General features: G+C 72.9%; 186 protein-coding genes, 2 tRNA genes and 5 pseudogenes (2 of these 193 cut by a window edge). 80 read left to right on the top strand and 113 right to left on the bottom strand.

The features are described from left to right. Positions 1-56: the final stretch of a class I SAM-dependent methyltransferase gene (locus AC0680_RS02135; RefSeq protein ID WP_478624162.1), read on the top strand. Its footprint begins 556 nt before the window's first position; only the last 56 of its 612 coding nucleotides appear in the window; the start codon falls outside the window, past its left edge; it ends in the stop codon at positions 54-56. Between the two features lie 21 nt (positions 57-77). On the opposite strand, the gene AC0680_RS02130 is transcribed toward AC0680_RS02135, so the two are convergent. Next, the gene (locus AC0680_RS02130) at positions 78-974 is read right to left on the bottom strand and encodes an oxygenase MpaB family protein (protein ID WP_478624161.1); all 897 of its coding nucleotides are present in this window, start codon (positions 972-974) and stop codon (positions 78-80) included. A gap of 192 nt (positions 975-1,166) precedes the next feature. Beyond that, entirely contained in the window at positions 1,167-1,514 is a 348-nt protein-coding gene (locus tag AC0680_RS02125; protein ID WP_478624159.1) for a hypothetical protein, read from the bottom strand. 89 nt (positions 1,515-1,603) lie between these two features. On the opposite strand from AC0680_RS02125, the gene AC0680_RS02120 reads away from it, so the two are divergent. Next, complete coding sequence (locus AC0680_RS02120) at positions 1,604-2,386, top strand: hypothetical protein (protein ID WP_478624158.1); 783 nt, start codon at positions 1,604-1,606, stop codon at positions 2,384-2,386. A 46-nt stretch (positions 2,387-2,432) separates the two neighbouring features. On the opposite strand, the gene AC0680_RS02115 is transcribed toward AC0680_RS02120, so the two are convergent. After that, positions 2,433-2,615 carry a hypothetical protein gene (locus AC0680_RS02115; RefSeq protein WP_478624156.1) on the bottom strand — a complete coding sequence of 61 codons (183 nt, stop codon included), beginning with the start codon at positions 2,613-2,615 and terminating at the stop codon, positions 2,433-2,435. Positions 2,616-2,763: 148 nt separating this feature from the next. On the opposite strand from AC0680_RS02115, the gene AC0680_RS02110 reads away from it, so the two are divergent. The 7 genes from AC0680_RS02110 (at position 2,764) to AC0680_RS02080 (ending at position 13,878) form a co-directional block, all read left to right on the top strand. Beyond that, positions 2,764-5,700, top strand: a complete 2,937-nt coding sequence (locus AC0680_RS02110) for a DEAD/DEAH box helicase (protein ID WP_478624154.1) — start codon at positions 2,764-2,766, stop codon at positions 5,698-5,700. After that, complete coding sequence (locus AC0680_RS02105) at positions 5,697-7,013, top strand: SWIM zinc finger family protein (RefSeq protein ID WP_478624152.1); 1,317 nt, start codon at positions 5,697-5,699, stop codon at positions 7,011-7,013. The genes AC0680_RS02110 and AC0680_RS02105 overlap by 4 nt, the downstream gene beginning before the upstream one ends. Positions 7,014-7,172: 159 nt before the next feature. Beyond that, positions 7,173-10,187: a glycoside hydrolase family 2 TIM barrel-domain containing protein gene (locus AC0680_RS02100; protein WP_478624150.1), complete on the top strand. Its 3,015-nt coding sequence runs from the start codon at positions 7,173-7,175 to the stop codon at positions 10,185-10,187. A 168-nt stretch (positions 10,188-10,355) separates the two neighbouring features. Continuing rightward, the gene (gene mmuM, locus AC0680_RS02095; RefSeq protein WP_478624149.1) at positions 10,356-11,276 is read left to right on the top strand and encodes a homocysteine S-methyltransferase; all 921 of its coding nucleotides are present in this window, start codon (positions 10,356-10,358) and stop codon (positions 11,274-11,276) included. A 171-nt stretch (positions 11,277-11,447) separates the two neighbouring features. Beyond that, positions 11,448-12,245 carry an ABC transporter substrate-binding protein gene (locus tag AC0680_RS02090; protein WP_478624147.1) on the top strand — a complete coding sequence of 266 codons (798 nt, stop codon included), beginning with the start codon at positions 11,448-11,450 and terminating at the stop codon, positions 12,243-12,245. 11 nt (positions 12,246-12,256) lie between these two features. Then, on the top strand, positions 12,257-13,042 hold the full coding sequence (locus tag AC0680_RS02085) for an amino acid ABC transporter permease (protein ID WP_478624145.1): 786 nt from the start codon (positions 12,257-12,259) through the stop codon (positions 13,040-13,042). Between the two features lie 5 nt (positions 13,043-13,047). After that, complete coding sequence (locus AC0680_RS02080; protein ID WP_478624143.1) at positions 13,048-13,878, top strand: amino acid ABC transporter ATP-binding protein; 831 nt, start codon at positions 13,048-13,050, stop codon at positions 13,876-13,878. Positions 13,879-14,052: 174 nt separating this feature from the next. Here the strand turns inward: AC0680_RS02080 and AC0680_RS02075 are convergent, their stop codons facing one another. Next, positions 14,053-14,916, bottom strand: a complete 864-nt coding sequence (locus AC0680_RS02075) for a hypothetical protein (RefSeq protein WP_478624141.1) — start codon at positions 14,914-14,916, stop codon at positions 14,053-14,055. 135 nt (positions 14,917-15,051) lie between these two features. On the opposite strand from AC0680_RS02075, the gene AC0680_RS02070 reads away from it, so the two are divergent. Beyond that, positions 15,052-16,017 (top strand): acetylxylan esterase, encoded by a 966-nt coding sequence (locus AC0680_RS02070; RefSeq protein WP_478624139.1) that lies wholly within the window; start codon positions 15,052-15,054, stop codon positions 16,015-16,017. 57 nt (positions 16,018-16,074) lie between these two features. Here AC0680_RS02070 and xylA read toward each other — a convergent pair whose 3' ends face one another. Next, positions 16,075-17,238: a xylose isomerase gene (gene xylA, locus AC0680_RS02065; protein ID WP_478624137.1), complete on the bottom strand. Its 1,164-nt coding sequence runs from the start codon at positions 17,236-17,238 to the stop codon at positions 16,075-16,077. 126 nt (positions 17,239-17,364) lie between these two features. On the opposite strand from xylA, the gene xylB reads away from it, so the two are divergent. The 6 genes from xylB (at position 17,365) to AC0680_RS02035 (ending at position 25,634) form a co-directional block, all read left to right on the top strand. Beyond that, positions 17,365-18,816, top strand: a complete 1,452-nt coding sequence (gene xylB / locus AC0680_RS02060) for a xylulokinase (protein WP_478624136.1) — start codon at positions 17,365-17,367, stop codon at positions 18,814-18,816. A gap of 141 nt (positions 18,817-18,957) precedes the next feature. Further along, positions 18,958-20,244: an ROK family protein gene (locus AC0680_RS02055; protein ID WP_478624134.1), complete on the top strand. Its 1,287-nt coding sequence runs from the start codon at positions 18,958-18,960 to the stop codon at positions 20,242-20,244. Between the two features lie 163 nt (positions 20,245-20,407). Further along, the gene (locus AC0680_RS02050; protein ID WP_478624471.1) at positions 20,408-21,820 is read left to right on the top strand and encodes a family 2B encapsulin nanocompartment shell protein; all 1,413 of its coding nucleotides are present in this window, start codon (positions 20,408-20,410) and stop codon (positions 21,818-21,820) included. A gap of 111 nt (positions 21,821-21,931) precedes the next feature. Beyond that, entirely contained in the window at positions 21,932-23,347 is a 1,416-nt protein-coding gene (locus tag AC0680_RS02045; RefSeq protein ID WP_478624133.1) for a family 2B encapsulin nanocompartment shell protein, read from the top strand. Positions 23,348-23,587: 240 nt separating this feature from the next. Further along, the gene (locus AC0680_RS02040; protein WP_478624131.1) at positions 23,588-24,220 is read left to right on the top strand and encodes an N-acetylmuramoyl-L-alanine amidase; all 633 of its coding nucleotides are present in this window, start codon (positions 23,588-23,590) and stop codon (positions 24,218-24,220) included. 172 nt (positions 24,221-24,392) lie between these two features. Beyond that, entirely contained in the window at positions 24,393-25,634 is a 1,242-nt protein-coding gene (locus tag AC0680_RS02035) for a phosphodiester glycosidase family protein (RefSeq protein WP_478624129.1), read from the top strand. Between the two features lie 81 nt (positions 25,635-25,715). Here AC0680_RS02035 and AC0680_RS02030 read toward each other — a convergent pair whose 3' ends face one another. Then, positions 25,716-25,910 (bottom strand): hypothetical protein, encoded by a 195-nt coding sequence (locus AC0680_RS02030; RefSeq protein ID WP_362924940.1) that lies wholly within the window; start codon positions 25,908-25,910, stop codon positions 25,716-25,718. A gap of 241 nt (positions 25,911-26,151) precedes the next feature. On the opposite strand from AC0680_RS02030, the gene AC0680_RS02025 reads away from it, so the two are divergent. Continuing rightward, complete coding sequence (locus AC0680_RS02025; protein ID WP_478624127.1) at positions 26,152-27,045, top strand: Ig-like domain-containing protein; 894 nt, start codon at positions 26,152-26,154, stop codon at positions 27,043-27,045. 35 nt (positions 27,046-27,080) lie between these two features. Continuing rightward, complete coding sequence (gene lysX / locus AC0680_RS02020) at positions 27,081-30,398, top strand: bifunctional lysylphosphatidylglycerol synthetase/lysine--tRNA ligase LysX (RefSeq protein ID WP_478624126.1); 3,318 nt, start codon at positions 27,081-27,083, stop codon at positions 30,396-30,398. 22 nt (positions 30,399-30,420) lie between these two features. Here lysX and AC0680_RS02015 read toward each other — a convergent pair whose 3' ends face one another. Genes AC0680_RS02015 through AC0680_RS01970 form a run of 10 tightly spaced genes read right to left on the bottom strand, consistent with a single transcriptional unit; the run spans position 30,421 to position 50,858 of the window. Then, entirely contained in the window at positions 30,421-31,458 is a 1,038-nt protein-coding gene (locus tag AC0680_RS02015; protein ID WP_478624124.1) for a TolB family protein, read from the bottom strand. Next, complete coding sequence (locus AC0680_RS02010; protein WP_478624123.1) at positions 31,455-32,720, bottom strand: MFS transporter; 1,266 nt, start codon at positions 32,718-32,720, stop codon at positions 31,455-31,457. The genes AC0680_RS02015 and AC0680_RS02010 overlap by 4 nt, the downstream gene beginning before the upstream one ends. 22 nt (positions 32,721-32,742) lie before the next feature. Continuing rightward, a complete protein-coding gene (locus AC0680_RS02005; protein ID WP_478624122.1) occupies positions 32,743-33,897 on the bottom strand; it encodes an alkaline phosphatase family protein in 1,155 nt (384 codons plus the stop codon). 47 nt (positions 33,898-33,944) lie between these two features. Further along, the gene (locus AC0680_RS02000; RefSeq protein WP_478624120.1) at positions 33,945-34,886 is read right to left on the bottom strand and encodes a galactokinase; all 942 of its coding nucleotides are present in this window, start codon (positions 34,884-34,886) and stop codon (positions 33,945-33,947) included. Continuing rightward, positions 34,883-36,754, bottom strand: a complete 1,872-nt coding sequence (locus AC0680_RS01995; protein ID WP_478624118.1) for a methyltransferase domain-containing protein — start codon at positions 36,752-36,754, stop codon at positions 34,883-34,885. The genes AC0680_RS02000 and AC0680_RS01995 overlap by 4 nt, the downstream gene beginning before the upstream one ends. A 5-nt stretch (positions 36,755-36,759) precedes the next feature. Next, complete coding sequence (locus AC0680_RS01990) at positions 36,760-38,217, bottom strand: glycosyltransferase (RefSeq protein ID WP_478624116.1); 1,458 nt, start codon at positions 38,215-38,217, stop codon at positions 36,760-36,762. Next, positions 38,214-39,020: an alpha/beta fold hydrolase gene (locus tag AC0680_RS01985; protein WP_478624115.1), complete on the bottom strand. Its 807-nt coding sequence runs from the start codon at positions 39,018-39,020 to the stop codon at positions 38,214-38,216. The genes AC0680_RS01990 and AC0680_RS01985 overlap by 4 nt, the downstream gene beginning before the upstream one ends. A 7-nt stretch (positions 39,021-39,027) precedes the next feature. Next, positions 39,028-39,345, bottom strand: coding sequence for a phosphopantetheine-binding protein (locus AC0680_RS01980; RefSeq protein WP_478624113.1), 318 nt, complete (start codon positions 39,343-39,345; stop codon positions 39,028-39,030). Then, positions 39,335-43,876: a beta-ketoacyl synthase N-terminal-like domain-containing protein gene (locus tag AC0680_RS01975; protein WP_478624111.1), complete on the bottom strand. Its 4,542-nt coding sequence runs from the start codon at positions 43,874-43,876 to the stop codon at positions 39,335-39,337. The genes AC0680_RS01980 and AC0680_RS01975 overlap by 11 nt, the downstream gene beginning before the upstream one ends. Next, positions 43,869-50,858, bottom strand: coding sequence for an SDR family NAD(P)-dependent oxidoreductase (locus tag AC0680_RS01970; RefSeq protein ID WP_478624109.1), 6,990 nt, complete (start codon positions 50,856-50,858; stop codon positions 43,869-43,871). The genes AC0680_RS01975 and AC0680_RS01970 overlap by 8 nt, the downstream gene beginning before the upstream one ends. 395 nt (positions 50,859-51,253) lie before the next feature. Between AC0680_RS01970 and AC0680_RS01965 the strand changes: the two genes are divergently transcribed. Continuing rightward, entirely contained in the window at positions 51,254-52,147 is an 894-nt protein-coding gene (locus AC0680_RS01965; RefSeq protein ID WP_478624107.1) for a LysR family transcriptional regulator, read from the top strand. Positions 52,148-52,559: 412 nt separating this feature from the next. Beyond that, positions 52,560-53,144, top strand: coding sequence for a hypothetical protein (locus AC0680_RS01960; RefSeq protein ID WP_478624106.1), 585 nt, complete (start codon positions 52,560-52,562; stop codon positions 53,142-53,144). A 4-nt stretch (positions 53,145-53,148) separates the two neighbouring features. Here the strand turns inward: AC0680_RS01960 and AC0680_RS01955 are convergent, their stop codons facing one another. From AC0680_RS01955 to AC0680_RS01935, 5 genes are read right to left on the bottom strand one after another with little or no spacing between them, the layout of a single operon-like run. Next, the gene (locus AC0680_RS01955) at positions 53,149-54,192 is read right to left on the bottom strand and encodes a 2-hydroxyacid dehydrogenase (protein WP_478624105.1); all 1,044 of its coding nucleotides are present in this window, start codon (positions 54,190-54,192) and stop codon (positions 53,149-53,151) included. 53 nt (positions 54,193-54,245) lie between these two features. After that, complete coding sequence (locus tag AC0680_RS01950; protein ID WP_478624103.1) at positions 54,246-54,872, bottom strand: histidine phosphatase family protein; 627 nt, start codon at positions 54,870-54,872, stop codon at positions 54,246-54,248. Beyond that, positions 54,869-56,380: an FGGY-family carbohydrate kinase gene (locus tag AC0680_RS01945; protein WP_478624101.1), complete on the bottom strand. Its 1,512-nt coding sequence runs from the start codon at positions 56,378-56,380 to the stop codon at positions 54,869-54,871. Before AC0680_RS01945 ends, AC0680_RS01950 begins: the two co-directional genes overlap by 4 nt. After that, positions 56,373-57,944: an FGGY family carbohydrate kinase gene (locus AC0680_RS01940; protein WP_478624100.1), complete on the bottom strand. Its 1,572-nt coding sequence runs from the start codon at positions 57,942-57,944 to the stop codon at positions 56,373-56,375. Before AC0680_RS01940 ends, AC0680_RS01945 begins: the two co-directional genes overlap by 8 nt. A gap of 13 nt (positions 57,945-57,957) precedes the next feature. Beyond that, a complete protein-coding gene (locus AC0680_RS01935) occupies positions 57,958-59,256 on the bottom strand; it encodes an MFS transporter (RefSeq protein ID WP_478624098.1) in 1,299 nt (432 codons plus the stop codon). Positions 59,257-59,493: 237 nt separating this feature from the next. On the opposite strand from AC0680_RS01935, the gene AC0680_RS01930 reads away from it, so the two are divergent. Then, positions 59,494-60,276 carry a DeoR/GlpR family DNA-binding transcription regulator gene (locus tag AC0680_RS01930; protein WP_478624096.1) on the top strand — a complete coding sequence of 261 codons (783 nt, stop codon included), beginning with the start codon at positions 59,494-59,496 and terminating at the stop codon, positions 60,274-60,276. Between the two features lie 27 nt (positions 60,277-60,303). On the opposite strand, the gene AC0680_RS01925 is transcribed toward AC0680_RS01930, so the two are convergent. The 14 genes from AC0680_RS01925 to AC0680_RS01860 form a co-directional block, all read right to left on the bottom strand. Next, positions 60,304-61,485 carry an acyl-CoA dehydrogenase family protein gene (locus tag AC0680_RS01925; RefSeq protein ID WP_478624095.1) on the bottom strand — a complete coding sequence of 394 codons (1,182 nt, stop codon included), beginning with the start codon at positions 61,483-61,485 and terminating at the stop codon, positions 60,304-60,306. Continuing rightward, complete coding sequence (locus AC0680_RS01920; RefSeq protein ID WP_478624094.1) at positions 61,482-62,447, bottom strand: 3-hydroxyacyl-CoA dehydrogenase NAD-binding domain-containing protein; 966 nt, start codon at positions 62,445-62,447, stop codon at positions 61,482-61,484. Before AC0680_RS01920 ends, AC0680_RS01925 begins: the two co-directional genes overlap by 4 nt. 121 nt (positions 62,448-62,568) lie before the next feature. Then, complete coding sequence (locus AC0680_RS01915) at positions 62,569-63,306, bottom strand: acetoacetate decarboxylase (RefSeq protein ID WP_478624092.1); 738 nt, start codon at positions 63,304-63,306, stop codon at positions 62,569-62,571. Between the two features lie 41 nt (positions 63,307-63,347). Next, positions 63,348-64,145: a crotonase/enoyl-CoA hydratase family protein gene (locus tag AC0680_RS01910; protein WP_478624090.1), complete on the bottom strand. Its 798-nt coding sequence runs from the start codon at positions 64,143-64,145 to the stop codon at positions 63,348-63,350. Positions 64,146-64,234: 89 nt separating this feature from the next. Further along, the gene (locus AC0680_RS01905) at positions 64,235-65,407 is read right to left on the bottom strand and encodes a CaiB/BaiF CoA transferase family protein (protein ID WP_478624089.1); all 1,173 of its coding nucleotides are present in this window, start codon (positions 65,405-65,407) and stop codon (positions 64,235-64,237) included. 206 nt (positions 65,408-65,613) lie between these two features. Then, positions 65,614-66,519, bottom strand: a complete 906-nt coding sequence (locus AC0680_RS01900; RefSeq protein ID WP_478624470.1) for a LysR family transcriptional regulator — start codon at positions 66,517-66,519, stop codon at positions 65,614-65,616. 22 nt (positions 66,520-66,541) lie between these two features. Then, positions 66,542-67,030: an acyl-CoA thioesterase gene (locus AC0680_RS01895; protein ID WP_478624469.1), complete on the bottom strand. Its 489-nt coding sequence runs from the start codon at positions 67,028-67,030 to the stop codon at positions 66,542-66,544. Between the two features lie 74 nt (positions 67,031-67,104). Next, positions 67,105-67,782, bottom strand: a complete 678-nt coding sequence (locus AC0680_RS01890; protein ID WP_478624088.1) for an ABC transporter ATP-binding protein — start codon at positions 67,780-67,782, stop codon at positions 67,105-67,107. After that, positions 67,766-68,686, bottom strand: coding sequence for an ABC transporter ATP-binding protein (locus tag AC0680_RS01885; RefSeq protein WP_478624468.1), 921 nt, complete (start codon positions 68,684-68,686; stop codon positions 67,766-67,768). The genes AC0680_RS01890 and AC0680_RS01885 overlap by 17 nt, the downstream gene beginning before the upstream one ends. Before the next feature lie 62 nt (positions 68,687-68,748). Next, complete coding sequence (locus tag AC0680_RS01880) at positions 68,749-69,651, bottom strand: ABC transporter permease (RefSeq protein WP_478624087.1); 903 nt, start codon at positions 69,649-69,651, stop codon at positions 68,749-68,751. Further along, positions 69,644-70,600, bottom strand: a complete 957-nt coding sequence (locus AC0680_RS01875) for an ABC transporter permease (protein WP_478624467.1) — start codon at positions 70,598-70,600, stop codon at positions 69,644-69,646. Before AC0680_RS01875 ends, AC0680_RS01880 begins: the two co-directional genes overlap by 8 nt. Positions 70,601-70,647: 47 nt before the next feature. After that, positions 70,648-72,258 carry an ABC transporter substrate-binding protein gene (locus AC0680_RS01870; RefSeq protein WP_478624086.1) on the bottom strand — a complete coding sequence of 537 codons (1,611 nt, stop codon included), beginning with the start codon at positions 72,256-72,258 and terminating at the stop codon, positions 70,648-70,650. A 127-nt stretch (positions 72,259-72,385) separates the two neighbouring features. Beyond that, positions 72,386-73,603, bottom strand: a complete 1,218-nt coding sequence (locus AC0680_RS01865; RefSeq protein ID WP_478624084.1) for a S1 family peptidase — start codon at positions 73,601-73,603, stop codon at positions 72,386-72,388. A gap of 350 nt (positions 73,604-73,953) precedes the next feature. Then, positions 73,954-75,303, bottom strand: coding sequence for a hypothetical protein (locus AC0680_RS01860; RefSeq protein ID WP_478624083.1), 1,350 nt, complete (start codon positions 75,301-75,303; stop codon positions 73,954-73,956). 203 nt (positions 75,304-75,506) lie between these two features. On the opposite strand from AC0680_RS01860, the gene AC0680_RS01855 reads away from it, so the two are divergent. Then, positions 75,507-76,043 carry a hypothetical protein gene (locus tag AC0680_RS01855; RefSeq protein WP_478624081.1) on the top strand — a complete coding sequence of 179 codons (537 nt, stop codon included), beginning with the start codon at positions 75,507-75,509 and terminating at the stop codon, positions 76,041-76,043. An 11-nt stretch (positions 76,044-76,054) separates the two neighbouring features. On the opposite strand, the gene AC0680_RS01850 is transcribed toward AC0680_RS01855, so the two are convergent. Genes AC0680_RS01850 through AC0680_RS01840 form a run of 3 tightly spaced genes read right to left on the bottom strand, consistent with a single transcriptional unit; the run spans position 76,055 to position 79,388 of the window. After that, complete coding sequence (locus AC0680_RS01850) at positions 76,055-77,212, bottom strand: acyl-CoA dehydrogenase family protein (RefSeq protein ID WP_478624079.1); 1,158 nt, start codon at positions 77,210-77,212, stop codon at positions 76,055-76,057. Next, positions 77,209-78,393, bottom strand: a complete 1,185-nt coding sequence (locus AC0680_RS01845; RefSeq protein ID WP_478624077.1) for an acyl-CoA dehydrogenase family protein — start codon at positions 78,391-78,393, stop codon at positions 77,209-77,211. The genes AC0680_RS01850 and AC0680_RS01845 overlap by 4 nt, the downstream gene beginning before the upstream one ends. Continuing rightward, the gene (locus AC0680_RS01840; protein WP_478624076.1) at positions 78,390-79,388 is read right to left on the bottom strand and encodes an NADPH:quinone oxidoreductase family protein; all 999 of its coding nucleotides are present in this window, start codon (positions 79,386-79,388) and stop codon (positions 78,390-78,392) included. The genes AC0680_RS01845 and AC0680_RS01840 overlap by 4 nt, the downstream gene beginning before the upstream one ends. 217 nt (positions 79,389-79,605) lie before the next feature. On the opposite strand from AC0680_RS01840, the gene AC0680_RS01835 reads away from it, so the two are divergent. Further along, positions 79,606-80,502 carry a helix-turn-helix transcriptional regulator gene (locus tag AC0680_RS01835; protein ID WP_478624075.1) on the top strand — a complete coding sequence of 299 codons (897 nt, stop codon included), beginning with the start codon at positions 79,606-79,608 and terminating at the stop codon, positions 80,500-80,502. On the opposite strand, the gene AC0680_RS01830 is transcribed toward AC0680_RS01835, so the two are convergent. Beyond that, positions 80,446-81,525: a glycosyl hydrolase family 18 protein gene (locus AC0680_RS01830; RefSeq protein ID WP_478624073.1), complete on the bottom strand. Its 1,080-nt coding sequence runs from the start codon at positions 81,523-81,525 to the stop codon at positions 80,446-80,448. The two genes, AC0680_RS01835 and AC0680_RS01830, sit on opposite strands and share 57 nt — an antisense overlap. 108 nt (positions 81,526-81,633) lie before the next feature. After that, entirely contained in the window at positions 81,634-82,257 is a 624-nt protein-coding gene (locus AC0680_RS01825) for a winged helix-turn-helix transcriptional regulator (RefSeq protein ID WP_478624071.1), read from the bottom strand. Positions 82,258-82,370: 113 nt separating this feature from the next. Here AC0680_RS01825 and AC0680_RS01820 point away from each other — a divergent pair, with 113 nt between their 5' ends. From AC0680_RS01820 to AC0680_RS01790, 7 genes are all read left to right on the top strand, one after another. Next, positions 82,371-83,582 carry a pyridoxal phosphate-dependent aminotransferase gene (locus AC0680_RS01820; RefSeq protein ID WP_478624070.1) on the top strand — a complete coding sequence of 404 codons (1,212 nt, stop codon included), beginning with the start codon at positions 82,371-82,373 and terminating at the stop codon, positions 83,580-83,582. A 349-nt stretch (positions 83,583-83,931) separates the two neighbouring features. Beyond that, positions 83,932-85,209, top strand: a complete 1,278-nt coding sequence (gene egtA / locus AC0680_RS01815) for an ergothioneine biosynthesis glutamate--cysteine ligase EgtA (RefSeq protein WP_478624068.1) — start codon at positions 83,932-83,934, stop codon at positions 85,207-85,209. Then, positions 85,206-86,528 (top strand): ergothioneine biosynthesis protein EgtB, encoded by a 1,323-nt coding sequence (egtB, locus tag AC0680_RS01810; protein ID WP_478624066.1) that lies wholly within the window; start codon positions 85,206-85,208, stop codon positions 86,526-86,528. The genes egtA and egtB overlap by 4 nt, the downstream gene beginning before the upstream one ends. Positions 86,529-86,556: 28 nt before the next feature. After that, positions 86,557-87,312 carry an ergothioneine biosynthesis protein EgtC gene (egtC, locus tag AC0680_RS01805; protein ID WP_478624065.1) on the top strand — a complete coding sequence of 252 codons (756 nt, stop codon included), beginning with the start codon at positions 86,557-86,559 and terminating at the stop codon, positions 87,310-87,312. Next, the gene (gene egtD / locus AC0680_RS01800; protein WP_478624063.1) at positions 87,309-88,271 is read left to right on the top strand and encodes an L-histidine N(alpha)-methyltransferase; all 963 of its coding nucleotides are present in this window, start codon (positions 87,309-87,311) and stop codon (positions 88,269-88,271) included. Before egtC ends, egtD begins: the two co-directional genes overlap by 4 nt. Positions 88,272-88,412: 141 nt before the next feature. After that, positions 88,413-89,351 (top strand): phosphatidylinositol-specific phospholipase C domain-containing protein, encoded by a 939-nt coding sequence (locus AC0680_RS01795; protein WP_478624062.1) that lies wholly within the window; start codon positions 88,413-88,415, stop codon positions 89,349-89,351. A gap of 424 nt (positions 89,352-89,775) precedes the next feature. After that, positions 89,776-90,720 carry a trypsin-like serine peptidase gene (locus tag AC0680_RS01790; protein ID WP_478624060.1) on the top strand — a complete coding sequence of 315 codons (945 nt, stop codon included), beginning with the start codon at positions 89,776-89,778 and terminating at the stop codon, positions 90,718-90,720. Here the strand turns inward: AC0680_RS01790 and AC0680_RS01785 are convergent. Then, positions 90,692-91,729, bottom strand: a complete 1,038-nt coding sequence (locus tag AC0680_RS01785; protein WP_478624058.1) for a phosphatidylinositol-specific phospholipase C domain-containing protein — start codon at positions 91,727-91,729, stop codon at positions 90,692-90,694. The two genes, AC0680_RS01790 and AC0680_RS01785, sit on opposite strands and share 29 nt — an antisense overlap. Positions 91,730-91,881: 152 nt before the next feature. On the opposite strand from AC0680_RS01785, the gene AC0680_RS01780 reads away from it, so the two are divergent. Continuing rightward, a complete protein-coding gene (locus AC0680_RS01780) occupies positions 91,882-92,523 on the top strand; it encodes a DUF2165 domain-containing protein (protein WP_478624057.1) in 642 nt (213 codons plus the stop codon). Between the two features lie 21 nt (positions 92,524-92,544). Here the strand turns inward: AC0680_RS01780 and AC0680_RS01775 are convergent, their stop codons facing one another. After that, positions 92,545-93,720, bottom strand: coding sequence for an FAD-dependent monooxygenase (locus AC0680_RS01775; RefSeq protein WP_478624055.1), 1,176 nt, complete (start codon positions 93,718-93,720; stop codon positions 92,545-92,547). A gap of 158 nt (positions 93,721-93,878) precedes the next feature. Next, positions 93,879-97,085: a cytochrome P450 gene (locus AC0680_RS01770; RefSeq protein WP_478624053.1), complete on the bottom strand. Its 3,207-nt coding sequence runs from the start codon at positions 97,083-97,085 to the stop codon at positions 93,879-93,881. 105 nt (positions 97,086-97,190) lie between these two features. Between AC0680_RS01770 and AC0680_RS01765 the strand changes: the two genes are divergently transcribed. The 4 genes from AC0680_RS01765 to AC0680_RS01750 all read left to right on the top strand — a co-directional run bounded on the left by AC0680_RS01765 (position 97,191) and on the right by AC0680_RS01750 (position 100,469). Beyond that, positions 97,191-97,904 carry a PAS domain-containing protein gene (locus AC0680_RS01765; RefSeq protein ID WP_478624052.1) on the top strand — a complete coding sequence of 238 codons (714 nt, stop codon included), beginning with the start codon at positions 97,191-97,193 and terminating at the stop codon, positions 97,902-97,904. 103 nt (positions 97,905-98,007) lie between these two features. Next, a complete protein-coding gene (locus AC0680_RS01760) occupies positions 98,008-98,469 on the top strand; it encodes a universal stress protein (protein WP_478624050.1) in 462 nt (153 codons plus the stop codon). A 92-nt stretch (positions 98,470-98,561) separates the two neighbouring features. Further along, positions 98,562-98,777 (top strand): dodecin, encoded by a 216-nt coding sequence (locus tag AC0680_RS01755; RefSeq protein WP_478624049.1) that lies wholly within the window; start codon positions 98,562-98,564, stop codon positions 98,775-98,777. A 237-nt stretch (positions 98,778-99,014) separates the two neighbouring features. Continuing rightward, positions 99,015-100,469 carry an amino acid permease gene (locus tag AC0680_RS01750; RefSeq protein WP_478624047.1) on the top strand — a complete coding sequence of 485 codons (1,455 nt, stop codon included), beginning with the start codon at positions 99,015-99,017 and terminating at the stop codon, positions 100,467-100,469. A 141-nt stretch (positions 100,470-100,610) separates the two neighbouring features. On the opposite strand, the gene AC0680_RS01745 is transcribed toward AC0680_RS01750, so the two are convergent. Beyond that, positions 100,611-101,087: a hypothetical protein gene (locus AC0680_RS01745; protein ID WP_478624046.1), complete on the bottom strand. Its 477-nt coding sequence runs from the start codon at positions 101,085-101,087 to the stop codon at positions 100,611-100,613. A 357-nt stretch (positions 101,088-101,444) separates the two neighbouring features. On the opposite strand from AC0680_RS01745, the gene AC0680_RS01740 reads away from it, so the two are divergent. Then, positions 101,445-103,823, top strand: coding sequence for a GH92 family glycosyl hydrolase (locus tag AC0680_RS01740; protein ID WP_478624044.1), 2,379 nt, complete (start codon positions 101,445-101,447; stop codon positions 103,821-103,823). A gap of 71 nt (positions 103,824-103,894) precedes the next feature. Here AC0680_RS01740 and AC0680_RS01735 read toward each other — a convergent pair whose 3' ends face one another. Beyond that, positions 103,895-104,107 (bottom strand): EF-hand domain-containing protein, encoded by a 213-nt coding sequence (locus tag AC0680_RS01735; protein WP_468977937.1) that lies wholly within the window; start codon positions 104,105-104,107, stop codon positions 103,895-103,897. Positions 104,108-104,189: 82 nt separating this feature from the next. Continuing rightward, positions 104,190-104,788: pseudogene (locus AC0680_RS01730) on the bottom strand (ABC transporter); the annotation flags it as partial. Positions 104,789-104,908: 120 nt separating this feature from the next. On the opposite strand from AC0680_RS01730, the gene AC0680_RS01725 reads away from it, so the two are divergent. From AC0680_RS01725 to AC0680_RS01715, 3 genes are all read left to right on the top strand, one after another. Beyond that, positions 104,909-105,358 (top strand): SRPBCC family protein, encoded by a 450-nt coding sequence (locus AC0680_RS01725; protein WP_478624043.1) that lies wholly within the window; start codon positions 104,909-104,911, stop codon positions 105,356-105,358. A 164-nt stretch (positions 105,359-105,522) separates the two neighbouring features. Next, positions 105,523-106,050 carry a hypothetical protein gene (locus tag AC0680_RS01720; RefSeq protein ID WP_478624042.1) on the top strand — a complete coding sequence of 176 codons (528 nt, stop codon included), beginning with the start codon at positions 105,523-105,525 and terminating at the stop codon, positions 106,048-106,050. A gap of 629 nt (positions 106,051-106,679) precedes the next feature. After that, complete coding sequence (locus tag AC0680_RS01715) at positions 106,680-107,066, top strand: rodlin (RefSeq protein WP_478624465.1); 387 nt, start codon at positions 106,680-106,682, stop codon at positions 107,064-107,066. Positions 107,067-107,132: 66 nt separating this feature from the next. On the opposite strand, the gene AC0680_RS01710 is transcribed toward AC0680_RS01715, so the two are convergent. Together AC0680_RS01710 and AC0680_RS01705 are read right to left on the bottom strand one after the other, a co-directional pair. Then, positions 107,133-107,750, bottom strand: a complete 618-nt coding sequence (locus tag AC0680_RS01710) for a hypothetical protein (protein WP_478624480.1) — start codon at positions 107,748-107,750, stop codon at positions 107,133-107,135. Between the two features lie 297 nt (positions 107,751-108,047). Beyond that, positions 108,048-108,389 (bottom strand): annotated as a pseudogene (locus AC0680_RS01705) (phage terminase small subunit); the annotation flags it as partial. Positions 108,390-108,467: 78 nt separating this feature from the next. Here AC0680_RS01705 and AC0680_RS01700 point away from each other — a divergent pair. The 4 genes and pseudogenes from AC0680_RS01700 to AC0680_RS01685 all read left to right on the top strand — a co-directional run bounded on the left by AC0680_RS01700 (position 108,468) and on the right by AC0680_RS01685 (position 111,423). Then, complete coding sequence (locus AC0680_RS01700; protein WP_478624040.1) at positions 108,468-108,836, top strand: hypothetical protein; 369 nt, start codon at positions 108,468-108,470, stop codon at positions 108,834-108,836. A 364-nt stretch (positions 108,837-109,200) separates the two neighbouring features. After that, positions 109,201-109,470 carry a hypothetical protein gene (locus AC0680_RS01695; protein WP_478624039.1) on the top strand — a complete coding sequence of 90 codons (270 nt, stop codon included), beginning with the start codon at positions 109,201-109,203 and terminating at the stop codon, positions 109,468-109,470. A 354-nt stretch (positions 109,471-109,824) separates the two neighbouring features. After that, entirely contained in the window at positions 109,825-110,703 is an 879-nt protein-coding gene (locus tag AC0680_RS01690) for an NAD-dependent epimerase/dehydratase family protein (RefSeq protein ID WP_478624038.1), read from the top strand. Between the two features lie 103 nt (positions 110,704-110,806). After that, positions 110,807-111,423 (top strand): annotated as a pseudogene (locus AC0680_RS01685) (transposase family protein). A gap of 61 nt (positions 111,424-111,484) precedes the next feature. Here the strand turns inward: AC0680_RS01685 and AC0680_RS01680 are convergent. After that, positions 111,485-111,754 carry a hypothetical protein gene (locus tag AC0680_RS01680; protein WP_478624036.1) on the bottom strand — a complete coding sequence of 90 codons (270 nt, stop codon included), beginning with the start codon at positions 111,752-111,754 and terminating at the stop codon, positions 111,485-111,487. A gap of 333 nt (positions 111,755-112,087) precedes the next feature. Further along, complete coding sequence (locus AC0680_RS01675) at positions 112,088-112,675, bottom strand: TetR/AcrR family transcriptional regulator (protein ID WP_478624035.1); 588 nt, start codon at positions 112,673-112,675, stop codon at positions 112,088-112,090. A 116-nt stretch (positions 112,676-112,791) separates the two neighbouring features. Here AC0680_RS01675 and AC0680_RS01670 point away from each other — a divergent pair, with 116 nt between their 5' ends. The 3 genes and pseudogenes from AC0680_RS01670 to AC0680_RS01660 form a co-directional block, all read left to right on the top strand. Then, the gene (locus AC0680_RS01670) at positions 112,792-113,721 is read left to right on the top strand and encodes an NmrA/HSCARG family protein (RefSeq protein WP_478624034.1); all 930 of its coding nucleotides are present in this window, start codon (positions 112,792-112,794) and stop codon (positions 113,719-113,721) included. Beyond that, on the top strand, positions 113,718-114,599 hold the full coding sequence (locus AC0680_RS01665) for a TIGR03620 family F420-dependent LLM class oxidoreductase (protein WP_478624033.1): 882 nt from the start codon (positions 113,718-113,720) through the stop codon (positions 114,597-114,599). Before AC0680_RS01670 ends, AC0680_RS01665 begins: the two co-directional genes overlap by 4 nt. Positions 114,600-114,760: 161 nt before the next feature. Then, positions 114,761-115,012 (top strand): annotated as a pseudogene (locus tag AC0680_RS01660) (hypothetical protein); the annotation flags it as partial. 179 nt (positions 115,013-115,191) lie between these two features. Here AC0680_RS01660 and AC0680_RS01655 read toward each other — a convergent pair. From AC0680_RS01655 to AC0680_RS01640, 4 genes are all read right to left on the bottom strand, one after another. After that, the gene (locus tag AC0680_RS01655; protein WP_478624032.1) at positions 115,192-116,469 is read right to left on the bottom strand and encodes an NAD(P)/FAD-dependent oxidoreductase; all 1,278 of its coding nucleotides are present in this window, start codon (positions 116,467-116,469) and stop codon (positions 115,192-115,194) included. Continuing rightward, positions 116,466-116,660: a ferredoxin gene (locus AC0680_RS01650; RefSeq protein ID WP_478624031.1), complete on the bottom strand. Its 195-nt coding sequence runs from the start codon at positions 116,658-116,660 to the stop codon at positions 116,466-116,468. The genes AC0680_RS01655 and AC0680_RS01650 overlap by 4 nt, the downstream gene beginning before the upstream one ends. Positions 116,661-116,749: 89 nt before the next feature. After that, positions 116,750-117,970 (bottom strand): cytochrome P450, encoded by a 1,221-nt coding sequence (locus tag AC0680_RS01645; RefSeq protein ID WP_478624030.1) that lies wholly within the window; start codon positions 117,968-117,970, stop codon positions 116,750-116,752. Positions 117,971-118,133: 163 nt separating this feature from the next. Next, on the bottom strand, positions 118,134-118,754 hold the full coding sequence (locus AC0680_RS01640) for a TetR/AcrR family transcriptional regulator (protein WP_478624029.1): 621 nt from the start codon (positions 118,752-118,754) through the stop codon (positions 118,134-118,136). 195 nt (positions 118,755-118,949) lie between these two features. Here AC0680_RS01640 and AC0680_RS01635 point away from each other — a divergent pair, with 195 nt between their 5' ends. Both AC0680_RS01635 and AC0680_RS01630 read left to right on the top strand, forming a co-directional pair. Continuing rightward, entirely contained in the window at positions 118,950-119,894 is a 945-nt protein-coding gene (locus AC0680_RS01635) for an aminoglycoside phosphotransferase family protein (protein WP_478624028.1), read from the top strand. 88 nt (positions 119,895-119,982) lie between these two features. Beyond that, a complete protein-coding gene (locus AC0680_RS01630; RefSeq protein ID WP_478624026.1) occupies positions 119,983-120,786 on the top strand; it encodes an alpha/beta fold hydrolase in 804 nt (267 codons plus the stop codon). A 78-nt stretch (positions 120,787-120,864) separates the two neighbouring features. Here AC0680_RS01630 and AC0680_RS01625 read toward each other — a convergent pair whose 3' ends face one another. From AC0680_RS01625 to AC0680_RS01615, 3 genes are all read right to left on the bottom strand, one after another. Further along, entirely contained in the window at positions 120,865-122,952 is a 2,088-nt protein-coding gene (locus tag AC0680_RS01625; RefSeq protein WP_478624024.1) for a restriction endonuclease, read from the bottom strand. Positions 122,953-123,200: 248 nt separating this feature from the next. Further along, positions 123,201-124,439: an ROK family transcriptional regulator gene (locus AC0680_RS01620; RefSeq protein WP_478624023.1), complete on the bottom strand. Its 1,239-nt coding sequence runs from the start codon at positions 124,437-124,439 to the stop codon at positions 123,201-123,203. A 192-nt stretch (positions 124,440-124,631) separates the two neighbouring features. Then, positions 124,632-126,194, bottom strand: coding sequence for an AMP-binding protein (locus AC0680_RS01615; protein ID WP_478624021.1), 1,563 nt, complete (start codon positions 126,192-126,194; stop codon positions 124,632-124,634). Between the two features lie 320 nt (positions 126,195-126,514). On the opposite strand from AC0680_RS01615, the gene AC0680_RS01610 reads away from it, so the two are divergent. Continuing rightward, positions 126,515-128,344 carry an alpha-L-fucosidase gene (locus AC0680_RS01610; protein ID WP_478624018.1) on the top strand — a complete coding sequence of 610 codons (1,830 nt, stop codon included), beginning with the start codon at positions 126,515-126,517 and terminating at the stop codon, positions 128,342-128,344. 147 nt (positions 128,345-128,491) lie between these two features. Further along, positions 128,492-129,067, top strand: coding sequence for a TIGR03086 family metal-binding protein (locus AC0680_RS01605; RefSeq protein ID WP_478624016.1), 576 nt, complete (start codon positions 128,492-128,494; stop codon positions 129,065-129,067). Between the two features lie 52 nt (positions 129,068-129,119). Here the strand turns inward: AC0680_RS01605 and AC0680_RS01600 are convergent, their stop codons facing one another. Continuing rightward, entirely contained in the window at positions 129,120-129,290 is a 171-nt protein-coding gene (locus AC0680_RS01600; RefSeq protein ID WP_384429709.1) for a hypothetical protein, read from the bottom strand. A gap of 373 nt (positions 129,291-129,663) precedes the next feature. On the opposite strand from AC0680_RS01600, the gene AC0680_RS01595 reads away from it, so the two are divergent. Further along, positions 129,664-131,088 carry a lipase maturation factor family protein gene (locus tag AC0680_RS01595; RefSeq protein WP_478624014.1) on the top strand — a complete coding sequence of 475 codons (1,425 nt, stop codon included), beginning with the start codon at positions 129,664-129,666 and terminating at the stop codon, positions 131,086-131,088. Here AC0680_RS01595 and AC0680_RS01590 read toward each other — a convergent pair. Next, a complete protein-coding gene (locus tag AC0680_RS01590; protein WP_478624012.1) occupies positions 130,982-132,070 on the bottom strand; it encodes a tetratricopeptide repeat protein in 1,089 nt (362 codons plus the stop codon). The genes AC0680_RS01595 and AC0680_RS01590 overlap by 107 nt on opposite strands. 316 nt (positions 132,071-132,386) lie before the next feature. Here AC0680_RS01590 and AC0680_RS01585 point away from each other — a divergent pair, with 316 nt between their 5' ends. Continuing rightward, a complete protein-coding gene (locus AC0680_RS01585; protein ID WP_478624010.1) occupies positions 132,387-133,598 on the top strand; it encodes a lactonase family protein in 1,212 nt (403 codons plus the stop codon). Positions 133,599-133,686: 88 nt separating this feature from the next. Here AC0680_RS01585 and AC0680_RS01580 read toward each other — a convergent pair whose 3' ends face one another. After that, positions 133,687-134,457, bottom strand: a complete 771-nt coding sequence (locus AC0680_RS01580) for a PaaX family transcriptional regulator C-terminal domain-containing protein (RefSeq protein WP_478624007.1) — start codon at positions 134,455-134,457, stop codon at positions 133,687-133,689. A gap of 82 nt (positions 134,458-134,539) precedes the next feature. Between AC0680_RS01580 and AC0680_RS01575 the strand changes: the two genes are divergently transcribed. The 4 genes from AC0680_RS01575 (at position 134,540) to AC0680_RS01560 (ending at position 138,940) form a co-directional block, all read left to right on the top strand. Then, entirely contained in the window at positions 134,540-136,204 is a 1,665-nt protein-coding gene (locus AC0680_RS01575) for an acyl-CoA dehydrogenase family protein (protein ID WP_478624005.1), read from the top strand. Next, positions 136,204-136,968 carry a crotonase/enoyl-CoA hydratase family protein gene (locus AC0680_RS01570; RefSeq protein WP_478624003.1) on the top strand — a complete coding sequence of 255 codons (765 nt, stop codon included), beginning with the start codon at positions 136,204-136,206 and terminating at the stop codon, positions 136,966-136,968. The genes AC0680_RS01575 and AC0680_RS01570 overlap by 1 nt, the downstream gene beginning before the upstream one ends. Before the next feature lie 66 nt (positions 136,969-137,034). After that, positions 137,035-137,541, top strand: a complete 507-nt coding sequence (locus tag AC0680_RS01565; RefSeq protein WP_478624000.1) for a DUF1990 family protein — start codon at positions 137,035-137,037, stop codon at positions 137,539-137,541. 178 nt (positions 137,542-137,719) lie between these two features. Further along, complete coding sequence (locus tag AC0680_RS01560; RefSeq protein WP_478623998.1) at positions 137,720-138,940, top strand: metallophosphoesterase; 1,221 nt, start codon at positions 137,720-137,722, stop codon at positions 138,938-138,940. A gap of 53 nt (positions 138,941-138,993) precedes the next feature. Here the strand turns inward: AC0680_RS01560 and AC0680_RS01555 are convergent, their stop codons facing one another. Together AC0680_RS01555 and AC0680_RS01550 are read right to left on the bottom strand one after the other, a co-directional pair. Further along, a complete protein-coding gene (locus tag AC0680_RS01555) occupies positions 138,994-140,757 on the bottom strand; it encodes a coagulation factor 5/8 type domain-containing protein (RefSeq protein WP_478623995.1) in 1,764 nt (587 codons plus the stop codon). Between the two features lie 13 nt (positions 140,758-140,770). Further along, positions 140,771-140,914: a hypothetical protein gene (locus tag AC0680_RS01550; protein WP_478623993.1), complete on the bottom strand. Its 144-nt coding sequence runs from the start codon at positions 140,912-140,914 to the stop codon at positions 140,771-140,773. A gap of 407 nt (positions 140,915-141,321) precedes the next feature. Between AC0680_RS01550 and AC0680_RS01545 the strand changes: the two genes are divergently transcribed. Beyond that, positions 141,322-143,493: a SpoIIE family protein phosphatase gene (locus AC0680_RS01545; RefSeq protein ID WP_478623990.1), complete on the top strand. Its 2,172-nt coding sequence runs from the start codon at positions 141,322-141,324 to the stop codon at positions 143,491-143,493. 57 nt (positions 143,494-143,550) lie between these two features. Here the strand turns inward: AC0680_RS01545 and AC0680_RS01540 are convergent, their stop codons facing one another. The 5 genes from AC0680_RS01540 to AC0680_RS01520 all read right to left on the bottom strand — a co-directional run bounded on the left by AC0680_RS01540 (position 143,551) and on the right by AC0680_RS01520 (position 151,382). Then, the gene (locus AC0680_RS01540; RefSeq protein ID WP_478623988.1) at positions 143,551-144,948 is read right to left on the bottom strand and encodes an NADP-dependent succinic semialdehyde dehydrogenase; all 1,398 of its coding nucleotides are present in this window, start codon (positions 144,946-144,948) and stop codon (positions 143,551-143,553) included. 714 nt (positions 144,949-145,662) lie between these two features. Then, the gene (locus tag AC0680_RS01535; RefSeq protein ID WP_478623984.1) at positions 145,663-147,717 is read right to left on the bottom strand and encodes an ABC transporter ATP-binding protein; all 2,055 of its coding nucleotides are present in this window, start codon (positions 147,715-147,717) and stop codon (positions 145,663-145,665) included. Positions 147,718-147,745: 28 nt separating this feature from the next. After that, entirely contained in the window at positions 147,746-148,600 is an 855-nt protein-coding gene (locus AC0680_RS01530; protein WP_478624464.1) for an ABC transporter permease, read from the bottom strand. Positions 148,601-148,635: 35 nt separating this feature from the next. Then, positions 148,636-149,586, bottom strand: a complete 951-nt coding sequence (locus AC0680_RS01525) for an ABC transporter permease (RefSeq protein WP_478623981.1) — start codon at positions 149,584-149,586, stop codon at positions 148,636-148,638. Next, positions 149,583-151,382, bottom strand: coding sequence for a peptide ABC transporter substrate-binding protein (locus AC0680_RS01520; protein WP_478623979.1), 1,800 nt, complete (start codon positions 151,380-151,382; stop codon positions 149,583-149,585). The genes AC0680_RS01525 and AC0680_RS01520 overlap by 4 nt, the downstream gene beginning before the upstream one ends. 203 nt (positions 151,383-151,585) lie before the next feature. Between AC0680_RS01520 and AC0680_RS01515 the strand changes: the two genes are divergently transcribed. From AC0680_RS01515 to AC0680_RS01500, 4 genes are all read left to right on the top strand, one after another. Further along, a complete protein-coding gene (locus tag AC0680_RS01515) occupies positions 151,586-152,755 on the top strand; it encodes an ROK family protein (RefSeq protein ID WP_478623977.1) in 1,170 nt (389 codons plus the stop codon). Between the two features lie 41 nt (positions 152,756-152,796). Next, on the top strand, positions 152,797-154,338 hold the full coding sequence (locus tag AC0680_RS01510) for a M81 family metallopeptidase (protein WP_478623974.1): 1,542 nt from the start codon (positions 152,797-152,799) through the stop codon (positions 154,336-154,338). 507 nt (positions 154,339-154,845) lie between these two features. Next, entirely contained in the window at positions 154,846-155,997 is a 1,152-nt protein-coding gene (locus tag AC0680_RS01505) for a gluconolaconase (RefSeq protein WP_478623972.1), read from the top strand. A gap of 35 nt (positions 155,998-156,032) precedes the next feature. After that, positions 156,033-157,253: a Vgb family protein gene (locus tag AC0680_RS01500; RefSeq protein ID WP_478623969.1), complete on the top strand. Its 1,221-nt coding sequence runs from the start codon at positions 156,033-156,035 to the stop codon at positions 157,251-157,253. Positions 157,254-157,475: 222 nt separating this feature from the next. Here the strand turns inward: AC0680_RS01500 and AC0680_RS01495 are convergent, their stop codons facing one another. The 4 genes from AC0680_RS01495 to AC0680_RS01480 all read right to left on the bottom strand — a co-directional run bounded on the left by AC0680_RS01495 (position 157,476) and on the right by AC0680_RS01480 (position 163,556). Further along, positions 157,476-158,765: an MFS transporter gene (locus AC0680_RS01495; RefSeq protein ID WP_478623967.1), complete on the bottom strand. Its 1,290-nt coding sequence runs from the start codon at positions 158,763-158,765 to the stop codon at positions 157,476-157,478. Positions 158,766-158,838: 73 nt separating this feature from the next. After that, the gene (locus AC0680_RS01490) at positions 158,839-159,987 is read right to left on the bottom strand and encodes an amidohydrolase family protein (protein WP_478623964.1); all 1,149 of its coding nucleotides are present in this window, start codon (positions 159,985-159,987) and stop codon (positions 158,839-158,841) included. Then, positions 159,987-161,387: a glutamine synthetase family protein gene (locus tag AC0680_RS01485; RefSeq protein WP_478623961.1), complete on the bottom strand. Its 1,401-nt coding sequence runs from the start codon at positions 161,385-161,387 to the stop codon at positions 159,987-159,989. The genes AC0680_RS01490 and AC0680_RS01485 overlap by 1 nt, the downstream gene beginning before the upstream one ends. 105 nt (positions 161,388-161,492) lie before the next feature. Continuing rightward, positions 161,493-163,556, bottom strand: coding sequence for a SpoIIE family protein phosphatase (locus tag AC0680_RS01480; protein WP_478623958.1), 2,064 nt, complete (start codon positions 163,554-163,556; stop codon positions 161,493-161,495). 254 nt (positions 163,557-163,810) lie between these two features. On the opposite strand from AC0680_RS01480, the gene AC0680_RS01475 reads away from it, so the two are divergent. The 5 genes from AC0680_RS01475 to AC0680_RS01455 all read left to right on the top strand — a co-directional run bounded on the left by AC0680_RS01475 (position 163,811) and on the right by AC0680_RS01455 (position 168,302). Further along, positions 163,811-164,143, top strand: a complete 333-nt coding sequence (locus AC0680_RS01475) for a DUF427 domain-containing protein (protein ID WP_478623956.1) — start codon at positions 163,811-163,813, stop codon at positions 164,141-164,143. A gap of 149 nt (positions 164,144-164,292) precedes the next feature. Then, a complete protein-coding gene (locus tag AC0680_RS01470) occupies positions 164,293-165,276 on the top strand; it encodes a metallophosphoesterase family protein (protein ID WP_478623953.1) in 984 nt (327 codons plus the stop codon). A 32-nt stretch (positions 165,277-165,308) separates the two neighbouring features. After that, positions 165,309-166,658: an MFS transporter gene (locus AC0680_RS01465; RefSeq protein WP_478623950.1), complete on the top strand. Its 1,350-nt coding sequence runs from the start codon at positions 165,309-165,311 to the stop codon at positions 166,656-166,658. Further along, positions 166,655-167,722, top strand: a complete 1,068-nt coding sequence (locus AC0680_RS01460) for a TolB-like translocation protein (RefSeq protein WP_478623947.1) — start codon at positions 166,655-166,657, stop codon at positions 167,720-167,722. The genes AC0680_RS01465 and AC0680_RS01460 overlap by 4 nt, the downstream gene beginning before the upstream one ends. Positions 167,723-167,795: 73 nt before the next feature. After that, entirely contained in the window at positions 167,796-168,302 is a 507-nt protein-coding gene (locus AC0680_RS01455) for a DUF309 domain-containing protein (protein ID WP_478623944.1), read from the top strand. A gap of 49 nt (positions 168,303-168,351) precedes the next feature. Here the strand turns inward: AC0680_RS01455 and AC0680_RS01450 are convergent, their stop codons facing one another. The 6 genes from AC0680_RS01450 to AC0680_RS01425 all read right to left on the bottom strand — a co-directional run bounded on the left by AC0680_RS01450 (position 168,352) and on the right by AC0680_RS01425 (position 173,814). Next, positions 168,352-169,476, bottom strand: coding sequence for a D-alanyl-D-alanine carboxypeptidase family protein (locus tag AC0680_RS01450; protein WP_478623941.1), 1,125 nt, complete (start codon positions 169,474-169,476; stop codon positions 168,352-168,354). A 209-nt stretch (positions 169,477-169,685) separates the two neighbouring features. After that, positions 169,686-170,912 carry a cytochrome P450 family protein gene (locus tag AC0680_RS01445; protein WP_478623939.1) on the bottom strand — a complete coding sequence of 409 codons (1,227 nt, stop codon included), beginning with the start codon at positions 170,910-170,912 and terminating at the stop codon, positions 169,686-169,688. A 155-nt stretch (positions 170,913-171,067) separates the two neighbouring features. Next, positions 171,068-172,288 carry an MAB_1171c family putative transporter gene (locus AC0680_RS01440; protein WP_478623936.1) on the bottom strand — a complete coding sequence of 407 codons (1,221 nt, stop codon included), beginning with the start codon at positions 172,286-172,288 and terminating at the stop codon, positions 171,068-171,070. Then, positions 172,281-172,892, bottom strand: coding sequence for a hypothetical protein (locus tag AC0680_RS01435; RefSeq protein WP_478624463.1), 612 nt, complete (start codon positions 172,890-172,892; stop codon positions 172,281-172,283). Before AC0680_RS01435 ends, AC0680_RS01440 begins: the two co-directional genes overlap by 8 nt. Before the next feature lie 79 nt (positions 172,893-172,971). After that, positions 172,972-173,460 (bottom strand): helix-turn-helix domain-containing protein, encoded by a 489-nt coding sequence (locus tag AC0680_RS01430; RefSeq protein WP_384429594.1) that lies wholly within the window; start codon positions 173,458-173,460, stop codon positions 172,972-172,974. 277 nt (positions 173,461-173,737) lie between these two features. Then, positions 173,738-173,814 (bottom strand) — tRNA-Pro (locus AC0680_RS01425). 165 nt (positions 173,815-173,979) lie between these two features. Between AC0680_RS01425 and AC0680_RS01420 the strand changes: the two genes are divergently transcribed. The 3 genes from AC0680_RS01420 (at position 173,980) to AC0680_RS01410 (ending at position 176,051) form a co-directional block, all read left to right on the top strand. Next, on the top strand, positions 173,980-174,270 hold the full coding sequence (locus AC0680_RS01420) for a YiaA/YiaB family inner membrane protein (RefSeq protein ID WP_478623931.1): 291 nt from the start codon (positions 173,980-173,982) through the stop codon (positions 174,268-174,270). 84 nt (positions 174,271-174,354) lie between these two features. Next, on the top strand, positions 174,355-175,077 hold the full coding sequence (locus AC0680_RS01415; RefSeq protein ID WP_478623929.1) for a transketolase: 723 nt from the start codon (positions 174,355-174,357) through the stop codon (positions 175,075-175,077). Positions 175,078-175,142: 65 nt separating this feature from the next. Next, positions 175,143-176,051, top strand: coding sequence for a transketolase family protein (locus tag AC0680_RS01410; protein WP_478623928.1), 909 nt, complete (start codon positions 175,143-175,145; stop codon positions 176,049-176,051). Positions 176,052-176,098: 47 nt separating this feature from the next. Here the strand turns inward: AC0680_RS01410 and AC0680_RS01405 are convergent, their stop codons facing one another. Continuing rightward, positions 176,099-177,022, bottom strand: a complete 924-nt coding sequence (locus AC0680_RS01405) for an alpha/beta fold hydrolase (protein WP_478623925.1) — start codon at positions 177,020-177,022, stop codon at positions 176,099-176,101. 182 nt (positions 177,023-177,204) lie between these two features. On the opposite strand from AC0680_RS01405, the gene AC0680_RS01400 reads away from it, so the two are divergent. Both AC0680_RS01400 and AC0680_RS01395 read left to right on the top strand, forming a co-directional pair. Next, positions 177,205-180,438, top strand: coding sequence for an amidohydrolase family protein (locus tag AC0680_RS01400; protein WP_478623923.1), 3,234 nt, complete (start codon positions 177,205-177,207; stop codon positions 180,436-180,438). Between the two features lie 283 nt (positions 180,439-180,721). Continuing rightward, entirely contained in the window at positions 180,722-182,041 is a 1,320-nt protein-coding gene (locus AC0680_RS01395) for an acyl-CoA dehydrogenase family protein (RefSeq protein ID WP_478623921.1), read from the top strand. A gap of 81 nt (positions 182,042-182,122) precedes the next feature. Here AC0680_RS01395 and AC0680_RS01390 read toward each other — a convergent pair whose 3' ends face one another. From AC0680_RS01390 to AC0680_RS01355, 8 genes are all read right to left on the bottom strand, one after another. Then, positions 182,123-182,728: a GAF domain-containing protein gene (locus AC0680_RS01390; RefSeq protein WP_478623919.1), complete on the bottom strand. Its 606-nt coding sequence runs from the start codon at positions 182,726-182,728 to the stop codon at positions 182,123-182,125. Further along, a complete protein-coding gene (locus tag AC0680_RS01385) occupies positions 182,725-183,342 on the bottom strand; it encodes a GTP-binding protein (protein ID WP_478623916.1) in 618 nt (205 codons plus the stop codon). Before AC0680_RS01385 ends, AC0680_RS01390 begins: the two co-directional genes overlap by 4 nt. Then, entirely contained in the window at positions 183,320-183,721 is a 402-nt protein-coding gene (locus AC0680_RS01380; protein ID WP_478623914.1) for a DUF742 domain-containing protein, read from the bottom strand. Before AC0680_RS01380 ends, AC0680_RS01385 begins: the two co-directional genes overlap by 23 nt. Then, on the bottom strand, positions 183,718-184,167 hold the full coding sequence (locus tag AC0680_RS01375; RefSeq protein WP_468975256.1) for a roadblock/LC7 domain-containing protein: 450 nt from the start codon (positions 184,165-184,167) through the stop codon (positions 183,718-183,720). The genes AC0680_RS01380 and AC0680_RS01375 overlap by 4 nt, the downstream gene beginning before the upstream one ends. Beyond that, entirely contained in the window at positions 184,157-186,190 is a 2,034-nt protein-coding gene (locus AC0680_RS01370; protein ID WP_478623911.1) for a sensor histidine kinase, read from the bottom strand. Before AC0680_RS01370 ends, AC0680_RS01375 begins: the two co-directional genes overlap by 11 nt. Positions 186,191-186,346: 156 nt before the next feature. Then, on the bottom strand, positions 186,347-187,585 hold the full coding sequence (locus tag AC0680_RS01365; protein ID WP_478623909.1) for an MBL fold metallo-hydrolase: 1,239 nt from the start codon (positions 187,583-187,585) through the stop codon (positions 186,347-186,349). A 234-nt stretch (positions 187,586-187,819) separates the two neighbouring features. Then, positions 187,820-188,668, bottom strand: coding sequence for a GNAT family N-acetyltransferase (locus AC0680_RS01360; protein ID WP_478623907.1), 849 nt, complete (start codon positions 188,666-188,668; stop codon positions 187,820-187,822). 64 nt (positions 188,669-188,732) lie between these two features. Continuing rightward, a complete protein-coding gene (locus AC0680_RS01355) occupies positions 188,733-190,139 on the bottom strand; it encodes an NAD(P)/FAD-dependent oxidoreductase (protein WP_478623905.1) in 1,407 nt (468 codons plus the stop codon). Between the two features lie 215 nt (positions 190,140-190,354). Between AC0680_RS01355 and AC0680_RS01350 the strand changes: the two genes are divergently transcribed. After that, a complete protein-coding gene (locus AC0680_RS01350; protein WP_478623903.1) occupies positions 190,355-191,371 on the top strand; it encodes a carbohydrate kinase family protein in 1,017 nt (338 codons plus the stop codon). A 52-nt stretch (positions 191,372-191,423) separates the two neighbouring features. Here the strand turns inward: AC0680_RS01350 and AC0680_RS01345 are convergent, their stop codons facing one another. Genes AC0680_RS01345 through AC0680_RS01335 form a run of 3 tightly spaced genes read right to left on the bottom strand, consistent with a single transcriptional unit; the run spans position 191,424 to position 193,478 of the window. Then, positions 191,424-192,329 (bottom strand): SAM-dependent methyltransferase, encoded by a 906-nt coding sequence (locus AC0680_RS01345; protein ID WP_478623901.1) that lies wholly within the window; start codon positions 192,327-192,329, stop codon positions 191,424-191,426. Then, complete coding sequence (locus tag AC0680_RS01340; RefSeq protein WP_478623898.1) at positions 192,326-192,604, bottom strand: DUF397 domain-containing protein; 279 nt, start codon at positions 192,602-192,604, stop codon at positions 192,326-192,328. The genes AC0680_RS01345 and AC0680_RS01340 overlap by 4 nt, the downstream gene beginning before the upstream one ends. Positions 192,605-192,611: 7 nt before the next feature. Further along, on the bottom strand, positions 192,612-193,478 hold the full coding sequence (locus AC0680_RS01335; protein ID WP_384429644.1) for a helix-turn-helix domain-containing protein: 867 nt from the start codon (positions 193,476-193,478) through the stop codon (positions 192,612-192,614). A gap of 137 nt (positions 193,479-193,615) precedes the next feature. On the opposite strand from AC0680_RS01335, the gene AC0680_RS01330 reads away from it, so the two are divergent. Continuing rightward, the gene (locus AC0680_RS01330) at positions 193,616-194,083 is read left to right on the top strand and encodes an ATP-binding protein (protein ID WP_478623895.1); all 468 of its coding nucleotides are present in this window, start codon (positions 193,616-193,618) and stop codon (positions 194,081-194,083) included. 70 nt (positions 194,084-194,153) lie between these two features. Here the strand turns inward: AC0680_RS01330 and AC0680_RS01325 are convergent, their stop codons facing one another. Continuing rightward, entirely contained in the window at positions 194,154-194,996 is an 843-nt protein-coding gene (locus AC0680_RS01325; RefSeq protein WP_478623892.1) for an SGNH/GDSL hydrolase family protein, read from the bottom strand. A 250-nt stretch (positions 194,997-195,246) separates the two neighbouring features. Here AC0680_RS01325 and AC0680_RS01320 point away from each other — a divergent pair, with 250 nt between their 5' ends. After that, positions 195,247-196,053, top strand: coding sequence for a tyrosine-protein phosphatase (locus AC0680_RS01320; protein WP_478623889.1), 807 nt, complete (start codon positions 195,247-195,249; stop codon positions 196,051-196,053). Between the two features lie 25 nt (positions 196,054-196,078). Here AC0680_RS01320 and AC0680_RS01315 read toward each other — a convergent pair whose 3' ends face one another. The 17 genes from AC0680_RS01315 to AC0680_RS01235 all read right to left on the bottom strand — a co-directional run bounded on the left by AC0680_RS01315 (position 196,079) and on the right by AC0680_RS01235 (position 216,350). After that, a complete protein-coding gene (locus AC0680_RS01315; RefSeq protein WP_478623887.1) occupies positions 196,079-197,245 on the bottom strand; it encodes a serpin family protein in 1,167 nt (388 codons plus the stop codon). A gap of 21 nt (positions 197,246-197,266) precedes the next feature. Beyond that, the gene (locus AC0680_RS01310; protein ID WP_478623885.1) at positions 197,267-198,649 is read right to left on the bottom strand and encodes an aspartate aminotransferase family protein; all 1,383 of its coding nucleotides are present in this window, start codon (positions 198,647-198,649) and stop codon (positions 197,267-197,269) included. Further along, a complete protein-coding gene (gene dxs / locus AC0680_RS01305) occupies positions 198,646-200,526 on the bottom strand; it encodes a 1-deoxy-D-xylulose-5-phosphate synthase (protein WP_478623882.1) in 1,881 nt (626 codons plus the stop codon). The genes AC0680_RS01310 and dxs overlap by 4 nt, the downstream gene beginning before the upstream one ends. A 78-nt stretch (positions 200,527-200,604) precedes the next feature. Then, positions 200,605-201,630: an adenosyl-hopene transferase HpnH gene (hpnH, locus tag AC0680_RS01300; RefSeq protein WP_478623880.1), complete on the bottom strand. Its 1,026-nt coding sequence runs from the start codon at positions 201,628-201,630 to the stop codon at positions 200,605-200,607. A 5-nt stretch (positions 201,631-201,635) separates the two neighbouring features. Next, positions 201,636-202,301 carry a phosphorylase family protein gene (locus AC0680_RS01295; protein WP_478623877.1) on the bottom strand — a complete coding sequence of 222 codons (666 nt, stop codon included), beginning with the start codon at positions 202,299-202,301 and terminating at the stop codon, positions 201,636-201,638. Next, the gene (gene shc, locus AC0680_RS01290; RefSeq protein WP_478623875.1) at positions 202,301-204,313 is read right to left on the bottom strand and encodes a squalene--hopene cyclase; all 2,013 of its coding nucleotides are present in this window, start codon (positions 204,311-204,313) and stop codon (positions 202,301-202,303) included. Before shc ends, AC0680_RS01295 begins: the two co-directional genes overlap by 1 nt. Before the next feature lie 107 nt (positions 204,314-204,420). Further along, positions 204,421-205,485 (bottom strand): polyprenyl synthetase family protein, encoded by a 1,065-nt coding sequence (locus AC0680_RS01285; RefSeq protein ID WP_384429674.1) that lies wholly within the window; start codon positions 205,483-205,485, stop codon positions 204,421-204,423. A gap of 53 nt (positions 205,486-205,538) precedes the next feature. Continuing rightward, positions 205,539-206,948, bottom strand: a complete 1,410-nt coding sequence (hpnE, locus tag AC0680_RS01280; protein ID WP_478623870.1) for a hydroxysqualene dehydroxylase HpnE — start codon at positions 206,946-206,948, stop codon at positions 205,539-205,541. 100 nt (positions 206,949-207,048) lie between these two features. Further along, a complete protein-coding gene (hpnD, locus tag AC0680_RS01275) occupies positions 207,049-208,002 on the bottom strand; it encodes a presqualene diphosphate synthase HpnD (RefSeq protein ID WP_478623867.1) in 954 nt (317 codons plus the stop codon). After that, complete coding sequence (gene hpnC / locus AC0680_RS01270) at positions 207,999-208,865, bottom strand: squalene synthase HpnC (RefSeq protein ID WP_478624461.1); 867 nt, start codon at positions 208,863-208,865, stop codon at positions 207,999-208,001. The genes hpnD and hpnC overlap by 4 nt, the downstream gene beginning before the upstream one ends. Positions 208,866-209,314: 449 nt before the next feature. Next, on the bottom strand, positions 209,315-210,118 hold the full coding sequence (locus AC0680_RS01265) for an ABC transporter ATP-binding protein (RefSeq protein ID WP_478623864.1): 804 nt from the start codon (positions 210,116-210,118) through the stop codon (positions 209,315-209,317). Beyond that, entirely contained in the window at positions 210,111-211,040 is a 930-nt protein-coding gene (locus AC0680_RS01260) for an ABC transporter permease (RefSeq protein ID WP_478623861.1), read from the bottom strand. The genes AC0680_RS01265 and AC0680_RS01260 overlap by 8 nt, the downstream gene beginning before the upstream one ends. Before the next feature lie 77 nt (positions 211,041-211,117). Beyond that, a complete protein-coding gene (locus tag AC0680_RS01255) occupies positions 211,118-211,990 on the bottom strand; it encodes a glycosyltransferase family 2 protein (RefSeq protein WP_468975338.1) in 873 nt (290 codons plus the stop codon). Positions 211,991-212,004: 14 nt separating this feature from the next. Continuing rightward, a complete protein-coding gene (locus tag AC0680_RS01250) occupies positions 212,005-212,784 on the bottom strand; it encodes a CDP-alcohol phosphatidyltransferase family protein (RefSeq protein ID WP_478623858.1) in 780 nt (259 codons plus the stop codon). Continuing rightward, positions 212,762-213,823, bottom strand: coding sequence for an iron-containing alcohol dehydrogenase family protein (locus tag AC0680_RS01245; protein WP_430976240.1), 1,062 nt, complete (start codon positions 213,821-213,823; stop codon positions 212,762-212,764). The genes AC0680_RS01250 and AC0680_RS01245 overlap by 23 nt, the downstream gene beginning before the upstream one ends. Beyond that, entirely contained in the window at positions 213,811-214,548 is a 738-nt protein-coding gene (locus AC0680_RS01240; protein ID WP_384492486.1) for a phosphocholine cytidylyltransferase family protein, read from the bottom strand. The genes AC0680_RS01245 and AC0680_RS01240 overlap by 13 nt, the downstream gene beginning before the upstream one ends. Then, positions 214,545-216,350, bottom strand: a complete 1,806-nt coding sequence (locus AC0680_RS01235; RefSeq protein ID WP_478624459.1) for a DUF5941 domain-containing protein — start codon at positions 216,348-216,350, stop codon at positions 214,545-214,547. Before AC0680_RS01235 ends, AC0680_RS01240 begins: the two co-directional genes overlap by 4 nt. A 560-nt stretch (positions 216,351-216,910) precedes the next feature. Here AC0680_RS01235 and idi point away from each other — a divergent pair. Beyond that, positions 216,911-217,522, top strand: a complete 612-nt coding sequence (gene idi, locus AC0680_RS01230; protein WP_478623851.1) for an isopentenyl-diphosphate Delta-isomerase — start codon at positions 216,911-216,913, stop codon at positions 217,520-217,522. On the opposite strand, the gene AC0680_RS01225 is transcribed toward idi, so the two are convergent. The 3 genes from AC0680_RS01225 to AC0680_RS01215 form a co-directional block, all read right to left on the bottom strand. Next, positions 217,497-217,988: an ATP-binding protein gene (locus AC0680_RS01225; RefSeq protein ID WP_478624458.1), complete on the bottom strand. Its 492-nt coding sequence runs from the start codon at positions 217,986-217,988 to the stop codon at positions 217,497-217,499. The two genes, idi and AC0680_RS01225, sit on opposite strands and share 26 nt — an antisense overlap. Before the next feature lie 257 nt (positions 217,989-218,245). Then, positions 218,246-218,319: transfer RNA gene (locus tag AC0680_RS01220), tRNA-Met, on the bottom strand. A gap of 83 nt (positions 218,320-218,402) precedes the next feature. After that, a complete protein-coding gene (locus AC0680_RS01215) occupies positions 218,403-220,061 on the bottom strand; it encodes an ABC-F family ATP-binding cassette domain-containing protein (protein ID WP_478623849.1) in 1,659 nt (552 codons plus the stop codon). 54 nt (positions 220,062-220,115) lie between these two features. Here AC0680_RS01215 and AC0680_RS01210 point away from each other — a divergent pair, with 54 nt between their 5' ends. Continuing rightward, positions 220,116-220,886: an enoyl-CoA hydratase/isomerase family protein gene (locus AC0680_RS01210; protein ID WP_478623846.1), complete on the top strand. Its 771-nt coding sequence runs from the start codon at positions 220,116-220,118 to the stop codon at positions 220,884-220,886. A gap of 46 nt (positions 220,887-220,932) precedes the next feature. Here the strand turns inward: AC0680_RS01210 and AC0680_RS01205 are convergent, their stop codons facing one another. Beyond that, positions 220,933-221,586, bottom strand: a complete 654-nt coding sequence (locus AC0680_RS01205) for a DJ-1/PfpI family protein (RefSeq protein WP_478623843.1) — start codon at positions 221,584-221,586, stop codon at positions 220,933-220,935. A 51-nt stretch (positions 221,587-221,637) separates the two neighbouring features. Then, positions 221,638-222,609, bottom strand: coding sequence for a GlxA family transcriptional regulator (locus tag AC0680_RS01200; protein WP_478623840.1), 972 nt, complete (start codon positions 222,607-222,609; stop codon positions 221,638-221,640). A gap of 142 nt (positions 222,610-222,751) precedes the next feature. On the opposite strand from AC0680_RS01200, the gene AC0680_RS01195 reads away from it, so the two are divergent. The 3 genes from AC0680_RS01195 to AC0680_RS01185 all read left to right on the top strand — a co-directional run bounded on the left by AC0680_RS01195 (position 222,752) and on the right by AC0680_RS01185 (position 227,913). Further along, positions 222,752-223,621, top strand: coding sequence for an SCO6745 family protein (locus AC0680_RS01195; RefSeq protein WP_478623837.1), 870 nt, complete (start codon positions 222,752-222,754; stop codon positions 223,619-223,621). A gap of 139 nt (positions 223,622-223,760) precedes the next feature. Next, complete coding sequence (locus tag AC0680_RS01190) at positions 223,761-226,190, top strand: Tex family protein (RefSeq protein WP_478623835.1); 2,430 nt, start codon at positions 223,761-223,763, stop codon at positions 226,188-226,190. Between the two features lie 520 nt (positions 226,191-226,710). Continuing rightward, the gene (locus tag AC0680_RS01185; RefSeq protein ID WP_478623832.1) at positions 226,711-227,913 is read left to right on the top strand and encodes a Cmx/CmrA family chloramphenicol efflux MFS transporter; all 1,203 of its coding nucleotides are present in this window, start codon (positions 226,711-226,713) and stop codon (positions 227,911-227,913) included. Here AC0680_RS01185 and AC0680_RS01180 read toward each other — a convergent pair. Continuing rightward, the gene (locus AC0680_RS01180; protein WP_478623830.1) at positions 227,858-229,933 is read right to left on the bottom strand and encodes an FUSC family protein; all 2,076 of its coding nucleotides are present in this window, start codon (positions 229,931-229,933) and stop codon (positions 227,858-227,860) included. The two genes, AC0680_RS01185 and AC0680_RS01180, sit on opposite strands and share 56 nt — an antisense overlap. Positions 229,934-230,146: 213 nt before the next feature. Here AC0680_RS01180 and AC0680_RS01175 point away from each other — a divergent pair. After that, positions 230,147-230,686 (top strand): annotated as a pseudogene (locus AC0680_RS01175) (FAD-dependent oxidoreductase) (it continues 445 nt past the right edge of the window).

Here is a 230,686-nt window from a genome sequence, read left to right as displayed (position 1 = left end):
CCCGGTACGAGGACAAGGACGACCGCTATCTGGCGCTGGCGGTCCGCCGGGGCTGAGCCCGGCCACCGGGCCGTGGTTCAGGACGCCGCCGGGTCCTCTCCGTGGGGGACCGGGCAGCCGCCGGTGCGGCGGGGGGCGGGGAAGGTGCCCAGTTCGGCCACCCGGAAGCCGTTCGGATAGCCCTTGATCTCGGGATTCTGGCGGGCGTAGTGCGGGGTGCGGCGGGGCGGCAGCAGCCGTACGGCCCTGGCGCGCAGCTTCAGGGCGCCGCGTACGGCCCTCTGGACCGCCGGTTTGGGCCGGTCGTAGCGGAAGGCGGTCAGCAGCGTGTCGTCCAGGAGGGCCTTGCTCGCGCCGCGCACCACCGGGGCGAGCGGGCCGTACCAGCCCGCCATCAGGTCCAAGGTGGCGTCCGACACCCGTCGGGCGCCCTCGTCCCAGCCGAAGTGCGCCGCCTCGTAGGCGTCGAGGAACCGCTCGAAGTCCTCGTAGGTCTGCGGGAGTTCGGCGATGCCCATATGGCTGCCGAGGGTGCGGTAGTAGGCGGCGACGGCACGCAGTTCATGCTGGGTCAGGCACCGCCAGCCGTACGCGTCGAGCCAGCGCTTGGGGGTCACCACGAAGGTGCACAGGACATAGCGCATGTCGTCGTTGGTGATGTCGTAGCGGCGGTGCATCTGGTTGATACGGCGGATCGCCGTCCGGCCGTCCTCGCCGTCGAAGCCGTGCTCCAGGACGGCGTCCAGTAGGAGGGCGGTGTCGTCATAGCGCTTCTGGGTGCGGTCCGTCAGTTCGGCCGTCCGTGCCAGTAACCGGCCGATGCTGGGCACGGCGTAGGTGCGGTACAGCGCGAGTTCCAGGGCCCTGGTGATGTCCCAGGGAAACTCGTGCGTCGCGATGATGCGGTAGATCCGCAGGAAGTCGCGCTCCGGGTCGAGCCGCCGGATCTCCTTGAGCCAGTCGTAGCGCCGCACCTGGCACCTGTCCCTTCGGTCGCCGAAAGGGCAATTTTAGGGGTGGGCAGGGGGGTTGAAGGATGGCGACGGCCGCCAGATGCGGCGGCGCATGGCCGGATTCCGACGTCTCAGGAGCCCGGTTCCGTCGCCTCAGGAGTCCGGTTCCGACATCTCAGGAGCCCGGTTCCGTGGTTCCGTGGTTCCGGGGCCTCAGGAGACCGCCGTGGGGTCCGCCACGGCCAGCGCCCGCCGCACCGGCATACCGGTGCGCCCGGCCAGCGCCAGCCGCTCACGGACCTCGCGCGGGGTGCGCGGGCGGTAGCCGGGGCCCGTACCGCAGCAGCCGCCGTGGAACGTCAGGCCCGCGCGCAGTACCGCCTCCAGAGCGCGCCAGCCCGTCACGTCCCGGCGCTTGGGGACCGCCAGGTCGGCGCCCGCGTCGATCAGCTCGCCGCGGCACTGCGGGCAGTGTCCGGGGCCGGGCCCGGTCGGCGTCTTCTTCCACGCGGTCCGGCAGCTCAGGCACACGAAGTGCATCCGGCGGCTGTAGAAACACATAGGCGCAGCGTAGGGCTGGTGACAAGCCGCCACCAACCCCATTAGGGTGCGCCGACGTACTGAGCCACGGACCGGGATGGGGAGGCCTCGTGCCCACGACCGAGAGCGCCGACAACGACCAGTTGTTCGTGCTGACGGCGGTGCTGCTGACGCCCGCGCAGTTCCCGAGCGTGCTCGGTGACGACTACCCCGAGGTGTGCGCGGGTCTCGGCCTCGAGCCGTACGCGGAGGGCTATGGGCTGGTCCTCGGCCAGGACGGCTCCGGCGCGCGCTGGACGGTGGCGACGGAGGACGTGTCGCTGGTGGCCTGTGCGATCGCGGCCTGGGACTGCGGCATGGAGTACGACCTCTCGCCCGGGGAGAGCAGCATCGTCGCGGCGCTGCCCGGTTGGCCGCTGGCCCTGGCCGTGTCGGCGCCGGGCGTGCCGCAGCCGCACGATCCCCCGCCGGAGGAGGGTGATCCGGCGCCGCTCGCACCGCCGGACGCCGCGGAGTGGGGGCCCGCCCAGCGGCGGCTCGGTGCGGACGAGATCGCGATGCAGTGGGCGGCGTGGCGCGAGCAGGTGGACGGCGACGTCAGCTTCGCCGCACCGGGGGACGAGGCCCACGAGGGCGTGCGGCGGGTGCTGAAGGAGGCCCGTGGCTATGTGGCCGATCCGCCGCCTCCGGGCCGGGTGCGGTCGTCGTTCGCGGCCGGGGAGGCCCGTACGCTGCGGGTCGACGGTCCCGGCTGGAGCATGGTCGCGCGCACCGACGACATCGCGTTCGTGCTGCTGGACGAGGAGCCGGGCGAGGTGCACCCCGTGGGCCGGGGGCCCGAACTGCCGGGCCTGCTGGCGTCGCTCGACGAATTGGCGGCGCGGCCGGTCTGAGCGCTGCCGCCCGGGCCCCCGCGGTCCGCGGCGGGGGCCCGTCGGCTCAGCGGCCGAGCTGCTTGCGGCCGACCCGGCGCAGGCGGCGGCGCTGGGAGGAGTCGAGGGTCAGATACGCGACGGCCGGGACGCCGACCATGACCAATACGGCCGCCCAGAAGGGCAGCAGCCACAGCAGGATCACTCCCACCGCAATGCCGCCGATCGCGACCTTCGCCTGTGTGGACATCCTTCACGCCCCTTTCGCGGCGCCCGCCGCACTCTGTGTACTCCATTGAACGCCGTTTCCACGCCGCAGGTTCCCTGCACGGCGCCGCCGTGCTGTACCCTCGGGCGCTTCAGACGCCATTAGTCAAACTTGAGGAGTCCCGGACCCAGTGCCCTCCCTCCCCACGGTCACCCCGGCTCGGCCCGCCGAGCTCGCCCGCTGTGCGGCGGTCTTTCTGCCGTCGGATCCGCCACGAGCCGGACGGGTCGCCTTCTGGCGCCCCGACGGCGAGCCCGTCGCCGACACACCGCACGACCGGCTGGGAGTCGCCCTGCCCGGCGAGGACGGTGCGGTCGAGGTGTGCGAGGTCCCGGCCCTGGTGCTGCCCGTCGCCGAGGCGCTGCCCGTGCTCACGCGCGCCCGGGCCGCCCGGGGCACCCATCCGGCGGCGGCCTTCTGGGGCGCCGCGGCCGTGCTGGCGCTCCAGTTGGCAGCGCGCGGACGGCTGCTGCCAGGGGTGAGCCCGGCGGGGTTCGACGCCTGGCGGGCCGGTCCGCTCGATCCGGGGGACGTCGGGCGGCTGCGTGATCTCGCGGCCGCGATGCCGCCGTACGCACACGCCGTCCCCCTTGCGGACAGCGACCCGGTGGCGCTGCCCGACCCCGAGCGGCAACTACGGGCCTTTCTCGACGCGGTGGCGGACGGGCTGCCCCGCTCCCCCGCCGCGGCGCTGGTCACCGGCGCGCCGGCCTTCGCGGCGGCCGCGCCGAGTCACGTCCCCGAGCAGCGCGCCTGGGCCGCGGACGTCGCCGCCGGCCATGACGCGGGCGTACGGATCTCCCTGCGGGTGGAGGTCCAGGGAGTGGACGACCCCGATGGCCAGGGCGCCTCGCACGCCCCCGGCGACACGGGTTCCTCCCCCTCCTTCACCGCCGTACTGCAGCTGCACGGCCTCACCGATCCGGCGCTGGTCGCGGACGCCGCCGAGGTGTGGGTGGGAGCCTCGCCCGCGGGGCAGGCGTTCGGACCCCGGGCGCGGATGGACACGCTGCTGACGCTGCGCCGCGCGGCCGGCGCCTGGGCTCCGCTCACCCCGCTGCTGTCCGCGGCGGTGCCCGACGCGCTCCCGCTCGCCGACGAGGAGGTCGCCGAACTGCTCGGGCCGGCCTCGCGTGCGCTGGCCGCCGCCGGGGTGCAGGTCCACTGGCCGAAGGCGCTGGCGCGCACCCTGACCAGCCGGGCCGTGGTGGGGCCGCCCGAGGCGGCGGACGGCACCGGTCCGGACGGGCCGGAGTCGGCGCTGCCGTCCCTGCTGTCGGCGAACGCGCTGCTGTCGTTCAGCTGGCGGTTCGCGGTGGGCGACCAGGAGATCGACAGGGCGGAGCTGGACCGGCTCGCCGAGGCGGGACGGCCGCTGGTCCGGCTGCGCGACCAGTGGGTGCTGATCGACCCGGAGGCCGTACGGGCCGCCCGGGACCGCCGGGACCGCAAGGTCGCCCCGCTCGACGCGCTCGGCGCCGCGCTCACCGGCAGTGCCGAGGACCCGGCGGGCGGCCGGGTGGAGGTGCGGGCCACGGGCTGGCTCGCCCGGCTGCGCGACCGGCTCGCCGACCCCGAGGGCACCGACGGCACCCCGGTCCGGCAGCCCGCGGCGCTCACCGCGACCCTGCGCGACTACCAGCTGCGCGGTCTCGGCTGGCTGCACCGGATGACGTCGCTGGGGCTGGGCGCCTGTCTCGCCGACGACATGGGGCTCGGCAAGACGATCACGCTGATCGCGCTGCATCTGCACCGGCAGCAGGAGCGTGCGTCCGCCGGTCCGACCCTGGTGGTCTGCCCCACCTCCCTCATGGGCAACTGGCAGCGGGAGATCGAGAAGTTCGCGCCGGGCACACCGGTGCGCCGCTTCCACGCCGGGCGGCGCGGCCTGGCCTCCCTGGCGGACGGCGAGTTCGTCCTGACCACGTACGGGACGATGCGCCTGGATGCCGCGAAGCTCGCGGAGGTGGACTGGGGGCTGGTCGTCGCCGACGAGGCGCAGCACGTCAAGAATCCCTTCTCCGCGACCGCCAAGGCGCTGCGGACCCTGCCCGCCAAGGCCCGGGTGGCGCTGACCGGCACCCCTGTGGAGAACAACCTGTCGGAGCTGTGGGCGATCCTCGACTGGACGACGCCCGGCCTCCTGGGGCCGCTCGGCCGGTTCCGCACGCGCTATGCGCGGGCCGTCGAGGGCGGCGTGGCGGCGTCCGCGGAGGCGGGCGCGGCGGCCGAGCGGCTGGCCCGGCTGGTGCGGCCCTTCCTGCTGCGCCGCCGCAAGTCCGATCCGGGGATCGCGCCGGAGCTGCCGCCCAAGACGGAGACCGACCGTGCGGTGGCGCTGACCCGGGAGCAGGCCGGGCTGTACGAGGCGGTGGTGCGCGAGGGGCTCGAGGAGATCTCGGGGACGGACGGGTTCACCCGCCGCGGGCTGGTCGTCAAGCTGCTCACCTCGCTCAAGCAGATCTGCAACCACCCCGCGCAGTATCTGAAGGAGTACGGCCCCGGGGACGGCGCGGCGGCCGTCACGGTCTCCGGGCGGTCGGGGAAGGTCGAGCTGCTGGACGAACTGCTCGACACCCTCCTGTCCGAGGGCGCGAGTGTGCTGGTGTTCACGCAGTACGTGCAGATGGCACGGCTGCTGGAGGCCCATCTGGCGGCTCGGGGCGTGCCCACGCAACTGCTGCACGGCGGGACACCGGTGGCCCGGCGCGAGGAGATGGTACGGCGGTTCCAGGACGGTGCGGCGCCGGTGTTCCTGCTGTCGCTGAAGGCGGCCGGTACCGGGCTGAACCTCACCCGGGCGTCGCATGTCGTGCACTTCGACCGCTGGTGGAACCCGGCCGTCGAGGCGCAGGCCACCGACCGTGCGTACCGCATCGGGCAGACCCAGCCGGTGCAGGTGCACCGGTTCGTCACGGAGGGCACGATCGAGGACCGGATCGCCGAAATGCTCTGCCGTAAGCAGCGGTTGGCGGACGCGGTCCTGGGATCCGGCGAGGCCGCGCTCACCGAACTCACCGACGCCGAGCTGGCGGACCTGGTCGCACTGCGAGGGAGCGAGCGATGAACACACCCGGGAACGACACGGCGGGGTACCCGGACGCGGCCGCGGCGGCCGCCCCCGAGCGGACGTTCGCCGCGCTGCCGGCGACGCGCGGCCGGGCCTTCGCGCGGAGTTGGTGGGGGCAGGCGTGGCTCAAGGCGCTGGAGGACTCCGCGCTCGACGGCGAGCAGGTCAAACTGGGCCGGCGGCATGCGCGGGCCGGTGCGGTCGGCGCGGTGTCGGTACGCCCGGGGCGGATCACCGCGCTGGTCCAGGACCGCGACCACACGCGCCACCGGTCCGACGTCCTGCTGCAGCAGCTGAGCGCGGCGGACTGGGACCGCTTCTTGGACCTGGTCGCGGACCGGGCCGGGCATATCGCGGCGCTGCTGGACCGGGACATGCCGCCGGTCCTGGTCGAGGACGCGGCCGCCGCCGGGATCGAACTCCTGCCGGGCATCGGCGACCTGGAGTCGGAGTGCGACTGCGGGGCGTGGGACCACTGTGCGCATGCGGCGGCGCTGTGCTACCAGGTGGCGCGGCTGCTGGACGAGGACCCGTTCGTACTGCTGCTGTTGCGCGGCCGGGGCGAGCGGGAGCTGCTCGACGAGCTGCAGGCGCGCAGCGCGTCACGGGCGGCGGTGCCCGCCGGCGAGGGCCCACCGGCCGCGGAGCCGGGTGCGGGGGTGCCGGCCGTCGAGGCGTACGCGGCGCGCGACATCCTGCCGCCGCTGCCCGCGCCACCGCCGCCGGTCGACACTCCCGGTGCCGCACCGGCGCTCGGCGGCGGCACCCCGCCCGCGCCCGGAGTGACGGTGGCCGCACTGGAGTTGCTGATCGAGGACACGGCGGCGCGCGCCCGGCAGCTGCTCGCGGACGCGCTCGGCGCCGGCCACCCGGACAGTGTGCCGCCGCCCCCTCTGACGCCCGCCCAGGACGCGGTGCGCATGGCGGCGGGGAAGCCCGGGGAGGAGATATCGGCGCGGCTGGCGGCCGGTTCGGGGCGCGATCCGGGGGGTCTGGCGCTGGCCGTACGGGCCTGGGAGCTGGGCGGCGCCGCCGGACTCGCGGTCTTGGAGGAGGAGTGGACACCGGAGCCGGCGGCGCTGGCCCGGGCCGCCGGCCGGCTCGCGGCCGGCTGGGGGGACGGCGAGGCCCGGCCGCGGCTGCGGGCCGCCGGCAACCGCTGGACGGTCATCGGCGGCGAGGCCCAGCTGCGCTACGGGCGGGACGGTCGCTGGTGGCCGTATCGCAGGGAGGGCGGGCGGTGGGTGCCCGCGGGCCCGGCCACGGACGATCCGGCGGGCGCGCTCGCGGTGCTGTCGGCGCAGGAGTGAGCGGTCCGGGGGCGGCGCGACCACGGGCCGCCCCCGGGGGTGAGGGGCGGTCACCGCTCCTGGCTGGCCCGATCCGCCCCATCCGGCTGCGCCGTGCCCCCGGCCGTGATTCGCTGAGCCCACCCCCCGCCAGGCAAGTCGCCCGCAGCAGGAGGACCAGTGACCGGTACTTCGCAGCACGCGCCGCAGCAGCCGGCTTACGGACAGCCGCAAGGGACCGCCGACGACACGTACCGCGCACCGCACCCCCCTGGCCGCCCGCACCCCCGCCTCCGGTACTACGAGGACCGCTCGCCCGGCAGCGGCACGCTGCCGCCGCGTGCCTGGTACGCGAGATCGGACGCCGCCCGGCTCTCGCTGCACGGCACCTGGCGGTTCCGGCTGTCGGCGCGCGCCGACGCCGAGGACGACGCGTTCGCCCGCCCGGACTTCGACGACGCCCAGTGGCAGCAGCTGCGGGTGCCCGGCACCTGGGCGCTCAAGGGATTCGGCGCGCCCGCGTACACCAACACCGCCTACCCCTTTCCGGTCGATCCGCCGAGGCTGCCGGACGAGAACCCCACCGGCGACCACCGGCACGTCTTCGATCTGCCCGACGGCTGGGACGAGGGGCCCGCGGTGCTGCACTTCGACGGGGTGGAGTCCTGCGCCCGGGTGTGGCTCAACGGGCGGGAACTGGGGCACTTCAAGGGCAGCCGGCTGCCGCACGAGTTCGAGGTCGGGCATCTGCTGCGGCCGTGCCGCAACGTGCTGGCGGTGCGGGTCCACCAGTGGTCGTCGGGCAGCTATCTGGAGGACCAGGACCAGTGGTGGCTGCCGGGCATCTTCCGGAACGTGTCGCTCCACCGCCGTCCCGAGGGCTCGGTCGTCGACCACTTCGTGCACGCCGGGTTCGACCACGTCACCGGGCAGGGCACGCTGCGCGTGGAGTGCGAGCCCGGCGGGCGGGTGACCGTACCGGAGCTGGGGCTCGATCTGGCGACCGGACAGCGCGCGGCGGTCGCGGTACGCCCCTGGACCGCCGAGGAGCCGCACCTCTACGACGGGGAGCTGGTCACCGCCGGCGAGCGGATCCCGCTGCGGATCGGGTTCCGTACGGTCCGGGTCGAGGACGGACTGCTGAAGGTCAACGGCCGCCGGATCCTGCTGCGCGGCGTCAACCGCCATGAGTTCCACCCGCTTTACGGGCGCACCGTCGGCCCGGAGACGATGCGCCGCGATCTGCTGCTGATGAAGCGGCACAACATCAACGCGGTGCGCACCAGCCACTATCCGCCGCACCCAACGTTCCTCGACCTCTGCGACGAGCTGGGCATGTGGGTCGTCGACGAGTGCGATCTGGAGACGCACGGCTTCGCCCAGCAGGGCTGGCGGGACAACCCGGTCGACGACGAGCGCTGGGAGCCGGCCCTGCTCGACCGGGCCCGCCGGATGGTCGAGCGGGACAAGAACCACCCGAGCATCGTGCTGTGGTCGCTGGGCAACGAGTGCGGGACGGGCCGCGGGCTCTCCGCGATGGCCGCCTGGATGCGCGAGCGCGACCCGTCCCGCCCGCTGCACTACGAGGGCGACCGCAGCTGCGCCGACACCGACGTCTACTCCCGGATGTACGCCGACCACGCCGAGGTGGAGCGCATCGGGCGGCGCGCCGAGGAGCCGCTGGCCGATCCGGACCTCGATGCCCGGCGGCGTGGACTGCCCTTCCTGCTCTGCGAGTACGCGCACGCGATGGGCAACGGGCCGGGCGGACTGAGCGAGTACCAGCGGCTGTTCGAGACCTACCCGCGCTGCCAGGGCGGTTTCGTGTGGGAGTGGATCGATCACGGGCTGCGGCAGCGCACACCGGACGGTGCGGTGTTCCACGCCTACGGCGGCGACTTCGGCGAGGAGCTGCACGACGGGAACTTCGTCTGCGACGGGCTGGTCTTCCCCGACCGGGTGCCCTCACCGGGCCTGATCGAGTTCAAGAAGGTCGTCGAGCCGGTGCGGATCGCGGACGAGGCCACGGGCGGCGGCCGAACCGACGCGGTCCGGATCACCAATCTGTACGACTTCGCCGGCCTGGGGCACCTCGACTTCCTCTGGCGGTACGAGGTGGAGGGCGAGGTGTACGGACACGGGCGGCTGGAGGTGCCGGCGCTGGCGCCGGGCGAGTCGGCCGTGGTGGCGCTGCCGGAGGCGCCGGCCGGGGAGCACGGCGAGGGGGAGGCCGTCTGGACGGTGCGGGCGGTGCTGGACGAGGACGCCGCGTGGGCGCCGGCCGGGCACGAGATCGCCTGGGGCCAGGTGCCGGCCGGCGGGCGCCCCGTCGCCGCTCTCCCGGCGGCCACCGCCAGGCCGCGCCGCGGTGAGGGCAATGTGATCCTCCTCGGTCCGGGGACCTTCGACGCCACCACGGGGGCGCTCGGCTATCTGGACGGCGTACAGCTCCGCGGCCCCCGGCTGGACGTCTGGCGGGCGCCGACCGACAACGACGAGGCCGCGCCCTGGCAGCCGGGACCGCGGCCGGCCACCGAGTGGCGGCGGCTCGGTCTGCACCGGATGCGGCACCGCGTCGATGCCGTCGAGTCCGGCCCGCAGGCCCTGGTGGTGCGTACCCGGGTCGCGCCGGCCGGGTCGCCCCTGGCGCTGCGCGCGGTCTACCGGTGGAGCGCCCACCGCGAGTCGCTGCGGCTGGAGTTGACCGTCGATCCCGAGGGCGAGTGGCCGGTTGCGCTGCCGAGGCTCGGGGTGCGGATGTCGGTGAGCGGCAGCCTGGGGTTCGCGCAGTGGTTCGGCGGCGGGCCCGGCGAGGGCTATCCGGACACCCGGCAGGCGGCGCAGCTCGGCCGCTGGGCGATGCCGGTGGACGCGCTGCAGACGCCGTACGTCCGGCCGCAGGAGAACGGCGCGCGGCCCGGGGTGCGCTGGGTGCGGCTGACCCGTACGGACGGCTCGGGGCTGCGCATCGAGGGCGACCCGGACTTCTCCTTCTCCGCCCGTCGGTGGACCGACGAGGAGCTGACCGCGGCCCGGCACACCACGGACCTGCGGCCCGGTGAGGACCTCTGGCTGCATCTCGACCACGCGCAGCACGGCATCGGCAGCCAGTCGTGCGGGCCGGGGGTGCTGCCGCGGCACCGGCTGGAGGCGGCGCCGGCGCGGTTCTCGTTCGTGTTCTCGTCGCTGCGCTGAGCGTCACCGCGTCGCGGGGCGCCGGGGCGAGGCGCCGGCCGCCGGCGGTGTCAGTGGCCGGCGCTACGATCCGAAGGGAGAGTGGACGACCGGCGCACCGGGCCGGGAATCCGGCGGGCCGGGCGGCAGATCGCCCGGCCGGCACCGCGCATCGAGAGGCTTCGCACCATGGTCAGCACCTCCCCTTCGCTCGCCGACGCGCTCGCCGCGGGGCCGGTCGTCCTCGACGGCGGGCTGTCCAATCAGCTGGAGGCCGCCGGAGCCGACCTCAGCGACGCGCTGTGGTCGGCCCGGCTGCTGGCCGAGGAGCCGCAGGCCGTCGTGCGGGCGCATCTGGCGTACTACCAGGCCGGGGCGCAGGTCGCGATCACCTCCAGCTATCAGGCGACGTTCGAGGGCTTCGCGCGGCGCGGCATCGCCGAGGAGCAGGCCGCGGAGCTGCTGCGCCGGAGCGTGGCACTGGCCCGCGAGGCGGCCGGGCTGGCGCAGGCCGGCGGGATCGCGGGGCCGCTGTATGTGGCCGCGTCGGCGGGTCCGTACGGGGCGATGCTGGCGGACGGCTCCGAATACCGCGGCCGCTACGGCCTGTCGGTGGCGGAGCTGGAGCGGTTCCACCGGCCGCGGCTGGAGGTGCTGGCCGCGGCGCGGCCCGACGTGCTGGCGCTGGAGACCGTGCCGGACGCCGACGAGGCCCGGGCGCTGCTGCGGGCGGTCCGCGGGCTCGGGGTGCCGGCCTATCTGTCGTACAGCGTCGCGGGGGACCGCACCCGGGCCGGGCAGCCGCTGGCCGAGGCGTTCGCGCCGGCGGCCGACGCGGACGAGGTCATCGCGGTGGGGGTGAACTGCTGCGCGCCCGACGACGCGGACCAGGCGGTGCGGACGGCCGCGCGGGTCACCGGCAAGCCGGTGGTGGTCTACCCCAACAGCGGGGAGAGCTGGGACGCCGAGGCGCGGGCGTGGTACGGCAACCCGGCGTTCGGCGCGGACCGGGTCGCCGGCTGGGCGGCGGACGGCGCCCGGCTCATCGGCGGCTGCTGCCGGGTGGGGCCGGACGTGATCGCCGGGCTGGCGGCCGGTCTGGGCCGCTGAGCGGGCGGCCGGAAAAGCGGGACCGCCGGTCGGTTCGTACGTGTACGCGGGTCGAAGGCGTTACACAGACGCAACCGAAGCGGCGGCGACAGTCCTCCTGGTGGGTGGCAGGATGCAGCCACATCGCAGCACGCACCACATGGTTGATCTTCGTCCCGCACTGGAGGACCGGTGTCCGCTCGCTCAGCGTTGCCTGTCATAGCCGTTGCCGCGGCCGTCGCCGTTCTGGCGGGGTGCACCAGCACCAAGTCCGACGGCAAGAAGGGTTCCGGCGGCCTGGAGCTGGTCTCCTCCGGCACTCTCAAGACCTGCACCCACCTTCCGTACGCGCCGTTCCAGGTGAAGAAGGACGGCAAGGTCGTCGGGTTCGACGTGGACCTGGTGGATCTGGTCGCCAAGGACCTGGGCGTCAAGCAGGAGATCGTCAACACGCCCTTCGAAGGCATCGAGACCGGTCAGGACTTCACCGTCCGCAAGTGCGATCTGGCCGCGGCCGGCATGACGATCACGCCGGCCCGGGACAAGGTGATGGATTTCTCCGATCCCTATTTCAACGCCACCCAGGCGCTGTTGACCAAGAAGGGCAAGGCCTACAAGAAGGTCGAGGACCTCAAGGGCAAGAAGCTCGGCTATCAGAAGGCCACCACCGGCGGGATCTACGCCAAGGAGCACGGCAAGGGCGTCGAGCTGGTGGAGTTCGAGGATCTGGGGCTGCTGCTGACCGCGGTGAAGTCCGGCCAGGTCGATGCCGGTATCAACGACAACGGTGTGCTCTTCGACTATGTGAAGCAGAATGCGGACACCGAGGTCACCGCGGAATTCAACACCGGTGAGCACTACGGAATCGGCGTGCGCACCGGCAACGACGCCCTGCGCAAGAAGATCAACGAAGTCATCAAGAAGGCGAAGTCCGACGGAAGTTACGACCGGATCTACAAGAAGTGGTTCGGCACCACACCGCAGAGCTGAGGCCGGTCCTGATGCCCCTGTCCAAAAGACGGCGCGCGCGGCTGATCCGCGGCGTGCAGTACGGCGTCCTGGTGGTCGCCGTGGTGGTCATCGCGCTGGTCGCCGACTGGCACCAGCTGCGGTCGGCGTTCTTCGACGTCGAGGTCGCCAAGGCGCTGTTCCCCGAGATCATCACCACGGCGCTGGTCAACACCGTTCTGTACACCCTGCTCGGATTCGGGTTCGGCCTCGCGCTCGGCCTGGTGCTGGCGCTGATGCGGCTGTCGTCGGTGCCGCCGTACCGCTGGATCGCCATCACCTATATCGAGTTCTTCCGCGGAATCCCGGCGCTGCTGGTGTTCATCGCGCTGGGTTTCGGTGTTCCGCTGGCCTTCGAGGTCGCGCTCGACATGAACGTGACGGTGATGCTGTCGCTCGGCCTGGTGGGCGCCGCGTATATGGCGGAGACCATCCGGGCGGGAATTCAGGCGGTGCCCAAGGGCCAGACGGAGGCGGCGCGTTCGCTGGGGATGTCGCACGGCCGGGCGATGGTGTCGATCGTCATTCCGCAGGCGTTCCGCATCGTGCTGCCGCCGCTGACCAACGAACTGATCCTGCTGACGAAGGATTCCTCGCTGGTCTATCTGCTGGGGCTGGCGCTCCATCAGTTCGAGCTGGCCAACTTCGGCCGGGACGCGCTCAATGAGCACAAGAGCCTGACCCCGATCCTGATCGCCGGGCTGCTCTACCTCGTGATCACCCTGCCGCTCGGCCAGTTGGTCCGGCGGTTGGAAGCCCGTACGGCGAAGGCCAGGTGAGCGGCATGACGACGGATCGGGCGGCCGCGTCCGCCGAGGACGCGAAGGCCATCGACGTACAGGGCCTGCGCAAGGCGTTCGGCGAGCTGGAGGTGCTGCGCGGGGTCGACTTCTCGGTGGCGCGCGGAGAGGTGGTGTGCGTCATCGGGCCCTCCGGGTCCGGCAAGTCGACGCTGCTGCGCTGCGTGAACCTGCTGGAGGAGCCCAGCGCGGGACGGGTCACGGTGGCCGGGACCGACGTCACCGACCCGGACGTGGACATCGATCTGGTCCGGCGGCGGATCGGGATGGTCTTCCAGGCCTTCAACCTCTTTCCGCATCTGACCGCGCTGGAGAACCTGACGATCGCTCAGCGGCGGGTGCTGCGCCGCGACCGCGCCGACGCGGAGCGGATCGCCCGCGCCAACCTGGAGCGGGTCGGGCTGAGCGACAAGGCGGCGGCCTATCCGGCGCAGCTGTCGGGCGGGCAGCAGCAGCGGGTGGCGATCGCCCGCGCGCTGTCCATGGAACCGGAGCTGATGCTCTTCGACGAGCCGACCTCGGCCCTCGATCCCGAGCTGGTCGGCGATGTGCTGGCGGTGATGCGGGGGCTGGCGCGGGACGGTATGACGATGCTGGTCGTCACCCATGAGATGAGCTTCGCCCGGGAGGTCGCCGACCGGGTGGTGTTCATGGACGGCGGGGTGATCGTCGAGGAGGGCACTCCCGAGCAGGTGGTGGGCGCTCCCCGGCACGAGCGGACCCGGACGTTCCTGGCGCGGGTGCTGGATCCGGCGGCCGCGGAGATGGGTGAGGTCGCGGACCCGGGCGGGGACGCGGCGGTCGAACAGGTCTGACCGGTCAGGGCCGCGACGCCTTTCTGAAGGCCGGGGGCGTCGCGGTCGGCGGCCGCCGCACCCCGCCCCTCGTCGGCGACAACGCCTTCGGCACGGCCGACGGCCCTGGCGCGTTCGACGCTCAGGGCCGTCTCCTGGACGGCGGGGTGCCGACGACGGTGGTGACCGTCCGGTTCAGGACAGCGGCTTGGTGAGCTTCTTGGTGCCGGACCGGTTGCCCATCAGGCTGCAGCTGACGGACTTGATGCCGAACTTGTAGCCCCTGAGGGAGGGGTACTGGACGTAGGTGCCCTCGGCGGTGCCGGCGGGCTGCCGGGCCGCCTTGCGCTCCAGCTCGTTGCGGCACAGCGCGGACGCCTTGTCCTTGATGTCGGATTCGGTGGTCAGGCCGGCGCCGAGGCGGTGGGTGGTGACGACCTCGGCGTCGTGCGGGCCGTCGCAGGAGGCCGCGTCGTTGTTGCCGCGCCCGTCCTTCGGGAGGTCGTAGCAGTCGCCGACCTTCAGCAGATAGAAGGGGATCGTGCTGCTGGTGGGCGTGGGCGTGCTTCCGTAGCCCGTATCGCCGGAGGACTCGGAGGGCGAGGGGGACGCGGAGGGGGACGCGCTGCCGGAGGGCGTGGCGCTCGTGCTCGAACTGGACGACGGCCGGGCGCGGTTGTTGTCGTCGTCATCGTCGTTGGCGATCACGACGAAGGTGATGACGGCGGCCAGCGCGACCACACCGGCCCCGATGATCGCCGCGATGACCTTTCCGTTGCCGCCGCCTCCGGGCGGGCCGGGCGGCTGCTGCTGCCAGCCGCCGGGGCCGGACGGGCCGCCCGCTCCCGGAGGGCCGTAGCCGCCGGCCGGCGGGCCGAAGCCACCGGGGGCCTGGTTGCCGCCCGGGGGCGGGGGGTAGCCACCGGGACCGTATCCGCCCTGGGCCTGACCGCCGGGGCCGTAGCCGCCGGCCGGCGGGCCGAATCCGCCCGGGTTGTTGTGGGGCGGCTGGTTCGGCGGTTGCGGCTGGTTCGACGGCGGAGGCGGAGGAAAACTCATAGCGGAAATGATCGCTTCTTTACGGGGTTTTAAGGGACTCGGTGACCAACCTGGAACATTCCGGGTCTGAAATGTCCGCCCCGTGGGCACCGTTGGCGACAGGCAGCAAGCCACCCTACGGCCCGGAGGTTTCGCGTGTTCACCGACCTGCCCCTGGACGAGCTGCGCAGCTACCGCCCACCGCTTCCCGAACCGGCCGGCTTCGACGCGTTCTGGCAGCGCACCCTGCACGAGGCACGTGCCCACGACCTCGACGCGCGCTTCACCGAGATCGACCCCGGACTGCCCCTGCTGCGCTGCTACGACGCCGCGTTCTCCGGCTTCGGCGGGCACCGCATCCGCGGCTGGTTCCTGACGCCGCGCGCCGGTGCCCGGCCGCTGCCGTGCGTCGTGCAGTACCTGGGCTACGGGGGCGGCCGGCTGCTGCCGCACGACTGGCTGCTGTGGCCGTCCGCGGGGTACGCCACGCTGGTGATGGACACCCGGGGCCAGAGCGGCCCCGACCGCCCCGGCGACACCCCAGACCCGGCCGGCTACGGCAATCCGGGGGTGCCCGGCAAAATGACCCAGGGCCTGCTCGACCCGGACGACTACTACTACCGGCGGCTGATCACCGACGCCGTACGGGCGGTGGAGGCGGCCCGCGGCCACGACGACGTGGACGCCGACCGGATCGTGGTCGCCGGCCGCAGCCAGGGCGGCGCCCTCGCCCTGGCGATGACCGCACTGGTCCCCGGGCTGGCCGGCGCGCTGATCCACGTGCCGTTCCTGACGCATATCCGGCGCGCGCTCGACATCACCGACGAGGGCCCGTACGGCGAGCTCACCCGCTACTTCGCGGGCGCCCGCCGTCATATCGACACCGCCCTGCACACTCTGGACCACTTCGACGGCCTGAACTTCGCGGCCCGCGCCACCGCCCCGGCGCTCTTCGGCACGGCGCTGCGCGACGCGGTGGCCCCGCCGTCCACCGGCTTCGCCGCGTTCCACCACTACGCGGGCGAGAAGGAACTGAAGGTGTGGCTGTTCAACGCCCATGAGAGCGGCGGCGGCGAACACCGGGCCGCGGAGCTCGCCTACGCGCGCAAGCTGCTCGGCTGACGGGCACCGGCCGCCCGGCGGGGACCGCGGCGCGACGATCGCCCGCGGCCGCCCACCTCAGGCCGTGCCCAGCAGATGCTCCAGCGCCAACTGGTCCAGCTGCTCGAAGGCCATCCCCCGGGCCGCGGCCGCCGCGGGATCGAAGGTCTCGTAGGCGGTCGCGTCGGCGAGCAGCCCGGCCAGGCCGTCCTCGGCCGTGGGACGGGCCAGCTGGTCGAGGCGGGCGGCGCGCAGCGCCTCCTGGACGGCCGGGGCGGCGCGGAAGGCCGCCGCGCGCTCCTTGAGGATCAGGTAGTTGCGCATGCAGCCGGCCGCCGAGGCCCAGACACCGTCCAGGTCCTCGGTGCGCGGCGGCTTGAAGTCGAAGTGCCGCGGCCCGTCGTAGCCGGCCGTCTCCAGGAGGTCGACCAGCCAGAAGGCGGACCGCAGATCGCCCGCGCCGAAGCGGAGGTCCTGGTCGTACTTGATCCCGTTCTGGCCGTTGAGGTCGATGTGGAAGAGCTTGCCCGCCCACAGCGCCTGGGCGATGCCGTGCGGGAAGTTCAGCCCGGCCATCTGCTCGTGCCCAACCTCCGGGTTGACGCCGTAGAGCTCGGGACGCTCCAGCCGTTCGATGAAGGCCAGGGCGTGGCCGACGGTGGGCAGCAGGATGTCGCCGCGCGGTTCGTTGGGCTTGGGCTCGATGGCGAACCGCAGGTCGTAGCCCTGCTCGACGACGTACTGGCCGAGGAGGTCGAAGGCCTCCCGCATCCGGTCCAGGGCGGCTCGTACGTCCTTGGCGGCGCCGGACTCCGCGCCTTCGCGCCCGCCCCACGCGACGTACGTACGGGCTCCCAGCTCGGCGGCGAGGTCGATGTTGCGCAGCGTCTTGCGCAGGGCGTAGCGGCGGACGCCGCGGTCGTTGGCGGTGAAGGCGCCGTCCTTGAAGACGGGGTGGGTGAAGAGGTTGGTGGTCGCCATCGGGACGACGAGCCCGGTGGCGTCCAGTGCCTGCCGGAAGCGCGTGACGGCGGCCGCGCGCTTGATGTCGCCGGCGCCGGAGGGGATCAGGTCGTCGTCGTGGAAGGTGACGCCGTACGCGCCGAGAGCGGCGAGGCGGTGGACGGATTCGACGGGGTCCAGGGCGCGCCGGGTGGGGTCGCCGAACGGGTCGCGGCCCTGCCAGCCGACCGTCCACAGGCCGAAGGTGAACTTGTCCTCGGGCACGGGCTGGTGGCGCATCGCGACTCCCTCGGTCATTTAGTCAACGCACTTTACAAATTCCGCGGTCAAACTAATATGCGGCAGCACACCGGGGAACCCCCTGGACACGGACCATGGGATACGGGCGCCGAGGGAGAGTGCACGATGGGCGCACAGGCAGCGGGACCGCTCGTCGTCGGGGTGGACAGCTCGACGCAGTCCACCAAGGCGCTGGTCGTGGACGCGGAGACCGGTGTGGTCATCGCCCGGGGCCAGGCGCCGCACACGGTCAGCGGCGGCGAGGGCCGCCAGAGCGACCCGCGGCAGTGGTGGCGGGCACTGGGCGAGGCGCTGACGCAGTGCGGCGACGCGGCGCGGCAGGCCTCGGCGGTGTCCGTCGGCGGGCAGCAGCACGGGCTGGTGACGCTGGACGCGGCCGGTGAGCCGGTGCGCCCGGCGATCTTGTGGAACGACGTGCGCCCGGCGGCGCAGAGCGAGCACCTGATCGCGGAGCGGGGCGGCGCGAAGGCCTGGGCGGACCGGATCGGGAGCGTGCCGACGCCGGCGTTCACCGTGGCCAAGTGGGCCTGGCTGCGGGCCAACGAGCCTTCGGCGGCCGCCGCCACCGCCGCGGTGCGGCTGCCGCACGACTACCTCGTCGAGCGGCTGACCGGCCAGGCCGTCACCGACCGCGGCGATGCGTCGGGCACCGGCTGGTGGGCGTCGTCGACCGGGTCGTACGACGCGGACATCCTCGCCCACGTCGGGCTGGACCCGAAGGCGCTGCCGCGGGTGGCCCTCCCGGGGGAGGCCGCCGGGACCGTGCACGCCGACGACCTGCCGCTGCCGCACGGTGCGCTGGTGGCCGCCGGGACCGGCGACAACATGGCGGCGGCGCTCGGCCTGGGGCTGCGCCCGGGGCAGCCGGTGCTGAGCCTGGGCACCTCGGGGACGGTCTACGCGGTCTCGGCCCACCGGCCCACCGATCCGACCGGCGTCGTGGCGGGCTTCGCCGATGCCCGCGGCGACTGGCTGCCGTTGGCCTGCACCCTGAACTGCACGCTCGCCGTGGACCGGGTGGCGGCGCTGCTGGGCCGCGACCGGGAGGCCGTGGAGGCGGGTGGCGAGGTGGTGGTGCTGCCGTTCCTCGACGGTGAGCGGACCCCGAATCTGCCCGGCGCGTCGGGCCTGGTGCACGGGCTGCGGCACGAGACCACGGCCGGCCAGCTGCTGCAGGCCGCCTACGACGGCGCGGTGTTCGCGCTGCTGGAGGCGCTGGACCGGGTGCTCGACGGGGATATCGCGGCGGACGTTCCGCTGCTGCTGATCGGTGGCGGGGCGAAGGGCCGGGCCTGGCGGGAGACCGTGCGGCGGCTGTCCGGGCGCCCGGTGGTGGTGCCCGAGGCGCAGGAGCTGGTCGCGCTCGGTGCCGCGGCGCAGGCGGCGGGGCTGCTGCTGGGCGAGGACCCGGCGGCGGTGGCGCGCCGCTGGGGTACGGCCCGCGGCGCGGAGTACGAGGCGCAGGAGCGCGACGCGGCCGCCTGGGAGCGGATCCGGGCGACGCTGGCGCACGGCGAGGAACTGCTGCGGGGGCAGGCGGTTCGGCCGGGCTGGTGAAATCAGCCGGGTTCTGGCGTTTTGCCGCCCCCCTCACCCCACCCACACACCCTCCCCCGCCCCCCTCCTGCCCTCCCCCCGTAGGGGGGAGGGCAGGAGACGGGGGGTGGGGGGCGGGGGCCGAACATCGAGGAGCTCGCCATGCCCGCCACACCCCCACCCACCGCCGACACCCCCCACGCCATCCGCCGCCGTAATCTCGCCCGGGTGCTCCGGGCCGTGGCCGCGCGGGGGCCGCTGTCCCGGTCGGCGGTCGCGGCGCGGATCGGGCTCACCCGGGCGGGCGTGGCCCCGCTGGTGGAGGAGCTGCTGCGGTCCGGGCTGCTGGTGGAGACGGGGCGGGCGGCACCCAGCGGGCGGGGCCGGCCCGGCAGCGAACTGGCGGTGAGCGCCCACGGTCCGGCCGGGCTCGGGGCCGAGATAGGCGTCGACCATCTGGCGGTGTGCGCGGTCGATCTGCGCGGCCGGGTGCGGGCGCGGGTGGCGGCCGACGCGGCGAACCGGCGGAGCGAGCCGGAGCCGGTGTTGCGGCGGCTGTCCGCGCTGCTCGCGGAGGTGACCGCGCGGATCGCGGCGGAGGGGCTGCGGCCGGCCGGGCTGGCGGTCGCGGTGCCCGGCCTGGTCGCCCGGGGCTCGACGACGGTGGTGCACGCGCCCAACCTCGGCTGGCGGGCGGCCGACCTGGCGCCGGGGCTGGCCTCGGCGGCGGCCCCGGGGCACGGCTTCGACGGCATCCCGCTGACCGTGGAGAACGAGGCCGACCTGGGCGCGTTGGCCGAGCTGTGGTGCGGTGACGGCGCCGAACCGCCGGGAGCATCCGCGAACTTCGTGCATGTCTCGGCGGAGATCGGGATCGGTGGCGCGGTCGTGGTGGACGGTCAACTGCTGCGGGGGGCACGGGGGTTCGCAGGAGAGCTGGGGCACGTCCCGGTGTATCCGGACGGCCGCCGCTGCGACTGCGGCGGGCGCGGCTGCCTGGAGCTGTACGCGGGCGAACCGGCCGTACTGCGCGCGGCCGGGATCACGCCCGAGGGGGCGGTGGCCGCGCATCCGGGGCCTGGGGCTCGTATGGCGATGCTGGCGCGCCGGGCCGCCGACGGGGACGCGGCCACAGTACGGGCACTGGGCGAGGCGGGTACGGCGCTGGGGATCGCGCTCGCGGGGGCGGCGAACCTGCTCGATCCCCAGGCGGTGGTCCTGGGCGGTGCGCTGGCCGGGCCGGCGCCTTGGGTCCTGCCGTCCCTGGAGCGGGAGTTGGTGCTGCGGACGGCGGTCGCGGCGGATCCGTCGCGCAGTGGCGGGCCGAAGGTGACGGTGTCGCGGCTGGGCGCGGACGGCCCCCTGCTCGGTGCGGCACACGCCGCCCTCCAGGCCGTGCTCGACGATCCCCTCAACTTCCGCGCCCCGGCACACTCTCCCCGGGGCTGAATCGCCTAAACCTTTCCATGGAAAGAGATTTCCATGCCACTCCATCGAGCGATTGTGCCGATAAAAAGCGTCCGACTACGGTCGGTTCGGCGGGCTGCCGCGGAACTGTCGTGACGGAGGGTTTCGGGGCGGCCGCATCGCACCCTTCGAGGAGATAGGTCGCATTGTGACGATTGCCGACGAATCACTGCACGGCAGTGCGGAAAACGCCCCGAATTCCAGCCTGAGTACCACCGCCGCACGGAATTTGGCGACCACCACCAAAACCCCGCCGCAGATGCAGGGCATCACGTCCCGCTGGCTGCTGCGGCTGCTGCCCTGGGTGCAGGTGTCCGGCGGCACCTACCGCGTCAACCGCCGGCTGACCTACACCCTCGGTGACGGACGCATCGATTTCGCCATCAGCGGCTCCGATGTCTCGGTGATCCCCGATGAGCTGCGCGAGCTGCCCGCCCTGCGGCAATTCACCGATACCGAGGTCCTCGCGGCGCTCGGCGAGCGATTCACCCAGCACGCCTACGCGCCCGGCGAGCTGATCGCCGAGGCCGGCACGCCGGACGACCGGCTGGTGCTGATCGTGCACGGCCGGGTGGACCGCATCGGCAGCGGCAAATACGGCGAGGAGACCGCGCTCGAGGCGCTGGCCGGCGGCGACCACCTCGGTGACGGGCCGCTGACCGCCGCCGAGGGGACCTGGCAGTTCACCTATCGCGCGGTGACCCGGGTGACCGTCCTGGCGCTGTCGCGGCAGGCCGCGCAGGAGGTCGTCGACCGCTCCCCCGAGCTGCGCGACCACCTTGCCGCGGGCGTGACGGACCCGGCGCACCCGACGAACGACAGCGGCGAGTCCGCGGTCTCGGTCGCCTCCGGGCACCACGGCGAGCCCGCGCTGCCCGGCACGTTCGTCGACTACGACCTGACGCCGCGGGAGTACGAACTCAGCGTCGCCCAGACGGTGCTGCGCGCCCACAGCCGGGTCGGTGACCTCTACAGCGACCCGATGAACCAGGTCGAGGAGCAGCTGAAGCTCACGATCCAGGCGCTGCGCGAGCGCCAGGAGAGCGAGCTGATCAACAATCCCGAGTTCGGGCTGCTGCACAACGCGGACCTCAAGCAGCGTGTGCACGCCCGCAGCGGCCCGCCCACCCCCGACGACCTCGACGAGCTGCTCGCGACGGTCTGGAAGGACCCGGGCTTTCTGCTCGCCCACCCGCAGACGATCGCCGCGATCGGCCGGGAATGCAGTGCTCGGGGGCTGTATCCGACCGCGGTGGACTTTATGGGGCATTCGCTGCCGTCCTGGCGCGGGGTGCCGATCTTCCCGTGCAACAAGATTCCGGTGACGAAGGAGCGGACCAGTTCCATTCTGCTGCTGCGTACCGGCGAGGAGAATCAGGGTGTGGTCGGTCTGCACCAGACCGGAATTCCCGATGAATACGAGCCGAGCCTTTCGGTGCGTTTCATGGGTCTCGACGACCGGGCAGTCATCAAGTACCTCGTCAGCGCCTACTATTCGGCGGCCATTCTCGTGCCCGACGCGCTGGGCGTCCTCGAGGACGTGCAGATCGGCCACTGAGCAGACGCGCGGAAAGAGATCGCGCGCCCTGGGCGGCCCGCATCCCCGCCCCGGCGCCATGGCAGCACGCCACGTACGCACCGCACCCCACAGAACAGGTGAGCCTTCTCCATGACCACATCGGTGGACCCGACGTCCGGCCCGCAGCCTTCCGGGATCGAGCAGAACCGTTCCAGCCTGGACACGTCGGCGGCCCGCAAGCTGGCGACCACGACCAAGACGCCGCCGCAGATGCAGGGGATCTCCTCCCGCTGGCTGCTGCGCGTGCTGCCCTGGACCCAGGTCTCCGGCGGCACGTACCGCGTCAACCGCCGGCTCACGCACACCCTCGGTGACGGCCGGATCGAGTTCGTCTCGACCGGCACCGAAGTCCGGGTGATCCCCGCGGAGTTGCGGGAACTGGCGCCGCTGCGCGGCTTCGACGACAGCGCGACGCTGGAGGCGCTGGCCGGCCGGTTCGTCCAGCGGGAGTTCGCCCCCGGCGATGTGCTGGTGCGCAAGGGAGCGCCGACCGACCGGGTCATCCTGATCGCCCACGGCAAGCTCGACCGGACGGGCACCGGCAAGTACGGCGAGGACACGGCCCTGGGCACGATCGCCGACGGCGATGCCATCGGGGCGGCGGCGCTGGTGTCACCGGAGGCGGAGTGGGAGCACTCCGTGCAGGCGGTGACCCGGGTGACCGCGCTGACCCTGTACCGCAGCGACTTCGAGGCGGTGCTGGCGGAGTCGGAGTCGCTGCGCGCCCATGTCGAGGAGTTCCGTGCGGCGCTGGTGCCGGCGCAGAACAAGCACGGTGAGGCGGCCATCGAGCTGGCCGCCGGCCATGTCGGCGAACCGCTCCTGCCCGGCACCTTCGCCGATTACGACACGGCGCCGCGCGAGTACGAACTCAGCGTCGCGCAGACCGTGTTGAAGGTGCACTCGCGCGTGGCGGACCTCTACAACGGTCCGATGAACCAGCTGGACCAGCAGCTGCGGCTGACCGTGGAGGCGCTGCGCGAGCGCCAGGAGCACGAGATGGTCAACAACCGCGAGTTCGGGCTGCTGCACAACGCCGACCTCAAGCAGCGCATCCACACCCGCAGCGGCCCGCCCACCCCCGACGACCTCGACGAGCTGATCTCGCGGCGCCGTAAGACGCAGTTCCTGCTGGCGCATCCGCGCACCATCGCCGCGATCGGGCGGGAGTGGAACGCGCGGGGCATCTATCCCAGCACCGTCGAGTTCGAGGGCGCGGCGGTGCGTTCCTGGCGGGGTATTCCGCTGCTGCCCTGCAACAAGATCCCGATCAACCCGGACCAGACCAGCTCGATTCTGGCGCTGCGGGTCGGCGAGGAGAACCAGGGGGTGATCGGGCTGCACCAGACGGGTATCCCCGACGAGTACCAGCCCAGCCTGTCGGTGCGCTTCATGGGCATCAACGACCAGGCCGTCATCAATTACCTGGTCAGCGCCTACTATTCGGCGGCGGTGCTGGTGCCGGACGCGCTGGGCATCCTGGAGGACGTGGAGATCGGTCACTGACGACGGCGGCTGCCGTCCGGGGTGCCGCGCCGGTGATTGTCCGTCAGGGTGGCGGCGCGGCACCCGGGTGACGACCGATCAGGTCATATGCCCGCTCCTGACCTCGCCGTTTCGCCTTTGGCCGAGCCATTGGCGAGGCGGCCACACCCTTGGCAGGGAATGCCCTCTTGCGCATGATGAACGTACAGATGTGCGTGACATGTACGCGACCTTCCCCCTCGGTCCCTGTCAGGAGTTCACATGGCGCACGATCCTTCCCGTCCGGCCCGCCGGCGCCTGATCACCGGTGCCGCCGCACTCGCCGCCTCGACCGCGCTCGCTCCCCTCACCGCCGCCGCGGCCGCTCCACGCGGGCGGGCACCGCTCGGCGGCGGCTATCCCCCCGTCCAGTGGGTCCCGGCGAGTCCGTCCAACTTCACCGCCGCCAACCGCCCCACGCAGTATCCGATCAACATGGTCGTGGTGCATGTGACGCAGGAGACCTACGAGGACACCCTCAGGCTCTTCCAGGACCCCGCGCACAAGGCGGCCGCACACTATGTCGTACGGTCCGCCGACGGCCATCTCGCCCAGTGCGTCAAGGAACGCGACGTCGCCTGGCACGCCGGCAACTGGGGCTACAACACCCGCAGCATCGGCATCGAGCACGAGGGCTGGATCGACGACCCGACCTGGTTCACCGACGCGCTGTACGAGCGGTCCGCCCGGCTCACCGCCGCCGTCTGCGCCCGCTACCGGATCCCGCTGGACCGCGCGCACATCATCGGCCATGTGGAGGTGCCCGGCACCGACCACCACGATCCGGGCGAGTTCTGGGACTGGGCGCGCTACATGGAGCTGGTCGTCGAGGCGGCCTGGCGGCACGCCGGGTGACGACCCACTCGGCGCGGCCGGGGCCGTGTCCGGCGACACGACGGCCGTTCCGCGGGTGTACAGATCCATGACATCTCCAGCCGATAGTAATTTTTCGACGATCGGGCGCGTGAGCGGCGCGAAGTGCACGTCTTCGGCACCTGGGACAGTTGGCGCGACGTCAGGGGGGCTCGTGAAGCAGCGATTCGGCCGGGTTCGAGCGGTGCTGACGGTGCTGGTGGTGTGGGGGGTGCTCGCGGGCGGCGGGCTGGCGGGCGGGCCTCCGGCCACCGCCGCCACCACCGTGCGGCGCTTCGATGCCGTGGCGGTGGCGCCCGGTGTGGCGTACGACGAGTTCCTGGTGACGGTGCCGCGCGGGATCGTGCACGGGCATCTGCTGACGGTCGACCTGGCCGATCCGCGGGTCGCGGTCGATCTGCTGCATCCGGGGGTGGTCGGCGCCCGGGCGCCGGTGTCCCAACTGGCCGCGGCCCGCGGCGCGGTGGCGGCCGTCAACGGCGACTTCTTCCACATCACCGAGACCCAGCATCCGGGCGTGGAGGCGACCGGCGCCCCGGTGGGCCCGGCGGTGGCGTCGGGGCGGCAGCTCAAGGGCGCGGTACCGGGCGGGCAGCGGTTCGGCCCGGTCATGCCGCCCGGCGCGACCACCGAGGACGTCATCGCTGTCGGCTACGACCGCCGGGCGCGGCTGGACCGGCTCACGCTGCGCGGCGCGGTGCTCACCCCTGGCGGGGCGCTGCCGCTGCGCGGGCTGAACCAGTACGCGCTGCCGGTGGGCGGCATCGGCGCGTACACCGCGCAGTGGGGCCCGGCGTCCCGGGTGCGGGCCACCTGCGGGACGGACACCGACCGGACCGCGCCGTGCACCGCGGAGACCGCGGAGGTGACGGTCCGGTACGGCAGGGTCTCGGCGCTGGACGCCCGGCCGGGAGCCGGCGGGGTGGCGGCGGGGAGCGTGGTGCTGGTGGGCCGGGAGGAGGGGGCGCGGCAGCTGCGCACGCTGCATGTCGGCGAGCCGGTGACGGTCGGCTACCGCCTCGTCGGGCAGCAGCCGGTCCCGCTGCGGTTCGCGGTGGGCGGCTTCCCGATCGTGCGGGACTCCGAGCCGGTGGCAGGTCTGGACGCCGTGACGGTGGCGGTGCGTACGTCCGCGGGGATCGGGCCCGGTGGCCGGCTGCTGTATCTGATGGCGCTGGACGGGGCGCCGGGGCAGGGGCAGACCGGACTGACGGTGCGGGAGCTGGCCGAGCTGATGGACCAGCTGGGCGCCCGCGACGCGATGAACCTGGACGGCGGCGGCTCCTCGACGCTGGTGACCGGCGACGGCTTCGGCCGGGTCGTGGTGCGCAACCATCCGTCGGGCGGCGCGGAGCGGCCGGTGCCGAACGCCGTCGGGGTCTTCTCCTTCGGGTGAGCGGTGGGCGACCGGCCGGCCGGTGCCCGGCGGCGGTCGGGCCCGCCCGGCGATCCGGGCCACCGCCGGGGGCCGCCACGGTCACGGGCGGACGCTGCTCACCATGTCGGCGGCGCCGGCCAGCCCCTGGTGGATGTCGGGGGCGAGGCTGCTGCTCGCCAGATAGAAGCCCAGCAGTGCGCACACCAGGGCGTGCGAGAACTTGAGTTTTCCGCTGCGCAGGAAGATCACCGTGAGGATCACCAGCAGCAGCACGACCGAGATGGAAACAGCCACGGGACGCACACCTCCTCGACCGCCGCCCGAACGGACGGCAGGGGTGGCCAGTTTGGCGTATTCAGAGGTATGTCCGGTTCGAGGCCCGATGCTCCATTGGGGTGATCACCGTGGGTCACGGCGGGAGGCGGCACCTCGTGGCGTGACGTGGATCACGTCACTCCCCGCAACGGAGTATGCGGATCGGCCGTCTTAGCGGCCGACATCTCCGCCCCACCCGCACCGCAGACGGAAAGCCCGCATGAGCCAGACCCCCTCCCCCCGCCGCCGGCCGCCCTGGCCGCTGTGCGTCGCACTCCTGCTGATCCCGGTGATCGGCGTCGGTGTGTTCACCTGGTGCGGGGGCACGGCGGCGTCGGCGTCCAAGGGCGACCCGGTGAAGGTGGTGCTGGGCGCGGCGAGCGGCACCAGGACGGTGCAGGCCGGCGACACGCTGCAGGTGACCGCCGAGGGCGGGGTGCTGACCGATGTGACGCTCACCGATCCCAGGGGCCGGCGGCTGCCCGGCGGGCTCGGGGACGGCGGGTCCGTCTGGACGTCGAGCGAGAAGGCCGCGCCGGAGACCAAGTACTCCCTCGTCGCCAGGACGAGGAACGCGCGGGGCGGCGTCGGCACGACCAAGGAGTCGCTCACCACGGCGAAGGCCGCCAAGCTCAACAAGCTGGTGGTCGATCCCGGCCGGCAGGGCTCCGTGGTCGGCGCCGGCCGGCCGATCACGGTCACCTTCGACTTCCCGGTGACCGACCGGGAAGCGGTGCTGCGGGGCCTGAGCGTCACCTCCGACGACCGCGCTTCGGGCTCCTGGGACTGGCGCAAGGACGACAGCGGCAAGGACCAGGTGGCCTGGCGGCCCGCGCGGCCCTCGAGACCGGGGACCCGGATCACGCTGCGGGCGGAGCTGAGCGGCGTGGACTCCGGCGGCGGACGCTACTTCGCGACGGACTATGACCTGAACTTCACCATCGGCCGGACTTGCGCCGACTCGGCCGCGGCGCGGGTTTGTGGCAAGGTCCACGTGGGTGACCCCGTCGTGGTCACCGCATCCTCCGTGCGAGGGAAAGACGAGAGGACCATCGGGATCGGAGACTGGAATGCCGGTGTTCCCGCCGGCGGCGAAACTAGCGCCCTCGCGTAGAGCAGTAGACCCCTTTCAGAGCCTAGTGTGACGGAATGAGCACCGTGCAGGACCAGGATCAACTCACGGGGTGGCGGCGCTTTCGGCGCCGCGTCCCCAATGGCTTCGCCATCATCTTCAGCGTGCTGGGGCTCTTCTGTGCCCTGACGGCGCTGATCGGGCCCCTGCGGCGCGCGCTCCACCCGGTGATCTACTGGCTGGACACGCTCACGATCCCAGTGGCGCCCAACTTCGCCTACGCGGTGTTCCTCTTCCTGTTGGGCGCGGCGATGACCGCGCGCAAACGCGTGGCGCTGTGGTTCGTCGTGGCCTACATGGTGCTGGTCGTGCTGGCCGACGCGCTGTTCCTGGCCGCCGGGTACGCGGAGTTCGCCTTCTCCCTGGTGCTGTGCACCGGTGCGCTGGTGCTGCTGCTCGTCGCGCACCGCGAGTTCTACGCGATCACCCGGCGGGGCGCGTTCCTGCGCGCCATCGGGGTGCTGGCCGCCGGACTGGCGGTCGCGGTGCTGATCGGCTGGGGGCTGGTGACGCTGGCTCCGGGCACGCTGGAGGCCGGCGGCGGCAACCGCCTGCTGTGGGTCGCCAACCGCGTCTGCGGCGGGCTGGTCGGCGGCCATCTGGTCGAGGGCCATCCGCCGCACTGGATCAGCACCGTCCTCGAACTGCTCGGTGCGCTGGCGCTGCTGAACGCGGCGGCCACGCTCTTCCGTTCGCAGCGGATGGAGGCCGCGCTGCACGGCGACGAGGAGGCCCGCATCCGGGCGCTGCTGGACCGCTACGGCAGCCAGGACTCGCTCGGCTACTTCGCCACCCGCCGCGACAAGGCCGTGGTCTTCTCCCCCAGCGGCAAGGCCGCCGTCACCTACCGCGTCGAGGCCGGTGTCTGCCTGGCCAGCGGTGACCCGGTCGGTGACCGCGAGGCCTGGACCCAGGCGATCGAGGCGTGGCTGGAGGTCGCCGGGCGGTACGGCTGGCAGCCGGCCGTCATGGGCGCCAGCGAGAGCGGCGCCAAGGCGTTCGCCCGCTGCGGGCTCGGTGCGCTGCAGCTGGGCGACGAGGCCATCCTCCACGTCAAGGACTTCGACCTGGACGGCCGCGAGATGCGGGTGACCCGCCAGGCCGTCAACCGCGTCGAGCGGGCCGGCGCGACCTTCCGGGTACGGCGCCACTCCGCGCTGACCGACGAGGAGATGCAGGAGGTCATCCACCGGGCGGACGCCTGGCGCGACACCGAGACCGAACGCGGCTTCTCGATGGCGCTGGACCGGCTGGGCGACCCCGCGGACGGGGACTGCCTGCTGGCCGAGGCGTTCGACGGTGACGGCAAGATGATCGCCCTGCTGTCCTTCGTGCCGTGGGGCCCGGACGGCATCTCGCTGGACGTGATGCGCCGTGACCGCACCGCGCCCAACGGCGTGATGGAGTTCATGGTCGCCCAGCTGTGCGCCCAGGCCGGGGCGATGGGCGTGCGCCGCATCTCGCTGAACTTCGCGGTGTTCCGCTCCGCCTTCGAGGAGGGCGCGCGGATCGGTGCCGGACCGGTGCTGAAGTTCTGGCGCCGGCTGCTGCTGTTCTTCTCCAAGTGGTGGCAGCTGGAGGCGCTCTACCGCTCCAACGCCAAGTACAACCCCGAGTGGTACCCGCGGTTCCTGTGCTACGCGGACGCCGGCGCGCTGGCCCGTATCGGTCTGGCCTCCGGTATCGCCGAGGGCTTCGTGGCCGTACCGAGCCTGGGCAAGCTGTGGGGCAAGGGACACAAGAAGCGGGTGCTGGCCCCGGCGAGCACGGCCGGTCTGCCGTCGCTGGACGAGCTGGGCCTGGTACGGAGGGCACCGGCCACGGAGGAGGAGCAGCGCGCGCAGGAGCTGGCCGCGCTGCCCGAGCAGGTGCGGGTGCGCCACCGCAAGCTGGAGCGGCTGCGGGAGAACGGCACCGACCCCTATCCGGTGGGCGTGGAGCGTACGCACACCCTGGGCCAGGTCCGCGACGAGTACCCCGACCTCACGGCGGGTGTGCGCACCGGCAAGTCGGTCAGCATCGCCGGACGGGTGCTGCTCACCCGTGACCACGGCGGCGTGCTCTTCGCGGTGCTGCGGGACTGGTCGGGCGATCTGCAGATCGCGCTGACCCGGGACGGCAGCGGCAAGGAGCTGCTGGACCGCTTCGGCTCGGACATCGACCTCGGTGACCATGTCGAGGCCGAGGGCGAGGTCGGCAGCAGCGACCGCGGTGAGCTGACCGTGTTCGTGACCCAGTGGCGCCTGACGGCCAAGTGCCTGCGCCCGCTGCCGGACAAGCGGCGCGGGCTGTCCGACCCCGAGGCCAAGGTCCGCCAGCGCTATGTGGACCTGGTCGTCTCGACGGACGCGCGGGAGAACGTACGGGCCCGCAGCACGGCCGTGCAGGCGCTGCGCCAGGGCCTGATCGACCGCGGTTACCTCGAGGTCGAGACGCCGATGCTGCAGCAGATCCACGGCGGCGCCAACGCCCGCCCGTTCCACACCCACATCAACGCCTACGACCTCGACCTGTATCTGCGCATCGCGCCGGAGCTGTACCTCAAGCGGCTGTGTGTGGGCGGTATGGAGAAGGTCTTCGAGATGGGGCGGACCTTCCGCAACGAGGGCATCTCCTACAAGCACAACCCCGAGTTCACGATGCTGGAGGCCTACCAGGCGTTCGCCGACTACGACGTGATGCTCGACCTGACCCGGGAGCTGATCCAGGGTGCGGCGATCGCCGCGTTCGGCAGCGCCACGGCCCGTAAGGCGGACGCGAGCGGCCGGCTGGTCGAGCACGACATCTCGGGGATCTGGCCGGTCAAGACCGTCTACGGCGCGATCTCCGAGGCGCTCGGCGAGGAGGTCGACGCGGACACCGAACCGGACCGGCTGCGCCGGCTGTGCGGTGCCGCTTCGGTACCGGTGAAACCGGAGATGGGCCGCGGGGACATCGTGCTGGAGATGTACGAGCGGCTGGTGGAGGAGAAGACCCAGCTCCCCACGTTCTACAAGGACTTCCCCACCGACGTCTCGCCGCTGACCCGGCAGCACCGCAAGGATCCGCGGCTCGCCGAGCGCTGGGACCTGGTCGCGTTCGGCACCGAACTGGGCACCGCCTACTCGGAGCTGACCGACCCGGTCGAGCAGCGCCGGCGGCTCACCGCGCAGTCGCTGCTGGCGGCCGGCGGGGACCCGGAGGCGATGGAGCTGGACGAGGACTTCCTGCAGGCCCTCGAGTACGCGATGCCGCCGACCGGTGGTCTGGGCATCGGCGTGGACCGGCTGGTGATGTTCCTGACCGGGCTGTCGATCCGCGAGACGCTGCCGTTCCCGCTGGTGCGGCGGCGCTGAGGCGGGCCGGACAGGAGCGCGCTCACGGCCCGGTCACAGCGGGCGAGACGGCGGAGGCCACCACCTTTCGGGGGTGGCCTTCGCCGTTCGCCGGCACCTGCCACAGGTCGGCGCCGTAGTCCCCGGGAAGGGCGTACAGCAGAGTGCGGCCGTCCCGCCACAGCGCCTGGTCGTCGACGCTCGCCCGCTCGGCGAGCGGCCACTCGCGTCCGCTGCGCAGATCCAGGACGTACAGCCGCCAGGGCGCGTCGGCGCCCTTGGGCCGTACCCGCTTCTTGAAGGCGATCCGGGTGCCGTCCGGGGAGAGCGAGGGGCATTCGGCGTTCTCGCGCACGGCGGTCAGGGTGCGGCGGTTCAGGTCGCCGCGGACCAGGTAGGTGCGGCCTCCGGTGCCGAGGGTGGCGTAGAAGGTGGTGTCGTCGGCGGCGAAGGTCACGCCCCAGAAGTTGTGGTCGGCGGCCTCGTGGCGGCGCCCGCCGATCAGGACGGTGAAGTCCTCCAGGCTGTCGTGGAGGGTGCCGGTCCGGGTGTCGTAGAGGGCGGTACGGGTGGAGAAGGCGCCGCCCGCGTAGGAGTCGCCGCTGACGAACACCGTCCAGGCGACGAGCCGGCCACTGGGCGAGACCCGGGCACGGGTGGGAATGCCGGGCACCGGGAAGCGCCGGACGGCCTTCATCCGCGCGTCCAGGACCACGGCCTCGTGGCCGGGCACCACTCCCCCGGTGGCCCGTAGGCACACACCGGTGCCGGCGGCGGCGTGGAAGCGCAGGCAGTCGTCGGGGCCGGCCGTGCGGACGGCGCCGGGGTCGCTCAGCGGTACGGCGGCGAGGTGGTCGCGCTGCGGCCCCCACGCCAGGTTCCGGAAGATCAGGCGCCCGGGCCCGCCGAGGCCGAAGCCGCCCTGCCGCACGGCGGGTTGGCCCGCCCGGTCGTGGTCGCGCTCGGCGGCCCGGCCGGCGGCCCGGCCGACCGCGACGACGGCGGCCGTGGCGAGCAGGGCGGTGACCGCGAGGAGAACCAGGGTCCGCCGTCGTGCGGGCCGCGAGAGGACCGGCGTCATGAGGAGGCCTTTCCGCGAAGGAGCAGGGCGCCGAGCGCGACGGCGGCGGTCAGGCAGCCGGCCGCCGCGGCCAGCGCGGTGACGGGGCCGGCGGCGGTCCAGGCCGCGCCGAAGAGGACCGCGGCGGCGAAGCGGCCCACGGCCTGGCCGGTCTGCACCAGGGCCAGTCCACTGGCCCGCAGGTCCGGCGGCAGCAGGGGGGCGGCGGCCGCCATCAGCACCCCGTCGGTCGCCGCGTAGAAGACCCCCAGCAGGACGAACAAGGCAAACGTGGCGGGGAGTTGGGTGCCGAGCGGGGTGAGCAGCAGCAGGTAGGCGGCGAGCAGGGCGCCATGGCCGGCGAGGAAGACGCGCAGGCGGCCCGCGCGGTCCGCCAGGCGGCCTACGGGGAGCGCCAGCAGCAGGAAGGCGGCCGCGGTGCCGACCGGCAGCAGCGGGAACCACTGGGCGTCGAAGTGCCGGCGCTCCTGGAGCACCAGGTACAGGAAGGCGTCGCTGATGGTGGTGGCGCCGAGCAGGACCGCGGCCAGGCCCAGCCGGGGCAGGCCGGGGGTGGCGGCCGGCGTGCGCAGCACCCGTAGGGCGCCGGGGCGTGGTGCCGGCGCCCGGCGTTCGGCCGCGTCCGGGCGCGGTTCGCGGACGTACAGGGCGAGCAGCAGCACGCCGAACGCGGCGCAGCAGAAGCTGACCTGGAAGACCGCGTCATAGCCGTCCCGGGCGGCCCACAGCACGGCGAAGGCGGCGAGCGGGCCGAGGAGGGCGCCGGCGGTGTCCAGGGTGCGGTGCACGCCGAAGGCGCGGCCCTGTTGCGCGGGGGTGGTGGACAGCGAGATCAGCGCATCGCGCGGGGCGCTGCGCAGGCCCTTGCCGGTGCGGTCGGCGGCCAGGACGGCGCCGACCGCCCAGGGGGTGGTGACGGCGAGCAGGCCGAGTTTGCAGACCGCGGAGAGGGCGTAGCCGGTGGCCGCGACGAGCTTGCGGCGCCGGGTGCGGTCGGCCGCGTAGGAGCCGGCGAGCCGTACCAGCGCGGTGACGCCCTGGTAGACGCCGTCGAGCAGGCCGAAGGCGAGCGGGGACATGCCCAGGCCGGCGACCAGGTACAGCGGCAGGACGGCGGCGACCATCTCCGAGGAGACGTCCGTGACCATGCTGACCAGCCCGAGGGCGACGACGTTGCCGGCGACGGCGCCCCGCAGGAAGGCCGGCCGGTGGCGGGCGACACCCGCCGAGGCGTCGGCGGCGCGGCTGGACGAGAGGTACACGGACGTCTCCTCGTGCCGTGGGTCAGAACCAGTTGACGGTGAGCGGGAAGGCCGCGGTGGCCGTGGTGTTCGCGGCGTCGGTGGCGGTGGCGGTGATCTGGAAGGTGCCGGTCTGCCAGGGCTTGCCGGTGATGCGGCCGCCGGCCGTGTCGGTGGTCAGGCCCAGTGGCAGTCCGGTGGCGCGGTAGCCGATCGGGGCCTTGCCGCCGGTGGCGGTCAGTTGGAGGGTGCAGGGCTGGTTGAAGCGGCAGGTCTGCGGGCCGGGGGTGGCGAGCTTGAGGTCGCCGTCGGGCGGCTGGGTGCCGCCGGTGTCGAACACCTCGGTGATGGGCGTGGTGGTCGCGGCGTTGCCGGCGTGCCCGGTGCCGTACATGTCCTCGAAGGTCCGCAGCAGGCTGTAGTGGTTGTAGGCGCCGCCGACGCCGCCCTGCTTGACGTGGGCGCCGTGGAAGACGGTGGCGATCTGGTTGGAGCCCAGGTAGTTGTCCTCGTCCCAGGTGAGCACGAGCAGGCTGTTGTGGGTCTTGGCCCACTCGGCGTAGGAGGCGAGGTTGTTCTTGATCCAGGTGTCGCCGCTGCCGACGGCGCAGTCGTGCATGTCGTTGCACATGTCGGGGACGACGAAGGACAGCGTCGGGAGCTGGGTGTAGTCGTCCTTGGGGAACTGGGCGAAGGTCTTGCCGGTGGCCACCGGCACGTTCTTGAAGGCGAACCACGGGTTGTGCTTCTGCGCGTAGCGGCCGCTGGTGCAGGTCGTGGAGCCCTCGCCGGGCAGGCCCTCGTTGTAGCTGGCGAAGGTCTTGCCGGCGGCGATCAGTTCCTGGCCGAGGTTGGGGGCGTCCATCGACTGGGCGGTGTAGCAGCCGTCGCCGGTGATGCCCTGGGTGGCGCCGGAGAAGAGGTTGAAGTAGTTCGGCTGGCTGGGGTGGGTGAGCGCCTTCATGCCGGTCAGGCTGGCGCCGCCCTGGGCGAGTTGGTTGATGTAGGGGGCGTTGGCGCTGCCGATGATCTCGCCGTACTGCTTGTTCTCGAAGACGACGATCACGACGTGGTCGTAGGACGGCAGCGCCGCGGCGGTGCCGACGCGGGCCTCGGCGGTGGTGGCGACCGCGATCAGACCGAGCGCGCCGAGAGCCGCGGCGAGCGCTCTGCGCAGGCGGTTGGGTCGGGGTTTCATCGGGTCTCACTCTCCTGGTCGGGGGGGCGTGTGGGGGGTGGGGGTCGTCAGTCCTCGCGGCGGGCCGCGTCCACGACGGCGATCCGCAGGAAGCGCGGCACGGGCAGCCCGCAGCGGCCGAAGGCGCCGGCCACCTCGGCCCGGACCGCCGCGCGCCGGTCCGGGGGCATCAGCAGCAGCACGCTGCGGCCCGGCCGGTGCCCGGGCCAGCAGGCGGACCGGGCGCCGGCGCGCAGCGCCTCGCGGATCACCAGGGCGGTGGCGGTGGCGCCGCCGCGGCGCTGGTCCTCGGCCCCGGCCGTACGGACCGCCACCAGCAGCAGGCAGGGGTCCGGGCCGCCGCCCGGGGCCACCAGCGGCCGGTGGGTGCGGCCGTCGGCCGCGAGGAGGTGGCCGGCGCGGGCGAAGAGCACCGCCCGGCGCAGCGCGTCATCACCGGGCACGGCGGAGCCCAGGAGTTCCGCCAGCTGTGCCCGGGTGGGCGGGCGGACGCCCGGACCGGCGCAGGCGTCCGCGACGGCCAGGGCGAGGGCGCACTCCAGCGGTTCGGCGACGGGCAGCCCCACCGAGTCGGGCAGGGTGGCGTTCAGCTGCACATCGGCGCCGCCGCGGCCGATCCCGGCGGCGGCGAGTGCGCGCAGCGCCGCGTACGGGCGGGCCGCCCAGCGGGGGGCGGGGGCGGCCGGGCCGGTCAGCGGGAGTGCGGCGCTCTCGGCCGGGTGGTTGAGCGAGCCGCAGTGCAGCATCCCGTCGGCGCGTGGCGCGACGGCCACCGCGAGGTGCCAGTCGGCCGCCGCGACCCAGTCGGCCGGTGGCGCGCCCTTGCCGCGCACCGGCCCGGGGTGGACGGCGCGGCCGGTGAGGTGGAAGGCGTACGGGGCCCGCCAGACCGCTTCGGGCGGGCGTCCATGGGTGGTGGTGAAGCCGTGGGCGAGCAGCCGCAGCACGGGGTCGGCCGCCGGGCGCCGGGCCAGGTCCACGGCTCTCACCCCAGTTCCTTGCGGGCGAGCAGCCGGTAGGCGTTGCCGCCGTCGGTGGCCCGGGCGACCGCGGTGCGCAGGGCGTCGAGGGCGGCCGCGGCGCCGTAGCAGGGCAGGGCCAGGGCCTGTACGGCGCCGCGGGCGGCGCGACGGTCCGGGGTGGCGGGGGCGGTGGCCCAGGGGGCGTGCGGATCGGGGGCGAGCCGGTTCGCGGTGAGGGCGACGGCGCCGATGAAGTCGGCGTTGGCCTGGTGGGCGGCGCCGTGCTGCTCGACGAGGACGGTGAACCCCCGCTCCGCCAGGGCCTGTTTGAGGTTGCCGGCCGGGATCAGGTGCTGGTGCTGGGGCTGGAACCAGGGCAGCCAGTGGGGGCCGAGCAGCCGCGCGATACGGGACGTGGGGTCGGGCAGCTCGATGAGCAGATGCCCTCCGGGGGCCAGGACCTTGCCGGCCGCGTCGAGTTCGGCGAAGGGGTCCCGGGTGTGTTCGAGGTAGTGGTGCATGCTCACGGTGTCGTAGCGGCCGGTGAGGCGGTCGGCGAGGTCGGGGAACTGGCCCTGGTACGCGGCGGTGATCCAGCCCCGGCGCTCGGCCTCGTGCACTCCGGCGCCCATGTCCAGCCCGTCGAAGCGGGTGGTGGGCCATACGGCGCGGGCGGCGTTGCAGAAGTGTCCCGCAGCCGTGCCGACGTCGAGCCAGGCCCTGGGGGTGGTGAAGGGTTTGAGCAGTTCGGCCCGGGCCCGGTAGGTGCCGTTCATCCGGCCCAGGATCAGTGCGGCGCCCTCGCCGCCGAGCCCCTCGTAGAAGTCGCGGTAGTAGAAGTCGAGCCCGTCCAAGGTGAGCCGGGGGTTTTGGAAGACGTGGCCGCAGCGCCGGCACTCTTCGAGGGTGAAGCGGCCGGGCTTGCCCTGCAGCAGGTCGGGCATGCGGACCCGGACGACCGGATCGGGTGCCGAGCACCAGGGGCAGTCGGTGCGCCGCGGCTCGAAGAACCGGTCGGTGCCGTCGGCGAGTTCGGCGGTGTACGCGGCGCGGCGCGCCGGGGCGTCGGCCGCGCCGGGCGCCTTCGCGGGCGGTGTCCGCAGGGTGTGCAGGGCGGTGGAGACCGCCCGCAGCGGACGTGCCGCGGTGGTGCGGGCCAGGCCGGCGGGCCGCAGCCGCCGGGCGGGGGCGGCGACCAGCGCGGGCTGGAGCCAGTACAGCGCGGCCGCCGCCGCTCCCCAACGGGGCTCTGAATAAAGGAACTTGAGCAGCAGCGCGAGACCGGCGAGCCGGCCGGCGGACAGCAGGGCGGGCGGCAGGCCGCGGGCGCGGAGCTCCTCGGCGCGCCGGCCGGGGTCGGGGGCCGGCGCCGCCAGACCGGAGGCGATGGCCCAGCCCGTGGCGTCGGGGGCGTACTCCTTGAGCTCGGCGAGGAGGCGGAGGAGGTCGGCGGCGGAGCGCGGTGGCGCCTCGGCGAGCCGGCCGGGGAGCTGGGCGCGGCGGTGGACCTCGTCGGCCACCAGCACGGCGTGGCCCGCGCCGTGCCCGGGCGCGCCCCGGTCCGTGCGGTGCGCCTCGGGGTCGAGCAGTCGGAGCAGGCCGAGGGCGCTCTCGGCGTCGAGCCGCGCCGGGATCAGGTCCAGTACGCGCAGCCCTTCGTGTACGGCGTGGGCGACGGCGGCGCGCAGGGTCGCCTCGTCGGCCGTGACGCCGGGCGCGGTGATCAGGTGCCAGCCCGCGAGCGGCGGCCGCGCGGCGTCGTACGGTCCGGCCGCGTCGAGCAGGGGCAGCGCGGCGAGCCGGCGGCGGGCGCGTACGGTGCCCGCCGCCAGGGCCAGCGCCGTGGCGGCCGCCGCGGCGCGCGTACCGGCACGGAAACGGTGTGCTGGTGCCATCTGCCTCACGATCCCTTCTCGGACGTGGTGCGGTGGTCGGTGCCGATGGGGGCCGTGCCGGGGCCGAGCGGCAGCTTCTCCAGGCGGTCGGCCGCGGCGGTGGCACCGCCCGCCGCCGCGAAGGACGCCTGGATGCGGCGGGCCGCGCCGCGGTGGGCCGGGTCGTCGAGCACGGCCGTCAGGGCCTGCCGCAGCTCGTCGGTACGGGCCCGGCCGAAGCGCACCCGTACGCCCGCGCCGGCCTCGGTCACCTGGCGCGCCACGATCGGCTGATCGTCGCGGACCGGGGCCACGACCAGCGGCAGCCCGTACGCGAGCGCCTCGCACACGGTGTTGTGGCCGCCGTGGCACAGCACGGCGTCGAGGTGCGGGAGCAGCTGGAGCTGGGGGACGTACTCCTGGTGCAGCACGTTCGGGGGGAGCTCCCCGGCGAGGTCGCCGGGGGCGGCGAGGATCAGCTGCACGCGGTCGGCCAGGGCGGCCGCGGCGCGCAGCACCGCGGGGTAGAAGCGGGCCCCGGCCTCGCGGTTGAGCGTGCCCAGGGAGACCAGTACGCGGGCGCGTCCGGGATCCAGCCGGCGCCAGGGGAAGTCGGCGGCGGGCGGGCGGGGGCCGAAGGCGGGGCCTACGAAGGCGTAGTGCGGGCCCCACTTTTCGGCCCCCGCCCCCACCCCCCGGCACCCTCCCTCCCCCCTACGGGGGGAGGGAGGGTGGGGGCGGGGGAGGGTGTGTGGGTGGGGTGGGGGAGCCTCGGCCAGACGGGGTGGGCGAGCCTCGGCCAGGCGGGGCGAGGGAACTTCGACCAGACAGGGCGAGGGGACTTCAGCTAGGCGGGGCGAGGGGACTTCAGCTAGGCGGTGTGCGCGGTCCTCGCCCGCCCCGGGCGAGCCCCCCTCCCCCACCAACTCGGGCGTCGAGAACACCAGCACCAGATGCGGCGAGAAGCGCGGGTCCCAGTCGGCCGGTGCGCCGCAGTCGGCGAGCAGGCCGGCGATGCGCCGCGCCACCCACTCCCCCGCCTTCGGGAAGCCGTCGAACGGCCTGGTGAACTCCGCCGAGGTGGTCGCCGAGGTCACCCAGGGCAGGCCGTGCCGGCGCGCCACCAGGGGCCCGGCGAAGGCCTGTTGGTCGGCCACCAGCACATCGGGCGTGAAGGCTTCGACGGCGGTGTGCACGCCGGGCAGCATCGCGTGGGCGAGCGGGACCAGGGCCTCCTCCCACAGGAAGCGCAGGGCCGCGACGCCGCGCAGATCGCGCCATCGCCGGTGCAGTACGTCATAGCCGTCGGCCGCGCCCCGGTCGCCCGCCGAGTACAGCCGGGCGCCGGGCGGGAGCAGCGTCGCCAGGGCCGCGGCGGGGCCGGTCCAGGCGACCTGGTGTCCGCGCGCGGTGAGTTCGGCGGCGACGGCGAGCGTGGGGTTGACGTGCCCGGCGAGCGGCGGGACGACGAAGAGGACCCTCATCCGGCCACCGCCCCGGCCCGTACGCGCAGCCGCCCCAGTACGGCCTCGCACAGCCCTTCGGTGGCCTCCTTGAGCACCGTGTGCCCCACATCCGGCAGCACACACAGCTCACAGTCGGGCGCGATGGCCGCCAACTCCCTTGCTCCTGGCAGGAGTTCGGACTTCTCCCCGTAGACGGCGAGGACCGGGCAGCTCAGCCGGGCGAAGTCGCCGGCGGTGAAGGCACCGGCGGCCGCGATGTCCTCGATCAGCGTGGTGTGGTTGAGCAGGGCGTCGGCGCCGGCGGTCAGCCGGGCCTCCTTGCGCCGCCCGAGCGCGGCGAGCTGCTCGGTCATCCGGCCGTCTTCGAGGCCGAGGGCGGCGGCGGTGAGGGTGTCGGTCATCTCCTCGACCCAGTCTCCGGTCAGCTGGGCGTCGATCAGCACGAGCGAGGCGACGAGGTCGGGCCGCAGGAGCGCGGTGTGCAGGGCCACGGCGCCGCCATGGCTGTTGCCGATCAGATGGACCGGACCGAGGTCGGGCCCGACGGCGGCGAGCAGCGCGATGAGGTCGGCCGCCGCGGTGTCCCGGTCGTAGCCGGTGGGCGGGCGTTCGCTGCGGCCGTGCCCGCGCTGGTCGTAGAGGAGCACCTCGTGTCCGGCGCGGCAGAGCGGGCCGGCCAGGGTGCAGTAGAAGCTCGACAGGTTGTCCATCACCAGCCCGTGGAGGCAGACGACGGTGGGTCCGCCGGGCCGGGAGTCGGCGCCCCGGGCCGGCAGCCGCTGGGTGTGCAGGCGCAGTCCGCCCGCGTCGGTGTGGGTCATGGCGCGCTCAGCCCGCGCAGGCCCGGTCGCCGGTGGTGACCCGGTCGATGTGGACGGCCAGTTCGCCGACCGTCATGGCCAGGATCTGTTCGATGTCCTTCTCGGCGAGCAGGCCGAGGAGGTCCACCGCCGTGCCGTAGCGCTGCTGCAGCAGTTCGGCCAGGGCGACGAACTCGATGCTCTCCAGCGCCAGATCGTCGTTGAAGGTGGTCGCGGCGGTGATCGGCCCGACGACGAGGAGTTCCTCGCCGGCGACGCGCACCAGCATGTCGGTGATCTCGTCCAGGATCGGACGGATGCGCTCGGGGTGGGCGTCAGCTGGCATGGGTGGCCTCCGTGGGGGTGAGGGTGTCGGTGCCCGCAGGGTCCTCGGGACGCGGGGCGGTCCAGGCGACGACGTGGCGCGCGGACCGGTCGTGGACGGAGTCGAGGTGGACGAGGTGGTTCCGGCCGTCGGGTGCGGCCAGCAGGAGCGCGCCGCCCGGTGCGGAGGTGACGGCCCACTCCTCCGCCCGGACTCCGGTGCCGGCGCGCGTCGCCCGGGCCGCCGCCCGCTTGGCGCACCACAGCGCGGTGAGCCAGTGGGCACGCTCTCCTCCGGGCGGCGCCTCGCGGGCGAGGAGGGCGTCGGCCAGGCGGTGTTCGGCCGGGGTGAGGGCGAGCCGTCGCAGGTCCCGCGGATCGCCGGTGACGGTTTCGACGGCGATCCCGGCGGGGCCCGACCGTCGGGCGAGGGCGACCGCGAACCGGTCGCGGCAGGCGACGGAGAGCCGGATGCCGTCGGCGAGCGGGCCCTCCGGGCGGGGACCGCCGCCACCGTCCTCGACGAGGGGGATCTCGACCGGGAAGACGGGCCCGGCTCCCGCTTCCCACAGCAGCTCGCGCACCGCGTCCTTGGCCGCGATCCGGCCCAGCAGCCATGCCGCGCGGTCCCGGGGCGTGCAGCGGTCGTAGCGTGCGCGTTCGGCGGCGCCCAGATAGCGGCGCATGACCAGCTCCTGCGAGGCCGGGTCCGGCCAGCTGCGCCGGACCAGCGTCCAGCCGCCCGGCCGGGGTTCGCCGATGCCGCACACCTCCGGCGTGAACTTCATCGGCCACACCCGCTCGTCGGCGGCGAAGCGCCGGTACGTCCAGCCCTCCAGGTGCGCCCACACCCGGCCGTCGGCGCCGCACAGCTCGACGTCGCCGCGCACCGAGCCGGGCCCTACCGCGCGGATCCGCGCGGTGGCCGTCAGCAGCGCGCCCTCGCGGGGCGGCGGCCCATGGAGCCGTACCCGCTCCAGGGTCGCGGGGAAGACGAGCCGGTCGCCGCTCAGTTTCAGCTGCATCCAGTGGCCGAGGAGCTGCCCGGCGGCGTCCAGGAGGGCGCCCGGGGCGGGCAGCGCGCGCAGCGTTCCGCGGATGCCGTCGGCGGCGAGCGTGGTGACCTCGTGGACCCCGGCGAACGCCGGGCCGTGGAACATCCACCGGTCTCGGTAGAGGGCCCGGGCGCTGACCGGCGCGGGGCCGCCGGAGGTCAGCGGCGCGGGGTCGGGGGGCGGCGGGGCCGGGTGGTGAGCGGCGAGGTGGACGGTGACGACGGCGTACTCGCCGAGGTCCACCCGGATACGGCCGGGCCCGGCGGGGGTGGTGGTGACCGTCAGGTCGACGGGTGGGGCGACGGGCAGCCAGCGCAGCGCCCTTACGTCGGAGTAGCCGGTGACGGTGTGCCAGGGGTCGGCCTCGCGGGCCGCTTCGGCGGCCAGCTCCAGCAGGGTGGTCATGGGGACGACGGGGAAGCGGTCGGCGGGCTCGGGCCAGTCGTCGGGCTGGAGGTAGACGCAGTGGTCGCGGACGTACGGGAGGGCGTCGAGGGAGAGGTGGCGGACGCTGCGGCGGGGGCCGGGGCGCGGCGCCGCCACCGGGGCGGCCGCGGCGGCCAGCGCGCGGGTCGCCGCGGCCGTTTCGGCCAGGACGTCCTCCAGGGCGCGCCGGACGGGGTCCGCGGCGGGGGACGACGGTGGTGGGGATGACGGTGGTGGGGACGACGGTGATGGAGGCGGCGCGTCGGCGGACGTGTGGAGCGAGGTGCGCGGCGCCGCGGCGCCGAGGCGGACGAGCGGGGTGCCGAGGTCCAGCCGGACCGCACCGGCCGCGTCCGCCCGCGGCGCGAGCCGGTCCCAGCGGGGGCTGAGCCCCTCGGTCCACAACGCGGCGGCCAGGCGGCGCAGTTGCGCCCTGCCGGTGTGGCGGGGGTCGGCGGCCGCCACGGCGAGGTGGTCCCGGTCGTGCAGGGTGTCGGCCACGAAGCCGGTGAGGCTGCCGGCTCCGGCCTGGACGAAGACGCGTACGCCGGAGTCGTACAGCCGTCTGGTCAGTTCCTGGAAGCGGACCGGTTCCAGGAGGTGCCGCAGCACCAGCCGGCGCACGGCGGAGGCGTCGCGCGGGAAGGGGGCGGCGGTGGTCGCCGACCACACGGGCAGCCGCGGGTCCCGCAGCGGCAGGGCGTCGAAGGCGGCGCGGGCCTGGTCGAGGTAGGGCGCCCACATGGGCGTGTGGAAGCCGGAGCGGAAGGGCATCTCCTGGGCCCGTACGCCCTGGGCGGCGAGCCGGCGTACGGCCTCGGCCAGCTGCGGCCCGTCCCCGCAGATCACCGACTGGTGCGGGCAGTTGTCATGGCTGACCGCGACCCGCGCCAGGCCCTCCAGCGCCGCGGCGGACTGCCGCGCACCGCAGCCCAGGACCGCGTAGACCAGATCGGGTACGGCGAGGGAGGTCGGCCGCAGCGAGTCGAGGAAGGTGTCCACGGCCTGCGCCGGATACATGCCTGCGCAGACCATGGCGGTCCATTCGCCGAGGCTGTGTCCGGTCAGCAGGTCGGGCGCGATCCCCAGTTCGCCCAGCGCGCGGGCGAACAGCCGGCCGACGGCGACGCTGTCGACGGCCCGTTCGACCAGGCCGTCACCGCCACTCAGCCGGGGGCGGGGCAGCCCCAGCTGGTCGGCGGCGTCGTCGACGCGCGGCGGCGGCTCCGCCTCCAGTCCCGGGAAGAGCAGGGCCAGCCGCGCCCCCGGCTCCTGGGCGTACGGCCCGAAGTACGGGCTGGGGGTGAACCAGATGTCGCCGCGGCCGCGCCAGGGCAGGGCCCGTGCCAGGACCCGGGCGGCCAGGGCGCGGCGCTGGGGGGTGGGGTCGATGAGGGCGAGGCGGCAGGGGGCGTCGCGGGGTGGGGAAGGCACGCCGCCGCCTTCCCCACCCCGTGCACCACCGTTCTTGTCACGTGGACCGCTGTCCTCGTCACGCAGGGCGTGTGCCAGTTCTTCCGGGGTGCGTGCGGCGAGCAGAACGGTGCGTTCCGGCTCCGCGACGCGCAGCGCCGCCCGGTGCGGCGGGGTGCTGGGCGGTGCGGGCTGCGGGGCGGCGGGGCTCCGGTGTCCCGGCGCCTCTTCGAGGACCGCGTGGGCGTTGATCCCGCCGAACCCGAAGGCGTTGACGCCGGCCCTCAGCGGGTGTCGCGGCCCGGCGTCCCAGGGTTGCGCCTCGGTGACCGGGCGCATGCGGGTGTGTGCCAGGGCCTCGTGCGGCTCGTCCAGGTGCAGGGTGGGCGGCAGGGTCCGGTGGTGCACGGCGAGGGCGGCCTTGATCAGCCCGGCGATGCCGGAGGCCTGCATGGTGTGGCCCAGGATCGACTTCACCGATCCCAGACCGACCGGCGTGCGCCCCCTTCCGGCGGGCCCGAACACCCGGGCCAGGGTGTCGAGTTCCGCCGCGTCGCCGACGGGCGTCGCGGTGCCGTGCGCCTCCAGCAGCCCGAGTGCCGCCGGGTCCCGCGGGTCGAGCCCGGCGCCGCGCCAGGCCTGCGCCAACGCGGCCACCTGGCCGTCCACCTGAGGGCTCATCAGGCTCGCGGTGCGCCCGTCGCCGGCCACTCCCACGGCCCGGACGACCGCGTAGACCCGGTCGCCGTCGCGCTCGGCGTCGGCCAGCCGCTTGAGCAGGACGACACCGGTGCCCTCGGACAGCAGGGTGCCGTCGGCCCGCCGGTCGAAGGGGCGGATGCGCTGCGTGGGGCTGAGCGCCCGCAGCTGGGTGAAGACGCTCCACAGGGTCGCGCTGTGGCAGTGGTGTACGGCGCCGGCGGCCATCAGGTCGCAGCGGCCGGCGGCCAGCAGGCCGGCGGCCTGCTCCACGGCCAGCAGCGAGGAGGCGCAGGCCGCGTCGAGGGTGTAGGCGGGGCCCCGGAAGTCCAGCCGGTTGGCGGTCCGGGCGGCGGTGAAGCTGGGCACCAGGCCGATGGAGGCCTCCGGCTGTTCGGGGCCCAGGCTCTCCTGGAAGGCCTCCCGGACCGCCCGGATCCTCGACTCGTCCAGTTCCGGGGCGAGTTCGCGCAGGGTGGCGGCGAGCTGGTGGGCGGTGCGGACGCGCTGGTCGAGCCGGGCGGTGGCCGCTCCCATGAAGCCACCGCGGCCGAGGATCACGCCGATCCGGGAGCGGTCGGCGGGCAGCCGGTCCTGGCCGCCCGCGTCGGCGACGGCGGCGGCGACGGCACGCAGGGCGAGCAGCTGGTCGGGCTCGGCGCCGGCGACGGCGGCGGGCATGATGCCGAAGCGGGTCGGGTCGAAGGCGGTCGGCCCGGCCAGGAAGCCGCCGCGCCGGCAGTAGAAGCGGTCGCTGCGGGCGGGGCCTTCGGCGCCCGCCGGGTCGTAGTAGATCTCCGGGTCCCAGCGCCCGGGCGGCACGTCGGTGACGCAGTCCGTACCGGCCACCAGGTTGCGCCAGTACGCCGCGAGGTCGTCGGCGCCGGGGAAGACCGCCCCCATCCCGACGATGGCGGCGTCCGTGGGCCGGGGGCCTGCCCGCCCGCTGCGCTCACTCATCGCCCGCCGCCTCCCCGGCCGCCTCCGCCGCCAGTACGACCTGGGGCGCCGTGCCGTGGGCCAGTTCGTCCAGGAGGGCGGCGACCGCGGTGTCGGGGTCCAGCAGCGGGATGCCGCGGCGTGCGTAGGCGCGGGCCAGCTCCGGGGTAACCATGCCGCCGCCGGTGGCCGCCCACGGGCCCCAGTCGACGGCGAGCACGCGGTGCGCGGTCCGGGCCGACCAGGCGCGCGCGAGGGTGTCCAGGGCGTCGTTGGCGGCGGCGTAGTCGGCCTGGCCGCGGTTGCCGAAGACCCCGGCGACGCTGCCGAAGAGGACGAGGAAGCCGGTGTCGTCGCCGGCGGCGGCGAGCAGATGGCGGGCGCCGTCGACCTTGGTGGCGAAGACCCGGGCGAAGGAGTCCGGGTCCTTGTCCCGCAGCAGCTTGTCCTCCAGCGTGCCCGCGCCGTGCACGATCCCGTCGAGGCGGCCGTGGCGGTCCCGGATGTCTCGCGCCACGGCGCGTACCGCCGCGGCGTCGGTGACGTCGGCTGCGTGGTAGTGCACGGAGGCGGCGTGCGGCTCCAGTGCGGCGAGCGTCGCGGTGATCTCGCGCCGGGCGAGGATCTCGGTGGCCGCCGCTTCGATCTCGGCGGGTCTGCGCAGTCCTCGGGAGATCAGCGCGGCGCGCAGGGTGATGCGGTCGGGGGCGTGGGCGAGGGCCGGGTCCTCGGGGGCCTCGGCCCGGGGCGTACGTCCCAGGAGTTCGATGTGGCAGCCGTGGGTGCGGGCCAGCGCCAGGGCCGTACGGGCGGTGATGCCGCGGGCGCCGCCGGTCAGCAGCACCACGGAGCCGGGGCCCAGCGGGGTGCGGTCCGCGGCGGGCCGGACGTCCGGGAGCGGGGTGCGCACGGTGCGCAGGGTGGTGCGGGTGCCGTTGGTGCGGCCGACGACGACCGGCTCGCCGGGGGCGCAGAGTTCGGCCAGGAGGTGGGCGGCGATGCGTTCCGGGCGGTCCTTGGGGTCGATGTCCACGGCGCGGACCAGGGCGTCGGGGTATTCGAGCGCGGCGGTACGGGCGAAGCCGCGCAGTCCGGCGCCCGGCAGCGGGTCGGGGGCGAAGGCGGAGGCGTCCAGCCCGAACGTTCCGCCGCCAGCGGTGGCGAGCAGCAGCCAGCGGGCGCCGCCGGTCAGGGCGGTGCGCAACCCCGCGTACTGTCCCGGCAGTACGGCGGTGCGGCCCGCCCGCAGCGCGCTGAGGTCGACCACCCCGTGCGCGGTGATCTGGGCCAGTCGCTCGGCGGGGACCGTACGTACCCGGGCCCCATGGCTCTCCAGCAGGGCGGTGAGCGCGAGCGCCACGCCCTGTCCGTCCTCCACCACGGCGAATTCGGCGCCCGCCACCACCTCGGCGGGCGGGCGGCTCGCGGGCGGGCCCAGCGGGGCGACGTCGACGAGGTGGCGGGTGGGGGGCCGTCCGGCCGCCGGGCTGGTGGCGGGCGCGGGGACGGCGGGCGGGCCCGGTGCGGGTTGGGGGGTGGCGGGGGGCTCCGGCGCGGGTTCAGGGGTGGCGGGGGGCTCCGGCGCGGGTTCGGGGGTGGCGGCGGCGATCCGTTCGACGATGCCGCTGATGGTCTTGACCCGGGACAGCTCCTCCACCACCGACTCCACGGCCCCGTCCGCGTCCTGCGGCAGCCCGATCCGGTCGGCCAGCGCCCCGATGATCTCCACCCGCTTGATGGAGTCCACCGAGAGGTCGGCCTCCAGGTCGAGTCCGGCGTCGAGCATCTCGCGGGGATAGCCGGTGCGGGTGTGGATGATCTCGCGTACGGCGTCGAGGAGTTGGTCGGCGGTCAGGCGCGCCGGCCGGGTGTCCGGGGCGGGCGCGGCCCCGGTGTCGGCTCCGGTGTCGGCGCCGGCCGGACCGGTTCCGGGCAGGTCGGCTCCGGCCAGGTCGGCCCCGTCGTACGGCGCAAACGGCCGCTCCGACGCGGGCGCGGTCCGCGAGGCCACCGATGCGGTCGGCGGGGCCGCGGGCGCCGTCTCGCCCAAGTACCGCAGCACCACGTCCCGTTGCGCCACCACCAGCTCGCGGGTACCGCGCAGATACTCCAGCACCGCGTGCTGCCTCGCCACTTCCCCAGGCGCGGCGGAGCCGTCGTCCGCTACCGCCGCCACCGGCCAGACCGGACGCAGCGCATGCTGCCGCCCCGCTTCCCCAGGCGCGGCGGAGCCGTCGTCCGCTACCGCCGTCACCCGCCGCGCCGGACGCAGCCCGCCGGGCAGGCAGGCGCCGTCGGCGGTGCGCACCAGGTGTCCGTCCACCAGCCACCCGGGGCGGCGCGGCGCCTCCTCGGGCAGTGCGCGGGTGCGCCCGCGGAACAGCGCCTCCGGGTCGACGGGGACGCCCGCGGCGGCGAGCCGGGCCAGCACCTGCGGCAGCCGGGCCAGGCCGGGCTCACCGGGCACGTCCAACGCCACGGCGGTGTGCGGGCGTTCGCCCAGGATGCGCCCGACGAGGCCGGTGAGCACCCGGCCGGGCCCGGCCTCCACGAAGGTGCGCACCCCGGCGGCGTACATGTCCTCGATCTGGTCCACGAAGCGCACCGGTGCGGCGACCTGTCCGGCCAGGGTGTCGCGGATCGCGGAGGTCTCGCGGCCGTAGGGGCGGGCGGTGGCGCCCGACCAGACGGGGAACGCGGGCCCCGACAGCCGTGTGGCGCGCAGCTCCTCGGCCAGCTCCTGGCCCGCCGGCTCCAACCGGGGGCTGTGGAAGGCGCAGGCGACCTGGATGCGCCGCGCCTCGGCGCCGGCCGCGCAAAGCGCCGCCACGGCCTGCTCCACGGCGTCGGCGGGTCCCGAGATCACGCTCTGCTCGGGCGCGTTGTGGTTGGCGACCACGACTCCGGGCATGCCGCGGGTCAGCTCCCGTACGCGGGCGGGAGCGGCGGCCACCGCGGCCATCGCCCCGGGGTCGTCCCCGGCGGCCCGGACGATCGCCGCGGCACGGCGGTCGCTGAGCCTGAGCAGCGCCTCGGTGTCGTAGGCGCCGGCCGCCCACAGCGCGGTCAGCTCTCCGAAGGAGTGGCCCGCCGCGCAGTCCGGGCGCACCCCGAGCGTGGTGAGCAGCCGGTGCGCGGCGACGGAGGCGAGGCCGAGGGCCGGCTGGGCGACGCGGGTGTCGGTCAGGGCGGCGGACTGGGCCCTGCGCTGCTCGGCGGTGAAGGCGGCGGGCGGGAACATGGCCGCGACGCAGTCCGGGTCGGCGTCGTCCAGGAGGCCGCGCAGCGCGGGGAAGGCGACGAACAGCTCGCCCAGCATCCCGGTGCGCTGACTGCCCTGGCCGGGGAAGAGGAAGCCGACCAGGCCGGGGTCGGCGTCCTCTCGGCGCGGGTACACGCCGTCGGTGGCCGCGTAGCTCCGCGCCGCGTCCAGCCGGGCGGCGAGCCGGTCGAGGTCCTCGGCGACGACACAGACCTGTATCGGTGCGTCGGCCGCGGCCGCGGCGGTCTCGGCGGCCAGGTCGCGCAGCGGCCAGGGCCGCCCGGCCGCGTCGTTGTCCGCCAGGCGCACGGCGAGACGGTCGATGGCCGCCACGGCGGCGGCGCGGTCGGCCCCGCGGAAGCAGAACAGTTCGGCGGGCCACTCCTGCAGGGTGTGGGCGGGCTCGTCGGCGCCCGCATATCCGGCTAGCACCGCGTGGTAGTTGGTGCCGCCGAAGCCGAAGGCGCTGACCCCGGCGATGCGGCGTTCGACGGGGGCCGTCCAGGGCCGGGCGCCGCCGGCCTCGAAGCGGAACGGCCCGGTGTCGGCCCCCGGCCGGGTCAGATGCAGGGTGGGCGGCCGCACCCCGGCGTGCACGGCGCGGGCGGTCTTGATCAGTCCGGCCAGCCCGGCCGCGCATTTGGTGTGCCCGATCTGCGACTTGACCGAGCCCAGTGTGCAGCTTCCCGGTGCGGCCCCAGCGGCCTGGAACAGATCGGTGAGGACGGCGAGTTCGGTGGCGTCGCCGACGACGGTGCCGGTGCCGTGGGCTTCGAGGAGGCCCACCTGGGCCGGGCTGATGCCGGCGCGGCGGTAGGCGCGTTCCAGGGCGCGGCGCTGGCCCTCGGGCCGCGGCGCGGTCAAGCCGAGCGACCGCCCGTCGCTGGCGCTGCCGACGGCCTTGACCACCGCGTAGATCCGGTCGCCGTCCCGCTCGGCGTCCTCGACGCGTTTGAGGACCAGCGCGCCGACGCCCTCGCCCAGCGCGATGCCATCGGCGGCCGCGTCGAAGGGGCGGCACCGGCCGGTGGGCGACAGGGCGCGCACGGACGCGAACATCAGGTAGTCGTTGATGCCGTTGTGCACGTCGGCGCCGCCGCACAGGACCATGTCGGCGTCCCGGTCGCGCAGTTGGCGGCAGGCCAGGTCCAGCGCGGCGAGCGAGGAGGCGCAGGCGGCGTCCACGGTGCAGTTGGCGCCGCCCAGGTCCAACCGGCTCGCGATCCGCCCGGCGATGACGTTGGCGAGCACTCCGGGGAAGGAGTCCTCGGTCAGCCGGGGCAGTTCGGCGTCCAGGACGGGCGGCAGCTCGCCCAGGTAGGCGGGGTGCAGTGCGCGCAGGCCGTAGGCGCCGGCCAGTTCGGTGCCGGCCTCGGCGCCGAAGACGACGCCGGTGCGGGCGCGGTCGAAGTCGCGGTCGGCGTATCCAGCGTCCGCCAGGGCCTTGGCGGCCGCTTCCAGGGCGAGCAGCTGCACGGGTTCGATGCTGGTGAGGGAGGCCGGCGGGATGCCGTGGGCCAGGGCGTCGAAGGGGACGGCGGGCAGGAATCCGCCCCACCGCGAGGGGGTGCGCTCGCCCGCCCGGGCGGGGTCAGGGTCGTGGTAGGTGGCGGCGTCCCAGCGCTCGGCGGGCACCTCGGTGACGGAGTCCACGCCGGCGACGACGTTCGACCAGTAGCGGGCGGCGTCGGGCGCGCCCGGATAGCAGCAGGCCATGCCGACGATGGCGATGTCCAGCGGCGCCGCCTGCCGGTCCTGGTGCCCGGCGGGTGGCCCGAGCTGCTTCGCCCGGGCGTCGAGCAGTGCGCTCGCCCCTTCGGTGACGTCCCTGTGCAGCGCGGCGAGGGAGGTGGTGGCGCCGCGGGCGGTGGCGGCCTGGCCCAGCATGTACAGGCCCTCGCGCAGCTGGTCCGGCTCCCCCACCGGTGCCGGCGGTCCCCCGTCGGTGTGGCGCAGGCCCTTGCTGGCGATCCGCAGCCGTCCGAGGTTGCGCCGCTCCAGCTCCTCCCACCGGGTCCGCGGGTCCACGCCGTCCGCCGCGAGCCGCCGCTCGGCCGCGGCGAACTCCGCGGCGTAGGCGGTCTCGGCGCAGCGGGTGGCGTGCCCCGGCGCGGTCCGCAGCAGTACGGTCCGCTCGCAGGCCAGCGCGGTGTCCTGGAAGGCCGGTTGGACGGCGCCGGTGGCCACGGCCTCCTCGGTGAAGAGGTAGGCGGTGCCCATCAGGACACCGATCCGGGCGCCGCGCTCGGCGAGCGGGGCGGCGGCGGCCGCGGCCATGGCGGCGGAGCGGGCGTCGTGGATGCCGCCCGCGAAGAGCACATCGAACTCCTCGGCGGTGCCGCGGTGTTCCCGGTCGTGGGCCAGCAGCCGCTCGATCTGCTCCTCCCACAGCGGGAAGCTGGCCCGGGGCCCGGTGTGGCCGCCGCACTCCTGCCCCTCGAAGACGAATCTGCGGGCGCCTTCGGCCAGGTAGCGCTCCAGCAGGCCGGGCGAGGGGACGTGGAGGTAGGTCCGGGTCCCGGCGGCTTCGAGCGGCGCGGACTGGGCGGGGCGGCCGCCGGCGATGAGCGCGTACGCGGGGGCGAACTCGGCGACCGCGGCGAGCTGGGCGCGGCGCAGTTCGGGCGGTGCGAAGCCGAGCAGGCCCACGCCCCACGGCCGCTCCCCCAGCCGCTCGGCGGTCTCGGCCAGCAGCCGGCGCACCTGCTCGCCGTCCATGACCGCGAGGGCGAGGAAGGGCAGCCCGCCCTCGGCGGCCACCGCGGCGGCGAACGCGGCCTCGTCGCTGACCCGGGTCATCGGCCCTTGGGCCACCGGGAGGTGGCGGGCGGCGGGGCGGGGCGCGAGCGGCCGGGTGCGGGCGGCCGCGGCGAGGTGGCCGGTGAGGGCGGACCGTACGGCCGCGAGGATGCCGCCGGTGGTGCGGTACCGCGCGGCGAGCCGGGCGGCGAACGCGCCGTCCTGGCCGACGGGGAGCGGGTCGGTGCGCAGATCCGGGCGGGTCAGGACGCGGTGGCCGTCGACGAGGGCGGGCTCGCTGCCGTCCATGGCCCGCAGGGCGGCGACCAGCGCGCGGGGCAGCCGCTGTTCGCCCTCGGTGGTCAGCGCGAGCTGGGAGTCGAGCAGCACGCCGGCCGCCCCGCCGGCGACGGCCGCGGCGGCGGTGTGCGGGCCGATGCCGCCGGCCGCGAGGACGGGGACGGTGCTGCCCGGGTCGGCGAGTACGCGCTGCAACAGTACGCAGGTGGTGAGTTCACCGACCCGGCCGCCGGACTCATGGCCGCGGACGACCAGCGCCTCGGCGCCGGCGGCGCGGGCGGCCGCGGCCTCCTGGGGGCTGGTGACCTCGGCCCAGACCCGGCGCCGGCCGCCGTCGGACCAGTCGTGTCGGCTCCCGGCCCGGTCCCGTGCGGTGGCGGTGAACTGCCCCGGGTCGGCGAGCAGCACGGTGTCGACCGCGGCCGGCAGTTCGCCGGGGGTCAGCGGGCAGCCCACCGGTACGCGTACGCCGTGCGGCCGCCGCAGCCGGCGGGCGAGCCCGGCGAGGGCGGTGCGCGCCGGGCCGGCGTGGCGGCCGAGGTCCAACAGGCCGAGCGCGCCGGCGCGTTCGGCGGCCGCGACGATCCGTTCGTCCGGCTGCTCGAAGGGCGAGAGCGCGACGACGAGGTCGCGGCCGGTCGCGGCCGGCCGCGCGGATCCCGGACGGGGGGAGGTGCCGGAGTGAGGGGGGCGGGAGACCACGGGCGCTCCTTGTGCTGCGTGGGGGACGGACACGCTGACCACTGCCACCTGCGGTAACCAGCGGTATCCCGCTGATGCCGATGCATCGTGGGCCCACCCCCTTGCACTGTCAACGACCTTGCGTCAGGCGGTGGTTGATTCCGCCAAGGTCACCACCGCGGCGGCCGCGCCCACCGCTCCGCCCCGTTTCCCCGGTGCCGACCTGCGCCTTCGCACCGCGCGCCGTCCCGTGTCCGCGCGCCGGCGCACCGGTCCGCGCCGCCCCGTCCCATGCCCGCCCGGCATGGTTCGGTGCCGAGCGGGTCTTGCCCCGTCCCCCGGCGGACACCGCCGCGCCATCGCTCCGACGCCCGCTTCGTCTTACGGGTTCACCCCGACCCGGCTACGGTCCGCGCATGGCCCTCACCCTCCAGCAACTGCGTTATCTGGTCGCGGTCGCGGACTGCCGGTCCATCACCGCCGCGGCCGCCGCCGTCTATGTGGCCCAGCCCGCGCTCTCCCGCGCCGTCCAGGCCCTGGAACGCGACCTGGACGTGGCGCTGGTGACCCGTAAGGGCCGTGGCGTGGAGTTGACGTGCGAGGGGGCCCGGGTGGTGCGCCTGGCCCGTACGGTGCTGGCCGCCGTGGACGCGATCGAGGACATCGGCGCGGCGCACGGCGGGGGTGCCCGGGAGAAGCTGTGCGTCGTCGCCACCCCGACCCTGGCGATCGATCTCGCGGCCGAACTGCTGCCGGCCTTCACCGCGCGCCACCCGGGGGTGGACGTCCAGTTGATCCGGCGCAGCAGCCGCGAGGCGCTGGTCGAGTGCGTGACCGACGGCTCGGCGGAACTCGGCCTGGTGGACCTTCCGGTGGACCAGCAGTTGTCCTCGCACCATCTCCAGGAGCGCGAGGTGGTGCTGGTCTCGCCGTCCGGCTCCGGGCTGCCCGACCCGCTGCCGCTCCGGCGGCTGGACGGCCTGCCGATGGTCCTGCCGACCCGGGGCACCGGCCGGCGGACCGAGCTGGAGTCGATGTTCAGCCACCTGGGTGTGCGCCCGGTGGCGGCGCTGGAAGTGGACGAGCGGCTGGCGTGGGTGGCGAGTGTGCTCGGCGGGCACGGCTCGCTGGTCTGGTACCGCGACATGGCGTCACGCACCTTCGGCTCGCGCGCCGAGGTGCGTTCGTTCCGCCCCGCGCTGCTGCGCCCGGTCGGCATCGTGCACGCCCGCAGCCCGTTGAGCCGGCCGGCCCGCTCCTTCCTCGCGCAGGCCCGGCGCACGGCCCCGGTCCGCGAGCCGTCGCGCTGACGGACCGGCCGCCGCCCGCCATACCTGCCCGTTATCGCTCCCATGCCCAACGGGTGGCCGGGCGACCTTGGCGTGGTGACCGCCCGCCGCCACCTTGAACCCATGTCCCCCCTCTCCCAGCTCCCCTCCGTGCTCCTCGCGACCGCCGCGCTCACCGCCCCGCTCGTCGCGCACCCCCAGGCCACCGCCGCGCCCGAGCGTGCCTGCACGCTCCCCGCCGGGCTGCAGGAGCTCAGCGGTCTGGGCCGGAGCGTCAAGCACCCCGGTGTCCTCTACGCGGTCAACGACAGCGGCAACACCCCCCAGGTGTTCGCCGTCGACTGCTCCGGCGCGACGGGGCGGCTGCGGGCCACCTTCACGCTGAGCGGTACCGCCAACACCGACTGGGAGGCGCTGGCCGGCGGCCCCGACGATGGGGGTACCTCCCTGCTCTTTAAGAGCTTGGGGGAGGGCTGCCCTCATCCACGTCGGCGACATCGGCGACAACTTCGCCGGCCGCGCCGAGATCTCGGTGCACCGCTTCGCCGAGCCCGACACGCTGGCGGACGCGACGGTGTCACCGGTCACCTTCCGGTTCGCCTACGCCGACGGCAGACACGACGCCGAGTCGCTGCTGATCGACCCGACGTCCCGTCAGCTGTATGTGGTCAGCAAGGTGCTGGGCGCCAAGGGCCGGCTCTACAAGGCGCCGCTGCCGCCGCTGCCGGGCCGGGTCAACACCCTCACCCCGCTGCGCGACGGCCCGGCCTGGGCGACGGACGGCGCGTACGCCCCGAGCGGCCGGTCGTATGTGGTGCGCAGCGGCGGACCGTTCGGCCCGAACACCGGCTATGTCCGGGACCGGGACGGCAACCGGCTCGCCGAGGTGGCGCTGCCCGCCCAGCCGCAGGGCGAGGCGGTGACCTACGCCGACTGCACGACCCTGCTCGTGGGCTCGGAGAACGACCGCCAGATCTGGCGGGTACCGCTGCCGCCCGAGGCTACGCCGGGCTGCTGAGGCGTCAGTTTCCCTTCAGCGCCTCGGGGTTGGCGCAGTGCAGCAGCGGCTCGCCGCGCAGATGGCGGCCCACCTCCTCGGCGACGATCCGCGCGGCCTTGTGGGCGACCTGCTGGCTGCCGCCGGCGATGTGCGGGGTGAGCACCGCGCCGGGGGCGGTCAGCAGGCGGGAGCCGGCGGGCAGCGGTTCCTCGGGGAAGACGTCGAAGCCGGCGCCGGCCAGCTGTCCGGAGTCCAGGGCGTCGCAGACCGCGTCGTAGTCGAGCAGCGCGCCGCGGGCGCAGTTGACCAGGATCGAGCCGCGGGGCATCGCGGCGATCTGCGCGCGGCCGATCATGCCCGTGGTCTCCTCGGTGACCCGGGCGTGCAGCGAGACGATGCGGGAGCGGCCGAGCAGTTCGCCGAGCGGCACCTGCTCGGCGATACCGGCCAGGGCTTCGGGGCGCACGTACGGGTCGTGGACGAGGACGCGGGCACCCATGGCGGCGAGCACCTTGGCGACCCGGCTGCCGATGGCGCCGAAGCCGATCAGACCGACGGTGGCACCGTCGATCTCGATGCCGCAGTTGTCGTAGTCGTAGTAGTCGCCGCGCCACACGCCACGGCGCAGGTCGGTGTGGGTGTCGCCGACGCCGCGGGCCGCGGCCAGCATCAGGGTCAGGGTGTGCTCGGCGGTGGCGGTGGCGTTGCGGCCGGGGGCGTAGCAGACAGCGACGCCGTGGCGGGTGGCGGCTTCGAGGTTGGCGTTGACCGGGCCGCCGCGGCTGGTGCAGAACAGCTTCAGGTCGGGGCAGTTGGCAAGGATCCGCTCGGTGAGCGGACCGTGCTCGGTGACACAGATCTCGGCTCCCTGGAGGGCCTCGATCATCTCGTCCTCGCTGCCGGAGGCCTCGATGACCTCGGCGACCGGGCCGAAGGGGGTGTGCGGCCAGTCGAACCGGATCTCGCGGACGTCCAGCGGTGTGTCCCCGGCGGCCGCGCGCACGGCCTCGGTGAACAGGCTCGGGCGGATGAAGTGGTTGCCGGCGACGAGGACGGTGGTGCTCATGGGTCTGCTTCTCCTGGAGGGCGGTACGGGGCCGGTTGGGGGCGTACGGGCGGTCAGTGGAGCGCGGGGGCCTGGGCGAGGGCCGGTGCGTTGAGGCTCAGCAGCGCGGTCCGCCCTTGGTCGACGCGGAGCTCGGTGAGGGCGCCGTTGTCCAGCCGGGGGAAGACCCGGCGGTAGTGGGCGAGCGGGATGCCCAGCAGATGGCAGAGCAGGACCCGCACGAGGGTGGAGTGCGCGACCACAAGGACCCGGCCGTCGGGTTGTTCGCGGGCGATGTCGGCGAGGCAGTCGGCGGCGCGTTCGGCGGCGTGGCGGGGGTGCTCGCCGTCGGGCAGGTGGTGCTCGACGGGGTCGGTGAGGAAGGCCGCCAGCCGCTCCGGGAAGCGCCGGCTCATCTCTTCCCTGGTCAGGCCCTCGCCCCGGCCGAAGTCGACCTCGTAGAGCCGCTCGTCGATGCGCGGGGTCAGCCCGCAGGCCTCGGCGGCGGGTGCGGCGGTGAGCCGGGCCCGGGAGAGCGGGGAGCTCCAGACGGCGGTGAGCCGGGCGGTGGCGGCCCAGGTGGCGAGGGTGGCGGCCTGTGCGCGGCCGTGGTCGGTCAGGGGCACGTCGGTGCGGCCGGCGTAGCGGTTCTCCGCATGCCAGACGGTCTCGCCGTGGCGTACGAGGATGAAGTCGGTCACTGCGCTGCCCTCCTGCGGGCGTGGTCGGCCACGTCCTGGCCGAGCCAGCCGCGGCGGGTGAGTTCGTCAACGAAGCGGAGGTGGACGGGGGTGTAGCGGGCGGTGCGGGCGGGTCTGGGCGCGATCTCCCGGTCGATGCGGACCATGGCGGCGGCCGCCCGTTCAAGGCCCGCTCCCGAGGAGGTGGCGGCGAGGACGGCCATGCCGAGGGCGCCCTCGGCCTGCTGCGGCAGCCGCACGGGGCGGCCGAGGACATCGGCGCGCAGCTGGCACCAGTAGGCGTTGCGGGCGCCGCCGCCGGTGAGGGTGAGCGGCCCGTCGATGGGCGCGCCGAGGTGGTCGAGGTAGTCGAAGCAGAGCCGTTCGAGGCAGGCGACGCCGAGGAGCCAGGCGTGGAACTCGGCGGCGCGGGTGGGCACTTCCCCCAGGACGAAGGGTTCGGCGTCGGGGGCGCGGAAGGGGAAGCGTTCGCCGCCGGTGGAGACCAGCGGGTAGCCGACCGCGTCCGGGTCCAGGGCCGCGGCCCGCGCGGTGAGGGCGTCCAGGTCGGCGCCGTGGAAGTGCCGGGAGAGGACTCCGGCTCCGCTGCTGGAGGCGCCGCCCGGGAGCCAGGTCCCGCCGGGTCCGCGGTGGCAGTAGACGACGCCCGCCGGGTCGCGGACCAGATGGGGGCTGGTGCCCTTGAGGACCAGGGTGGTGCCGAGCACCGAGTTCCAGGCGCCCGGGGCGAGGGCTCCGGCGCCGATCTGCGCGGCGCAGCCGTCGGTCATCCCGGCGACGACGGTGGTCCCCTCGGGGATGCCGGTGGCCGCGGCGGCGTCGGCGCATACGGTGCCGAGCACGCTTCCGGGGCGCACCACGTCGGGCAGCATCCCTTCGGGTACGCCGAGTTGGGCCATCACCTCCCGCGGCCAGCGCTCCTCGACGAGGTGGTAGCCGGTCTTGAGGGCGTGGCTGGCGTCGCTGGGCACCTGGCGCCCCGTCAGCCGCCAGGTGACCAGGTCGACCTGGTGCAGCAGCCGGGTCCCGGTCCGCAGGGCGGGGGCGCTCTCCAGCAGGGCGACGAGCTTGGGCAGCGCCCAGGACGGCTGCATGCTGCGGTAGCCGAGCTCCTGCCAGACCGCCGCGCCGGCCGCGTTGACGGCCGTGGCCTGCTCGGCGGCGCGCCCGTCGTCGTACATCAGGCCCGGGGTGAGCGGGGTGCCCTGGGCGTCGGCGAGCAGGATCGTCCCGGAGGTGCCGTCGAGGGCCAGCCCGCGGATCCGGCGGGTGTCGACGCCCGCCAGGGCCTCCCGGCAGGCGGCGGCCAGTGCGTGCCACCACTCCTCGGGGTCCTGCTCGTGGCGGTTGCCCCGGCGCCGGCTGGTCAGCGGGCGGGCGGCGGTGGCCAGGAGCTGGCCGGTGCCGTCGACGGCGACGCAGCGTGCGCTCTGGGTGCCCAGGTCGAGGCCGAGCCAGATGCCGTCGAGGGCCTCGGGCGGGCCGCCGGGGTGGTGCGGATCAGACAAGGGTGCCTCCAGGGGCGGTGCCGGTGGTGTCCACGGGGTGGCCGGTGGCTTCGGCCGGGCGGCCGGGCGCTGCCGGGCCGCCGCGCCAGGTCGCCCGGCCGCGCCAGCCCGCCTCCCGGGCGAGCCCGCGCCAGCCGAGGAAGTCCTCGTACAGCGCGGCGTAGAACTCCGCGCGCTGCGGCTCCGGCTCCCAGCTCCGCTGCATCCGGACGTATTTGGCGGCGGCGCTGTGCATGCTGGTCTCGGCGCCGGTGCGGACCAGGCCGGTGAGGAAGGCGCCCTTGGCGCCGAGTTCGGTGTCTGAGGAGCGCGCGGTGGGTACGCCCGTCGCATCGGCGATCAGCGCGCACCAGGCGTCGCTGTTGGCGCCGCCGCCGCACAGCCGCAGCTCGTCGACGTCCGTGCGGGCGGCGGCCAGTGAGTCGCGCAGCACCAGCGAGAGCCCGTCGAAGACGGCGCGCGCCAGGTCGGCGGGCCGGTGCTCCAGGGACAGGCCCCAGAAGGAGCCGCGGGCCCCCGGATCGAGGAACGGGGCGCGCTCGCCGGCCGGGGAGAGGTAGGGCAGGAACATCAGCCCCCGGGCGCCGGGCTCCGACTCGAAGGCCAGCTGCGCCAGCTCCGGCGGGCCCGGCAGATGCAGCAGCCGCGCCGCCCAGCCGAGCACCTCGGCGCCGTTGAGGGTGGGGAAGGCGCGCAGCACCCGCTCGCGGCCGCGGTAGGCGATGTGGATGCCGGACGGCTCGCCGCTGGTGTCGATCTCCGTACGGACGATCTCGGTGCACAGGGTGGTGCCGAGGATGCTGCAGGCCTGGCCGGGGTTGACGACGCCGACGCCGCGGGCGGTGGAGGCGATGTCGTAGGGCGCCATCACGACCGGGAGCCCTGCGGGCAGCCCCAGTTCGGCCGCGGCGGCGGTGGTGATCTCGGCGATCCGCTGCGACTCCCCCAGGACGGTGGGCAGCAGCCGTTCGTACGCGCCGAGGCCGAACAGGTCGAGGATGTAGGGGTCGTACGCGCCGGTGGCGTGGTCGAGGAAGGGGGCCGAGGCGTCGGATTCGTCGGTGGCGCGGACGCCGGTGAAGCGCAGGAAGAGCCAGCCGGCGGCGGTCAGTGAGGTGGCGGAGCGGGCCAGCCGGTCCGGGTCGTGGGCGGCGAGCCAGCTGAAGAGGGCGTTGGGCATCCCGGCGCAGGTCAGCGAGCCGTTGCGGCGGAAGGCCGCCTCCAGGACGCCGCCCTGCTGCCAGGCGCCGAGCTGCTCCCCGGCGCGGCCGTCGGACCACAGGATGGCCGGTCCGGTGGGGCGGCCGCGGTCGTCGACGAGCCAGGCGCCGTCGCCCTGGGCGGTGAAGGACACCAGCCAGACCGGGTCGGTCAGGCCGTCCAGCACCGTGCGGACGGTGTGGACGACGGCGTCCCAGACGGCGTCCATGTCCTGTTCCGCCCAGCCGGGGTGCGGGCGCAGGACCTCGGTGGCCCGGCGGGCGACGGCGATCTCGGTGCCCTGGTCGTCGAAGACGACGGACTTGATCACCGTGGTGCCCACGTCGATGGTGAGTACGGACATCAGTGGGGTCCTTTCACGCCGGCGCCGAGGCGGCGGCGGGCGCGGTGTCCGCGGCGCCGGTCGTGTCCTTGGCGTCCGGCTCCGGCAGCGTCAGGAAGTGGGCGAGCACGGTGCTCACCGCGTACATCCCGGCGAAGATCCAGACCACCCCTTCGACGCCGAGCGTCCCGACGAACGCCGCGACGACGGCGGGGCCGACGAAGGTGCTGGCTCCCGCGCCCAGGTTGAGCGCGGCCAGCGCCTGCCCCTGGTGCTTGGGCTCCAAAGTGGGCACCAGCGCCGAAAGCGGTACATAACCTGCCAGCGTAGCGCCGTAGAACGCGGCGACCAGGAGGGCGAGCGGGAAGTTGGCGCCGGCCGCGTGCGGGACGTAGAAGAGCAGCAGGGTGCTGATCGTGCAGCCGGCGCCGCCGAACCAGGCGATGGTGCGGCGCCAGCCGAAGCGGTCGCCGAGCATGCCAAACAGCAGGTTGGCGAAGATGTTGGTGGCGAACATCGCGCTGAGCAGATGCAGCCACTCGGTGAGGGTGAAGCCGACCGTCTTGGTGAAGTGGATCGGCATGATCACGAAGAAGCCGAACTGCGAGGCGGTGTTGATGACCCGGACGAGCGAGCCGACCCCGACCCGGGGGTTGCGCCACAGGATCGTGACGCTGCCGACCAGCGTGGCCACCGGCCCCTCGGCCTCGGCACGCGGCCGCTTGCCGCCGTGCTCGTCGCGGACCAGCAGCAGGGCGATCAGCCCGCCCGCGGCCACCAGCACCAGCGCGGCCCACAGCGTGGCGTACGCGCCGATCCGCGGGATCAGGCCGCTGGCGACCAGCGAGCCCAGGGTGGGCAGCCCGCCGGTGAAGGCGAACCAGAACCAGCCCATGGCCGTACCGAGCCGGGCCCGCGGTGCCACGCCGGCGATCCAGACCAGGAAGCCGTAGGCGAACAGCGGATAGCCCAGGCCCCGCAGTCCGTAGCTGACCATCATCAGCGGATAGCTGGTCAGGGGGATCGCGGCGGTCAGGAACAGGACCTGGAAGACGCCCCAGATGCCCAGACCGGCCCACATCACGCGGCGCGGGCCCCACAGGTCGGACAGCACTCCGGACAGCCAGGCGGCGATGCCGGCGGCGATCCCGTAGACGGTGAAGAGCAGCGCGACCCGGGATTCGGAGAGGTGCTGGTCGATGAGGTACGGCGAGAGGTAGCCGGACTCGACCCCGTCTCCGATCATGAACAGCAGGAGCCCGAGGTATCCCCAGGCGAGGGTCGGCGGAATGCCCAGGCGGGTGATCAGCGAACGCGGCGGAGAGTTCGTCATCGAATCTCCCTTTCTGCGGCGGCGTGGCAGGGGGGCAAGGGGGGTGGACGGAGCGATGGAACAGCCGCGCAGAATCGGGCGTCAATGGCCCGTGGAATCTTCGCATCAAGGCCGCGACCAGCCGTGTTGCGTCCTATTGGAACCGCATGTGGACACCGCTGCCGCGGCGGGTGCAGTGTTAAATCCGTGCGAACATAACGCGGCGAATTCACGCGGAGGCGAGGGGAGAGCAGCGCGATGGACCGGGTCGAGGCCCAGGAGGAGCGGCGCCGTCGCATGCGCGAGACCGTCATCTCCCGCGGATTCGTGCGCACCGCGGACCTCGCCGAGGAGTTCGGCATCAGCCTGATGACCGCGCACCGCGATCTGGACGCCCTTCAGGCGCAGGGCTGGCTGCGCAAGGTGCGCGGCGGGGCGACCGGGCTGCCCTCGGCGCAGTTCCACGGCAGCGTCGCGGAGCGGATGGCCACCATGGCGCAGACCAAGCAGCAGCTGGCGCGGGCCGCCGCGACGCTGCTGGTCTCCGGGCAGACCGTGCTGCTGGACGACAGCACGACCTGTCTGCTGCTGGCCCACCAGGCCGCCGAGCACACCCCGCTGACCGTGATCACCAACTCCCTGCCGGCCATCACCACGCTCGCCAGGGAGCCCGGTATCTCGCTGATCACGCTGGGCGGGGCGTACTTCCCGGCGTATGACGCGTTCATGGGCCCGCACACCGCGGAGGCCGTCCGGGCGTTTCGCGCCGATGTGCTGTTCATGTCCACCACGGCCGTCACCAACGGCCGCTGCTACCACACCTCGCCGGAGACCGTGCAGGTCAAGCGGGCCATGATGGAGAGCGCGGGGCGCCGCATCCTGGTCGCGGACCACACCAAGTTCACCAAGGGCGGCCTGTACGCGCTCGCCCCGCTGACCGACTTCGAGCTGCTGATCGTCGACGACGGCCTGCCGGCCGAGCAGGTCCGCGGCGTACGGGCGGCCGGCACCGAGGTGATGGTGGTGCCGGCCAGGCCGTGACGCCGGGGCTCTTAGGGGGTCGGTCCCTCAGACGAAGGCGCTCTGCCCCGTGATCGCCTTGCCCACGATGAGGGTGTTCATCTCGCGGGTGCCCTCGAAGGAGTAGATGGCCTCGGCGTCGGCGAAGAAGCGGGCGACGTCGTAGTCGAGCACGATGCCGTTGCCGCCGAAGATCTCCCTGCTCCAGGCCACCACCTCGCGCATCCTGCTGGTGACGAACGCCTTGGCCAGCGAGGAGTGTTCGTCGCGGAAGACGCCGGCGTCCTGCAGGCGGGCCAGCTGGACGAGCATTCCCCAGGAGGCGGTGATGTTTCCCAGGCTCTTGACGAGGAGGTCCTGCACCATCTGGAAGCGGGCGATCGGCCGGCCGAACTGCCGGCGCTCGCGGGCGTAGTCGAGCGCGAGTTCATAGGCGCCGATCATCACGCCGAGGGCCTGCCAGGCGACGCCGCTGCGGGTGGCCCGCAGGATCTCCGCGACGTCCCGGAAGGAGTCGACCCGCTGGAGCCGGTCGGCCTCCGGGACGCGGACGTCGGTGAGGGTGATGTCCGCGTTCTCGACGATGCGGAAGGCGGTCTTGTTCTCGATCTTGGTGGCCGAGAAGCCGGGTGTGCCCTTCTCCACCACGAAGCCCTTGACGTGGTCGTCGGCCTCGTCGCGGGCCCAGACGACGACCAGGTCGGCGAAGGTGCCGTTGCCGATCCACCGCTTGGCGCCGTTGAGGACCCAGTGGTCGCCCTCGCGCCGCGCGGTGGTGCGCATCCCGCCGGCCACATCGGAGCCGCCGAGCGGCTCGGTCATGGCGAAGGCGCCGATCTTGTCCAGGGCGGCCATCGCGGGCAGCCAGCGGCGGCGCTGCTCCTCGTCGCCGCCGCGGTAGATGCTGTACATGGCCAGTCCGTTGTGGACGCCGAAGAAGGTCGCGGACGAGGCGTCGGTGCGGGTGTACTCCGTCGTGAGCATCCCGACCAGCAGATGGCTGCCGGCGGGCAGCGGATCGCCGTACCCCTCGTACGCGACGCCGGCGAGCCCGAGTCCACGGAATTTGTCGATCAGCTCGCGGGGGAACTCGCCCTTCGCCCAGGCGTCGTTGACCAGTGGCTTGACCTCGTTGCGCATGAAGTCGCGGGCCCGGAGCAGCAGTTCGCGCTCGTTGTCGGACAGCAGGTCCTGGTAGCCGTAGAAGTCGGCGGTGAGCTGGTCGGTCATGACCGGGTCTCCTCGTTCGGTGCGGTGGTGGTGTCGGTGTCGTTCAGGGCGGCGAGGACGGCGAGCTGCTTGTCGTCGCGCTCCTGGGTGAGTTCGTCGTACGGGCGCGCGCCGTAGGCGTCCTCGACGGCCGCGATGAGCCGTTCGGTCTGGGCGGGGCTCTGCTCGGGGCGGCCGAGAGAGTCCCACATCTGCCGCATCGAGGGGCCGATGTGCTCGGCCATGTGCCGGTAGCCGCCGGGGCCGCCGCCCAGGTGGGCGCCGAGGAAGGGGCCCACCGTCGACCAGCGCAGACCGAGCGAGTTCACCATGATCGTGTCGAGTTCGGACGGGGTGACCACGCCCTGCTCCACCAGGTGGATCGCCTCGCGGCTGAGCGCGTTCTGCAGCCGGTTGCCGACGAAGCCGGGGAGTTCCTTGCGCTCCACGACCGGGACCCGGCCGACCGAGCGGTAGAAGGCGACCGCACGGCCCACGGCGTCCTGGGAGGTGCGCGCGCCGGGCACCACCTCCACCAGCGGCACGAGGTGCGGCGGGTTGAACGGATGGCCGATCAGGATCCGGCCGGCGTCGTCGAGCCCACCGGTGAAGGAGCTCGACGGGATGGCGGACGAGGAGCTGAGCAGGAGTGCGTGCGAGGGCGCCTCCCGGACCAGGGCGGCGAAGAGTTCACGCTTGAAGACGGTGTTCTCGGGGCCGTTCTCCTGGACGACGTCGGCGTGGCGGACCGCGTCGGTGACGCCGTCGGCCAGCTGGACCCGGTCGGCGAGGCCCCGGACGTCGAGGCCCTGCCGGGCCAGTTGCGGGGCGGCCTGCGCCAGCGCGGCGTCCACGGCTTCGGCCAGGTCGGGGCGCGGGTCGCTGACCCGTACCGACAGGCCGTGGGCGGCGAACAGGACGGTCCAGGAGAGCCCGATGGTCCCGGCTCCGATGACCGCCGCGGTGGTGGGTGGCTTGCTCATGACGGATGCTTCTTTCGGTGCGTTCACTGTGGTTTCGGTGTGGCGATTGCCAGGTGCGGTGCCTTCGCCGCGACTTCGGTGCGGTGGTGGCGATGTCGGTGCCGGTCCCGGCCGTGCGGCGTCAGCGCGCGAGGTAGTCGTGCACGGGCCGGACCGGAGCCAGGGTGAGGTCGGTCAGCACATGACTGGCCGAGACGATCTCGCGCACCGGCAGATCGGCCAGCGGAGCCAGGACGTGCGCGAACAGCTGCAGCCGGGCGGGCCCGCTCCAGGCGCCCTTCACCACCACGTCGCTGATCTCGGTGCGGACCAGCTGGGCCACCTGCGCGGTGCCGTCGTACCCCGGCACCAGCTTGAGCATGAAGGTCGGCACGGTGATCTGCGCGGCCGCCTCTTCGGGGTCCAGTGCGTGGTGCTTGTAGCCCATCGTCGCGGTCGCCACCCGGACGGTGCCGTGGTCCAGGACGCCGACGAGCGCGCCGTGGTCGACATACAGGGCGGGCGATCCGGCGACCTTCGGGTAGGCACTGGCCTCCCGTCCGGACGCGGTGGCCGGGAAGTTGTCCAGGTACATGGCGTGCAGATACTCGCCACGCTCGCCGTTGTACCGGACCGGGATCGCCTGACCGGCTTCGGTGTACGGCCCGTATCCGGTGACGTCGCCCATCCGCATCACCTCGAAGCGGACCAGCGGCTCGTCGATCTCCAGCGGCTCGGGCACCACCGCGCGCAGTGCGTCGAGGTCGGTGCGGTAGACGATGTTGAGGTACTCGCGATCGGTGAAGCGCGGGACGACGGGCGGATACGCCGGGTTCATCAGGGGTGTGGCGAGGTGGTGGGCGATGTCGTGCTGCTGCATGGCGGATGGCCTCTTCTCCTGCGTGTCCTTCGGGTGCGTGCCTACTTGCCCTGCCACACGGGGGCGCGGCGTTCGACGAAGGCGGCCATGCCCTCGCGGACGTCGGCCGACGCGGCGAGCGCGGCCGTCTCCCGGCGCTGGGCGGCGAAGGCGGCCGGTTCGGGGGTGCCGTCGGCGGTACGGACGATCCGCTTCACGGCGGCGAGGGCCAGCGGGGCGTTGTCCGCGAGTTGTGCGGCCAGCTCCAGTGCCACCGCCGCGGCCTGCCCGGCCGGTACCACCCGGTTGGCGATGCCGAGCCGGCCGGCCCGCTCACCGGAGACCGGCTCGCCGGTCAGCAGCAGCTCCATGGCCAGGTGGTACGGAATCCGCCGGGGCAGCCGGACGGCTCCGCCGCCGGCCGCGAGGAGCCCCCGCTTGACCTCCGGCAGGCCGAACCGGGCGTCGTCCGCGGCCACGATCAGGTCGCAGGCCAGGGCCAGTTCGAAGCCGCCGCCCATGGCCCAGCCCTCGACGGCGGCGATCAGCGGCTTGCTCGTCGCGGCCTCGGTCAGCCCGCCGAAGCCGCGGCCCGGGATCTCGGGCGACTCGCCCGCCAGCGCGGCCTTGAGGTCCATACCAGCGCTGAAGGTGCCCTGCGCGCCGGTGAGAACCCCGGCCCGCAGCGCCGGGTCGCCCTCCAACTCGTCGATGGCGTCGGCGAGTTGCGAGGCCAGTGCGGCGTCGACCGCGTTGCGGGCGTGCGGCCGGTCGAGGGTGATGAGCAGAGCGGTACCGATCCGCTCGGTGCGTACGACGGGGGTGGGGCCGGCTGCGGTGGCGTCAGATGTGCTGGGCATGACCCGGGTCCTTTGCGATCGGGGTGCGGTACGGCACGGGTGGATGAAGGCCGAAGGCCGCGCGGAACAAGGGGTGTTGAGGCGGGTGGTCAGCGGCGCCGGGGCACGGCGAGCTCGTCGAGGACCTCGTCGGTGTGCTGACCGGGCAGCGGGGCGAGCCGCCGGACCGAGCCCGGGGTGGCGGAGAAGCGCACGGGGATGCCGACGGACCGGATGGGGCCCTCGCTGGGGTGCTCGACCAGGTCGAGGAGGTGGCCGTCGCGTACGTACGGGTCGTCGGCGGCGCGGTCCAGTTCGAGCACCGGCGCCATGGGGATGCTGTGCTTGGCGCAGACCTCCTCCCACTCCTGGGTGGTCAGCGTCGGCGCGCACTGGGCCACCAGTTCCATGAGCGGGTCGACGTCGGCGTCGTCGATGGCGGTGCCGGCCACCCGCGGGTCCCCGGCGAGATCGCCGCGACCGGCGGCCGCGAAGAAGTCACGGAAGTTCTGGGCGTGGTACGGCACGATGCAGGCCAGCCCGTCGGCGGTGGGCACGGCCCGGTGGCCGCGCTTCATCGACAGCGGGAACCCGGTGGAGCCGACCGGCGGCTCGTAGACGTGGCCCGCCAGGTGCTCGACGAGGTTGAAGGCGATCAGCGTGTCCGTCATGGGGATCTCGATGTGCTGGCCCCGGCCCGTACGGTCGCGGTGCACCAGCGCGGCGAGCACCGAGTAGACGATGGTCAGCGCGGCGACCTTGTCACCGATGATCGTCGGCAGGTAGACCGGCCGGCCGAGCGCCCGCTGGGCCACGTCCACCAGTCCGGAGGAGGCCTGCACGGTCTCGTCGTACGCGGCGTGGCCGGCACGGTCGGAGTCGCTGCGGAAGCCCTGGGCGTGGGCGTAGACCAGGCCGGGGCTGGCCTCGGCGAGGTCCGCGTGGGTCAGGCCGAGCCGGGCCAGGGCGCCGGGACGCATATTGGTGATCAGTACGTCGGCGGTGCCGATGAGCGCGAGGGCGCGCTCGCGGTCGGCGTCGTCCTTGAGGTTCAGCGAGACGCTGCGCTTGTTGCGGTTGACGTTGAGGTTGAGCGGCGTCATCCCGGGGGTGGTGCGGTACCGGCCCGCCCTTACGGTGTCGGACGGCGACTCGATCTTGATGACGTCGGCGCCGAGGTCTCCCATGATCTGGGCGGCGTAGGGCCCCATCACCACCGTGGACAGATCGATCACCCGTATGCCGTCCAGCGGGCCGGCGGCACTCTCGTTCGTGGCGTCCATGGTCACTCCTGCGGAAGGCGACTGAAGTAGATGTACTGCGAATGTTTCCGCCTTCGACATTAGACGCGACGTCGTCGAATGAGAACGATCAAGAAGCGAAGAAGGGTATGACCACAGCGGTCACACCACAGGGGTCATACCCTGCCGAAAAGAGTGCGAGAAAGGCGCAGAGAATTCAGCGGAAAGCAGCCGACAGCGGCGGGATATCAGGCGGAAAGCCGTTCCGCGAAGATGCCTCGCGCCTCGGTGACCAGCTCTTCCAGGTCCCCGCCGGGCTCCGCCCGGTCCTTGCGGAAGAGCAGTCCGGTGGTCAGTTCGGCCGGGAAATCCACCACCGGCAGCACGGTCACATTGTCCAGCCGGTAGAGATGCATCGGGCTTTCCGAGGAGAGCATCGTCAGGGAGAAGGCGATACCGCCGGAGACCAGTTCGGAGGTGCCCGCATAATCCGAGCTGTTGATGCGGATCCGCTTCCGCACACCCGCGGAATTCAGCCGGGCGTCGATCTCGTCGAAGTACGCGGGCATCGCCTCGGGCGCGGTCGCCACATACGGCAGCTCCCGAAGATCGTCCAGGGTGACCGACTCCCGGCCCGCGAACCGGTCGGCGGGGACCGCCGCGCCCAGCCGTTCCCGCATGACCTCGATGATGCCGAGCGCGGGATCGGAGACCGGCAGCCGGGCCAGTGCCAGCGCCAGCCGGCCGTCATGGACCGCTTCGGCGAGGCCGTTGGACCGGCCGGGCCAGCGCTTGAGCTCGTACGTCGTACGGCAGGCCGCCTCCAGCTCCCGCACCCGGGACCGCAGCGCGGGGTGGATTCCCGAAGGCATCCCGATGAGCAGGGTGGCCCGCTGCGGCCGGACGGCCTCCCGCAGCCGCCACGGAATGGAGTTGACGCGTTCCAGCACATCGCGGGCCAACGGCAGCAGCGCGGCACCGGCCGGCGTCAACGCGACGTGGTGGGTGCTGCGCTCGAAGAGCGGCTGTCCCAGCTCGCGCTCCAGGTCCTTGACGCGCTGGCTGAGCGGAGAGGCCGCCATGTGCAACTTGCGTGCCGCCTGGGAGAAATTCAGCTCTTCGGCAACCGCCACGAAGTAGCGCAGGTGCAGCATGTCCACACGGCCACACTACCCGTCAGTCTTGGGCGAGGCCGAGCGCTGCGGGGTCCTGTGCCAGCTCGCGGAAGAGCGCCCGCGGGTCCGTGAGCAGCGTGCGCTCGGTGAGGTCCAGCAGGCCGCCCACGGCGCTCAGCTCGGCGGCCACCGTCCCGTCCGTCTTGCGGACGGTCTGCTCCACCCGGAACGTCCGGCCCTCACCCCAGACGAACGCGCAGCTCACCTCGACCTCGTCGCCGGCGCGCAGCTCCCGCCGATAGCGGATGGTGGTCTCGATGGTCACCGGGCCGACGCGCCGGTCCACCAGGTCGCTCTGCCGGATGCCGCTCGCCTGCAGCAGCGACCAGCGGGCGTGCTCGGCGTACTGCAGATAGACGCTCTGGTTGAGATGACCCTGAGAGTCCGTCTCATAGCCACGGACGGTGACGGGGACGGCGAACGCCGCGCACGGCTCCGCCGGGCCCTTCCCGGCCGTGCGCTCCGCTCCGGCGACCGCGCCCCCGCCGATTGTGCTCTCCGCCGCATCCACCGCTTCTGCCACGATCTCTCCCCGTTCCCCATGAGGCCCATGGGCCACTTGCCTCACATCGTAGGCGCCACCGGTGCGCGGCTCAGCTCCTCCCAGCCGATGGTGCGGTCGCACCAGCGCTCCAGGAGCGTACGGTCATGGCCGACCGCGAGCAGACCGGCGCCGCTCTCCCGGCGGTAGGCCTCGACGACGGCCACCAGGGCGGCGGTTGTCGAGGCGTCGAGCATCGCGGTCATCTCGTCGCAGATCAGCCAGCGGGGCCGCAGCACCAGCGCGCGGGCCAGGCAGGCGCGCTGCAACTGCCCGTCGCTGACCTGGTGCGGACGGCGCGCGAGCAGCTCCTGGCTCAGGCCCACGGCGGGTGCCAGCTCGGCGATCCGGTCCGGGACACGGGCGCGCCGCCCGGTGGCCCGCAGCGGTTCGGCGATCAGGTCGGCCAGGCTCAGGCGCGGGTCGGCGGAGAGCCGGGGCTGCTGGAAGAGCACGCCGTAGGCAGTGCGCTGGGCGCGGGGTGCGCGATGGCGCCAGCCCGCGGCGGGCGTGCCGTCCAGGACGACGGTGCCGGAGTCGGGCCGGTGCAGCAGTGCGGCGACCCGTGCGAGCGTCGATTTGCCGCAGCCGCTGGGGCCGAGGAGTCCCACCGCCTCACCGGGGGCGACGGCCAGCGAGACACCGCGTACGACGGGTGCCCGCCGGTCGTATCCGGCGGTGATGTCACGCAGTTCGAGCATCGCCCGCCTCCCTCTGTGCCGCCACCGGGTGGTGGCAGGCGACGCCGTCGCGCGGTGCGGGCACCGTCTCGCAGGCCGCGGTGGCCCGCCCGCAGCGGGCGGCGAAGGCACAGCCCGGCGGGAGATCACCCAGCTCCGGCGGCATACCGGGGATGGGCAGGAAGGCCCGGCCGGGGAGCGCGTCGAGCAGCCCGCGGGCGTAGGGGTGCCGGGGGCCCGGTCGGCCGAAGAACCCTTGTGCATCGGCGAGTTCGACGATCCGGCCGGCGTACATCACGGCGACCCGGTCGGCGATCCGCTCGGCCGCCGCCAGGTCGTGAGTGATCATCAGCAGGGCGCGGCCCGCGCGGGCCTGTGTGCGCAGCTCGTCGACGGTGCGGTCCACCAGGTCCCGGTCCAGCCCGGTCGTCGGCTCGTCGGCGAGCAGCAGCGGTGCGTCGCCGACCAGCGCGAGCGCGGTGGCCGCGCGCTGCGCCAGTCCGCCGGAGAGCTGGTGCGGGAAGCGGTCGAGGTGGTCGAGGGGGAAGGCGGCGCGCGCGGCGGCGCGCTCCGCCGCCGCCCTCAGGTCGCGCCTGGCCGTACCGGTCAACTCCCGTACGGTCTCCTCCAGTTGGGCGCGCACACTCCGTACGGGCGTCAGATGCGCGGCCGGGCTCTGCGGTACCAGCCCGATCCGCCGCCCGCGGATCGCACCGGCGAGTTCCCGCTCGGACGCGGTCATCAGCTCGGTGCCGCCCAGCCGCGCCGAACCGGCCGTCCGCGCGTTGCCGGGCAGCAGCCCGAGCAGCGCCGAGGCCAGCACGGACTTGCCGCAGCCGCTCTCGCCGACCAGTGCCAGGCACTCCCCCGCGGCGAGGTCGAAGGCGGCATCGCTGACGGCGTCGACGTGGCGGCCGCCGGGCATCCGGAAGCGCACGGACAGTCCCCGTACGGACAGCACGGGGGGTTCGGCTGGTGCGGGTGCGCTCACAGCATCAGCTCCGATCGGCGCCGGGGGTTGATCCGCTCCCGCCAGACGCCGGCCAGGCCGGCGAGGGCGAGGGTGGGGACGATGATGAACAGGCCGGGGAAGAGGGTCGGCCACCAGTCCCCGGCCAGCAGGGAGCCGCGGGCGGTGTCGACCATGCTGCCCAGGCTCGCTTCGTGGGCGGGCAGCCCCAGGCCCAGGAACGACAGCGCGGACTCGTGCCAGATGGCGTGCGGGATCATCAGCACGGCGGCGAGCCCGGCCTGCGGCAGCACCCCGGGCAGCAGATGACGCACCGCCACCCGGGCGCGCGAGGCGCCGCCGGCGAGGGCGGCGTCGACGTACGGGCGGGAGCGCAGCGAGAGCACCTCGGCGCGCACGATCCGCGCGGTCGACAGCCAGTGCGTCAGGGCGACGGAGACGACCACCGGCCACATGCCGGGCCGGAACATCGCCACGATGAAGACGCCGAGCAGCAGGTGCGGCACGGAGGAGAACAGGTCCACCACCCGCATCACGGCGCGGTCGGTCCAGCCGCCGAGCGCCCCGGCCAGCGCGCCGACCGCGGTGCCGATGACGGTGGCGGCCAGCGCCGCGACCACCCCGACCAGCAGCGAGACGCGCAGGCCGTACACGCAGCGCAGCAGCAGGTCGCGGCCGACCTCGTCGGTGCCGAAGGGATGCGCCCAGGACGGCGCCCGGAGTTTGGCGGACAGCTCGACGGCCTGCTCGTCCAGGGGGACGAGCGGCGGGACGAGCAGCACCGCCAGGACGATCAGCGCGACCAGGGCGGCACAGACCCGGACCCGCAGGGTGCGGAGGGCGCGGGCGCCGGAGCGCCGGGTGCGCGCGGCGTGCCAGGCGGTGCCGTCCGCGGCGGACGCCTCGGTGAGCTCAGCCATCGAAGCCCACCCTCGGGTCGGCGAGCCCGTACAGCAGGTCGGACAGCAGGTTGCCGAGCAGCACCGCGACGGTGGCCAGCACCGTGAGGGCCGCCAGCAGCGGGAAGTCGACGCTGGTGGCGGCGTCCACGGTGGCGGAGGCGATGCCCGGCCAGCTGAAGACGGACTCCACCAGCAGGGCGCCGGTGATCAGTTCGGGCACTCGGGAGCCGATCAGGGTCAGCACCGGGAGCAGTCCGGAGCGCAGGGCGTGGTGCAGCAGTACGGTGCGCTCGCTCAGTCCGCGCGCCCGCGCGCCGCGCACCGGGTCCTCCTCCAGGGCGTCACCGACCCCTTGGCGTACGTAGAGCACGAACCAGGGGAGCTGGGAGACGCCGAGGACGAGGGCGGGCAGCACGACATGGCTCGCGATCTGCCCGGCGGTGGCGACCTGGCTGCCGGTGTCGGTCAGGCCGCCGGCCGGCAGCACGCCGAACTTGAGCGCGAAGACCCAGACGGCCAGCAGTCCGAGCCAGAACGGCGGGGCCGCCTCCAGCGCGTAGGCGACGGAGGTGACGGCCCGGTCCACCGGCGAGCCGCGGCGCCGGGCCGCGAGCACGCCCAGCACCGTGCCCAGCACGACGGCGAGGGCGAAGGCCAGTGCGCACAGCAGCACCGACCAGCCGATGCGCTCGCCGATGACCTGGGAGACCGGGGCGCGCAGCGTCGCGGAGTCGCCGAGGTCGCCGGTGAGCGCGCCGGTCAGCCAGTGCCACCAGCGGGCGGGCAGCGGCTGGTCGACGCCGAGGTTGTGCCGGATCTGGTCCAGGTTCTGCTGCGAGGCGGTCAGTCCCGCCGTGCCCGCGTACGCCTTGACGGGGTCAAATGGCGAGGCCGCCGCGATCGCGAACACCCCGAAGGTGACGGCGAGGAGGACGGGGACGGCGAACAGTGCGCGCCGTCCCGTCATCCGTGCCATCGGCCCCCAGGGAAGGGACTTCGCCCTGGCTGCCGTGCTCACTTCTCGGGCTGCCAGTCCTCTACGTTCCACCACGGGCCGGAGGCCAGGCCGTGGTCGTGCGGCTCGACCTGGGTGGTCGGGCCGGCGCCGCCGGTCTGCCAGCGGTCGTTGATCACGTACATGTGGTCTACGTGGGTGAGGAAGGTGTACGCCGGGTCGTCCACCAGCTCGCGCTGGACGGTGTCGTAGGCGGCCCTGCGCTTGTCGGTGTCGTCGGTGCGGCGGGCGTCCACCAGTGCCTTGTCGACCTTGTCGCTGGCGTAGCGCGACATGTTGTTGAAGCCGTCGCCGGCCAGCGAGGAGTGCAGCAGCAGGTACTGGTCGAAGTCGGGGTCGGCCGGGCTGCCGCCGCCCGCGAGCACCGCGTCGTGCTTCATGTTCGGCTCGATGGCCTCCCATGTGCCCGACTCGACCTTGGCCTCGATGCCCGCCTTCTTGACGTCGGAGGCGAAGGCCAGGGCGTGCTTCTGGCGCAGGGTGTCACCGGTGAGGTACCAGAGCTTGAAGGAGGCGCGCTCGCCGTCCTTGGTGCGGATGCCGTCCTCGCCCTTCCTCCAGCCGGCCTCGTCGAGGATCCGCTCGGCCCGCTTCAGGTCGTGGGCGCGCTCGGTGCCCTTGGTGAACCAGGGGCTGTCGGTGGGCACCGGGCCGTAGGCGGGCTTGCCCGCGCCGTCCAGGATGCCGTCGACCATCGCCTTGCGGTCCACGGCCAGGTCCAGGGCCCGGCGTACGGCCTTGTCGCCGGTGACCTTGTTCGCGCGGGGCAGCGTGACGTCGCGGTAGTCGAAGGTCTTGGCGGCGAGGATCTTCTTGTCCTTGGAGGACGTGAAGGTGTCGGCGAGGTTGGGCGGCAGGATGGCGCCGTCCAGGTCACCGGCCCTGAGCCGGGTGGCCCGTACGTCGTCGTCCTTGATGATCGCCATGGTGAAGTTCTTGACCTTCGGTGCGCCGCCCCAGTAGTGGGGGTTGGCCTTGAAGGTGAGCTTCTCGCCCTTGGACCAGTCGGTGAGGACGTACGGGCCGGTGCCGACGGGCCTGGTGGTGAAGGAGCCGCTGTTGATGTCCTGCTTGCCGGCGAGGTGTTTCGGGGCGATGGCCAGGACGGTGCGTTCGGCGAACGGCGCGTAGGGGTACTTCAGATGGAAGACGACGGTCTTGTCGTCCTTCTTCTCGACCCTGTCCAGAGCGTCCAGTTCGGCCTTGGAGGCGTTGTTGGTCTTCTCGTCCAGGATCGTGTCGTAGGTGAAGACCACGTCGTCGGCGGTGAAGGGCTTGCCGTCGGAGAACCGCACGCCCCGGCGCAGCGTGAAGGTGTAGGTCCTGCCGTCCTCGGAGACCTTCGGGAGCTTCGCGGCCAGCGCCGGCTTGAGCTTCATGGCCGCGTCGTGGGTGAGCAGCCCGTCGAAGATCTTGGAGTTGCCGTCCTTGCCGTAGCCGAGGAGCGGGCTGAGCGTCTCCGGCTCGTTGGCGATACCGACCACGACGGAGTCCTTGGCACCACCGGCGCCGCCCGTGCCGCCGGTGGGCGTCGAGCAGGCCGCCGCCCCGAAGGCCACCGTGCCGGCCATCGCCGTGGCGGCCATTACCCGTATCGACCGGGCCGTCATGCCCACACCCCTGATGAAGATCGACTGTTATTGCGGTTCGGCGCTATTGCGAAGCCTTCGCAATTAAGCGATCCCATTAAACAGTACGTAAAGGGACGGCCATGAACCGGCCTCCGGCGCGCCTGCGTCAGGAGGTACCGGTCTTCAGCGTCAGGTGCCATTTCGCCAGCAGCTCGGCGATCGGCTGGAAGATGGTGACGGTATTGCCGCCGTCGCCGTCGCAGCCGGAGGCGCCGCCGCCGGAGTGCACCCCGACGGCCATCGGGTTGCTGAGCTGGGTGACGTACGAGCCGCCCGAATCGCCGGCCGCGGAGCAGGCGTTGGTGTACGAGAGCCCCTCGATCTGCACATTGCCGTAGTCCACCGTCTGGTCCACCCGGGTGATCTCGCCGCAGTGCCAGCCACTGGACTGACCGGAGCGGCAGATCGACATGCCGACGAGGCCCTCCTGCGAGCCGGCGACGGTCACCGGCCGGCCGCCCTGGCCCGCCACGGTCGGGCTGAGCGTCCAGTCCGGCTGGTCGACCTCGACCAGCCCGAAGTCGCCCTCGCGCCCGTTGACGCTGTGCCTGCCGCCGAAGTTGGACGTGCCCAACCGGCTGCCGTCCTTGCCGTACGCGGCCTGCTTCGGGGTCAGGGTGCAGTGACCGGCCGTCACAAAGCCCTGGAAGTCGTCCGGGCCGGTCACCGAGAAGCCGATGGAACAGATCCCCTCGTTGCCGGGCATCCAGCGCTCACCGCCGATCACCCGGCCGCCCTGCTGACGCGGCGACTGGTCGGTGTGCTCGACGGTGACCGGGATCTTCGCGCGGGTCCCCAAGCCCCGGACGGCCTTTTCGAACTCGTTGGTCTGCGCGGTGCGCCTGGTGCGGTCGACCCGGATCACCACGCCGTTGGACCGCTCGTCCACCCCCCAGCCGGTGACGCCCGGTACGCCCTTGCCGGCCCGGCCGTTGATCTGCCGCACCAGTGCGACGAGCGCGGCGTGGCTGTGCGGCACCGTCCTGGGCACCGCGCCCACCGCCCGCACGCGCCGGGCGTCGGCGGCGCCGGTGACCGCGACGATGAGCTTGCCGGTCGCCTTGTCGAACCACATCCCGGCGGGCGGGGTGCTCAGTGCCCGGCGCACGGCGGCCGCGGCACGGTGGGCGTCGGTCTCCTGCGCGAGCCGGATGCGCACCTGCTCCCTGGTCAGTTGGAGGTCCCGGCTCATCGCGTCGGACATGCCGCGCGGCTGGGGCGTCGGGTCGGTCCGCGGTACGGCGTGCGCCGGGCCGAGCGAGCCGACGGCCGCCATGGCCGCGACGGTCGCGCCCCACAGGACGGCCTTGCGAAAGCGTTGCATCGGGGATCTCCTCGCGGTGTCGAGTGCACGTCGGATCCGACGTGTCGAGCGTGCGTGACACCGCGACACGCGGCATGAGGGAGATCCTTTGCATGATGGCCGGACGACCCGCGAGACCCGCTGCCAAATCCCCGCCCCCTGCGGCCCGACAGCGTTCGGGCAACTGCCCGCGGAGCCGCGCAAGGTGACCTGCTCGGGCGCCCGCCATCCGGGAGCGGGGACACCTGAATGCCCGTGCTGGTACGTCGTGCCGGGCCGGGGCGGAGCCGTCGGTGGTTCAGGTCGGTACAGAGGGCCAGGTCGTCGACGCTTCCCGGCACGGTCGGGCCGTCCGCACCGGGCAGGAGGCCTCAGAAGCCGCCGTCGCCCCCGAAGCCGCCACCGCCGTCGAAGCCGCCGCCGTCACCGAAGCCACCGCCGAAGTCGTCGGAGCTGAAGTCGGAACCGGAGTAGTCGCCGCCCTCGGCGCCGGCGGGCCCGCCGAAGTCCGCGCCGTAGGCGGGCGACGACATCATCACGTTGCCGAGCAGCGTGCCGACCAGGAGGCCGGGCAGCAGGCCGCCGCCGAAGTACCCGCCGGCCCAGGGGCCGTAGGCCGGGCCGGCCTCCCAGTAGGGGCGGTCCCCGCGCTCGGTGCGGACCGTCCGGGCCAGCGGCTCGCGGCCGTCGTCCAGCCGGCTCTTGTCCGCGGCGCAGACCGGTACGGTGCGCTCCGCGCCGCCGGCCGGAGCCCAGGCGACGTCGACGACGGACGGGCCGTGCCGCGGGTCGAAGAAGCAGGGCGGCCGGCGCTCGGGCAGCGGCTTGCCCGCGCGGCGCGCGGCGAGCGTGGCCAGCGAGAACCGGCCGTCCTCCAGCGCCTGGGTCACGCCCTGCACATCGCCGGGGTGCTCGGCCGCCGCCATCGCCGACTTGGCCGTCTCGTACGCGTCCAGCGCATGGCTGTAGTCCGCGCGCATCGCGTCGTCGGCGCCGGGCTCACCGGGGTGGAAGTCCAGCCGGTCCAGTTCCTCGCCGAAGGCGGTGATGTCCTCGTCGACGACGACCCGCAGGTCCTCCAGCGCGGCCCGCTCCTCCTCGGCCCGCCGCCTGCGGTTGCGGCGGGCGATGGCGTACGCGCCGCCGCCACCGACGGCCACCAGGACACCGAGGCCGATCGCCGTGCCGGTGTCGAAACCGCCTCCCCCTCCGGTGTCGCCCCACGAGCTGGGGGCGTGGCCCCGCGCCGACCGGTCCGCGGTGTCGACGAAGCTGTTCAGCCGCTCGGCGACGGTGTAGTCGGAGCGCTTGACCGAGCCGACGAGGTTCTTGACGGAGTCGCGGGACATCACGCGCGGGTCGGCGCCGGCGTTGAAGCCGTCACCCAGTTCGACGGCGTAGACACCGCTGATGCCGACCTTGGTCCGCAGGTCCGCCAGCAGCGTGCCGGGCTGGTACTCGGCGGCTCTCGGCAGTACCGCGACGAAGATCGGCTTGTCCGCGTCCTTGATCTTCTTGGCCAGCGCATCCGCCTGACCTGCGGAGAGCTGGTCCGCGGCGCGCGGATCGACATAGACCGGGCCCTTCTTCAGGGCTGCCGCGGCCTCGTCGAGCCCGCCCGCGGCACGGGCGCCGGGCGCCCACAGCGCGGCCACCGCCACCAGCGCGGCCACCAGGAGGAGAACCGGTCCGATCAGCGCACGTCGAGTTGCGGTGTCCATGGGTTCGACGCTACCCGAACGGCACTTTCCAGACATCACCGGACGGGTGATCGATCCGGTCCGGCCGCGGGATTGTCTCTTGCCCCGGGGCGTCTGTCGCGCCGGGAATGGCCATTTAGGTGGTCGCTCAGCGCGTCGTTTTTGGCCATCGACGTGCCGGGGATGCTCCGGCTCGTCCCTCCCCCCGAGGAAACGAGAAGACGATGTCCAGGGCCGCTTGGGTAGCCACGAATCTGGCCGTCGCCGTCGCCGCCACCGCCGTCGGCTGCATGCTGGTGATCACGCTGGCACCGGAGCGCGCCGGGCCGGACCGGCCGTCGCCCGCCGGTGCCCTGGCCGCCGTGACCGGGCACGGCGGCTCGGCCGCGCGTGCCGCGACCTCCGCGCTCGGCGCCGATGCCGTGCCGTACGGCGCCGGCGTTCCGACCGCCCCCGTGACGGGGCGGATCGAGGTGACCGCGCCGCAGGGCGGTGTCGACTTCAGGCCGAACGGCAGCTTCGCCGTGGCCTGGAGGAACACCACGGGCGAGCAGGTCGACGTCTGGCTGCGCACGGATACCGGGCACGGCCGCTCGCAGCGGCTGGGGCTGGTCGCCACTCATGCGGGCACCAGGCCGGCGGGCGAGGTGCTCGTGACGCTGCCGCGGGTGCCGCCGGGCCCCCGCTACTTCCTGGAGGTGGCCACCACCGGTGACGGCGAGGTCCGCGGCCTGAGCAGGACCTTCGCCGTCACCGGCTGAGCGGGCCCGCCCTAAGGGGTGTCGAGACCGACCAGCCCGGCCAGGGCCTGCCGGTGCCGTCCCGGCGACCCCAGGGCGAGTTCGTCGCTCTTGGCCCGCTTGAGGAACAGATGGGCCGGGTGCTCCCAGGTCATCCCGATGCCGCCGTGCAGCTGGACGCACTCCTCGGCGGCGCGTACCGCCACCGGCGCGCAGTACGCCTGGGCGACCGCCACGGCCACGGCGGCGTCGGGGCTGTCGGTGGCCAGCGCGTCGGCGGCGTTGCGGGCGGCGGCGCGGGCCGAGGCGACCTCCAGCCACAGCGCGGCCATCCGGTGCTTGAGCGCCTGGAACGAGCCGACGGGGCGGGCGAACTGGGTGCGCTCGGCGGTGTAGCGCACCGTTTCGGTCAGGCACCATTCGGCGACGCCGAGCTGTTCGGAGGCGAGCAGCCCGGCCCCGGTGAGCAGGGCACGCTCGACGGCGGCGCGGGCGCGGTCGCCGGTGGCCAGCAGGGTGCCGCGGGCGCCGTCGAAGGCGAGGTGCCCCAGGGGGCGGGTGAGGTCGAGCGAAGTGACGGCGTCGGTGCGCACGCCCTCGGCCGTGGCGTCGACCGCGTAGAGCGCCGGGCCGTCCGTCCCCTGGGCCCAGACGAGCAGCAGGTCGGCGGCCGCGGCGTCGGCGACCGAGGTCGCCCGGCCGGTGAGGGCACCGCCGGCATCGGCCCGTACGGCCGGTTCCGGCAGCCCTCCGGGAGCGGTGGGCAGCGGGAGGGCGAGCACGCCGACGGTGCGCCCCTCGGCGAGCGCGGCGAGCGGCGCGGCGACCTCCGGCCGGTCGCACGGGCAGCCGAGCAGGGCCGTCACCGCGACGACCGCGCTGGTCAGATACGGCACGGCGGCGACGGAGCGGCCCAGTTCCTCCAGCACGACGGCGGCCTCGCGGGCGCTCGCCCCGGCCCCGCCGAGCTCCTCGGGGACCAGCAGCCCCGCGGTGCCGATCTCCGTGGCGAGGGCGCGCCACAGCCCGGGGTCATAGGAGCGGTCCGCCTCCAGGCCGGCGAGTACGGTGGCCGGATCGCTGCGGTCGGCGAGCAGTGAGCGTACGGCGGCACGCAGCGCGTCCTCGTCCTGCGAGTACAGCAGATCGGGGTCCGGGCCCACCGGCGCGGTGGTCTGCGGGTCGGTCATCGGGGGAGGTCCTTCCACGCGACGTCCTTGTCGGTGCGCGGCTCGGGCGGCAGCCCCAGTACGCGTTCGGCGACGATGTTGAGCAGCACTTCGGAGGTGCCTCCTTCGATGGAGTTCCCCTTGGCGCGCAGATAGCGGTAGCCGGCCTCGCGTCCGGTGAAGTCGACGCCGTCGGGGCGGCGCATCGTCCAGTCGTCGTAGGTCAGTCCGTCCTCGGCGAGGAACTCCACCTCCCAGCCGCTGATCTCCTGGGCGAGGCGGGCGAAGGCCAGTTTCATGCCGCTGCCCTCGGGCCCGGGCTGTCCCTTGGTGAGCTGCTGGCGCAGCCGCTCGCCGGTCAGCCGGGCGACCTCGGCCTCCACCCACAGCTTCAGCAGCCGCTGGTGCAGGTCGTGGGTGCGCAGTTCGGGCCGGGCGCGCCAGTCGGCGGCGGCGACGCCGATCATGCCGCCCTCGCGGGGTGTGCGGACGCCGCCGATGGCGACCCGCTCGTTCATCAGGGTGGTCTGGGCGACCTGCCAGCCCTCGCCGACCGCACCGAGGCGGTGGGCGTCGGGGATCTTGACGCCGGTGAGGAAGACCTCGTTGAACTCGGCCTCGCCGGTGATCTGCCGCAGCGGGCGCACCTCGACACCGGGGGCGGTCATATCGCAGACGAAGTAGCTGATGCCCCGGTGCTTGGGCACGTCGGGGTCGGTGCGGGCGATCAGGATCGCCCAGCGGGCCAGGTGTGCGCTGGACGTCCAGACCTTCTGCCCGTCGACGATCCAGTCTCCCCCGTCGTCCCGGACCGCGCGGGTGGCCAGTGCCGCCAGGTCGGAGCCGGCACCGGGCTCGCTGAACAGCTGGCACCACACCTCCTCGCCGGTCCACAGGGGGCGCAGGAAGCGCTGCTTGTGCTCGTCGGTGCCGAACCGCAGGATGGTGGGCGCGGCCATGCCCAGGCCGATGCCGATCCGGCCCGGGTCGTTGCCGGGGGCGCCGGCCGCCTCCAGCTCGGCGTCGACGACCGCCTGCAGGGACCGCGGCGCGTCGAGTCCGCCGAGTCCCTCGGGGAAGTGGACCCAGGCGAGTCCCGCGTCGAAGCGGGCGCGCAGGAACTCCAGGCGGTCGGTCGTGGCGGGCGGGTGGGCGGCGAGCAGCTCGGCGGTGCGCCGGCGCAGGTCGGTGGCGTCGGTCATCGGGCCTCCCCCGCTCCGGGGACCACCACGAGCCGGCCGACGGAGGTGCCGTCGGCGACCTGCTGTACGGCGTCGGCGGCCCCCTCCAGCGGTACCCGCCCGCCGATCAGCGGCTTGACCACGCCCTTCGCGGCCAGCTTGGTCAGCTCCTGGTGGCAGGCGTCGACGGCCGCCGGGTCCTTGGTGTTGTACAGGCCCCAATGCAGGCCCAGGATCGCGTAGTTCTTCACCAGCGCGTGGTTGAGGGCGGGGGTGGGGATGGCGCCGCCCGCGAAGCCGACGACGATGATGCGGCCCTCGAAGGCGATGCACTTGACGGACTTGGCGTACGCGTCGCCGCCCACCGGGTCGTAGACGACGTCGGCGCCCCGGCCGTCGGTGGCTTCCTTGACCGCGGCGACGATGTCGTCCGTGCGCCGGTCCAGGACGAGGTCGCAGCCCAGTTCGCGGGCGATGCGGGCCTTGTCCGCGCCGCCGGCCACCCCGATCACCCGTGCGCCCGCGGCCTTGCCGAGCTGGACGGCGGCGCTGCCGACGCCGCCGGCCGCGGCGTGCACCAGCAGCGTCTCGCCGGCCTGCAGCCGGGCCCGGCGGTGCAGCCCGAACCAGCCGGTCTGGTAGCCGACGTGCAGTGCGGCGGCCTCCGCGTCGTCCAGGGCCTCCGGGGCCGGGCGGGCGGTCGCCGCGTCGACGACGGCGAGCTCGGCGAAGCCTCCGTCGGGCAGCGGCGGCTGGGCCAGCACCCGGCTCCCGACCTCGCCGGCCGCGCCCTCGCCCACGGCGAGCACCTCGCCGCAGATCTCCACGCCCGGCGTGAAGGGCAGCGGCGGCCGCACCTGGTACTGGCCCCGGCACAGCAGCGCGTCGGGGAAGTTGACGTTGGCGGCCCGCACCCGCAGCAGCAGCTGCCCGGGGCCCGGCTCCGGGTCCGGCACCTCCTCCAGCCGCATCACTTCACGCGGCTCGCCGTTCGCGTGTACGCGCCATGCCTTCACCTGGTGCCTCCACAGACCTTGGATACGCGGGTGGGGCGGAGGGCGCAGCGGCCCCTCGCCAGCGACATACTAAGCGGTCGGTATCGGCTAGGGAACCGTCGCCGACGACTCCGCGCCACATCCCGGCGCCCGCCCCGCCGCCCGACCCCGGCCGCCCCGGGAACCTGGTACTGACAGGGTCAGGCACCACCCGGCCCGATGACCGAGACTGGCCGGTATGGACTCACCCGCCACGGACACCCCCGCCGAGTTGGGGAACTTTCTGCGCTCCCGCCGCGCCCGGCTCCAGCCGGAGGACGTCGGACTGGTCTCCTACGGGGCGCGCCGCCGGGTCCCCGGCCTGCGCCGCGAGGAACTGGCGCAGCTGGCCGGCGTCAGCATCGCGTACTACACCCGCCTCGAACAGGGCCAGAGCCACAACGCGTCCGAAGGGGTGCTGGACGCGCTGGCCCGCGCGCTGCGGCTGACCGCCGACGAGCGGGCCCATCTGTACGTGCTGGCCCGCCCCACCCGGGCGCGCCGCCGCCCCGCGGTCCGCCACGACCGGGTGCGCCCCGGCGTGCGGCAGTTGCTCGGCGCCATGGCGGACGTACCGGCCGTCGCACTGGGACCGCGCTTCGAGATCCTGGCGTGGAACCGCCTCGGGCACGCCCTGGTCGCCGGGCACCTCGACTTCGACAGCCCCGACCGCCCGCTGGACCGGCCCAACGCCCAGCGGCTGCTCTTCCTCGACCCGCACACCAGGGAGCTCTACCGGGACCGCGACGAGGAGGTCCGGCGCGCGGTCTCGGCACTGCGGGTGGCCGCGGGCGAGTACCCCGACGACCCCCGGCTCACCGAGCTGATCGGCGAGTTGTCGATGAAGTCCACCGAGTTCAGCGGCCTGTGGTCCCGGCACGCCGTCAGCAACTGCACCTTCGGCACCAAGCGGTTCCACCATCCGCTGGTGGGCGACATGGAGCTGGACTTCGAGATGATGCGGACGCCGGACGGCTCCGGGCAGGGCGCGCTGATGTACACCGCGGCGGAGGGCTCGCCGTCCGAGGCGGCGCTGCGGCTACTCGCGGCGGAGCGCGCTCCAGAACTCCGGGTCCTCGAACCCGAGCGCCCATAGGCCGGTGCCCCGCACCCCGTACTTCCTCAAGAGCGGCAGCTGCGCCCGGACACCGCGCGCGTCCTGGTACCACACCTCGTGCTCCTCGTCGTCCTTGTAGTAGCGGAAGTACGGGGTGCCGGACTGCTCGTCGAAGCGGTACTCGGCGTCCGTCCGCTCTCGCAGCGCCTCGGCCTGCTTCCAGGTCAGATGGCCCGCATGGCCCTTGACGCCGGTGACCCAGTCCCAGCCGTAGCCCGGGAAGGCCACCTCGATCTTGTGGCGCGGGATGGTGCCGGTGGCGTAGCGAAGGAACTCCTCGTACCAGTCCCGGGAGGACAGCGGGCCCGCCTCGCCGCCCGACCAGTGCAGGTCGTACCCCATGATCCGGACCCGGTCGGCGTACCTGCCGAGCCCCTCGTAGTCGAAGGCCGTGCCGCTCCCGCGGACCCGGGCCAGCACCGTGACCACACACTGCTTGCCGAGGTCGTGCAGCCGCGCGCACAGCTGCCGGACGAGCGCGTTGTATCCGGTCCGCACCCGCTCGCGGGCCTCCTTGTCGCCGGTGACCGCCATCGACTCGTAGTCCAGGTCGATCCCGTCGTACGCACGGCTCTCCACCACGTCCAGCAGCCGGTCGACATGCGCCCGGCGCCGCTCGGGATCGTGCATCAGATCGCCCATCTCCACGGCACCGAGGGTCTCGGTCACCGTGGGCACGACGGCGATCCCGGCATCGTGCAGCCCGTCGATGATGTCGCGCCGCCCGGCTCCGGGGTGTCCGGTGATGTCGGTGTCGGAAGAGGCCTGGTACCAAAAGGGGCTGATGGTGTGCAGCTGGGAGGCGTGTCGCAGCGCGTCGCGGTAGGCGGCGTCGATGTTGCCCCAATACGGCAGCCAGGCCGAGGCGGTGCGCCCGCGGTCCCGCTGCCCCTCCGGCGCCTTCGCCGCCTCGGCGGCCGGGGCGAGCGGTCCGGCGAGCACCGCCACGGCCAGCAGAAAGGCGAGTCCGGTGCGCGACCGGGATCCTGATGGTTGGTCCATGCCCAAAGCGTCACCCGGCAGCGTTCGTGACGCATCGTCAGTTCCACCGAACGGGGCGGCGGGTGGCCCGGCGCCGGGTCGCCGGACCCGACGCGCCGGGCGGGACGGTCAGCCGCCGGACACCCCCTGGGACACGGTGACCGCGATCCGGCCGGAGTCGATCGCCGCCGCGAGGGAGAGCCGGTCGTAGGCGATGTCGGCGCAGGTCGCGGTGTCCATCCGCAGCCGGGCGTCGGGGCGCTCGGCGGGCCCGTCGGCGTAGCCGGGGCCGCCGTCGGCCGCGAGGAGGACATGGAACTCCCCCTCGTCGAGGGCGATGTCGACGACCCGGACGCCGTCGGTGAAGTGGTCGGCGAGGCGCGCGATGAGCGGCACCGCGAACCAGTGGGCCCGCACCGCGTCCGTGGGGCGCCGCTCGTCGAGGGCGGGGGCACCCCAGTCGGCGAGGGCGCTGAGCGCGGGCAGCAGCGCGCGGCCGCGGGTGGTGAGCTCGTAGACGTAGGCGGCTCCGGGCGGGGCGAGCCGGCGGCGGGTGACCAGCCCGTCCCGCTCCATGTCCTTGAGCCGGGAGGCGAGCATGTCCGTGCTGACGCCGGGCAGGTCGGCGTGCAGATCGGTGTAGCGCCGGGAGCCGCCCAGCAGTTCCCGGACGATCAAGAGCGTCCACCGGTCGCCGACGGCGTCCAGGGCTCGGGCGACGGCGCAGTACTGGTCATAGCTTCGGCGCGGCATGACACCAGCATAGACAGAAGTTGGACTTTCCAAGTCCCTACTTGGTAAAACCAAGTACGGTGTTACGAATGCTGCCGCGCCGCGCGGTGAGCGAGGGACCGGGAGGCCACCGCATGCAGTTCAAGCAGTCCAGCAAGATGGCCGACGTCTGCTACGAGATCCGCGGACCGGTGATCGAGCACGCCGACGCGCTGGAGGAGGCCGGTCACAGCGTGCTGCGGCTGAACACCGGCAATCCGGCGCTGTTCGGCTTCGAGTGCCCCGAGGAGATCCTGCAGGACATGATGCGCAATCTGTCCCGCGCGCACGGCTACACCGACTCCCGCGGCATCCTCTCCGCCCGCCGCGCGGTGGCCCAGCGCTACCAGCAGGCCGGGCTGCCGGACGTCGGCGTCGACGACGTCTACCTCGGCAACGGCGTCTCCGAGCTCGTCTCGCTGGCCGTACAGGCGCTGCTCGACGACGGCGACGAGGTCCTCATCCCGGCCCCCGACTACCCCCTGTGGACGGCGGTCACCACGCTCGCCGGCGGCAAGGCCCTGCACTACCTCTGCGACGAGTCCGCCGACTGGCTGCCGGACCTCGACGACCTCGCCTCGAAGATCACCGACCGGACCCGGGCGCTGGTCATCATCAACCCCAACAACCCGACCGGCGCGGTCTATCCGCGCGAACTGCTGGAGGGCATGCTCGACCTCGCCCGGCGCCACCAGCTGATGGTCTTCGCCGACGAGGTCTACGACCGGATCGTCTACGACGACGCGGTGCACCACCACGCCGCGGTGCTCGCCCCCGACCTGGTGTGCCTGACCTTCTGCGGGCTGTCCAAGTCCTACCGCGTGGCCGGCTTCCGCTCCGGCTGGCTGGTCGTCACCGGCCCCAGGGAGCACGCCGCCGACTATCTTGAGGGCCTGGGCACCCTCGCCTCCATGCGGCTGTGCCCGAACGCGCCCGCCCAGTACGCCATTCAGGCGGCCCTCGGCGGCCGGCAGAGCATCCAGGACCTGGTCCTGCCGGGCGGGCGGCTGCACGAGCAGCGCGATGTGGCCTGGGAGCGGCTCAACGAGATCCCGGGCGTCTCCTGCGTCAAGCCCAAGGGCGCGCTCTACGCCTTCCCCCGCCTCGACCCCGCCGTACACAAGATCCACGACGACGAGAAGTTCGTCCTGGACCTGCTGCTGCGGGAGAAGATCCAGGTCGTCCAGGGCACCGGCTTCAACTGGCCGCGCCCGGACCACTTCCGCATCCTCACCCTCCCGCACGCCGACGACCTCGACGCGGCGATCAGCCGGATCGACCGCTTCCTGGCGGGCTACCGCCAGTGACGCCGGGCGCCCCCGGCGCCCGCGCCCCACCCCGCTTTCCCGCCACTCCCCCTCTCCCCTCCCGCCTCCCGCCTCCCCCGACCTCACTCGAACGGCCGCACCCCCGCCGCTCGCCCAACCGCCGCTCCCCGGTGCGCACCGGGGACCCGTCCACAGGCGGGAAGGCCTTCCGGGCGGCGCGGGGGCGCCGCGACACCGCGGGGAAGCCCCCCACCCCAAAGGGCGCGCTCTCCCGGCGGCGGGCCGTCCGGGCCGTCCGCCGCGCGAACGCGCCCTTGAGCGGATCGCCCGCAGCAGATTAGGTGGAGGGCGGCATTCCTGCCGCGACCCCACAAGGGAGGGCGATTCCATGCCGGTACGGCCTGCAGAATCGGAAGCGGAACTCGAGGCTCACCTGCACGGCATATGCTTCAAGACCGGTCCGCCGCGCCGTATCGGCGTCGAGATCGAGTGGCTGGTCCACGACGCGCGCAACCCCCGATGTCCGGTCGAACCGGACCGGCTGCGCCACGCGGCCGGCGCACTGCGCGCCCTGCCCCTCACCTCGCTCCTGACCTTCGAACCCGGCGGCCAGCTGGAGCTCAGCTCGCTGCCCGCCACCTCCCTGACCGAGTGCATCGAGGCCGTCACGGCCGACCTCGCGCTGGTCCGCCCCGCCATGCTGGAGATGGGCCTGGGAATGGCCGGCCACGGCCACAATCCATGGCACCCCCCGCGCCGGGTACTGACCGAACCGCGGTACAACGCCATGGAGGCCTACTTCGACCGCTGGGGCTCCGCCGGCCGGGCCATGATGTGCGCCACCGCGTCCGTGCAGGTCTGCGTGGACGCGGGCCACGAGGAGCCGGGGCCGTTCGGACTCGGCCGGCGGTGGCGGCTGGCCCATCTGCTCGGCGCGGTGCTGACCGCCGCGTTCGCCAACTCGCCGACCAGCGAGGGCTGCCCCACGGGGTACCGCACCACCCGCCAGATCGTCTGGTCCCAGCTCGACCCGGGCCGTACGCTCGCCCCGCCCCAGGGGCCGGATCCCCGCACCGCCTGGGCGCGCTACGTCCTGGACGCGCCGGTGATGTGCATCCGCAACGAGGACGGCCCCTGGGACGCGCCGGAGGGGCTCACCTTCCGCGAGTGGGTCCGTACGGGCGTCCCCAGACCACCGACCCGGGAGGATCTGGACTACCACGTCACCACGCTCTTCCCGCCCGTGCGGCCGCGCGGCCATCTGGAGCTGCGCATGATCGACGCGCAGTCGGGCGACGGCGGATGGATCGTGCCGCTGGCCGTGACCGCCGCCCTCTTCGACGATGCGGAGGCCACGGAGCGCGCCTACCGCATCGTCAAACCCCTCGCCGACACGGCCGGTTCCCGGCCCGCGCCGCGCAATCCGCTGTGGCGGCGCGCGGCCCGCGGAGCGCTGACCGACCCGGAGCTGCACTCCGCGGCGGTGGCCTGCTTCGCCGCCGCACAGGAGGCCCTGCCACGCCTCGGCGCCTCCCTTGAAGTACGCACCGCGGTCGCGGAGTTCACCGACCGCTATGTGACGCGCGGACGCTGTCCCGCGGACGACCATCTCGACGCCCTGTACGCCGCGGAGGTCGCTCTCCTGCTTGGGAAGGACGGCCAGTGACCCACGACCCCGAGCTCCTTCGCGAACGGGCCGCCTCGGCGCTGCGCACCGCCCGCGACCGCACCCGCCTGCTGACCACCTGCGTCGAGCACCCCGATCTCGTCGCACAGCACTCCCCGCTGATGTCCCCGCTGGTGTGGGACCTGGCGCACATAGGCAACCAGGAGGAGCAGTGGCTGCTGCGCACCGTCGGTGGCCGCGACGCCCTGCGGCCGGACATCGACTCCGTCTACGACGCCTTCGAGCATCCCCGCGCCGAGCGCCCCTCACTGCCGTTGCTGGCACCGGACGAGGCGCACGGCTACGTGGCCGAGGTCCGCGGCCGGGTGCTGGACATCCTGGAGACCGCCCCGCTGCACGGCGGTCCGCTGCTGGACGCGGGCTTCGCCTTCGGCATGATCGCCCAGCATGAGCAGCAGCACGACGAGACCATGCTCATCACGCATCAGCTCCGCTCGGGTCCACCAGTGCTGAGCGAGGCGGAGCCGTTGACCGTTGCTCTCGACGAAACGCTGGTCGACGAAGTCCTGGTGTCCGGCGGTCCCTTCACCATGGGGACGTCCACCGAGCCCTGGGCGCTGGACAACGAGCGGCCCGCGCACCACCGGCTGGTGCCGCCCTTCCTGATCGACACCACACCGGTCAGCAACGGTGCCTACCAGCGGTTCATCGAGGACGGGGGCTACCGCGAACCGCGCTGGTGGGCCGCGGCGGGCTGGGCGCAGGTGCAGGAGAACAAGCTGCGCGCACCGCTGTTCTGGAAGCGGGACGGCGGCCAGTGGCTGCGCCGGAGATTCGGGGTCACCGAGCCCGTCCCACCGGACGAGCCGGTACTGCACGTCAGCTGGTACGAGGCGGACGCCTATGCGCGCTGGGCCGGCCGGCGGCTGCCGACCGAGGCCGAATGGGAGAAGGCCGCCCGGTACGACCCGGAGACCGGCCGGTCGATGCGCTATCCCTGGGGGGACGAGGACCCCACGCCGGCGCACGCCAACCTCGGCCAGCGGCATCTGCGGCCCGCCCCCGTCGGCAGCTACCCGGACGGCCAGTCGCCACTGGGCGTACGGCAGCTGATCGGCGATGTGTGGGAGTGGACGGCGAGCGACTTCCTGCCGTATCCGGGCTTCGCCGCCTTCCCCTACCGCGAGTACTCCGAGGTGTTCTTCGGCGATCAGTACAAGGTGCTGCGCGGCGGGTCGTTCGCCGTCGACCCGGTCGCCTGCCGGGGCACCTTCCGCAACTGGGACCTGCCGGTCCGCCGGCAGATCTTCTCCGGGTTCCGGACCGCCAGGGACGCCGACCCGGCGGCGGACGCATGAGCCCGGCGACACGGGAGGGGTTGCGCTGATGTGCCGTCATATCGCCTATGTGGGGCCGCCGATACCCTTCGGGCAGATCGTGCTGGACCCGCCGCACGGCCTGTACCGGCAGTCGTGGGCGCCGCGCCGCCAGCGGCACGGCACGGTCAACGCGGACGGGTTCGGCGTCGGCTGGTACGCGCCCGGCGACCCGGTGCCCGCCCGCTACCGCCGGGCCGGGCCGATCTGGGCCGACGAGCAGCTGCCCGACCTGGCGCGGGTGGTGCGCACCGGCGCGCTGCTGGCCGCCGTACGGGACGCCACCACCGCCGGTGCGGACGCCGAGGCGGCGGCCGCGCCGTTCGCCGGCGACCGCCACCTCTTCAGCCACAACGGCGCGGTGACCGGCTGGCCGGACTCCCTCGCCCCGCTGGCGGCCGAGCTGCCGCCGACCGAGCTGCTGCGGTTGCAGGCCCGCTGCGACGCGGCGTTCGTGTGGGCGCTGGTGCAGCACCGACTGGCCCGCGGTGACGAGCTGGGCGAGGCGCTGGCGGACACGGTCACGGCCGTCGCCGCGGCCGCGCCCGCCTCCCGGCTCAACCTGCTGCTGACCGACGGCACCTCCATCGCCGCCACGACCTGGGGCGACACCCTGTTCCACCTGACGATTCCCGGCGGCGGCCGGGTCGTCGCCGCCGAACCGTACGACGATTCCCCCCACTGGACCGAGGTCCCCGACCGCACCCTGCTGCGCGCCACCCGCACCGGAGTCCACCTCACCCCGCTCAAGGAGCCCACCACGTGAGCCCGCTCAGCATCACCCGCACCCTCCCTGCCGACGCCACCGCGGCCGCGCTGCGCGCCGACGTCGCCCAAGGGCTGTCCGACACCCCCAAGCAGCTGCCGCCCAAGTGGTTCTACGACGCGCGCGGCAGTGAGCTGTTCGAAGAGATCACCAGGCTGCCCGACTACTACCCGACCCGCGCCGAGCGGGAGATCCTGCTCACCCGCGCCGACCACATCGCCGCGGCCACCAACGCCCGCACCCTGGTCGAGCTGGGCTCCGGCTCCTCCGACAAGACCCGCCATCTGATCGGTGCGCTGACCGGGCTGCACACCTACCTCCCCATCGACGTCAGCGAGTCCGCGCTGGCCGCGGCGGGCGAGGCGCTGCTGGCCGAGCACCCCGGCCTGACCGTGCACGCCCTGGTCGCCGACTTCCAGCAGGGCGTCGAACTCCCCGACACGCCCGCTCCGCGGCTGCTCGCCTTCCTCGGCGGCACCATCGGCAACCTGCTCCCCGAGGAGCGCGCCGCGTTCCTGCGCTCCGTCCACGCCATGCTGTCCCCGGGCGACGCCCTGCTGCTCGGTACCGACCTGGTCAAGGACGAGGCCACGCTGGTCGCCGCGTACGACGATCCGCAGGGCGTGACGGCCGACTTCAACAAGAACGTCATGGAGGTCATCAACCGCGAGCTGGACGGCGATTTCGATCCGGCGGACTTCGACCATGTCGCACTGTGGAACGCCGAGCAGGAGTGGATCGAGATGCGGCTGCGGGCCCGCAAGGAGCTGACCGTGAAGATCCCCGGAGTGGATCTCGCGGTCACCTTCGCGGCCGGAGAGGACGTCCGCACCGAGATCTCGGCGAAGTTCCGCCAGGACGGCGTGCGGGCCGAACTCGCCGCGGCCGGGATGGAGTTGACCAACTGGTGGACCGACAGCGCGGACCGCTTCGCGCTGTCACTGTCCTTCCGCGCCTGATCGACCGTCGATTCCCGGCCGGTGTGCCCTCGGGCGCGCCGGCCGGGTCCCATGTGCGGCGCCGGTGTGGTTCGATGCCCCGATCACACGTTCGCACCGGGCGGGCGCACCGCGCGCGGAGTCGAGGGGCAGGGACGCGGCATGGGGCAGGGGCTGGATCGGCGGAATTTCCTCAGGGGCGCGGCCGGTCTGTCGGCCGCCGGCGTACTGGCGGGGGCGGGCAGCGGATGGTTCACGGCCGGGGCGGCGGGCCGCCGGCCGGCCGCGCCCGCCGCGCTCTCCGTCCAGGACTGGATGTCGGCGCTCGCCGACGACACCCCCCTGCCGCGCCTGACGATCCCCGGCACCCACGACTCCGGTGCCCGGATCGGCGGCCCCTGGGTCGCCTGCCAGAACACCTCCGTCGAGGCTCAGCTCAGCAGCGGAATCCGCTTCCTCGACGTGCGCTGCCGGGCCGTCGACGACGTCTTCGCCATCCATCACGGCGCCTTCTACCAGGAGCTGATGTTCGGCGACGTGCTCAACGCCTGCCGGGCGTATCTGCGGGCGCACCCGTCCGAAACGGTGCTGATGCGCCTCAAGCAGGAGTACTCGGAGGTCGGCGCCGAGGAGTTCCGCCGGATCTTCGGCATCTATCTGGACGACAAGGGCTACCGCTCGCTCTTCCGCCTGGAGGGCGACCTGCCGACGCTGGGCGGGGCACGCGGCAGGGTCGTCCTGCTGGCGGACTCCGACGGCCTCGGCGGCGTCCGCTACGCCGATCCCTCGCTGTTCGACATCCAGGACGACTACATGGCCGAGCCGTTCGGGAAGTACCCCAAGATCGAGGCCCAGTTCCGCAAGGCGGTCACCGAGCCCGGCAAGCTCTTCGTCAACTACGTCAGCACCGCCGCCCTGCTCCCGCCGCGCTCCAACGCGGACCGCCTCAATCCGCAGGTCAAGTCCCTTCTGGAGGGCTCGGAAGGCAGTTCCTGGACGGGCCTTGGCATCGTGCCGATGGACTTCCCGAACGAGTTCGGCCTGGCGGAGACCCTGATCCGGCACAACGCGGCGGTACGGGACGCACGGCTGACGCGGTGAGCGCCGGGCCCGCGGCGCGGGTCACCCGGATGGGCGAGTCGGCCGCGTTCCGGCGGTCGGGGGCGGTGCGGCGGCGCCGTCGGCCGCGCCACGGCCGCCGGGCCGGGGGCCATGGGCGTCGCCAGGGTCGCCCTACGGGCCGCGCCCGGCCGGTTCTCGTCCACCGCGCGCGGTGATCCGCCCTCGGTGATCAACCAACACGGTCCCCCCTGCATCAGACTGAGTGAAATGTCTGGTTCCGGTGGCGATCCGGTGTCCTGCGGACGCCCCGGCTGATGCGGCGAGGCGGCTGTCGGTGGAGACGAGCGAACGCGGGACCGCGCCGGCGGCGTACGGCGTGGGCGCGGCGGCCGAGGCCTGCCCGGGTCCCGGCGGGCCGGCCTGCAGGGGTCGGGGCCGGGCCGGCGTTCCGCTGCGGGCGACGATGGCGCTCGCAGTCCTCACCGTCGTGCTGGGCAGCACGGCGCTGGCGCTGAGCACGCCCCGGCGCGATCCGTTCCTGGCCGCCGGGGACAGCACCACCGGCTCGTACCTCGCGACCCGCGCCGACGGCGACCAGGCCGCCGCTTCCGTGCTCGCCGGGCCGTACACGGAACGCCCCGGTCCGCCCGTGACGCTCCGGCGCGGCGGCGGGACGACGGCTCCGCTGCCGGTGTCCCGGCCCCTGGAGGCGGCCCCGGCTGCGCCCTCACCGGCCATCGGGGCGCTCTTCTCCCCCGGCGACGACGGTGACCCGGCACACCACTGCACGGCGAGCGTGGTGCACGCCCCCGCCGGCGATCTGGTCGTCACCGCCGCGCACTGTGTGCACGACGGCGGCTTCCGCACCCGGCTCGTCTTCGCGCCCGGTCTGCGCGACGGGATCGCGCCGTACGGCCTGTGGGTGCCCACCCGGATCCATGTCGATCCGCGCTGGATCAGCGACCGGGACCCCGACCACGATGTGGCGTTCCTGCGGGTGCGCAGACCGGGGCGGGCCGGCGGCCGGATAGAGGACGTGACGGGCGCCGAGCGGATCCGGTTCGACGCGCCGCCCGGGCGCCCGGCCCTGCTGACCGGCTACCCCTCCGACCGGGACACCCCGATCGGCTGCCAACACACGGCGGACGCCCAGGGCCCGTCCCAACTGCGCTTCCGCTGCCCGGGGTTCCCCAACGGGACGAGCGGCGGGCCGATGCTCACCGACCTGGACCCGGCCACCGGCACCGGCTCGCTCATCGGGGTGGTCGGCGGTCTCGACGAGGGCGGCGACGACCTCGTGTCGTACAGCAGCCGGCTCGGCGCGGACGCCGCCGCCCTCTACCGACGCGCGACCGCCGAACCGGCCCCGGTCCCGCCCGTCAGGCCCCGCGCGGCACCACGGTCTTGAGGACCGACGGCAGCGGGTACCAGTCGGCGGTGGCGAAACTGGCGTGTGCGGCGGCGAGCTGGTTCACCCGGGCCAGCGCCTGCGTCTCGGTCGGGCGGGTGCCGTCGATCGCCGGCGGGACGTTGTGCGCGTCGGTCATGATCAGGAGGTAGTGGCGGGTGTCGTACCAGGCGGTGTCGATGGAGCCGTTGAGGTACGTCGCGGCGTCGCCGTCGAAGACCACGAACCAGGGGCGCAGCGCCGGATCCTGGTAGCGCTCACGGGGGTCGCCGGGAGCCGCCCCGTGCACCGCGGGGAAGGCCGTGGACCGCGCCAGCCTCCCCTGCCCCTCGAGGTCCTTCAGATGCCGGGCGTACTCGACGTCGGTCCACAGCTTGTCGAGCGGGTTGTTCTCCTCCAGCGTGCCGGGTATCAGCTCGAAGAGGAACTTTCCGGCCAGGTCGTCGCGCGAGGGCCAGCCGCCGGCCCGCACCGCCTCGTCGGGCGTGGCGTGCCCGGCGGTCAGGTCGCCCGGACCGTACACCGCGTCGCCCAGCTTCTGCCGTATCAGTGCGTCGAACTCGGCCGGTCCACGCCCCCCCTTGGCGTTGAATCCGTCCTTCATCTCGACCTTGACCAGGATGGGGCGGTGGCCGGGGTGCGCGTCGTGCCAGGCCTTCATGTCGGCGAGGCAGCCGCCGAAGTCCTGGTTGCGGTCCTTGGTGCGCAGCTCCGACGCGTGCGCGGCGCCCTCGCAGTTGTTGTTGTTCCCGAGCGGGTTGCTGTGCGAGACCCGCCAGGACCGGCCCAGTCCGTTGGACCAGAGATCGAGTTCGAGCAGTGCGGCGCCGGAGTCCAGCGCATCCGCGAAGTAGGGATACTTCTCCTTGTCGTAGGCATTGTGGACGCCCACGGACGTGCTGGTGCCGTACGTCATGGCGGCGGCCGGCTCGGCACCCGCCGGTCCGGTCACCGCCATCATCGCCGCCGCCGCGGCGGCAACCGTCCCCACACACCGCTTCCCGTTCATGAGCCCCGCTTCCCTAGGTCCTCGGCCGGTCGGTCGCCCGGTCGATCGGGCGCCAGCGTACGGGAGTTGGCCGCGGTGGGGATCACAGGGTGGGCGCAGCGGACGCACACGGCGCACGACACCGGCCAACACCGGCCAGCACAGGAGGACTCATGACCGACGCGAACACCAACGCGCACACGCACACCGAGGCGGACGCCGACACCCGGACCGGCACCGGCTCGGCGAGCTCTTCGACGGGAAGGGGAACGGACGGAAGCGGGACGACGACCGGGAAGGCCTCGCGCACCGGCCTGCCGCTCGCGGCGGCCGTCCTCACCGCAACGGTCGCGCTCTACATCGCGCTCGTCGCCTTCGGCAACATCACCGACTTCGGTACCAATCAGCAGTTCGTCCGCCATGTCCTGGCCATGGACACCACGTTCAAGGATCCGGACCTGATGTGGCGGGCCATCACCTCGCACCCGCTCCAGGACGCCGCGTACGTGGCGATCATCGTCTGGGAGACGCTCGCCGCGCTGGTGCTGATCGCCGCCAGCGCCCTGTGGACCGTCGCCCTGCGGCGCGGCGACGACCTCGTCCGCGCCCAACGGATCAGTACCCTGGGCCTGCTGATGATCCTGCTGCTGTTCGGCGCGGGCTTCATGGCGGTCGGCGGCGAGTGGTTCGCGATGTGGCAGTCGGAGACCTGGAACGGCCTGGAGGCGGCAGCCCGTAACGTCACCGTCGCCGGGATCGCGCTCGTGGTCGTCCACCTTCCGGTCCGGAGCGGACGCCGCGGGGCAGGAAACTAGCCGCCTCGGCCGCCGCCCGCCTCACCACGCGATCCGGTACCCCGTCAGCCAGTCGTCGGCGCCCGCACTGCCGCGCTCGCGGGCGCCGTCCGGGCGCGAGGGGCGGCCGGTGGCGCCCGACGCGGTGAGTTTGGCCATCCCGGCACTGGCGGCGACGACCTTCTCCACCCGCTCCCGGCGCAGCTCCTCGTACGCGGCGAAGGCGCTGCGCGGATCGGGCCGGTCGCGCAGGCACTTGGCGAGGACCACGCTGTCCTCGATGGCCATGGACGCGCCCTGGGCGGCGTTGGGAGCGGCGGCGTGGGCGGCGTCGCCGAGGACGACCATGGTGTCGGTGTACCAGGTCGGGGTGGTGGCGATGTCGTAGGCGTTGGAGGCGATGACGCGGTCGCCGGTGGCGCGGACGATGGCCGCGGCCGGAGTGTCGTCGTCGGAGAAGAGCCCGGCGACCCTGGCGCGCCAGGTTTCGGGGCTGGTCATCGGCGCTTGGGCGCGGTCCAGTTCGGTGCCCGGCACGTTGGCGAACCACCAGACCTCGCCGTCCGGGGCGCGGGTGCAGCCGAAGAAGGCCCGCTTGCCGAAGATCATGGTGTAGGTGTCCGGTGCGAGCGGGACCTCCGCGTCGCGGGTGTAGCCGCAGACGGTGTTCTGACCGGTGTAGCGCGGCCGCGGCGCGGCCGGGTCGATGAGGGTGCGGGTGACGGAGTGCAGTCCGTCCGCGCCGATCAGCAGATCGCCCTCGGCGCGGCTGCCGTCGGCGAAGGCCGCGACCACCCGCCGGCCGTCCGCGCCGTGCACGGTCTCGGCGCCGACCAGCCGCTTCCCGTGCCGTACGGCGATCCCGCGGCGCGCCGCCTCGGCGTGCAGCACCTGGTAGAGGGTGGCCCGCCGCAGGGTGCGCGGGCCGAGGTCGGTGCCCTGTTCGGTGCCCGCGATGGGGCGCTCGCCCAGCCGTGCACCGTCGTTGCCGAGGAACTCCACCCGCTGCGCCGGGAAGGAGTGCTCGACGACCGGGCCGTGGGCGTCGATCACCCGCAACGCTTCGAGGCCGTTGGCGAAGACCACGAGAAAGGCGCCGACGTCGTCGGCGCCGGACGGGTACGCCTCGAATATCTCCGAGTCGATGCCCGCCTTGTGCAGGGCCATCGCGGTCACCGCCCCCGCGATGCCGCCTCCGATGATCAGGGCTTTGGTCATGCCGGTGTCCCCCCAGTCGGGCCGCCGGCCGGGTCATGGCCGACGGACGGTGCGGCCCGTGTCGGCCGCACCGTCCCACCTTGTCCCCAGCGGGCCGGAAGATCCAGCCCGCCTGCTCGCCCGGGGGGCAGGCACTCGTGAAGAGGGCGGACCGGCCGTCAGCCGGCCGCGTAGACGTCCTCGATGTAGCGGCCGGAGGCGGTCAGTTCGCGCAGCCAGGCCTCGGACTCCTGCGGGGTGGCGCCGGTGTGGGCGGCGTGCAGTTCGCGGAAGGCGGCCCGTACGCCGGGCGCCATCCGGCTGCCGTCGCCGCAGACGTACACCCGCGCACCGGCCTGCAGCAGCTCCCACACCTCGGTGCCCTCGGCGGCGATCCGGTGCTGTACGAAGCGGTGGCCGTGCTCGGGGCGGTCGCTGAAGACCGGGCGTAGGGAGACCGCCCCGGCGGCTTCGGCGGCGGCGAACTCCGCGGCGTGCAGGAAGTCCGCGGTGGGGTCGTCGCAGCCGAAGTAGAGCCGGGCGGGCCCCTGCCGGCCCGCGGCGACCCGGTCGGCGATCGCACCGCGGAAGGGTGCCAGGCCCGTGCCGGCGGCGATGAGGATGACGGGGGTGTCATCGGCCGGGTCGAGGCGGAAGGCTTCCCGACAGGGCTGGATGCGGGCCAGGACGGTGTCGCCGGGCCGCAGGGTGTGCAGATGGGACGAGCCGGTGCCGCCGGGCAGCAGCGAGACCATCAGATCGGCGTGCCGGGGGTCGGTGGCGGGCGAGGACGACACCGAGTAGTGCCGGACGCGCAGCGGCGGCAGCAGCTCCAGGAGCGTGGGCCAGGACAGTGCGCCGCGCAGCGCCGGATGCGCCTCGACCAGCTCGATCAGGGTGCGCGGATCGTCCTCGGCGAGGGCTTCGAGAGCGTGCCGCTCGGGCGGGCAGGGGTTGTGCGCGGCGAGCACTGCGACCTGACCGGGTGTCGGCCGCATGCCCAGTTCGAGGTGGTGGGTGAGGAGTTGGCGTACGGACACCGGCCGGTCCAGGGGCAGGGTGTCGCGGCCGGGGCGGTTGCCGGCGTGCAGCGCGAGGACGGTGTCGAGGTCGACGCCGAGGGCCCGGGCCGCCCGCTCGACGGCCGCGGGGGCGTTGGCCGGCAGCACCGCGAGGTGGTCGGCGGTGCGGTACTCGACGCCGTCCGGCAGCGCGAGCCGCAGGAAGCGCTTGGGCCGCGGCCAGTCCTGCGCGGTCAGGTCGTAGGCCTCGGTGACGGTCATCGCGGTGAGGTCGTGCCGGGCGGCGAGCGCGTCGAGCGGGCCGCCGGTGACCTCGGTGACCGTGTAGCCGGTGTCCTCGGCGGCCGGGGTGCTCGCGCCGGCGCTGGCCGGGTCGCCGTACCGGCCCAGCAGCCGGGTCCGCAGCGCGGCGGTGAACGCCTGGACGGTGCCGTTCAGATCGCCGGAGGCGTCGGCCTCGGCGCGCGGCAGCAGCCGGTGGCCGCCGAGCGCGTCGAGCCGGTCGTCGATGAGGGTCGGTATGTGCTGGTAGGTGGCGGCCCAGTTGCGGTCGCCCACGCCGAGGACGGCGAACGGGACGTCCGCGGCCGCACCGTCGGGCGCGGTGTTCAGCCAGCGGACGAAGGCGGCCGCGTCATCGGTGGGCTGGCCGTTGTAGGAGGCGGCGACGATGACGACGGGCCGGTCGGCGGGCAGCGCGCCGGCGTGGGCGTCCAGCGGCGCCACCTCGGCGGTGAAACCCAGGCCGGTGGCCTCGTCGCCGAGCCGTTCGGCGAACTCGCGGCAGGTTCCGTAGTTGCTGCCGTGCAACAGCAGCAGCCCGGTGCCCTGCGGGACCCGGGTCGGCAGCTGATCGTCGGCCGCCGGGTCGCCCGCGCCGCCGGCGACGCCGGCGACGCCGCCGGAGAGTCCGGGGAGCCCGTTCAGGGCGGCGCGCACCGCGGCGCGGTCGGCGGGGGTACGGGCGGCCAGGGTGAGCGTGAACCCCTCCGGCTTGAGCGTCAGCGTCTCCTTGACGCGCAGCCGGTAGCCGCGGTGGTCGATCAGCCGGTAGCGGTGCGCGAGCAGGGCGAGCAGCATGGTCGCCTCGTGCAGCGCGAACTGCCGCCCGATGCAGGCGCGTTCACCGGTCCCGAACGGCTTGTAGGCATGCGGGGAGCGAGCCGCCTCGGCCTCCGGGCTGAAGCGGGAGGGGTCGAACAGCTCGGGGTTGTCGCCCCAGGCCGGATCGCGGTGCAGCATCGGGGTGAGCACGGTGACCAGGTCGCCGGCCTTGAGCGGGTAGCGCCCGCCGAGCAGGGTGTCCTCGGCGGCCTGGCGGGTGAAGGCGGCGGCGGTCGGCCACAGCCGCAGCGCCTCGTTGAGGACCTGCCGGGTGAACGGCAGCCGCCCGATGTCCTCGAAGGAGGGGTCGGGGTCGGCCTGGTCGCCGAAGAGTTCGTCGGCCTCGCGCTGGACCATGCGCAGTGCGAGCGGGTCCTTCAGCAGGTGGTAGAGGGCGAAGGAGAGCGCGCCCGAGGTGGTCTCGTGACCGGCGATCAGGAAGGTGATGACCTGGTTGCGGATGTTGGCGAGGTCGAGACGGGGACCGCTCACCTCCGCCTCGCCGCCCTGGTCCCGGGAGCCCAGCATCAGGCCCAGCAGGTCCTCGTCGCCGCTCTCGCCGCTCGCCGTACGGGCGGCGATGACCTCGTCGACGACGGAGGCGAGGTAGTCCGCGTCGGCCCGGAACGCCGCGTCCTCGGCCGAGTGGTCGGCGTCCGGGTCACGGGCGAACTTCTTCCCGCTCCATTCCAGGCAGCGCACCATCGCCTCGACGAACGGATGCGCTCCCTCGCCGCGGGAGAACGACTCGAAGTCGAAGCCGAAGCCGGCGAGCCCGATGGTGTCCAGCGTCATCCGGGTCATGTCCTCGGCGACCTCGACGGGCGTGCCGTCGGCCACCCGCCGGTCCCAGGCGGCCATGACCCGGCGGGCGACCTTGAGCATGGCCGGGTGGTAGGTGCGCATGGAGCCGAGCGCGAAGGCGGGCATCAGGACCTCGTGGGCCTTGGCCCAGTTCGGCTCGTCGTTGTACGCGGTGAACAGACCGTCACCGGCGAACTCCCTGACGTTCTCCAGGATGAGCGACACGCCCTTGGCGAAGCGGGTCTCGTCGGCGACCTCGGTGACCAGGTCGAGCGAGGACAAGAAGAGCGTCTCGCGGTCGCCGAGCTTGCGCCGGTAGACGGGGCCGTGGATCCGGGCGAGGTCCATGGCCTGCTGGATGGGCGTCTTGGTGATGCCGGTCGCCGTGATGTCGGCGACCGGAATGCCGTCGTCGGCGACGCGTTCGTCGCTGTGGAGCGCGATGGTGTCGGTCATGTCTCCAGCGTGAGGGGCCCGGCGTGCCGCTCGCGCCCCGGCAACTGCATGATTGTGCAGTGGTTTTTCGCTGCTCGCTCTTGCGCGCGGACCTGAGAAGGGGCAATGGACGACGGGACTGCCGACGACAGGCCGGGGGCCGACCCGCCCACCGGGCACAAACCGCCGTGTGCGCGCGGCCCCGTCGCCGACCGTTCCGGGCCGTACACGGGCGGCCCGTGGCGCAACTACTTCCTGATCCTGCTCGACCGTATCCCGACGCCGACCGCGGTGTGCCGGGCGGACGGCGAGGTGCTGATCGCGAATCCGGCGATGGCCGGCCAGTGGGGCGTGGCGCCCGGGCAGCTGCGGGGCCGCAACCTGCTGGATCTGTTCAGGCCCCGGGCGGCGGAACAGCTGCGGCGGATCGAGGAGGCCGTGCGGCTGGGCCACCGCTCGCGCTATCCGGTCGAGGTGCGCTGGCGGGCCGGGCCCGACGGGGCCGAGCGGGAAGGGGAACTGACGGTGGATCCGGTCGGCGACCCCTCCGAGCAGCCGCCCGCGCTGCTGGCCCTGCTGCGGGTCCGCGAGACCGCCCCGCCGCCGGCGGCACCGCGCGGCACGGCGAGCCCGGTGGAGGCCCGGATCCTGGCGCTGGCCGCCGGCGGCGCGACCACGGCGTCGATCGGCACCGCACTGGGACTGACGGTCGACGGGGTGAACTACCACCTCACCCGGCTGTCCCGGCGCTGGCGCGTCCAGGGCCGTACCGCGCTGGTCGCCAGGGCGTATGTGCTGGGCGTGCTGTCGGCGGACAGCTGGCCGCCGGCACCCGCCTGAGCCGTCCGGGCGTACCGGCCGCGGCGCGCGAACCGGGAACCCGCAGACCGCGTCCCGGGGGCCAGGGGCCCGCCAGCACGCATGTGCGGATAACCTCGCTGGTGTGGAGGAGAACGCAGCCGCGCGGTTCGAGCGCGGAACGGACGGCCCGAAGGTGATCGTCGTCGGCATCGACGGTTCCGACTCGTCGTGGCGCGCCGCCGCGTATGCGGCCGGACTGGCCCGGCGCCAGGGCTCCAAGCTCGTCCTGGTCTACGTCCAGCCGGTGCTGCCGGCCGGGGCGGCGATGGGTGCGCCGGTGGTGGACACGACGAACGAGGTGGCCGAGGAGCTGATGGCGGAGATCCGCCGGGCGACCGAGCGGCTGCAGGGGATATACGACGTGCGCTGGGAGTTCCACACGCTGCGTGGCGATCCGTACAACGGCATGGTGCAGATGGCCGACGACCTCAAGGCCGACGCGGTGGTGGTCGGCGCCTCGGAGTCGGCCGGGCACCGCATCATGGGCTCGGTCGCGGTCCGCCTGGTCAAGGCCGGACGCTGGCCGGTCACCGTCGTCCCGTAGAGGGGCCGACTGCTCCGCTGGTGGGGCGGGCCGCCCTGAGGCACGGTGGGAGGTGGACGGGCGGAGCGCCGCCCCGGCCGAGGGAGACCACCATGACCGACCGCACGTACCGCGTGACCGAGATCGTGGGGACGTCCCAGCAGAGCGTGGACGCCGCGATCCGCAACGGCATCAAGCGCGCCTCGCAGACCTTGCGCAACCTCGACTGGTTCGAGATCACCCAGGTCCGCGGGCATCTCGTCGACGGCGAGATCGACCACTACCAGGTCGGTCTGAAGGTCGGATTCCGGCTGGAGGAAGCGGAGTGAGCCCCGGGTGACCGGGAGGCCCGGCCGTCCGGCTCGAACGCCGGGACGCACCCGGCGGGCCCGCCGGCGGGACGCCCGGCCCGCGCCCCGATGTGCGGCCCGATGGACACCCCTCACGTGTATGTATCCCGGCGAGTCCCCGGCAGTACTAGGGAGTCGCCTTCCGTAGGCGCCCGAGAGGGTCCATGATGATCCGCCGTCGGACCACGACGGAGCGATCCTACGGAGGGTTGACGCATGGGGCTGCGCGCGGGACAGGGCGTATGGCGCCGCAAACCGATCGAACACATTGAGGAGCCGGAAGGCACCGCCAGCCAGCAGCTGACCCGGGCGCTCGGCCTGTGGCAGCTGACCGCCATCGGCGTGGGCGGCATCATCGGCGCGGGTATCTTCACCCTGGCCGGCACCGTCGCGAACGGAAAGGCCGGGCCCGCGGTCCTGATCTCCTTTCTCATCGCGGGCGTCGCGAGCGCCGCCGCCGCCTTCTCCTACGCCGAGTTCGCCGGGCTGATCCCGAAGGCGGGCTCGGCCTACACCTATGGCTACGCGGTCCTCGGGGAGCTGGCCGGCTGGTTCATCGGCTGGGACCTCCTGCTCGAATACACCGCGATCGTCGCGGTGGTCGCCATCGGCATCTCGGGCTACTTCGGCTTTCTGCTCGGGGAACTGGGCCTGGACCTGCCCGCCTGGATGCTGGGTGCGCCCGGGACGGGGCCGGGCCACCGCGTCGACCTCTTCGCGGCGGTGCTCTGCCTTCTGATCGCCTATCTGCTGACGCTGGGCATCAAGAACGCCGCGCGCTTCGAGACGATCGTGGTGGGCCTGAAGGTCCTGGTGGTCGTGGTGGTCATCGTCGTCGGCTTCTTCCACATCGACACCGCGAACTACCACCCCTTCTTCCCCTTCGGCGTGAGCGGCGCGTTCACCGGAGCGGCCACCGTCTTCTTCGCGGTGTTCGGCTATGACGCCATGAGCACCGCGGCCGAGGAGTCCAAGGACGCCCAGCGGCACATGCCCAAGGCCATCATGTACTCGCTGGCGATCTCGATGGTGCTGTACGTACTGGCCTGCCTGGTGCTGACGGGTATGCAGGACTACAAGTCCATCGACCCCGAGAGCGGCTTCTCGTCGGCGTTCAAGGCGGTGGGGCTGACCGGCCTCGCGGACGTCATCGCGGTCGGCGCGATCATCGGCATCCTGACCGTCATGTTCACCTTCATGCTCGGGGTGACCCGGGTCTGGTTCTCGATGAGCCGGGACGGCCTGCTGCCGAAGTGGTTCGCCAAGACCAGCCCCAAGCACCATGTGCCGACCAGGGTGACCTGGATCGTCGGCTTCGCCTCCGCCCTCATCGCGGGCTTCCTGCCGATCGGTGAGGCCGCCGAGCTGACGAACATCGGCATCCTGCTCGCGTTCGTGGTGGTCTGCGTCGCGGTGATCGTGCTCCGCTACAAGCGCCCCGACCTGCCGCGCACCTTCCGTACGCCCGGGATGCCGGTGGTCCCCGCGATCGGCGTGTGCTTCTCGATCTGGCTGATCACGTTCCTGGCGTGGCAGACCTGGGTGCGGTTCGCGGTCTGGTTCCTGATCGGCCTGGTCGTCTACTTCGCGTACTCCTACCGGCGCTCGAACCTGGCCCGGCAGGGCGGCGGGAGCGCCGGCGGCGAGGGCGCCGGCGGCGGACCGGCCTGAGCCGGCGGTGACGGTGGACCGGATCCGGTAACCGCAGGACCGGCGGACCGGCGGGGCGGCGGGGCGGCGAAGCCCCGCCGGTCCTGTGCCGTCGGGCCGACACGCCGACGGGCCGTGCGGGATCGGACGGGCCGTTCGGGATCAGAAGACGAACGGTCCCGGGGACTGCGGCGAGGTGGCGTTGCAGGTGGCGGTGATCCCCAGCACCACGACCTTGAGGGACTTGCCCTCCAGACTGTCGCCCGCGGCGACCGTGCCGCTGAGCGGTCCGGTGGAGACCTCGCCGCCGGCCGGGATGGCCGGGTTGGAGCCGCCGCTGAAGTCGACCGTCTCCGAACCGTTCTTGGTGAGCGTCAGCGTGGACCTGACCGAGTTCGCCCCGATGTCTATCGGCGATTTGATCGCCGAGGTGGACACGCTGATGGTGGCGGCCGTGCCGTCCTGAGTGGCGGTCAGCGTCGCCGTACCGGAGCCGTAGGAACCGCAGTCGAACGAGAGGGTGGCGGTGTCGGGGGTCACCGCGGTCGCGGCCGGTGCCATCGCGAGCGTGCCCGCGGCGGCGACGGCGACGCCGAGCGCCGTACCGATGCCGAGCTTGCCGGATCTGACGTGACTCATGGGGTACCGCCTTCGTGTGGGGGGTGGCAGGTCCGTGACGCCGACCGTCGAGGGGTGTGCGAGGGGATGACGGGCGGTCACGCGGGGCCCGGGGTGGAGCCCGTGCCGACCGACCGCTCCGGGTCTGCCGGAGCCAGATCTGATGGGGGGTCAGCGAACCTGAATCGCTGCCCATTGAGGCATGTCCCCCTGAAGACAGCAAGACGGACACCTCATGATTTTTGACGTGTCAACGCCAAATCGGCGAGCCCGAGCCCGATGGCGCACACCACGACACCCCTTGACGCGTACCTGCCCACCCCCAAGAATGAGCCCGCCCTGACAACGTTGTCGGCCCACCTTCGGAGGTCCGGATCCATGCCATGGCTCAGAGGTTCCCGGCTGCGCACCGCGGGCGCGGTGCTGGCGGCCACGCTCCTCGGGAGCGCGCTCGCAGCCCCCGCCGCGCGGGCCGAACCGCCCGGCGGCGCCCTCACCGACCTGGTCAACCCGTTCATCGGCAGCCGACACGACGGCAACACCTACCCGGGCGCCGCCGTCCCGTTCGGCATGGTGCAGCTCAGCCCCGACACCGGTCACACGACCGGCTACGGGTACGACGACGACCACATCCGCGGCTTCAGCGCGGTGCACATCTCGGGCGTCGGCTGCGGGCTCGGCGGAGATCTGCCGGTGCTGCCCACCACGGGCGACATCACCGAGACCGACTATGCGAAGTACGCGGCCGCCTACCGCCATGACGGTGAGTCGGCCCGCCCCGGCTACTACCGCGTCGGGCTGACCTCGTACGGCGGCATCACCGCCGAGCTGACCGCCACCGCCCGCACCGGCAAGCAGCGCTACACCTTCCCGGCCACCGACAAGGCCAATGTGCTGCTCAACACGGGCCAGTCGCTGCACCGGACCGTCTCCACCCGGGTCGAGGTGCTGGACTCCCGCACCATCCGCACCGCCATCACCGGCCGCGGCTTCTGCCAGGACACCGAGCCCTACACCCTCTACACGATCACCCGCTTCGACCGGCCGTTCGCCGCGTACGGGACCTGGGACGGCGACGAGGTGACCCCCGGAGCCAAGAGCTCCACCGCGAGCGGACGGCACGGCGCCTACGCCCGCTTCGACACCCGTCGGGACCGCACGGTCGAGGCGACCACCGCGATCAGCTACGTCGACGCGGCCGGCGCGGCGGGCAATCTGCGTGCCGAGGGCGGGCGCTCCTTCGACCGTACGAAGGCCGCGGCCGACGCCGCGTGGGAGCGGCGGCTGGGCCTGGTGCGGACCCGGGGCGGCGACCCTGCGCTGCGCCGGACGTTCTACTCCTCGCTCTACCGGTCCTTCCTCGCGCCCAATATCGGCAGCGATGTGGACGGGCGCTATACGGGGTGGGACCAGAAGGTCCACCGGACCGCCGACTTCGGCGGGTCCGCGTACTACCAGAACTGGTCCCTGTGGGACACCTATCGCACCCAGGCGCAGCTGCTGGCCCTGCTGGCGCCGCGGGAGTCCCGCGACATGGCGCTGTCGGTGCTGCGGATCGACAAGGAGAGCGGCTGGCTGCCCAAGTGGGGATACGGGACGGTGGAGACGAACATCATGACCGGCGACCCGGTCACCCCGTTCCTCACCAACGCCTATCAGCAGGGGCTGCTGGCAGGCCATGAGCAGGAGGCGTACGCGGCGCTGAAGAAGAACGCCGACGGGGTGCCGCCGGCCGCCTCACCGGCCGTCGGGCGGGAGGCCAACGCGCCGTACCTGAAGGACGGCTTCGCCCCGTACGTCAAGGGCCGGCCGCATCACAAGCCCGGCGACTCGGACTTCGACCACGGCGCCTCGGCGACCCTGGAGTACGCACTGTCGGACGCGATGCTGGCGCAGATGGCACGCGATCTGGGGCATACGGCGGACGCCGACCGGTACGCGGCCCGGGCGCAGAACTACCGGAAGGTCTTCGACGCCTCGACCGGATTCTTCCGGGCCAGGGACGAGCGGGGCGCGTTCACCGGTCCGGCGGACCCGGCCAAGAGCGAGGGGTTCCACGAGGGCACGTCCTGGCAGTACCAGTGGCTGGTGCCACAGGATCTGCCGGGGATGCTGCGGCTGATCGGCGGCAGGGACCGGGCCGACGAGCGGCTGGACGCGTTCTTCGCCTATCAGGAGCTGCTGAAGGACCCGCGGAAGACGGCCCGTGAGGTATGGGTCAACGGCCCGTACGACTACTACAACGCGGACAAGTACAACCCGCAGAACGAGCCCGATCTGATCGCGCCGTACACCTACCTGTCCACCGGCCGCCCCTGGAAGACGACGGATGTGGTGCATGCGGCGCTGACCCTGTTCACCGACACCCCGTCCGGCATGACCGGCAACGACGACCTGGGAACGATGTCGGCGTGGATGGTGCTCTCCTCGATCGGGGTCTTCCCCGTACAGCCGGGCACCGACAGCTGGGGGCTGAGCACACCGGTCTTCGACCGGGTGGAGCTGACTTTGGACCGGCGCTACTACCCGGCCGGGCGCTTCACGATCACCGCGCCCGGTACGTCGCACACCGACCGCTATGTGCAGTCCGTCCGGCTGGACGGGGCGGACCGGCACCGTACGTACCTCACCACCGGCGAGCTGCGCTCGGGCCGTGAACTGGCCTTCACCGTGGGCGCGAGGCCGTCCGGCTGGGGCACCGGCGACGATGCCGCGCCGCCGCCGGTGGGCACCGCGGCCGGGCCCGGCAGGCCGTAGCGGTCGGCGTCGGCGCGCGGCCGGCCCGCCGGCGCACGGGGCGGCGACGGGGGTGCGCAGCTGCGGGCGGGTCAGTCCTGCAGGGCCTGCCAGAACTCCTCGAAGGACATCTTGCCGTCGTGGTCGGCGTCCTTGGCCTTGATGACCGCCTCGGCGACCGGGCCGGTGACGAACCCGTCGCCCATCTCGGCCATCGCGCGCTTGAACTCGTCCGGCGTGACCTGTCCGTCGCCGTCCGCGTCGAACCGGTCGAACGCCGCCCTGGCCTTCTCGACGTCTGCCATGAGAGATGCCCCCTTCGTGGTGCTGCGCAGTGCTGCGCGATGGTGTTACCTGGTGATCTGACCTGCGTACATTAGCGGACCCTCAAGAAGCGTCCGGTCGCGCCCTCCGCCGGGCCAGATACGGGGCGGTACGGCTGCCGGGGGCCGCCGCGACCCCGGCGGGCGTTCCGGTGGCCACGATCCGGCCGCCGTCCGCGCCGCCGCCGGGCCCCGGGTCGATGACGTGGTCGGCACCGGCGACCACCCCCATGTCGTGCTCGACGACCACGACGGTGTGCCCGGCGTCGACCAGGCCGTGCAGCTGGCGCCGCAGCACCTCGGTGTCGGCGGGGTGCGGCCCGGTGGTGGGCTCGTCGAGGAGGTAGCGGGTGTGGCCCCGGCGGGTGCCCTGGAGTTCGGTGGCGAGCTTGATGCGCTGGGCTTCGCCGCCGGACAGCTCGGTCGCGGGCTGGCCCAGCCGCAGACAGCCCAGGTTGAGTTCGGTGAGCACTTCGATACGGGCCACCAGGTCGCGGGCGAGCGCCGGGGCCACCTCGTCGTCCGGGCCCGCGGCGGTGGGGCGCAGCAGCTCGGCGAGGGCGCTCAGCGGCAGGCCCGCGAGGGCGGCGATGTGTCATGGCCTTCGAAGGTGACGGCCAGCGCCTCGGCGCGGAGCCACCGCCCGGTACACACCGGGCAGGGCTCGGCGACCATGAAGATTCCGCCGCCTCACGCGGCCCTGGAGACGTGGCCCAGCCCGAGCAGAGACCCTGCGGTCAACCCGGGCCAGGGCCCGGAATACCCAGCCTCTAGGGTGAGCTTGTGCAGCACTTCGAAGTCGTAACACCAGTCGCCGCACCCCCGGACCGCGTGTTCGCGGTATGCCTGGACGTGGAGGCCCATACACGCTCGATGGCCGATTCGTCGGAGCGAGCTGTTGGCGGCAAGATCCGGGGCGAGCTCTCGCTCGGTGACACAGTGACCTTCCAGGCTCGCCATCTCGGCCGAACCTGGCGGCTCAAGGCTCGCATCACCTACTACGACCGGCCCCGGTGTTTCGTGGACGAGCAGGAGTCAGGACCCTTCAAGCGATGGCGTCACGCCCACCACTTCGAGCCGGACGGCAACGGCGGCACCATCATGAGAGACGTCATCGACTTTGCCTCGCCGATGGGGCCCGTCGGACGCATCGTCGACAGACTCCTTCTGAGCCGGTACATGCCGTACCTCATCAGAAGCCGCAACGCTTACCTGGCCAGCACTTTCGACTGAGACGTCATTTCACTCGGTGAGTCGGCGGTAGTTAATGAGGCTGATGGCGATGGCGATGGCGATGAAGACGAGGATTCACCGCCGCAGGCGCTCGTCGCCACCACCCACAGCTGCCGTGTCCCCCGATAAACTGCTCCGCTCCACCCTGACTGGAGGTCACCTGAGTGTTCCGCGCGCGGTTACTTGCTGGTGCTCCGTTGGCTCTGGTGATTCTCGCCCTATCCGGCTGCTCTTCCCACTGGGGCTGCACCGACACGACTGCGGAGCGCGGTGAGGCCGGTGTCAGGGTGCAGGTCGAGGACACGTCTGGCCGCTCTCTCGGCGTCACCGCCGAGGTCGTTGACTGGCGCCTTGAGCCCCACCCGCAGGTGCCCGCCGACGGTGACAAGGTCCACTTCGACTACCGCTTTGACGGCGCCGACGAGAGATCCGGCCCCGCAGTGGACGCCTGCGCGGTCGATAAGGAGCGCGTGGCGTTGGGGTGTCAGACGGTCTATTCGTCCCAGGCGTTCGGGCCGGACGGTGACCTCACGGGCGACGAATGGCTCGCCGTCGAGCACCCTGAGCAGGTTGCCGGAGTGCTATTGATCCCCAATGACCAGTCCCACGACGGACGAACCTGCGAGCAGGACATCAAGGACGGTGGCGGGCCGCATCCTCCGGAACCAGCCAGCATGGGGGACCAACTGTGAGCCGTCATTCCCCGTGAGCCGCGCTGAACTTGCATGGACTTGCACGCTCGCACGGCCTGGCCAACCACCGGTTCTACCTGCAGCCAGCAACCGATCGACGTCAGCCGATCAGTTCTTCCGTTGGCATCCGGCCACCCCGGATTCTCCTCGTCGGTCGAGGGCCAGGGTGGCGAACGTCTGGCGGTCGCCCAGCCCGCTCACCACTGGGCGACCGCTTCGCGCTCCTGCCTTCGTCCCCCTCCTTGAAAAAAGGGGACCGGGGCCGGGGGGAATGGTTGGGCCCTCCGCGGGGAGCGCGCCCGGCCGTGGCCAACCGGGGGCTTAGGTGGGGGTGCAGTGACGGCACGGCGTCTTGCCGTCACGCTCTGCCGGGCGTCGAGTTGCGCCATCTCGTCGAGGCCTAGAAGTTGGTAATGAGCCGGACCGTGCCCGCACCGGGGCCAGCGCAGCCGTTCACTCGTGAGTGGGGGTTCTGCCTTGAATATGGTTCCGCCGCAGCCGTGTTGCCGAGCCTCACCTATGGACCGTCGTCGGCTGGCACCTGTGCTGGCCGCATCCGTGGGGGGAGTGGGCCTGTGGGGGATTCCTTCCGGTCGTGGCCTGTTCCCCGAAGGGGAAGGAACAGAGTGATCAAGAAGGCTCTCGCAGCAGCAGCACTTGTAGTCGCCCTCGGCGCAGTCAGCGCAGCCCCGGCGGCAGCCGACAGCGACCCCCTCAATGGCCACCACGCCCGCGACGCATACGGCACCTCGGGTACCCGCGGTGACATGAGCCCTCAGGGTTCTCTCGTCACGGACAGCCTCAACAAGCTCTGCCTCGGCATCCCCGTCAAGGCGAACATCCAGCAACTCATCGGCCTGGTCAACATCGTCGCGATCCAGGACATCCCCATCCTGTCTGCACCGCAGAACCAACAGTGCACCGACAACTCCACCCAGGCCACGGGAGACGAGCCGATCTCGCACATCCTCGATGACATCCCGATCCTCAGCAGCAACGGCGTCAGCAACGCGTGACGGCTGTGGCAGGCCGTTCCTGAGGATGTCCGGTGGCTCGTGACGGGACTACGGCCCGCCGGACACCTAGAAGAAGCACACGGCCCCGGACCTCTCCGGGGCCCGGGACTTGCCGGACTCGATCAGTCGATGTCTCGCAAGGTCAGCCAGCAGCGTGGCCGCGTACCCGTCGACCTTGTGCGCGGACTCCCGGTTGGGCTTGCCGAAGGACAGGCCGTAACGGTTCGGCCGGCGCCGGGCGTTGAGGACGTGGCGACGCAGCGTGCGCCCCAGGGGAACCGCTTCTCCCTGGTGTCGGACGTGGCCGTCCGCCACGGCCGCCACCAGCCGTTCATTGGCCAGGGGCAGTTCCTGGAGGCCGCCGCGCATGTCCCGGCCAACCGCGGATTGTGGGGACGCCTTGATGACCAGGCGGTCCCGGTAGTCCTCCGACCATGCATCCACGTAGCTCGCCCAGAGCGCCACGTCCGCGTGGAATGCCTGCACGTCGCACCGCTCCACGGCGTTGCGGACCGCGCCGTCCACCGCCTGGCGGTCCACCTCCCAGCCGTCCCCGGCCGGGCCATCGGGCTTCTCCCACACACCCAGAAGGACGATCAGGCGATCCCGCACGCGCATGGCCACCAAGGCCGTGGCGTCGCCGGTTCGCCCACCGTCGAACCGGCACGAGCCGACGAACTCCACGGCACACAGGGCCGCCAGGAACGGGTCCTTCCCCCAGCCCCTCAGCGCCGGATGGCGCCCTGCCGCCGGGTGAACTCCCCGGCGTCGTTGATCTCCAACCAGCGGAGCACGATCCGATCCGGACCTGTTCCAGGTAAACCGCCAGGGCTGGCCCGCGTCGGGGCCGTCGGGCCGGAGGGAGGTAGCGAGAGGTCCACAGGAGCACGTTCCAGCCAGGGTCCCCATCGGGTCCGGAACGGTGTCCGGACACGTGCGCACGGGCTCAAGTCCTGTCACCACCGCCGCCGCCTTCCGGTACGCATCCATGAGAGTCACGCGGGCCGCCTCCGCCGGATCCTCCCCGGCGCTCTCCCGCTCCAGTTCCACGCGGGCCCGACGCCGGGCGCCCGCCGTGGTGAGTAGGTCAGTCCTGGCCGACATGACCGACTGAAAAAGTTGGGCACTGAACTTGGATTGGCCCAGGTTCCGGCTCATGGCCTCCGCCACGTACACCGCCGTGAGCCAATCCGATTGCTCGTAGTCGCCGGATGCCCGCGGGATCGTCGGGGTCTTACCGGCCTCCGCTTTCACCAGGGCCGGGCCGTCCGGCTCGTTGCGTCTCCGGCGCTGATCCCTGCGCTTCGGGACAGGGCCCGGCATGGTGTCGCCCCTCCGGACGGGACTCGTTGCGGTTGTTACGGGATAGGCAAGGTCGACCAATCGTTTCTTCTTACTCGTATGAGTGACACGACGCATGCGAACCGCACCACAGGAGAGCCCTCTAGGCATCAACTGACCTCGACAGAAAGGCCCTTCATGCGCCGTACGATTACCGCAGCGCTCGCAGCCGTCGCCCTTCTTGGCATCCTCACTACGCCCGCCAGTGCGGCTCAAGGCCCGCTTGTCCAATCCAAAGCCAATACCGGCATCAGTGTCGGTGGCCTCCTCGATATCGGCGCCTCCAACACAGTGAATGGAACCTCAGCCGATAGCGGGGTTAAAGTGAATGGTCCGGCTGGAGTCAGCACCAACATCAGTAACGACCCCAACGTTGGTATCGACATCCTCACAGATCTCGCGGCTACCGTAACTGCCGCCATCGGATAGTACGGCGGACGCGCTACACCCTGCCGTACCCAGCAGGCGAATTCAGGACGCGGCCATTCAATCCGAAGTTGTCGCGCATCTCGACCCAATGGCACGGGCGACACAACAATTGCGTGTTGTCGTCCGTGTCCTCACCGAACACGCGCCGGGTCATGCGGACAACGCCGATATCGACACAAGGGCGAAGCGGCAGCTATGGACCTCCGGCAACTGCTACCACAAGGGGCATGCCCCAGGGCGAACCGGATATCTAGGAGAAAGATCACCACAGAACGCGAGCTAGCGCAGGTCGCCAGGATGCGGGGCTTCGATCCTCCGCCTGGACCCTTGCGCAACCGTCCTGACCCAGCGTCGTTGACACCATATGAACAATACAAAACGTGCACTTGCCGCCCTCGCCCTTGCGGGGGCCGCCCTGTCCCTGGCTGGTACAGCCCACCCGGACGACAACCCCGTTGCAGGCCCCACCAGCCTTCAGTTGCCCTACAACATCAACAGCGACGCGTCATTCCAGAACGCTGGCATCACCTTCGGGGACTCGTTCAACAGCGGCTCCGGCAATGCCTTTAGCCCGGTCAACTCCATCGGAGGTATCTCGGGAACCGGCATTTCCAAGGCACTTACCCTCGCCTAGGACGTCTCTTTCGGGTCAGGCCTAAGGGCTGTCCCGTAAATGATCTCCAAGTCGATGTAGACGTGGTTGGTCCCGATCTGGCCCGCCCCGAACAGGACGGGGAACCCGTGGCTTGGAGTGTGCCCCTTGCGTAGGCTCGTGGCCGTCGTGCTGGTGTGGTTGTTGTTCTGGACGTCTGTGGTCGCCGCCGCGCGCACAACGATGGACACACCTCGGTTCCGACGTGGGATGAGCCGTTTGGCGGGAGCCGTGCTGATCGCCCTGGGGATTCGAACCGCAACCGCGAGCTGAGTCCGCCTCCCTCTTTCGCTGTGTTCTCTCAGGAGACCGGTTCCACGCCGTACAGTCGGACGCGTGCACTTAGCGACGAAAAGAGCCCCCGCTGGGCTGGTTGCGGTTACGGGGAGTTCGGGCCGGGTCGGAGCGGCTCTGGCTGCGGCACTCGACGCAGCCGGCTGGGTGGTCCGCGGCGTGGACCGGGTTCCCGGCCGCTGGACGAGTGTCATCGGAGATCTGCGAGACCGGCCCGTGCGGCTGGCCGCATTGCAGTCGGCCGATGTCCTGGTCCATGCAGCCGCGCTGCACGCCCCGCACGTCGGGCGCCTGCCCGATGAAGAGTTCCGAGCCGTGAACGTCGGTGTAACTGCGGCCCTGCTCGACGATGCCGTCGGCCTCGGCGCCCGGCGGGTTGTCTACATCAGCAGTACGAGTGTCTACGGACATGCCCTGGTGCCCACCGACCGTGCGGTCTGGGTGGACGAGCAGCTCACGCCGCTTCCCAGGGACATCTACGACGAGACCAAACTGGCCGCCGAGGAGTTGGTCGCCGCCTGCGCCGTTTCTTCGGTCACGCTGCGCATATCGCGGTGTTTTCCGGAGCCACTGCCGGTGCGGGCCTGCCACCTGCTGCACCGGGCAGTCGACGTTGCCGACGTAGCAGCGGCGGTGGGCCTGGCCGTGGCGCACTCCACCGTGACCGGCAGGTTCAATATCTCCGGGCCGCACCCGTTTCGCCGAGAAGACTGCCTTGCCCTTTCCCGCGATGCGGGCGCGGTGCTCGCCGAACGGGTTCCGGACGTCGTCCAGGCATTCCTCGACCAGGGGTGGCCAGTGCCCGATCGCCTGGACCGGGTGTACGACTCGACTGCCGCCGCAAACGCGTTCGGTTACCGGCCTGTTCGCGGAGTCCGGCAACTACTGCGCGATGCCGCGGGCGGGCCGGGCCATGAGTGATCGGACGGCTCAGCTTGCCCTCGACGACTTCCGTGGAACCAACGTCGTGACACCGTATTCAGCCGTCCCCTAGCTGCTGCTGGCACGGTGAAATGATCTCGGGGTGGCTGGTGTGATCACGGCGTTGGAGCCGTCCTGGATAGCCCCGTTCACCAGGCTGAGCCCGCGCTGCTTCCGTAAGCTCGTGACTGCGTTGCGCCGTGAGGGAGCGGAAGCGGTCCGGCGAGGCCGACCATGGAGTCTGCCGCTGGAGGACCGGGTCCTGCTGGTCGCCGCCTACTGGCGTGCCAACCTGACGCTGCGCCAACTCGCCCCGCTGTTCGGTGTCTCGAAGTCCACGGCCGACCACGTCATCAGCCACCTCGCACCTCTGCTGGCGCTCCGGCCTCGCAAGCGGTTCCGGAAGGACTCCGTGCTCATTGTGGATGGCACCTTGGTGCCTACCCGTGACCACGCTGTGGCCGGGAAGTCGAAGAACTATCGGTACTCGACCAATCACCAGGTCGTCATCGACGCCGATACCCGCCTCGTTGTCGTGGTGGGCCGGCCTCTGCCCGGCAACCGCAACGACTCCAAGGCGTGGGAGCTGTCCGGCGCCAAGGGCACCGTCGGGAACGCCACGGTGATTGCAGACGGCGGCTATCGGGGCACCGGGCTGGCGGCGTCCACCATGCCATGAGCGGCATCGCCCGACTGCACAACCTCGCCCTCGCCGGATAGCCGAACAGGCACACCAGCCAGCGGTGTTCACACCTCTCAGAAGATCGTTGCGGGACAAGCCTTAGACAGCGTCGTCTTCCGCCCGCACCCAGGCCAGTTGCGCGTCGCTCAGCGGAGGGTCGAACCCTTCTGGGAACATCAGCATCAGTGGTTGCGGCCACATGCTCTCGGGCCCGTGCTCTTGGCAGCGCAGGGCGATGACATGCGGCCCTTCCCCGCAGGACTCGTGCCAGTAGGGGCGGTCATGGGCTTGGCAGAAGTACCCGAACCTCGAGCAGCCGTCCTCATCGCTCGGCTCGTAGAAGCCGGGGTCACGGACAATCTGGGTCACCGGTTCCTGCCGATTGAACCGGGGTATGGGCCGGGGATCGCGCCACAGCAGTCGGGGAGGAAGCACGAGCTCATCCTGCACCAAGGCCGGCACCGTCCTCCAAGACCGGAGACGGTCCCCCGTGCGGCGGCCCCCCGGCACGGTGGCCGCCACCGCCGGCCGGCGGCCGTGGCGGCCCCCACTCTCCCAGGCGGGACCTGACCGGTCCCTGATGGCGCTGCCGGTCTGATCAACCAGCTCCGTCACCCGCCCTGTTACACCGGAGGTGACGGCAACGGCCGCTAAGACCGACCGAGGACAGGCGTTGGGCTCCTTGGCTGCGGGGGTGGAGCTTCAGCGCGCGCAGACCCCGTCGATGGCCAGATCGAGCAGCCGATCGGCCTCGCCCGCGCCGTCCGGGTCCTCCTCGGTGGCCAAAGCGATGGCGCCGACGAGTTTGAGCAGTTGGGTGATGGTGACGTCGGGGCGTACGGCGTTCGCCTGGCGGGCTCGGTCGAGCAGTTCGTCGCCGGCGACGGTGATCAGGGCGTGGCAGGTGCTTCCCAGCGTCGGGTCGCCGTCGCCGGCGCCCCGCATCAGCGATGCTCCCAGGCCCCGGTTGGCCACGGCGTGTGCGCCGACGGCACGGAGCCAGCTGATGAGTGCGGCGCCGGAATCGAAGTCGGACCGCAGGTCACGCGCCTTTGCGCACAGGGCGTCCACCCGGCCTTTGAAGACGGCTTCCAGGAGCAGCTGCCGGGAGGGGAAGTGCCGGTGGAGTGTGGCGGAGCCGACTCCGGCGTGCCGGGCGATCTCCTCCAGCGAGGCCTCGGCGCCGTGTTCGGCAACCAGGCATTCGGCGGCGGCCACGATCCGGTCGTAGTTGCGGCGCGCGTCGGCACGCATCGGCCGCGAAGCCGGGTCGGCTGCGTTCTTGGGCACGGGAACTCCTGACGACTTGCTAACCGGGGTGGCCCTCCATATCGTATCGCCCAGTAACCGGAGGGCCACCCCACTTATGGTGTGGGCCCTCGTCGGCATGCGACATGGGGAGATTCGTGGAACCGACAGGAAAGAAGACCGTCGTGGTGGTGGGGGCGACCGGCCTGCAGGGCCGGGCGGTGACACGCCACCTGCTCGGCAACGGCTGGCAGGTACGCGCGCTCACCCGTGACCCGGACGGGGCACCTGCCGAGGACCTGGCGAGCGGCGGTGCGCAGATCGTGCGCGCGCGGATGGAGGACGTCGCCTCGTTGACCGCGGCGGCCGAGGGTGCGTACGGCATGTTCAGCGTCCAGCCCACGGTCGGTTCACCGGGGACCGCGCCGGACTTCAGTGCCGAGGACGAGGTCCGCTGGGGGATCAACGGGGCCGAGGCCGCGCGTAGCGCGGGCGTCGAGCACTTCGTCTTCACCTCGGTGGCTGGCGCGGACCGCCACGGCAGCGAGAAATTGCCGCGGAATCTGGTCAGCAAGTGGCGGATCGAGCAGCACATCGCCGCGCTCGGCCTGCCCGCGACGATCCTGCGGCCGGTCTCCTTCATGGAGAACTTCACCGGCGCCTATGCGCTGCGTGACGGGACCTTCGCCACCGCCCTCGCCCCCGAGGTGCCGCTGCAGATCATGGCCGTGGACGACGTCGGCTTCGTCACCGCGCTGGCCTTCTCCCGGCCCGAGGACTGGATCGGCCGGGAAGTCGCCCTGGCCGGAGACGAACTCACGCCGGTGCAGATCGCCGCGGCCATCGCGAACGCGCTCGGCCGTCCGTTGCCGTATGCCCGGATCCCGATCGAGGCGATCCGGGCCCTCAATGAGGACTTCGCGTACGCCAACGAGTGGCTCAACGAACGCGGCTACCGCGCGGACACCACCGCGACCCGCCGTATCCACCCCGGAGCGATGGACTTCCCCTCCTGGCTGGAACCCACCGGCGCCGCCCAGATCGCCGACTTCCTCGCCACCCAGTCCACCGCAGGACCACAGGCATGAACGGGCGCGACCCCGCCCTCGGGCTCATCGGAATCTGGGCGGGCGACCTCGACACCTACCCCGCGGCAGGGCTTCGCGATGCCGCTGCCGCAGCCGAGGACCTCGGCTACGGCACCCTGTGGTTCGCCGAGACCACAGGGCGGGAGGCAATGGCGCAGGCCGCGATCCTGCTGGCCACCACCCGGCGCATCACCGTTGCGGCCGGCATGACCGACATCTACGCACGCGACGCGGTGACGACCGCCGCCGCCCACCGAACCCTGGACGAGGCGTTCCCCGGGCGATTCCGGCTCGGGCTGTGGGAGAGCCACCCCAGCCTCGCCGAGGACGTCCGAGGTCACCGCTGCCCCCCGCCGCAGACCGCGATGCGCGCCTACCTCGACACGCTGGACACCGCCCCCTTCGGCCCACCCGGCACGGCAGCCTCGCCGCATCGCCTGCTCGCGGCCCTGGACCCGGGCATGCTCGCACTTGCCGCCGAACGCGCCTCGGGCGCCACCGTGTTGGGCATGCCCGTCGACTACACCCGAACGGCGAGGACAACGCTCGGGCCCAACGCGCTCCTGGCCGTGACCCAACTCTGCGTGCTCAATACCGACCGTTCTCGGACTGCCGAACTGGCAGCAGCCACCGCCGCGGCGGCCCTGCCCAATCGGCGCGCGCTGTTGCACGACCTGGGGTACCAGAACGCAGACTCGCTCGACGGTCGGCTCGTTGACGCGCTTGTGGCCCACGGCGATGCTGAGGAGGTCGCCCGCCGCGTCCACGAACACCTCGACGCCGGAGCTGACCATGTCAGCCTTCACTTCCTGACCCCCACACCGGGAATCGTCCCCATCCGCGAATGGGAGCGCATGGCCGCCCACCTGCTGCCCTGACCGGATCCACCGACGCGGGAGCCGCAGCGCGACCGCGGCTCCCACGCCGCAACCTGCCGCAAGCGGTCATCGACCCGGTCGAGGAACCGCTTTCATGCCCTGTGCCGTGCAGGCAGCACGAGTGCCACCGCTCGTGCCATCGTGCCCATGCCGGAGGGACCATGCCCGCCGTGGCGTCATCCCTGCTTGAGCCGCTCTGGCAGTTCCCGGCGTTACTTCCCGAGCGATCGGAATTCGATCCTGCGCACCCGTGTCACACCAAAGCCCCATGTAAAGGCGACAGAGCCGGCCCTTCCCCGGTCGACCGCGCCAAGCAGGGCCTCACGCGGTCGACGTTGGTCGAGGATGACGGGATACCGACCGGCCTGGTTTCAGCCGGCGCGAACCGACACGACTCCGTGCTGCTCGGGCCGCCCGCATGGCTCATCACGGTCGCCACAACGGCTGCCGTTTCAGGGGCGGCCTGGTGGACGAGCCGTTGAAGCAGGCCGGGGTGGATGCGAGCGGTCCCGGCCGGAAACCAGCCGGCGCCGTGCATCCAGACCGGGCGCCGCCCCCGTGGCCGCGGCGGCCCGCGCGGTGGGCGCCGCGATCAGTCGGCCGCCGTGGCGGCCCGGACCCGGTCGCGTGCCTCCTCCCAGGGGGCGGGGGTGGCGACCACCGCGCGCAGGGCCCGTATCTGACGCGGTGGCAGGGCGCAGGCCAGCACGCCGACGGCCTGGCCGGCGCGGCCGTAGAGGGCGACGGCGCGGCGGGCGTCCCGGTCCAGGACGGTGGTCTCCACCTCGTCGGCGCCGGTGGTCAGGCCGTACGCCTGGAGCTTGAGGCCGTACTGGTCGGACCAGAAGTAGGGCACGGGGGCGAACGGCCGGCGCTCCTCGGGCGCCGTGCCCTCCGCGGTGGACACGGCGCCCTCGGCGGTGAGTTCGGCGACGAGGTTGCGGGCGGCGGCCATGGCCTGTTCGGTGGCGTTCATCCGGTGCTCGAAGCGGAGTGGGCGGTCGTGCACGGGGTGCTCCCAGCGGGCCACGTCGCCCGCGGCGTAGATCCCGGGGGCGGCGGCGCAGTACGCGTCGCAGCCGAGCCCGTCGCTGGTGTCCAGGGCCGGGTCGGCCAGCCAGTCCACGGCGGGCTCGGAGCCGATGGCGAGCAGGACCAGGTCGGCGGGGAGCCGGCTGCCGTCGGCCAGCCGGACGCCGCCGATCTGCGCGGCCGTCCCGTCCCCGGTGGTCTCGAACTCGGCCACCTCCCCGGTCACCAGGCGGACGCCACGGCCCTGGTGCTCCTCGGCGAGCAGCTCCCCGATGCCCGCGCCGACGGCGGCGGCCATCGGCACCGGCTCCAGGCCGACGAGGGTGACCTCGTGCCCCAGCTCCCGGGCGACCGCGGCGGCCTCACAGCCCAGAACGCCGTTGCCGACTACCACCAGGCGGCGGGCGCCGTCGGTCAGCCGGTCGCGCAGCGCCAGCGCGTCGTCCAGGGTGCGGAGGGTGTGCACACCGGCGACGCGGTCGGCGCCGGGCAGCGTGCGGGCCGCGACACCGGTCGCGATGATCACGCCGGCGCAGGCCATGCGCTCGCCCCCGTCGAGGGTGAGGGTGCGGCCGGCCACGTCGAGTCCGGTGGCCCGGGTGCCGAGCCGCAGGTCCAGGTCGAGGGCGTCGAGCTGCTCCTTGGTGCGCAGCAGCAGCTTCGCCGGCTCCCAGGCGCCGTACAGCAGCTGCTTGGACAACGGCGGCCGGTCGTACGGCAGATGGGGCTCGTCGCCGATGAGGGTGAGTGGGCCGTGCCAGCCGAAGCGGCGCAGCGCCTCGGCCGCGGCGATGCCGGCCGCCGAGGCGCCGACGACGGCGATCGGCCGGGCGGTCATGCCTGCACCCCGATCACGGCGGCCGGGCAGATGGCGGCCGCCTCGCGGACCGCGTCGTGCTGTCCGGCGGGCGGTTCGGCGTCGAGCAGCACCACCACGCCGTCCTCGTCGCGCTGGTCGAAGACCTCGGGGGCGATCAGTACGCACTGGCCGGCGCCGCAGCACTTGTCGGCGTCAAGGGTGATCTTCATGGCGGAGGGCTCCGTGGGATCGGCTTGCGGTGGGTGGAGTTGACGGGCGGTCGGGTCGGGTCCACGATCGCCCGGCGGCGGCCCCGCTGTCACCAGGTGACCGGGAGGGCGTGGCAGCCGTAGATCGACATGTCGGTGCGGAAGGGGATCTCTTGCAGAGGTACCGCGGGCCGCATCGTGGGGAAGCGGCGCAGCAAGGTGCCCAGGACGACCTGGAGTTCGACCCGGGCCAGTGCCTGGCCGAGGCACTGGTGGATGCCGTAGCCGAAGGCGACGTGGTGCTGGGCGTTGGGGCGGCACACGTCCAGGCGGTCGGCGTCGGGGAAGACGCTCTCGTCGCGGTTGGCGGACGGTACGGCCACCACGACGCCCTCACCGGCCCGGATGAGGTGCCCGTCGATGTCGATGTCGGCGGTGGCGACCCGGCGCGGCCCGTTGCGGATGATGCTGTGGAAGCGCAGCAACTCCTCGACGGCGCCGCGGAGGAGAGCGGGCTCCCGGCGCAGCCGCTCGGCGGTCCCGGTGTCGCGCATCAGGGTCAGCGCGCTCAGACCGATCATGTTGGCGGTGGTCTCGTGCCCGGCGATCAGGAGCAGGGCGGCGAACGCGGTCACCTCGTCGTGGGTGATCTCGCCGGTCCGCTGCTGTTCGAAGATCAGCCGGCCGAGGATGTCGTCGCCCGGGTCCGCCTCCTTGCCGGTGACCAACCGGTCGAGGTAGTCGGTCAGTTCGCGCCGGGCGGTCTCGCGCTCGGCGTCGGGCAGGGTGCGGGAGAGCAGCTTGCCGGTGAGCCGCTGGAAGATGTCGTGGTCGTCGTAAGGGACGCCCAGCAGCAGGCTGATGACGAGCGACGGGACGGGCAGCGCCAGCGCCTCGACGAGGTCCACCGCGCCCCGGTCGCGGCCCTCGGCGCGCTCCATGGCGTCACAGAGCTCGTCGGTGATGCGCTGGATCTGCGGTCGCAGCGCCTCGACCCGCTTGACCATGAACTCCCGGGTGACCATGCGGCGCAGCCGGGTGTGCTCGGGCGGATCCCTGCGGATGAAGCCGCGGTTGCGGGTGCTGGGGCCGCCGGTCATTCCGCTGAGCGGATAGCCGTGGACGGTGGTATCCGAGCTGAAGCGGGTGTCGCCGAGGATCGCCCGGATGTCGGGGTAGCGGGTGGCCAGCCAGGCCCAACTGCCGTCCGGCAGCGAGATCTTGGAGATCGGCTGCTCGGTGCGCAGGGCGCCGAAGGCGGCCGGCGGATCGAAGGGGCAGCCGCTGGGGGGCTCGACGGGCAGGGGCGCCGGGGAGGTGGCAGGGGTCATCTGTCTCATCTCACTCATCGGGCTTCGCGCACACACCGGCAGGGGCGTGCGCCGTGAGCCGGACGTTCGCCTAACACCCGTAAACTTACATGTGTACTGCACAGGTAAATGTGTGGGGGGGGTGGTGATGAGGGTGCGGAATCGGCCGCGCGCCGGGCGCGGCTCAGCGCTCCAGCAGCAGCTGCAGCATCTCGTCCACGAACCGGTCCAGCCGCCGGGTGTCCTTGTGACTCGGCATGACCTGCCAGAGCATGACCCGACCGTGCACCGACGACCACAGCACATACGGTGCCTCGGTGCGCGAGCCGCGCACCCGCCACCCGGCGTCCTCGCACGCCGCCAGCGCCCCCTGCAGGCTGCGCACCAGCAGCCCGGCCGGGTGCCCGGCGAGCCGCTCGGGGCCGACCGGGGTCTGCCGGGTCTCGTAGAGCAGGCGGTAGGTGGCGGGGTGGGCGACGGCGTAGCGGCAGTAGGCGCGCAGCTGGGCGCGCAGCCGCGCCACCGGATCGTCCGCGTCGGCCTTCGCGGCCGCCTCGGTCATCGCCCCCGTCAGCCGCTCATAGCTGACTTCGAGGGTCGCCCAGACCAGCTCGGTCTTGTCGGAGAAGTGGCGGTAGATGCTCGGTGCGGCGACGCCGGCCGCGCGGGCCACCGCCCGCAGCGACAGCGCGTCCTCGCTGCCGACCTCCTCCAGGAGCCGCTCGGTGGCCCGCAGCAGCTCCTCCCGCAGCCGCTCCCCCTGCCCCCGCGGGTTACGGGCCCGGACGGCCGCACCGTTCGTCACTGCCCTCCGCCTCCCTTCCCTGGACCGGCTCCTGCGCTTCCCACCAGCGTTTCACACCGGCCCGGCGCGTCGTACGGGAGGACGGCCCGGTGGTGCGCGCCGGAAGCGGGCGAGGGCGCACCGCGGGGCCTGGTCCACGGCGCCTCGGCCGGCGCTCGCACGGACCGCCGCAAGCCCCGCGGTTACGCTGCCCAGATGGTGCGCACCCCCGACGACGACCGCTTCCCCGCCGGGCTGCCGGTGATCGCCCAGATGGGACGGACCGCGTCCGGGCGGGCCTGGCTGGCGCGGCTGCCGGGGCTCGTCCGGGACCTCGAAGAGCGCTGGGAGCTGCGGCTCGGTGCCCCGTACCACGGCGGCAGCTGCTCCTGGGTCGCACCGGCCGAGCAGCCGGACGGCACCCCCGCCGTGCTCAAGGTGACCTGGCCGCACCGCGAGGCCGACGGCGAGGGCCCGGCGCTGGACGCCTGGGGCGGCAACGGCGCCGTACGGCTGCTGCGCCGGTCGGGCGAGCGGAGCGCGCTGCTGATCGAACGGTGCACGCCGGGCACCGAGCTCGGCCGGGCTCCTCTGCCGCCCGCCGAGCGGCTCACCCTCGCCGCGGGCCTGCTGCGGGAGCTGTGGGACACCCCCGTTCCTTCCGACGGCCGACTGGAGCGGCTGGACGCGGTGTGCGCCGAGTGGGCCGACCTCCTCGAAGAACGGATGCGGCGGCTGCGGCCCGGCTACGACCCGGGGCTGGTGGCGCTCGGCGCCGATCTGCTGCGCGGGCTTCCGGCGACGGCCGCCCGCGAGGTCGTCGTGCACGGCGACTTCAACCCGGGCAACGTACTGGCGGCGCAGCGACGGCCGTGGCTGGCGATCGACGCCAAGCCGATGGTCGGCGACCCGGCGTACGACCCCTGGCCGCTGCTGGCCCAGGTCGACGACCCCTTCGAGCACCCCGACCCCCGGCCGGTGCTCCGCGAGCGGTACTCCCTGGTCGCCGAGGCACTGGGCGAGGACCCCGCACGACTGCTGGCCTGGTCGGCGGCGCGCGGCGTGGAGAGCGCACTGTGGAGCGCCGCCCACGACGATGCCGAGGGCGGCGCCGAGGAGTTGGCGGAGGTGCGGGTACTGGCGGAGCTGGCCGGGCTGTGACCGCCTCGTGGACTTCCGCGCGCAGGCGGTCCATGGGCTTTCGCGGCCCGGTCACGGACTCGTCGGACGCGGCCTACGCTGGGCACCCATGAATACCGAACCGCTCGGACGGCGTGAACCGGTTCATGTGACGGTGTGGGACGAGGCGTTGCCCGGTGCACCGCGGGTGGTGCTGGTGCACGGGACGATGAGCTGGGGCACACGGTGCTTCGCGGGACAGCGGCCGCTGGCCGGGATGTTCCGCCTCGAAGTCGTCGATCGGCGGGGCTTCGGCGACAGCCCGGACATCGAGCGCAGCGACTATGCGACCGACGCCGAGGACATCGTCGAACTGCTGGATGGCGGCGCGCACTTGGTCGGCCACTCCTATGGCGCGGCCGCCGTGATGCTGGCCGCCTCGGCCCGCCCGGAGGCGGTGCACTCGCTCACCCTCATCGAGCCTTCGGCACTGCGCACCGCGGCCGCTCACCCCGCCGTCGCGGCGGCGCTGGAGCGGATCCGGGCGGCGTTCGGGGAGTCCGGCCGGGAGGTGAGCCCGCAGGAGCATCTGCGGCGGTCCACCGAGCCGTACGGGCTGCCGGTGCCGGAGCCGACCCCGAGGATGCTGCGCGCGGTGCGCTCGGCGCTGCGCGAACGCCCCGTGTGGGACGCGGAGCTGCCGCTCGGGCCGCTGGCCAAGGCGACCCTGCCCAAGACCGTCGTCAACGGCACCTGGGAGACCGCGCACCCCGACTACCGGGAGTTCACCGGCACCGCGCTGATGGCCTGCGGGGAGTACCTCGCCGAGGCGATCGGCGCCCGCCACGTCCAGGTGCCCGGCGCGGACCACTTCCCGCACCGCGACCGCCCGGACGAGGTGAACGCCGTCCTCGCGCGGTTGTGGCAGAGCTGAGATCCGGCTGCCGGGCGGATTCCCCGCGTGGCCTCGGCCCGCCGCTCGCTGCCGCGGTCACTGCCGCTGCCACCCCCCTCAGGCGACCTCGATGCCGTACTCCTGTACCAGCGCCTCCAGGCCGCCGCGGTAGCCCTTGCCGCCGATCACGAAGTCCCAGTCGCCGCCCGCCCGCTGCCGGAACGAGCCGAGTACCAGCGCGGTCTCGCCGGGACGGCCGTCCGAGACCTCCAGCTGCCCCAGCTCCTGCCCCGCGGCGTCCATCAGCCGGATGCGGGCGTCGGTGAAGCCGGAGAGATCGGCCTCGGGGTCGGCCTGGGGGTCGATGGCCGCGACCAGGACCAGCCGGTCGGCGTCCGCCGGCAGCGCCTCGAAGTGCACCTGCATCGCGGCGCGGTCGGGGGCGAAGCCGGGCAGCATCCGCACCGAGCCGTCCGGGGTGCGGGGGTTGTTGTAGAAGACGAAGTGATCGTCGCTGAGGACCGTGGTGCCCTTGCACACCAGCGCGCAGACATCGAGGCCGACCTGACCGGACCAGTTCATGCCGAGGATGTTGTGGTCCCCGGGCTCGTCGGTTGTGGGGGCGCCGGGCCGGTCGGCGGCGCCCAGCCGGCCGCGCAGCCCGTACCGGCCGAGCAGGTCGACGAGTTCGGGGCCGGCGATGAGACTGAGCGGCTTGCCGTTGGCGAAGGTGTGCGCGCCGGGGCCGAAGCGGGAGGTGGTCACGAGCACGCCCTTGTTGGCGCCTTCGGACTGGACGGTGCCGTAGAGGTCGCGGACGGCGGTCGGCGGGACGGTGTTGCGGTAGCGCTTGACCTGCACGACGATCTTGCCGCCGCGGATCGGGTCCGGGTCCAGGGCGTCCACGTCGACCCCGCCGTCGCCGGAGCGCTGGGTCGTCACCGCCTGCATGCCCATGGCGCGGAACAGCTCGGCGATCAGGTTCTCGAAGACGATCGGGTCCATCTCGTACAGGTCCGGCTCGCTGTCGGTGCCGTGCGAGACGACGGTGGCGCCGCCGCCGACGTCGCCCGGGAGCCGGCCGGGCCTTACCGCGCTCCGCTGGTCGGGGCGCGCGGAGAGCTGCCCGCGCAGCCCGTCGGTCAGACACTCCACGGCGCCGACCTGCTCCAGATGGAAGGAGTCGAAGGCACGGCGGGGTGCCATGACGGACGCGAGGTACACCTGGGCGGGACGGCCGGTGGCCGGGTCCACCCCGTCGACGAAGCCGTTGAGCGCCACCGATTCCAGCGCGCCGTAGGTGTCGGCGGCGAAGAGGTCGCGCAGGACCAGCAGCATGCTCTGGGCGAGCACCTCGCGGTAGAGCGCGCGGCGCTGCGCCGCGGGCCGTGCGGTCTCCTTCTCCTGGTCGGCGGTGGGCATGTACCGGACGGATTTGTTCTCCGGGACGACGGCGTAGCCGGGCAGCTCCCAGTCCAGGACGAGCTGACGGGCCGTCGGATCGTAGGCGGCGGCGACCTGGCGGGGAAAGCCCTCCGGCCAGGCGGTCGAGGCGTACAGCGCGGCGGAGAAGTACTCGACGGCGGATTCCGCGTCGCCGCCGCGCAGGCCGGAGAGCAGCTCCTCGATACCGGCGTTGTGCTGCCGGATCCCGTCCAGTGTGGCGGCGGCCCACTGGTCGTACTGCCGGCGGTAGGCGGCGAGCTGGGCCTGGCGCCGGCTCTCGGCGGCCTGTGCGGCGTACCAGTCCTGCTCGTAGCGGGCGCGGGCCTCCCCCTGGGCGCGGTCGCGGCGGGCGGCTCCGGCGTGCCAGCCTCCGGTCGGCGCCTGATAGCGGGCCGGGTCGGGCATCGGCACCGGGGTGGCCAGGGCGCCCGGCGCGAACTCCTCGATCCGCTCGGAGCGCAGCAGCGCGGCGGCGGTGAAGGCGGGGGCGCGGCAGCCCTCGGCGAGCAGACCGGTCAGTGCGGCGACCCGGGCGTCCAGCTCCTCGGTCCGCCGGCGGGCATCGGCCTCGCGCTGCCGGCGGTAGGCCGCCTGCCGCTCCCGGTGCATCCGCGCCATCGCCCGCTCGGCGTCCCTGGCCTGCCGTTCCTGGTCGCGTCGGTGCTGTGCGTACGCGCGGCGCTGGGCTTCCTCCCGGCGCTGCTGCTGGCGCTGCGCCTCGGCCCAGACGGCCATTAATCCATGGGAACGGCGGCTCATGTCGAACTGTGTCCTCCCCCCGGGGCGGCTGCTGCCCCCGGAACCCTGTGGAAGCGGTTTCACCTGCGCTGTTGACCCGACTTTAGCGGGGGCGGCGGACCGGCAACCGGTCAGAGGAGGAGTTTCCGGCCGGGGTCCGGGCCCGCCCGTCTGGCAGGGAAGTGGGGAAGAAGGTGGGGAAGAAGGTGGGGAAGGGGTTTCCCGCAGTACGGGTGCGGCCCGGGAGCCGGTCCGCTGGCGCGTCCGGGTCAGGTGACGGTGCCACCGGCCGCGAGGAAACGCTCGACCGGCAGCGTCGCGGCGCCCAGCGCCACCGCATCCGGGCCGAGCCGGCAGAGCTCGACACCGGTGCGCTCGCCGGGATGCCGTAGCGCCTGACCGGCCACCGCCGCACGGATCTGCGGGAGCAGCCGGGCACCGAGCAGCAGCCCGGCCCAGCCGCCGAGGATGATCCGGTGCGGGTTGAAGAGATTGACCAGGTTGGCGATGCCGGCACCGAGGTAGACCGCGGTCTCGTCCAGCACCCGGCGGGCCGCGGCCGATTCCTCCGCGGCGGCGACGAGGGCCGCCAGCGCGGACTCCTGGTCCGCGCCGGGCGCCGGGCGGCCGCGACGGGCCTGGCGGTAGCGGTCCAAGACGCCCTCGGCACCTGCGTACGCCTCCAGGCAACCGCGGGCGCCGCACCGGCAGCGCCGCCCGCCGACCTGGACGACGGTGTGCCCCCACTCCCCCGCGCTGCTGGTGGCGCCGTGGTAGAAACCGCCGTTGGCGACGACCGCGGCGCCGATGCCGGAACCGATCAGCGCGATCACGGCGTGGTCGGCCCCGCGCCCCGCACCGAACCACATCTCGGCCTGCCCCAGCGTCCTGGCCCCGTTCTCGATGTGCAGCGGGAGCTCGGTGCCCGGATGGTCCGCGGTGCCTTCGCGCAGCATCCGGCCGAGCGGTACGGCGCGCCAGTCGAAGGTCTGGCCGTGCACCAGTGCGCCGCCCTCGCCGGCCGCGACGCGTTCGACGACGCCGGAGACCGCCACCCCGACCCCGAGGACGTCGCCGCGGTCGACGGCGGCGGCCGCGACCACCTCGTCGAGGCCGTCGAGGATCCGCTCGACGACCGGGCCGGGTCCGTGCCGGCCGCGCTCCAACGGCCGGTCCGCACGGGCCCGTTCGTTCATGGTCAGGTCGTACAGCCCGACGCGCACCCTGGTCTCGCCGACGTCCACACCGATGACGCGGCGCCGGCCGGGATCGACCCGCAGCAGGATCCGCGGCCGTCCGCCGTCGGAATCGACCGTGCCGGCCTCCACCACCAAGCCCTCGCCGAGGAGTTCACCGACGACGGTGGAGACGGTGGTCAGGCTCAGCCCCGTGCGCGCGCCGAGTTCCTGACGGCTCATCGGCCCGTCGAAGTAGAGCGTCCACAGCAGTACGGAGCGGTTCCCGCGCCGCAGGTCCCGGGTCGTGGCACGTCGCTGGGCAGCGACCATGGGCGTCTCCTGTCCCTCGGCCCCCGGCGGCACATAATTCGAGACGCGCGACAAGCCTGTCAAGGACTTGGACCGGACCAATCGCCCGAGCCATGTGGGGCGGTCGGCCACGTCGTACGGCCCCCTCGCCCGGACCGTGCACGGCGAAGTCGCCGGCTGCCGAGCAGGGCGACCGGCGGGCTGACCACCGGCTCAGATCGCGCCGTCGTGGCCCGCCCAGTACGGCTCCCGCAGCTGCCGCTTGAAGAGCTTGCCCGACTCGTCGCGCGGCAGCCGCTCCTCGAAGACCACCGCCCGGGGGACCTTGTACCCGGCGAGGCGTTCGGCGACGTGCGCGCGCACCGCCCCACCGCCCAGCGACACACCGTGTTCGGTCTCCACATGCGCGGCGAGGACCTCGCCGAACTCCTCGTCGGGGATGCCGAACACGGCCACGTCGCGCACCCCCTCGAGGGACAGCAGGCAGCCCTCGATCTCCGCGGGGTAGATGTTGACGCCGCCGGAGATGACCAGGTCGTTGCGGCGGTCGCTGAGGTAGAGGTAGCCGTCCTCGTCGAGATGGCCGATGTCCCCGATGGTGACGTACCCGGGCAGGCCGGGCGCCTCCATGGCGGCGCGCTTCTCCGGATCGCCGAGGTAGGTGAACTGGGGCCAGGCGTCGGCGGGTTTGAGGTAGATGTCACCGGCGGCGCCGGCCGGCAGCGGCTGTCCGTCCGGGCCCAGGTCCGCTACGGCGCCGGTCCCCCTGGGCCGTCCGACGGTGCCGGGGTGGGCCAGCCACTCCGGGCTGTCGCACCATGTCACGGCGCCGGTCTCGCTGCCGCCGTAGTACTCCCGCAGCACCGGTCCCAGCCAGTCGATCATGGCGTGTTTGATGTGCGGCGGGCAGGGGGCCGCGGCGTGCACGACGGAGGTGAGCGAGGACAGGTCGTAGCGCTCGCGGACGTCCTTGGGCAGCCGGAGCAGCCGTACGAACATCGTGGGGACGACCTGGACCTGCTCGATGCGGTGGCGTTCGATCAGCCGCAGGAACTCCTCCGCGTCGAAGTGCGGCATCAGCGTGATGTCCAGACCGGCCGCGAGCGCGAGGACGGCGTGCTGGCTGGGGGACGCGTGGTAGAGCGGGGCCGGGATGAGCGTACGGCCTCCGGGTTCGACGGCGAAGTACTCCAGGAACAGCCGCACCGCCTCCGTCAGCCGCTCCGGAGCGACCGGTTCGCGCAGAACTCCCTTGGGGCGGCCGGTGGTTCCGGAGCTGTAGATGACCGTGGGCGGGCGCTCGGCCGCGGGCCCGTCCAGGGGCGGGTGGTCGGCCAGCCACGCATCGAGCAGCGGGTACGCCCCGGTGGGCGGCGGTGCGGTGAAGCCACAGGCGGCCGCGACACCGGCGGGAACGGCGGCCTCGATGACCCGTACGCCCTCCGGGAGCACCGCGGTCACCCCGGCCAGGAGGTCGCTGTGCGCGAAGACCACCTTGCTGCCGCTGTCGGTGAGCACATGCCGCAGCTCGTCCTGCCGGAAGTGCCAGTTGACCGGAACGGCACAGGCGCCGAGCAGGGCCGCTCCGGCGGTGATCTCCAGATGGGCGGGCTCGTTGCGCAGCACGACGGCGATCCGGTCGCCCGGCTCGACTCCGGCCGCGCGCAGGCCGGTCGCGATCCGCGCCGCCCGTTCGAGGAAGGCCGGGTAGTCGCGTTCCGCACCCGCGCAGCGGATGGCCGGAGCGCCGGCGGCGGGTGGGGCGACGGCTTCCATGGTGCCTCCCATGAGTGCGGCCCGGGCCGCTCATTGAACCGGCAATCGCGGATCGTCGCCAGGGTGCCGCAGGGATGCCGGGGCGTGCGGGGCGCCGACCGCGCGCATTCGGCCATCTGCTCCTGACAGGGCATGAGATCCGAGGTATCCAGGCTTACTGTCCGCCAACTCCGGTAACTCCTCGGCCGATTCCGCGAGATGCTCCGATGTTTATGGCGCCCAGGGTCTTCCGGTCGGGGTGCGCGGACTGCACCATGCGGGAGGCACAGCAGGCATGCGCACGACCGACCGACGTGGACACCCGACCCGAGGAGCGAGCGATGCACAGCCGCACAAGACCGTTCCGCCTGCCGGTAGTCGTGGCGGCACTGGGCGCCCTGCTGCTGGCCGTTGGCGGCCCGGTAGCCGCCGCGAAGCCCCCGCCGCGGCCCGCCGCCGGGCCCGGCACCAACCATGCGACCGACGACCCGTTCACCGCGTCGCGCACCTCGTGGTGGCGGCAGGACCGCTTCGGGATGTTCATCCACTTCGGCCCGTACGCGAACCTGGAGGGCGAGTACACCCGGCCGGACGGCACGGTCTGCCGCAACGCGGAGTGGATCCAGCGCGAGTGCGCGATCCCCAAGGCGGAGTACGAGAAGCGGGCGGCCGCCTTCGACCCGTCCGCCTTCGACGCCGAGGCGGTCGTCAAGGCCGCCGAGGACGCCGGCCAGCGCTACATCGTCATCACCTCCAAGCACCACGACGGCTATGCGATGTGGCCGACGCGGCAGAACTCCTGGAACCTGCGGGACCACTCCTCCTTCGACCCGCACCGCGACATCCTCGCCGAGCTGAAGAAGGCCGCCGACGCCGCCGGCATCAAGCTCGGTTTCTACTACTCGATCTGGGACTGGCACGACCCGGACTTCGCCGACCCGGCGACCTTCCCGCGCTACAAGAAGCGGATGTACGGCCAGCTCAAGGAGCTGATCGACCATTACGACCCGGCGCTTTTGTGGTTCGACGGCGAGTGGGACGCGGACCGCCCCACCAACCGCTGGTCCCGCCGGGACGGCGCCGCCCTCCAGGCGTATCTGCACGGCCTGAAACCCGGCCTGATCGTCAACAACCGCGTCGGCAAACGCGAGGTGGTCGACGGCGACTTCGGCACGCCGGAGCAGGAGATCCCCGCGGAGCCGGTCGACGGGCAGCTGTGGGAGAGCTGCATGACCCTCAACGACCACTGGGGGTTCGCCAAGTACGACACCAACTGGAAGTCGCCGGCGACGGTCGTGCACAACCTGCTGGACGTGGCGAGCCGCGGCGGCAACTACCTGCTCAACGTAGGGCCCGACAGGCTCGGACGCATCCCGCAGCCGTCCGTCGACCGGCTGCGGGAGGTCGGCCGGTGGCTGGGGAGGAGCGGCCATGGCGAGGCGGTGTACGGGGCCGGGCACACCGGGCTGGTCGCCGACCCGCCCTGGGGCGCGGTCTCCCGGCGCGGCGACGAGCTGTACGCAGCCGTCACCTCCTGGCCCGGACCGGGCGGCTCCCTCCACCTCACCGCCAAGGGCCCCTTCGAGATCACCGCGGCCCGGGTGCCGGGCAGCTCCCAGCGGGTGACGGTCACCCGGGCCGGCGACGGCTTCGACCTCACCCCCTCCGGTGCCGCCCCCGATCCGCTCGTCGGCGTCATCCGGCTCACGATCAGGCCGCCGGCCGCCACACCCGTCGGCGAGGGCGGCGGGCTGACGGCGCGGAGCTGGGCGAACGACTCCTTCACCGGCCCGCCCGCGGCGGTCGGGGTGGACCCGACGGTGAACAGGTCCTACCGCTTCGACGGCTCACCGGACCCGAAGATCCCCGCCGATCACTTCGCCACCCGCTGGACCGGCACCCTCCAGCCGCGCTTCGACGAGACCTACACCCTCACCACCGTCTCCGACGACACCGTGCGGCTGTGGATCGACGGCCGGCAGCTGATCGACGGCTCGGTCCCGCACGGCCCCAGGGTCGACAAGGCGACCGTGACCCTCAAGGCCGGGCACCGGCACCGCATCCGGATCGACCACACGGAGCGCACCGGCGAGGCGCATCTGAAGCTGCTGTGGTCCAGTCCGAGCCAGGAGCAGCAAATCGTGCCGCGGAGCCAGCTCTACGCGGACTGATCTACGCGGGCTGATCTACGCGGACGGACCGCGGCCGCACCGACGTACCGGCCGGGCGGGCGGGGGCGGGAAATCCCTCGCCCCCGGCTGGGCCGTTCGGGTCACCGCGGGGGCGGTTGCCGGTGCCCGCTCCTATCCTCGGGGACCATGAGCGACGACGAGATCCTGCGGACCCATGGCGAGGCCCTCGCGCTGTTCGGCAGCCGGGTGCACGCCGTCCGCGACGACCAGTGGGACGGCCCGACGCCGTGCTCGGAGTGGTCGGTGCGCGATCTGGTGAACCACCTCACCGCAGAGCAGCTGTGGGTGCCCCGCCTGGTGCGGGACGGCGCCACGATCGCGGAGGTGGGCTCGGACTTCGACGGGGACGTGCTGGGCGACGATCCGGTCGCGGCGTGGGACCGCGCGGCGGTGGCCGCCGTGGCGGCGTTCGCGGAGCGCGGCGCGCTGAGTCGTACGGTCCCGCTGTCCTACGGCTCCAGCCCGGCCGACGCGTACTGCACCCAGATGATGGCCGACGCGGTGGTGCACGCCTGGGATCTGTCCCGTGCGATCGGGGCCGATGAGCGGCTGCCCGGCCGGCTGGCGACGGCGGCGCTGCGCGAGGTGGAGCCGTATGCCGCGGGGCTCGACGCGTCCGGGCTGTTCGCTCCCGCGGTGGACGCCCCGGCGGACGCCGACGATCTCACCCGGCTGCTGTGCCTGCTCGGGCGTCGGCCCTGACCCGGAGGGGGGACACCCCAGGGGCAGGGCCGACGCCCGAGTGATCCGTCGATCAGTCGATGCCGCGGATGATGTACGGCTCGGCGGGATCGTCGTCGCAGCCGGCGAGGCGCACCGGTGCGCAGCGGTCCCAGACTTCGAGATTACGGACTTCCCTGATACGACCTGGTCGCTCGCCCCGCTTCAAGCGGGGTTGCTTGTGTTGAGCCTTGTGCATTGCCACCACGCACTCCTTCATCGAGGTATCGGTCCGACGCGGTGGCGCCTTGTTCACAAACCGGGAGGTCGGCCAAGGTTTGTGGCGTTCCCGCGACGGGCCAATTGGTGTTGGCGTCTCCCAGAAAGGTCGTCCGTCGCCCCTCAGATTAACGACGCCGCAGCCGGCGCGCTCGACGTTTTCCGGCGAGATGGCCGTGCCGTCGGAAGGCGGGAATTCCGCCCCTTGTGGTGACGGGGAAATCGGGCGAGATGTGTGATGCACATCACTCACCCGAATGGCCCTGGCGTTGCTGCATTTGCCCCGATCCGCACGCTGGAGAGTGACCGCGCGGAGGGAGTGTTCCCACCCGCGCGGCCGCGGTGCTACCCATGGGCGAGTGGCATGGTTCTCGGATTCCGGTTACTGGCTCGGGCGGCTCGTCTTCCAGCGGACGCTGGCGGTGCTCTATCTGGTCGCGTTCCTCGCGGCGGTGCGGCAGTTCCGGGCACTGATCGGGGCGCGCGGCATGCTGCCGGTGCCCGCGTTCGTGGCGCGGGTGCCGTTCGGCGCGTCGCCCTCGGTCTTCCACTGGCACTATTCGGACCGCTTCTTCGCCCTCTGGTCGTGGTCGGGCGCACTGCTGGCGGCGGCCGTGGCGGCCGGGGCCGCGGATGCCGTGCCGCTGTGGGCGTCGATGGTGATGTGGGCCGCCCTGTGGGCGATGTATCTGTCGATCGTGAACGTCGGGCAGACCTGGTACGGCTTCGGCTGGGAATCGCTGCTGCTGGAGGCGGGCTCGCTCGCGGTGTTCCTCGGCAACGCCGAGACCGCTCCCCCGGTGCTGATCATGTGGCTGCTGCGCTGGGTGCTCTTCCGGGTCGAGTTCGGGGCCGGGCTGATCAAGATGCGCGGCGACCGCTGCTGGCGGGATCTGACCTGCCTCTACTACCACCACGAGACCCAGCCGATGCCGGGGCCGCTGAGCTGGTTCTTCCACCATCTGCCCAAGCCGCTGCACCGGGTCGAGGTGGCCGCCAACCATGTCGCCCAACTCGCGCTTCCGGTCCTGCTGTTCACCCCCCAGCCGGTCGCCGGGTGGGCCGCCGCCGCGATGGTCGTCACCCAGCTGTGGCTGGTGCTCTCCGGCAATTTCGCCTGGCTGAACTGGGTGACCATCGCGCTGGCGCTGTCGGCCGCCGCCCCGCTGTGGGCCCGGCCGTCCCATGGGCTCGCCCCGCCCCCGGTGTGGTTCGAGGTCCTGGTCCTCCTGGCCACCGCCGGGGTCCTGTGGCTCAGCTACCGCCCGGCGCGCAATCTGCTGTCCCGGCAGCAGATGATGAACACGTCCTACGAGTCACTGCATCTGGTCAATTCGTACGGTGCCTTCGGCTCGATCACGCGGGTGCGCCGGGAGATCGTGGTGGAGGGGACGGCGGATGCCGTGACCGGGCCCGGCACGACCTGGGTGGCGTATGAGTTCCACGGCAAGCCGGGCGATGTCGGGCGGCTGCCGCGCCAGTTCGCGCCATACCATCTGCGGCTGGACTGGCTGATGTGGTTCGCCGCGCTGTCACCGGCCTATGCGCGGGCATGGTTCGTTCCGTTCGTGGCGCGGCTGCTGGAGAACGACCGGGACACGCTGCGGCTGCTGCGCACCAATCCGTTCCCCGATCTGCCGCCGGCCAGGATCAGGGCCCGGGTCTTCCGCTACCGCTTCACGACCTGGCGGGAACTGCGGGAGACCGGAGCGTGGTGGCATCGCACCGAGGAGCGCGAGTTTCTGCCGCCGGTCGCGCGGTCAGCTCTGCACGGAACGCGATGACCATGTCCCGGGCGTGGCGCAGCCCGATGCGGACGAAGTCACGTTCCAGCGTGGCCAGTTCGCTCAGCGTCGCCTCCCGGTCGCGGCCCAGGCGGGCGCGGGACTTGGCCAGCCCGAGGCGGGAGAGCGCGACCCCGCGCGGCTCCTGCATCTCGCCGAACTCCTGCAGTGCGAGGGTGTAGGTGTCACGGGCGGCCTCGTAGCGGCCCGCTCGGTACAGGACGTTGCCGCGCATCTTGTGGTTGTAGGCGAGCGCCGACGCCAGGTCCATCGCGCGGCAGATGCCCTCCGCCTCGGACAGCAGCTCCAGCGCGCGGTCCGTCTCTCCCTGTACGGACAGCACATCGGCTATCCCCCGCAGCGACCAGGCACGGCCGCGGGCGTCCTCGCCGGCTTCGGCGATCCGGGCGGACTCCTCGAACAGCTCCAGGGCCTTGGCGTAGTCGCCGGTGTTGCGGTGCATCTGGGCTATGCCGGACATCGCCCAGACCATGTGCCGGGCCTCGCCGTGCGCCCGGCCCTGTTCGAGCAGCTGCTCGTGGAGCTCGGCGACCGCGGCGTAGTCGCCCTGTATGCGGCCGGTCTCGGCGAGGCCGGCGAGGGAGTAGCCGTGGGCGAGGCGGTCGCCGCCGGTGTCGGCCAGGGAGACCGCGTGGGTGAGCAGCCGGCGGGCCAGCGGCAGGGTGCCGCACTGGCGGGCCAGGGTGCCGCCGCTCCACAGTGCCCAGGCCATGGCGCCCGCGTCACCGGCGGCGCGGGCGCTGCGGTAGCTCTCCCGCCAGGCGGCGCCGGCCTGCGTCACCCGGCCGAGGCGCCGGTTGGCCTCGGCGACCGCGAGCGCGGCCCGCGCCCGCTCCAGTGCGGTGTCCGCCCGGTCGTGGGCCCGGCTCGCCTTCGCCAGCACCTCCTCGTAGGAGGAGTTCACACCCAGCGCCGAGCCCAGCTCGCCCTGGTACTCCGGGGCGAATGCCTTGCCGTACATAGATCCGTGGCCTCTCGATCATTTCCGTGCCTTGATCACGAAACTACGAGCGGCAGGGGGTGCGGCGAATCAGTCCGCGTATGGGTTGTGCCGTACGACTGGAGTGCTACGGGGAGGGTCATGGTCATCATGAGGATGTAGGGGCTCGTCAGGGTCGCCGGACCGAAAGCCGCGCCGGAGCGGCTCCAGCACGGCGCGGGGCGGTCTCAGGGAGGCTCAGGGGCCGGCGCCGGAAGGGCTCCGCCATCGCGTTGCACATGTTGCATCACGTGTTGCGGCTCTTGCCGGGTCGGGCGCGGCGGGCCACCCTGCTGCCATGACAGCAACGGGTACGGGAGCGGGGTCCGGGGCCGGGGCGGACCGTCGGCGGTTTCTGCGGACCGTCGCGGCGGGACTGACCATGACGGCCGGGGTGGGACTGCTGACGGCGGCGGACCGCGGCCCCGCGCGGGCCCGGACCGGACGCCCCACGGGTCCGCCCGCACGCCGCTCCCGTCCGCTGTACCTGGGGACCTACACCTTGAAGGAGGGCGGCGGCACCGGCGTCGGACTCGCCACGTACGACACCGCGACCGGGCGGATCACCGCCACCGGTGTGGTGGCCGGGGTCGCCGATCCGTCCTATCTCGCCCTGGCGCCGGGCGGGCGCACCCTCTACGCCGTCGACGAGCAGGAGCGGGGCGGGGTGACCGCCCTCGCGCTGACTCCCGGCGGCCCGCCCCGGGTGCTGGGTACCCGGTCCACCGGCGGCGCCGGGCCCTGTCATCTGTCCGTGCACCCCGGCGGACGCTGGCTGCTCAGCGCCAACTACCTCTCCGGCAGCGTGGCCGTCCACCCGATCGACCGGGCCACCGGTGCCCTGGGCGAACGCACCGACCTCGTCACCCACTCCAGCCCGCCGCCCGGCCCCGGCCAGGACGGGCCGCACGCCCACCAGATCGTCACCACCCCCGACGGCCGGCATGTGCTGGCCGTCGACCTCGGCAACGACACCGTCTACACCTACCGGCTGGACGACTCGGCCGGTCGGCTCGTCCAGGTGTCGTACGCGACGCTCCGCCCCGGCGCGGGCCCCCGCCATCTGACCTTCCACCCCTCCGGCGGCTTCGCGTATCTGGCGAACGAGGTCGACAACACGGTCGTGGTCTGCGGCTATGAGCGCGAAAGCGGGCGGCTGACGCCCGGTGCGCCGCAGTCCACGGGGACCGGCCCGGGCACCAGTTACCCGGCGCAGCTGCTCGTCGCCCGCAACGGCCGCTTCGCGTATCTCGCCAATCGCGGTCACAACAGCCTCACCCGCTACGCCGTGGAGGCCCGCGGGGCGCGACTGCGGCTGCTGGACACCGTGCCGGTGGGCGGGGACTTCCCCCGGCAGATCGCGTTCTCTCCGGACGAGCGCTGGCTGTTCGCGGCGAACCAGAAGTCCGGTTCGGTGACGGTGTTCTCGGTGGACGGACGGACCGGGGCGCTCAAGAGCGCGGGAGAGCCGTTCGCGGCCCCGGTCCCGGTGTGTGTGCTGCCGCGGTGAGCCGGGCGGGCCGGTCCGGCCGGCACACCGCGGCGACGGCCCGCCGGGGGGGCGGCCGGTGACCACCGGTCAGGGCGCCGGGCGGGGCTCAGCCGGCCAGGTACTGCCGCAGCAGATCGCTCAGTTCCCGCTCGAACCCGTCGTAGCGGGCGCGGAGCCGGCCGCCCGGCCAGTCGGGCGGCAGCAGCGCGTCCGGCAGGAGCGGGTCGGCGAGGAGATGGCGCAGGGCGGCCGCCGCGACCGTGAAGCGCCCGGCGGGAGACTCGGCGCGGTCCAGGGCGGACATCAGGGCGCCGGCCCGCGCCGCCCAGCCGTCCAGGTTCCACAGGCGGGCGGCGAGCGCGGCCGGATCGTCGTCCGGAGTGCCGCTGAGCCAGGTGCACTGCTCGGTGACGACGGGCGGGCGGGGCCGGTCGAGGTTGGCGGGGCGCAGCCAGCTGCCCTCGCGGAGCTCGGCCAGCCGCAGCGCCGCCATCGCCTGGCGCAGTGCGGTGCGCTCGGCGGCCGGCCGGCCTTCCGGGGTGGTGACGACGGCGATCTCCCAGTCCCCGTGCCAGGGCCGGGTCCGGGGTGAGCGGCTCTCGTCCTGGCGGGTCTGGCGCGCCAGCAGGCGGGCGGTCAGCTCGTAGGAGCCGTCGGTCTGCCGCAGGTCGCCGGCGGCCACCATGCGCGAGAGCGCGACCCGGACGGTGCCCTCGGCGATCCCGAAGAGTTCACCGACCCGTACCAGGGCGCGGACCGGCAGCCTCGGCGGATGGTGGCCGAGCAGGGTGCTCAGCACGATGGAGCGCGCGGTGAGGGGCCGCGGCGCGAGCGCGGCGGCGCCGTCGGGGTCGTGGTGGGTGCCGGGGTCGTTCATATGTGCAGGAAATTCTAGGGCGTGGAGCGCGGGCGATATTACGCTCTTCCCACGACTGTTTGGTTTCTGTAACGTCGACGGTATGACCGTCACCCATGAAGTCGTGAACCAGGCCCCGCCGCTGACCGGGTTCAGCACGGCGGACGAGCCGGCCCTGCTGGAGGCGCTGCGCCGGGACGGCGCCGAGTGGGGCGTGCCGGAGGTGGCCGAGCTCGGCGCGCTGGCCGGTTCGGCGGCGGTGCAGGACCAGGCCCGCTGGGCGGAGCAGCAGCCGCCCCGGCTGCACACCCACGACCGGTTCGGGCACCGCGTGGACGAGGTGGAGTTCCATCCGGCCTGGCATCAGCTGATGACCGTCGCGGTGGAGCACGGGCTGCACGCGGCGCCGTGGACCGACGACCGCGCCGGGGCGCATCTGGTGCGCGCCGCGAAGTTCTACGTCTGGTCGCAGGCCGAGCCGGGCCACGGCTGCCCGGTCTCGATGACCTACGCCGCCGTCCCCGCGCTGCGCGCCGCCCCGGACCTGGCCGCGCGGTACGAGCCGCTGCTGGCGGCCCGTACCTACGACTTCGGGCTGCGGGCGCCGCTGACCAAGTCGGGTCTGATCGCGGGTATGTCGATGACGGAGAAGCAGGGCGGCTCCGACGTACGGGCCAACACCACGCGTGCGGTGCCGGCCGGCGACGGCACGTACCGCATCACCGGCCACAAGTGGTTCACCTCCGCCCCGATGAGCGATGTGTTCCTGGCGCTGGCGCAGACCGAGGAGGGGCTGAGCTGCTTTCTGCTGCCGCGGGTGCTGCCGGACGGCACGCTCAACGGGATGCGGCTGATGCGCCTGAAGGACAAGCTGGGCAACCGCTCCAACGCGTCCTCCGAGATCGAGTACGACGAGGCGGTGGCCTGGCCGGTCGGTGAGCCGGGTCGCGGGGTGCGCACCATCGTCGAGATGGTGAACATGACCCGGCTGGACTGTGTGCTGGGGTCGGCGGCCGGGATGCGGGCGGGGCTGCGGCAGGCGCTGCACCACACCGCCCATCGGCGGGCGTTCGGGCGGGAGTTGGACCGGCAGCCGCTGATGCGCTCGGTGCTGGCGGACCTGGCGGTCGAGTCGGAGGCGGCGACGCTGCTGGGCATGCGGCTGGCCGCGGCGGTGGACAGGTCGCAGGCCGGGGACGCCGGGGAGTCGGCGCTGCGCCGGCTGGCACTGGCGGCCGGCAAGTACTGGGTGTGCAAGCGGGGCAGCGGCCATGCGGCGGAGGCGCTGGAGTGCCTGGGCGGCAACGGCTATGTCGAGGACTCGGGCATGCCGCGGCTGTACCGCGAGGCGCCCCTGCTGTCGATCTGGGAGGGCTCGGGCAATGTCGCGGCGCTCGACGTGCTGCGGGCGCTGGGCAAGGAGCCGGCCGCGCTCGATGCGTTCTTCGCCGAGGTGGAGACGGCCGCGGGCGCCGACCGGCGGCTGGACGCGGCGGTGGCCGGGGTCCGCAAGATGCTCGGCGGCCTGGCCTCTCCGGAGCGCGCGCAGCTGATGGCGCGGTCGCTGGCGGAGCGGATGGCGCTGGTGCTGCAGGGCTCGCTGCTGGTGCGGCACAGCCACCCGGCGCTCGCCGACGCGTTCTGCGCCTCCCGGCTCGACGGGGAGTGGGGCAACGCGTACGGCACCCTGCCGGCCGGGGTCGATCTGACGGCGATCCTGGAACGCGTCCGGCCGCCGGCTCCGGACGCGTCCGGGAGCGCGGCCTGATGTCGGTACGGATCGAGCGGGCCGGGCCGGTGACGACGGTGGTGCTGTCCCGGCCCGCGTCCCGCAACGCCGTGGACGGCCCGACGGCAGAGCAACTGGCGGCTGCCTTCCGGGAGTTCGACAACGACGACACGGCGCGGGTGGCCGTGCTGTGGGGCGAGGGCGGGACGTTCTGCTCCGGCGCCGATCTCAAGGCGATGGGCACCGAGCGCGGCAACCGCGTCGCGCCGGACGGCGACGGGCCGATGGGGCCGACCCGGATGCGGCTGGGCAAGCCGGTGATCGCCGCGGTGGCCGGTCATGCGGTGGCCGGCGGGCTGGAGCTGGCACTGTGGTGCGATCTGCGGGTGGCGGAGGAGGACGCGGTCCTCGGGGTGTTCTGCCGGCGGTGGGGCGTGCCGCTGATCGACGGCGGTACGGTGCGGCTGCCGCGGCTGATCGGTGCGAGCCGTGCGATGGACCTGGTCCTGACGGGGCGCGCGGTCCCGGCGGCGGAGGCGCTGGACATCGGGCTGGTCCACCGGGTGGTGCCGACCGGGACGGCGCGCGCCGAGGCGGAGCTGCTGGCGGCGGAGATCGCCCGTTTCCCGCAGGCGTGTCTGCGCAGCGACCGGGCCGCCCTGCTGGACCAGGAGGGCCGGGACGAAGCGGCCGCGCTGGCCGCGGAACTCCGGTACGGGCAGACGGTGCTGGCCGAGGCGATGACGGGCGCGGCGCGCTTCGCGGCGGGCGCGGGGCGGCACGGGGAGCCGGACCGGGCATAGGGGGTACCGCGGGGTGCCGCCGGGCCCGGAGAATCAGGGTCCACCCGGGGTGACACCATGCGCCCCATGAGCGATGTGAACTACCCCGAGGCGGGCGGCACCGGGCACACCCCGCTGCCGCCCGGCTACCACCACCTCCACGAGGAGCTGCCGATCGGCCGCGGCCGCGAGGTGCTGACCGCGGCGGGCGAGGCGATCACCACCTTCCGGATGCACCGGGCGGCGGGCACCGGCATCCGCGCCGACGCCCCGCGGGCCGCGCCGGGGGTCGCCGTCGAGGTCTCGTTGGGCATCGGTCCGCTGCGGCTGCGGGCCCCGTGCCGGGTGGTGTGGACGGTGGCCGACGAGGACCGCGTCGGCTTCGCCTACGGGACGCGCGACGGGCACCCCGAGTGCGGCGAGGAGGCGTTCCTGACCGAGCTGCGCGCGGACGGCTCGGTGTGGTTCACCGTGACCGCCTTCAGTCGCCCGGCCCGGCCCGTCACCCGTCTCGCGGGCCCCCTGGTCCCCGTCTTCCAGCGGCTGTACATCCGCCGTCTCGGCCGCACCCTGCGCCGCCTGGCGAACCACTGAGCGCCGGCCCGGCGGCGGCCGGAACGCCGGCCCTCCGTCCGCTTTTCTCACGCCCTGACGCCGCCCGGAGACGCGTAGTTACCGACGCGTAGCCCTGTCGCCGCTGATCGCCATACGTCCACGTGCGCTTCATCTTTTCGTCACCATCTCCCCTGGCGACCGTGAGAGAAATCCAGCCATGTGTGACGATGAACTGATCCCGCCGCAGGCGGACATGACCGAGCGGGAGTGGCTGCGGGCCGGCTCGGACGCGGCGGCCGGGGCGGCCCCGGTGCCCACGACGGGGCGCGTTCCGCAGTGGGTGAACCGGCGGACGCTGCTGGGCGGCGCGATGGCCGGCGCGGCGCTGGCGGTGCTGCCCTCGCAGGCCCAGTCCCCCGCCTCCGCCGCGACCCGCCCGGGCACCCCGGGGGCCTTTCCGTTCCCCGAGCACCCCAACGGCAAGGGCGAGTTCGCCGTCCTGGTCACCGGTGACGCCGGCACGGGGGACGAGGCGCAGTACGCGGTGGCGGCCGCGGCGCGGGACGTCTGCCGGGCCGAGGGCATCGGACTCGCGGTCGGCCTCGGCGACAACATCTACGAGAACGGCCCGGAGTCCGCCGACGACTCCGAGTTCCAGGACAAGTTCGAAAAGCCCAACAGCGGCATCGACGTGCCCTGGCTGATGGTGCTGGGCAACCACGACTGCTCGGGGCTGATACCCGGCAGCGGCGGCGACCCCTCGCGCGGTGACCGCGAGGTCGCGTACGCCAGGACCTCCAAGCGCTGGTACATGCCCGGCCGTTACTACAGCGTCCCGCTGCCGGCGGCCGACCCGCTGGTGGAGTTCTTCGCCATCGACACGATCCCCTGGTCGTCCTACGTCGCCCAGCTCGACCCGTACTACCGCTGGGACGGGCCGTACATGCGCGAGCAGCAGAGCTGGCTGGACCGTGCGCTGAAGGCGTCGCGGGCCCGTTGGAAGGTGGTCATCGGCCACCACCCGTACCTCAACAACGGCAAGCACGGCAGCGCCGGTTCGTACGACGGGTTCGAGATCGGGAACTACACCAGCGGCGTCCACCTCAAGGACATGTACGAGAAGGTGGTGTGCGGGCGGGCCGATCTGATCCTCTCCGGTCACGATCACACGCTGCAGATCCTGGAGCCGACGGCGCGGACCGGCGGCACCCGGCAGGTGGTCTGCGGGGCGTCGGCCAAGACGGAGGACGGCAAGGCGCACTTCGGGCACCCGGCCGCCTGGCAGAACTTCTCCGACAACGGGTTCATGGTGCTGAAGGTGTCCGGCGCGCGGCTGACCATCGACGCGTACACCGTCGACGTGGCGACGCGGACGGCGACGCTGCGGCACCGGACGCGGCAGACCACCCCGGTCGCGGCGGCGCGGGCGCACGCCTGACGAGGTGAGCCGTCCTGGTCGGCGCTCGCCCAGGACGGCTCGCCCCGCGCACCTCACTGCGGATAGCCCACCAGGTTGGCGACGTTGCGCTGGGCGTCCGAGGGGCCACCCGTCCCGTTGACGACGTGGTGGATCGTGCCGGTGCCGCCGAGCGAGACCGTCACCATGTCGTGGAAGCGGACGCCGGGGGTGTCCGGCACCTCGAAGGCGTGCTCGGCGGCGACGTCGCGGTTGACGTTGAAGAAGCAGTAGCTGCCGAGCCCCCACGCCTCGTGGTTCCTCACCCCGTCACCGACCTTGTAGGCGGCGTAGCCCTGGGTGCCGCCGTTCATCCAGGAGCCCTGGTCCGGCGGGTCGTAGGGCATCTCGTTCTGGTAGAAGTACGTCCGGCCGCGCTCGCCGTTCCAGACCGTCTGGTGCTGCTGGTAGTGCTCGACGAACAGGCCGTACATGGTGACGTCGTCGCCGTTGACGGTCAGGCCGTTGGCGGCGGTGTTGGTGTTCCAGCCGACGCCGTCGCCGTGGTCGGCGCGCCAGATCCACAGATGGTCGCCGATGACGTGGGAGCTGTTGACGACCAGGCTCCTGGCGGCCTTGCCGGGGCCCGCGCCGCCGACGCGGAAGAACACGTCGTGCAGCGAGGTCGGGTCCTCGGCGTGGCTCGCCGAGGAGTTCTGCGGGCCGACCTCCATCAGGGACGGCGAGCTGGTGGTGCCCGCGTCGATCAGCAGTCCGGCGATCCGGACGCCGTCGACGTCGGCGACGGACACCGCCGTGACGCCGTTGTCGGGGACCAGGGTGGCCAGGCCCAGGCCGAGCACCACGGTGTCCGGCCTGGTGATCCGCAGTGCCCGGTCGAGGTGGTAGACACCGGGCGTGACCAGCAGGTGCTTGCCGGCGTCCAGGGCCGTGTTGATCTGCTCCGCGCTCGCCCCGGGCTTGACGACGAAGAAGTCGCCCAGCGGCAGTGAGCCGCCCTGCGGGTCGCCCGAGGCCCAGCTGGTGCCCTGGGAGTCCTTGCGCAGGGCCGGCAGGAACACCCGGTAGTCGCCGGCGTCGTCGACGTACAGGAACGGCTTCTCGCGGGAGACGGGGGTGGACTCGACGCGGGTGTAGGGCGGGGCGGGGAAGTCTCCGGCCGGGGCGTTCTTCGCACCGACGAAGACCATGTTCCAGTTGGCGCCGCTCCAGCCGCCCCATTCGGTGTTGCGCGACAGCCACTGCTGCTGGGAGCCGGAGCGGACCTGGCCGTCGACCTTGGTGTCGGCCAGCAGCCCGCCGCTGGACCAGCCGCCGTCGTCGAGCTGCAGATCGCCCTTGAGGTGCATCCGGCGGTACGGCGCCGCCTGCGAGACCGCCCAGCGGTCGGCGCCACCGGACGGGTTGACGGCGAGGTTCTCCGCCGACCGCCAGAAGTTCTGGGTGGCGTTGCCGTCGAACCAGTCGGCCTCGGCGTGCACCGCGCCGTTGACGGTGGTGTCGTCCGGCGAGCGGCCGAGGCCGGCGATCTGGGTGTAGAAGCCGATGTTGGCGTCGACGTCGTACGAGCCCGGCTTGAACAGCAGCGCGTGCCGCGCCGTGCCGAACTGGTTCTTCTCCTGCTCCTTGAAGACGTCGTCGACGGCGCTCTGGATCTGGCCCTTGGGCGTCGACGGGTCGAAGATCTGCACGTTCGGGCCGAGGTCGGGATCGGCCGCGGCGGCGTCGGCCCGCGGGAGCGAGAGGGTGGCGGCGCAGGCCGCGAGGGCGACGGCGAGGAGGGTGGCGCGGCGTGGCAGTCGCGCTCCGCGGTGCCCGCGGGTGCCGGCGGGTGTCATCTGTGGGGGTCTCCTACCAGGTGAAGGTGGCCGGGGCGCCGGTCGGGAGCTGGCAACCGAGGCGCTGCCCGGCCCAGTTGGGGTCGGGGGCGGTGGTCGTGCTGTCGCAGCCCGATGTGCGGTCCGCCTCCTGTGACGAGGGCAGGCGGGCGCGCACGCCTCAGCTCCGCCCCGCGGACCGGTGTGGACACGGTCCCGCTGCTGCTGGTGGCCGGTGTGGACACGGCCGACGGCTCGGCATCATGTTTCGGGACTTGAACATGCCACGTCAAGACTCGTGCACGGGTGAGGAGTTGGCGCGACCGGATTCCACCGTATGCGTTCACCGCCTGAACACATACGGTGCTCGGGCGGCGTACCGCGACATGCGGCGTCCCCGACCCGCGCCTAAGGTGTTCGCATGGCCGCGCTCCGGTGGGTATCGGCCCCGGTCAACGACGACCCGCGGCCGAGGGCACGGGAGGTGTCCGCCGCGCCGCCGCCGGCCCGCGCCCGGACGCGCCGCCGCCTTCAAGGTGTGAGCCCGCCCCGCCCGCGCTCCAGGACTCCGCTGCGCGGCACCCCATGACCGGCCCGGCCCCCGCGGGACCGTCCCCCGATCCGTCCGGCCGGCGCCATGACCCCCGCTCCGGCCAGGACTGGCCGCGGGTCCGGGAGGATGTGCCCGGGGTCTCGCAGCATGAGCCCATCGGGCTGCGCGAACGGCTCTCGCTCAACCGGACGGGCACCTTCGACTGGGACCTGGACCGCGGGCGCATGGTCCTGGACCCCGGCGCCCTGGAGGTCTTCGATCTGCGCCCCGACGAGTACGACGGCGCGCCGATGTCCCTGATCTCACGGGTACCGCCGGAGGAGGGCCGGCGGCTGGACGAGGCGCTCTCCCAGGCCCTGCAGGACGGCCAGCCGTCGTACGGCGCGTACTTCCGCGTCCACTGCCGCGACGGAAGCCGTCGCTGGACGCACTCCCAGGGGCGGATCCTGCACGACGCGGACGGGATGCCGTACCGGGTCGTCGGGATCGTCCGGGAGGCGACCGGCGAACTGGCGGACTCCGCGCTGCTGCGCTCACTCCAGCAGGACCGGCAGCGGCAGACCGTGATGGTGCAGCAGACCACCGCCGCGCTGGCCCGTGCGCTGTCCGTCAAGGACGTCACACGGGTGCTCGGCGGTACCGGCGGAGCGCGGCGCTTCGGCGCCGACGGGCTGGTCCTCGGGCTCGTCGAGAACGACCGGTTCAAGGTCATCGCCACCGCCGGGCTGGAGGGCGAGGTGCCCGAGGAGATGGTGACCTCGCGGCTGGACGACACCCTCCCGCTGGCCGATGCGGCGTGCTCGCGGCGGCCCGCCTTCCTCAGCACCCGCGGCGAGCTGATCGCCCGCTATCCGCGGCTGCGCCCGTACACCGGCCTGCTGCCGACCGGCAGCGCGGCGTTCCTGCCCCTGGTCGCGCAGGACACCGTGATCGGGGCGCTGGGGCTGTTCAACGCCGAGCCGGCCGTGCAGTCGCCGGAGGCCAGGAACCTGGCGCTGGCGCTGGCCGGGGTGGTGGCGCAGTCGGTGCAGCGGGCGACGCTCTTCGACCAGGAGCGCGAGTTCGCCACCGGGCTGCAGGAGACGATGCTGCCGCGCCGGCTGCCGGCCATCGCGGGTGGCGCGGTCACCGTGCGCTACCACCCCGCGAGCGTCGGCCGGGACGTGGGCGGCGACTGGTACGACGTGATCGCGCTGCCCCAGGGGAGGACCGGCCTGGTGGTCGGTGATGTGCAGGGCCATGACACCCATGCGGCCGCCGTCATGGGCCAGCTGCGGATCGCCCTGCGCGCGTACGCCGGCGAGGGGCACACACCGGAGACCGTGCTGGTGCGGGCCTCCCGCTTCCTGGCCGAGCTGGACACCGAGCGCTTCGCGACCTGCACCTACGTCCAGGCCGACCTGCAGTCCGGGGCGCTGCACGTGGCGCGGGCCGGCCATCTCGGACCGCTGATCAGCAACAGCTCCCGGCACATCGACTGGCCCGAGGTCCGCGGCGGGCTGCCGCTGGGCCTGGCCACCGCATTCGGGCACGACCACTTCCCCGAGACCCAGCTGTTCCTGGAGCCGGGGTCGACGCTGCTGCTGTGCACCGACGGCCTGGTCGAACAGCCCGGCCAGGACATCTGCGCGGGCATCGACGCGCTCTCCGCGGCGGTCCGCGACGGCCCCGCGGACCTGGAGGCGCTCGCCGACCGGATCTCGGACCGCCTGTGGGCCGACCCCGGCTCCGAGGACGACATGGCCCTCCTGCTGCTGCACCGGTTGCCCGGCCCCGGTGGTGCCGACGCCACCCCGCGGCTGCGGCTGCATGTGCATCAGGCCGACCCGCAGGGCGCCGCGGAGGTCCGCTCGGCGCTGCGCCGCACGCTGGACCAGTGGCGGGCGGGCGGCGTCCTGCACAACGTCGAGGTCGCCGCCTCCGAGCTGATCGCCAACGCCCTGACCCACACCGAGAGCGGCGCCCTGGTCTCCGTGGAACTGCTGCCCGGCGCCCCGCCCCGGATCCGGCTGGAGGTCGAGGACCGCTCCAGCCGCTGGCCGCGCCGCCGCAGCCCCGGCGAGACCGCGACCTCCGGCCGCGGGCTGATGCTGGTCGAGGCCCTGGCGGACCGCTGGGGCGCGGAGCCGCGCGGCGCGGGCAAGGCGCTGTGGTGCGAGTTCGTCGTGCCGGACGGGCAGTACGGGCGGGACGCGGCGCGGTAGCACCGCCCCGTCCGGCGGCACCCGCACCGCCCGGGCGCCGCCGGTCCTCCGGCCGGCTCAGTCCTCCGGCCCGTACCACAGCGTGGTCATGTTGCAGAACTCCCGAATGCCGTGTCCGGAGAGCTCCCGGCCGTAGCCCGAGCGCTTGGCTCCGCCGAAGGGCAGGCCCGGGTGGGAGGCGGTCATGCCGTTGAAGAAGACACCACCGGCCTGCAAGTCCCTTGCCAGCCTCTCCTGTTCACCGGGGTCACGGGTCCAGGCGTTGGAACTCAGGCCGAACGGTACGTCGTTGGCGAGCCGCACCGCCTCGTCCAGGTCGGCGACGCGGTAGAGCGTGGCGACCGGGCCGAACGCCTCCTCGCGGTGGATGCGCATGCTCGGGGTGACACCGGCGAGCACGGTCGGCTCGTAGAACCATCCGGCGCGGTGCTCGGGTGGCCGGCGGCCGCCGCACAGTGCGCTCGCGCCCTGGTGGACCGCGTCGTCGACGAGCTCCTCGAGGTCCGAGCGGCCCTGCTCGCTGGAGAGCGGCCCGACCTCGGTGTTCTCGTCCATCGGGTCGCCGACGGTCAGCGCCGCCATCCGTTCGGTGAACCGCTCGGCGAAGGCGTCGTAGACGTCGTCGTGCACGATGAACCGCTTGGCCGCGATGCACGACTGCCCGTTGTTCTGCACCCGCGCGGTGACCCCGACGCGGACCGCCTTGTCGAGGTCGGCGGAGGGCAGGACGACGAACGGGTCGCTGCCGCCGAGTTCGAGGACGGTCTTCTTGACCTCGTCACCCGCGATCGAGGCGACCGAGCGGCCGGCGGGCTCGCTGCCGGTCAGCGTCGCCGCCGCGACCCTCGGGTCGCGCAGGACGTCCTCGACCGCGCCGGATCCGATCAGCAGGGTCTGGAAGCAGCCCTCCGGGTAGCCGGCGCGGCGGAACAGCTCCTCGAGGTAGAGCGCGGTCTGCGGGACGTTCGAGGCGTGCTTGAGCAGTCCGGTGTTGCCCGCCATCAGCGCCGGCGCGGCGAACCGTACGACCTGCCAGAGCGGGAAGTTCCAGGGCATCACCGCGAGGACGGTGCCCAGCGGGCGGTAGCGGACCACCGCGCGCACCGCGCCCGAATCGCTCACGTCGGCCGGGGCGGGGTCCTCGTCGGCCAGCAGCTGCTCGGCGTGGTGGGCGTACCACCGCATGGTCTTGGCGCACTTCGCGGCCTCCGCGCGGGCCTGTACCAGTGGTTTGCCCATCTCGGTGGTCATGGTGCGGGCGATGCCGTCCTGGTCCGCGTCGAGCAGATCGGCGGCCTTGAGCAGCAGCTCCGCCCGGCGCGCGAAGCTCGTGGTGCGGTGCTCCTGGAAGGCCTGCTCAGCCCTGACCAGGTGGTCTTCGATCTCGCCCGCGTTGAGCGCGTCAAAGGTCTTCAGGGTCTCGCCGGTGGCCGGGTTGACCGTGGCGATGGCCATGATCAGCACCTCCTAGGAGAGCGGTGAGGGAGCCGGAGAGGGGTCCGGGACGGGATCCGGTCCGGGCGGACGGGGGATCGGCTCCGGATCCGGCGGTATCGGTTCAGGTGGCGCAGGCGGGACCGGCGGGCCGGGAAGGGGTTCCGGGACGGGGCTCGGGGACGGACCTCCCGGGTCCGGTGGCGTCGGCTGCGGTTCGCGGTCGAGCGTGCGCTCACCGCGAGACAGTGGGTGAGGATGCGGATGCGGATGCCGCTGCACGGCGGGCCTCCAAACGACGGCTGGTGGCACATGTGCACATGTGCCCCCGTACCCGAGTTTGGCTTGTGTATGGCCTCATCGCCTGTCCGCTGCGCTTGGCCTGCTTCCCACGTTGTCGGCTGTCCCGCCGTGGGGGTTTCGCTGGGTTCGCCTGCGGCGGGCTGGGTGCCGCTGCGCGGGGCGTTTTCGGCAGCGGGTGCGCCCCTCCGGACTCCGTCCTGCGGTCCGCCCCCATCCGTGGGAGGGGGGAAGGAGACCGGTGGGCCTGAAGGTCGGCATTCGTGTGCCGGTGGTCGAGGGACGGGGCCCGCCCCCACCGGCCTGTTTCACCATGCACCCACGGGAGGGGACAGACCGTAGGACGGAGTCCGTAGGGCTGTCACCGCACCCGACGAACCCACGCCCGCCGCAGGCGCAAGGGCGAGAAACCACCACGGCGGGGAAGCCGAACCGTCACAGAAAGTGACATGCCGCCCTGTGCCCGGGCGAACCCGGTTCGGCCGGAGGTGGCTCCGTGGTCGCGCAGACGGCCTTCGCGATCGGGCAGCGCGTACGGAAGCGGCAACCGGAGGGCGGGGCGGCGGCGGAAGGTGTCTCGCCGGCGAGCGGGGCCTCGCCGGCGAGCGCGCCCGAGCCGGCGCGAAGCAGGCCTTGCGTGTACGGATGCAGCGGATGGGTGAAGACCCGCTCCGCGGGACCCGTCTCGACGAGTTTGCCGAGGTACATCACGCCGACCGAGTCCGCGAGGTGCCGCACCACCGTCAGGTCGTGCGAGATGAACAGGTAGCTCAGCCCCTTCTCGCGCTGGAGTTCCCGCATGAGCTGGAGGATCTGCGCCTGGACGGAGACGTCGAGCGCGGAGACCGGCTCGTCGGCGACCACCAGCGAGGGGGCCAGGGCGAGGGCACGGGCCAGGCCGAGGCGCTGGCGCTGGCCGCCGGAGAACTCGTGCGGATAGCGGTCCACCGCGCCGCGCGGCAGCCCGACGTCGTCCAGCAGCCCGGCGATCCGCCGCCGCTGCTCCGTCCGGTCGCCGATGCGCTGGATGACCAGCGGTTCGCGCAGCACGGCGCCGACCCGCATCCGTGGGTCCATGGAGGTGGCGGAGTCCTGGAACATCAGCTGGACGTCGCGCCGGTGGGCGCGCATCTCCCGCCTGGTGAGGCCGGCGAGGTCGCGGCCGGCGAAGTGGACGGCACCGCCGCTGGGCGCCTCCAGGCCGACGGCCATCCGGCCCAGGGTGGACTTTCCGCAGCCGGACTCCCCCACGATGCCGAAGGTCTCGCCGCGCCGGACGGTGAGCGAGACGCCGGCCACCGCGCTGACCTCGGCGGCCTGCCGCGTGTCCGGCCTGCGGCGGGCGAAGGGGCCGCCGTGCAGCCGATAGCTCTTGCTGACGTCGGCGAGCCGCAGCAGGGGTTCCTCCGTGCGCACCGGGGGCGCGGAGGGCGCGCGGAGGGTGGCCGTGGCCGGAGGGCGGGAGGGTGCCTCGGGGACCGGGCCGGTGTCCGGGGCCGGTGCGGCGGGGTGGAAGCAGGCGAAGGCGTGGGCGCTGGCGGCGGGCGCGGTGGCGTGCCCGTCGTCGGTGAGTTCCGGCTCGGCGGCGCGGCACAGGTCGGTGGCGTCACCGCAGCGCGGGGCGAAGCGGCAGCCGGTGGGGCGGGTGAGCAGGGACGGCGGCAGGCCGGGGATGCCGGCCGGCGGCCGGCCGGCGGCGAGGGCGCGTTCGGGGAGCGCGGCGAGGAGGGCCTGGGTGTAGCGGTGCCGTGGGGTGGTGAACAGCGTCCGCACCGGGGCGCGTTCGGCGATCCGGCCGCCGTACATCACCGTGACCCGGTCGACCCGGCGCGCGACCACGCCCAGGTCGTGGGTGACCAGGATTATCGCCATGCCGAGGCGGGCGCGCAGCCCGTCGACGAGTTCGAGGATCTGGTGCTGGGTGGCGACGTCGAGGGCGGTGGTCGGCTCGTCGGCGATCAGCAGCCGGGGTTCGCAGACCAGCGCCATGGCGATCGCGACGCGCTGCCGCATGCCGCCGCTGAGCTGGTGCGGATAGCTCCTCAGCCGCTCGGCGGGGCGCGGCATCCCGACCAGCCGCAGGGTCTCCTCCGCCTTCGCCCGGGCCTCGGCCCGGCTCAGCTTCCGGTGCAGCAGCAGCGGTTCGGCGACCTGGGCGCCGATGGTCAGGGTGGGGTTGAGCGAGGTCATCGGGTCCTGGAAGACCATGCCGACGGTGTTGCCGCGGACGTCCCGCAGGACGGGTTCGGGGGCGGCGGCGAGGTCGGTGCCGTCGAACAGGATCCGGCCGCCGGTGACCCGGCCGCCGGGCGGCAGCAGGCCGAGGACGGACAGCGCGGTCATGGTCTTGCCGCAGCCGGATTCGCCGACGATGCCGAGCGATTCGCCGGGCGCGAGGTCGAGGTCGACACCGTCGAGGGCGTGCACGGTGCGGCCGCGGCCGGCGATCTCGACGCGCAGGTCCTCGATCCGCAGGAGCGGGTCGGTCATGGTGCGGGTCCTTCCTTCCGGCGGCGCGTCAGTTCTTCTTCAGGCGTACGTCGAAGGCGTCGCGCAGACCGTCCCCGATGAAGTTGAAGGCGGCGACGACCAGCACGATCGCGATGCCCGGCGGGAAGATCAGCCACCAGTAGCCGACCTGGGTGTAGGTGATGCCGGCGGAGAGCAGCGAGCCCCAGTCGGCGGCGGGCGGCGGGATGGACAGGCCGAGGAAGGAGAGGTAGGCGACGTAGAGGATGGCGTCGGCCACCTGGAAGGTGGCGTTGACGATGACGGTGCCGACGGCGTTGGGGAGGATGTGCCGGCAGACGGCCCGCCCTCCGCCGCCGCCCATCAGCCGCATGGCGTGGACGTAGTCCCGGCTGCGCAGCGCCAGCGCCTCGCCGCGGATGAGGCGGGCCGGGGAGAGCCAGGCGACGGAGGCGATGATCAGGATGAGGACGGGCTTGCTGGGGGTGACGATCGCCGCGACCACGACGAGCAGGAAGAGCGCCGGAATGGCGAGCGCGGCGTCGGTGATCCGCATCATCGCGGCGTCCGCCCAGCCGCCGCAGTAGCCGGCGACCGCACCGTAGACCGTGCCGAAGAGGGTGGCCAGCAGCCCTGCCGCCAGGCCGACTTCGAGCGAGGTGCGCCCGCCGTACATCAGCCGGCCGAGCAGGTCGTAGCCCAGGTCGGTGGTGCCCAGCGGGTGTCCGGCGCCGGGGGCGCGGTTGGCCTGGGAGAGGTCGGTGTGGATCTGGTCGGTGGGGTGGACCAGCGGCCCGAGGAAGCAGAAGGCGAGCAGGGCGAGGAGGAGCAGGGCACCGGTGAGGGCGAGCTTGTTGCGGGCGAAGACGGCGAGCGTGCGGCGGGCGAGGCCGGGGGTGGCCATGCCCGCCCCCGGCCCGGCGTCGAGGGCGGTGGGCGTCACGGCACGCTCCTGATGCGCGGGTCGAGGACGGCGTAGGCGATGTCGGTGAGCAGCGATCCGAGGACGGTGGCGACGCCGACGACGAGGGTGACGCCGAGCAGCACGGGGAAGTCGGAGCTCTGCGCCGCGTTCCAGAACAGCAGCCCCATTCCCGGGTAGTTGAACATCGACTCGACGACGAGGGTGCCGCTGAAGAGGGTCGGGAGGTGGAGGCCGAGGAGGGTGGCCAGCGGGATGAGCGCGTTGCGCAGGACGTGCCGGGCCATGATGCGGGCGCCGGACTGGCCCTTGGCGCGCGCGGTGCGTACGTACTCCTCGGCGAGGTTGTCGAGGACGGCCGAGCGCATATAGCGGCTGAAGGCGGCGATGATGCCCAGTGCGGTGGTCACGACGGGGAGCACGAGGCCCGGTGCGTCGGCGAGGATGCCGCCGACGGTGTCGGCCTGCGGCGCCTCGGCGGGCAGCAGTCGCAGCTGCTGGCTGAAGACGAGGATGAGGACCAGGCCGAGGAAGAACACGGGGGTGGCGTAGGCGAGGAAGGCCGCGCCGGTCAGGACGTGGTCGGCGGCCCTACCGCGCCGTACGGCCTGGAGGATGCCGAGGGGTACGGCGAGGATCGCGGCCAGGGCGAGGGACAGCCCCGCCAGCAGGGCGGTCTTGGGCAGGCGCTCGCCCAGCAGCGAGGCGACGCTCTGGTTGAGCTTGTAGGACTCGCCGAGGTCGCCGGTGAGCAGCCGCCCGAGGTAGATCACGTACTGCTCGGGCAGCGAACGGTCGTACCCCTGCTGGTGGTTGAAGTGCGCGACGGCCTCCGGAGTGGCCCGCACACCGAGGATGGCGCGGGCCGGGCCGCCGGGCAGCAGATGCAGCAGGACGAAGACGAGGACCGAGACCAGCAGCAGTACGACGAGGGCCTGCCCGAGGCGCTTGACGAGGAAGGCGGTCATCCGGCGGCACCGCCCTTCTTCACGAAGTACCAGTTCTGCGGTGCGAGGGAGAGCGTCGGGTTCTGCTCGACGCCTCGCAGGTCGTTGCGGATGGCGGAGATCTGGTAGGCGGGGTTGGGGGTCCACAGGACCGGGAGCCGGCGGGCCACCGTGCGGCCGTAGTCGCGCATCGCGGCCCGGTCGGCGGAGTACTCGGTGGCCCGGATCAGCCGGTCGGTCTCCGCGTCGGACCAACTCCCCATGTTGGAGGGCGCGTTGCTGGCGAAGATCTTCTCTCCGCTGGGGTCGGGCGGGAAGTACCAGCTGCCCTGGGTGCCGAAGAAGCCGAGCTGCCACTGCGCGCAGAGCGGCTCGTCCGTCGTGCAGGGGACGGTGATGCCCAGGACGGTGTTGAGCGGCTGCTGCCGGATGTCGAGGGCGACGCCCGCCTTTCCGAACTCGGACTTGATCGCCTGCATGGTGTTGGAGGTCTCGGTCGAGCCGGACTGGGAGAGCAGCGAGAGCCGCAGTTCCTGGCCGCGCTCGACGCCCGCGCCGCAGGCGTGCGCGCCCCGTCCCGGCCGTACGCAGCGCAGCGTGCCGTCCCGGGCGGCCCAGCCGTGGCCGGCCAGCAGCGCCTTCGCCCTCCGTGGGGCGTAGGGGTAGGGGTCGCGCTCCAGGAGGCCGGCGGGGACCGGGCCGAGGGTGGGCGCGGCGCTGCCGTGCCAGATCACCCGGGAGATCGACTTCTGGTCGATGAGGTGCTGGAGCGCCTGGCGCAGATAGGCCTGGCGCAGCATCGGTCCGGCCGTGGGGTGGTGGAAGTTGAGGACGATGTAGGTGACCGACCAGCCCTCCCACGGGTCGATGCGATAGCCCATCTCCTTGAACTGCGCCGACTGCGCCATGACGGACGGCGGAAGGTAGCCGTAGTCGACACCGCCGGCGCGCAGCACGTTGAATTCGGAGTCCGCGGTGGTGAAGGGCTTGAGGATCACCCGGTCGAGATGTGGCCGGTCCGGGCCTCGGTAGTGGTCGTTGGGGACCAGGGAGACCTGCCCGGCGGTGGTCCATTTCTCGATCCGCCAGGGGCCGTCGACGGTCTTCCACAGCGGATCGGTGGCGAACCGGGAGAGCTGTCTGGCGTGTCGGATCAGCCGGGCGAAGGCCCGCTTCGGGTTCTCGTGGTGGGGGTTCCAGGCGTGCACGGGAAGGGCGACGAAGTCCTGGAGTTCATTGGCGGTGAACCACGCCGGGTTGTGGGCGCGATCCAGCCGGAGCCGGAAGGTGCGGTCGTCGACGAGTTCGAACGCCCTGACGTCGTCCGGCATGAGGTGAGGCGAATATCCGGCCCAGTCCCGCTTGTTGTGCTTGATCAGATCGAACCAGAACTTCACATCGCGGGTGGTGACCGGCGTTCCGTCGGACCAGCGATAGCCCTTCTTCAGGGTGATGCTGACGGTTTTGTTCCCGTCGCTGTAGCGGGGCGTCTCCGCGAGGCTGCGCGGTGAGTCCAGGGTCAGTGCGTCGCCCTTCGGTTCGGGCAGGAACAGCCGCAGGAACAGCAGGTCCTGGATGGCGCTGTTGTACGAGGCCAGATAGCCCGGGGCGCCGATGGGGAAGATCCAGTTGGGGGTGGAGGCGGGCGGCAGGGCCATGGTGACGGTGCCTCCCTCGACGGGTGTGCCCCCTGTGGCGCCCAGCTCGGTGACAACGTTGCCAGTCGGGCCGCAGCCGACGAGCGCGAAGGCGGCGAGCAGGACGGCGGCCACGACCCGCCCCAGGGTCCCGCGTTTTCGGGTGCTGCGCAGGACCATGCTGCCTCCGAGGTGGTCGGCCGGTCGAAGAGTGCGAGCAAACTACGGATGGCCGGGAAAAGAAGTCAAGACCTTGGCGAAAGTGCGCCAACCGAGTTCTACTGTCAGCGAGTTGGACCGGCAGCTTCCTTCGGTGGCCGAAACAAGTCGCCCCTGCCGCTCTCCTCCCGCAGCCCCTCCCCCGTCCCCGCGAAAGGCGCCCGATGACCGCCTCCGACGAGCCGCCCGGCTCGGCCGCGCACGTCCTCGAACTCGTCGCGAACGGCTCCGCCAGCTCCCGCGCGGACCTCGTGCGCGAGCTGGGGCTCGCCGCGTCCACCGTCTCCACCCGCGTCCAGGAACTCGTCGAGGCCGGGCTGCTGACCGAGTCCGGCGAGGGCGTCTCGCGCGGCGGCCGCCGCCCGCGGCTGCTGCGGATCGCCGACCGGGGCGCGGTCGCCCTCGCCGCCGACCTGGGCAGCCGGCACATCCGCACCGGCGCGGTCGGCCTGACCGGCGACTGCTTCGACACCGACGACCACCTCTTCGATCCGACCGCCGGGCCCGAAGCCGCCCTGGAGGCGCTCGCGGAGCGGCTGGAGCTGCTCGCCGAGCGACAGCGCGCGGCCGGCCGTACGGTCCGGGGCGTCGGGGTCGGCTTCCCCGGCCCGGTCGACGCGGACGGTGCGCGGATCATCGCGCCGTCCCGGATGCCCGGCTGGCATCTGTTCCCGCTGCGCGACCGGCTGGCGGACCGCCTCGGACTGCCGGTGCTGCTCGACAACGACGCCAACATGATGGCGCTCGGCGAACACCGCGCCGCCCACCCGGCACGGCGCCATCTGGTCGTGGTCAAGGCGGGCCGCGGCATCGGCTCCGGCGTCATCAGCGACGGCCGGCTGCACCGCGGAGCCCGGGGTTCGGCCGGCGACATCAGCCACGTCCGAGTGGACGAGGCCGCCCACCTGCCCTGCTCCTGCGGCAACATCGGCTGCCTGGAGACGGTGGCGAGCGGTGCCGCGATCGCCGCGGCGCTGCGCGGCAAGGGCCTCGCCGTCGACTCCGCGGGCGAGATCCTGCGGCTGGTCGAGAACGGCGAACCGCACGCCACCACCCTCGTACGGCAGGCCGGCCGCGACATCGGCGCGGTGCTCGCCGTCGTCGTGAACTTCTTCAACCCCGAGGCGGTGGTGCTCGGCGGCGCGCTGGCCGGCGCGCAGCCGCTGGTCGCGGCCGTACGCGGGACGCTCTACGAGCGCTGTCTGCCGATGGCCACCAGCGAACTCACCATCGACGCCGCCGCCTGCGGCCCCGATGCGGGACTGCTGGGCGCGGGGCAGGCCGTACTGCGCCGAGCGGCCGCACACTCCCCGACGTCATCCGCCACCTCCTAGGAAGCCCGCCCGCACGCCCATCCGACGGAAAGCGAGGCACCGTGCCCGCATCGACCAGCCCTCGTCCCGGCCCGCGGCGCCGACTGCGCATCGGCATCGGCGGTATGGCCATCGAGTCCAGCCAGTTCTGCCCGCACCGCTCGACGTACGACGACTTCCGCGTCACCCGGGAGGGCGCGCTGCTGGACCGCTACACCTGGACCCGTCCGGACGACGAACTGGCCGGGCTGGTCGAGTGGGTGCCGCTGGTGCACGCCGTCGCGGTGCCCGGCGGCCCGGTGGAACGCACCACGTACGACCGCATCAAGGGTGAACTGACCGACCGGATCGGGGCGTCGGGACCGCTCGACGGCCTGGTCTACGACATCCACGGAGCGATGAGCGTGGTCGGGCTCGACGACGCCGAGGCCGACCTCACCGACGCGGTGCGCGCCGCCACCGGTCCCGACACCCTCATCTCGGCCGCCATGGATCTGCACGGCAACGTCTCGCGCCGCTTCGCCGAGCGCCTCGATCTGCTCACCGCGCACCGCATGGCGCCGCACGAGGACGCCTGGGACACCCGGGAGCGGGCCGCCCGCAAGCTCGTCGGGCGGCTGGCCACCGGGAAGGGACGCCCGTACCGCGCCTGGGTGCAGATCCCCGTCCTCCTCCCCGGCGAGAAGACCAGCACCCGCCTCGAACCGGCCAGGTCGCTCTACGGGCGGCTGGCCTCGGTCGAGGCGCTCGACGGGGTCGTCGACGCGGCGATCTGGGTGGGGTACGCCTGGGCCGACGAGGAGCGCTGCCGGGCCGCGGTGGTGGTCACCGCGGACGATCCCCGGCTCGCCACCGCCCAGGCCGAGTCGCTGGCCCGCCAATACTGGTCCGTACGCCGCGACTTCACCTTCGTGGGGCCGACCGGCGACGCCGACAGCTGTATCGCCCGCGCCGTCGCCTCCCCCGCCCGCCCCTTCCTGATCAGCGACTCCGGTGACAACCCCACCGCGGGCGGCGCGGGCGACCTCGCCCACATGCTCGGCCGGCTCCTGGCACACGAGGAACTGGCGAGCGGCCGGGTCACCGCCCTCCACCCCGGCATCACCGACCCCAGGGCCGTCGCCGTCTGCTTCGAGGCGGGGGTGGGCGCCGAGGTCACGATCGACGTGGGCGGCCGCTTCAGCGCGGGCACCGGCCCGCACGCCGAACCGTACGAGCTGACCGGTACCGTCACCGCCCTCGACGACCCGCCCGGTCAGGGCTCCGGCGCGCCACGCGGCAATCCGGCGTACGACGGCGGCGGCCGGTCCGCGGCCGTCACCCGCGGTGGCGTCACGGTGGTCCTGACCGAACGCCGCAAACCGTTCCACACCCGCGCCGACTTCGGCCCGCTGGACCCGCTCGCCTACGACCTGCTGGTCGTCAAGATCGGCTATCTGGAACCCGAACTGCACGCCATGGCCGCCGACTGGCTGCTCGCCCTCACCCCCGGCGGCGTCGACCAGGACCTCCTGCGCCTCGGCCACCACCGGGTACGGCGCCCGCTCTACCCGTTCGACGACGCGGGCTTCGAGGAGACGGAGCTGAGTGCGGTGGTGCTGTAGCCGTTTCGCTGCGCTTGGCTTGCTTCCCACGTCGTCGGCTGCGGCGCCGTGGGTGTTGCTCGCCGCTTCGCCTGCGGCGGGCGTTTGTTCGTCGGGTGCGGTGCCAGCCCTACGGACTCCGTCCTACGGTCTGTCCCCTCCCGTGGGTGGGTGGGAAAGGGGCCGGTGGGGGTGGGCCTGGTCCGTCGACCGCGGCGACGTCGGATACATCGGTGAGGCCACACCGTCGTTCGAATTGACCGGCCGTGAATCGCACATTCACACCAACGAGTGGTGCGTCGGGCGATGCATTCCGCCAGTTCCCGACACCCGCAGTCACTTGAACCGGCCGGGACGGCAAATCCAGCCACGCCCCGCGCGGCATCGGCGGACGGATGACGGCGGTCAGGACGGTCGGACCCCCACCCACAGCGTGACCACGTAGACACCTGATGAGCCCTGTCCAGTTTTCATCGCATGGCCGGTTTTCCTTGGTGATCAACTTGGCGCCGGACACGTAAGTTCGCCATGTCCACGAAAGCGCAAATGGTCATGGGCGAATGGATCGGCTCTTCGGCGAGAGGCACCTCAGGCATGAGCGAAAAAAGCGTGAAGAACGATGTGGGCAGCGCCTATATCGGCGATGTATTTATGCGCCATCCGCTGACCACGAAAAATCAGCAGGAGCTCGAGATCACCGCCAAGGCCGCCGCCATCCTGGAGCGGAATACGCAGAAGGACAAGCTGAAGCGGACCCCCGAAGGAGGAGGACCGCCGATCAGTCCTGTCGGGTTTTCTTTGAACAAGGTGCGGTACGGCACGTTTCCTCCGAAGGAGGAGACGGCGCACCAGCGCGGGTGGCGGGCCTACGTGAACGTGGGTGTACCGCTCATCGAAGAGCGGGGCGACATCACGCAGCCTCCGCCTGACGTGATCTCCAAGCAGACGTACATCAATGGAACCGACCCCATCTCCATCGATGTGACGGACACCGTCGAATTCTCGATTTCGAACACCATCAGCTGGTCGCTCCAAGGGGAGGTGAAGCTCACCTTCGGGGCGAAATCCATCGCGTCACTGCAGCAGCAACTGCAGAAGAGCATGTCGATGAAGCAGTACCAGAAAAGCACCCAGCTCAACAGTAAAGACCGTCAGGGCAGTGACTCGGAGTCCCAGACGGAGGCCACGAGTACGACGACGGCCACGAGTTCCGCCACGGGCACCGGGGAACTGTGGGGAGAGCTGCTGCTCGGGATCACTGGTTCCGTCAGCGGTTCACTGACCACTGCGTGGAAGCACCAGTCATCGATCACGGTGCGGAATCTTCAAAGCCGGGTGGACGTCCTGGCCACGCAACGGCGTCAGGTGAGGAAGTTCGACTACGAAATCCCCATCACCTTCGGCGGGTGGGTCGCCTTGTACTACGACAAGCCGGTACAGGTGAAGGAGACTCGCCCACAGGGCCCGCAGGACAAGGAGCCGCAATACTCTCAGGTGATCGCCTGGAAGCTCGGCGATTCCGTCGAAAGCAGCGATAATTTCGACCTGGCCGACAAAGGCAAGCGATTCATGCAGAAGGGTGAGGCGGAAATCGTCGCGGTGCGCGCCGGGGAACACCGGGTCTTCCAGCCCGAGAAGCTCGATTATGAGAACCAGAAGCAGCCTCTCTACAAGGGCTGATTCCGCGTGCACCGGGGAGACCAGGAGGGAATTTCATGTCGTTCAAGAACATCTTCGACAGTTCCGGCGATGAAGCCGATTCCGCCAAGCAGTCCGCGCAAAAGCTTCACGAGGACACTCCCGGCGCCGGGGAGGGCGCCTGGGATGACGAGAACGAGACCGTCACGGGGAGCACCTCGGGGTATGCGCGCAAACTGGAGAGTGAGCGCGATCCATGGCTTCTGCGCCAGACGGCGCATGGCGCGTTCGACGTCATGGGTTTCCTCGACCCGCTCTTCCAGAAGTTCCATGACGCGTCCGGCGAACAGCGCAGGATTTCCGAAGACCCCCGATCGACATCCGATATGGCGTCGTCGGCAAGGGACAAGGCCTTCGAAAACGTGAAGGTGGAGATTCGCGACGAAGATCTGCCACGTATCAGCGAAGAACAGCAGAAGAGGCTGAAAGAGGCTCGCGACCAGGCCCAGGGCACTCTCTTGCTCACCGCGGGGTTGGGGCTCACCCGTGACATCGCGCTGGACCCGTCGCAGAACAAGGCGTACGTCGTCAGCGACGGCGGCCACCTGTACGGGGTGGACCTCGCCACCGGCGCCAAGCACGAGGTGGTGACGAGCGGCAGCCTGGGCGAATCCAGCGGCGTGGCGTTGGACGGGAAGGGCACGGCCTTCGTCACCGACAGAAGCGGCGCGCGCCTGCTCGCGGTGAATCTGTCCGACGGCCGGACCGAAACGATCGTCGACGGCGTGAAGGCGTACGGCATCGGGCTGGACGGGAAGGGCAAGGCCTACATCACCGACCAGGACAATGGGCAGCTCTTCGAAGTCGACCTGGCGACGAAGCAGAAGCAGCTGATCGTCGACGGCCTGGGGGCGTCCACCTCCGCAGTGGCGCTGGACGGGAACGGCAGGGCCTACACCGGCCATTGGAACGACGCGGGGGCCCTGTACGAGGTCGACCTGGCCAAGCGCACCAAGCGCGTGGTGGCCCCCCTTTCCCACACCAGTTGCGACATCGCGCTGGACGGCGCGGGCAAGGCCTACGTCTCCGACCACAGTGGAGACCGCCTGCACGAGGTCCACCTCGCCGACGGCGCGCGGCGCGAGGTGGTCAAGCCGAAATCCGGCGCCTTCTCCCCGCTCGGCGTCGCGCTGGACAGCGGCAACGGCATGATCTACGTCAGCACCTGGGAGGGCCAGCTGTGGCGCTTCTCCCAGCGTGCCCTCCAGGGCCCCGGCACGGTCGAAGTAAGTCCGTAGTACGGAGCGGGACCGGCCTTCGCACATCAGGACTCACGGGCACCCCCACCGGTCCTCCCTCTCCCACCCACGGGAGGGGGCGGACCGCAGGACGACGTCCGGAGGGCCGGTCCCGCTGCCGAGAACGCCCCGCGCAGCGGCACCCAGCCCGCCGCAGGCGAACAAGGCCAAACCCCTGCGGCGGGAAAGCCGAAGACGTGGGAAGCCGGCCAAGCGCAGCGGCTACGCCTGCGGATCACGCGCGTCATACCGCGCGAACCCCCGTCGGCCCAGCCCCAGCGCCGTGACGGCCAGTACGCACGCCAGGCCGCCGCCGATCACCGCGGTGGCCGGGGAGGTCAGGTCGGCGGCCGAGCCGGCGAGGAAGTCGCCGAGTCGGGGGCCGCCCGCGACCACGACGATGAAGACGCCCTGGAGGCGGCCGCGCATCGCGTCCGGCGTCGCGGCCTGCAGCATGGTGCTGCGGAACACCATCGAGACGGTGTCCGCGCAGCCGGCCACCGCCAGGAAGAACAGCCCGAGCCACAGGTGCCGGGAGAGCCCGAAGCAGGCGATCGCCGCGCCCCACGCGGCCACCGAGATCAGGATGGCCAGGCCGTGCCGGCGGATCCCGCCGAGCCAGCCGGAGAACAGCCCGCCCAGTACGGCGCCCACCGCGGGCGCGGCGACCAGCAGGCCGACGGTCTTGGCGTCCCCGCCGAACCAGAGCACCGCGACCGCGGGGAACAGGGCGCGCGGCTGGGCGAGCACCATCGCCGCCATGTCGGCGAAGAACGTCATCCGCAGGTTCGGGCGGGTGGCGAGAAAGCGCAGTCCGTCCAGTACGGAGGCCCGGCGACGCGGCCCGTCCCCCTGCTCGGGCAGCATGGACGGCAGCCGCCACATCGCGTACAGCGCGCCGGTGAAGGCCGCCACGTCGATCAGATAGGCCGCCTGGTAGCCCCACAGGCCAACGATGACACCGCCCAGCATCGGTCCGCCCATCAGACCGAGGTTGCTGGTCAGGGAGTTGAGGGCGTTGGCGGCGGGCAGCTGCTCGGTGGGCAGCAGCCGCGGGATCATCGACGTGCGGGCCGGGGAGTTCATCGCGAAGCAGACGGCCTGGAGGGCGACCACGGTGTAGAGCAGCCACACCCGGTGGTATCCGGCCAGCGCCGCGGTGGCCAGCGTGATGGACATCGCGGTCGCGCCCGCGGCGCTGTAGAGGCCCAGTTTGCGGCGGTCGACGGTGTCGGCGATGGCGCCTCCGTACAGCCCGAAGACGACCAGCGGGACCAGCGAGCACAGGCCGACCAGGCCGACCGAGAAGGTGGATCCGGTGATGGCGTAGACCTGCAGCGAGACCGCGAGCGCGGTCATCTGCTGGCCCATCCAGGAGATGGTGTTGCCGCACCACAGGCGGCGGTAGTCCGGGGAGGTGCGCAGCGGGGTCAGATCGGCGAATATCCGGGAGCGCAAGGGGGGTTCGCCCTTGTCGGGGCCGGTGTCGTCGTCGGTAGTTGTAAGGGCCACGCGGCGCAGTAAAGCACGCCGCGGAGGAACACCGGACGGCAGGGCGGGAATGGGCGCTCGCGGCCCGTGCCCCTTACGGCTCCGTCGGCGGGAGGCCGTACACCCTGCGCGCGTTGTCGGCGGCGATCATGGCGCCCACCCGGGCCGCGTCCGCGTGCGACCACGCCCCGGCGGCCGTCCACTCCCCCAGCACGCCGGACAGCGCCGTCCGGAAGAGCGCGCTGCCGACGACGTACAGCTCGGGGAGGCCGTAGGCATCGGTGGAGAAGAGCAGTTTGCCGAAGGGGGCGAGCTCCAGGAACTCGGCGAGTACGGCGGTGGCCCTCGGGCCGGTGTGGGTGAGGGTCAGTCCGATGTCGGCGTGGACGTGCGGGAAGACGCTCGCCAGATAGGCGGCCTGGCGGTGGTACGGGTAGCAGTGCAGCAGCACCAGGTCCGTACCGGTGTCGGCGGTGGCCCGGACCAGGTCGGTCAGCAGGGCCGGGTCGGCGTGGTCGAGCCGCAGGTCGGGGTCGCCGAAGCCGGTGTGGAGCTGGAGGGGGCGGCCGGTGGCGACGGCCAGCCAGATCAGGTGGCGGAGCAGGACCGGGTCGGTGAGGCGGGGTGCGCCGGCGGCGAGCCAGGAGCGGGCGGCGGCGCGTACGGCGTCGGGGGCCGGTGGCCCGGGCTCCAGTGCCAGCCCGTGACGGTAGGCGGCGACGCTCTTGAAGGCGACGGCGGTGCGGGCGGCGGCCTGGACCGCGCCGGCGAGGACGTCGGTGAACTCCTCGGCGTCGTGCGCGGCGGCCGCGGTCCGTTCGGCCAGCGTCTCCAGGCGTACGACCGGGTGCCCGGTGGCGCCGCCCGCCTCGGCCGTCCCGGCCGGCCCGGTCAGGTCGCCCGGGAGGCCGGTGTCCAGGAGGTAGACGCCGATTCCGGTGGCGCGCAGCAGGCGGCGCCGGGTCTCGTCGGGGCCCAGCTCCCGGCGGCGGGCGAGGTAGCTCTCGGGTGGGCAGTGCGCGGGCAGGTCGAGCAGCGGCGGGCACCAGCGGCGCACGGCGAAGCCGGCCTGGGTGTCGAAGAAGGTGGTGCCCGCCGCGGGCGGCCGGTCCGACTCGGTGAGGTACCCGGCGAACTCCTCGGGGTCCGGTTCGTGCCGGAGCACGCCGTGGCAGTGGTGGTCCACCAGCGGCGGCAGGCCGTCGTCGAAGCCGGGGCCGGGCCCCGGGGCGTCCGCGGTCATCACCAGCGCCAGCGGGTGGCGGCGGCGATCTCCTCGGCCGCGCTCTCGGCGAAGTGGGCCTCCTCGGCGCGCCGGACCGCGAGCACCGCGCCGTGCAGCACCTTGCCCATCGCCTCGTACAGCGACGCCGACTTCTCCAGCCGGTCGGCGGCCTCGGTCAGCGTGGCGGGCAGCCGTACGATGCCGCGCCGGGCGCGCTCGCGGACGCCGAGCGTGCCCGGGTCCCCGGTCTGCGGCTCGGGCATCCGGGTGCGGGAGGTGATGCCGTGCAGTCCGGCGGCGAGCACCGCGCCGACGGCGAGGTAGGGGTTGGCGGCCGCGTCGAACGTCTTGACCTCGGCGTGGCCGCCGTCCGGGTCGTCGGGGGCGCCGGTGATCAGGCGCAGCGCCGCCTCGCGGTTCTCCACTCCCCAGCACTGGTAGACGCCGGCCCAGTGGGAGGGCTGCAACCGCAGATAGCTGGCCGGTGAGGGGCAGCCGATGGCGAGCAGGGCGGGCAGGGCCTGCAGGACACCGCCGAGGAAGGACACCGCGTCCGGTGCCAGGCCCCATTCGGCGTCGGGGGCGCGGTGCAGGCTTTGGCCGTCGCGGTACAGGCCGAGGTGCAGGTGACAGCCGTTGCCCACCTGTCCGGCGACGACCGAGGGGGCGAAGGAGGCGCGCAGTCCGTGGCGGGCGGAGACCGCGCGGATGGTCTCGCGGACCAGCACCACGTCGTCGGCGGCGCGTACCGGGTCGCCGGGGGCGGTGGTGACCTCGAACTGGCCGGGCGCGTACTCGGGGTGGAGCTGGAGCACGTCGATGCCCTGGAGGGTCAGCGCCTCGGTGACGTCGCGGAGGTAGTCGGAGAGTTCGACGACCCGGGTCATGCCGTAGGCGGGGCCCGCGCAGGGGTAGTCGAGCGCTGCGTCGGCGTCGGCGGCTGCCGGGCCGAGCGTGTCGGGGGCGCGGGTGACCACCCACTCGGTCTCGAAACCCATCCGCACTTCGAGGCCGGCCTCGGCGGCCTGCTCGGCCATCCGCCGGGCGAACAGCCGCTGGCAGGCGGGGTGCGGCGCACCGAGCTGGTCGTAGCGGTCGACCGGTGCCCAGGCCCAACCGGGCTGGGCGGCCAGGGTGGTGACGCGGTCCAGGTCGGGGAAGAGCCGCAGGTCCCCGTCGGGCCCGCCGAGGTGGTCGGATTCGGTGATGGCGTCGTCGGAGGTGAAGACGTCGAAGACGGGCGACATCCCGACGCCGCGCTCGGCGGCGTCCGCCAGCCGCGCCACCGGGATGGTCTTGACGCGGGTGATGCCCGCGTTGTCCACCCAGGTCAACGCCACGTTGCGGACGGCTTCCGCCTCCAGCCGCGCCGCCACCCGGCGGGCTTCCTCGCGCTGTTCCGCAGCCCGCGTTGCCATAGTGCCGTCCTCACTCGACCGTGCCGATGCCTCGGCTCCCGTTCCCCGCTGGTGACCGGGGCTCGACGCTCCCCCAGCTGACGCCGGGAGGTACCCCCGCCCCGGTCAGGGGCAGTTGAACTCGCACCATACGCACTTTCCGCCGCCGCGCGGCTCCACACCCCAGACATCCGCCAGCCGGTCGACGAGGAGCAGGCCCCGGCCGGAGACTCCGGCCTCGCCCGGTTCGCGGCGTCGCGGCAGGCTGCTGGAGTGGTCCTCGACCTCCAGCCGCAGGCGCCGCTCGACGCTGTGCGGCATCCGGATGTTGACCACGGCCTCGCCGTCGGTGTGCAGCAGGGCGTTGGTGATCAGTTCGTCGGCGACCAGCTCGATCTCCTCGGAGCGGTCGGCCGCGCCCCAGGCGCGTACCGCGGACCGGATCATGTGCCGGGCGGCGGAGAGGCCTTCGGGGTCGGCGGGGGCGATGTGCTGGCGGAACCGGCCGACGGTGTCGTGCTCGGGCGCGCCCAGACGCCTCAGCAGCAGCAGCGCCATGTCGTCCTCGCCGGTCCGGCCCCCCACCGACTCGCAGAGCCGGTCGGCGAGTTGCTGGACGTCCTGGGGGCCGTCGCGGACCTCTCGGGCCAGCTCGCGCATGCCGTCGTCGAGGTCGGTGCCGGGCTGTTCGACGATGCCGTCGGTGCACAGCAACAGGGTGTCGCCGGGGGCGAGCTGAACGGTGGTGACGGGGTAGTCCAGGCGCCGGAACTCGGAGGAGATTCCCAGCGGCAGCCCGCCGGCCACCGGCAGCCGGCGGCAGATGCCCTCGGCGTGCCGCAGCAGCGGGTCGATGTGGCCGGCCCGTACGATCCGGGCCGCGCCGGTGCTCAGGTCGGCGTCGACGTAGGTGCAGGTGGCGAAGCGGTCGGTGTCGAGCTCGTTGAGGAAGGCGGAGGCGCGGCCCATGACGGTGGCGGGCGAGTGTCCTTCGGCGGCGTAGGCGCGCAGGACGATCCGCAGCTGGCCCATCAGCGCCGCCGCCTGGGTGTCATGGCCCTGGACGTCGCCGATCACGGCCCCGACCCGGCCGTTGGGCAGCGGTATCACGTCGTACCAGTCGCCGCCGATGTGCCGGCCCATGCGCGCGGAGCGGTAGCGGACCGCGACCTGGGCGCCGGGGATACCGGGTATCCGGCGCGGCAGCATGGCCTGCTGGAGGCCGGCGGCGATCTCGTGCTCCTGGTCGTAGAGCATGGCGCGCGCCAGGCTCTGCGCGATGCTGCTGCCGAGCGCCACCAGCACATTGCGTTCCTGGTCGCGGAAGTCGCTCTCCCGCTCGAAGAACAGGCCGATCACACCGATCGGGCGGCCCTGGGCGATCAGCGGCAGATAGGCGGCGGAGTTGACGTTCAGCGGCTCGATGGCGGGCCACAGCCGGGGGTAGCCGTATTTGAACTCCTCCCTGCTGTGCACGTAGCGGGGGGTGAGCGTGCGCACCACCTCGCTCATCGGGAATTCGTCGCCGACCCGCGTGTACTCCAGATCGGGCACATAGCTGCCTGCCTTGCCCTCGGAGACCAGCCGGATGCGTCCCGCCTCGACCAGCCCGAGGATGACGTTCTCGGCGCCCAGCCGGCTCAGGCCCTGTTCGCCGGCGAGCACGGCGATCACTTCGCCGACGGTTCTGGCGTGGGCGAGGGCGGCGGTGGTGCGCTCGACGACGCTGGTGTGCCGGCGGCGCTCCTCGTCGACCGCCAGCCGCTCGACCGCGTGGGTGTACTCGTGGCTGGCGTCGCGGACCACGCCGATGATCCGGCGGGGCCGGCCGGTGGGGTCGCGGCGGATGCTGCCCTGGGCGTGGGTCCAGCGCAGCCGCCCGTCGCGCAGCCGCACCCGGAAGTAGGCGCCGTAGGAGTCGCTGCCGTCCTTCAGGGCCCTGGCGACCAGGGCGTCGAGCCGGGCGGACTCATGGGCCGGGACGCGGGAGCCGAGGCTCTCGGGGCGGTCGTCGTATTCGGACGGACGCAGGTCGAAGACCTCGAGGGCGGGTGGGTCCATGTGCATCAGCCCGCTGTCGAGGTCCCAGTCGAAGCCGCCCATGCCGTTGAGGGCCAGTGTCAGGTCCGGGTGGGCGGGCCAGTCGTCCGGCACCGACACGGTGGGCTGCTTCGCTGCCCGGTCAGCCATGCCGTCACTTTGCCACATTCACCCGGATTGCGGAGGGTCCAGCCCAGGCCACGGACGACACAAGGGCGGTCACCGAGCGTGTCCGACAGGCGGTCGGGGCCGTACCCCAGGGCGGTCGCCCCCTGCGGATCGCACGGGCGACGCACAAGGCGCGGGCCGCGGTACGGCCGGATTTCGGCGGGTCCTCCTACGCTGGAGGTCGCAACGGCAGGAGGGTCCGCACGCGACTCCTCCACGACCGAAGGGACCCGACCATGAGCACCGTCCGAGGCCATCGGATCGAGATCGATCAGGGCACCGACCACATCCGCGTCACGGTCGGCGGGCAGCTGCTGGCCGAGAGCCGCCGCCCGCTGCTGCTCTCCGAGACCGGCTGTCCGGTGCGCTACTACCTCCCGCCCGAGGACGTGCGCACCGACCTGCTGATCCCCTCCGACACCCACACCGTCTGCCCGTTCAAGGGCACCGCCTCCTACTGGTCGCTTCCCGGTGGCCCGCAGGACATCGTGTGGGCCTACCCTGAGCCGCATTCCGAGGTCGCGCAGATCAAGGATCATCTCTGCTTCTACGAGGTCGAGTTGGGGTGAGGCGGGCCGTGGCAGCGGCCGGCGGAGCGACTCCGGAGCAGGGCGGATAGGAAAGTTTCCTAACAATAGCGTCCCTCTTCTTGACGCGTACATGGCCCGACGCCAGGATTCCTCGGGACGGCTCCCCCACGCCGACCCAGGAGACGGATATGACCTCCCCTCGCGCCGACATGCCCGTACAGCCGCCGCGGCGGCGCACGACCCCGACCGGCAGCCGCCGATGGGGGATCCCCGTCGCCGCGGGCGCGGCGCTCGCGCTCGTCGGCGGTGTGGCGCTGTGGTCGAACGCCGGGCGGGCCGATGCCGCGCCCGAGCGGGCAGCGGGCGCGCACGCCGCCGGGTTCACCGCCGTCGCTGCCGGCGACATCGCCGAGCGGTGCACGGCGAGCGACAGCGGCTGTGCGCACCCCAAGACCGCGGCGCTGGTGAAGCGGATCGATCCCGCTTTCGTACTGACCATGGGTGACAACCAGTACGACGACGCCCGGCTCAAGGACTTCAAGCGCTACTACGACACGAGCTGGGGCGCCTTCAAGAGCAAGACGCACCCGGCCCCCGGAAACCACGAGACCTACGACCCGGACGGCGAACTGGCCGGCTACAAGTCCTACTTCGGGTCGGTCGCCTACCCCAAGGGCAAGAGCTACTACAGCTTCGACCAGGACGGCTGGCACTTCATCGCGCTCGACTCCAACAGCCTGGACAAGGCACAGACCGACTGGCTCAAGGCCGACCTCGCCGCCAACTCCAAGAAGTGCGTGGCCGCTTACTGGCACCACCCGCTCTTCTCGTCCGGCGAGCACGGCAACGACCCGGTCAGCCACCCGGTCTGGAAGCTGCTCCAGGACGCCAAGGCCGAGCTGGTGCTCAACGGCCACGATCACCACTACGAGCGCTTCGCACCGCAGGACGCGGACGGCGAGGCCGACGAGAACGGAATCGTCGAACTCCTCGCCGGGATGGGCGGAGCCAACCCGTACAAGATCGAGGAGGTCCAGCCGAACAGCGAGAAGCGGCTCACCGACACCTTCGGAGTGGTGAAGCTGAACTTCACCGACACCGGCTTCTCCTGGGAGCTGGTGGGCACGGACGGGCGGACGAAGGACCGCAGCCCCGCCTACCAGTGCCACTGACCGGCCGACGGGACCCACGGGCGGTCTGACCGATGTACCTCGCGACCACGGACGCGGCCGCGGCGACGACACGGGTGACGCGCGGCCGCGTCGGGGGCCCGGTGCTGGCGCTCGGCGCGGTCAGCCTCGTCACCGACATCTCCTCCGAGATGGTCACCGCCGTGCTGCCCCTCTACTTCGTCCTCCAACTGGGGCTCTCCCCCCTCCAGTTCGGCTTCCTCGACGGCCTCTACAACGGCGTCACCGCGCTGGTGCGACTGCTGGGCGGGCATGCGGCGGACCGCGGCGGACGGCACAAGCTCGTCGCCGGGACCGGCTACGCGCTCTCGGCGCTGTCCCGGCTCGGGTTGCTGCTCGCCGGCGGCACCACCCTCGGCATCGGCGCCTCGCTCGCCGCGGACCGCATCGGCAAGGGCGTGCGCACCGCCCCGCGCGATGCGCTGATCTCGCTTCAGGCCCCGCCGGACGCGCTCGGCCGGGCCTTCGGCGTGCACCGCGCGATGGACACCACCGGGGCGCTGCTGGGCCCGCTCGCGGCGTTCGCCCTGCTGTGGGCCACGGCCGACGCCTACGACGCGGTGTTCGTCGTGAGCTTCTGCGCCGGGGTGGTGGGGGTGCTGCTGCTGGTCGCGTTCGTGCCCGGAAGGGCCGCCCTGGCCGCCGGCCACCGGGGGCCGGGCGCCGGGCCGCGCACCCGGGCACCGGCCGCCGCGCCCGGCCACCAGCAGGTGCCCGCCGCCGCGCCCCGCCCCCGCACACGGCTCCTGGCGCCGCTGCGCGACCCCGCGTTCCGGCGGATCTTCGTGGCGGCGGCGCTGCTCGGCGCGGCGACCATCGGCGACTCGTTCCTGTATCTGCTGCTCCAGCGGCGGCTGGACTTCGCGGTGGGCTGGTTCCCGCTGCTGCCGCTGGGGGCGGCCGCGGTCTATCTGCTGCTCGCCGTGCCGGCCGGGCGGCTCGGTGACCGGATCGGCCGCCGGGTGCCGTTCCTGTGCGGGCACGCGGCACTGCTCGCCGGCTATGTCCTGTTGTTGGCGACCGGTGCCGGGCCGGTGCTGCTGGTGGGTGTCCTGCTGCTGCTCGGGGTGTTCTACGCCGCCACGGACGGTGTGCTGATGGCGCTCGCCGGTCCGGTGCTGCCGGTCGCACGGCGGGCGAGCGGGATGGCTCTGCTGCAGACCGGCCAGGCGCTGTGCCGGCTGCTGGCGGCCGCCGGATTCGGCGCCGCCTGGACGCTGTGGGGCACCCGTCCCGCGCTGTGCCTCGCGGTGTTCGCGCTGGCCCTGGCGCTGGTGGCGGCCGCCGCCCTGCTCCCCCGCCGGGACCGCCCGGCCGGGCCGAACCCACCGGACCGCCCGGAAAGGCAGCCGTCGCGCGCATGACCTCGCCCCGTCCCACCTCCTCCCTGTCCGCGCGGCTCGCCGCGGTCTCCTTCCGGGCCCGGATCGTCGCCGTGCTGACCGCCACCGCGGTCCTCGCCACCGTCGCCGTCGCCTACACGGTCGGTGCCGCCCGGCGCGCCGAACCCACCGACGCCGCCTCCGCCTTCGGCCTCGACCACGGCCGGCTGTACTTCCGCAGCACCGGCGCCGGCGCCGGCCGGGTCGCGAGGCTCCCCGCGCCAAACGGCCGCCCCGGCGCGGTCTCCTCGGTCGCGGCGCCCCGGCCCGAGCGCCGCACCACCGGCGGGCCGGTCTGCGAGCGCTTCTACGCGGCGGCCGGGACGGGCCTGTGCCTGCAGCGCCGCCCCGGCATCCCGCCCCGGTCCTACGCCGTGGTCCTGGACCGGCGGTTGCGCGAGAAGCGGCGGATCGCGCTCACCGGCATCCCCAACCGGGCCCGGGTGTCGGCCTCCGGGCGGATGCTGTCGTGGACGATGTTCGCCACCGGCGACTCCTACGCCACCACCGCGTTCTCCACCCGCACCTCGATCCTGGACACCCGCACCGGCTACCTGATCAAGAACATGGAGGAGATCCCGCTCACCCTGGACGGCCGCCGCTACCACTCCCCCGACGTCAACTACTGGGGGGTCACCTTCGCCCGCGACGACAACCGCTTCTACGCCACCGTCTCGACCAAGGGCAGGACCTACCTCGTCCAGGGCGACATGCGCAGGTGGGCGGCGCGGACGATCCGCCAGAACGTGGAGTGCCCCTCGCTCTCGCCGGACAACACCCGCCTCGCGTTCAAAAAGCGGGTCCGCCCGGGCGCCACCGAGCCCTGGCGGCTGTACGTCCTGGATCTGCGCACCCTGCGCGAGCACCCGCTCGCCGAGGCCCGCAGCGTCGACGACCAGGCCGCCTGGCTGGACGACCACACCCTCGCCTACGCCCTGCCGGGCCGCGCGGGCCGGGCCTTCGACGTCTGGACCGTACCGGCCGACGGCGGTGGGAGCCCGTCGCTCGCCGTGCCGGACGCCTCCTCCCCCGTACGGGTCCCTTAGGGGCACCCTGCACTGGGAGCGCGGGCCGCGATGTCGCCGTACGGGGCGGCCGTCAGGGGCGCACAATTGAGGGATGAATGACACCCAGGAGCCCCGGAACGAACCCCGCCGGGACCGTGACGAGCAGGGACGGGCCCGTAACGCCCGGCCGCGCGACGGCCTCGGTCGCCCGCTGCCCTACGGCGCCCCCGGCGTGGCCCGGCAGCCCGAGGGGGTGGCCCGTACGCCCGCCCAGTCGCTGGCCGAGGCGCAGCGACTGCTCGACGCCGGGATGCCGTTCCACGCCCATGAGGTGCTGGAGGACGCCTGGAAGACGGCGCCGGAAGCGGAGCGCGAGCTGTGGCGGGGGCTCGCCCAGCTCGCGGTGGGACTCACCCATGCGGCCCGGGGCAACGCCGTAGGGGGTACCGCGCTGCTCGACCGGGGGACGGCGGCCATCAGGCCGTACGCCGATGCCGCCCCCTACGGGGTCGACATCGGGGGACTAGTGGCCTGGGCCCGGGAACTGACGGGCCGTCTGACCGCTCCGGGCGCCGTATCGGCGGCCGAGGCCGCACCCCGGCTGCGGGCCACCGGCTAGGGCACTGGGGAGGACGTCGGGCTCCGCCGGGACGCGCGGAGCCGTCGGCCTACCCCGCGCGGCCGCGGCCGCGCGGGTCCCGCCAGCGGGCGAGCATGGCGCCCAGTCCCATGACCACGATCCCGGCGGCGCCCGCCCCGAGGACGAGGGCGGGGTGCCAGGGTGAGGCGGCGCGCTCGCCCTGGGCGCGGGCGTCGTACGCGGCGCTCACGGCGTGCAGCGTGCCCACCGGTTCCGCGTCGCCGGCCGTGCGGAAGCCCCAGTCCAGCAGTGCGCCGGCTTCCTTGTAGACGCCGTTGACGACCCGTGACTGCGGGTTCAGTACGGTGACCAGCAGCGTGCGGCCGTTGCGGCGGGCGGCGGCGATCAGCGTGTTGCCGGCCTTGGAGGTGTAGCCGTTCTTCACGCCGATGATGCCGGGGTAGCGCGGCAGCCCGTGCGAGCCCACCAGCATGCGGTTGGTGTTCTCGATCTGGGTGGTGCCGTTGGGGCCGGGGAACGAGGCGCGGGCGGTGGCGCAGTAGCGGGCGAAGTCCTCCTGGGCGAGCCCGGCGCGGGCGAAGACGGTCAGGTCGTGCGCGGAGGACACCTGGCCGGGCGCGTCATAGCCGTCGGGGGACTTCACCGTGGTGTCGCGCGCGCCGAGTTCGCGTGCGGTCTGCTGCATCTCGCGGGCGGTGGCCTGCCAGCCGCCGTTCATCGCGGCCAGCACGTGCACCGCGTCGTTGCCGGAGCGGAGGAAGACCCCGCGCCACAGGTCGGCGACGGTGTAGCGGTGGCCGTGCCGGACGCCGACGACGCTGCTGCCCGCCCCGAGGCCCGCGAGGTCGGCCGAGCTGACCTGGCGGACCGTGTCGGAGGAGAACTTCGGCAGGACCGTCACCGCGAACAGCGTCTTGAGGGTGCTGGCCGGGGCGAGCTTGCGGTGCGGGCTCTTGGTGGCCAGCACATTGCCGGTCTCCGCGTCGGCCACCATCCAGGACAGTGCGCTCAGCCCGCTGGGCAGGCTCGGTGCACCGGGGGCGGCGACCGCCTGCACCCCGTCCGTGGTCTTCGCGGGTTGACGGGCCGTCGGCCCGCTCGCGGCGGCCGGTATGGACGTCAGGGACACACCCACGACGGCCACCAGGGCCATTGCGGCCGCTTTCTTGGACACACGCGCGTCACTTGCCATGCGGTAACGCTAAGTAGGGAACGCCCTGTTCGCACAGCGGGTGGGCCAGACGGGCCAAACGGACCCCTGGACGCCGGGCGTGTCGCATCTGCAACACCTGCAAAGAAGGACCCGCCCGGTGCGACGGGGGATGCACACCGGGCGGGTCTCAGGAACCTTTCTACCGCATGAGCGAACGGTTGCGCCTCAAAAACGTGTTCGTTTGCCGATTACCAGGCGACGGGCAGCGAATTCAGGCCACGCGCACGAAGTGCCCGACGGTGCCGCAAATCACCCCGCGGAACGTCGAGTCGCAGCCCCGGCAAGCGGGCGAGCAACGCCTCCAGGGCGGTGACGGCCTCCAGGCGGGCCAGCGGGGCGCCGAGGCAGTAGTGGATGCCGTGGCCCAGTGCGAGGTGCCCGGAGAGGTCCCGGTCGCGGTCGAAGGTGTCGGCATCGGGGAAACGGGCGGGGTCGCGGTTCGCGGACGCGATCGCCAGCAGCACACTCTCCCCCGCCGGGATCCGTACGCCCCCGATCTCCACGTCCTCCTTGGGAAAACGCCGGATCGCCAGCGGGGCGGGACCGTCGAAGCGCAGGAACTCCTCGACCGCGGCCGGCAGTTCGGCCGGATTTCGCCGCAACAAAAGGAGCTGGTCGGGGTGGTCGAGCAGGGTGAGCACGGCATTGCCGATGAGGTGGACGGTGTTCTCGTATCCGGCGAAGAGAATGAGGAAGGCGAGCGAGGTCAGCTCGTCCTCGGTGAGCCGGTCGCCGCCCCCTCCCCCGTCCGTCTCGTCCCGCACCGCGATCAGATCCGAGAGCAAATCGTCCCCCGGCTCCGGGCGCTTGGCCGCGATCAGACCGGTGTAGAACTCCAGCATCGCGCCGATCGCCTGCTTCATCAGCTCCGGCCTGGCCGGGTCCGGGGTGATGAGCCGGTCCGACCACTCCCGGAAGTCGCGGCGGTCGTACTGCGGGACGCCGAGCAGATCGCAGATCACGGTGATCGACAGCGGCCCGGCGTAGTCGGCGATCAGATCCGCCGGCCCCCCGCGCTCCTCCATCGCGTCCAACAGCCCCTCGGCGACCCGCCGTACAGGCTCGCGCAGCGCCTCGACCCGGCCCGGGGTGAAGGCCTTGACCACCAGGCGGCGGATCCGGGTGTGGTCCGGCGGATCCATGTTGAGCAGATTGGCGTCGAGCGCCGGCGGCAGCGCGAAGCCGCGGAAGCCGCCGGGGGCGGCGTGCCGCTTGTCCAACGAGAGCCGGGGATCGGCGAGCGCACTGCGGACATCCTCGTAACGAGTCACCAGCCAGGCGGGGTTCCCGTCCGCACCGGTGATCCGGTGCACCGGCCCGGCTTCCCGCAGCGCGGCGTAGGCGGCATAGGGGTCGTCGAGCAGAGGCGTGATGTCCAGGGGGGTGTCGGGGCCGGTCTCGGCGGATTTAGGCATGATCCCGACTCTAGGGGGTGTCCGTACGGCGGAACCCGGGTGCTGGGCGCCGTCCCACGGCATAGGGGACGGCACCGGTCCGCGGGGACCGGTGCCGCCTCCGTCGTGCCGGGCGGCCCGGACCCCCGTGCCGGGCCACCCCGTCTGTGGCGGTGTCAGCCGTGCGCCATCGCGCTCCGCTGACGCAGCTCGGTCAGCACGGTCTCGATCAGCGGCGAGTGGTAGACGTCCGCGACCAGCGCCAAGTGTTCGTACTCCGCGGCCAGTTCGACCGGCTCGGAGCCGGTGGCGACCACCACGCTGTCGGCTCCGTGGGCGGGGACGTGGCCGACCGCGCGGTTCTCCAGGCCCCGGCGGAGCGCTGCGGCCTCGGCGACGGCCGCCAGCTGCCGGTCGTCCAGCGCGACCGCACGGGCCCGTTCGCGGGCGATGTCGAGGGCGTCGGACTCCACATGACGGCGGATTCCGCGCTGTACGTCCCGTATCTCGGCCATCTGCCGATTGGCCCGCCACTCCAGATCGGCGAACGGCCAGCGCACCGACCACGCCCGGGGCTCCATCGTGACCTCGGGCGTCTGGGCGGTGACGGTCCGCCAGAGCGGCGAGAGGCGGCGCAGCCGGCGCCAGGCGGCGACGCGCGGGCCGGCGGCCGGCAGCGCGAAGCCGGCCAGCACCAGGATCGCCGCGACCGACGCGCTCAGCGGCGCCACCCCGTTGGAGAGCCAGAGCGCGGGGTGGCCCGTCCAGGACAGGACGAAGCCGACGACCTTGCAGGCGCAGTAGACCAGGCCGAGCCAGCAGCCCGCGGCCAGTACCCGCAGGCCGCGCGCCAGATACGTACCGCCGAGCCGGGCGGCGTAGCGGGGGCAGAGCGTCCCCAGGCCCGCCAGGCTCGATCCGAAGATGGCCAGATACAGCACCAGGAACAGCATGACTCCGGGGGAGTCGGTGTAGGCGGTACTGAAATCCCGGGGATGCTCGACGGCGTCCGGCCGGCCGACCGCGAAGCCGGTGACGGCCACCGCCCACAGCGCGGCCACACCGCCGACGGCGGCGCGCGCCCTGCCCCGGGCCCGGGCGCGCGCCTCGGCGCCCTCGCCCGCCGTCCAGCGCAGCAGCAGCACCAGCGCGCCCGCGGCGAACACCACGACGGAGGAGTAGAGAAAGACCATCGCGAGGTTGGCCACGCCGATCATCCGGTCGAAGGCGCGGTAGAGGCTCGGCGCGGAGAAGAGGAAGACCGTCGCCACACCTCCGGTCATCAGGCAGGCCAGTCCCAGGTCCGCATTGCTGCGGTCGCGGAACCAGGCGACGGACTTGTATCCGACGATCGCCCAGGCGGCCAGCCCGAACGACAGATAGATGAGGTCAAACACGTGGGCCCCCGTCCTGCCGCGCGCCCGCGTCGGCGCCACCGGAGCCCACGCCGCCCGCCGGTGCGTCCTGTTCCCTCCGGATGTGCTGCAGGGCCGGCCCGAGCGCCGCCGCCAGCTCGGCCGCCGGTCCCTCCAGGGGGAGTTCCTGGTCGGCGGCGGACGGTGCCACCCGCTCCATGAGGAGCGTGCCGAGCACCTCCGTCTCCCGCTCGGCGAGGTTGTCGTAGCCGTGGTGCCGGGCGAGGCCCGTCGTCAGGCCCATCCGCCGGAGGGCGGTGGTGACGTCGACGGACGGCGTCCACAGCTTCAGCGCGTCCTCGGTGACGGTCGGGTCCTGGGCGTGCCCCAGCAGGAGGTGGCCCAGCTCGTGCAGCACGATGTGGGCCTGGTGCCAGGGCGAGGTCCGGAGCTCATAGAAGATCCAGTAGCCGTCGTCGGTGACGGCCGTCATGCCCGAGACCACACCGCCCAGGCTCATCGGCACCAGATGGACGGGCCGCTCCACACGCGCGGCGACCAGGTCGCACATCCCGCGCAGATCGGTCGCGGCGGGCAGAGCCAGCTCCTTGATGAGCCGCTTGCACCGCCTGCGTATCTGACCCACTCGCATGCTCGTCCCGTCCTCGTGTCCGGTCCGCTGCCAGATGGCGAAGATCTGGTCGCGTTCCGCGGTCCGTATCGCCTCACTCACCGCGCCGGTCACCACCCTGCTCCGGCGGGTCGGCAGGCAGGTTCATCTGCTGCCGGAACTGGGAGATGATCGTCGTCAGACTGTCCTGCACCTCCGGAGGCAGCCCTACGGAGCGCAGCGCGATGGCCCGCACCCGCCGATCCCGCATCGCGGCGAGGAAGCGGACCTCCTCCTCCACCCGTGCGGCCTGCGGCTGCGAGAGGTCTCCCAGCAGATAACCGACCGGCACGGCAAAGAACTTGGCCAGCGCCCGCAGCAGCTCCGGGCTCGGATTGGCCCGCCGGCCGTTGCGCAGCATCGACAGATACTGCTCGGTGACCGTGACCCCGCCGTACTCCTCCACCCCGCCGCTGATCTCGTCGGCCACGAAGGCGTTGGTGTACGGGGCGCCCGGCGGGTGCATGTTCGCGAAGAGGTGGTTGAGCCGCTCCGCGAGCGCACCGCCCGCCCCGTCGGACCGGCCCTCGCCCCCCACGCCCATGCTGACCGTCCCCAATCGACCGGGCCCAACGAACAGTTAAGGCCGCCCCCGTTGTCTTCCGCATCCTGTCATGCAAAGAACGCGCCGCACCAGTCCACTTACGGACAGTGAGGCCCGCGGGGCTTAACGGGGAGTTGAGTGACGGCGAAAGCGAACGCGAGAAACAACGCGGAGCGCGAGGAGAACCGGAAGCCGAGGAGCGCGAAGGAACACGACGAGAACACGAAGAAGCCGCCTCCTCTTCCGAGAAGACGGCTTCCGACCTGCGAAAAGTCGCTGGTCGGGACGACAGGATTTGAACCTGCGACCCCTTGACCCCCAGTCAAGTGCGCTACCAAGCTGCGCCACGTCCCGATGCCCGTTCCGGCCGGGATGTCCCGGCTGACCGCGCACGAGAACAATACCGCATGTCAGAGGGTGGGTGCTGCCATATTCCGGCCCCGTGGCGCGGGCGGCCCGCTGGGCGGGATGAGTACCCGTACTCATGCGCCGGTGTCACCGCGCCGCCACGCTACGCGCATGACTACTCCATCGATTCAGCGGCCGACGACGGCCTTCTTCGTGCAGGCCGCGATCTCCTTCGGGCTGTCGCTGGCGGCGCTGGTGATCGGGATCATCAAGCTGCCGGTGGGGCCGTGGGAGCGCGGGTTCCTCGCCATCGGCCTGGTCTTCGTGGTGTCCTCGGCCTTCACTCTGGCCAAGTGCGTACGTGACCGCCAGGAGGTGGAGGAGGTGACGAACCGGGTGGACAAGGCCCGGATCGACAAGCTCCTGATCGAGCAGGACGTCTTCAAGCCGGGACAGGTCTGATTCCGGCCATGCCGGACCGGCGGCCTCCGGGTCGGCGGTCCGGCGCTTGACCTCAAGCGCACTTGAGGTTGCACGCTCGATGGCATGACGAACACGACGACGAAAGCGCCGGCCGCACCGGCACCGCGGCTCGGCTTCGGCGAACTGCCCCGCCTGATGGGCCTGATGACGGGCGATGAGAAGCACGGCCCGGCGGCCACCTCCACACTCGACGCCCTCTGGGTCCTCTACGACCGCGTCCTGCGGGTCTCCCCCGCCACCGCCGCGGACCCCGAGCGGGACCGCTTCCTGCTCTCGAAGGGCCACGGGCCGATGGCCTACTACGCGGTCCTGGCCGCCAAGGGCTTCTTCCCCGTCGACCTGCTGCCGGGCTTCGGCTCGTACGACTCCCCGCTCGGCCACCACCCCGACCGGCTGCTGGTGCCCGGGGCCGAGATCGGCAGCGGCTCGCTGGGGCACGGGCTGCCGCTGGCCGTCGGCACCGCGCTCGGGCTGCGGGCGCAGGGCCTGACGGAGCCGGCCGTATGGGTGCTGATCGGCGACGCCGAACTGGACGAGGGCAGCAACCACGAGGCGGTGGCCTACGCGGGCGCCGCGGGCCTGGACCGGCTGCACACCGTGGTCATCGACAACTCCTCCGCCACGCACGGGTGGCGCGGCGGTATCGCCTCCCGCTTCGAGGCCGCCGGCTGGTCCGCTACCACCGTCGACGGCCGCGACCACGAGGCGCTCCACGCGGCCTTCGGCGCGCCGCATCCGGGCCGTCCCCACGCGGTGGTCGCCCGCGTGGAGCCCAAGGGCGCCTGACCGCCCCGCCCGGCCCCGCGTCCGGGCGCCATGACACCGATCAGGACTTCGAGAGGAATTCAGTGATGGACACCATGCGTGAGCGTTTCGCCTCGGTCACCTCGCGGCTGCTGGACGAGGATCCGCGGCTGGCGGTCGTCCTCGCCGACATCGGCGTGGACGGCTTCGCCGGGGCGGCCGAGCGGCATCCGGACCGGGTGGTGAACGTCGGCATCCGGGAGCAGTTGCTGGTCGGGGTGGGCGGCGGGCTGGCGCTCACCGGGCTGCGCCCGATCATGCACACCTTCGCCAGCTTCCTGGTGGAGCGCCCCTTCGAGCAGGTCAAGCTGGACTTCGGCCACCAGGGTGTGGGCGGCGTGCTGGTGAGCGCCGGCGGCTCCTACGACTGGCCGAGCGGCGGCTTCACCCATATGTCGCCCGGCGATGTGGCACTGCTCGACACGCTCGACGGCTGGACCGTGCATGTGCCCGGGCATCCGGACGAGGCCGAGACGCTGCTGCGGCACGCCGCGGCGGCCGGCGACGACAAGGTGTACGTACGGCTGTCCGTGCAGGTCAACGACGCGCCTCGGCCCGTGGACGGGGCCGGGTTCGCCACCGTTCGGCAGGGGCGCCGCGGCGTGGTGGTCGCGGTCGGCCCGATGCTGGACAACGTGCTCGCGGCGACCGAGGGGCTGGATGTGACCGTGCTGTACGCGACGACCGTGCGGCCCTTCGACGCCGCGTCGTTGCGCGCCGCGACCGGGGCGGCCGACGCCTCGGACGTGGTGGTCGTGGAGCCGTATCTGGCGGGGACCTCGACGCGCTTCGCCAATGACGCGCTGGCGGACCGGGCGCACCGGGTGCTGGGCCTCGGCGTCGGCCGCCAGGAGCTGCGCCGCTACGGACAGCTCGACGAGCACCTGGCGGCGCACGGCCTGGACCCGCGCGGTCTGCGCGAGCGGATCGCCGGGTTCCTGCCGGGACGTCCCTGAGGGTGCCGCGGGGCGCCCGCAGGGCCCCGCCGCGCTCCGCGCCCGGTTCAGACGTGCTTGCCGAGCCAGGCCGACAGGTCCTCGTGCACCTCGTCGCGGTTGGTCTCGTTCAGGATCTCGTGGCGGGCGCCGGGGTACGCCTTCCAGGTCAGATCGCGGGTGCCCAGGTAGCGGAAGTCCTCCAGCAGCTCATGGACCAGGGTCATCCCCTGATGGCAGGGGTCGAGGTCGCCGACGGCGACATGGACGGGCAGTCCCCGCGGGATGCGGGCGAGGTTGGCCGGGTCGTTGATCTTGTGGATGGCGCGTACCCAGTCGAGGGCGAGGCCGGCGCAGAACGGGAAGCCGCAGTCCTCGTCGGCAGCGTAGGCGTCCACCTCGGCCGGGTCGCGGGAGAGCCACTCGAAGCCGGTGCGGCGGGGGAAGGCGTCGTTGAAGGAGCTGAAGTTGCGCGGGATGAAGTCGGAGAGGCCGGCGCGGCCGCGGGCGGCGACCTCCGCCTCCAGCTCCGTGACGGCACCCTCGATGTCCAGGCCGGGCAGGGTGCGGAAGGTGCCGGTGAGGATCAGGCCGGCGAGGTCGGCGCCGTACTCCTGGGCGTAGTCGCGGGCCAGCATCGCGCCCATGCTGTGGCCGAGCAGGACCAGGGGGGTGCCGGGGTGGGCGGCGGCCGCGTGGTCGCCGATGCCCTTGAGGTCGGCGACCATGGCACGCCAGGCGTCCGCACCGACCACACCGCGGCCCCCGGTGGAGGCGGCGGTGGCGCCGTGGCCACGGTGGTCGGAGGCGATGACGCCATAGCCGTGACCGGTCAGGAAGCGGGCGAAGCGGTCATAGCGCCGGCCGTGTTCCGCCGCGCCGTGGGCGATCTGGACGAGGGCGCGCGGGTGCCCGGACTCCGGGAGCCAGCTGTAGGTGGCGATCCGCGCACCGTCCGTCGCCTGGTGGAAGTCCTGCTGCATGGCCTGCATGGCATCGTCTCCTGACTGCCGGGGCGGTGGCTGACGAGTCGTCGGCGCCCACTCTGGCGCTCCGGGCGGCGGTTCGCCACGGGGCGCGCGTAACGGAGTTGACCACTGAGCCGCGCGGCGTGACACGATCAGCCGGTTCTTTCCTGGCACCAGTGACGCAACCGCCTGACACAGGAGGACCGTTGGACACCACGGACCGCTGCGAGAACTCCCCCGAACCGCCCGGCACCTCCCTTCCGTCCGACCCCCTTCGCCCCTCGCCGCTCTCCCGCCGCAGATTTCTGCAGGGCACCGCCTCGGCCGCCGCCGCGGCGGGCCTGGCCGGTGTCGCCGCCCCCACCGCCGCGGCCGGCGGCGCCGGGGCAGCCGGCACCGTGCTGTCCTTCACGGCCGCCACCAACGGCGCGGCCTCCCTCGCACCGGCCGGCGACCGGCTGATCGCCGAGATCCAGAACGTGCTGTGGTCGCTGCCGCGGGCCGGCGGCGACGCGGTGGCGCTGACCCCGCCCGATCTGGAGCCCACCCGTCCGGTGCACTCCCCCGACGGCCGCCGGATCGCCCTGTGCGCCTACCGGGGCGGCAACTTCCACCTGTGGACGCTCGCCACCGACGGCTCCGGGCTCCGGCAGCTGACCGACGGCCCGTGGGACGACCGCGGTCCCGCCTGGTCCCCGGACGGGACCCGGATCGCCTTCGCCTCGGAGCGGGGCGGGGACGCGGTGACCGGCAGCGCCTACCGGCTGTGGGTGCTGGAGGTGAGGACCGGACGGCTGACCCGGGTCACCGGACTGACCGGCCAGGACGGCCCCCATCAGGACGGCGCCTGGGAGGACTTCGACCCGTGCTGGTCGCCGGACGGCTCGCGGATCTTCTTCGTACGGGGCCTCGCGTCGGGCGCGACGCTGGCCTGCCGTACGGTCGCCTCGGTGCCCGCCGACGGCAGCGGCCCGGTGCGCACCGAGCACACCGACTCCTCGGCCGCCCAGGTGATGGTGCCGGCGCTGTCCCCCGCCGGCCGGCTCGCCTATCTGCGGACCACGGACTATCCGGGGCCGACCTGCGCGCTGGTGGTGGACGGTGCTCCGGTGGCGGTCGAGGGCGATGTGGAGCCGGTGCCGCCGCGCTGGGTCTCGCACGACGAGCTGCTGCTGACGGTGGGCGGGCAGTTCCGGATCGTCCGTCCCGACGCCCCGCAACGGGCCGAGACCATCCCGTTCACCGCCCGGATGACACTGGACCGCCCCGGTTACCGCGTCAAGGACTACGGCTTCGAGCGGACGGCCCCCGGCCCGGTGCGCGGGGTGCATCTGCCGGCGCTCTCCCCCGACGGCCGCAAGGTCGCCTTCGCCGCCCTCAACTCCCTGTGGTTGGCGCCCACTTCGGGAGGTGGCGCGCCCCGCAGGATCGTCCGGGCCGACGCCACCCGCTACGTCCTGGCGCCGAGCTGGTCGCGCGACGGGCGGGCGCTGCTGTACGCCGACGACCGGGACGGGCTGTTCGCGGTACGCCGCCGGGACGTGGCCTCCGGCGAGGAGACGGTGCTGGCCACCGGAGGCCGGGTCCAGCCGGCGCTGTCCCCGGACGGCGGGCGGCTGGCCGCGCTCGACATGAGCGGAAACCTCGTCCTACGCACCCTGTCCGACGGCAAGGAGCGGGTGCTGGCCACGCCCATGGGCGCCGGCGGGCTGCCGGGACGGCCCAGCTGGTCACCGGACGGCCGCCATCTGGCCTACTGCGACCGCAACCGCCTCAACCGCCGTTTCCGCGAGGGCTACAACGTCATCCGGGTCGTGGACACCGAGACCGGCGCGGACCGGCTGTTCGCGCTCGCCGAGCATGTCTCGATCTCCGACCGCTACGACTCGGGGCCCGTGTGGTCGCCCGACGGCCGCTGGATGGCGCTGATCGCCGAGTCCGCGCTGTGGGTGCTGCCGGTGCGGCCCGACGGGACGCCGGACGGGGCGCCGCGGCGGCTGACCGACGAGAGCGCCGACCACCCGTCGTGGTCCGGCGACTCCCGCACGCTGCTGTATCTCTCGGCGGGCGGGCTGCGGCTGATCCCGGTGTCCGGCGGCCCCGCGCGCAGCGTGCCGCTCACCCTCACCCACCGGCCGTCGCGCGCCCGGGACACCGTCGTCCACGCGGGCAGGTTCTGGGACGGCACCGGCGACACGGTGCGCGAGGACGTCGATGTGGTGGTGCGGGACGGACGGATCACCGCCGTGGAGCCACACCGCCCGCACCGGTCCGGCGCGGCCCGCCGGGTGGACGCGTCCGCACGCACCGTGCTGCCCGGCCTGTGGGACGCGCACACCCACCCCTGGCAGACGACGTACGGCGGCCGGCAGACCGCGCTGCAGCTGGCGTACGGCATCACCACCGCGGTCTCCTGCGGCGGCTTCTCCTACGAACAGGTCCGCATCCGGGAGGCGGTGGCGGCCGGTGCGCTCGCCGGACCGCGGCTGCTGACCTGCGGGGAGCTGCTGGACGGCGGGCGGGTCGCCTACAGCATGGGGCGGGCGCACCGCACCCGGGCGGGGTTGCGGCGGTCGCTGGCCCGCGGCGCCGCGCTGGACTGGGACTTCGTCAAGACCTACGTCCGGGCACCGGGCTGGGTGATGGAGGAGGCCGCACGCTTCGCCCATGACCGGCTCGGGGTCCGCTCCGGGAGCCATCTGCTCACCCCGGGCGTCCACCTGGGCCAGGACCTGACCACCCATCTGCAGGCCACACAGCGCCTGGAGTTCGGGCACGCGGTGTCGCGTTCGGGGCGCGCCTACCAGGACGTCGAGGAGGTCTACGCCAAAGGCGACTTCCACCTCCTCGCGACCCCGTTCTCGGCGGAGGCGCTGCTCGGTGACGATCCGGCGCTGGCCGACGACGTGCGGGTGGGGCGGCTGATGCCGCCCTGGGACCTGGCGCTCGTACGGGAGAACGCCGGGCGTCGCCCCACTCCCGCGCAGCTGGCCGACATCGAGACCGAGGTCGGCGTCTACCGGCGGGTGCTGCGCGACGGCGGACTGGTCGCGCTGGGTACCGACCAGCCGCTGACGCCGGTGGGGCTGGGCCTGCATCTGTGCCTGCGGGCGCTGCACCGGGGCGGCCTGAGCGTGAGCCAGACGCTGCGTACCGCGACCGCGCTGCCCGCCCGGGTGTTCGGCGCCCAGCGGGATCTGGGAACGCTGGAGGTCGGCAAGCTCGGCGACATGACGCTGGTGGACGGCGATCCGTTCAGCGATTTCGACTCGCTGGTGCGGACCTCGGGGGTGCTGCGCGGCGGGCGGCTGTTCGAGCAGCGGGAGCTGGTCGGCTCCTTCCCCGCGCCCACCGCCCGCGCCCTGCGGCCGTCCGTGACGGACTGGCTGGAGGTGGGCCGGCAGCAGCGCCGTGAGTCCTGCTGCGACCACGGGCACTGAGGCCCACCGCCTGGCGGTCGGGTGGCGTGGGGTGGCGCGGTTCCGGGCTCCGGGGAACCGCGCCACCCCATTCATCGGACCGGGGTGGTGCGCCCCCCTTTCGCACTCCAACTCCCGCCATGAATGCCCCCAGTTGATGTTTTGCGCCGCCCGCAGCAGGTATGCCAACGGGTATTGCACACGGTAAGCGATAGATCACGTTCCGGAACGTCACTGCGCGCGGCGCCGCCAGGGCGGTCCCGGGTGCGACCAGCACGGGGAAGATCGTGGAGGAGGGCTCGTCTTGCATCGCTACTTCACCGACCAGCGGCATGAGGCACTCCGGCAGCGGGTGCGTGACTTCGCCGAGAGGGAGGTCCGCCCCCGGATCGCGGAGATGGAGGCGAACCGTGCCGTCTGCCGCGACCTCTCCCGGCTGATCGCCCGTCAGGGCTGGGTCGGCGCGACGGTGCACCGGGCGTACGGCGGAATGGGTGCCGGGCATGTCGCCAAGACCCTCATCATCGAGGAGCTCTCCCGGGTCAGCGCCGCGATGGGCGCGATGGTGCAGGCGTCCCAGCTCGGCGTCGCGAAGATCGTCCACTTCGGCAGCGAGGAGCAGAAGAAGACCTGGCTGCCGGCCATCGCCTCCGGGGACTGCCTGCCGACCATCGCCGTCACCGAACCGCAGTCCGGCGGCCACGTCCTGGGCATGGAGAGCACCGCGGTCCGCGACGGCGACGACTACCTCCTCAACGGCCGCAAGATCTACGTCGGCAACAGCCATGTCGGCGATCTGCACGGTGTCGTCGTCCGCACCGGCGAGGGCTCCAAGGGGCTGTCGGCGTTCCTCGTCGATTCCGGCACCCCCGGATTCCGGGTCGCACCGCAGCAGCCCGCGATGGGCCTGCACGGCTTCAGCTTCGGCGAGCTGTGCTTCGACGACTGCCGGGTCCCGGCGGCGAACCTGCTGGGCCGGGAGGGCGACGGGCTGTCCGTCGCGTACTCCTCCAGCGTGCTGTACGGACGGCCCAATCTGACCGCCGTCTCGCTGGGCATCCACCAGGCCGTGCTGGACGAGACCACGACGTTCTGCGCACAGCGCGAGCGCTACGGCAAACCGCTGGCCGACCTCGGCAACATCAAGCTCAAGCTCGGACGGATCCAGTCGCGGCTGCTGCTGGCCCGGCTGTCCGCGTACCACGCGGTGCACCTGCTGGACCAGGGCCTGCCGTGCGATGCGGAGCTGATGAACGCCAAGCTGGTCAATGTGGAGTCGGCGCTGGAGTCGGCGCGCGACGCGATGGACATCCATGCCGCGTGCGGGCTGTTCACCAACCGGCCCGTCGAGCGCTTCCTGCGCGACGCCCACCACATCTTCGCGCCGGCCGGCACCTCCGACGTCCAGCTGCTGCGCCTGGGCGAGATCGCCCTGGGCCAGACGAAGGGCGAGTGGTCCGCCCGGCTCGCGGAGCTGCTGCGGCTGGAGCCGTCGGAGTGGCCCGAGGAGGACACCGCGGACGCCGTCGCGGCCCCGGTCCCGGTCGAGGACGTCCAGGCCACGGTGCCGGGACAGCGCACCGGACCGGTCCGGCAGCGTTCGTGGTTCGCCCGCCTGAGGTGAGCGGCCGGCCCTGCCCCGGGGCCGCGTCCACCGGCCCATCACAGCCCCGGGCCGGCCGCGGCGTCGGGCACCGCGCCCGGATCAGCGGGTGCCGCTCTGCCGCTCCTCCATGCGGTGGATCTGCTCGACGAGTTCGGCGGCCATCGACTTGATGGTCGCCAGTCCCTCCCGCCCCCAGGGACGCGGTTCGAGGTCCACCACACACACGGTGCCCAGCGCCATGCCGGTGCGGTCGATCAGTGGCGCGCCCAGGTAGGAGCGGATGCCGATCTCGTCCACGACGGGGTTGCCGGCGAACCGCGGATAGTCGCAGACGTCCTCCAGCACCAGCGCCTTGCGGCGGACGATGACATGCGGGCAGTAGCCGTGGTCGCGGTCCATCTCCCGGCCGGGCTGGGCGCTGGCGGGTGCCGGTCCCAGCTCGACCGCCTGGTCCTGGGCCGGGGTGTAGAGGCCGGCGAAGTACTGCCGGTGCTCGTCGATGAAGTTGACCATCGAGTACGGCGCCCGGGTGGTCCGGGCGAGCTTGCGGGCGAAGTCGTCGAACGCGGGCAGCGGGGAGTCACCGATGCCCAGGGCGCGCAACCGGGCCACCCGCGCCGGAGCCTCGTCGTCCTGAGGGGTGAGCAGCAGATGGCGCGTCGGGTCGTAGGAGACGTACGGGACGCGGGAGGCGGGGTGGTTCATGGGGGCTCCGGGGACGCGGTGAGGACGGGCGTGAGCAGATGCTGGACGAGCGAGACCAGGACACGGGTGGCCGAGCTGCACTGGCGGGCGTCGCAGAGCACGACGGGGGTGTCCGGGGCGAGGTCCATGGCGTTGCGGACCTCGTCCGGCTCGTAGCGGTAGGAGCCGTCGAACTCGTTGACGGCGACGATGAACTGGATGCCCCGCCGCTCGAAGAAGTCGACGGCGGCGAAGCACTGGTCCAGGCGGCGGGTGTCGGCGAGGATGACCGCGCCGAGCACACCGTTGGACAACTCGTCCCACATGAACCAGAAGCGCTGCTGCCCCGGCGTCCCGAAGAGGTAGAGGATGTGCTCGGGACCGAGCGTGATCCGGCCGAAGTCCATGGCGACGGTCGTGGTCTGCTTCTCCTCGACGCCCGCCAGATCGTCGGTGCCGACGCTGATCTGTGTGAGCAGCTCTTCCGTGCTGAGCGGCTCGATCTCGCTCACCGCTCCGACGAAGGTCGTCTTGCCGACGCCGAAGCCGCCCGCGACCAGGATTTTCAGCGCCGTCGGGAAGAGCTCGGCCGAGGTGTGCCCCTGCCGGGCGTCACAGTCGTTTGCGAAGTCCATTCAGCACCGCCTCCAGCAGGGCTCGGTCGGTACGGGAGGCGGGCCCCGCCGAAACGGCCGCGGGGGCCCGCGCGGTGAGCGCCCCGCAGTCGACGAGGTCGGCGAGGAGCACTTTGGTGACCACGGCGGGCAGCCGTATGTGGGCGGCGATCTCGGCGACCGAGACCGGCCCGCCGCACAGTCCCAGCACCTGGGCGTGTTCGGGGCCCTGCCCGGCGACGGGCCGCCGGCCGGTGGCCATCACCATGGTCAGCAGGTCGAAGTGCGCCGTCGGACGGGTCCGGCCGTTGCTGATGGTGTACGGGCGGACCAGCCGGCCCGCGGCGTCGTCGTACCACGGCTCGTGGCCCCGCTGCCGCCGGCGCACGGCCGCGGTCAACGACCGCCCGCGGACGCCTGGTGGCGCGCGGGGGTGGCAAGGTACGGCCGAACGCTCTTGACCAGCATCGACATCTCGTAGCCCAGTACCGCCACATCGGCCTCGCGCCCGGCGAGCACCGCCAGGCAGGCGCCCGATCCGGCGGTGGAGACGAACAGGAAGGAGGACTCCAGCTCGACGACGACCTGCAGGACGTCGCCGCCCTCGCCGAAGCGTGCTCCGGCGCTGCGGGCGAGGGAGTACAGGCCACAGGAGAGGGCCGCCATGTGATCGGCGCTGTCGGGGTCGAAGCCATGAGCGGCCTTGACCAGGCCGTCCGAGGACAGCAGGAGCGCGCTGCGGGCGTGCGGCACGCGCTGGACGAGCCCGGTCAGCAGCCAGGACAGATCGGTGTGCTGACTGCTCTGCAGCTGCGAATGCGCCTGCGCACGCACATCACTCACCATGGTTGCGGTCGTCTCCTCGGGGGCGGGCCATCGGGGCATCGTGGTCATGGTCGTGGAGCGGGTCACCGCCGGCCGGGCCGCCGGCTTCGCCGCCGTGGGCCGGAGTGGTGCCGTCGTCGCCGGCGGGGCCGGCATCGCTGTCCTCGGCGAGGCCGAAGCCGCGCCGGAAGGCGGCCATCAGGCCGGGGTCGTGCTCGGGCTCGGGGCCCGTACGGCGCGTCGGGGAGGGCAGGATCGGGTCACCGCGCAGTTCGGGGACGAGGTGCGTCTGCTTGTGCCGCCTCGGCAGCCTGGGGCGGGCGGCGTTGTCCATGGAAGCTGGCGGCGCGGGCGGCAGCACGACCGGGCCGGGCTCGGCGGGGGTGCCGCGGGCGGCTTCGGGTCGGTGCGGGTCGGGGGTGGCTGCGTCGGCCACGGCGGCTTCGGCGCGGTGGGTGCCCGCTGCGTGGACCAGCCGGCGGCGGGACGCGCCGGATCCGGGATCGGTGTCCTCGAAGGCCTCGGCGGGAACCGGGGCCCCGGGCTCGTCGTAGCCGTGCCGCGGGGTGCCGAGCGTGTCGTCGGGGGCGGGCGCGGGCGCGGGGATGGCCGCGGTCCGGGGGCCGTCGCCGCTGCGGTCGTGCGCGTCGTGACCGGCCTCCTCGGGGGCGTAGCCGCTGTCGTACGTCCCGTGCTCGCGGGCCGGGTCGGTGTCCGGGGATCCGATGCGCGGCGCTTCGGCACCGCCCGCCTCTCCGTCGGCGAAGTCCGCGCCGAGCAGTCCCTGCGGCACGATCAGCACGGCCTGCACACCGCCGTAGATGTTGCTCTGCAGCCGGACGACGATGCCGTGCCGGCGGGCGAGCGAGGAGACCACGAAGAGCCCGATCCGGCCGTCGCTCAGCAGCTCGTCGACGTCGACGTGGTCGGGGTCGGCGAGCAGGGCGTTCATCCGCGTCTGCTCGTCCGCGGACATCCCCAGGCCGCGGTCCTCGACCTCGACGGCCAGGCCGGCGGTGACGAGCTGGGCGCGCAGCAGGACGGGGGTCTGCGGGGCGGAGTAGATCGTGGCGTTCTCGACGAGTTCGGCGAGCAGGTGGATGACGTCGGCGACGGCGTGCCCGCGCAGGGTGCCCTCGATCGGCGGCACCAGCTTGATCCTCGGGTACTGCTCGACCTCGGCGATCGAGGAGCGCAGCACCTCGGTCATGGAGACCGGGCGGCTCCACTGGCGGCGCGAGATGGCGCCGCCGAGGACGGCGAGGTTCTCGGCGTGCCGGCGGATGCGGGTGGCCAGGTGGTCGACGTGGAACAGGCCCTTGAGCAGGTCCGGGTCCTCGACCTGGTTCTCCAGCTCGTCCAGCAGCTCGATCTCGCGGTGCACCAGGGACTGCAGCCGGCGGGCGAGGTTCACGAAGACCTCGACCTTCTGCTCGCTGCCGCTGGCGTTGCTGCGGGCGATGGCGACCGCGTCGATGACGGCGGACTCGGCGGCCCGGCCCGCGGCGGCGACTTCATGGGCGAGCAGGTCGAGGGTGTCACCGGTGGGTACCAGGGCCGCCTCGGGGTCGCGGCGCTGGAGCCATTCGCCCTGGCGTACCCGGTCCAGCAGGTCGTACAGGTCGGACTGGCTGCGGGCGCAGACCTGGCGCAACCGGGCGTAGCGGGTGACGGTGGCGCGGGCCTCGGAGTTGGCGGCCGCGCTCGCGGTGAGCACGATGACGCAGACGATGGCCAGTCCGCCGGACAGCACCACCCACTCCCGGCTGGTGATCCGGGCGCCGCCGGCCTGGACGACGAAGGCGGCGACGGCGGTGCAGACGACCGCGGTCAGCAGGCAGGGGACGGCGGTGAGCCGGACCAGACGGGACCGTATCGCCGAGTCGGCGGCCGACTCGGGGAAGGAGGCGCGGCCGTGTCGTCCGCCCTCCCGTTCCCGCCGCCTGACGGCGGGAACGGGGGCTGCCCCCGGGAAATCCCGGGTCTCTGGGGACCTGGGAGCCTCCTGGGACGTCTGGGGCCCCTGGGGGAATGCGGTAGGCATGGGCGCCCTCCGGATCGGCCGTTGGCAGTTCACGGAGCACGCACGCTAGTTGTTGCCGGGGTGGGGTTCGGACCTACTTCGAGGTTTCGCTACCCCGCGCCACCTCCCTGGGTGGGCGAGGCGCGCACGCCAGTGCGAGCAGATCCGAACCTCCGTTCAAAAAGAGGGAGTTGACGCCTCCGCGGATGCCCCTTCCGAGGGTTCCGACGGTTCCGCGGCTCCCGACGGCTCGCGGACGGCGCTCGCCGGCACGACGCGCGCCGGGGGCCAACTCGGCCAGCCCTGAACCGGCGGCACGGCCACCGCCCGCCACCAGGGCTCCACGACCGGCTCGTCGGCGGGCTCGAACGGCTTGCCCGGCACCGGTGCGGCCACCTTCGCACCGTCCCTCCGCGCCGCCGCGACCGTGCGCTCCACGGGTTCGGACCACGGATGGGGCGCGAGGTTGAAGGTGCCCCAGTGGATCGGCAGCAGCACTCCCTGCGGGCTGCCGCCGGACAGGTCGGCGTGCGCCCGCAGCCCCTCCTCGGGGGTCATATGGATGTCCGGCCAGAAATCGCTGTACGCACCGATCTGGATCATCGTCGCGTCGAACGGGCCGTGCGCCGCGCCGATCTCGGCGAAGCCGGAGAAGTAGCCGGTGTCACCGCTGTGGAAGATCCGGTGCTGGGGGCCGGCGACCACCCAGGAGGCCCACAGGGTGTGCTGGGGGCCGCGCAGGCCGCGGCCGCAGAAGTGCTGGGCGGGGGTGGCGGTGAGGGTCAGGCCGCCGACGCGGGTGGCCTCGTGCCAGTCCAGCTCGGTGATCCGCTCCTCGGGAACGCCCCAGAACTCCAGGTCGGCGCCGATCCCGAGCGGGACGACGAAGGCCGCGCCGGTGCGGATCAGGCCCTGGACCGTCGACATGTCGAGATGGTCGTAGTGGTCGTGCGAGATCACCACGACGTCGACCGGGTCGAGCGCGTCCAGCTCGACGGGCACCGGGTGCATCCGCTTGGGTCCGGCCCAGGTGAAGGGCGAGCAGCGCTCACCCCAGACCGGGTCGAAGAGCACCCGCCGCCCGTCTATCTCGGCCAGCACGCTCGAATGGCCCATCCAGGTGAGCCGCAGCCCGGAGGCGGGCGGCCGGCCCCAGTCCTCGGCGGTCGGGCGGTGCACCGGAATCCGGCCGACCGGCGCCCGGCGCAGCCGCCCCTCACGGCTCAGCTGCGTACGTGCCATCGGCAGCGCGGAGCCGTGGAGCAGTTGCCTGGTGGGCGCAGGATTGCGGAACTGCCCGTCCACGAACTGCGGCGATCTGCGCATCCTGGCCAGCCGCTCTCCTGTGGGCTCGGCGCCGAAGCTCGCGGGGCGCAGTGCGGAAAGTCGAGTGCGGCGGGGTCGGGAACCGGTCACGGCACCTCCATGGTCGGGGCAGTCGCGAAGTGAACGGGCCGCGCGAGCGGCAGGTTCCGGCACACCGCGCCTCGCGGCGCCGTCGTGCGCTCCCGCACCACGACACCCGGACTCCACACCATCACCCGCAGACCACAACCGCGCGACCGGCTGCGGCATTCCAGGCCGGGGTGTGAGGTCCTTCGCACCGATGGGGCGGCGGGCACCGGCGACCCCGCCCCGTACCCGAACCCCTCACCCGAACTCCAGTACGACATGCTCCTCCATCGGGCGGTAGCCGAGCCGCTGGTAGAGGGCGTTGCTGGTGGGGTTGGCGAGGTCGGCGAAGAGCAGCACCTCGCGGGCACCGCCGTCCCGTGCGGCGCCCGAGACGGCGGCGGTCGCGGCCCCGGCGAAACCGCGTCCGCGCAGCTCGGGCGGGGTGTAGACGGGGGCGACCCGGGCCATGCCGCTGAGCGTGCGGGTGACCCCGGCCATGGCGACCGGCCGTCCACCGGCCTCCCACAGCATGCAGCGGCCGCCGGCGATGCGGTCGTCGACCGCACGGGCGTCGCGCGGCGGCGGGCCACCGGTCTCGGCGGCGAAGGCCGTGGACCAGGCGAGCAGGAGATCCCGGTCGGCGGGCGTGGCGGGACGGGCCGCACCGGGCGGTGCGGGGGTGGGCGGCGTCAGCTCGCCCAGCCGGTAGCGGCGGTGGCGTTTGGCCAGACGCACCGTGCCCCCCAGCCGCTCCTGCCAGGCCGCGGCGAACGCCTCGGCCGCCGCCCTGACGCCGTTCACCCCCGGAATGCCGTCCGGCTCGTGCGCCAGCGCCTGCGCCAGCTCGACCGCGGCACCGTCCGGCATCGGCGAGAGCAGCACCGTGCGCGGCGGTGTCCGGACGAACGCCGCACCGACCGCGCCCCGCCCGTCGCGCCGCCACCATCCGAACCACGGCGCGTCGTCTCCGTACCTGTCCCGGCCCAACTCCCGCAGGGCGGACACCACCGACAGCAGCACGGTGTGCTCGGCCGGCCGCCCGCGCAGGAACGCGCCGGCGGCGGCTTCGAATGCGCCCGGGTCCCGGGTCGTCGTCCATGTCATGCCTCACCCTTGCGCAGGTCCGCGGGCGGGCGCAGCCGGATTTCCGGGCCGGCTCCGGCGGAGCTCAGGTCCCCTCGACGACGGTGGGCGGGGCGGGGAGTCCGCGGCGCCGGGGCAGCAGGAGGGTGCGGAGCAGGATCCGGGGGGCGAGGAGCCGGGTGGGGGGTGCGGTGAGGCAGAAGACGTCCCGGAAGGCGTTGCCGACGACGCGGTCGACGCCGGCGCGGGCGAACAGCCGGTCGACGTACCAGGTGCTCAGCCGTTCGCCGAGGCCCGCCCCGGCTTCCTGGCCGCCGGCGTAGGGGCGGTCCGCGCCCACCGCGGCGAGCCAGGCGGGCTCCACGGCGCGGGCCACCGCCCGCTGCGCCTCGGCGGTGGCACCGGGCCGCAGACCGCCACCGCCGGCGAGGGCGTCGCGCACCGCCAGCGCGCCCAGCGCGGCGACCGACATGCCCTGCCCGTATACGGGGTTGAAGGTGCAGGCGGCGTCCCCCAGGACGAGGAACCCTTCGGGCAGGGCACCGGGGCGCTCGAAACGCCGACGCCGGTTGCGGGTGTCGCGGAAGCCGTGCACCGGCGAGAGCGGCTCGGCCCGTGCGAGCAGTTCGTGGATGTACGGGTCGCCGATCGTGGCGCTGAACGCGGTGAACTCGGCCGCGTCCGTGGGCGGGTGGTGCCCGCGCACGCCCGACAGCGTCAGCAGCCAGTTGCCGTCCTCGACCGGGATGTACGCGGCGCCGCGGGGACACTCCGGCCAGCCGGGGACGTTGACGCCCGCGTCGGGGGCGGTGTCCAGGTCCTTGGGCCGGTACATCCGGGTGGCGTAGGCGAGTCCGGCGTCGACGGTCTCCTCGTGCGGGGAGGTCCGGCCCAGTGCGGCGTACCACTGGGGGGCGCGGGATGCCCGGCCCGAGGCGTCCACGACGAGCGCGGCCGGCAGCGCCCGTTCGGCGGGCTCACCCGGCCCGGCGTCCCGTGACCGGACGCGCACCCCGCTCACCCGGCCGGCGTCCCCGGTCAGCCCGACGGCCTCGGTCGCCTCCAGGACCTCCACCCGGGTGGGCGAGCCGGCGGCCACCCGCAGCGCCCGCTCGCGTACGACCGCGTCCAGCACCGGCCGGGTGATGCTCAGCGTGCGATGACGGCGCTCGTCGAAGCGGCGCTGCCATCCGGTGGGGGTACGGGTGAGGATGTCGCGCGGCAGATACAGGCTGCGCGCCCCGGCCTCGGTGAGCGCGGCGACCGTGCCGGGCAGCAGCTCCTCCAGCGCCCGCTGACCGCCGCTGAGGAGGATGTGCAGATGGCGGGCCTGCGGGACGCCCTTACGGAAGGCACGGTCCCGCGGATACCGGTCGCGTTCGACGACCGTGATCGCCTCGACCTGTCCGATGAGGGCGGTGACGGCCAGCATTCCGGCGAGCCCGCCCCCGATCACGATCGCGGTGCGCCCGCCATTGGAGTGCTCTGCCATCCCCACCTCGTTCCCCTGCCGGACCCGTCGGGCCACCGCTCGTCTGCACGACTTCTTGCGATTCCTTTCCTCCCTCGTGCCACCCCAGTCCCTGACATCCCGATTTGCGGCGCTGCTGCGTCTAGGGTGTGTCTCTCCGGCAGTGGACGCACCCGTCCGCAAACGGTCTCGCCAGCAAGGGATTCGCCTCACCAGCAAGAGATTCAGGGACGCTTGTGACATTCCAGCAGGTTTCTGAGCCGTATGACGCATACGACGTACTCGTCTTCGGCGGGACGGGCGTGGACACCGTCGTGCCGGTCGGCGCGCTGCCCGTGCCGCTCGCCGATTCCCACCCGGTGGCGCCCATCCGCGAGTGGGCGGGGCACACCGGCACCGGCGTCGCGCTGGGGTGCGCGGCGCTCGGGCTGGCCACCGGGCTCGTGGACTTCATCGGCGACGACCATCCCGGCAGCCTGGTCCGCGAGCGGCTGGCCGGCACCGGCGTCGACTTCCGTCCGCTGATCTCCCCGCACGGCACCCGGCGCGCGGTCAACCTCGTCTCTCCCGACGGCCGCCGGATGTCCTTCCACGACGCCCGCGACCCGCGCGACCTGCGGATGCCGGCCGAGCACTACCTCCCCGCGCTGCGCCGGGCCCGGCACGTCCATCTGTCGATCACGCACTTCGCGCGCTTCGTCTACGACGACATCGAAGCGCTCGGCCTCCCCGTCTCCACCGATCTGCACGACTGGGACGGCCTGACCGAACACCACCGGGAGTTCGCGTTCCGCTCGGACCTGGTGTTCCTCAGCACGGCCGGGGCGGGCGAACGGATCGGGTCCGTCATGCGGGACATCCTCCGCCAGGGGCGCGCCGAGGCGGTGATCGCGACGGCCGGTGCGGGCGGCGCGTACCTCCTCACGCCCGACGACCGCACCCCGCGGCTCGTACCGGCCGTGGCCCCGCCCGGCCCGGTCGTGGACAGCAACGGCGCCGGCGACGCCTTCACCTGTGGCTTCCTCTACGGCCGGCTGGCGGGCCGGCCGCTCGAGGAGTGCGCTCGGCTGGGCGCCGTCGCGGGCGCGCACGCGTGCACCGCGCCGGGGACGCACACCGCCCTCGTCGGACCCGACGAGCTGCGCGGGGTGCTCAACACCCCGGCGGCCGCCCCCGACCTGACGGCACGTGTGGTGGCGCCGCCCGGACTCCCGGAGCCGCCGGAGGCCCAGGTCTCCCCCGCGGGGGCGTAGGTCTCCAGGTACGTCGCCTGCGGCCTTCCGCCCCCGCCGGTGTCCGGTGGTCTCAGCCCTTGCGGCCCACCGCGCCGTAGAAAATGATGTTGTTGAGTTCCTCCGCGCCGGGCACCTCGCCGTCCGGCCGCCACAGCGGCACCCGTACGACGCCGGGCGGCAGCAGTGCGAACGGCCCGAAGAGCCGCTCGATACCGGCCTTCGACCGCAGGTTGAGGGTGGCGGTGGCGCTCTTGTAGACGTCCTGCACGCCGGCTCGCGCCACCTCGTCCGTGTGGCCGCCTTCGTACGCCTCGTAGGGCTCGTCGGTGGCGTGCGACAGGACGAGGTGACTGCCCGCGGGGAGCTCCTCGGCGAGGGCGGCGACGATGCCTGCGGGGTCCTCGTCGTCCCGGACGAAGTGCAGCACCGCGACCAGCAGCAGTGCCACCGGCCGGTCGAAGTCGATCAGTTCGCGGACGGTGGGGTGCGCCAGGATCGCCCGGGGGTCGCGGACGTCGCCGAGCACGAAGCCGGTGTGCGCGGTGTTGGTCAGCCGGGCCCCGGCGTGGGTGGCGACGATCGGGTCGTTGTCGGCGTACACGACGCGGGTGTCGGGGGCGATCTCGCGGGCCACCTCGTGGGTGTTGGGCGAAGTGGGGATGCCGGTGCCGATGTCGATGATCTGGCGGATGCCGCCGGCGACCAGTTCGCGCACCGCCCGGCGCAGGAACGCGCGGTTGGCGCGGGCGCTGAGCCGCACCTGGGGGTGGACCTCGATGACCCGCTCGGCGGCCACCCGGTCGACCTCGTAGTTGTCCCAGCCGCCGAGGTAGTAGTCGTACATCCGCGCCGGGTGCGGCCGGCTGGTGTCGATCTCCTCGGCCGCGAAGCCGGAGTGCGCCGGGCCCGGGGCGTACGGTCCGATCTGCGGGACCTCCGGGTCCGGGGCCGCGGGGGAGGTGTTCTGCTCGCTCACGCCGACCTCCGTTCGGCGCACCGGCCCGGTGCGGCGGAGAGCAGGAAGTCGGCGTGGCCGGCCTTGGCGCCCTCGATGAAACTCACCATTTCACGGTGGGTGTAGATGAGTGCCGGGCCGTCCGGGTCGGTGGACTGGCGCAGCGCGATGCGGCCGTCCCCCAGCCGCATCGCCTCGACGCACTCGCCGCCGTTCCCGCCGCTCCATGGTTTGTGCCAGCCCTCTGTGCCCAGCTCTTTGGCGGGCATGCCGTTGTAGATGCGTATGCGATCCATGGGGGGTTCAGATCTCCTTGCGAAAGCCACCCAGAATGGCCTCGGTGGTGTGTGCCGGCGCGGCCTGCGCGCACATCCGGTCCAGGGCCTCCAGGAACTGCGAGACGTCGTTGCGCTGGTCGAAGTACACGGCTCCGACGAGGCTCTCCGCGTATGCGATGTCCGGGAGTTCCGGGATCGGGAAGCGGAAGATGTGGAAGGGCCCGTACATGGCGGGGTGCGGGCCCGCGGCGAAGGGCATGAGCTGCAGCCGCACGTTCGGCAGCGCGGTGGCCTCCATGAGCCGGGTGATCTGGTCGCGCATCACCTTGGGCCCGCCGATCGGCCGCCGCAGGACGGTCTCGTCCATGACCACCCACAGCATCGGTGCGTTCTCGCGGGTCAGCAGGGCCTGCCGCTCCATGCGCAGCGCGACGATGCGGTCGATGTCGGCCGCGGAGGCGTGCGGCATACCGGCGCGCAGGACGGCGGTGGCGTAGTCCTCGGTCTGCAGCAGCCCGGGGACGTAGTGCGGCTGGTAGGCGCGGATGAGGTTGGCCTCGCCCTCCAGGCTGACGAACGCGCTGAACCACTCGGGCAGTACGTCGCGGAAGCGGTGCCACCAGCCTGGCTTGTTGGCCTCGCGGGCCAACGACAAGAAGCCCTCGACCTCGTCGCCGTCGGTGACGCCGTAGGTCGCCAGCAGCTTCTCGACGTAGGGGAGTTTGAGGCCGACCTCGGCCTTCTCCATGCGCCTGATCGTGGCGTGGGTCACATCGAGCGCCGCGGCGGCCTGCTCGAAGGAGAGTCCCGCCTTTTCGCGCAGGTCCTGCAGCCGCTTGCCGAGCACCACCCGCAGGACGGTCGGTGCGCCTGCCGACCGTGGGTCCGCCACGTCCGATCGCCTCCAACTGATGTCAGTGATCAGCAGTGTGTCATGCCGTCATCATTAACGAACAGACTGCACTTACGATTCTGCAAATTACAGAGTGATCCTTGCCATCGGTGACCAACATCGCACATAGTTACGGCGTGGCTTCCTCCAACAACGCTTCTTCGTTAGGGCGCTGTGGCGGCTTCGTCGCCCAGTACCCGCAGGACGCGTTCCACTTGCCGGCGCGACGCACGTCCGTTCCCGAGGCGCGCAGACGCGTCAGTGCGCTGCTGTGCGAGTGGGGCGCGGATCAACAGGTCCGCGACGACGTGGAGTTGGTGGTCTCCGAGCTGTTCACCAACGCGGTACGGCACACCGACAGCGAGAAGGTCGGCTGCGAACTGAGCCTCGTCGGGACGCACATACGCATAGAGATCACGGACCAGGGCGGGCCGGGGCTCTCGGCACCGCACGTCCAGCCCGGCAGCGTGGACAAGGAGTGCGGACGGGGCCTGTTCCTCGTCGGGGCGCTGTCCGACGGCTGGGGATCGCGGCCCGCCGACAGCGGTCAGGGCCGGGTCGTCTGGGCCGACCTGCCGTACACGGGCACCGCGGCACACAACTGAGGCCCCGTTCCGCGTCGGCGGAAGCGGGGCCTCAGTCATGCCGCGGGCCCGCCATGGGGCCGCGGCCGCACTACAGCGGAAGCAGGTCCGGTCGCTTGGGCTCGACATGGTCGCCGGAGGACTCGCCGCGCAGCCGGCGGCCGATCCACGGTACGAGGTGCTCCCGCGCCCAGTGGATGTTGTCCCGCCGCGCCTCGGCGGCCGACCGCTCCGCCTCCGGGGGCCACGGCTGGTCCGGGTCGGCCGGCACCCGAAGACCGAGCACCTGGGCCGCGCGCAGCGCCACCCGGGTGTGGCCGTCGGCCGACAGATGCAGCCGGTCCTCGCTCCAGGCCCGCCGGTCCTGCACCGACTTCAGCGACCACAGGTCCAGCACCGGGCAGTCGTGCCGGTCCGCGATGGCCCGGACGTGCGCCGTATACGTCGCGATCTTGCCGCGCAGATGCTTGAGCACCGGGACACCGCGGGTGTCGAAGCCGGTGCAGAGCAGGACCGTACCGACCGACCGCCGCAGATCGACGACCGCGGCCTCGTAGCGCTCGGCGACCGCGTCCGGGTCCGAGCCGGGCCGCAGGATGTCGTTGCCGCCGGCACAGAACGTCACCAGCGCCGGGGCGAGCTCCTTCGCCCGCGGCACCTGCTCCTCGACGATCTGGTCCAGAAGCCGTCCCCTGACGGCGAGGTTCGCATAGCGGAAGTCCCCCTCCGCCTGCTGGTCCGAGAGCAGGACCGCGAGCCGGTCCGCCCAACCGATGTACACCCCGTCAGGGCCGGGATCCCCGACCCCCTCTGTGAAGCTGTCCCCGACGGCTGCGTACGACCCGATGGCGCCGTGGGCGCCGGTGATGATGTCCTTCGACTCATCTGCAGCGCTCCTGGCGCCGCTGCTGATGTTCTTCGAATCGTCTGCCACGTCAGGACATACTTCACCTTCAGAAGTGACCTACGCCACCGTAACCAGGGGTTGACGGGGGGTGATTAATGCCACCAGGTCAAATTCTTCTCAAGTTGGAATAATGATCGATCACACAATGCTCCGAGCGCCGTCTCGCGCTTCCACACGCCACCATCGCGGCTTGATTGAGTATTGCATCAGTGTCGTATCGTCGGTTGTGCCCGCGCCGTCGACGAACAGCGTCGCCGGCCGACACCAAGGAGCGCCCGTGACGCAGACGCCGCAGGTCCCCCAGGCACAGCCCGAGCTCGCGGAGGTCCGCAACTTCCGCGATGTGGGCGGGCTGCCGACCGTGGACGGGCGTCGCGTACGGGAGGGCAGGCTCTTCCGCAGCGGGCACCTCGCCCACGCCACGGAACAGGACACGGCGTTTCTGGCCGGTCTCGGGCTGCACACCATCTTCGACTTCCGCAACGCCTCGGACATCAAGCTGGAGGGCCCCGATGTCGCGCTGCCCGGCGTGCGCAATGTGAACATCCCGCTCACCGACCCGGCCGACGGCGCGGAGTTCTGGACGATGGTGCGCGACGGTGAGCTGGGGCAGCTGCGCACCCTGCTCGGCGACGGCAAGGCCGCGGCCCGCATGACGGCGACCTACCGCCACATCATCACCACCCGCACGGAAGACCACAGCCGGGTGCTGCACGCGCTCGCCGAGGACAGCGTCCCGGCGCTGATGCACTGCGCGGCCGGCAAGGACCGCGCGGGCCTGTCCGTCGCGGTGACCCTGCTGGCGGTCGGCGTGGAGCGGGACGCCATCGAGGAGGACTACCTCAAGTCCAACGAGCCGCACCGCCGCTACAAGATCCGCCGCTCCGACGACTCCGCGGTCGGGATGTCCCCGGAGGTCCTGGAGCTGCTCTCGCCGCTGTTCGGTGCGCACACCGACTACCTCACGGCCGCCTACGACGCGATCGAGAAGACCTGGGGCTCGACGGAGAGCTACCTCACCGACGGCCTGAAGCTGGCGCCCGCCACCCGCGAGCGGCTGCGCGACCGGCTGCTGGAGGGCTGAGCCGCTACGGGCGAGCAGCGGCCGCTCACGGCTCGGCGACCCAGCCCGCGGCCAGCACCAGGCCCGACGCCCGGTGCACGGCCAGGAAGCCGAAGGGCCGGTCGTAGCGGGCCGCGATCCGCAGCGCCTGGTGGCGCGCGGGCGGCGGCGCGGCGCCCGCGGCGGCCGGCATGACCGTGACGGCCGCCGCCCTGAAGCCCCGCGGGCCGAAGGTCGCGGTCGCCGTCTGGCGGGCGGCCGCCGTCGCGAGCGGGGTGTCACTGATACCGGGGAAGTGCCCACGGGAGGTGTCACAGGCGCTGGCGAGACCGAAGAGGTCCGCCCGCTTCAGCAGATCGTGGTCGGCGTCGACGGTGAACGCCGTGGTGGTGAGGTGCAGTCGCGGGGCGGCGTCGACACTTGGCACCGTCGTCACCGTCAGCCCCGGCCCCGCGCCCTCGTCGAGCGCCGCGCCGGACACCGTTGGGTAGCTGCCGCCCAGCGCCGCGACACCGTGGTCCAGCACCGCACCGCCCGGTGTCCGGGGCCCGCCGAGCAGCAGATGGACGTCCAGGCCGTTGTCGCCCTCGACCGTGACGTCGGTGAGCGGACCGGCCGGTGTGGCGTGCACCCGCACCCGGTCCACATCGGGCCCGGAGCGGCTGAGCGAGGTCAGCTCCCGCCCCGCCCAAGGCCCTTCGCCCACCCGGTCCGGGAACGCCTGGAACGGCCGCACCCAGGTGGTCCGCACCAGCAGGGCACTGGCCAGGACCAGCAGCATGTCGGGGGTGACCTGCACCGGCATCCGCTCGATCAGGCCGTCGGTGTGCCGGCGCGCCCAGGCGTCGAGCGCCGTCTGGTCCGCGGCCGGGTCCGCGGTGAGCTCGCCGTGCACGCCGGGCGGCAGGCCGCCCAGCCACGCGGGGCGCAGCGTCAGGGTGCGGCGGGCCCACAGGCCCACCGCCGCGTCGACGCCGTCCGCGGCGGCCAGCGCGGCGAGGAGTTCACCGCCCTCGCGTACCGCGTGCTCCGGATCCGTGCCGAGGGCCTCGGCCAGCTCCGTACGCGCCGGGCCGGCCGCCGGGCCGGCGAGGAGGGCCAGCAGCGGCCAGACGCCGGCCGCGGTCAGCACCGTGCCCTGCTCCCCCACCGTCTCCCGCGCCCAGCGCGCCGTCATCGTGTTGACGGACCGCACCGTCGTCCCGGCAACCATCGCGCCCCCCCACCAGCGTCGTCAGCGGTGGGCGACCGCCTGTTTGACCAGCGTCCGCCCGAAGTCCCACAGCAGGCCGCCGCCACCATGGGCGTCGTCCATCACGGCCGTGAACGCCTCGACGAAGCGGTCCACTTCCGGCTCTTGGATGATCAGCGGCGGGATCAGCTTAATGACCTCCAGATGGTCGCCGGAGACCTGGGTCAGGATGCGGTGCCGCTGCAGCAGCGGGACCACCACCATCTGCGCGAACAGGCCCTTGCGGGCCGCCTGCAGCATCGTCCAGCGGCTCCGCAGGCCCAGCGAGCTGGGGCGGCCGAACTCGATGCCGATCATCAGGCCGCGGCCGCGCACGTCGTGCAGCAGCTCGTACCTGCCGACCAGTGCGGCGAGCCGGGAGCGCAGCAGCTCGCCGGTGTGCCGGGCGTGGGCGACGAGCTGCTCGTCCTCCAGCACCGTGAGCACCGCCAGACCCGCCGCCATCGCCTGGGCGTTGGAGCCGAAGCTGGCGGAGTGCACCAGCACCCGGTCCATGGACGAGTAGACCTTCTTGAAGATCCAGTCCTTGCCGAGGGTCGCGCCGACGGGGACATAGCCGCCGGAGAGCGCCTTGGCCACGCACACCAGGTCCGGTTCGACGCCGTCCTCGTGCTGGTAGGCGAAGAAGTCGCCGGTGCGGCCGAGGCCGGTCTGCACCTCGTCGGCGATCAGCAGCGCCTTGTGCCGGTGCAGCAACTCCTGTGCGGCGCGCAGGAAACCGGGCGGGGCGGGGTGGACGCCCTTGCCCTGGACGGGCTCGACGACGAACCCGGCCACGTCGCCGCGCTCGAGCTCGCGTTCCAGCGCGGCCAGATCGCCCATCTCGACGGCCGTGTCCGGCAGCAGCGGGGCGAAGCCGTCGCGGAAGCCGTCCTCGCCGTTGACGGAGAGCGCGCCGGTGGTCAGACCGTGGAAGGCATGGGTGCAGTACAGGACGCGCGGTCTGCCGGTGGCGCAGCGGGCGAACTTCAGGGCGGTCTCGACGGCTTCGGTGCCGCTGTTGCCGAAGAAGACCCGGTCCAGGTGAGGCGCGTGGGCCAGCAGCTTCTCGGCGAGCAGTCCGGGCAACGGCGCGCAGTCGAAGCGGGTGAGGTCGGGGAGCTCGGCGTCCAGGACGTCGTGCAGCGCCTGCCGGACGACGGGATGGTGCCGGCCCAGGCCCATCACCCCGAAGCCCGCCAGCATGTCGAGGTAGTCCTGGCCGTCGGCGTCCCAGAAGTACGCGCCCTCCGCCCGCTCGTAGACCTTGTCGAAGCCGATGGTGCGCAGCATCCGCGGGAGCTGGTGGTTGAGGTGGCGGGTGTGCAGGTCGTAGCGCTCGGCGCCGCGCTCGGCGAGCAGCCGGGTCAGGTCGAAACCGGTCACGGGGTGCTCTCCTTACGGGCCAGCGCGGCGCTGATCCGGCCGGCGATCTCGGCCGGGGTGAGGCCGAGGTCGGCCAGCAGCTCCCCGCGCCGGGCGTGCGGCAGGAACTGCTCGGGCAGGCCGAAGGTGCGCAGCGGCACATCGACGTCCGCGTCCCGCAGTGCCTGGCCGACGGCCCAGCCGACACCGCCGTTGCGGCTGTTGTCCTCGACGACCGCGACCATCGCGTGCCGCGCGGCGAGCCGGGGGATGGCGTCGTCGACCGGCTTGACCCAGCGCGGGTCGACGACGGTCGCGTCCACGCCGCGCGCGGCGAGGAGTTCGGCCACCCGCAGGCAGACCGGGGCCATCACGCCGACCGCGACCAGCAGCACGTCCGGATGCGGCGTGCGGTACAGGACATCGAGGCCGCCGATCCGGTCCACGGCCGGGATCGGGTCGTCCACCGACTCCTTGGGGAAGCGGATGACGGTCGGTGCGTCGTCCACCTCCAGCGATTCGCGCAGCTGCGCGCGGAGCTGGTCGGCGTCGCGCGGCGCGGCGATCCGCAGGCCCGGTACGACGCCCAGCACCGACAGGTCCCACATGCCGTTGTGCGAGGCGCCGTCGGTGCCGGTGACACCGGCCCGGTCCAGGACGAAGGTGACCCCGCACTTGTGCAGGGCGACGTCCATCAGGACCTGGTCGAAGGCGCGGTTGAGGAAGGTGGCGTACACCGCGACGACCGGATGCAGTCCGCCGGTGGCCAGCCCGGCGGCCGAGACCGCGGCGTGCTGTTCGGCGATCCCCACGTCCCACACCCGGTCCGGGAACGCCTCGGCGAACTTGCCCAGGCCCACCGGCTGCAGCATCGCCGCCGTGATGGCCACCACGTCCTCGCGCTCGGCGCCGATGCGGACCATTTCGTCGGCGAAGACGGACGTCCAGGAGGGCGCGCCGGGCGGGGCGACCGGCGCACACGTCAGCGGGTCCATCATGCCGACGGTGTGGAAGTGGTCCGCCTCGTCCTCCAGGGCCGGCTGATAGCCGCGGCCCTTCTCGGTGAGGCAGTGCACCAGCACCGGCCCGTGGAAGCCGGCCGCACGGCGCAGCGCGGACTCGACGGCCGCGATGTCATGTCCGTCGATCGGTCCGATGTACTTCAGGCCCAGGTCCTCGAACATGCCCTGGGGCGCGAAGGCGTCCTTGAAGCCCTTCTTGGCGCCGTGCAGGGACTCGTAGAGCGGCTGCCCGACGACCGGGGTGCGCTGGAGGACGTCCTTCCCCCAGGCCAGGACCTTCTCGTAGCCGTCGGTGGTGCGCAGGGTGGCGAGGTGGTCGGCCAGGCCGCCGATGGTCGGCGCGTAGGAGCGCTCGTTGTCGTTGACGACGATGATCAGCGGGCGGTCCTTGGCGACGGCGATGTTGTTGAGCGCCTCCCAGGCCATTCCGCCGGTCAGCGCGCCGTCACCGATGACGGCGACGACGTGGTCGTCCTTGCCGCGCACCTGGTTGGCCTTCGCCAGGCCGTCGGCCCAGCCCAGGACGGTGGAGGCGTGCGAGTTCTCGATCACGTCGTGGTCGGACTCGGCGCGCGAGGGGTAGCCGGACAGCCCGCCCTTGGCCCGCAGCTTGGAGAAGTCCTGACGGCCGGTGAGCAGTTTGTGGACGTACGACTGGTGTCCGGTGTCCCACAGGATGCGGTCGGCGGGCGAGTCGAAGACCCGGTGCAGGGCGATGGTCAGCTCGACCACGCCCAGGTTGGGGCCCAGATGACCGCCGGTGCGGGCGACGGCGTGCACGAGGAAGTGCCGGATCTCCTCGGCGAGTTCGGGCAGGCGCCCCTCGGGGAGCGCCTTGAGGTCACGCGGTGCGCGGATGTGTTCCAGCATCGTCACAGTGGGTCCCCCTCTGCTCGTTCGACTGACCGTGGTGGCGGGGGAGCTCCCAGGACGTGGGCTCCCCCGCCCATGGAGTCATCCGCGGTTCCCCGCGACGGTCTCCTTGGCCGCCCGGAGGGACTCCTTGAGGGAGCCCATGGTGGCCAGGACGGCCGTCGGCTCGTATCCGCAGTGCGCCATGCAGTTGGCACAGCGCGGGTCCTTGCCGCGGCCGTACTTGTCCCAGTCGGTCTCCTCGATGAGCTCCCGGTACGTCGGGACGTAGCCGTCGCTCATCAGGTAGCACGGGCGCTGCCAGCCGAACAGCGAGTAGTTGGGGATCGCCCAGGCCGTGCACGGGAAGTCCGCCTTGCCCTCCAGGAAGTCCAGGAAGAGCGGGCTGTGGTTGAGCCGCCAGCGGCGCCGGTTTCCGCCGGCGAAGGCCTTCCGGAACAGCTCCCGGGTCTGCTCGACGCCCAGGAAGTGCTCCTGGTCGGGGGCCTTTTCATAGGCGTAGGCGGGCGACAGCATCATTTCGTCGACCTGCAGGTCGTCATTGAGGAAGTTGAGGACCTCGATGATGGTCTGCGGGGTGTCGGTGTTGAAGAAGGTGGAATTGGTGGTGACCCGGAAGCCGCACCGCTTGGCTTCCTTGATCGCCGCCACCGCCTCGTCGAATACGCCTTCCTTCGCCACGGATTCGTCGTGGCGCTCACGCATTCCGTCGATGTGCACCGCGAACGCGAAATAGGGCGAGGGAGTGAACTGGTCCATCTTCTTGCGCAGCAGCATCGCGTTGGTGCACAGGAAGACGTACTTCCGACGGGCCACCAACTGCCGCACGATCTCGTCGATCTGCGGGTGCATCAACGGCTCGCCACCGGCGATCGAGACCATCGGGGCACCGGACTCCAGTACCGCGCCCACCGCCTGTGCCACCGGCATCCGCTGCTTGAGCACCCCCGCGGGGTGCTGGATCTTCCCGCAGCCCTCGCATTTGAGGTTGCACGCGAAGAGCGGTTCGAGCTCGACGATGAGCGGGAACTTCTCGCGCCGGCGAATCAACTTCTGTTCAAAGAGATAGGTCCCGACCCGGATGGACTGACGGAGCGGCATGGCCATCTGGCTCACCTCCAGGGGAGCAGCAAAGAACGGTGCCATTCATGGAAGACAGGAAGTACGGAGCGCAGCACCCGGAATGCCGATATTCCACCGCGCACGGTGCCGATGCGTACGAGTTCATGTTCTGGAGCGTCCACGACCACCCGGACGGCCGCAACCGGACGGCTGCCGGCCCGCTGTGCCGTGCGGAGCGTGGCGGCGGATTCCATGTCCACCGCGAGCGCGCCGGAGGCGTGCAGCGCGGCCCGCTCCGCGCCGCGCACGACATGGTCGGAGCCGCACAGCAGTCCGCTGTGCACGGTCAGGCCGCGCTGCCGCAGCGCGCGCAGCAGCGGGCCGTTGTCGCGGCAGGGCAGGTCCGGCGCGCCGGGCCGGTGGTCGCGGGTGGCCTCGGCGACGACCACGTCCCCCGGGCGCATCCCGGGGGCGAGGCCGGCGCAGAAGCCGCTGGCGACGACGGGGGAACGCGCCGTCGCCCGGTCCTCAGCCAGCGCTCGGGCGACGGCGCGTTCGGCCGCCTGGGGGCCCATGCCCGTACGGAGTAACACCAGCCGCGGCGGTTCCTGCCCCGCCGGCCGGCCCCCTCCCCCGCGCAGCGCGAACCTCTCGATGCCGAGCGCACAGGCGACCAGCAGCGGCGGGTCCGCGTCCGCGGGGGGCCGTCCGGGCATCAGGCCTCCACCGCGGCCGGTCCCCCGTGGAGATAGCGGCCCAGGGCCGTCAAAGGGAAGACCTGGCGGTAGAGGTGGTAGTTGATGGAGAAGTCCCAGGGGAAGCCGGTACCGGTGAAGTACGGCTCGTCCCAGGAGCCGTCCTCGCGCTGGGTCGCGGTCAGCCAGCGCACGCCGCGCCGGACCGCCTCGCTCTCCCGTTCGCCGGCCGCGAGCAGCGCCATCAGCGCCCAGGCGGTCTGCGAGGCGGTCGAGGCGCCGCGCCCGGCCCACCGCTCCTTGTCCCGATAGGACCGCTGGTCCTCGCCCCAGCCTCCGTCGTCGTTCTGCACCCGCTCCAGCCAGCGCACAGCGCGCCGGACCGCCGGGTGCGCGGCGGGGATGCCGGCCGCGGCGAGCGCGGGGAGCACCGAGCCGGTGCCGTAGACGTAGTTGGTGCCCCAGCGGCCGAACCAGGCGCCGCTGGGCTCCTGCTCGGCCAGCAGCCAGGCGATCCCGCGGCGGGTGCGCGGGTCGTGCGTACGGCCGACGTCGGCGAGCATCTCCACCACATGGGCGGTGACATCGGCCGACGGCGGGTCGATGACCTCGCCGAAGTCGCAGAACGGCAGGCGGTCCGGCAGCGGGCTGGTGTTGTCGACGTCGAACGCGCCCCAACCCCCGTTCCTGGACTGCATGCCGAGGTTCCACCGCACCGCGCGGCGCACCGCGTCCTCGACCCGATGCGGGTCGGGGTGGTCGATACGGCGCAGCGCGAGCACCACCTCGGCGGTGTCGTCGATGTCCGGGTAGTTGTCGTTCTCGAACTCGAACGCCCAGCCGCCGGACGGGAGTTGGGGCCGCCGCACGCTCCAGTCACCGGGCCGGTCGATCTGCTCGTCGAGCATCCAGTCGGCGGCCTTGACCAACTGCGGGTGGTCGGCGGGCAGTCCGGCGTCGGCCAGCGCGATGGCGGCCAGACAGGTGTCCCAGACCGGGGACTGACAGGCCTCGATCATCCGTACGCCGTCCTCGCGCCATACCGCGAACCGGTCCAGTGACTCCAGGCCGGTGCGCAGCACGGGGTGGTCGAGGTCGTAGCCGAGGAGGTGCAGGGCGATGACGGAGTAGACGGCCGGGGGCTGGATGCCGCCCCAGCAGCCGTCGTTCTCCTGCCGTTCGATGATCCAGCGGGCGGCGGAGCGCATCGCGGCGCCGCGCAGCTTGCGCAGGGCGACCTTGTGGTACAGGTGCAGCGCCTTGTCCAGGCGCTGGAAGACGCCGTCCCAGCTGGTGGCGAGGGCGAGCGGCCGGGGCGGGTTGGGGTCGCGGGGATTGGTGTGCAGCTCGTCGAGGGCGAACGGCGCCGGGCGGACGGGGCGCTTGGCCGAGACGATGGTCAGCGGCACGATGGTCTGCCGCGCCCAGCACCCGAAGTCGTAGATGTTGAGCGGGAACCACTTGGGGAAGTAGAGGAGTTCCGGCGGGAGTTGGGGCAGGTCCTCCCACTTCCACCAGCCGAAGAGCGCCAGCCAGATACGGGTGAAGACCCGGGCGGCCGCGACGCCGCCCCGCGCGCGGATCCAGGCCGAGGCCCTGGCCATGTGGGGCGCGTCGGGTTCGTCCCCGGCGAGCCGGAGGGCGACATAGGCCTCGATGGTGGTGGAGAGCTCGCCGGGCCCGCCGTAGAACGTGGCCCAGGCCCCGTCCTCGCCCTGCTCACCGCGGATGTAGCGGCCCGAGGCCTCGGTGAGCTTCGGGTCCTGGATGCCCAGGAACTGGCGGAGCATCAGGTCCTCGGCGTCCATCGTGACGTTGGTCTGGAGGTCGCCCTTCCACCATCCGGCGGGGTCCTGGACGGACAGCAGATAGTCGGTGGCGCGTGCGGTCGCGCGCCGGGCCGCCTCCGCCGTGTCCTGGAGTACGGCGGTATCCGTGTGGTGGGTCGATTCGGTTGTCTCAGCGGTGGTGTCGCTGGCCGAGGGGCCCCGGGGCGGCAGCGCCCCGGTGCTTCCGTCGGTCGTCGCTGTCATGGCTTCCCCTTCGGCAGTGAACTGTCAAAGCGTGCTCAGGGATTCCGTCGGCCGGCGCCCGGCTGGCGCCGGCCGGCGACTGCGATCTATTCGGTGTCGGTGCGTGATCATCTCTCTCGTACAACGACGAAGTCCGCGAGTGCGACGAGCTGTGCGCGCACCTTTTCCGGCATCTCGATCTCGTCCAGCGCGGCGATCGCGGTGGCGTGCTGGCGGCGGGCCTCCTGGGAGGTCCACTCGCGGCCGCCGGCCTCCTCGATGAGGGCCGCGCGGGAGGCGAACTCCTCCTCGGTGAAGTCGGCGATCTCGGTCTCGCTCTTCTGGGCGTCGGCCGCCAGGATCTGGGCCAGCCGCTCGGAGGCCGGGCCGCCGGCCGCGAGCGCGGCGACGACCGGCAGCGACTTCTTGCGCTGGCGCAGATCGCTCCAGGGCCGCTTGCCGGTGGCGTCCGGGTCGCCCCAGATGCCGAGCACGTCGTCGACGGCCTGGAAGGCGAGGCCGAGGTGGTAGCCGTACTTCTCCAGGGTGTCCGCGGTGCGGTCGTCGGCGCCGCCGAGGACCGCACCGATGGAGACGGCGCAGGCCAGCAGCGCACCGGTCTTGTTGCCCTCCATCTCCAGGCACTCCTCGACGGTGACCCGCTCGCGGTGCTCGTAGGAGATGTCCTGCGCCTGGCCGTCGATCAGCTTGCGGGTGGCCAGGGTGAGCCGCCGGGTGGCGCGGCCGGCGTCGACCGTGCCGAGCTCCAGCAGTATTTCGTTGGCGAGGGCGAACAGCGCGTCGCCGACGAGGATCGCCTGAGCGGGGCCGTGCACCTTCCACACCGTGTCGCGGTGCCGGCGCTGCTCGTCGCCGTCCATGAGGTCGTCGTGCAGCAGCGAGAAGTTGTGCACCAGCTCGACGGCGACCGCACCGGGGATGCCGACCTCGGGGGCCGCGCCCGCGGCCTCGGCCGACAGCAGGGCCAGCGCGGGCCGCACCGCCTTGCCGCTGTCCCCGGAACTGGGCTTGCCCTCGGCGTCGATCCAGCCGAAGTGGTAGGCGGCGACGGTGTCCATGGGAGGAGCGAGCCGGTCCACGGCGGCACGCAGCACGGGAGTGGCGAGCGTCCGTCCGCGCTCCAGCAGCGCGGTGACGCTCTCGGTGTCGATAGCTGGGGAAGCCGGATTCACGGTTTCTCCTCTGTTTCCGATGCTCGTGCTCGTGGGAGCGCTGGTACTCGTGGTCATGCCGCCTCCTGAGGCAACTGGCCCTGGGGGAAGCCAAGTTCGGTGAGTGCTTCGCGGGCGGCGGCGGTGCCGCTGCGGACAGCGCTTTCCATGGTCGCGGGCCACCCGGTGGCGGTCCACGCACCGGCCAGGTACAGGCCGGGGGCTTGGGTGCGGGCGGCGGGGCGGAGCCTGCCGACGCCCGGCGCGGGCGCGAAGGTCGCGGTGCGCTCGCGGGTGACGAAGAAGTCGCGGATCCTGGCGCCCCGGGCGGCGGGCAGCAGCCGCTCCAGTTCGGGCAGGTAGCGGGCGCGGAGCTTGGCGACCGGCTGGTCGATCTCCTCCTGCGCCGCGGACTGCGAGACGGCCAGGTACTGGCAGCCGGCCCCGTCCGGAAGCTCGTGCAGCCCGGAGGCCTCGGTACGGTCGAAGACCCACTGGACCGGGGAGCCGACCGCGGCGAAGAAGGGGCGGCGCAGCACCTTGCGGTCGTAGACCACATGGAGGTTGAGGATCGGAGCGGTGCCGATGTCCAGCAGGCGGTCCCTGCCGGGCAACGCTCCGTCGGGCAGCAGGGCATGGGTCTCGCGCTGCGGTACGGCGAGGACGACGGTGCCGGCGGTGAGCTGCTCGCTGCCGTGCGGGCCGTTGTCCACCGAGACCCGCCAGCCGTCGTCCGTACGCGCCAGGGCCCCGGCGCGGGTGCGCAGGGCGATGCGCACCCCGGCCTTCTCCAGGGCCTTGCGGGCGAGGCCGTCGTGGACGTCGCCGAGCGGGACGCGGGACCAGCCGATGTCGGCGGCGCCCGGGGCGGACAGCAGCCCGGTCTTGAAGACCTTGGCGGCCAGGCCCATCGAGACGTCGGCGGCACGGGCGTTGAGGGTGGCGATGCCGACCAGGTCCCACAGCGCCTCGACGGCGCGCGGCGACTGGCCGTACCGGCGCAGCCAGCTGCCGAAGTCGACGCCGTCCAGCGCCGGGTCGGCGGGGTCGAGGCCCTTGAGCGCGAGGGTGGCGCGGACGACGCCGGCACGCTCCGCCGGGGACAGGTGCGAGTAGCCCGCGAGGCTCTTGGCGAGGTGCAGCGGGACGGGCAGGGCGGTGCGGCGCAGCCGGCCGAGCCGCATCCGGTCGGCGTCCAGGACCGGTACGTCCATGCGGTCCTGCAGGGGCACCAGATCCGCGGCACCGATCCGCTCCAGCAGCCCGCTGTACGCGGTGCAGCAGCGGAGGTAGACGTGCTGGCCGTTGTCGACGCTCAGCTCGCCGGCGGCGCCGTCGCGGCGGAAGGAGAAGACCAGGCCGCCCAGGCGGGGCCGGCCCTCGACGAGGGTGACCCGCAGCCCCGCGTCGGCCAGCGCGAGCGCCGCGGTCGTGCCCGCGAGGCCGCCCCCGATGACGACCGCGGCGGTGGCGTGCGATGTCATGTGCCCTCCCCCCATACGTGTGTGATGGACGCAGCCGTCTCGGAGAGGGTTGCCCGCCCCGCTGGCGCGGGGTCACCGCTGTCGTTCGCGGCCCGGCACATCATCCACGCCTCCGGACGGCCTGCCGGCGGCCGATCGCCCGCGCGTCGAGCCCGGACAGCCCGCGCACCGCGACGAAGGCCTTCTCCCGGCCGGGCAGCGAGACCCGGCCGCGCAGCACCGCCTCGGGGTCGGCGGCGATCCGGGTGAGCAGACGGTGGTAGATGCCGGCCATCGCGGCCACGCAGGCGCCGCTGCGCCGGTCGAGCATCGGCAGCAGCCGGAAGCCCTCGGCGAACAGCGCGCGGGCCCGCTTCACCTCGAAGTGCACCAGGCCGGCGAAGTCGGAGCCGGGCGGCGGGACCGGACTCGCGAAGCCGGCCGAGCAGCCGAACTTGGCGAGGTCCTCGGCGGGCAGGTACGTACGGCCGTTGCCGGCGTCCTCGCGAACGTCCCTGAGGATGTTGGTCAGTTGGAGGGCGAGGCCGAGGGTGTCGGCGTACTCGGGGGCGCGCTCGGCGTCCGGTGCGCCCGGCACCGTGCCGAACACGCCGAGCGAGAGCCGGCCGATGGCACCGGCGACACAGCGGCAGTAGACCCTGAGGTCCTCCCAGGTCTCGTAGGTCTCGCCGCGCACATCGGCCAGCACACCGTCGATCAGCTCGTCCAGCGCGTCGAGCGGGATGGGGAAGCGCGCGGCGGCGTCGGCGAGCGCGACGGCGACCGGGTCGGTGTCGTCCTCGTCCACCAGGCCGTTCTTGATGCGGGCCAGCAGCGCCCGGGTGTCCTCCAGGCGTTGCTGCTTGGCGGTGGTCTCCAGATTGCCGTCGCCGATGTCGTCGACCCGGCGGGAGAAGGCGTAGAGCGCCGACATGGCCTGCCGCCTGTCGGTCGGCAGCAGCCGGATGCCGTAGGCGAAGTTGCGCGCCTGCTGCCCGGTGACGGCCTCGCAGTAGCGGTACGCAGCGAGCACCGGCGCGGACGCGTGTGCGGTTGCCTCCACGGTCCGGCTCACCCCTCTCTTCGCAGTACGGCCGCCAGCTCGCGCATCAGGCTGAGCTTGGTCGGCTTGGGCGGTCCAGGGAGTACGTCGTGTTCGGCGGCCGCCACCGCCTGGAGGGCGGCGCGTCCGCCGGCGACGAAACCGGCCAGCAGCAGCTTGAGTCTGCCGTGGACGCTACCCACCAGCGCGGTGCCTTCATTCAGCAGGTCACGGGCGCGTTCGGCTTCATAGGCGATCAGTGCGCGCACCGATGCGCCCCCGCTCGGGGTGGCCAGATCGGCCTCTGTGACGCCGAAACGTTTCATGTCCTCGGCGGGGAGGTAGACGCGGTCGCGCCCAAGGTCCTCGGCCACGTCCTGGATGTGTTCGACGATCTGCAGGGCGGTGCAGACCGCGTCGGAGCGGCGGATCCGCTCGGGGCTCGACGTGCCGGTGATGCCGAGGACGAGCCGGCCGACGGGGTTGGCGGACAGCTCGCAGTAGGCCACCAGGTCGTCGTAGGTGGCGTAGCGGCTCACCCGCTGGTCCTGGCGGTTGGCCTCGATCAGGCCGAGGAAGGGCTCCGGGGTCAGCTCGCAGCGGCGGACGGTCGGGCCGAGGCGGCGCATCAGCGGGTGCTTGGGGCCGGGTGCGCGGTCGCTGAAGACGCGGTGCAGATCCGCCTCCAGGGCGTCCAGCAGCGCGGGCCGGTCGTCGTACTGGGCACGGTCGAGCCCGAGGAGTACGGCGTCGCCGCCGCCGGGCGCGAGGTCACCGTCGCCGATGTCGTCGACGAGCCGGGCGAAGCCGTAGACGGCCATCAGGTCGGCCCGCCAGACGCGGGGCAGGAAGAACGGCGCGACCGGGAAGTTCTCGTGTGCGGCCTGGTCGAGCACGGTGCGCGTCTGGTCCCGCCCGTCACCCGTCGCCACCCTTCCGACGAAGGCGCGACGCGCCCGCTCGTTGTCTCGGCTCACCGGGGGCTGCCCGGCGCATTTCGGTGCCGGAGCGAACCAGTAGCCATTGCCGTCACGTCTCCCGTTCTACACCGCCAAGCTAAAACATCCTATTTCGGACACGCCGCACCCGGCGACGCGCCCCCATCGAGCCCCCATCACCCTTTTGGGTGCGCTTCGCCCGACTTGTACCACTTATGCCATTCGGTACCCGTACAGCTTACGCCGTGCCTCTCGTGCAGGTCCGGGCGGGTACCGAGGCTCCGGGCGGCGATCCGGTCCACGGCCGGTCCGTACGAACTGTTCCCGGCACCGGCGGAGTTGGCCGCCGCCAACCGTCGAAGGCCCCCGCGAGGCGGACTCGCGGAGGCCTTCCGGTGCGAGTGGGGCTACTTGCCCGTCTCCTTCTCGTAGGCCTTGATGACCTCGTCCGTGGGGCCGTCCATCAGCAGCTCGCCGCGCTCCAGCCACAGGACGCGGTCGCAGGTGTCGCGGATGGACTTGTTGTTGTGGCTGACCAGGAAGACCGTGCCGGCTTCCTTGCGCAGTTCGCGGATGCGGGCCTCGGACCGCTTTTGGAAGCTGCGGTCGCCGGTGGCCAGGGCCTCGTCGATCATCAGCACGTCGTGGTCCTTGGCGGCGGCGATGGAGAACCGCAGCCGGGCGGCCATACCGGAGGAGTAGGTGCGCATCGGCAGGGAGATGAAGTCGCCCTTCTCGTTGATGCCGGAGAAGTCGACGATGCCGTCGTAGCGCTCGCGGATCTGCTCGCGGGACATGCCCATCGCCAGACCGCCGAGGATGACGTTCCGCTCACCGGTCAGGTCGTTCATCAGGGCCGCGTTGACGCCCAGCAGCGAGGGCTGGCCGTGGGTGTAGACCCGGCCGCGCTCGGCGGGCAGCAGACCGGCGACCGCCTTGAGCAGGGTGGACTTGCCGGATCCGTTGGAGCCGATCAGGCCGATGGACTCGCCGCGGTAGGCGGTGAAGGACACGCCCTTGACCGCGTGCACCTCGCGCACACCGGTCGAGGGCTTGCGGCGCACGATCCGGTTCAGGGCCGCGGTGGCGCTGCCCTTGCCCGCGCCGGTGCCGTAGACCCGGTAGACGATGTGCAGATCGTCCGCGATCACCGTCGGGACACGGGCCTCGGCGGCCTCGGTCGGCTGGACGCCGTTCTTCTGCTCAGCCACGTCCGTACCGCTCCTCAGCCTTCCAGAAGTACACAAAGCCGACGACGCCCATCAGCAGCGCCCAGCCGCCCGCGAACGCCCACACGTGCGGGGGCAGCTTGTCCGCCGTGAAGCTGTCGATCAGCGCGAAACGCATCAGGTCGATGTAGATGGCCGCCGGGTTGGCGTTGAGCAGGACCTCGACGAACGCGGGGACGTCCTTGCCCTTGAGGATCAGGTCGATGCTGAACATCACGCCGGACGCGTACATCCACGTCCGCATGATGAACGGCATCAGCTGCGCCAGGTCCGGGGTCTTCGAGCCCAGCCGCGCCATGACCATGGCCAGGCCGGTGTTGAAGAGGAACTGCAGCGCCAGCGCCGGGATCACCAGCAGCCACGACCAGGTCGGCAGCTGCCCGAAGCCCAGCAGGATGAGGACCAGCACGCCCATGGAGAACAGCAGCTGCTGCAACTGCATCAGGCAGAACGAGATCGGCAGGCAGGCGCGCGGGAAGTGCAGCGCCCGCACCAGCCCCAGGTTGCCCGAGATCGCCCGCGTACCGGCCATCACCGAGCTCTGGGTGAAGGTGAAGATGAAGACGCCGGTGACCAGGAACGGCACGAAGTCGGGGACGCCCTTCCTCGTGCCGATCAGCAGGCCGAAGATCAAGTAGTAGACGAGCGCGTTCAGCAGTGGCGTGGCCACCTGCCAGACCTGGCCCAGCTTGGCCTGGCTGTACTGCGCGGTCAGCTTGGCGCTGGCGAAGGCGGAGATGAAGTGCCGCCGGTGCCACAGCTGCCGGACGTACTCCGGGAGGCTGGGCCGGGCACCGCTCTGGGAGAGCCCGTACTTCTGGGCCCGCTGGGCAGGGGTCAGCCCTTCGTCGGAAGCTGGCGGGGCACTCATGGCGACCGCACTGTCGTGCGTGGTCTCGCTCACAGTTGACACTTTCGTCCTCAAGGTGCGCTGCCGGGGCCACGCCCCGGTTCGCGCTGATGCTCTCAGATACGAGCTTGTCAGATGACGGGAGGGCGGCCCAGTCGGGTCAGTCGCCAAACGGTAGCCCACTTCATGGGACGCCTGGGACCGCACGGGGTGGCCCAGCCCTCCTTGAAGCCGCCCAGCCACGCCCGCAGCGCCGGTCGCGACGGCCGGCGGGCGAGGGTGAGCAGGAACCAGACACCGAGATAGACCGGAACCAGCGGGGCGGGGAGGTTGCGCCGGGCCAGCCAGACCCGGTTGCGGGCCACCATCCGGTGGTAGACCGCGTGCCGGGCCGGGGCCGTGGTCGGGTGGAACAGGACCATGTCCGACCGGTAGTCGATCATCCAGCCCGCGTCCAGCGCCCGCCAGGCGAGGTCGGTCTCCTCATGGGCGTAGAAGAAGTCGTCGGGCAGCCCGCCGACCTCCTCGAAGACCTGGGTGCGCACCGCGTTGGCGCCACCGAGGAAGGTGGTCACCCGCGAGGAGCGCATCGGGTCGGAGGCGCGCAGCCGCGGTACGTGGCGGCGCTGGGTCTCACCGGTGTCCGGATCGGCGATCCGGAAGCTGATGATGCCGAGCCCGGGGTCCGCGGCGAACGCCTCGCGGCACAGCGCGGCGGTGTCCTCCCTGGCCAGCAGCCCGTCGTCGTCGAGGAAGAGCAGGATGTCGACCTCGCTGCCGCCGGGCCCGAAGGCCTCGATGCCGACGTTGCGGCCGGCCGGGATGCCGACGTTCTCCGGCAGCTCGACGGTCCGTACGCCCTCGGGGAGCTCGGGCAGCGGCGAACCGTTGCCGACCACCGCGATCTCGATCGGGTCGCCGTCCTGCTTGGCGACCGAGTCGAGCAGCGCGCGCAGCTCCTCGGGGCGGTTGCCCATGGTCAGGACGACCGCACCGACCCGCATCTGGGACGCCCCCGTCACTTGAGCCTGCTGGAGGCGAGGATGGACACGAGGTGGAGCAGCGTCTGGAGGAGCGCGATGCCGGCGAGCACGGCGACGCCCAGCCGCGAGAAGAACAGGTCGCCCCGCACCGTGTCCAGGATCGCCAGGACCAGGATCAGCAGGGACGCCTCGACCCCGAGGACGAGCCGGTGGAACTTCAGCGCCGCGGCCGCCTTGCGGGCCAGCGCCATGCCGGAGGAGCGCGGCTCGGACGCCGACTCCTTGACCGGCGGCAGCCCGCCCTGGTGACGGGCCACGCCGACGAGGTCGGTCTCGGCCTTGATCAGGATGGCGCCGAGGGCGGCGAGCGTGCCGAGGAAGGCCCACAGCCAGTCGATCCGCCCGGATCCCCACAGGTCGGCGGCGCGCAGGCCGAAGCCGACCAGGACCGCGGCGTCGCACAGGTAGGCGCCGACCCGGTCCAGGTACACCCCGCCGAGCGAGAACTGCTTCTTCCAGCGGGCGATCTCGCCGTCGACGCAGTCGAGCAGCAGGTAGAGCTGGACCATCAGCACGCCGAGCACGGCGCCCGCGATCCCCGGCACCAGCAGTGCCGGGGCGGCGAGGACGCCGAAGACGGTCATCAGGTAGGTCAGCTGGTTGGGCGTGACCCGGGTGTTCACCAGGTGCCGGTCGATGCGCAAGGAGATCTCGCGCATGTAGAGCCGGCCGGCCCAGTGCTCGCCGCTCCGCCGGTCCTTCACCCCAGCGGGGTGAACGACCGGGCGGAGCTCAGCTACCGATGGCTTCTGCATAGTCGGCGTAAGCGTCCCTGATCTGGTCGGTGGACAGGTCCAGGTGCTCCAGGATGGTGTAGCGCCCGGGGCGGGTCTTGGGTGCGTACTCGACGGCCGCGACGAACTCCTCGTCGGTGAAACCGATCTCGCCGGGCGTGACCGGCAGGCCGTGCCGGCGCAGCACCTCGACCATCAGGTCCCGGGTCTCCCGGTCCCCGCGCAGATGCGTGGCGAAGGCGGCGGCCAGGCCGCACTGCTCGCCATGGCTCGCGGCGCGCTTGGGGTAGAGGATGTCGAGCGCGTGGTTGATCTCGTGGCAGGCGCCGGACGCCGGGCGGCTGTCGCCGGCCACCGACATCGAGATGCCGGTGAGGACCAGGCCCTCGGCCAGCACCTGGAGGAAGCCGTCGTCGCCGACGCCGCCGGGGTGCCGGAGCACCGCCTCGCCGGCCTGGCGCGCCATGGCGGCGGCCAGTCCGTCGATCGCCTCGCCGGTCTCGCGGTGCGAGAGCTCCCAGTCCGCGACCGCGGAGATGTTGGAGATCGCGTCGCCGATGCCCGAGCGGACGAACCGGACCGGGGCCTCACGGATGATGTCGAGGTCGATCACCACGGCGATCGGGTTCGGCACACCGTAGGAGCCACGGCCGGCGTCGTTGTCGAGGGTGGCGACCGGCGAGCACAGGCCGTCGTGCGACAGGTTCGTCGCGACGGCGACCAGCGGCAGGCCGATCCGCGCCGCGGCGAACTTGGCACAGTCGATGATCTTGCCGCCGCCGAGGCCCACGACCGCGTCGTAGTGCCCCTTCTTCATGGCGTCGGCGAGCTTGATCGCGTCGTCCAGGGTGCCGCCGCCGACCTCGTACCACTCGGCGCCGGGCAGGGCGGGCGACAGCCGCTCACGCAGCCGCGCCCCCGAGCCGCCGCTGATGGCGATGGCGAGCTTGCCGGACGCCGAGATGCGCTGATCGGCCAGCAGGCCCGCCAGGTCGTCCAGGGCGCCGGCGTTGATGTCGACGACGACCGGGGACGGAATGAGGCGGGTCAGTACTGGCATGCGATGTCACGGCCCTTCGCCAGGTCGTCGTGGTTGTCGATCTCGACCCACTTGACGTCGCCGATGGGAGCCACGTCCACCTTGAAGCCGCGGTTGACCAGCTCCTGGTAGCCGTCCTCGTAGTAGAGGTCGGGGTCCCGCTCGAAGGTGGTCTTCAGGGCGTCGGCCAGCTCCTCGGCGGCCTCGCCCTCGATGAGGGTGACGCCGATGTACTCGCCGGTCGCCTCGGCCGGGTCCATCAGCTTGGTGATCTTCTGGACGCCCTTGTCGGGGTCCACGACGACCTTCATCTCCTCGTCGGCGAGCTGCTTGACGGTGTCCAGCGCGAGGATGATCTTCTGGCCGTTGCCGCGGGCGGCGAGCAGGGTCTTCTCGACGGAGACCGGGTGCACGGTGTCGCCGTTGGCGAGGATCACGGTGTGCTTGATCGAGTCACGGCCGCACCACAGGGAGTAGGCGTTGTTCCACTCCTCGGCCTTGTCGTTGTCGATCAGGGTGATCTTGAGGCCGTACTTCTGCTCCAGGGCCTCCTTGCGCTCGTACACGGCCTCCTTGCGGTAGCCGACGATGATCGCGACCTCGGTCAGGCCGATCTCGGCGAAGTTGCCGAGGGTCAGGTCCAGGATGGTGGTGTCACCGTCGACCGGCACCAGAGCCTTGGGCAGGGTGTCGGTGTAGGGACGCAGACGCCGTCCGGCGCCGGCAGCCAGCACGAGGCCGATCATGCGGGTTCTCCTTCATCGTGTACGGCGGGTGCTTGGGAGGACACCCAGAAGCGGATGCTCTCGATGAGCACCAGCAGCGCCAGGGCACCAGCGAGGGCCGTCAGCGCGATTGTGAAACCTGAGGGGGACAGCGCGGCGGCGAGGACGGTGATCACGAGGATCCGTCCCTCGGAACCGCCGGTCGCCCGGACCAGCCACCGTGGTGGGGCTCCGGTGCCACCGCGGATGCGGTAGACCGTGTCGTAGTGATGGTAGGCGACCGCCGCAACCAGCCCGAACGCCGCGGGCAGCGCTCCGGGGTCGTCCGAGCGGGCGGCCAGGACCAGGATCGCGGTGTATTCACCGGCCCGGAAGAAGGGCGGGACGAGCCAGTCGAGGGCGCCCTTGAGCGGGCGGGCCACGGCCGCGCCGGCCAGCAGCGCGGAGCAGGCGGCGACGCCGACGGTGAGCCAGGACGCGGGGTCGTCCTCGAAGATCACCCAGACCAGCAGGACCGCGGCCGAGAGAAACGCCATAACGGGGGCCAGGTAGGAACCGGCCCGTCCGCGGCCCCGCGCGCCCCCGGCGACCAGCTCGGCGAGCGGGCCGGAGTCGGCGAGGTCGGCCAGCGCCCGGGCGGCGCGGTCGGTGCGCCGGGCCCGCCGGGTCAGGGAGCGCAGCACCCGGCCGGCCGTGGTGTAGCACGCGGCCAGCGCGCAGCCGACGAGCAGGGCGTAGAAGACGATGCGCGGGGTGGTGAGCGCGGTGAGCACCGCGATCATGGCCCAGCGTTCACCGATCGGCAGCACGATCATCCGGCGCACCCACACCGTCCAGCCGACGCTGTCGAGCTTGTCGGAGAGCGCGGCGGTGGGGCTCGTGTTGGCGGTGGCGTCGTGGTTCGCCTCGTTGAAGGAGAAGTCCACGACGTGGCGGCAGGTCTGCAGCACCATCGCGCCGAGCGCCAGCGCCCATACGTCGTCGCCGCCGCGGGCGGCGCCCAGGGCGAGGCCCGCGTAGTACGCGTACTCCTTGGCCCGGTCGAAGGTGGCGTCCAGCCAGGCGCCCATCGTCGAGTACTGCAGGGAGTAACGGGCGAGCTGCCCGTCGGTGCAGTCCAGGACGAAGGAGAAGAGCAGCAGGACGCCGGCGGCGACGAAGCCGCCGCGGGTTCCGGTGGCCGCGCAGCCGGCCGCTATCAGCGCGGTGAGCAGGGACGCGGTGGTGACCTGGTTGGGGGTGAGGCCGCGGCGCGCGCACCAGCGGGCGAGGTAGCGGGAGTAGGGGCTGATGCCGAAGGTCGTGAAGAACCCGTCGCGGGACTTCACCGCGGTGCGCAGCCGGACGGCCTCGTCGTCGACGGCGGCGACGGCCTCCCGCGCCTCCTCGCGCTGTGCGGGGGTGAGGGCGACGGTGGCGACCAGGCTGCCCAGCTCCACGCGGTGCAGCCCGGCGTCCTCACGGTCCAGGGACTCGGTGAGCGTCTCGGTGAGCACGTCGGTGAGGTGTGCGGTGCCGGCGCCGACCGGGATCCGGCCGAGGGCGCGGGCCAGCGCGGGGCGGGCCCCGGGCTGGGCGGTGAGCGCACCGGGCACCGCCGCGGCCTGGAAGCGGGGGTCGGTCAGCGCCAGCCGAAGGGCGTGCAGATGGCCGACGAAGCGGGGGTCGACGACCGCGATCCGCTCCTGCGCGGGCACGGCGGCGATCAGCTCGGCGGCGGACGCGGGATCGTCCGCGGTGCGAACGTCAAAGCCCAGCGTGCGCAGGTCGGCTTCGAGCGGCGACCCGGCAACCGGCGGACCGGTGAGGATGGCGGTCGACAGACGAACTCACTCCTTGGATGCTGACAGGCAGCACGGACGGTCCGCAATCGATCCGCATTCGATACGAACTACCCGGGCAGCGGGCGTGGCACACCTGACGCCTGGAGGGGCCGGGTGGCACGTCGGCAGAGGTTATCGGATCGCCGGATGCGGCCGTTCACCGCGCATTCACCGCACGATCGAGTGACCGACGGCTGCGCCTGCCGCGATCATCATGGTGGATCGGGTGGCGCATGAACAACTGGTCAGCTGCCCGGGCATCCGATCCGGTGCCGGTTATGAGCGGGCTGGTCACGGGGCGGGCGGCTTGTGCCGGGGCAGGTGTGGCCAGGGCCATGCCGGATCCGGGGATGATCGCCGGACACCCCCGGCCGCCATCGGGCCGGCCACATCCACCCTTGTCAGGGACACTGCGGGCGGCCCCAGGGGTGTGGCACCTCTCACGACGGGCGCACTCCGCGAACGGCGCGCGGGCGGTGTTGCGCCGCGCACCCGCTGTGCCGGTGTTGCGGACCCGGCTAGGGCAGACTTGACGTCGAAGACCGACGACAAGGATGGGCATGCCGATCACACCTGCCAACGGACAGACCACCGCAGACGCGGCGGTGAGCACACAGGGCGGCACCGCCGAACCGATCTTGCTGGAGCTGGTCGACGAGGACGGCACGACGATCGGCACCGCGGAGAAGCTCGCGGCGCACCAGCCTCCCGGGCAGCTGCACCGCGCGTTCTCGGTCTTCCTCTTCGACGAGAAGGGCCGGCTGCTGCTGCAGCGCCGGGCGCTCGGCAAGTACCACTCCCCCGGTGTGTGGTCCAACACCTGCTGCGGACATCCGTATCCGGGCGAGGCGCCGTTCGTGGCCGCGGCCCGCCGGACCTCGGAGGAGCTGGGCCTGGCGCCCGCGCTGCTGGCCGAGGCCGGCACGGTGCGTTACAACCACCCGGACCCGGCGTCCGGCCTCGTGGAGCAGGAGTACAACCACCTGTTCGTGGGGCTGGTGCGGGCCGAGCCGGCGCCGGACCCCGAGGAGGTCGGCGAGATCGCGTTCGTGACGCCGCAGGAGCTGGCCGAGCGGCATGCCGCGGTGCCGTTCTCCTCGTGGTTCATGACCGTGCTGGACGCGGCCCGCCCGGCGGTGCGCGAGCTCACCGGACAGTCGGCGGGCTGGTAGCGAGCGGGGTGAGCGGAAGCTCGGCCCAGATGGCCTTGCCGCCGTTCACCGTGTGCTCGACGTCGCACTTGCCGCCCACCTCCGCGGTGAGCATCTTGACCAGCCACAGGCCGCGGCCGCCGACATCACCCTCTTCCGCCTCCAGGGCCTTGGGGCGGTAGGGGTGGTTGTCCTCGACCGCGACCCGCAGCCAGTTCGCGCCGATGGTGACCTGCACGGCGATCTGGGGCGAGAGCAGGGCGGCGTGCTGGACGGCGTTGGTGACCAGCTCGGAGACGATGAGCAGCAGGCCGTCCATGATGTCGGCGGCCACGGGCACACGCTGTTCGTCGAGCAGATCCCGCACCGCGTGCCGCGCCTGCGGCACGGAGGCCTCCAGTGCCGGGGCGGTGAACCGCCAGACACCTTCGTACGCGAGCGGGGAGGTCAGCTCTTCGGGGGGTTCTGCAGGGGGTCCGGAAGGCATCCTCACAGGAAGAGTGTTGAGAATGCGTTGGTCCGGACCGGCCTGCTGAACACAAGTCAGCATCTATCGACGCCTTATGGCCGATTCCGAGTGATTTGATCGCCCCGGCGACCGGTCCTGGTCCGTTTGTTCCTTCTCCGGGGACTCCCCCGGAATGGCGACCGTACGATCCTCGCCATCAGGACCGCCCCAGCCGCGGACCCCGAACAGCACAGCAGGCCCGGCGCCTGAGCACCGGACCTGCTGTACCTCTTCAGTAGCGGGGACAGGATTTGAACCTGCGACCTCTGGGTTATGAGCCCAGCGAGCTACCGAGCTGCTCCACCCCGCGTCGGTTGCCCCCACACTACGGGTCGCCGGCCCCAGGACCAAATCGATAATCACGACGGGGGTCCGGGGCCGGCCCCGGACCCCTCACACGGTCCGCTCGGCGATCCGTCCGCCGTCGACCTCGATCCGCCGTGTGGTGTGCACCGCCTCCAGCATCCGGCGGTCGTGGGTGACCAGCAGCAGGGTGCCGGGGTACGAGGCGAGCGCGGACTCCAGCTGCTCGATGGCCGGCAGGTCGAGATGGTTGGTCGGCTCGTCCAGGACGAGGAGGTTGACCCCGCGGCCCTGGAGGAGTGCCAGCGCGGCACGGGTCCGCTCCCCCGGTGACAGCGTGCGCGCCGGACGCAGCACATGCGCCGCCTTCAGGCCGAACTTCGCGAGCAGGGTGCGCACATCGGCGGGCGGCATGTCGGGGACGGAGGCCCGGAAGGCGTCCATCAGCGGCTCGTCGCCGAGGCCGCCTTCGCCGAAGAGCGCCCCGCGCGCCTGGTCGACCTCGCCGACCACCACCCCGGGGCCGAGCGACGCCTGCCCGGCGTCCAGCGGGAGCCGGCCGAGGAGGGCGGCGAGCAGGGTGGACTTGCCGGAGCCGTTGGGGCCCGTGATCGCGACCCGGTCCGCCCAGTCGACCTGCAGGTCCACCGGGCCGAAGTGGAAGTCGCCGCGTCGGACGCCGGCGCCGCGGAGCGTGGCCACGACCGCGCCGGCCCGGGGCGCGGCGGCGATCTCCATCCGCAGCTCCCACTCCTTGCGCGGCTCCTCGACGACCTCCAGCCGCTCGATCAGGCGCTGGGTCTGCTTGGCCTTGGCGGCCTGCTTCTCGGTGGCCTCCACCCGGGCCTTGCGGCCGATCTTGTCGTTGTCGGGGGCCTTGCGGCGGGCGTTCTTGACGCCCTTCTCCATCCAGTTGCGCTGGGTGTGCGCACGGGTCTCCAGGGCGGCCCTGGTGTCGGCGTACTCCTCGTACTGCTCCCGCGCATGGCGCCGGGCCCGCGCGCGCTCCTCCAGATAGGAGGTGTAGCCGCCGCCGTAGGAGTTGACCTGCTGCTGGGCGAGGTCGAGCTCGACGACGCGGTTGACCGTACGGGTCAGGAACTCGCGGTCGTGGCTGACCAGGACCGTGCCGGACCGCAGCCCGGTGACGAATGATTCCAGCCGTTGCAGGCCGTCCAGGTCGAGGTCGTTGGTCGGTTCGTCCAGCAGGAAGACGTCGTAACGGGACAGCAGGAGGGAGGCGAGCGAGGCGCGGGCGGCCTGGCCTCCGGAGAGCGTGGTCATCGGCTGGTCGAGGCCGACCGAGAGGCCGAGCTGGGCGGCGGTCTCCTCGGCGCGTTCGTCGAGGTCGGCGGCGCCCAGCGCGAGCCAGCGCTCCAGCGCCGTCGCGTAGGCGTCGTCCGCGCCGGGCCGCTCCTCCACCAGCGCCTGGGTGGCGTCGTCCAGGGCGAGCTGGGCCTGGGCGACGCCCGTACGGCGGGCGAGGAAGGCCCGCACGGTCTCCCCGGGGCGGCGGTCGGGCTCCTGCGGGAGGTGGCCGACGGTGGCGGTGGGCGGGCTGAGGGAGAGCGCGCCCTCCTCGGGGGTGTCCAGGCCCGCCAGGAGGCGCAGCAGGGTGGACTTGCCCGCACCGTTGGCGCCGACGAGGCCGATCACGTCGCCGGGGGCGACGACCAGATCGAGGCCGGAGAACAGGACGCGCTCGCCGTGGCCGGCGGCGAGGTCTTTGGCGACGAGAGTTGCTGACATCAGGCCGCCGATCGTATCCGGCCGCACCCTCGACGGTCGCTCTAATATCCGGGCATGGAACCGGGTCTGAAGACACACGTCAGCGACGGCACAGCGACCGTCACCATCAGCAACACGGGCAAGCGCAACGCGATGACCGTCCAGATGTGGCGGGACCTGCCCCCGCTGCTGGAGCGGCTGGCGGGGGACGGTTCCGTGCGGTCTCTGGTGCTGACCGGCGAGGGCGGGACGTTCTGCGCGGGTGCGGACATCGGGGCGCTGCGGGATGCCGCCGGTGAGTCGCAGGGCCTGGCGGTGGCGGCCGAGGAGGCGCTGGCGGCCTTCCCCGGGCCGACGGTGGCGGCGGTACGCGGCTACTGCGTGGGCGGCGGCGCCCAGCTCGCGGCCGCCTGCGATCTGCGGTTCGCGGAGGAGGGGGCGCTCTTCGGGGTGACGCCGGCCAAGCTGGCGGTGGTCTACCCGGCGTCCGCCACCCGGCGGCTGGTCCGGCTGGTGGGGCTGTCCACCGCCAAGTACCTGCTGTTCTCCGGCGAGTTGATCGACTGTGCGCGGGCGCTGCGTACGGGCCTGGTGGACGAGGTGCTGCCCGAGGGCGAACTGGACAAGCGGGTGGCCGAGTTCTCGGCCGTACTGGCGAGCCGGTCGCTGCTGACGCAGACCGCCGCGAAGGAGTTCGCCAACGGGACCTGGGACGTACCGCCGGACGAGGCCGACGAGCGCAGCGCCTTCTGGACGGCGCAGGCGCGCGCCAGCGGCGACACCGAGGAGGGTGCCGCCGCCTTCCTGGAGCGCCGGGCGCCGCGCTTCACCTGGCCGGCGGGCTGACGTCCCGGGCCCTGGGATCCGTCCGACGGGCCGGGGCGGACAGCCCCTACGCGCCCACGTCCTCCCCGGTCAGGACGAACCGGCTGAGCCCCCGCAGGAGTGCGGTGACCTCGGCCGGCGCCTTGTCCGGTGCGCCCGCGTCGTAGGGCGGCTGCGGGTCGTACTCGATGCCGAGCTGGATCGCCTGGGCCGCGGTGTCCCCGGCGATCCGGCCCGCCAGGGCCAGCCCCATGTCGATGCCGGACGAGACGCCGGCCGCCGTGACGTACTTGCCGTCGAAGACCACCCGCTCCCCGGTCGGCTCGGCGCCCAGGGCCGGCAGCTGGTCCAGCGCGAGCCAGTGGGAGGTCGCCCGGCGGCCCTTGAGCAGGCCCGCGGCCCCGAGGATCAGCGAACCGGTGCAGACCGAGGTGGTCCAGGTGGTGCCGGCGTCCACGGCGCGGATCCAGTCGAGCACGGGGCCGTCGTCCATGTGCGCGAGCTGTCCCGGGCCGCCGGGGACGACCAGGATGTCCGGGGCGGTGACCTCGCTCAGCGCGGCGTCGGCGACCAGCCCCAGCGAGCCGACCTCGTTGCGGTAGGTGCCGGTGCGCTCGCCGACGAACACCGTCTCCGCCCCCGGGAGCCGGCTGAGCGTCTCGTAGGGGCCGACGGCGTCCAGGGTGGTGAAGCGGTCGTAGAGGAGGATAGCGATCTGCATGTCGGTTCCTGTCGGTCGTGGTGAGGGAAGGGTTGTCGCGGGGGCGGTGGCTCAGGCCGGTTGCGGGGCCGCCCCGGCCGGTCTGAAGCGGCGCCGGTATTCGGCCGGGGAGGCGCCCAGGACCCGCAGGAAGGCGCGGCGCATCGCCTCCGGGGTGCCGTAGCCGCAGCGGCGCGAGACCTGCTCGATGCCGTCGGCGGTGTCCTCCAGGCAGCGGCGGGCGGCCTCCAGCCGCACCCGGTCGACATAGCGGCCCGGCGTCATGCCGACCTCGTCGCGGAACGCCCGGGCGAAGTGCCGCGGGGAGAGCCCGGCGCGGTCCGCGAGGGCGTCGACGGAGAGGTCCGCGGCCGGGTTCTCGGTGATCCACAGCTGGACGTCGCGCAGCGGCCGCCGCTGTGCGGTCTGGGCCGCGAGCTGGGCGCTGAACTGGTTCTGGTTGCCTGGCCGCCGCAGGAAGACCACCAGATGCCGGGCGATGGCCAGCGCCAGGTCCCGGCCGTGGTCCTCCTCCACCAGGGCCAGCGCGAGGTCGATACCGGCCGTCACGCCCGCGGAGGTGGCCAGGTCGCCGTCCCGTACGTAGATCGGCTCGGGCTCGACCCGTACCGCGGGGAACCGCTCGGCCAGGGTCTCGCAGAGCATCCAGTGGGTCGTCGCGCGGCGGCCGTCCAGCAGTCCGGCCTCGGCCAGCAGCAGCGCCCCGCTGCATACCGAGACCTTGCGCCGGGCGCGATGGGCGTGGTCCCGCAGCCAGTCCACCAGGCGGGGGTCCGGTACCCGGGTGCCCTCGCCGCCCGGCACCAGCAGGGTGTCCGGCGCCCCGGCGGCGGACAGCGCGAGGTCGGGTACGAGGGTCAGGCCGCTGGTGGTGCGGACCGGGGCGCCGTCGAGGGAGGCGGTACGGATCCGGTAGGCGCCCGGGACTCCCAGGGCCGCACCGTGGAAGACCTCGACCGGTCCGGTGACGTCGAGGGCCTGCACGCCGTCGAAGAGGACGACCAGCACGTCGCGCTGTTCCATACGTCCATCCTGGTCAGCGAGGCCGATGGCGGCAATGACGGATAACCCACCTTTTCTGCCATGCCGGGTAGGGCGCGGGCGTCCGGCCGGTTCCCGTCGCCCTGCCACCGAGGCCATACCGACGGGTCGGTACCCTGCCCCCATGACCTCTTCCAGCGCACTGCCCGCACAGGCCGGCCGGGCCTGTCACAACGTCGTCAACCCCTTCCACTCCACGCACTACTTCGCGCCGGAGCTCCCGGCCGAGATGGCCCGGATCGGCATCGAGCACCGCAGCGCCGGCTACTTCGCCTGCCGGTCCGCGGCCATGGGCGCGGTGGGCCCCGGCACGGTCACGGCCACCTTCTACAACTTCAACCACGACCTCGTCGCCCAGCACGTCCCGCACGTCTGGTCGGTCGCCGCGCCCGAGGCCGTGCTGGCCGCCCGGCTGCGCGCCGCGGACGCCACGCTGCGCCGGCTCCTGGGCGACGAGGCGGTCGAGTCGCCGGAGATGGCCGAGGCGGCGAAGCTGGCGCTGCGCGCCACCGAGGGCTGCACCCGCCACGCCCGGCCCCTGTACGCCGCGCACGCCGACCTGCCCGTACCGGACGCCCCGCACCTGGCCTACTGGCACGCCGCGACACTGCTGCGCGAACACCGCGGCGACGGCCACCTGCTGGCGCTGCTGGACGCCGAACTGGACGGCCTGGAGGCCCTGGTCAGTCACACCGCCACCGGCCGCGGGATGAGCCACCGCGGTGTCATGGCGACCCGCGGCTGGGAGGAGGAGGACTGGCAGGCCGCACAGGAGCGGCTGCGCACCCGCGGGCTGCTGGACGCCGAGGGCGAGTTGACCGAGGCCGGCGTCCAGCTGCGCAAGGACCTGGAGGTCCGCACCGACCGGCTGGACCGGGCTCCGTACGAGCACCTGGGCGCCGAGGGCGTGGCCAGGCTCACCGAGCTGGCGACCGGCTTCACCACCGCCGCCGTGAACGCCGGCGCGTTCCCCGCAGTGCTGTTCGGCAAGTAGGCCCCGCGGGAGGTCCCCGCCGGGGTGTGGGTGCGGCTTCTCACACCCCGGCGCGCACGGCTGGGCGGCGCGACAGCCCCGCCCGCGACCCGGCACAATGCAGGCTCAAGCAAGCGCTGGAAGGCGGGGCAGGATCAACGTGACGGCAGCCACTGAGCCCATCGGGGCCCTCGGGTCCATCGAAGCCAGGATCGCCGGGGAGCTCGGCGTCAAGGAGCGGCAGGTGAAGGCCGCGGTCGAACTGCTCGACGGTGGTTCGACCGTCCCGTTCATCGCGCGCTACCGCAAGGAAGCCACCGAGATGCTCGACGACGCGCAGCTGCGCTCGCTCGAGGAGCGGCTGCGCTACCTGCGCGAGCTGGAGGAGCGCCGGAGCGCGATCCTGGAATCCGTACGGTCGCAGGGCAAGCTGGACGCCGCCCTGGAGGCGCAGATCCGCGGCGCCGAGTCCAAGGCCCGGCTGGAGGACATCTACCTCCCGTTCAAGCCCAAGCGGCGCACCAAGGCGCAGATCGCACGGGAGGCGGGCCTGGAGCCGCTCGCCGACGGGCTGCTGAGCGACCCTTCGGTGGAGCCGGCCGCGGCCGCCGCGGCGTTCGTGGACGCCGACAAGGGGGTCGCCGATCCGGCGGCCGCCCTGGAGGGCGCGCGAGCCATCCTGACCGAGCGGTTCAGCGAGGACGCGGATCTGATCGGCGAGCTGCGCGAGCGGATGTGGGCGCGCGGGCGGGTCGCGGCGAAGGTGCGGGAGGGCAAGGAGGAGGCCGGCGCGAAGTTCGCCGACTACTTCGACTTCGCCGAGCCGTTCACCGAGCTGCCCTCGCACCGGGTGCTGGCGATGTTCCGCGGCGAGAAGGAGGAGATCCTCGATCTCACGCTGGAGCCGGAGGCCCCGTCGGAGGCCACCGAGGGTCCCAGCTCCTACGAGCAGTCCATCGCGCACCGCTTCGGCATCGCCGACCGGGGTCGCCCGGCCGACAAGTGGCTCAAGGACACCGTCCGTTGGGCCTGGCGCACCCGCGTCCAGGTGCACCTGGGGATCGATCTGCGGCTGCGGCTGCGGCAGGCCGCCGAGGACGAGGCGGTGCGGGTCTTCGCGTCGAACCTGCGCGATCTGCTGCTGGCGGCGCCCGCCGGGACGCGCGCCACGATGGGCCTGGACCCCGGCTTCCGTACGGGCGTGAAGGTCGCGGTGGTGGACGCGACGGGCAAGGTGGCCGCCACGGACACCATCTACCCCCATGTGCCGCAGCAGAAGTGGGACGCCTCGCTGGCCACGCTGGCGAAGCTGGCGCGGGAGCACGGCGTCGAGCTGATCGCGATCGGCAACGGCACCGCCTCCCGCGAGACCGACAAGCTGGCGGCCGATCTGATCGCCGCCCAGCCGGAGCTGAAGCTGACGAAGGTGATGGTCTCCGAGGCCGGCGCCTCGGTGTACTCCGCCTCCGCGTTCGCCTCGCAGGAGCTGCCGGACCTGGACGTGTCGCTGCGGGGCGCGGTGTCCATCGCCCGCCGGCTGCAGGACCCGCTGGCCGAGCTGGTCAAGATCGACCCGAAGTCGATCGGTGTCGGCCAGTACCAGCACGATCTGTCCGAGGTGAAGCTGTCGCGCTCCCTGGACGCCGTGGTCGAGGACTGTGTGAACGGCGTCGGTGTCGATGTCAACACCGCGTCCGCGCCGCTGCTTTCGCGGGTCTCGGGCATCAGCTCCGGCCTCGCCGAGAACATCGTCACGCATCGGGACGGCAACGGCCCGTTCCGCTCCCGCAAGGCCCTCAAGGACGTGGCACGGCTCGGCCCGAAGGCGTACGAGCAGTGCGCGGGCTTCCTGCGGATCCGGGGCGGCGACGACCCGCTGGACGCCTCCAGCGTGCACCCCGAGGCGTACCCGGTGGTGCGCCGGATGGTGACCGCGGCGGCCACCGAGGTCGGCGCGCTGATCGGCAACACGTCGGTGCTGCGCACGCTGAGGCCCGCGGACTTCGTCGACGACTCCTTCGGTCTGCCGACGGTGACCGACATCCTGACGGAACTGGAGAAGCCGGGCCGCGACCCGCGACCGGTCTTCAAGACCGCGACCTTCAAGGAGGGCGTGGAGAAGATCGGCGATCTGCAGCCGGGAATGCTCCTGGAGGGCGTGGTGACCAATGTCGCCGCCTTCGGGGCGTTCGTGGACATCGGCGTCCATCAGGACGGTCTGGTCCACGTCTCGGCGATGTCGAAGAACTTCGTCAAGGACCCCCGGGACGTGGTGAAGCCGGGCGACATCGTGCGCGTCAAGGTGCTCGACGTCGACATTCCGCGCAAGCGGATCTCGCTGACCCTGCGGCTGGACGACGAGCCCGGCAAGGGCGCCTCGGCGGGCGGCGAGAAGCGCCGCGGCGGCGCGGGCGGCGGGCGCGGACCGCGCGAGGGCGGCGGCCGGGACGGTGCGCCGCGGCAGCGGCAGGGTGGCGGCCAGCGCGGCGGGGACCGCCGTGGCGGCCGCGACGCGGGACCGGCCAACGACGCGATGGCGGACGCCCTGCGGCGGGCCGGGCTCCTGGGCAAGGAGCGGGGCGGGCGCTGAGGCCTCCGCCCCTGAAGCAGCGTTCCCCGAACGCCTGCTGACGTCACGTCACATTCACGGCCGTCAGTCCGAACAGCCGCCTGTTGGTGGCTGATCGGGCTGACGGCCGCGCCGTTGGTGGATCGGACGGACCGGGCGGGGCCGTGCCCCAATCGCGTGGACGGGGTGCGCGTGGGCCCGCTATTCTGCGCCCATGTCCAGCCCCGAGGCGTCAAGACGCTAGCCACCGGTCGTCCGGTGGCTCTTCGCGTTGCCCGGCCATAGGGAGTGCCCACGCCGCACGGCGTGTCCGCCACGTCCCGCCCGGCCCGCGCCGCCTCGTCGCGCGCTCATCTCCACGGCTGCGCTCCTCCGCCATCGGATCGCCGTAGTACGGACCGTCTTCCGACCTGACGCGGGCTCTCCCCTGCATGCGGCCCCAACTCGGCTGCCAGGTCGTCTTCCTGCGCGGTAGCCGCATGCGTCCTGCGCGCGCCTGCCGCCGCACCGTATCGATCCTCTGTGGTTGCGGAGTGTTGCTGTGCCCTGCTTTCTCTATCTGCTCGCACTGGCCGTCTTTGCCCAAGGCACGTCCGAGTTCATGCTGTCCGGTCTCCTCCCCGGCATCGCCGCGGATCTTGCTGTCTCGCTCTCGGCCGCGGGCGCGCTGACCTCGGCCTTCGCCGTGGGAATGATCGTCGGCGCGCCGCTGATGGCGCTGCTGAGCCTGCGCTGGCCGCGCCGCCGCGCGCTGCTGGCCTTCCTGATCACGTTCCTGCTGGTCCACGTCCTCGGCGCGGTCACCACGAGCTACGGGGTGCTGCTGGCCACACGGTTCGTCGCGGCACTGGCCAACGCCGGGTTCCTGGCGGTGGCGCTGGCCACCGCGACGGCCGCGGTGCCCCCGGATGCCAAGGGCCGCGCCACGTCCGTCCTGCTCGGCGGCACCACCATGGCCTGTGTCGCGGGCGTACCGGCCGGTGCGTTCCTCGGCGGGCTGTGGGGCTGGCGCTCGGCGTTCTGGGCGGTGGCCCTGGTGTCGGTGCCGGCCGTGGTCGCGATCGTCCGGTCGGTACCGGCCGGGGAGGACGGCGAATCCGCCCGGGAGCACGGCGTGCCGGCCACCCGCCGTACGGAGCTCCGCGCGCTGCGCACCCCGCGGCTGCTGGTGACCCTGCTGCTGGGCGCGCTGGTGAACGGCGCGACCTTCTGCGCCTTCACCTACCTCGCGCCGCTGGTCACCGGCGTCGCCGGCATCGCACCCGGCTGGGTGCCGGCCGTGCTCGCGCTCTTCGGACTGGGCTCCTTCGCCGGCGTCACCCTCGGCGGACGGATGGCCGACGCCCGCCCCGTTCGGCTCCTGGTGACGGGCGGGGCGGCCCTGTTCCTGGGGTGGGTCCTCCTGGCGCTGACGGCGGGGAGCCCGGCCGCGGCCGTCGTGCTCGTCCTCGTCCAGGGAGCCCTCTCGTTCGCCGTCGGCTCCACCCTGATCTCGCAGGCGCTCTACGCGGCGACCGGGGCGCCGACCCTGGCCGGCGGGTTCGCCACGGCCGCGTTGAACGTGGGCGCGGCGATCGGCCCCTGGCTGGGCGGTGTTGCCCTCGCCGCCGGGCTCGGCTACCGGGCGCCGGTGTGGGTCAGCGCGCTGCTGGTGGCGTCCGCCCTGGTGGCGGGCGGGGTGGCCGGGCTCAGCCCGCGCCCGCGTAACCGCGCATGCGTTCCAGCTCCGCCGCGACGTCCGTGAGCGTGGCGCAGTCCGGAACGGGACGCAGATCGGGATCCGCCACGGCGGTGTCAGGACGGCGGAGCGGATCCTCCAGGGCGTCGGCCATCGCGGACAGCGCCCGGCACAGCCGCTCGGACTCCTGACTGTCGGGGCGGTGGGCGCCGTGGTCGAGGCGTACGGCGCAGGCGGTGGCCGCGTCCACGACGCGTTCGGCCGCGGTGACCACGGTCAGCCAGTCGGGGTTGCGGTCGCGGGCGGCGAGGAGTTCGGCCGCGGCGGTCTCCGCCGCGGCCCTGGCCTCCGCCAGCGCCCGGTAGGCGGCCCGGCGCAGCGCCAGCCGCCGGGTGGGGTCGGCTCCCGGCTCCGACTCCAGTACGTGCCGCAGGAACCGCTCGGTGGCGCGCAGCGCCGAGGTGACGCGCTGGCCGACCCTGCGGCGCGGGTCGGCCAGCTGGGGCAGATGCCCGACGATCAGGACGATGGCGCAGGCGATGGAGGTGTCGACGATCCGCTCGGCGGCGGGGAGCGCGGTCAGGTGCGGGTACGCCTGGCCGAAGGCGGTGGGCGCTGCCCCGCCGACGTCCACGAACGACAGCACCATGAGGGTGATCGCCACGGTCTGCAGCGCGAAGTGCCGGGTGGCGAACGGCAGCAGCGCACCGCCCGCACCGGCGACCAGCGCCGGCCACCACGCCCCGGTGAGCAGCAGCCCCGCCCCGGCGAAGACCAGCACCCCGGCCACGGTCCCGGCGAAGCGGTTGACCGTACGGGAGAACAGCGGCCCGAGGTCCGGCTTGACGAGGAAGGTGGCGGTCACCGGGAGCCAGTACCAGTGGTCGGCGCGCAGCAGCAGGGCGACCGAGGCGCTCGCGGCGATGCAGACGGCGACCCGGAGGCCGTAGTGCCGCCCGGCGGGGCCGAGCAGGCTGCGCCCGCGCCGGGTCCACCGCTCCGCGAGGGCGCCCAGCATGCGGCGGACCGCCTGTACGGGCGGCACCGCCCCGGTCGGACGTCCGGACGGGGGCGGCGCCGGCTCCGTCGCCGCGTCCGCCTCCGACTCCGGTTCAGGCCGGGGCGACGGCTCGCGGCGGGCGAACACCACCGCCGCGTCCAACAGCGCCTGGTCGAAGGCGCCGCGGGCGGCCGTGCTGGTCTCGGGGGCGGACAGCCGGCCCGGTGGCCGCCCGGTGCGCAGCGCCCCGGCGAACCGGCGGGGGCTCTCGGCGACCCGGGACGGCAGCGGGCGGGCCTCCCACAGCAGCGCGACGCTGGCCTCGCACAGCGCGGTGGCCGCGGCGAACCGCTCGGTCAGCAGCAGCTCTTCGGTGCGCGCGGGGCGGCGCAGCAGCCGGCTGGTCAGCCGGCGCAGCCGCAGGGCCTCGTCGGCGCGGTCCAGGGCCGCGGTGAGCCGGCGCCTGGCGGGCTCGGCACCGGGTCCGCCGGCCGCGCCCAGCGCGTCGGCGAGCGCCTCGAAGACCGTGGCGACCGCCGCCCGCTCACCGCTGAGCGCGCCGCCCGCGGGACGCGGTGAGCGCAGTACCAGGCGCAGCGCAAGCAGCCACAGGCAGCCGGCGAGGACGTAGAGGGCCTTGGTCCAGGGCGCTCCGGGCAGCGGCATTCCGGCACCGAGGATGGTGGTGGCCAGCATCTGCATACCGGCGTTGGAGCGCACCGGCCCCGCCACGCTGCCCGCGCCGGAGACGAAGCCGACCGCGAACAGCGCCGGAACGATCCACCAGCCCGCACCGGCCGCCTGCAGCGAGGCGCCGATGAGCATGCCGAGTGCCGAGGCGAGGGCCGGCAGTCCGATGTGGACGATGCCGGTACGGCGGGTGCCGGGGCGGTCGTTGACTCCGGCCAGCATCGAGCCGAGGCCGGCCAGCACGCCGGGCGCCGGATGGCCGGTCGCGATACCCGCTCCGAGCAGCGGCCCCGCGCACAGCGCACCGCGGGCGACGGCGGCCCAGGGCACGGGCAGCCGCTGCCAGCGGAACGGATGCGCCAACCAGGCGGGCACGGCGCGCGGCGCGCGGAGCATGGGCCTCCTCAGACGACGGCGTACGGACGGACGGCAAGCGGAATCCGAGGGGCGACATCGGCCGACGGTGTGGGTACCAGCCTAAGGTCCGGGTTTGTCCGTGCCACGTCCGGTGGGTTACCGCAAGATCAAGAACGGCGGGCGGGCAGGCGGCCGGATTCGCCCCGGCGCTCCCCGTGGGCACGTTCCGCCGGCCCCGCCTACCATCCCGCCATGACGCTCAACACGGATGACGTATGGGTGATCGGCGCGGGCGTGATCGGGCTGACGTCGGCGGTCGCGCTGGCGGAGGACGGGCACCGGGTGCGGGTGGCGAGCCGGGAGACGGTGGCCGCCACGACGTCGGCGGTGGCCGGCGGGCTGTGCTGGCCGTATCGCATCCGGCCCTACGAGCGCGCGGTGCGGTGGTCCGTCAGGTCCTTCGAGGTGCTGGCGGAGCTGGCGGGCAGGCCGCAGGAGACCGGTGCCCGGATGGTGACGGGCACGATGGCGGGCGCCTCGACGGACCCGCGCGCCGCCGACGACGGCCTCGCCGCCTGGTACGACGCCGTGCCCGGGCTGCGGCACGCGGTCGCGGACGAGCTTCCGGAGGGGTGCGCGTCGGGGTGGCGGGCCCGTACGCCGGCTCGTCGACATGCCGGCCCATCTGCGCTATCTGGAGCGGAGGTTGGCCGCGGCGGGCGGGGTCGTCGTACGGCGCGAGCTGCGGTCCGTGGACGAGGCCGGCCGGGCGGCGGCCGTGGTCGTCAACTG

It is taken from the genome of Streptomyces sp. NPDC043738, from assembly GCF_056436545.1.
This window is presented reverse-complemented; position numbering and strand designations above follow the sequence as displayed.

Coding starts and splice junctions, on each gene's coding strand:
- AC0680_RS02125 (WP_478624159.1), bottom strand. CDS start 1,514: ATGTGTTTCTACAGCCGCCGGATGCACTTCGTGTGCCTGAGCTGCCGG.
- AC0680_RS02115 (WP_478624156.1), bottom strand. CDS start 2,615: ATGTCCACACAGGCGAAGGTCGCGATCGGCGGCATTGCGGTGGGAGTG.
- AC0680_RS02105 (WP_478624152.1), top strand. CDS start 5,697: ATGAACACACCCGGGAACGACACGGCGGGGTACCCGGACGCGGCCGCG.
- mmuM (WP_478624149.1), top strand. CDS start 10,356: ATGGTCAGCACCTCCCCTTCGCTCGCCGACGCGCTCGCCGCGGGGCCG.
- AC0680_RS02085 (WP_478624145.1), top strand. CDS start 12,257: ATGCCCCTGTCCAAAAGACGGCGCGCGCGGCTGATCCGCGGCGTGCAG.
- AC0680_RS02080 (WP_478624143.1), top strand. CDS start 13,048: ATGACGACGGATCGGGCGGCCGCGTCCGCCGAGGACGCGAAGGCCATC.
- AC0680_RS02075 (WP_478624141.1), bottom strand. CDS start 14,916: ATGAGTTTTCCTCCGCCTCCGCCGTCGAACCAGCCGCAACCGCCGAAC.
- xylA (WP_478624137.1), bottom strand. CDS start 17,238: ATGCGCCACCAGCCCGTGCCCGAGGACAAGTTCACCTTCGGCCTGTGG.
- xylB (WP_478624136.1), top strand. CDS start 17,365: ATGGGCGCACAGGCAGCGGGACCGCTCGTCGTCGGGGTGGACAGCTCG.
- AC0680_RS02055 (WP_478624134.1), top strand. CDS start 18,958: ATGCCCGCCACACCCCCACCCACCGCCGACACCCCCCACGCCATCCGC.
- AC0680_RS02045 (WP_478624133.1), top strand. CDS start 21,932: ATGACCACATCGGTGGACCCGACGTCCGGCCCGCAGCCTTCCGGGATC.
- AC0680_RS02040 (WP_478624131.1), top strand. CDS start 23,588: ATGGCGCACGATCCTTCCCGTCCGGCCCGCCGGCGCCTGATCACCGGT.
- AC0680_RS02025 (WP_478624127.1), top strand. CDS start 26,152: ATGAGCCAGACCCCCTCCCCCCGCCGCCGGCCGCCCTGGCCGCTGTGC.
- lysX (WP_478624126.1), top strand. CDS start 27,081: ATGAGCACCGTGCAGGACCAGGATCAACTCACGGGGTGGCGGCGCTTT.
- AC0680_RS02015 (WP_478624124.1), bottom strand. CDS start 31,458: ATGACGCCGGTCCTCTCGCGGCCCGCACGACGGCGGACCCTGGTTCTC.
- AC0680_RS02005 (WP_478624122.1), bottom strand. CDS start 33,897: ATGAAACCCCGACCCAACCGCCTGCGCAGAGCGCTCGCCGCGGCTCTC.
- AC0680_RS01995 (WP_478624118.1), bottom strand. CDS start 36,754: ATGGCACCAGCACACCGTTTCCGTGCCGGTACGCGCGCCGCGGCGGCC.
- AC0680_RS01990 (WP_478624116.1), bottom strand. CDS start 38,217: ATGAGGGTCCTCTTCGTCGTCCCGCCGCTCGCCGGGCACGTCAACCCC.
- AC0680_RS01985 (WP_478624115.1), bottom strand. CDS start 39,020: ATGACCCACACCGACGCGGGCGGACTGCGCCTGCACACCCAGCGGCTG.
- AC0680_RS01980 (WP_478624113.1), bottom strand. CDS start 39,345: ATGCCAGCTGACGCCCACCCCGAGCGCATCCGTCCGATCCTGGACGAG.
- AC0680_RS01975 (WP_478624111.1), bottom strand. CDS start 43,876: ATGAGTGAGCGCAGCGGGCGGGCAGGCCCCCGGCCCACGGACGCCGCC.
- AC0680_RS01965 (WP_478624107.1), top strand. CDS start 51,254: ATGGCCCTCACCCTCCAGCAACTGCGTTATCTGGTCGCGGTCGCGGAC.
- AC0680_RS01960 (WP_478624106.1), top strand. CDS start 52,560: ATGGGGGTACCTCCCTGCTCTTTAAGAGCTTGGGGGAGGGCTGCCCTC.
- AC0680_RS01955 (WP_478624105.1), bottom strand. CDS start 54,192: ATGAGCACCACCGTCCTCGTCGCCGGCAACCACTTCATCCGCCCGAGC.
- AC0680_RS01940 (WP_478624100.1), bottom strand. CDS start 57,944: ATGTCCGTACTCACCATCGACGTGGGCACCACGGTGATCAAGTCCGTC.
- AC0680_RS01935 (WP_478624098.1), bottom strand. CDS start 59,256: ATGACGAACTCTCCGCCGCGTTCGCTGATCACCCGCCTGGGCATTCCG.
- AC0680_RS01930 (WP_478624096.1), top strand. CDS start 59,494: ATGGACCGGGTCGAGGCCCAGGAGGAGCGGCGCCGTCGCATGCGCGAG.
- AC0680_RS01925 (WP_478624095.1), bottom strand. CDS start 61,485: ATGACCGACCAGCTCACCGCCGACTTCTACGGCTACCAGGACCTGCTG.
- AC0680_RS01920 (WP_478624094.1), bottom strand. CDS start 62,447: ATGAGCAAGCCACCCACCACCGCGGCGGTCATCGGAGCCGGGACCATC.
- AC0680_RS01915 (WP_478624092.1), bottom strand. CDS start 63,306: ATGCAGCAGCACGACATCGCCCACCACCTCGCCACACCCCTGATGAAC.
- AC0680_RS01910 (WP_478624090.1), bottom strand. CDS start 64,145: ATGCCCAGCACATCTGACGCCACCGCAGCCGGCCCCACCCCCGTCGTA.
- AC0680_RS01905 (WP_478624089.1), bottom strand. CDS start 65,407: ATGGACGCCACGAACGAGAGTGCCGCCGGCCCGCTGGACGGCATACGG.
- AC0680_RS01900 (WP_478624470.1), bottom strand. CDS start 66,519: ATGCTGCACCTGCGCTACTTCGTGGCGGTTGCCGAAGAGCTGAATTTC.
- AC0680_RS01890 (WP_478624088.1), bottom strand. CDS start 67,782: ATGCTCGAACTGCGTGACATCACCGCCGGATACGACCGGCGGGCACCC.
- AC0680_RS01885 (WP_478624468.1), bottom strand. CDS start 68,686: ATGCCCGGCGGCCGCCACGTCGACGCCGTCAGCGATGCCGCCTTCGAC.
- AC0680_RS01880 (WP_478624087.1), bottom strand. CDS start 69,651: ATGGCTGAGCTCACCGAGGCGTCCGCCGCGGACGGCACCGCCTGGCAC.
- AC0680_RS01875 (WP_478624467.1), bottom strand. CDS start 70,600: ATGACGGGACGGCGCGCACTGTTCGCCGTCCCCGTCCTCCTCGCCGTC.
- AC0680_RS01870 (WP_478624086.1), bottom strand. CDS start 72,258: ATGACGGCCCGGTCGATACGGGTAATGGCCGCCACGGCGATGGCCGGC.
- AC0680_RS01865 (WP_478624084.1), bottom strand. CDS start 73,603: ATGCAACGCTTTCGCAAGGCCGTCCTGTGGGGCGCGACCGTCGCGGCC.
- AC0680_RS01860 (WP_478624083.1), bottom strand. CDS start 75,303: ATGGACACCGCAACTCGACGTGCGCTGATCGGACCGGTTCTCCTCCTG.
- AC0680_RS01855 (WP_478624081.1), top strand. CDS start 75,507: ATGTCCAGGGCCGCTTGGGTAGCCACGAATCTGGCCGTCGCCGTCGCC.
- AC0680_RS01850 (WP_478624079.1), bottom strand. CDS start 77,212: ATGACCGACCCGCAGACCACCGCGCCGGTGGGCCCGGACCCCGATCTG.
- AC0680_RS01845 (WP_478624077.1), bottom strand. CDS start 78,393: ATGACCGACGCCACCGACCTGCGCCGGCGCACCGCCGAGCTGCTCGCC.
- AC0680_RS01835 (WP_478624075.1), top strand. CDS start 79,606: ATGGACTCACCCGCCACGGACACCCCCGCCGAGTTGGGGAACTTTCTG.
- AC0680_RS01830 (WP_478624073.1), bottom strand. CDS start 81,525: ATGGACCAACCATCAGGATCCCGGTCGCGCACCGGACTCGCCTTTCTG.
- AC0680_RS01825 (WP_478624071.1), bottom strand. CDS start 82,257: ATGCCGCGCCGAAGCTATGACCAGTACTGCGCCGTCGCCCGAGCCCTG.
- AC0680_RS01820 (WP_478624070.1), top strand. CDS start 82,371: ATGCAGTTCAAGCAGTCCAGCAAGATGGCCGACGTCTGCTACGAGATC.
- egtA (WP_478624068.1), top strand. CDS start 83,932: ATGCCGGTACGGCCTGCAGAATCGGAAGCGGAACTCGAGGCTCACCTG.
- egtC (WP_478624065.1), top strand. CDS start 86,557: ATGTGCCGTCATATCGCCTATGTGGGGCCGCCGATACCCTTCGGGCAG.
- AC0680_RS01795 (WP_478624062.1), top strand. CDS start 88,413: ATGGGGCAGGGGCTGGATCGGCGGAATTTCCTCAGGGGCGCGGCCGGT.
- AC0680_RS01790 (WP_478624060.1), top strand. CDS start 89,776: ATGGCGCTCGCAGTCCTCACCGTCGTGCTGGGCAGCACGGCGCTGGCG.
- AC0680_RS01785 (WP_478624058.1), bottom strand. CDS start 91,729: ATGAACGGGAAGCGGTGTGTGGGGACGGTTGCCGCCGCGGCGGCGGCG.
- AC0680_RS01780 (WP_478624057.1), top strand. CDS start 91,882: ATGACCGACGCGAACACCAACGCGCACACGCACACCGAGGCGGACGCC.
- AC0680_RS01775 (WP_478624055.1), bottom strand. CDS start 93,720: ATGACCAAAGCCCTGATCATCGGAGGCGGCATCGCGGGGGCGGTGACC.
- AC0680_RS01770 (WP_478624053.1), bottom strand. CDS start 97,085: ATGACCGACACCATCGCGCTCCACAGCGACGAACGCGTCGCCGACGAC.
- AC0680_RS01765 (WP_478624052.1), top strand. CDS start 97,191: ATGGACGACGGGACTGCCGACGACAGGCCGGGGGCCGACCCGCCCACC.
- AC0680_RS01755 (WP_478624049.1), top strand. CDS start 98,562: ATGACCGACCGCACGTACCGCGTGACCGAGATCGTGGGGACGTCCCAG.
- AC0680_RS01750 (WP_478624047.1), top strand. CDS start 99,015: ATGGGGCTGCGCGCGGGACAGGGCGTATGGCGCCGCAAACCGATCGAA.
- AC0680_RS01745 (WP_478624046.1), bottom strand. CDS start 101,087: ATGAGTCACGTCAGATCCGGCAAGCTCGGCATCGGTACGGCGCTCGGC.
- AC0680_RS01740 (WP_478624044.1), top strand. CDS start 101,445: ATGCCATGGCTCAGAGGTTCCCGGCTGCGCACCGCGGGCGCGGTGCTG.
- AC0680_RS01735 (WP_468977937.1), bottom strand. CDS start 104,107: ATGGCAGACGTCGAGAAGGCCAGGGCGGCGTTCGACCGGTTCGACGCG.
- AC0680_RS01700 (WP_478624040.1), top strand. CDS start 108,468: ATGAGTGACACGACGCATGCGAACCGCACCACAGGAGAGCCCTCTAGG.
- AC0680_RS01695 (WP_478624039.1), top strand. CDS start 109,201: ATGAACAATACAAAACGTGCACTTGCCGCCCTCGCCCTTGCGGGGGCC.
- AC0680_RS01665 (WP_478624033.1), top strand. CDS start 113,718: ATGAACGGGCGCGACCCCGCCCTCGGGCTCATCGGAATCTGGGCGGGC.
- AC0680_RS01655 (WP_478624032.1), bottom strand. CDS start 116,469: ATGACCGCCCGGCCGATCGCCGTCGTCGGCGCCTCGGCGGCCGGCATC.
- AC0680_RS01650 (WP_478624031.1), bottom strand. CDS start 116,660: ATGAAGATCACCCTTGACGCCGACAAGTGCTGCGGCGCCGGCCAGTGC.
- AC0680_RS01645 (WP_478624030.1), bottom strand. CDS start 117,970: ATGACCCCTGCCACCTCCCCGGCGCCCCTGCCCGTCGAGCCCCCCAGC.
- AC0680_RS01635 (WP_478624028.1), top strand. CDS start 118,950: ATGGTGCGCACCCCCGACGACGACCGCTTCCCCGCCGGGCTGCCGGTG.
- AC0680_RS01630 (WP_478624026.1), top strand. CDS start 119,983: ATGAATACCGAACCGCTCGGACGGCGTGAACCGGTTCATGTGACGGTG.
- AC0680_RS01625 (WP_478624024.1), bottom strand. CDS start 122,952: ATGAGCCGCCGTTCCCATGGATTAATGGCCGTCTGGGCCGAGGCGCAG.
- AC0680_RS01620 (WP_478624023.1), bottom strand. CDS start 124,439: ATGGTCGCTGCCCAGCGACGTGCCACGACCCGGGACCTGCGGCGCGGG.
- AC0680_RS01615 (WP_478624021.1), bottom strand. CDS start 126,194: ATGGAAGCCGTCGCCCCACCCGCCGCCGGCGCTCCGGCCATCCGCTGC.
- AC0680_RS01610 (WP_478624018.1), top strand. CDS start 126,515: ATGCACAGCCGCACAAGACCGTTCCGCCTGCCGGTAGTCGTGGCGGCA.
- AC0680_RS01605 (WP_478624016.1), top strand. CDS start 128,492: ATGAGCGACGACGAGATCCTGCGGACCCATGGCGAGGCCCTCGCGCTG.
- AC0680_RS01590 (WP_478624012.1), bottom strand. CDS start 132,070: ATGTACGGCAAGGCATTCGCCCCGGAGTACCAGGGCGAGCTGGGCTCG.
- AC0680_RS01585 (WP_478624010.1), top strand. CDS start 132,387: ATGACAGCAACGGGTACGGGAGCGGGGTCCGGGGCCGGGGCGGACCGT.
- AC0680_RS01580 (WP_478624007.1), bottom strand. CDS start 134,457: ATGAACGACCCCGGCACCCACCACGACCCCGACGGCGCCGCCGCGCTC.
- AC0680_RS01575 (WP_478624005.1), top strand. CDS start 134,540: ATGACCGTCACCCATGAAGTCGTGAACCAGGCCCCGCCGCTGACCGGG.
- AC0680_RS01570 (WP_478624003.1), top strand. CDS start 136,204: ATGTCGGTACGGATCGAGCGGGCCGGGCCGGTGACGACGGTGGTGCTG.
- AC0680_RS01565 (WP_478624000.1), top strand. CDS start 137,035: ATGAGCGATGTGAACTACCCCGAGGCGGGCGGCACCGGGCACACCCCG.
- AC0680_RS01560 (WP_478623998.1), top strand. CDS start 137,720: ATGTGTGACGATGAACTGATCCCGCCGCAGGCGGACATGACCGAGCGG.
- AC0680_RS01555 (WP_478623995.1), bottom strand. CDS start 140,757: ATGACACCCGCCGGCACCCGCGGGCACCGCGGAGCGCGACTGCCACGC.
- AC0680_RS01545 (WP_478623990.1), top strand. CDS start 141,322: ATGACCGGCCCGGCCCCCGCGGGACCGTCCCCCGATCCGTCCGGCCGG.
- AC0680_RS01540 (WP_478623988.1), bottom strand. CDS start 144,948: ATGGCCATCGCCACGGTCAACCCGGCCACCGGCGAGACCCTGAAGACC.
- AC0680_RS01535 (WP_478623984.1), bottom strand. CDS start 147,717: ATGACCGACCCGCTCCTGCGGATCGAGGACCTGCGCGTCGAGATCGCC.
- AC0680_RS01530 (WP_478624464.1), bottom strand. CDS start 148,600: ATGGCCACCCCCGGCCTCGCCCGCCGCACGCTCGCCGTCTTCGCCCGC.
- AC0680_RS01525 (WP_478623981.1), bottom strand. CDS start 149,586: ATGACCGCCTTCCTCGTCAAGCGCCTCGGGCAGGCCCTCGTCGTACTG.
- AC0680_RS01520 (WP_478623979.1), bottom strand. CDS start 151,382: ATGGTCCTGCGCAGCACCCGAAAACGCGGGACCCTGGGGCGGGTCGTG.
- AC0680_RS01515 (WP_478623977.1), top strand. CDS start 151,586: ATGACCGCCTCCGACGAGCCGCCCGGCTCGGCCGCGCACGTCCTCGAA.
- AC0680_RS01505 (WP_478623972.1), top strand. CDS start 154,846: ATGTCCACGAAAGCGCAAATGGTCATGGGCGAATGGATCGGCTCTTCG.
- AC0680_RS01500 (WP_478623969.1), top strand. CDS start 156,033: ATGTCGTTCAAGAACATCTTCGACAGTTCCGGCGATGAAGCCGATTCC.
- AC0680_RS01490 (WP_478623964.1), bottom strand. CDS start 159,987: ATGACCGCGGACGCCCCGGGGCCCGGCCCCGGCTTCGACGACGGCCTG.
- AC0680_RS01485 (WP_478623961.1), bottom strand. CDS start 161,387: ATGGCAACGCGGGCTGCGGAACAGCGCGAGGAAGCCCGCCGGGTGGCG.
- AC0680_RS01480 (WP_478623958.1), bottom strand. CDS start 163,556: ATGGCTGACCGGGCAGCGAAGCAGCCCACCGTGTCGGTGCCGGACGAC.
- AC0680_RS01475 (WP_478623956.1), top strand. CDS start 163,811: ATGAGCACCGTCCGAGGCCATCGGATCGAGATCGATCAGGGCACCGAC.
- AC0680_RS01470 (WP_478623953.1), top strand. CDS start 164,293: ATGACCTCCCCTCGCGCCGACATGCCCGTACAGCCGCCGCGGCGGCGC.
- AC0680_RS01465 (WP_478623950.1), top strand. CDS start 165,309: ATGTACCTCGCGACCACGGACGCGGCCGCGGCGACGACACGGGTGACG.
- AC0680_RS01460 (WP_478623947.1), top strand. CDS start 166,655: ATGACCTCGCCCCGTCCCACCTCCTCCCTGTCCGCGCGGCTCGCCGCG.
- AC0680_RS01455 (WP_478623944.1), top strand. CDS start 167,796: ATGAATGACACCCAGGAGCCCCGGAACGAACCCCGCCGGGACCGTGAC.
- AC0680_RS01450 (WP_478623941.1), bottom strand. CDS start 169,476: ATGGCAAGTGACGCGCGTGTGTCCAAGAAAGCGGCCGCAATGGCCCTG.
- AC0680_RS01445 (WP_478623939.1), bottom strand. CDS start 170,912: ATGCCTAAATCCGCCGAGACCGGCCCCGACACCCCCCTGGACATCACG.
- AC0680_RS01430 (WP_384429594.1), bottom strand. CDS start 173,460: ATGGGCGTGGGGGGCGAGGGCCGGTCCGACGGGGCGGGCGGTGCGCTC.
- AC0680_RS01420 (WP_478623931.1), top strand. CDS start 173,980: ATGACTACTCCATCGATTCAGCGGCCGACGACGGCCTTCTTCGTGCAG.
- AC0680_RS01415 (WP_478623929.1), top strand. CDS start 174,355: ATGACGAACACGACGACGAAAGCGCCGGCCGCACCGGCACCGCGGCTC.
- AC0680_RS01410 (WP_478623928.1), top strand. CDS start 175,143: ATGGACACCATGCGTGAGCGTTTCGCCTCGGTCACCTCGCGGCTGCTG.
- AC0680_RS01405 (WP_478623925.1), bottom strand. CDS start 177,022: ATGCAGGCCATGCAGCAGGACTTCCACCAGGCGACGGACGGTGCGCGG.
- AC0680_RS01390 (WP_478623919.1), bottom strand. CDS start 182,728: ATGAACCACCCCGCCTCCCGCGTCCCGTACGTCTCCTACGACCCGACG.
- AC0680_RS01385 (WP_478623916.1), bottom strand. CDS start 183,342: ATGGACTTCGCAAACGACTGTGACGCCCGGCAGGGGCACACCTCGGCC.
- AC0680_RS01375 (WP_468975256.1), bottom strand. CDS start 184,167: ATGGTGAGTGATGTGCGTGCGCAGGCGCATTCGCAGCTGCAGAGCAGT.
- AC0680_RS01370 (WP_478623911.1), bottom strand. CDS start 186,190: ATGCCTACCGCATTCCCCCAGGGGCCCCAGACGTCCCAGGAGGCTCCC.
- AC0680_RS01360 (WP_478623907.1), bottom strand. CDS start 188,668: ATGACATGGACGACGACCCGGGACCCGGGCGCATTCGAAGCCGCCGCC.
- AC0680_RS01355 (WP_478623905.1), bottom strand. CDS start 190,139: ATGGCAGAGCACTCCAATGGCGGGCGCACCGCGATCGTGATCGGGGGC.
- AC0680_RS01340 (WP_478623898.1), bottom strand. CDS start 192,604: ATGGATCGCATACGCATCTACAACGGCATGCCCGCCAAAGAGCTGGGC.
- AC0680_RS01315 (WP_478623887.1), bottom strand. CDS start 197,245: ATGGTTGCCGGGACGACGGTGCGGTCCGTCAACACGATGACGGCGCGC.
- hpnH (WP_478623880.1), bottom strand. CDS start 201,630: ATGGCCATGCCGCTCCGTCAGTCCATCCGGGTCGGGACCTATCTCTTT.
- AC0680_RS01295 (WP_478623877.1), bottom strand. CDS start 202,301: ATGCCCGGACGGCCCCCCGCGGACGCGGACCCGCCGCTGCTGGTCGCC.
- shc (WP_478623875.1), bottom strand. CDS start 204,313: ATGACAGCGACGACCGACGGAAGCACCGGGGCGCTGCCGCCCCGGGGC.
- hpnE (WP_478623870.1), bottom strand. CDS start 206,948: ATGACATCGCACGCCACCGCCGCGGTCGTCATCGGGGGCGGCCTCGCG.
- AC0680_RS01255 (WP_468975338.1), bottom strand. CDS start 211,990: ATGCGGGTCGGTGCGGTCGTCCTGACCATGGGCAACCGCCCCGAGGAG.
- AC0680_RS01250 (WP_478623858.1), bottom strand. CDS start 212,784: ATGCAGAAGCCATCGGTAGCTGAGCTCCGCCCGGTCGTTCACCCCGCT.
- AC0680_RS01245 (WP_430976240.1), bottom strand. CDS start 213,823: ATGCCAGTACTGACCCGCCTCATTCCGTCCCCGGTCGTCGTCGACATC.
- AC0680_RS01240 (WP_384492486.1), bottom strand. CDS start 214,548: ATGATCGGCCTCGTGCTGGCTGCCGGCGCCGGACGGCGTCTGCGTCCC.
- idi (WP_478623851.1), top strand. CDS start 216,911: ATGCCGATCACACCTGCCAACGGACAGACCACCGCAGACGCGGCGGTG.
- AC0680_RS01225 (WP_478624458.1), bottom strand. CDS start 217,988: ATGCCTTCCGGACCCCCTGCAGAACCCCCCGAAGAGCTGACCTCCCCG.
- AC0680_RS01215 (WP_478623849.1), bottom strand. CDS start 220,061: ATGTCAGCAACTCTCGTCGCCAAAGACCTCGCCGCCGGCCACGGCGAG.
- AC0680_RS01210 (WP_478623846.1), top strand. CDS start 220,116: ATGGAACCGGGTCTGAAGACACACGTCAGCGACGGCACAGCGACCGTC.
- AC0680_RS01205 (WP_478623843.1), bottom strand. CDS start 221,586: ATGCAGATCGCTATCCTCCTCTACGACCGCTTCACCACCCTGGACGCC.
- AC0680_RS01200 (WP_478623840.1), bottom strand. CDS start 222,609: ATGGAACAGCGCGACGTGCTGGTCGTCCTCTTCGACGGCGTGCAGGCC.
- AC0680_RS01195 (WP_478623837.1), top strand. CDS start 222,752: ATGACCTCTTCCAGCGCACTGCCCGCACAGGCCGGCCGGGCCTGTCAC.
- AC0680_RS01180 (WP_478623830.1), bottom strand. CDS start 229,933: ATGCTCCGCGCGCCGCGCGCCGTGCCCGCCTGGTTGGCGCATCCGTTC.